Annotated in this window: 197 protein-coding genes, 8 pseudogenes and 1 other annotated feature (1 of these 206 running past the window's edge); of the genes and pseudogenes, 134 read left to right on the forward strand and 71 right to left on the reverse strand. The window is 45.6% G+C overall.

Translation table 11 applies throughout. The features are described from left to right. From UJ203_RS15190 to UJ203_RS15200, 3 genes and pseudogenes are all read right to left on the reverse strand, one after another. Nucleotides 1–1,496: the 5' portion of a glycoside hydrolase domain-containing protein gene (locus UJ203_RS15190; RefSeq protein ID WP_322011999.1), read on the reverse strand. 682 nt of this gene lie to the left of the window's left edge; only the first 1,496 of its 2,178 coding nucleotides appear in the window; its start codon is at nucleotides 1,494–1,496; its stop codon lies beyond the left edge, outside the window. Between the two features lie 32 nt (nucleotides 1,497–1,528). Beyond that, nucleotides 1,529–2,492, reverse strand: a pseudogene (locus UJ203_RS15195) (DMT family transporter). Next, nucleotides 2,489–3,316, reverse strand: coding sequence for an AraC family transcriptional regulator (locus UJ203_RS15200; RefSeq protein ID WP_322012003.1), 828 nt, complete (start codon nucleotides 3,314–3,316; stop codon nucleotides 2,489–2,491). The pseudogene UJ203_RS15195 and the gene UJ203_RS15200 overlap by 4 nt, the downstream one beginning before the upstream one ends. Nucleotides 3,317–3,818: 502 nt before the next feature. On the opposite strand from UJ203_RS15200, the gene UJ203_RS15205 reads away from it, so the two are divergent. The 11 genes from UJ203_RS15205 (at nucleotide 3,819) to UJ203_RS15255 (ending at nucleotide 13,666) form a co-directional block, all read left to right on the forward strand. Further along, nucleotides 3,819–4,877, forward strand: coding sequence for an iron-containing alcohol dehydrogenase family protein (locus UJ203_RS15205; protein ID WP_305934677.1), 1,059 nt, complete (start codon nucleotides 3,819–3,821; stop codon nucleotides 4,875–4,877). Nucleotides 4,878–4,976: 99 nt separating this feature from the next. Beyond that, on the forward strand, nucleotides 4,977–6,131 hold the full coding sequence (gene purT / locus UJ203_RS15210; RefSeq protein ID WP_322012006.1) for a phosphoribosylglycinamide formyltransferase 2: 1,155 nt from the start codon (nucleotides 4,977–4,979) through the stop codon (nucleotides 6,129–6,131). Between the two features lie 149 nt (nucleotides 6,132–6,280). Then, complete coding sequence (locus UJ203_RS15215) at nucleotides 6,281–7,219, forward strand: serine protease (RefSeq protein ID WP_322012008.1); 939 nt, start codon at nucleotides 6,281–6,283, stop codon at nucleotides 7,217–7,219. Next, nucleotides 7,182–7,586 carry a DUF2606 family protein gene (locus UJ203_RS15220; protein WP_322012010.1) on the forward strand — a complete coding sequence of 135 codons (405 nt, stop codon included), beginning with the start codon at nucleotides 7,182–7,184 and terminating at the stop codon, nucleotides 7,584–7,586. The genes UJ203_RS15215 and UJ203_RS15220 overlap by 38 nt, the downstream gene beginning before the upstream one ends. Before the next feature lie 174 nt (nucleotides 7,587–7,760). Next, nucleotides 7,761–8,657, forward strand: a complete 897-nt coding sequence (locus UJ203_RS15225) for an alpha/beta fold hydrolase (RefSeq protein ID WP_305934674.1) — start codon at nucleotides 7,761–7,763, stop codon at nucleotides 8,655–8,657. Nucleotides 8,658–8,843: 186 nt separating this feature from the next. Next, complete coding sequence (pssA, locus tag UJ203_RS15230) at nucleotides 8,844–9,377, forward strand: CDP-diacylglycerol--serine O-phosphatidyltransferase (protein WP_024120065.1); 534 nt, start codon at nucleotides 8,844–8,846, stop codon at nucleotides 9,375–9,377. Beyond that, nucleotides 9,368–9,856, forward strand: coding sequence for a DedA family protein (locus UJ203_RS15235; RefSeq protein ID WP_024120066.1), 489 nt, complete (start codon nucleotides 9,368–9,370; stop codon nucleotides 9,854–9,856). Before pssA ends, UJ203_RS15235 begins: the two co-directional genes overlap by 10 nt. Beyond that, entirely contained in the window at nucleotides 9,849–10,640 is a 792-nt protein-coding gene (locus tag UJ203_RS15240) for a phosphatidylserine decarboxylase (RefSeq protein WP_202852403.1), read from the forward strand. Before UJ203_RS15235 ends, UJ203_RS15240 begins: the two co-directional genes overlap by 8 nt. Nucleotides 10,641–10,697: 57 nt before the next feature. Next, nucleotides 10,698–10,973: a hypothetical protein gene (locus UJ203_RS15245; RefSeq protein ID WP_322012018.1), complete on the forward strand. Its 276-nt coding sequence runs from the start codon at nucleotides 10,698–10,700 to the stop codon at nucleotides 10,971–10,973. Between the two features lie 128 nt (nucleotides 10,974–11,101). After that, nucleotides 11,102–12,421, forward strand: coding sequence for an erythromycin esterase family protein (locus UJ203_RS15250; RefSeq protein WP_415859195.1), 1,320 nt, complete (start codon nucleotides 11,102–11,104; stop codon nucleotides 12,419–12,421). Between the two features lie 276 nt (nucleotides 12,422–12,697). Further along, nucleotides 12,698–13,666, forward strand: coding sequence for a rhodanese-related sulfurtransferase (locus tag UJ203_RS15255; RefSeq protein WP_044162111.1), 969 nt, complete (start codon nucleotides 12,698–12,700; stop codon nucleotides 13,664–13,666). 40 nt (nucleotides 13,667–13,706) lie between these two features. Here the strand turns inward: UJ203_RS15255 and gltP are convergent, their stop codons facing one another. The 3 genes from gltP to nagB all read right to left on the reverse strand — a co-directional run bounded on the left by gltP (nucleotide 13,707) and on the right by nagB (nucleotide 17,758). Then, nucleotides 13,707–14,951 (reverse strand): glutamate-aspartate/proton symporter GltP, encoded by a 1,245-nt coding sequence (gene gltP / locus UJ203_RS15260; RefSeq protein ID WP_024120072.1) that lies wholly within the window; start codon nucleotides 14,949–14,951, stop codon nucleotides 13,707–13,709. Nucleotides 14,952–15,091: 140 nt separating this feature from the next. Further along, nucleotides 15,092–16,987, reverse strand: coding sequence for a glucose-specific PTS transporter subunit IIBC (ptsG, locus tag UJ203_RS15265; protein ID WP_322012028.1), 1,896 nt, complete (start codon nucleotides 16,985–16,987; stop codon nucleotides 15,092–15,094). Nucleotides 16,988–17,008: 21 nt separating this feature from the next. After that, nucleotides 17,009–17,758 carry a glucosamine-6-phosphate deaminase gene (gene nagB, locus UJ203_RS15270; protein WP_202852405.1) on the reverse strand — a complete coding sequence of 250 codons (750 nt, stop codon included), beginning with the start codon at nucleotides 17,756–17,758 and terminating at the stop codon, nucleotides 17,009–17,011. A 217-nt stretch (nucleotides 17,759–17,975) separates the two neighbouring features. Between nagB and gamR the strand changes: the two genes are divergently transcribed. The 3 genes from gamR (at nucleotide 17,976) to UJ203_RS15285 (ending at nucleotide 20,323) form a co-directional block, all read left to right on the forward strand. Then, complete coding sequence (gamR, locus tag UJ203_RS15275) at nucleotides 17,976–18,683, forward strand: transcriptional regulator GamR (RefSeq protein ID WP_322012032.1); 708 nt, start codon at nucleotides 17,976–17,978, stop codon at nucleotides 18,681–18,683. 61 nt (nucleotides 18,684–18,744) lie between these two features. Further along, entirely contained in the window at nucleotides 18,745–19,020 is a 276-nt protein-coding gene (locus tag UJ203_RS15280; protein WP_024120076.1) for a DUF1648 domain-containing protein, read from the forward strand. Between the two features lie 235 nt (nucleotides 19,021–19,255). Then, complete coding sequence (locus UJ203_RS15285; protein ID WP_322012038.1) at nucleotides 19,256–20,323, forward strand: branched-chain amino acid aminotransferase; 1,068 nt, start codon at nucleotides 19,256–19,258, stop codon at nucleotides 20,321–20,323. A 35-nt stretch (nucleotides 20,324–20,358) separates the two neighbouring features. Here the strand turns inward: UJ203_RS15285 and mmuP are convergent, their stop codons facing one another. The 4 genes from mmuP to UJ203_RS15305 form a co-directional block, all read right to left on the reverse strand. Further along, complete coding sequence (gene mmuP / locus UJ203_RS15290) at nucleotides 20,359–21,771, reverse strand: S-methylmethionine permease (protein WP_101860213.1); 1,413 nt, start codon at nucleotides 21,769–21,771, stop codon at nucleotides 20,359–20,361. 122 nt (nucleotides 21,772–21,893) lie between these two features. Continuing rightward, entirely contained in the window at nucleotides 21,894–22,841 is a 948-nt protein-coding gene (gene mmuM / locus UJ203_RS15295; protein ID WP_105991865.1) for a homocysteine S-methyltransferase, read from the reverse strand. A gap of 127 nt (nucleotides 22,842–22,968) precedes the next feature. Then, on the reverse strand, nucleotides 22,969–24,405 hold the full coding sequence (locus tag UJ203_RS15300; RefSeq protein WP_044162103.1) for an alanine/glycine:cation symporter family protein: 1,437 nt from the start codon (nucleotides 24,403–24,405) through the stop codon (nucleotides 22,969–22,971). A gap of 21 nt (nucleotides 24,406–24,426) precedes the next feature. Next, the gene (locus tag UJ203_RS15305) at nucleotides 24,427–25,410 is read right to left on the reverse strand and encodes a glutaminase (RefSeq protein WP_024120081.1); all 984 of its coding nucleotides are present in this window, start codon (nucleotides 25,408–25,410) and stop codon (nucleotides 24,427–24,429) included. 301 nt (nucleotides 25,411–25,711) lie between these two features. On the opposite strand from UJ203_RS15305, the gene UJ203_RS15310 reads away from it, so the two are divergent. The 15 genes from UJ203_RS15310 (at nucleotide 25,712) to UJ203_RS15380 (ending at nucleotide 41,763) form a co-directional block, all read left to right on the forward strand. After that, nucleotides 25,712–26,944: a sensor histidine kinase gene (locus tag UJ203_RS15310; protein WP_322012409.1), complete on the forward strand. Its 1,233-nt coding sequence runs from the start codon at nucleotides 25,712–25,714 to the stop codon at nucleotides 26,942–26,944. Between the two features lie 9 nt (nucleotides 26,945–26,953). Then, nucleotides 26,954–27,898 (forward strand): DNA-binding domain-containing protein, encoded by a 945-nt coding sequence (locus UJ203_RS15315; protein WP_322012052.1) that lies wholly within the window; start codon nucleotides 26,954–26,956, stop codon nucleotides 27,896–27,898. Nucleotides 27,899–28,110: 212 nt separating this feature from the next. Beyond that, a complete protein-coding gene (gene kdgD, locus UJ203_RS15320) occupies nucleotides 28,111–29,037 on the forward strand; it encodes a 5-dehydro-4-deoxyglucarate dehydratase (RefSeq protein ID WP_322012054.1) in 927 nt (308 codons plus the stop codon). Nucleotides 29,038–29,069: 32 nt separating this feature from the next. Continuing rightward, on the forward strand, nucleotides 29,070–30,536 hold the full coding sequence (gene gucD / locus UJ203_RS15325) for an alpha-ketoglutaric semialdehyde dehydrogenase GucD (protein ID WP_322012057.1): 1,467 nt from the start codon (nucleotides 29,070–29,072) through the stop codon (nucleotides 30,534–30,536). Between the two features lie 85 nt (nucleotides 30,537–30,621). After that, nucleotides 30,622–31,989 (forward strand): glucarate transporter GudP, encoded by a 1,368-nt coding sequence (gene gudP / locus UJ203_RS15330; protein WP_105991809.1) that lies wholly within the window; start codon nucleotides 30,622–30,624, stop codon nucleotides 31,987–31,989. A gap of 34 nt (nucleotides 31,990–32,023) precedes the next feature. Then, a complete protein-coding gene (gudD, locus tag UJ203_RS15335; protein WP_322012058.1) occupies nucleotides 32,024–33,391 on the forward strand; it encodes a glucarate dehydratase in 1,368 nt (455 codons plus the stop codon). Between the two features lie 69 nt (nucleotides 33,392–33,460). After that, entirely contained in the window at nucleotides 33,461–34,162 is a 702-nt protein-coding gene (locus tag UJ203_RS15340) for a FadR/GntR family transcriptional regulator (RefSeq protein WP_322012060.1), read from the forward strand. A gap of 92 nt (nucleotides 34,163–34,254) precedes the next feature. Beyond that, entirely contained in the window at nucleotides 34,255–35,787 is a 1,533-nt protein-coding gene (gene garD / locus UJ203_RS15345; protein ID WP_322012064.1) for a galactarate dehydratase, read from the forward strand. A 278-nt stretch (nucleotides 35,788–36,065) separates the two neighbouring features. Then, entirely contained in the window at nucleotides 36,066–36,989 is a 924-nt protein-coding gene (mphK, locus tag UJ203_RS15350; protein ID WP_322012066.1) for a macrolide 2'-phosphotransferase MphK, read from the forward strand. A gap of 57 nt (nucleotides 36,990–37,046) precedes the next feature. Then, nucleotides 37,047–37,296: a binding site (T-box leader), on the forward strand. A 94-nt stretch (nucleotides 37,297–37,390) separates the two neighbouring features. Beyond that, nucleotides 37,391–37,552 carry a tryptophan RNA-binding attenuation protein gene (locus tag UJ203_RS15355; protein WP_322012411.1) on the forward strand — a complete coding sequence of 54 codons (162 nt, stop codon included), beginning with the start codon at nucleotides 37,391–37,393 and terminating at the stop codon, nucleotides 37,550–37,552. Between the two features lie 158 nt (nucleotides 37,553–37,710). Continuing rightward, a complete protein-coding gene (locus UJ203_RS15360) occupies nucleotides 37,711–38,391 on the forward strand; it encodes a response regulator transcription factor (RefSeq protein WP_322012413.1) in 681 nt (226 codons plus the stop codon). Nucleotide 38,392: 1 nt separating this feature from the next. Continuing rightward, nucleotides 38,393–39,328, forward strand: a complete 936-nt coding sequence (locus tag UJ203_RS15365) for a HAMP domain-containing histidine kinase (protein ID WP_322012068.1) — start codon at nucleotides 38,393–38,395, stop codon at nucleotides 39,326–39,328. Between the two features lie 93 nt (nucleotides 39,329–39,421). Further along, complete coding sequence (locus UJ203_RS15370) at nucleotides 39,422–40,345, forward strand: ABC transporter ATP-binding protein (RefSeq protein ID WP_227599069.1); 924 nt, start codon at nucleotides 39,422–39,424, stop codon at nucleotides 40,343–40,345. Nucleotides 40,346–40,362: 17 nt separating this feature from the next. Next, a complete protein-coding gene (locus UJ203_RS15375; protein ID WP_105991861.1) occupies nucleotides 40,363–41,049 on the forward strand; it encodes an ABC transporter permease in 687 nt (228 codons plus the stop codon). Between the two features lie 18 nt (nucleotides 41,050–41,067). Next, nucleotides 41,068–41,763, forward strand: coding sequence for an ABC transporter permease (locus UJ203_RS15380; protein ID WP_322012071.1), 696 nt, complete (start codon nucleotides 41,068–41,070; stop codon nucleotides 41,761–41,763). Here the strand turns inward: UJ203_RS15380 and UJ203_RS15385 are convergent. Further along, nucleotides 41,764–41,826: pseudogene (locus tag UJ203_RS15385) on the reverse strand (hypothetical protein); the annotation flags it as partial. Next, on the reverse strand, nucleotides 41,798–42,184 hold the full coding sequence (locus UJ203_RS15390; RefSeq protein ID WP_010332895.1) for a YndM family protein: 387 nt from the start codon (nucleotides 42,182–42,184) through the stop codon (nucleotides 41,798–41,800). The pseudogene UJ203_RS15385 and the gene UJ203_RS15390, both read right to left, overlap by 29 nt. Nucleotides 42,185–42,536: 352 nt before the next feature. Between UJ203_RS15390 and UJ203_RS15395 the strand changes: the two genes are divergently transcribed. The 6 genes from UJ203_RS15395 (at nucleotide 42,537) to tatC (ending at nucleotide 46,851) form a co-directional block, all read left to right on the forward strand. Then, nucleotides 42,537–42,965 (forward strand): cell wall hydrolase, encoded by a 429-nt coding sequence (locus UJ203_RS15395; RefSeq protein ID WP_101865304.1) that lies wholly within the window; start codon nucleotides 42,537–42,539, stop codon nucleotides 42,963–42,965. Between the two features lie 107 nt (nucleotides 42,966–43,072). Then, a complete protein-coding gene (locus tag UJ203_RS15400) occupies nucleotides 43,073–43,804 on the forward strand; it encodes a vWA domain-containing protein (protein ID WP_105955410.1) in 732 nt (243 codons plus the stop codon). A gap of 78 nt (nucleotides 43,805–43,882) precedes the next feature. Beyond that, complete coding sequence (locus tag UJ203_RS15405) at nucleotides 43,883–44,032, forward strand: hypothetical protein (RefSeq protein WP_049809871.1); 150 nt, start codon at nucleotides 43,883–43,885, stop codon at nucleotides 44,030–44,032. A 54-nt stretch (nucleotides 44,033–44,086) separates the two neighbouring features. Further along, a complete protein-coding gene (gene phoD, locus UJ203_RS15410) occupies nucleotides 44,087–45,838 on the forward strand; it encodes an alkaline phosphatase PhoD (RefSeq protein WP_322012081.1) in 1,752 nt (583 codons plus the stop codon). A 13-nt stretch (nucleotides 45,839–45,851) separates the two neighbouring features. Beyond that, nucleotides 45,852–46,064, forward strand: a complete 213-nt coding sequence (gene tatAD / locus UJ203_RS15415; RefSeq protein WP_010332899.1) for a sec-independent protein translocase protein TatAD — start codon at nucleotides 45,852–45,854, stop codon at nucleotides 46,062–46,064. A gap of 61 nt (nucleotides 46,065–46,125) precedes the next feature. Further along, entirely contained in the window at nucleotides 46,126–46,851 is a 726-nt protein-coding gene (gene tatC, locus UJ203_RS15420; RefSeq protein ID WP_322012085.1) for a twin-arginine translocase subunit TatC, read from the forward strand. Here tatC and pcp read toward each other — a convergent pair. Then, nucleotides 46,848–47,495: a pyroglutamyl-peptidase I gene (gene pcp / locus UJ203_RS15425; RefSeq protein ID WP_248337585.1), complete on the reverse strand. Its 648-nt coding sequence runs from the start codon at nucleotides 47,493–47,495 to the stop codon at nucleotides 46,848–46,850. The genes tatC and pcp overlap by 4 nt on opposite strands. A gap of 80 nt (nucleotides 47,496–47,575) precedes the next feature. Here pcp and UJ203_RS15430 point away from each other — a divergent pair, with 80 nt between their 5' ends. Beyond that, nucleotides 47,576–48,691: an aminotransferase class V-fold PLP-dependent enzyme gene (locus UJ203_RS15430; protein ID WP_322012090.1), complete on the forward strand. Its 1,116-nt coding sequence runs from the start codon at nucleotides 47,576–47,578 to the stop codon at nucleotides 48,689–48,691. A 115-nt stretch (nucleotides 48,692–48,806) separates the two neighbouring features. Here the strand turns inward: UJ203_RS15430 and lmr(B) are convergent, their stop codons facing one another. Further along, nucleotides 48,807–50,249 carry a lincomycin efflux MFS transporter Lmr(B) gene (lmr(B), locus tag UJ203_RS15435; RefSeq protein WP_063623076.1) on the reverse strand — a complete coding sequence of 481 codons (1,443 nt, stop codon included), beginning with the start codon at nucleotides 50,247–50,249 and terminating at the stop codon, nucleotides 48,807–48,809. Nucleotides 50,250–50,306: 57 nt separating this feature from the next. After that, on the reverse strand, nucleotides 50,307–50,873 hold the full coding sequence (locus tag UJ203_RS15440) for a TetR/AcrR family transcriptional regulator (RefSeq protein ID WP_322012092.1): 567 nt from the start codon (nucleotides 50,871–50,873) through the stop codon (nucleotides 50,307–50,309). Nucleotides 50,874–51,090: 217 nt separating this feature from the next. On the opposite strand from UJ203_RS15440, the gene UJ203_RS15445 reads away from it, so the two are divergent. Beyond that, nucleotides 51,091–52,224, forward strand: a complete 1,134-nt coding sequence (locus UJ203_RS15445; RefSeq protein ID WP_322012094.1) for a type II asparaginase — start codon at nucleotides 51,091–51,093, stop codon at nucleotides 52,222–52,224. 170 nt (nucleotides 52,225–52,394) lie between these two features. After that, on the forward strand, nucleotides 52,395–53,033 hold the full coding sequence (locus UJ203_RS15450) for a triacylglycerol lipase (protein ID WP_322012097.1): 639 nt from the start codon (nucleotides 52,395–52,397) through the stop codon (nucleotides 53,031–53,033). Between the two features lie 37 nt (nucleotides 53,034–53,070). On the opposite strand, the gene UJ203_RS15455 is transcribed toward UJ203_RS15450, so the two are convergent. After that, nucleotides 53,071–53,454 carry an RDD family protein gene (locus UJ203_RS15455; protein ID WP_322012418.1) on the reverse strand — a complete coding sequence of 128 codons (384 nt, stop codon included), beginning with the start codon at nucleotides 53,452–53,454 and terminating at the stop codon, nucleotides 53,071–53,073. A gap of 236 nt (nucleotides 53,455–53,690) precedes the next feature. Here UJ203_RS15455 and UJ203_RS15460 point away from each other — a divergent pair, with 236 nt between their 5' ends. Beyond that, on the forward strand, nucleotides 53,691–54,770 hold the full coding sequence (locus UJ203_RS15460) for a helix-turn-helix domain-containing protein (RefSeq protein WP_322012099.1): 1,080 nt from the start codon (nucleotides 53,691–53,693) through the stop codon (nucleotides 54,768–54,770). A 43-nt stretch (nucleotides 54,771–54,813) separates the two neighbouring features. Here UJ203_RS15460 and UJ203_RS15465 read toward each other — a convergent pair whose 3' ends face one another. Beyond that, entirely contained in the window at nucleotides 54,814–55,770 is a 957-nt protein-coding gene (locus UJ203_RS15465) for a sensor histidine kinase (RefSeq protein WP_322012104.1), read from the reverse strand. Nucleotides 55,771–55,782: 12 nt separating this feature from the next. Next, nucleotides 55,783–56,484, reverse strand: a complete 702-nt coding sequence (gene natR / locus UJ203_RS15470) for a two-component system response regulator NatR (protein WP_059292023.1) — start codon at nucleotides 56,482–56,484, stop codon at nucleotides 55,783–55,785. Nucleotides 56,485–56,627: 143 nt separating this feature from the next. On the opposite strand from natR, the gene natA reads away from it, so the two are divergent. The 3 genes from natA (at nucleotide 56,628) to UJ203_RS15485 (ending at nucleotide 59,597) form a co-directional block, all read left to right on the forward strand. Continuing rightward, nucleotides 56,628–57,368 carry a sodium ABC transporter ATP-binding protein NatA gene (gene natA, locus UJ203_RS15475; protein WP_059292022.1) on the forward strand — a complete coding sequence of 247 codons (741 nt, stop codon included), beginning with the start codon at nucleotides 56,628–56,630 and terminating at the stop codon, nucleotides 57,366–57,368. Next, nucleotides 57,369–58,529: an ABC transporter permease gene (locus UJ203_RS15480; RefSeq protein WP_322012109.1), complete on the forward strand. Its 1,161-nt coding sequence runs from the start codon at nucleotides 57,369–57,371 to the stop codon at nucleotides 58,527–58,529. Nucleotides 58,530–58,664: 135 nt separating this feature from the next. Then, nucleotides 58,665–59,597, forward strand: coding sequence for an aldo/keto reductase (locus UJ203_RS15485; RefSeq protein ID WP_322012111.1), 933 nt, complete (start codon nucleotides 58,665–58,667; stop codon nucleotides 59,595–59,597). A gap of 37 nt (nucleotides 59,598–59,634) precedes the next feature. On the opposite strand, the gene UJ203_RS15490 is transcribed toward UJ203_RS15485, so the two are convergent. Continuing rightward, nucleotides 59,635–60,699 (reverse strand): DUF4352 domain-containing protein, encoded by a 1,065-nt coding sequence (locus tag UJ203_RS15490; RefSeq protein WP_105955398.1) that lies wholly within the window; start codon nucleotides 60,697–60,699, stop codon nucleotides 59,635–59,637. 23 nt (nucleotides 60,700–60,722) lie between these two features. Continuing rightward, nucleotides 60,723–60,853 (reverse strand): annotated as a pseudogene (locus UJ203_RS15495) (hypothetical protein). A 164-nt stretch (nucleotides 60,854–61,017) separates the two neighbouring features. On the opposite strand from UJ203_RS15495, the gene UJ203_RS15500 reads away from it, so the two are divergent. Further along, on the forward strand, nucleotides 61,018–62,439 hold the full coding sequence (locus UJ203_RS15500; protein WP_322012420.1) for a YcdB/YcdC domain-containing protein: 1,422 nt from the start codon (nucleotides 61,018–61,020) through the stop codon (nucleotides 62,437–62,439). 185 nt (nucleotides 62,440–62,624) lie between these two features. Continuing rightward, entirely contained in the window at nucleotides 62,625–63,986 is a 1,362-nt protein-coding gene (locus UJ203_RS15505) for a YcdB/YcdC domain-containing protein (RefSeq protein WP_322012115.1), read from the forward strand. 5 nt (nucleotides 63,987–63,991) lie between these two features. On the opposite strand, the gene UJ203_RS15510 is transcribed toward UJ203_RS15505, so the two are convergent. Further along, nucleotides 63,992–64,495: a M15 family metallopeptidase gene (locus UJ203_RS15510; RefSeq protein WP_322012118.1), complete on the reverse strand. Its 504-nt coding sequence runs from the start codon at nucleotides 64,493–64,495 to the stop codon at nucleotides 63,992–63,994. 120 nt (nucleotides 64,496–64,615) lie between these two features. Between UJ203_RS15510 and UJ203_RS15515 the strand changes: the two genes are divergently transcribed. The 6 genes and pseudogenes from UJ203_RS15515 (at nucleotide 64,616) to znuB (ending at nucleotide 71,052) form a co-directional block, all read left to right on the forward strand. Then, the gene (locus UJ203_RS15515) at nucleotides 64,616–65,737 is read left to right on the forward strand and encodes a Rap family tetratricopeptide repeat protein (RefSeq protein WP_322012120.1); all 1,122 of its coding nucleotides are present in this window, start codon (nucleotides 64,616–64,618) and stop codon (nucleotides 65,735–65,737) included. Nucleotides 65,738–65,847: 110 nt separating this feature from the next. Then, nucleotides 65,848–66,624 (forward strand): SDR family oxidoreductase, encoded by a 777-nt coding sequence (locus tag UJ203_RS15520; RefSeq protein WP_322012123.1) that lies wholly within the window; start codon nucleotides 65,848–65,850, stop codon nucleotides 66,622–66,624. Nucleotides 66,625–66,650: 26 nt separating this feature from the next. Further along, nucleotides 66,651–68,338: pseudogene (locus tag UJ203_RS15525) on the forward strand (glycoside hydrolase family 13 protein). A 192-nt stretch (nucleotides 68,339–68,530) separates the two neighbouring features. Further along, nucleotides 68,531–69,499, forward strand: coding sequence for a metal ABC transporter substrate-binding protein (locus UJ203_RS15530; protein WP_024120121.1), 969 nt, complete (start codon nucleotides 68,531–68,533; stop codon nucleotides 69,497–69,499). A 57-nt stretch (nucleotides 69,500–69,556) separates the two neighbouring features. Beyond that, nucleotides 69,557–70,252: a zinc ABC transporter ATP-binding protein ZnuC gene (znuC, locus tag UJ203_RS15535; RefSeq protein WP_024120122.1), complete on the forward strand. Its 696-nt coding sequence runs from the start codon at nucleotides 69,557–69,559 to the stop codon at nucleotides 70,250–70,252. Further along, complete coding sequence (znuB, locus tag UJ203_RS15540; protein WP_044162037.1) at nucleotides 70,210–71,052, forward strand: zinc ABC transporter permease ZnuB; 843 nt, start codon at nucleotides 70,210–70,212, stop codon at nucleotides 71,050–71,052. The genes znuC and znuB overlap by 43 nt, the downstream gene beginning before the upstream one ends. A gap of 40 nt (nucleotides 71,053–71,092) precedes the next feature. Here the strand turns inward: znuB and UJ203_RS15545 are convergent, their stop codons facing one another. Next, complete coding sequence (locus UJ203_RS15545; RefSeq protein WP_322012130.1) at nucleotides 71,093–72,088, reverse strand: LLM class flavin-dependent oxidoreductase; 996 nt, start codon at nucleotides 72,086–72,088, stop codon at nucleotides 71,093–71,095. A gap of 287 nt (nucleotides 72,089–72,375) precedes the next feature. On the opposite strand from UJ203_RS15545, the gene UJ203_RS15550 reads away from it, so the two are divergent. The 11 genes from UJ203_RS15550 (at nucleotide 72,376) to niaP (ending at nucleotide 83,530) form a co-directional block, all read left to right on the forward strand. Beyond that, complete coding sequence (locus UJ203_RS15550; RefSeq protein WP_010332925.1) at nucleotides 72,376–72,975, forward strand: TerD family protein; 600 nt, start codon at nucleotides 72,376–72,378, stop codon at nucleotides 72,973–72,975. A gap of 22 nt (nucleotides 72,976–72,997) precedes the next feature. After that, on the forward strand, nucleotides 72,998–73,579 hold the full coding sequence (locus UJ203_RS15555; protein WP_010332926.1) for a TerD family protein: 582 nt from the start codon (nucleotides 72,998–73,000) through the stop codon (nucleotides 73,577–73,579). Between the two features lie 35 nt (nucleotides 73,580–73,614). Further along, complete coding sequence (locus tag UJ203_RS15560) at nucleotides 73,615–74,193, forward strand: TerD family protein (RefSeq protein ID WP_010332927.1); 579 nt, start codon at nucleotides 73,615–73,617, stop codon at nucleotides 74,191–74,193. A gap of 51 nt (nucleotides 74,194–74,244) precedes the next feature. Further along, the gene (locus UJ203_RS15565) at nucleotides 74,245–75,018 is read left to right on the forward strand and encodes a TerC family protein (protein ID WP_024120125.1); all 774 of its coding nucleotides are present in this window, start codon (nucleotides 74,245–74,247) and stop codon (nucleotides 75,016–75,018) included. Between the two features lie 62 nt (nucleotides 75,019–75,080). Further along, nucleotides 75,081–76,241, forward strand: coding sequence for an HpcH/HpaI aldolase/citrate lyase family protein (locus tag UJ203_RS15570; RefSeq protein ID WP_322012422.1), 1,161 nt, complete (start codon nucleotides 75,081–75,083; stop codon nucleotides 76,239–76,241). Beyond that, nucleotides 76,231–77,541, forward strand: coding sequence for a phosphoribosyltransferase family protein (locus tag UJ203_RS15575; RefSeq protein WP_322012424.1), 1,311 nt, complete (start codon nucleotides 76,231–76,233; stop codon nucleotides 77,539–77,541). The genes UJ203_RS15570 and UJ203_RS15575 overlap by 11 nt, the downstream gene beginning before the upstream one ends. Nucleotides 77,542–77,547: 6 nt before the next feature. Continuing rightward, nucleotides 77,548–78,657: a cysteine protease StiP family protein gene (locus UJ203_RS15580; protein WP_322012145.1), complete on the forward strand. Its 1,110-nt coding sequence runs from the start codon at nucleotides 77,548–77,550 to the stop codon at nucleotides 78,655–78,657. Continuing rightward, on the forward strand, nucleotides 78,654–79,454 hold the full coding sequence (locus UJ203_RS15585; protein WP_216394828.1) for an HAD family hydrolase: 801 nt from the start codon (nucleotides 78,654–78,656) through the stop codon (nucleotides 79,452–79,454). The genes UJ203_RS15580 and UJ203_RS15585 overlap by 4 nt, the downstream gene beginning before the upstream one ends. A 31-nt stretch (nucleotides 79,455–79,485) precedes the next feature. Further along, nucleotides 79,486–81,099: a YceG family protein gene (locus tag UJ203_RS15590; RefSeq protein ID WP_322012151.1), complete on the forward strand. Its 1,614-nt coding sequence runs from the start codon at nucleotides 79,486–79,488 to the stop codon at nucleotides 81,097–81,099. A gap of 15 nt (nucleotides 81,100–81,114) precedes the next feature. Continuing rightward, complete coding sequence (locus tag UJ203_RS15595; RefSeq protein ID WP_010332934.1) at nucleotides 81,115–82,206, forward strand: toxic anion resistance protein; 1,092 nt, start codon at nucleotides 81,115–81,117, stop codon at nucleotides 82,204–82,206. A 121-nt stretch (nucleotides 82,207–82,327) separates the two neighbouring features. Further along, the gene (niaP, locus tag UJ203_RS15600) at nucleotides 82,328–83,530 is read left to right on the forward strand and encodes a niacin permease NiaP (RefSeq protein ID WP_322012156.1); all 1,203 of its coding nucleotides are present in this window, start codon (nucleotides 82,328–82,330) and stop codon (nucleotides 83,528–83,530) included. Nucleotides 83,531–83,557: 27 nt separating this feature from the next. Here the strand turns inward: niaP and UJ203_RS15605 are convergent. Beyond that, nucleotides 83,558–84,723: pseudogene (locus tag UJ203_RS15605) on the reverse strand (MFS transporter). 67 nt (nucleotides 84,724–84,790) lie between these two features. Further along, a complete protein-coding gene (locus tag UJ203_RS15610; protein WP_081638228.1) occupies nucleotides 84,791–85,093 on the reverse strand; it encodes an ArsR/SmtB family transcription factor in 303 nt (100 codons plus the stop codon). A gap of 290 nt (nucleotides 85,094–85,383) precedes the next feature. On the opposite strand from UJ203_RS15610, the gene opuAA reads away from it, so the two are divergent. From opuAA to UJ203_RS15625, 3 genes are read left to right on the forward strand one after another with little or no spacing between them, the layout of a single operon-like run. Continuing rightward, nucleotides 85,384–86,640: a glycine/proline betaine ABC transporter ATP-binding protein OpuAA gene (gene opuAA / locus UJ203_RS15615; protein ID WP_105991780.1), complete on the forward strand. Its 1,257-nt coding sequence runs from the start codon at nucleotides 85,384–85,386 to the stop codon at nucleotides 86,638–86,640. A 1-nt stretch (nucleotide 86,641) separates the two neighbouring features. Next, a complete protein-coding gene (gene opuAB, locus UJ203_RS15620) occupies nucleotides 86,642–87,490 on the forward strand; it encodes a glycine/proline betaine ABC transporter permease subunit OpuAB (RefSeq protein WP_322012169.1) in 849 nt (282 codons plus the stop codon). After that, on the forward strand, nucleotides 87,490–88,371 hold the full coding sequence (locus UJ203_RS15625) for a glycine betaine ABC transporter substrate-binding protein (protein ID WP_322012178.1): 882 nt from the start codon (nucleotides 87,490–87,492) through the stop codon (nucleotides 88,369–88,371). The genes opuAB and UJ203_RS15625 overlap by 1 nt, the downstream gene beginning before the upstream one ends. Nucleotides 88,372–88,408: 37 nt before the next feature. On the opposite strand, the gene UJ203_RS15630 is transcribed toward UJ203_RS15625, so the two are convergent. Beyond that, on the reverse strand, nucleotides 88,409–89,560 hold the full coding sequence (locus UJ203_RS15630) for a M20 peptidase aminoacylase family protein (RefSeq protein ID WP_105955382.1): 1,152 nt from the start codon (nucleotides 89,558–89,560) through the stop codon (nucleotides 88,409–88,411). 127 nt (nucleotides 89,561–89,687) lie between these two features. Here UJ203_RS15630 and UJ203_RS15635 point away from each other — a divergent pair, with 127 nt between their 5' ends. The 5 genes from UJ203_RS15635 to UJ203_RS15655 all read left to right on the forward strand — a co-directional run bounded on the left by UJ203_RS15635 (nucleotide 89,688) and on the right by UJ203_RS15655 (nucleotide 96,778). After that, a complete protein-coding gene (locus tag UJ203_RS15635; protein WP_322012181.1) occupies nucleotides 89,688–91,121 on the forward strand; it encodes a YfcC family protein in 1,434 nt (477 codons plus the stop codon). A 115-nt stretch (nucleotides 91,122–91,236) separates the two neighbouring features. Continuing rightward, nucleotides 91,237–91,728 carry a DUF6773 family protein gene (locus UJ203_RS15640; protein WP_322012184.1) on the forward strand — a complete coding sequence of 164 codons (492 nt, stop codon included), beginning with the start codon at nucleotides 91,237–91,239 and terminating at the stop codon, nucleotides 91,726–91,728. A 264-nt stretch (nucleotides 91,729–91,992) separates the two neighbouring features. Then, nucleotides 91,993–93,978: an alpha-amylase gene (amyE, locus tag UJ203_RS15645; protein WP_322012189.1), complete on the forward strand. Its 1,986-nt coding sequence runs from the start codon at nucleotides 91,993–91,995 to the stop codon at nucleotides 93,976–93,978. Between the two features lie 176 nt (nucleotides 93,979–94,154). Continuing rightward, nucleotides 94,155–95,120 (forward strand): L-lactate dehydrogenase, encoded by a 966-nt coding sequence (locus UJ203_RS15650; RefSeq protein ID WP_095714450.1) that lies wholly within the window; start codon nucleotides 94,155–94,157, stop codon nucleotides 95,118–95,120. Between the two features lie 32 nt (nucleotides 95,121–95,152). After that, on the forward strand, nucleotides 95,153–96,778 hold the full coding sequence (locus UJ203_RS15655; protein WP_044162001.1) for an L-lactate permease: 1,626 nt from the start codon (nucleotides 95,153–95,155) through the stop codon (nucleotides 96,776–96,778). A gap of 41 nt (nucleotides 96,779–96,819) precedes the next feature. Here the strand turns inward: UJ203_RS15655 and bmr3 are convergent, their stop codons facing one another. Beyond that, nucleotides 96,820–98,358 carry a multidrug efflux MFS transporter Bmr3 gene (bmr3, locus tag UJ203_RS15660; protein ID WP_105955378.1) on the reverse strand — a complete coding sequence of 513 codons (1,539 nt, stop codon included), beginning with the start codon at nucleotides 98,356–98,358 and terminating at the stop codon, nucleotides 96,820–96,822. 112 nt (nucleotides 98,359–98,470) lie between these two features. On the opposite strand from bmr3, the gene UJ203_RS15665 reads away from it, so the two are divergent. From UJ203_RS15665 to UJ203_RS15675, 3 genes are all read left to right on the forward strand, one after another. Then, nucleotides 98,471–98,935, forward strand: coding sequence for a MarR family transcriptional regulator (locus UJ203_RS15665; protein WP_322012197.1), 465 nt, complete (start codon nucleotides 98,471–98,473; stop codon nucleotides 98,933–98,935). Between the two features lie 74 nt (nucleotides 98,936–99,009). Next, on the forward strand, nucleotides 99,010–99,639 hold the full coding sequence (locus UJ203_RS15670) for a LysE family translocator (RefSeq protein WP_105955376.1): 630 nt from the start codon (nucleotides 99,010–99,012) through the stop codon (nucleotides 99,637–99,639). Between the two features lie 69 nt (nucleotides 99,640–99,708). After that, a complete protein-coding gene (locus UJ203_RS15675; protein ID WP_105992140.1) occupies nucleotides 99,709–100,470 on the forward strand; it encodes a YqcI/YcgG family protein in 762 nt (253 codons plus the stop codon). Between the two features lies 1 nt (nucleotide 100,471). Here the strand turns inward: UJ203_RS15675 and UJ203_RS15680 are convergent, their stop codons facing one another. Further along, the gene (locus tag UJ203_RS15680) at nucleotides 100,472–101,812 is read right to left on the reverse strand and encodes an amino acid permease (RefSeq protein WP_105992139.1); all 1,341 of its coding nucleotides are present in this window, start codon (nucleotides 101,810–101,812) and stop codon (nucleotides 100,472–100,474) included. Between the two features lie 129 nt (nucleotides 101,813–101,941). Here UJ203_RS15680 and UJ203_RS15685 point away from each other — a divergent pair, with 129 nt between their 5' ends. Both UJ203_RS15685 and nadE read left to right on the forward strand, forming a co-directional pair. Continuing rightward, nucleotides 101,942–102,538: a DUF1989 domain-containing protein gene (locus UJ203_RS15685; RefSeq protein WP_044161986.1), complete on the forward strand. Its 597-nt coding sequence runs from the start codon at nucleotides 101,942–101,944 to the stop codon at nucleotides 102,536–102,538. A gap of 133 nt (nucleotides 102,539–102,671) precedes the next feature. After that, nucleotides 102,672–103,490 (forward strand): ammonia-dependent NAD(+) synthetase, encoded by an 819-nt coding sequence (gene nadE / locus UJ203_RS15690; RefSeq protein WP_322012206.1) that lies wholly within the window; start codon nucleotides 102,672–102,674, stop codon nucleotides 103,488–103,490. 83 nt (nucleotides 103,491–103,573) lie between these two features. On the opposite strand, the gene tmrB is transcribed toward nadE, so the two are convergent. Continuing rightward, nucleotides 103,574–104,167, reverse strand: coding sequence for an AAA family ATPase (gene tmrB, locus UJ203_RS15695; RefSeq protein ID WP_248337700.1), 594 nt, complete (start codon nucleotides 104,165–104,167; stop codon nucleotides 103,574–103,576). A 55-nt stretch (nucleotides 104,168–104,222) separates the two neighbouring features. Further along, nucleotides 104,223–105,011, reverse strand: coding sequence for a sugar phosphate isomerase/epimerase family protein (locus tag UJ203_RS15700; protein ID WP_322012211.1), 789 nt, complete (start codon nucleotides 105,009–105,011; stop codon nucleotides 104,223–104,225). A gap of 391 nt (nucleotides 105,012–105,402) precedes the next feature. Between UJ203_RS15700 and UJ203_RS15705 the strand changes: the two genes are divergently transcribed. After that, on the forward strand, nucleotides 105,403–105,963 hold the full coding sequence (locus UJ203_RS15705) for a shikimate kinase (RefSeq protein ID WP_322012213.1): 561 nt from the start codon (nucleotides 105,403–105,405) through the stop codon (nucleotides 105,961–105,963). Nucleotides 105,964–105,989: 26 nt separating this feature from the next. Here the strand turns inward: UJ203_RS15705 and UJ203_RS15710 are convergent, their stop codons facing one another. Then, complete coding sequence (locus tag UJ203_RS15710) at nucleotides 105,990–106,751, reverse strand: class I SAM-dependent methyltransferase (protein WP_322012216.1); 762 nt, start codon at nucleotides 106,749–106,751, stop codon at nucleotides 105,990–105,992. Between the two features lie 116 nt (nucleotides 106,752–106,867). On the opposite strand from UJ203_RS15710, the gene UJ203_RS15715 reads away from it, so the two are divergent. From UJ203_RS15715 to UJ203_RS15760, 10 genes are all read left to right on the forward strand, one after another. Further along, nucleotides 106,868–107,818, forward strand: a complete 951-nt coding sequence (locus UJ203_RS15715; protein WP_322012219.1) for a LysR family transcriptional regulator — start codon at nucleotides 106,868–106,870, stop codon at nucleotides 107,816–107,818. Nucleotides 107,819–107,975: 157 nt separating this feature from the next. After that, a complete protein-coding gene (gene cah, locus UJ203_RS15720; RefSeq protein ID WP_322012220.1) occupies nucleotides 107,976–108,932 on the forward strand; it encodes a cephalosporin C deacetylase in 957 nt (318 codons plus the stop codon). An 81-nt stretch (nucleotides 108,933–109,013) separates the two neighbouring features. After that, nucleotides 109,014–109,796, forward strand: coding sequence for a nucleotidyltransferase domain-containing protein (locus tag UJ203_RS15725; protein WP_322012222.1), 783 nt, complete (start codon nucleotides 109,014–109,016; stop codon nucleotides 109,794–109,796). A 188-nt stretch (nucleotides 109,797–109,984) separates the two neighbouring features. After that, nucleotides 109,985–110,896 (forward strand): proline dehydrogenase PutB, encoded by a 912-nt coding sequence (putB, locus tag UJ203_RS15730; protein ID WP_081638229.1) that lies wholly within the window; start codon nucleotides 109,985–109,987, stop codon nucleotides 110,894–110,896. A 15-nt stretch (nucleotides 110,897–110,911) separates the two neighbouring features. Continuing rightward, nucleotides 110,912–112,459, forward strand: coding sequence for an L-glutamate gamma-semialdehyde dehydrogenase (gene pruA, locus UJ203_RS15735; RefSeq protein ID WP_322012225.1), 1,548 nt, complete (start codon nucleotides 110,912–110,914; stop codon nucleotides 112,457–112,459). 91 nt (nucleotides 112,460–112,550) lie between these two features. Further along, nucleotides 112,551–114,005 (forward strand): sodium/proline symporter PutP, encoded by a 1,455-nt coding sequence (gene putP, locus UJ203_RS15740; protein WP_415859196.1) that lies wholly within the window; start codon nucleotides 112,551–112,553, stop codon nucleotides 114,003–114,005. Nucleotides 114,006–114,158: 153 nt separating this feature from the next. Beyond that, nucleotides 114,159–115,388: a proline utilization transcriptional regulator PutR gene (putR, locus tag UJ203_RS15745; protein WP_322012231.1), complete on the forward strand. Its 1,230-nt coding sequence runs from the start codon at nucleotides 114,159–114,161 to the stop codon at nucleotides 115,386–115,388. A gap of 191 nt (nucleotides 115,389–115,579) precedes the next feature. Next, complete coding sequence (locus UJ203_RS15750; protein WP_101860180.1) at nucleotides 115,580–115,966, forward strand: lactococcin 972 family bacteriocin; 387 nt, start codon at nucleotides 115,580–115,582, stop codon at nucleotides 115,964–115,966. Between the two features lie 79 nt (nucleotides 115,967–116,045). Continuing rightward, entirely contained in the window at nucleotides 116,046–118,253 is a 2,208-nt protein-coding gene (locus tag UJ203_RS15755; protein ID WP_322012233.1) for a bacteriocin-associated integral membrane family protein, read from the forward strand. A 4-nt stretch (nucleotides 118,254–118,257) separates the two neighbouring features. Next, a complete protein-coding gene (locus UJ203_RS15760; RefSeq protein ID WP_188323513.1) occupies nucleotides 118,258–118,902 on the forward strand; it encodes a putative bacteriocin export ABC transporter in 645 nt (214 codons plus the stop codon). A gap of 96 nt (nucleotides 118,903–118,998) precedes the next feature. On the opposite strand, the gene UJ203_RS15765 is transcribed toward UJ203_RS15760, so the two are convergent. Then, nucleotides 118,999–119,856: a TIGR03943 family putative permease subunit gene (locus UJ203_RS15765; protein ID WP_101860177.1), complete on the reverse strand. Its 858-nt coding sequence runs from the start codon at nucleotides 119,854–119,856 to the stop codon at nucleotides 118,999–119,001. A 4-nt stretch (nucleotides 119,857–119,860) separates the two neighbouring features. Then, nucleotides 119,861–120,745 carry a permease gene (locus UJ203_RS15770; protein WP_322012240.1) on the reverse strand — a complete coding sequence of 295 codons (885 nt, stop codon included), beginning with the start codon at nucleotides 120,743–120,745 and terminating at the stop codon, nucleotides 119,861–119,863. A gap of 287 nt (nucleotides 120,746–121,032) precedes the next feature. On the opposite strand from UJ203_RS15770, the gene UJ203_RS15775 reads away from it, so the two are divergent. Further along, entirely contained in the window at nucleotides 121,033–122,043 is a 1,011-nt protein-coding gene (locus UJ203_RS15775) for an NAD(P)/FAD-dependent oxidoreductase (protein WP_322012242.1), read from the forward strand. 29 nt (nucleotides 122,044–122,072) lie between these two features. Here UJ203_RS15775 and cobA read toward each other — a convergent pair whose 3' ends face one another. The 5 genes from cobA to nirB form a co-directional block, all read right to left on the reverse strand. Next, nucleotides 122,073–123,524 carry a uroporphyrinogen-III C-methyltransferase gene (gene cobA, locus UJ203_RS15780; RefSeq protein ID WP_322012245.1) on the reverse strand — a complete coding sequence of 484 codons (1,452 nt, stop codon included), beginning with the start codon at nucleotides 123,522–123,524 and terminating at the stop codon, nucleotides 122,073–122,075. A gap of 59 nt (nucleotides 123,525–123,583) precedes the next feature. Next, nucleotides 123,584–123,904 carry a nitrite reductase small subunit NirD gene (gene nirD / locus UJ203_RS15785; RefSeq protein ID WP_024120163.1) on the reverse strand — a complete coding sequence of 107 codons (321 nt, stop codon included), beginning with the start codon at nucleotides 123,902–123,904 and terminating at the stop codon, nucleotides 123,584–123,586. Between the two features lie 31 nt (nucleotides 123,905–123,935). Then, nucleotides 123,936–126,353: an NADPH-nitrite reductase gene (gene nasD / locus UJ203_RS15790; RefSeq protein WP_322012248.1), complete on the reverse strand. Its 2,418-nt coding sequence runs from the start codon at nucleotides 126,351–126,353 to the stop codon at nucleotides 123,936–123,938. Nucleotides 126,354–126,473: 120 nt separating this feature from the next. Next, nucleotides 126,474–128,606, reverse strand: a complete 2,133-nt coding sequence (gene nasC / locus UJ203_RS15795; RefSeq protein ID WP_322012252.1) for an assimilatory nitrate reductase catalytic subunit NasC — start codon at nucleotides 128,604–128,606, stop codon at nucleotides 126,474–126,476. A gap of 6 nt (nucleotides 128,607–128,612) precedes the next feature. Next, entirely contained in the window at nucleotides 128,613–130,931 is a 2,319-nt protein-coding gene (nirB, locus tag UJ203_RS15800; protein WP_322012254.1) for a nitrite reductase large subunit NirB, read from the reverse strand. A gap of 181 nt (nucleotides 130,932–131,112) precedes the next feature. Here nirB and UJ203_RS15805 point away from each other — a divergent pair, with 181 nt between their 5' ends. From UJ203_RS15805 to zinU, 6 genes and pseudogenes are all read left to right on the forward strand, one after another. After that, nucleotides 131,113–132,318, forward strand: a complete 1,206-nt coding sequence (locus UJ203_RS15805) for a nitrate/nitrite transporter (RefSeq protein ID WP_322012258.1) — start codon at nucleotides 131,113–131,115, stop codon at nucleotides 132,316–132,318. 128 nt (nucleotides 132,319–132,446) lie between these two features. Beyond that, nucleotides 132,447–133,355 (forward strand): annotated as a pseudogene (folE2, locus tag UJ203_RS15810) (GTP cyclohydrolase FolE2). 2 nt (nucleotides 133,356–133,357) lie between these two features. Further along, the gene (locus UJ203_RS15815; protein WP_322012260.1) at nucleotides 133,358–133,933 is read left to right on the forward strand and encodes a L,D-transpeptidase; all 576 of its coding nucleotides are present in this window, start codon (nucleotides 133,358–133,360) and stop codon (nucleotides 133,931–133,933) included. Between the two features lie 84 nt (nucleotides 133,934–134,017). Then, nucleotides 134,018–134,842: an NAD(P)-binding domain-containing protein gene (locus tag UJ203_RS15820; protein WP_322012264.1), complete on the forward strand. Its 825-nt coding sequence runs from the start codon at nucleotides 134,018–134,020 to the stop codon at nucleotides 134,840–134,842. 17 nt (nucleotides 134,843–134,859) lie between these two features. After that, nucleotides 134,860–135,186 (forward strand): hypothetical protein, encoded by a 327-nt coding sequence (locus tag UJ203_RS15825; RefSeq protein WP_322012266.1) that lies wholly within the window; start codon nucleotides 134,860–134,862, stop codon nucleotides 135,184–135,186. A 29-nt stretch (nucleotides 135,187–135,215) separates the two neighbouring features. Then, a complete protein-coding gene (zinU, locus tag UJ203_RS15830) occupies nucleotides 135,216–136,409 on the forward strand; it encodes a zinc metallochaperone ZinU (protein WP_322012268.1) in 1,194 nt (397 codons plus the stop codon). A gap of 47 nt (nucleotides 136,410–136,456) precedes the next feature. Here zinU and UJ203_RS15835 read toward each other — a convergent pair whose 3' ends face one another. Beyond that, entirely contained in the window at nucleotides 136,457–137,137 is a 681-nt protein-coding gene (locus tag UJ203_RS15835) for an amino acid ABC transporter permease (protein ID WP_026014657.1), read from the reverse strand. Between the two features lie 9 nt (nucleotides 137,138–137,146). Beyond that, nucleotides 137,147–138,010 (reverse strand): transporter substrate-binding domain-containing protein, encoded by an 864-nt coding sequence (locus tag UJ203_RS15840; RefSeq protein ID WP_322012272.1) that lies wholly within the window; start codon nucleotides 138,008–138,010, stop codon nucleotides 137,147–137,149. Nucleotides 138,011–138,177: 167 nt separating this feature from the next. On the opposite strand from UJ203_RS15840, the gene UJ203_RS15845 reads away from it, so the two are divergent. From UJ203_RS15845 to UJ203_RS15865, 5 genes are all read left to right on the forward strand, one after another. After that, nucleotides 138,178–139,314, forward strand: coding sequence for a zinc-dependent alcohol dehydrogenase (locus UJ203_RS15845; protein WP_322012276.1), 1,137 nt, complete (start codon nucleotides 138,178–138,180; stop codon nucleotides 139,312–139,314). Between the two features lie 12 nt (nucleotides 139,315–139,326). Then, nucleotides 139,327–139,782, forward strand: coding sequence for an RDD family protein (locus UJ203_RS15850; protein ID WP_322012277.1), 456 nt, complete (start codon nucleotides 139,327–139,329; stop codon nucleotides 139,780–139,782). A gap of 80 nt (nucleotides 139,783–139,862) precedes the next feature. After that, nucleotides 139,863–140,204, forward strand: a complete 342-nt coding sequence (locus UJ203_RS15855) for a YckD family protein (protein ID WP_322012278.1) — start codon at nucleotides 139,863–139,865, stop codon at nucleotides 140,202–140,204. A gap of 151 nt (nucleotides 140,205–140,355) precedes the next feature. Further along, nucleotides 140,356–141,084: an AAA family ATPase gene (locus tag UJ203_RS15860; RefSeq protein ID WP_322012279.1), complete on the forward strand. Its 729-nt coding sequence runs from the start codon at nucleotides 140,356–140,358 to the stop codon at nucleotides 141,082–141,084. A 72-nt stretch (nucleotides 141,085–141,156) separates the two neighbouring features. After that, a complete protein-coding gene (locus UJ203_RS15865; RefSeq protein WP_322012281.1) occupies nucleotides 141,157–142,590 on the forward strand; it encodes a glycoside hydrolase family 1 protein in 1,434 nt (477 codons plus the stop codon). Nucleotides 142,591–142,625: 35 nt separating this feature from the next. Here UJ203_RS15865 and UJ203_RS15870 read toward each other — a convergent pair whose 3' ends face one another. The 5 genes from UJ203_RS15870 to hxlA form a co-directional block, all read right to left on the reverse strand. Then, nucleotides 142,626–143,024: a competence protein ComJ gene (locus UJ203_RS15870; RefSeq protein ID WP_188323519.1), complete on the reverse strand. Its 399-nt coding sequence runs from the start codon at nucleotides 143,022–143,024 to the stop codon at nucleotides 142,626–142,628. 26 nt (nucleotides 143,025–143,050) lie between these two features. After that, on the reverse strand, nucleotides 143,051–143,488 hold the full coding sequence (gene nucA, locus UJ203_RS15875) for a DNA-entry nuclease (protein ID WP_024120178.1): 438 nt from the start codon (nucleotides 143,486–143,488) through the stop codon (nucleotides 143,051–143,053). A 185-nt stretch (nucleotides 143,489–143,673) separates the two neighbouring features. Further along, nucleotides 143,674–145,398, reverse strand: coding sequence for a methyl-accepting chemotaxis protein TlpC (tlpC, locus tag UJ203_RS15880; protein WP_322012286.1), 1,725 nt, complete (start codon nucleotides 145,396–145,398; stop codon nucleotides 143,674–143,676). Nucleotides 145,399–145,510: 112 nt separating this feature from the next. Continuing rightward, the gene (gene hxlB / locus UJ203_RS15885; RefSeq protein WP_322012289.1) at nucleotides 145,511–146,068 is read right to left on the reverse strand and encodes a 6-phospho-3-hexuloisomerase; all 558 of its coding nucleotides are present in this window, start codon (nucleotides 146,066–146,068) and stop codon (nucleotides 145,511–145,513) included. Nucleotides 146,069–146,073: 5 nt separating this feature from the next. After that, nucleotides 146,074–146,706 carry a 3-hexulose-6-phosphate synthase gene (hxlA, locus tag UJ203_RS15890; RefSeq protein WP_202852455.1) on the reverse strand — a complete coding sequence of 211 codons (633 nt, stop codon included), beginning with the start codon at nucleotides 146,704–146,706 and terminating at the stop codon, nucleotides 146,074–146,076. 231 nt (nucleotides 146,707–146,937) lie between these two features. Here hxlA and hxlR point away from each other — a divergent pair, with 231 nt between their 5' ends. From hxlR to UJ203_RS15935, 6 genes are all read left to right on the forward strand, one after another. After that, on the forward strand, nucleotides 146,938–147,300 hold the full coding sequence (gene hxlR, locus UJ203_RS15895; RefSeq protein ID WP_003241118.1) for a transcriptional activator HxlR: 363 nt from the start codon (nucleotides 146,938–146,940) through the stop codon (nucleotides 147,298–147,300). A 576-nt stretch (nucleotides 147,301–147,876) separates the two neighbouring features. Next, entirely contained in the window at nucleotides 147,877–158,640 is a 10,764-nt protein-coding gene (gene srfAA, locus UJ203_RS15900; RefSeq protein ID WP_322012294.1) for a surfactin non-ribosomal peptide synthetase SrfAA, read from the forward strand. 12 nt (nucleotides 158,641–158,652) lie between these two features. Next, the gene (srfAB, locus tag UJ203_RS20935; protein WP_415859194.1) at nucleotides 158,653–169,407 is read left to right on the forward strand and encodes a surfactin non-ribosomal peptide synthetase SrfAB; all 10,755 of its coding nucleotides are present in this window, start codon (nucleotides 158,653–158,655) and stop codon (nucleotides 169,405–169,407) included. A gap of 37 nt (nucleotides 169,408–169,444) precedes the next feature. Next, nucleotides 169,445–173,272 (forward strand): surfactin non-ribosomal peptide synthetase SrfAC, encoded by a 3,828-nt coding sequence (srfAC, locus tag UJ203_RS15925; protein ID WP_322012297.1) that lies wholly within the window; start codon nucleotides 169,445–169,447, stop codon nucleotides 173,270–173,272. Nucleotides 173,273–173,299: 27 nt separating this feature from the next. Continuing rightward, a complete protein-coding gene (srfAD, locus tag UJ203_RS15930) occupies nucleotides 173,300–174,028 on the forward strand; it encodes a surfactin biosynthesis thioesterase SrfAD (RefSeq protein WP_059291975.1) in 729 nt (242 codons plus the stop codon). A 103-nt stretch (nucleotides 174,029–174,131) separates the two neighbouring features. Next, complete coding sequence (locus tag UJ203_RS15935) at nucleotides 174,132–175,376, forward strand: MFS transporter (RefSeq protein WP_322012302.1); 1,245 nt, start codon at nucleotides 174,132–174,134, stop codon at nucleotides 175,374–175,376. A gap of 87 nt (nucleotides 175,377–175,463) precedes the next feature. On the opposite strand, the gene UJ203_RS15940 is transcribed toward UJ203_RS15935, so the two are convergent. Together UJ203_RS15940 and UJ203_RS15945 are read right to left on the reverse strand one after the other, a co-directional pair. Next, nucleotides 175,464–175,994 (reverse strand): YcxB family protein, encoded by a 531-nt coding sequence (locus UJ203_RS15940; protein WP_305934630.1) that lies wholly within the window; start codon nucleotides 175,992–175,994, stop codon nucleotides 175,464–175,466. Between the two features lie 49 nt (nucleotides 175,995–176,043). After that, nucleotides 176,044–176,985 carry a DMT family transporter gene (locus UJ203_RS15945; protein WP_044161909.1) on the reverse strand — a complete coding sequence of 314 codons (942 nt, stop codon included), beginning with the start codon at nucleotides 176,983–176,985 and terminating at the stop codon, nucleotides 176,044–176,046. A gap of 123 nt (nucleotides 176,986–177,108) precedes the next feature. On the opposite strand from UJ203_RS15945, the gene UJ203_RS15950 reads away from it, so the two are divergent. Then, a complete protein-coding gene (locus UJ203_RS15950) occupies nucleotides 177,109–178,443 on the forward strand; it encodes a PLP-dependent aminotransferase family protein (protein WP_305934629.1) in 1,335 nt (444 codons plus the stop codon). Here UJ203_RS15950 and UJ203_RS15955 read toward each other — a convergent pair. The 6 genes from UJ203_RS15955 to UJ203_RS15980 form a co-directional block, all read right to left on the reverse strand. Continuing rightward, the gene (locus UJ203_RS15955; protein WP_059291970.1) at nucleotides 178,438–179,112 is read right to left on the reverse strand and encodes a 4'-phosphopantetheinyl transferase family protein; all 675 of its coding nucleotides are present in this window, start codon (nucleotides 179,110–179,112) and stop codon (nucleotides 178,438–178,440) included. The two genes, UJ203_RS15950 and UJ203_RS15955, sit on opposite strands and share 6 nt — an antisense overlap. Before the next feature lie 104 nt (nucleotides 179,113–179,216). Continuing rightward, on the reverse strand, nucleotides 179,217–179,864 hold the full coding sequence (locus UJ203_RS15960; protein ID WP_024120192.1) for a YczE/YyaS/YitT family protein: 648 nt from the start codon (nucleotides 179,862–179,864) through the stop codon (nucleotides 179,217–179,219). 124 nt (nucleotides 179,865–179,988) lie between these two features. Continuing rightward, nucleotides 179,989–180,732: a cystine ABC transporter ATP-binding protein TcyC gene (gene tcyC, locus UJ203_RS15965; RefSeq protein WP_105991514.1), complete on the reverse strand. Its 744-nt coding sequence runs from the start codon at nucleotides 180,730–180,732 to the stop codon at nucleotides 179,989–179,991. 13 nt (nucleotides 180,733–180,745) lie between these two features. Beyond that, the gene (gene tcyB / locus UJ203_RS15970; protein ID WP_024120194.1) at nucleotides 180,746–181,450 is read right to left on the reverse strand and encodes a cystine ABC transporter permease TcyB; all 705 of its coding nucleotides are present in this window, start codon (nucleotides 181,448–181,450) and stop codon (nucleotides 180,746–180,748) included. Next, on the reverse strand, nucleotides 181,437–182,243 hold the full coding sequence (gene tcyA, locus UJ203_RS15975; RefSeq protein WP_322012312.1) for a cystine ABC transporter substrate-binding lipoprotein TcyA: 807 nt from the start codon (nucleotides 182,241–182,243) through the stop codon (nucleotides 181,437–181,439). Before tcyA ends, tcyB begins: the two co-directional genes overlap by 14 nt. Before the next feature lie 115 nt (nucleotides 182,244–182,358). Further along, nucleotides 182,359–183,231: a LysR family transcriptional regulator gene (locus UJ203_RS15980; RefSeq protein ID WP_322012315.1), complete on the reverse strand. Its 873-nt coding sequence runs from the start codon at nucleotides 183,229–183,231 to the stop codon at nucleotides 182,359–182,361. 88 nt (nucleotides 183,232–183,319) lie between these two features. On the opposite strand from UJ203_RS15980, the pseudogene UJ203_RS15985 reads away from it, so the two are divergent. From UJ203_RS15985 to UJ203_RS16005, 5 genes and pseudogenes are all read left to right on the forward strand, one after another. Next, nucleotides 183,320–183,935 (forward strand): annotated as a pseudogene (locus tag UJ203_RS15985) (non-oxidative hydroxyarylic acid decarboxylases subunit B). A gap of 2 nt (nucleotides 183,936–183,937) precedes the next feature. After that, the gene (bsdC, locus tag UJ203_RS15990) at nucleotides 183,938–185,359 is read left to right on the forward strand and encodes a phenolic acid decarboxylase BsdC (RefSeq protein WP_024120198.1); all 1,422 of its coding nucleotides are present in this window, start codon (nucleotides 183,938–183,940) and stop codon (nucleotides 185,357–185,359) included. Between the two features lie 17 nt (nucleotides 185,360–185,376). Further along, nucleotides 185,377–185,604: a phenolic acid decarboxylase subunit BsdD gene (gene bsdD / locus UJ203_RS15995; RefSeq protein ID WP_268511269.1), complete on the forward strand. Its 228-nt coding sequence runs from the start codon at nucleotides 185,377–185,379 to the stop codon at nucleotides 185,602–185,604. Continuing rightward, nucleotides 185,601–186,065, forward strand: a complete 465-nt coding sequence (locus UJ203_RS16000; protein ID WP_322012435.1) for a pyridoxamine 5'-phosphate oxidase family protein — start codon at nucleotides 185,601–185,603, stop codon at nucleotides 186,063–186,065. Before bsdD ends, UJ203_RS16000 begins: the two co-directional genes overlap by 4 nt. Before the next feature lie 75 nt (nucleotides 186,066–186,140). Beyond that, entirely contained in the window at nucleotides 186,141–186,986 is an 846-nt protein-coding gene (locus UJ203_RS16005) for an alpha/beta hydrolase (protein WP_322012319.1), read from the forward strand. 35 nt (nucleotides 186,987–187,021) lie between these two features. On the opposite strand, the gene UJ203_RS16010 is transcribed toward UJ203_RS16005, so the two are convergent. Further along, entirely contained in the window at nucleotides 187,022–188,500 is a 1,479-nt protein-coding gene (locus UJ203_RS16010; protein ID WP_044161897.1) for a peptide MFS transporter, read from the reverse strand. A 279-nt stretch (nucleotides 188,501–188,779) separates the two neighbouring features. On the opposite strand from UJ203_RS16010, the gene UJ203_RS16015 reads away from it, so the two are divergent. Then, nucleotides 188,780–190,534 carry a right-handed parallel beta-helix repeat-containing protein gene (locus UJ203_RS16015; protein WP_322012322.1) on the forward strand — a complete coding sequence of 585 codons (1,755 nt, stop codon included), beginning with the start codon at nucleotides 188,780–188,782 and terminating at the stop codon, nucleotides 190,532–190,534. 16 nt (nucleotides 190,535–190,550) lie between these two features. Here the strand turns inward: UJ203_RS16015 and UJ203_RS16020 are convergent, their stop codons facing one another. Next, nucleotides 190,551–190,772 carry a hypothetical protein gene (locus tag UJ203_RS16020; RefSeq protein ID WP_024120204.1) on the reverse strand — a complete coding sequence of 74 codons (222 nt, stop codon included), beginning with the start codon at nucleotides 190,770–190,772 and terminating at the stop codon, nucleotides 190,551–190,553. A gap of 126 nt (nucleotides 190,773–190,898) precedes the next feature. Between UJ203_RS16020 and gerKA the strand changes: the two genes are divergently transcribed. From gerKA to UJ203_RS16035, 3 genes are read left to right on the forward strand one after another with little or no spacing between them, the layout of a single operon-like run. Then, nucleotides 190,899–192,527 carry a spore germination protein GerKA gene (gene gerKA, locus UJ203_RS16025; protein WP_322012327.1) on the forward strand — a complete coding sequence of 543 codons (1,629 nt, stop codon included), beginning with the start codon at nucleotides 190,899–190,901 and terminating at the stop codon, nucleotides 192,525–192,527. Then, nucleotides 192,517–193,740: a Ger(x)C family spore germination protein gene (locus tag UJ203_RS16030; RefSeq protein ID WP_322012329.1), complete on the forward strand. Its 1,224-nt coding sequence runs from the start codon at nucleotides 192,517–192,519 to the stop codon at nucleotides 193,738–193,740. Before gerKA ends, UJ203_RS16030 begins: the two co-directional genes overlap by 11 nt. 22 nt (nucleotides 193,741–193,762) lie before the next feature. Beyond that, nucleotides 193,763–194,887 carry a GerAB/ArcD/ProY family transporter gene (locus tag UJ203_RS16035; protein ID WP_305934623.1) on the forward strand — a complete coding sequence of 375 codons (1,125 nt, stop codon included), beginning with the start codon at nucleotides 193,763–193,765 and terminating at the stop codon, nucleotides 194,885–194,887. A 102-nt stretch (nucleotides 194,888–194,989) separates the two neighbouring features. Here UJ203_RS16035 and UJ203_RS16040 read toward each other — a convergent pair whose 3' ends face one another. Beyond that, nucleotides 194,990–195,670: an ABC transporter ATP-binding protein gene (locus UJ203_RS16040; RefSeq protein WP_305934622.1), complete on the reverse strand. Its 681-nt coding sequence runs from the start codon at nucleotides 195,668–195,670 to the stop codon at nucleotides 194,990–194,992. A 15-nt stretch (nucleotides 195,671–195,685) separates the two neighbouring features. After that, nucleotides 195,686–197,137, reverse strand: coding sequence for an ABC transporter permease (locus UJ203_RS16045; protein WP_322012332.1), 1,452 nt, complete (start codon nucleotides 197,135–197,137; stop codon nucleotides 195,686–195,688). Nucleotides 197,138–197,349: 212 nt separating this feature from the next. Between UJ203_RS16045 and yclJ the strand changes: the two genes are divergently transcribed. The 4 genes from yclJ (at nucleotide 197,350) to UJ203_RS16065 (ending at nucleotide 200,870) form a co-directional block, all read left to right on the forward strand. Then, a complete protein-coding gene (yclJ, locus tag UJ203_RS16050; RefSeq protein WP_024120210.1) occupies nucleotides 197,350–198,033 on the forward strand; it encodes a two-component system response regulator YclJ in 684 nt (227 codons plus the stop codon). Then, nucleotides 198,020–199,435, forward strand: coding sequence for a HAMP domain-containing sensor histidine kinase (locus UJ203_RS16055; protein WP_322012335.1), 1,416 nt, complete (start codon nucleotides 198,020–198,022; stop codon nucleotides 199,433–199,435). Before yclJ ends, UJ203_RS16055 begins: the two co-directional genes overlap by 14 nt. 180 nt (nucleotides 199,436–199,615) lie before the next feature. Further along, nucleotides 199,616–200,764, forward strand: coding sequence for a response regulator aspartate phosphatase RapC (gene rapC, locus UJ203_RS16060; RefSeq protein ID WP_024120212.1), 1,149 nt, complete (start codon nucleotides 199,616–199,618; stop codon nucleotides 200,762–200,764). Further along, nucleotides 200,748–200,870 (forward strand): PhrC/PhrF family phosphatase-inhibitory pheromone, encoded by a 123-nt coding sequence (locus UJ203_RS16065; protein WP_024120213.1) that lies wholly within the window; start codon nucleotides 200,748–200,750, stop codon nucleotides 200,868–200,870. Before rapC ends, UJ203_RS16065 begins: the two co-directional genes overlap by 17 nt. Nucleotides 200,871–200,975: 105 nt before the next feature. Here the strand turns inward: UJ203_RS16065 and UJ203_RS16070 are convergent, their stop codons facing one another. The 3 genes from UJ203_RS16070 to UJ203_RS16080 all read right to left on the reverse strand — a co-directional run bounded on the left by UJ203_RS16070 (nucleotide 200,976) and on the right by UJ203_RS16080 (nucleotide 202,841). Continuing rightward, the gene (locus UJ203_RS16070) at nucleotides 200,976–201,068 is read right to left on the reverse strand and encodes a YjcZ family sporulation protein (protein WP_083504413.1); all 93 of its coding nucleotides are present in this window, start codon (nucleotides 201,066–201,068) and stop codon (nucleotides 200,976–200,978) included. 146 nt (nucleotides 201,069–201,214) lie between these two features. Then, complete coding sequence (locus tag UJ203_RS16075; RefSeq protein WP_024120215.1) at nucleotides 201,215–201,325, reverse strand: YjcZ family sporulation protein; 111 nt, start codon at nucleotides 201,323–201,325, stop codon at nucleotides 201,215–201,217. Between the two features lie 151 nt (nucleotides 201,326–201,476). After that, nucleotides 201,477–202,841, reverse strand: coding sequence for an aspartate kinase (locus UJ203_RS16080; protein ID WP_322012341.1), 1,365 nt, complete (start codon nucleotides 202,839–202,841; stop codon nucleotides 201,477–201,479). A gap of 385 nt (nucleotides 202,842–203,226) precedes the next feature. On the opposite strand from UJ203_RS16080, the gene yclN reads away from it, so the two are divergent. Genes yclN through UJ203_RS16100 form a run of 4 tightly spaced genes read left to right on the forward strand, consistent with a single transcriptional unit; the run spans nucleotide 203,227 to nucleotide 206,844 of the window. Beyond that, the gene (gene yclN, locus UJ203_RS16085; RefSeq protein WP_010333025.1) at nucleotides 203,227–204,177 is read left to right on the forward strand and encodes a petrobactin ABC transporter permease YclN; all 951 of its coding nucleotides are present in this window, start codon (nucleotides 203,227–203,229) and stop codon (nucleotides 204,175–204,177) included. Beyond that, nucleotides 204,170–205,117: a petrobactin ABC transporter permease YclO gene (yclO, locus tag UJ203_RS16090; protein WP_322012345.1), complete on the forward strand. Its 948-nt coding sequence runs from the start codon at nucleotides 204,170–204,172 to the stop codon at nucleotides 205,115–205,117. The genes yclN and yclO overlap by 8 nt, the downstream gene beginning before the upstream one ends. After that, entirely contained in the window at nucleotides 205,111–205,869 is a 759-nt protein-coding gene (gene yclP / locus UJ203_RS16095; protein WP_305934618.1) for a petrobactin ABC transporter ATP-binding protein YclP, read from the forward strand. The genes yclO and yclP overlap by 7 nt, the downstream gene beginning before the upstream one ends. Nucleotides 205,870–205,890: 21 nt before the next feature. Next, entirely contained in the window at nucleotides 205,891–206,844 is a 954-nt protein-coding gene (locus tag UJ203_RS16100; protein ID WP_322012347.1) for a siderophore ABC transporter substrate-binding protein, read from the forward strand. 48 nt (nucleotides 206,845–206,892) lie between these two features. On the opposite strand, the gene UJ203_RS16105 is transcribed toward UJ203_RS16100, so the two are convergent. The 4 genes from UJ203_RS16105 to UJ203_RS16120 all read right to left on the reverse strand — a co-directional run bounded on the left by UJ203_RS16105 (nucleotide 206,893) and on the right by UJ203_RS16120 (nucleotide 210,424). Beyond that, nucleotides 206,893–208,311: an MDR family MFS transporter gene (locus tag UJ203_RS16105; RefSeq protein ID WP_202853235.1), complete on the reverse strand. Its 1,419-nt coding sequence runs from the start codon at nucleotides 208,309–208,311 to the stop codon at nucleotides 206,893–206,895. 18 nt (nucleotides 208,312–208,329) lie between these two features. Further along, complete coding sequence (locus UJ203_RS16110) at nucleotides 208,330–209,208, reverse strand: helix-turn-helix domain-containing protein (RefSeq protein ID WP_322012351.1); 879 nt, start codon at nucleotides 209,206–209,208, stop codon at nucleotides 208,330–208,332. 162 nt (nucleotides 209,209–209,370) lie between these two features. Then, nucleotides 209,371–210,120, reverse strand: a complete 750-nt coding sequence (locus UJ203_RS16115) for an NADPH-dependent oxidoreductase (RefSeq protein ID WP_322012353.1) — start codon at nucleotides 210,118–210,120, stop codon at nucleotides 209,371–209,373. 16 nt (nucleotides 210,121–210,136) lie between these two features. Further along, on the reverse strand, nucleotides 210,137–210,424 hold the full coding sequence (locus tag UJ203_RS16120) for a putative quinol monooxygenase (protein WP_024120223.1): 288 nt from the start codon (nucleotides 210,422–210,424) through the stop codon (nucleotides 210,137–210,139). Between the two features lie 140 nt (nucleotides 210,425–210,564). Between UJ203_RS16120 and UJ203_RS16125 the strand changes: the two genes are divergently transcribed. Further along, nucleotides 210,565–210,879, forward strand: coding sequence for an ArsR/SmtB family transcription factor (locus tag UJ203_RS16125; RefSeq protein WP_024120224.1), 315 nt, complete (start codon nucleotides 210,565–210,567; stop codon nucleotides 210,877–210,879). Between the two features lies 1 nt (nucleotide 210,880). On the opposite strand, the gene UJ203_RS16130 is transcribed toward UJ203_RS16125, so the two are convergent. Further along, nucleotides 210,881–212,320 carry a PLP-dependent aminotransferase family protein gene (locus UJ203_RS16130; protein ID WP_322012356.1) on the reverse strand — a complete coding sequence of 480 codons (1,440 nt, stop codon included), beginning with the start codon at nucleotides 212,318–212,320 and terminating at the stop codon, nucleotides 210,881–210,883. 105 nt (nucleotides 212,321–212,425) lie between these two features. On the opposite strand from UJ203_RS16130, the gene gabT reads away from it, so the two are divergent. Then, nucleotides 212,426–213,739, forward strand: a complete 1,314-nt coding sequence (gene gabT / locus UJ203_RS16135) for a 4-aminobutyrate--2-oxoglutarate transaminase (RefSeq protein ID WP_322012359.1) — start codon at nucleotides 212,426–212,428, stop codon at nucleotides 213,737–213,739. Nucleotides 213,740–213,809: 70 nt separating this feature from the next. Next, nucleotides 213,810–215,198, forward strand: coding sequence for a succinate-semialdehyde dehydrogenase (gene gabD / locus UJ203_RS16140; RefSeq protein ID WP_095714092.1), 1,389 nt, complete (start codon nucleotides 213,810–213,812; stop codon nucleotides 215,196–215,198). Between the two features lie 185 nt (nucleotides 215,199–215,383). Here the strand turns inward: gabD and UJ203_RS16145 are convergent, their stop codons facing one another. The 3 genes from UJ203_RS16145 to UJ203_RS16155 form a co-directional block, all read right to left on the reverse strand. Continuing rightward, entirely contained in the window at nucleotides 215,384–217,141 is a 1,758-nt protein-coding gene (locus tag UJ203_RS16145) for an ABC transporter ATP-binding protein (RefSeq protein ID WP_305934612.1), read from the reverse strand. Nucleotides 217,142–217,459: 318 nt separating this feature from the next. Continuing rightward, the gene (locus tag UJ203_RS16150; RefSeq protein WP_305934611.1) at nucleotides 217,460–218,044 is read right to left on the reverse strand and encodes a hypothetical protein; all 585 of its coding nucleotides are present in this window, start codon (nucleotides 218,042–218,044) and stop codon (nucleotides 217,460–217,462) included. Further along, a complete protein-coding gene (locus UJ203_RS16155) occupies nucleotides 218,034–218,567 on the reverse strand; it encodes a MauE/DoxX family redox-associated membrane protein (protein ID WP_305934610.1) in 534 nt (177 codons plus the stop codon). The genes UJ203_RS16150 and UJ203_RS16155 overlap by 11 nt, the downstream gene beginning before the upstream one ends. Nucleotides 218,568–218,970: 403 nt before the next feature. Here UJ203_RS16155 and glcU point away from each other — a divergent pair, with 403 nt between their 5' ends. Beyond that, nucleotides 218,971–219,834 (forward strand): glucose uptake protein GlcU, encoded by an 864-nt coding sequence (gene glcU, locus UJ203_RS16160; RefSeq protein WP_024120228.1) that lies wholly within the window; start codon nucleotides 218,971–218,973, stop codon nucleotides 219,832–219,834. Nucleotides 219,835–219,852: 18 nt separating this feature from the next. Further along, nucleotides 219,853–220,638 carry a glucose 1-dehydrogenase gene (gdh, locus tag UJ203_RS16165; protein ID WP_105991496.1) on the forward strand — a complete coding sequence of 262 codons (786 nt, stop codon included), beginning with the start codon at nucleotides 219,853–219,855 and terminating at the stop codon, nucleotides 220,636–220,638. Nucleotides 220,639–220,680: 42 nt separating this feature from the next. Here the strand turns inward: gdh and UJ203_RS16170 are convergent, their stop codons facing one another. The 3 genes from UJ203_RS16170 to UJ203_RS16180 are packed head-to-tail and all read right to left on the reverse strand — an operon-like array spanning nucleotide 220,681 to nucleotide 223,547. After that, complete coding sequence (locus UJ203_RS16170; RefSeq protein WP_103671934.1) at nucleotides 220,681–221,301, reverse strand: YcnI family protein; 621 nt, start codon at nucleotides 221,299–221,301, stop codon at nucleotides 220,681–220,683. Nucleotides 221,302–221,314: 13 nt separating this feature from the next. Beyond that, nucleotides 221,315–222,940 carry a copper resistance CopC/CopD family protein gene (locus tag UJ203_RS16175; protein WP_322012366.1) on the reverse strand — a complete coding sequence of 542 codons (1,626 nt, stop codon included), beginning with the start codon at nucleotides 222,938–222,940 and terminating at the stop codon, nucleotides 221,315–221,317. Between the two features lie 34 nt (nucleotides 222,941–222,974). Then, entirely contained in the window at nucleotides 222,975–223,547 is a 573-nt protein-coding gene (locus UJ203_RS16180; protein ID WP_105955198.1) for a DeoR family transcriptional regulator, read from the reverse strand. 162 nt (nucleotides 223,548–223,709) lie between these two features. Here UJ203_RS16180 and UJ203_RS16185 point away from each other — a divergent pair, with 162 nt between their 5' ends. The 7 genes and pseudogenes from UJ203_RS16185 (at nucleotide 223,710) to UJ203_RS16215 (ending at nucleotide 229,534) form a co-directional block, all read left to right on the forward strand. Next, nucleotides 223,710–224,063 carry a hypothetical protein gene (locus UJ203_RS16185; protein WP_105955197.1) on the forward strand — a complete coding sequence of 118 codons (354 nt, stop codon included), beginning with the start codon at nucleotides 223,710–223,712 and terminating at the stop codon, nucleotides 224,061–224,063. 167 nt (nucleotides 224,064–224,230) lie between these two features. Beyond that, on the forward strand, nucleotides 224,231–225,664 hold the full coding sequence (locus UJ203_RS16190) for a PTS mannitol transporter subunit IICB (RefSeq protein WP_024120234.1): 1,434 nt from the start codon (nucleotides 224,231–224,233) through the stop codon (nucleotides 225,662–225,664). Nucleotides 225,665–225,688: 24 nt separating this feature from the next. Next, nucleotides 225,689–226,120, forward strand: a complete 432-nt coding sequence (locus UJ203_RS16195) for a PTS sugar transporter subunit IIA (RefSeq protein WP_322012370.1) — start codon at nucleotides 225,689–225,691, stop codon at nucleotides 226,118–226,120. A gap of 1 nt (nucleotide 226,121) precedes the next feature. Next, nucleotides 226,122–227,243 (forward strand): mannitol-1-phosphate 5-dehydrogenase, encoded by a 1,122-nt coding sequence (locus UJ203_RS16200; protein ID WP_322012372.1) that lies wholly within the window; start codon nucleotides 226,122–226,124, stop codon nucleotides 227,241–227,243. 90 nt (nucleotides 227,244–227,333) lie between these two features. Next, entirely contained in the window at nucleotides 227,334–228,398 is a 1,065-nt protein-coding gene (locus tag UJ203_RS16205) for a tartrate dehydrogenase (RefSeq protein ID WP_322012374.1), read from the forward strand. A 124-nt stretch (nucleotides 228,399–228,522) separates the two neighbouring features. Then, nucleotides 228,523–229,083, forward strand: coding sequence for a signal peptidase I sipU (gene sipU, locus UJ203_RS16210; RefSeq protein WP_322012376.1), 561 nt, complete (start codon nucleotides 228,523–228,525; stop codon nucleotides 229,081–229,083). 57 nt (nucleotides 229,084–229,140) lie between these two features. Next, a pseudogene (locus tag UJ203_RS16215) lies at nucleotides 229,141–229,534 on the forward strand (3-hydroxyacyl-ACP dehydratase FabZ family protein). A 35-nt stretch (nucleotides 229,535–229,569) separates the two neighbouring features. Here UJ203_RS16215 and UJ203_RS16220 read toward each other — a convergent pair. After that, the gene (locus tag UJ203_RS16220) at nucleotides 229,570–229,734 is read right to left on the reverse strand and encodes a hypothetical protein (RefSeq protein WP_024120240.1); all 165 of its coding nucleotides are present in this window, start codon (nucleotides 229,732–229,734) and stop codon (nucleotides 229,570–229,572) included. 131 nt (nucleotides 229,735–229,865) lie between these two features. Here UJ203_RS16220 and UJ203_RS16225 point away from each other — a divergent pair, with 131 nt between their 5' ends. Further along, nucleotides 229,866–230,615 (forward strand): Cof-type HAD-IIB family hydrolase, encoded by a 750-nt coding sequence (locus tag UJ203_RS16225; protein WP_024120241.1) that lies wholly within the window; start codon nucleotides 229,866–229,868, stop codon nucleotides 230,613–230,615. The last annotated feature ends 71 nt before the right edge of the window (nucleotides 230,616–230,686 follow it).

Below are 230,686 nucleotides of genomic sequence, written 5' to 3' on the forward strand. Positions count from 1 at the left end.
GAGTCTTTTCCTGAAAAGCCGTCTTTATCAATCCCGATGCTTCCAGAACCGCTTCCGATTGTTCCTTCATAAAATTGATCGAAAGCCCAGTTTTGCGGCATTGGATAACCGAGATTGCCGCTGAAGCCAGTTGACATATTTGCCACAAAACTATACTTTGTGAGTCGTGCTTCTTGGGTTCGGATACAAATATTTCTTGGTCCGTATACGCCTATTTCGTATTTAGGCGCAGTAGAAAATGTCTGCATTTTCGCAAAAGCTGACTTGATTTCCTGGAAATAAGGAATAATTTTATCTGTCACTTCATAATCGTAGGCATCAAAATCGACAGCAAAATAAATGGTCGTTCCGGATGGGAAGCCTAGTCTGCGAGCTGCTGATGCCGCACTGTAAGCATCTCTTGTTCCTTGGTCTTTTACAAAGTAAGAAGATTCATAGCCGCCGTCTTGATAAATCGGAAAGACCTTTAATCCGGCATCAAAAATAACTGCAAGTTCTTCAGACGTCAGGGCTTTTGATGTGAGTCCATTGCTTGTCCGCACATTTCCGGTCAAATATCTGCCAACTGTTTTATAACCGTTATTCCGCAGTGTTTGGGCTTTTTCAGCAGTTAAAATAGTAGCGGTATCACAAGCTGAAGCGGCGCGTGTTGTGTCTCCTGAGCTTGATAATAAAGCTTTAATGGTCGGCATATCTGCATAACCTGTTTGTGGCAGGCACATGAACTCTTGAAATGCTTTAACGGCTGAAACAACACCGACGCCATATTTGCCGTCAAACTCACCAGGGTCGAATGATTTTCCGTTGCAATAAAGGGCGTACTGAACAATTAAAACAAAGCCTGTTCTTGAATCACCGGGAGTTAAAGTAGGGCATAAGCTTGTTGTGCCGTTTCCGAAAAATCCATTGACGACACTTGTGCTCATACCTTCTTCTTTTTGCAAAGCATAAATAAGGGCCTTGTTGGTATCGCGGGCATACAGTCCGTCACAAGGCATTAAACCGATATAGTCATTGTAGTCCCGGTTTAAGTTTTGTTGAATCTGACGGATTCTTGAATCGCCCCCTGATACTAGCTTAAATGCGCTCATGTCCAATAAGGCTTTCATAATCAAGGTGGTGACAATTCCATCCTGAGTTGTCAGTCCTGCAGCTTTCTGAAACTCCTTCACTGCATTTTCCGTTTTTTCATAAAAAACGCCTGTAAAACCGCCGGGATTAAAGCCTTTGCACCATAAAGCCCCCTGTAAAATAAAATTCATGTTGCTTGGTTTTGAATCTGGAGCTTGGCGTTTAAGAGGCTTAAATAAGCGCTGTGTTGTCGGCCCGAAGTTATCAGCTGGCTCTGAGATACCTAGTTCAATTTGAAGCGCCCGAGTCAGACCGTAGATCGTATCCCACCCAGTTTTCCCGCTTTCTTCTACTGGGTTATACCCATGTTTGCCCCTGTACGTCTCGTTCAGCCACTGCTGTGTGATTAAAACCATTTCATCCATTTCGATTCCTCCATTCTTTTGATCGCGTTCATCTATAGGTGGCAAACGTAGGACGAAATAAAAAAGGATACCGATACGGCATCTTTTTTAAACCCGTTTCTCTTTCCATTTCGCTTTCGGTTTCAGCTCTGAAATGTAAAGTCCTAACAGTGTAAGCGCCCCTCCCAGAAGAGCAATCCATGTCATTTTTTCCTGCAGAATCATGATGGAAGAGATGATTGTGATAACCGGCACCATGTAAATATAAGCGCTGGATTTCACGGCGCCGAGCACGCTGACCGAGTAATTCCATGTGGCAAAGCATAAGGCGGAAGCGCCGATGCCAAGGTAAAGCATGTTGAGTACATTTGAAGCGGTTGAAAAGCGGCTCGGGTCAAGATGGAAGTCAAACAAGAATAAAGCGGGAATCATAAACAGCAAACCGTACAAAAATACTCTTTGTGTCAGCTCGATGATGTGATAACGGTGAGCGCTTAATTTCTTCATAAATATCGAATAAAATCCAAACACGAGAGCGGCTGCGGCGGCTAAGATGTCCCCGAGCGGCTTCAGGTGAAGCACGACATTACCGTTGAAAGTAATCAATAAAAGCCCGATCAGCGCTGCAGCGAATCCGATGAAAAAAGTCAGCTGCAGTTTTTCCCCTTCAAGCAGAAAATGAGCCAGAACCGCAGTGATCATCGGAATAATGGACACAATCATGCCAACATTGGATGCGTATGTATACGTGAGCGCTATATTTTCTAATAGAAAGTATAAGGTCACGCCAAATAAACCTGCTCCGGCGAACAACAGCTCCTGCCGCAAGCTTTTGAACGGGATCATTTTAGGACGTACAAGGATCAGAGCAATAAAGCCGATCAAAAACCGATAAAATAATATTTCCATCGGAGTAAAGTCAGCCAGCAGAACTTTTGTCGAAACAAAGGTCGTACCCCAAATCAAAATGGTCACAATTGCCGCTGTATGGCCGGCAGTTTCTCGTTGAATGCTCATTTTTGAAACTCCCTTTCGAAAATCTTCATGTATTGCTTCGGCGTCAGCCCCACCTGTCGTTTGAAAAACTTCGTCATATGGCTCTGATCGCTGAATCCTGTCTGAAATGCAGCATCAATCGGTCTAACCCCTTGTTCAAGGAGTTTTTTCGCTTGATTAATCCGGATTGTCTCCAGGTAGCTATTAGGCGTAATTCCTTTTTGTTTTGTAAATGAACGCAATAAATGATATTTGCTCCAGCCTGTTAGTTCACTCAAATCATTGAGCGTGACGTTCTCGGCATAATGTTCTTCTAGAAATCCGCAAACCATTTTGACTTCGTCGGATGGTTCAGGAATGCTGTTGAGGAATGTAACGTCTGAATAACGGCGGATCAGCTCTTCCAGTAAATGAAGAAACAGCTCCTCCTTGCACAAAGCCTGCCTTTCCTTGGAAATCAGAATGTGCAATTCCTGCAGACTGGATGTCAGCTCATGGCGGAATAACACATGGTGGGAGAAATAAGGGAGATGCCCGGCGCCAGTAATCTCTTCCACCGCCTTCTTCATGACATCCGGCATCACATTGATACACCGATAATCGAGCGTGCGCCCGTCAATCTGCTCACAGCTGTGCGTGTCACGGGGGTTAAAGAGAAGAAGATCACCTGGATTGATGATATATTCTTGATTTTGACAGGCCAGGTATCGCTGCCCTTTTTCAATAAAACCAATCACATAATAATCGTGAAAGTGATTCGGGAATTTTTGCATAATCCCCTTGAAGCGGTAGGCTTCTATATTAAGGTGCGGGTCAAGGTGCAGTGTTCGGGTTTCGTTTTGCATGGGATGCCTCCTGTCGGTGTGGTGGTCTTGGGTTAAGTGTAGCATGAATTTTGGGGATTTCTTGTATGATGTTGCTGCAGGACAAGGAGAAAGCAGGTGATTTACATTACCTGCTGCTAACGTTATGTTTCGCTATTAGCTTTGTGAAGTACTAATAAAATGCCCAACATTAATTATCAAAGGAATATTAATAGTTTAATAAAAGAAGCGCCATTTTTGATGGCTTCGATTGATGGAGAAGTCAATTCGTCCTTGTGTCAATGACAGATGTAAGCGTGGATGAACATTTTTTTGCCACTAACCTTTCCCAGGGTGGATTCCATAGCATGAGTACTCATCCAGTTCCCGCATAGTGGAGGAACTGCTCTATGAGGCAGGATTTTCAGGGGTTGCACTGTTTTTCAGCGCTTATGCCATTGGCGGGTGGTTTGCGGGGAAAGCGGATTGACACCATTTGAAGGAGAGTGAGATGATTGATGAAAAAATGGAGGAGAGATGAGAGATGCAGCCAGAAGATATCGTCCGAAGCGGTCCGAATCAATACATATGCAAACAAGGAATTGTAAAAGAGCTGCCGGCATTTGTGAAGGAATGGAAGCATCCTGTTGTTGTAACGGGCATCAAGTCGTATGAGGCGTTTCAAAAGTATGCTGCGATTCCGCCAGAGTGGAGAGTGATTCAGCATAAAGGGTACAGCTCGCCTGAAGCAATAAGGGAGATTGCGGAACAAGCGGCATCTGCTGATCTCATGATCGGGATTGGCGGCGGAACGGTGTTAGACACAGCAAAAGCCGTCGCAGATCATTTGGATATTGAAGTCATAACTGTTCCGACAATCCCGGGAACTTGCGCGGCAAGCACGCCGCTGAGCGTGATCTATGATCAAGAAGGCAACTTTATTCGAGTCGATTATCATAAACGTTCCAGCTATTTGACGCTCGTTGATCCGTTATTGCTGCTTTCTTCTCCTATCGAATATGTCAAAAGCGGAATTGGCGACACGCTTGCGAAGTGGTATGAAGCGGAAGCCATTATCAGAAATACGAAGGAGCCTGTTTCATTAATGGTCGAAGCAGGGCTTAGGCAGTCTGTCTATATTCGTGATCTTTTGCTGCAGGAAAGCCTTAAGGCTGTTGAAAGCCTTGAGAGAGGGGAAACCTCGGCTTCTTTCACAGCTGTAGCAGAAACCATTATTACATTGGCAGGAACTGTAGGCGGTTATGCCGGACGCTTCGGCAGGATGGCGGGTGCCCATGCGGTTCACAACGGTCTGAGTTTTATCCCGGAAACCCATCATGTACTGCACGGACAAAAGGTGGCGTACGGCATACTGATTCAGCTTGCGCTTGAGAAGAGAAATCAGGAAATTGAAGAGCTGATTCCGTTTTATCAGCAGCTTGGCTTCCCGGTGAAACTGAGTGATTTAGGCATCCATAAGGATCAAGAGCAAGCGAAGAAAGTCATTGCGGCTCATGCATGCACGCCGGAAGAATCGTTATGTTTGATGGGTTCTTTTTGTGAAGCGGATGTTGTGGCGGCAATCAATGTATTGGAATCATAAGCTAAAATAAGGGTTTTCTTATTTTAGCTTTTTTATTGCGAAATTTATTTTTTGAATATTTCAGTTATAATGGTTTTTGAACAGATAGGAGGGGCAAAGATGTATCAATCAAAGAAGGTTTTGTTGTTAGGCTCAGGTGAACTGGGGAAAGAAGTTGTGATTGAAGCCCAGCGTCTCGGGGTAGAGACGGTGGCGGTAGACAGCTACGAGCATGCTCCGGCGATGCAGGTGGCGCATAAAAGCTATGTCATTGACATGCTGGATCGTGAGCAGATCAGACACATTATTGAGAAAGAAAAACCTGATTTGATTGTGCCTGAGGTTGAGGCAATCGCGACGGATGAATTGCTGAAGCTTGAAGAGGGAGGATTTCACGTGATCCCAAATGCGCGTGCAGCAAAGCTGACGATGGATCGGGAAGGCATCAGGCGGCTTGCGGCAGAAACGCTCGGGCTTGCGACGGCAGGCTATGAATTTGCGAATACATATGAAGAATTTGTACAGGCGGCAGCCCATATCGGCTTTCCTTGTGTCGTCAAACCGTTGATGAGTTCCTCAGGAAAAGGCCAAAGCGTATGCCGCTCGGAAGCGGACTTGGAGAGCTGCTGGGAGACGGCGATGGAAGGTGGACGAGTGAAGAACGGACGCGTGATCGTCGAGGAGTTTATCCCGTTTGAATCAGAGATTACACTCTTAACTGTGCGTGCAGTGAACGGTACGGTATTTTGTGCGCCGATCGGCCATGAGCAAAAGGATGGAGACTATATCGAATCATGGCAGCCTCATCATATGACAGAGCAGCAAATTGAAGAGGCGAAGCATATTGCGAAAACCATTACTGATGAGCTTGGCGGGTACGGTCTGTTTGGTGTTGAGCTTTTCCTTGCGAAAGACAAGGTGTATTTCAGTGAGGTGTCTCCTCGACCGCATGATACAGGTCTTGTGACGCTGGTGACGCAAAATTTGTCGGAATTCGCGCTGCATGTCCGGGCGATTCTCGGCTTTCCGATTACAGAAATCACACAGCTTTCTCCAGGCGCCAGCCGGCCCCTCAAAGCACCGGAAGAGTCAGCGGATTACACTGTTGAAGGTTTGGAAAACGCGCTGGCAGTGCCAAAGACACAAGTGCGCGTGTTTGGAAAGCCGATAACGAAGGTCGGACGCCGTATGGCGGTTGCGCTTTCTGCGGCTGACACTGTTGGAAAAGCACGAGAGAACGCGAAGAAAGCGCTGGATCAACTATCGATTCAATAGACATGAAACAGACGGGCCTTGTCTTGATACATGGCCCGTTTTTTTATCATCCCGCCAAAAATTGTATCATAAGAATCAAATTTTTGATTATAATGTAAAAGTCTTCCAATGAAAAGGCTGGTTGACACAAAAGGAGGGGGATGACTAAAATGAGAGTAGTCTCAAGATTCAGAAAAAAATGCTTTGCAGGGTTTATGATTTTGTGTTTGGCAACGGCAGCGGCGGTATCTTTCGGAACGCCGGCAGAAGCGGCGGAGAACCCGCAAACCTCTGTCTCCAATACGGGAAAGGAAGCTGAAGTCAGCAATAACCAGACGTCGAAAGCGGAATTGGTTTCTGATTCTTATGAAGGAACCGGAAAAACAAGCAAAACATTACACGAGCTCATAGAATCAGAAAAAAACATTAAATCCTTAAAGCCTTCAAGTGTAATTGGATCTGATGAACGCGTCAGAATCTCAGGCACTACGTCTTTCCCTTACAGAGCAACGGTTCAGCTATCAATCAAATATCCCAATACTTCAAGCACTTATGGATGCACAGGCTTTTTAGTGAACCCGAATACTGTGGTAACGGCCGGACATTGTGTGTACAGCCAGGATCACGGGTGGGCTTCTTCGATAACTGCTGCGCCGGGCCGCAATGGTTCATCGTATCCATACGGCACTTATTCCGGCACGATGTTTTACTCCGTTAAAGGATGGACGGAAAGCAAAGATACCAATTATGATTACGGTGCAATAAAACTAAATGGTTCTCCTGGCAACACGGTTGGCTGGTATGGCTATAGAACAACAAACAGCAGCAGCCCCGTCGGCCTTTCTACATCAGTTACAGGATATCCGTGTGACAAGACTTTCGGCACCATGTGGTCTGATACAAAGCCGATTCGCTCTGCGGAAACGTATAAGCTGACCTATACAACTGATACGTACGGCTGCCAAAGCGGCTCGCCTGTTTACCGCAATTATAGTGATACGGGGCAGACGGCCATTGCAATCCATACCAACGGAGGATCGTCATATAACTTGGGAACAAGGGTGACGAATGATGTATTTAACAATATACAATATTGGGCAAAGCAATAAATACGGCAAACTGGCCGTTTTCCTTTCTATTTTGTTTTTATGCGGATGCAGCTCTCAGGCGCACTCAGATTCTGCTCAGAAAGAAACAACGATCCCTGTGACCCTTCATGTGGAAGACGATGCCGGGTTACCGATGGAAGGCGTTCAAGTGACGATTGTCAAAGCGCCGGCATCAGATCAGGAGCCGAATACAGAGATCGGTGAGATTCTCGGTTTGACAGACAAAAACGGAGACATCACATGGGATACCGGGAAAAAGGGCGAATACTCCATTGCCTTAACGAAGAATGAAGCGTCTGTGACACATCAAGTGTCATTAACAAAGGACAAAAAAGATAAGGTTATTCCATTAGTCTTTAAAGAATAGACGGTTTTCCTTCAAGTTTAGGAAGAGCGTCTTTTTTTTATTGATCTTCGTATATGATCAAACTATATACTGGAAAATTGTTATATGAGATAATAAGAATGGGTATTTTTTCTTACAAGAAAGGGCAGTCTCCTTTCTCTATATATAAATGAAAGTCGGAGGAAAAAGAAAAAGATGAAACAGGATTCGATGCAGCTTGCCGCGGCTGAAGGCGGTACATGCTTTTACCAGGCTTATGATGAAAGCCTTTCTTTGTGGCCGATTGATTCGGAAGCTTTCTATGTTTCTACTCGTTTCGGAAAAACACATATCATGGCAAGTGGGCCAAAGGACGCACCTTCGCTTGTACTGCTTCACGGAGGGCTCTTCAGCTCTGTCATGTGGTATCCGAATATCGCCGAGTGGAGCGGTCAATATCGTACATATGCAGTCGATATAATAGGAGACAAAAATAAAAGTATACCATCAGCCTCTCTGGATACGAGAGCTGATTGCGCTCACTGGCTGAAAGATGTTTTTGATTCGCTTGGACTTAAGACAGCACATCTGGCTGGATTTTCCCTTGGCGGGCTTCATACAGTGAACTTTCTGCTTGATATGCCTGAAAGAGTGGAACGAGCGGTTGTCATGAGCCCTGCTGAAGCGTTTATATCATTTCATCCGGATGTCTATAAATATGCCGCAGGCCTTAGTGAGCCGAGCGGGGCTGATGCTTACATCAAGTGGCTGACAGCTGACCGCTATCAGCTTCATCCCATGCTGCAAAAGCAGATCAAGGCTGGAGTCAAGTGGCAGGATGAGAAAAGAAGCCTGACACCGAGAGAAAATGGCTTCCCGTACGTGTTCACAGACGCGGAGTTAAAGTCGATCACGGTTCCGATGCTGGTGATGTTCGGTGAGCATGAGGTGATGTACCATCAGCAAATGGCTTTAGAAAGAGCTTCTGTATTGGTTACGGGGATTCAGACGGAAATGGTTAAGAACGCGGGACACCTGTTACCTCTGGAGCAGCCGGATTATGTCAATGAACGTGTTTTGTCATTTTTAGGCGAAAATGAAATTTGCACATAAATTGAAAAGACTGGCATTCATTGTTCAAAAGGTAACAAATGTTGTATAATAATAGAATTTGAGTGCTGCTTTTTTTCTGGCAGTCTATGTTATCATGCTTAATAGAGAGATTTTTCCTGTAACGCTGATTCGATATACAACGTCGTGTTGATATAAGGTTTTTTCAATTGGAGGTTTGGTTACACTGTGAATTATATACCCAGTATGATTACGATAGGAAACTTTATTTGCGGGCTTTTGGCGGTTCATTCCTTAATATTTCACAACATCCATTCAGCAGTGATTTTCATTTTTACCGGCATGTTTCTCGATTTCTTCGATGGAATGGCTGCGCGGAAGCTGAATGCTGTATCTGATATGGGGAGAGAACTGGATTCATTTGCCGATCTGGTTACATTTGGCGTGGCGCCATCCATGCTCGCCTACAGTGTCGCTTTATATGCCCTGCCGTTTATCGGGATACTATGCGCGCTGGCTTACAGTATTTGCGGAATGCTTCGGCTCTCTAAATTTAATGTTGAACAAAGCAAGCTTCCGACGTTTATCGGAATGCCGATTCCATTTGCGGCAATGTGTCTCGTCATTTTATGCTTTGTGAATAACCCGATTCTGCTGGCGCTCGGCACATGCGGGCTGTCTTATTTAATGGTGAGCAAAGTGAAATTTCCTCATTTTAAAAAACACGCAGCAGAAAATCTGGAGTCCGAAAGATGGAATTAGTGCAGCAGCTGATAGCGGATTATGGTTATCTCGCTATTTTTTTGATGCTTGTTCTTGGAATTATTGGATTGCCGATACCCGACGAAGTCATGATGACAATCGTCGGTTATTTTACGCACATTGATGTGCTGAATTATGAGCTTGCCATTTTTATCAGCTTTGTCGGAGCCCTGTTAGGGATGATGATCAGCTACATGATCGGCAGAAAGGCCGGGCGTCCGTTTATCGATAAGTATGGCAAATGGGTCGGTTTGAAAGAAAAGAGAATGCTGAAAGTAGAAAAATGGATGAAGAAATACGGACCGTATTCTCTTATATTAGGTTATTTTATTCCAGGCGTCCGGCATGTGACGTGTTATTTTTCGGGAATCGGCAAAATGGAGCTGAAAACGTATATCGCGTATGCAGCGATCGGCGCCTTTTTGTGGTGCTTTATTTTTATTACAATCGGAAGGGTTATAGGGATTATTCATGTTTAATACGGCTGTAAAGATTCTGTACCGATCATTGATAGAACTGACGAACCATCGATTATCATCCTGCCTGATCAAAGGATTTTGCGAATCGAAAATCAGTAAGCCGGTCATTCCGCTCTTCTCTAAACACTTTCAAATTAACTGGAATGATGTAGACGGAACGGCAGCTGATTACGGTTCGCTTTCCGAATTGTTTATTCGGAATATTAATTTGGAGCGGCGCCCTGTTTCAAAAGAGGCGCATGCTGTGGTCAGCCCCGTTGACGGTGTCGTTCAGACGATAGGGACGATCAACCCGAATCAAACCTTTACGGTAAAGGGAAAAGACTACTCATTTGCTGAATTGACCGGCTGTAAAAGCGCTGATCATCAATACAACGGCGGATATTTCGTCGTGCTTTATTTAAGCCCGCGGCATTACCACCGTTTTCATTCCCCGATCAGCTGCACATATCAAAAGCTGGCTGAACTCGGAAACCGTTCATACCCGGTGAATCAGTTAGGATTAAAATACGGAAAAGATGTACTGTCGAAAAATTACCGAGTTGTTTATGAGTTGAATAGCGGCAATCGAAACGTGCTGATGATTCCTGTCGGCGCGATGAATATTAACTCAATCGTGCAGACCAGCACAGGTGATCAATTGAAGATCGGCGAGGAGCTGGGGTACTTTTCATTTGGTTCAACCGTCATTTTGATCTTTGAAAAAGACGCGTTCCGGCCGTCTGCTGATGTAACAGAAGGCCAAGAAGTCCAAGTCGGGCAACTGATAGGTTATGGAGAGTAAAGAAGAGGAGCTCGCAAATGGAAGCGGCGCCTCTTTTTTTGAAGAAAGGTGAGAGTGTTGGAAAAACAAATCATCAGCTGGATCACACATTATCAGCAAACCGGAGATGGAGCGGCTCTTCACAAGGTGCAGGAAGCGTGCTGGCCGATTGTGGAAACAGTTCTGCAAGAGGCGGCAACTGATGCAGAGCAAGTGAACGATTTGCGCCAAAAAGGATTGGAGCGGTTTCCATTCATCATCAGCAAATACCAATCGGATGTGCAGCTTCCGGTTGAAACGTTTTTGAGAAATACGTATCGGTTTTATTTTCATCAGGCAATGAAAGGCTCTTAAAAAAACGGCTTCTATCAGCAGAAGCTTTTTTTTATAACTGAAAAGGAAACTTTTTCTATAACTATCTCGTAATTACTAGAGAACCTAGCAGAAAAGGAGAGATAGAATTGAAACATAAGTTAGTAAAAATGACTTTGCCGCTGCTGATCGTCTGTCTGGCATTTTCTTCTTTTGCGGCGCCCGCCCGTGCTGCTTCTGAAGAAAAACATTGGGATCGCTGGATTGAACGGAATGCCCATCCACTGGATTCTTCCGATGCTTCAAACAAAGATCTTCGATTTCTGAAGAAAGTGCTGAAAGGAAAACGAATCGTCCAGTTAGGAGAAACCACACATGGCTCAGGTGAGATGAATGCAACAAAGGTCCGCATGATCAAATACCTCCACGAAGAACTGGGATATGATGTACTGGCCTTTGAGTCTGGCTTTCCCGAAGCAAATGCATCCTACCTTCACATGGATCAATTAACCCCGAAGAGCATGATGAAACAATCCATTTACCCCGTATGGCACACAGAAGATGTGGTTGAACTGTTTGATTATATGAAAGCGCAAAAAGAGAAAGGCGATCCGCTTATTCTCACTGGATTTGATATTCAAAGCCTGAGGAATTCATTTGCCGGTGCTGCGAATCAATGGGTAAAGGCAGCGGACCCTGAAAAAGCCGAGCTGCTTTCTCAATCAGAAAATGATTTTTTCAGCTTAGTGTCAAACAGCAAAACGATGGAAGAATTTACGCAAAAGAAGGAAGCGCTTGTAACAAACTACCGGGAGCTTATCAAGTTCGCTGACACACATGCTTCAACGCTAAAAGCGCACCTTCCGAAAGAGCCGAAAGCTTATGAGATCTTTGTGCATTCCCTTCAGTTGAGAATTGACGTAATGGAAACATACATGCTGGAAGAAATGAAAGAAAAGCTAATGGATTATCCGGAGAATATGGAGGATTTTTCATTCTTTATGAGAGACCGCATGATGGCCGAACAATTTCAGTGGGTTGCAGAAACGCTTTATCCAAAAAAGAAGATCATCGTCTGGGGGCACAATTACCATCTTCGCAAACAGAATACCAAAATGATAAAGGACTGGGTACAGCTAAACGGACCTAACATGGGTGATTATTTGCCTGAGCGGCTGAAAAAACAGACCTATACCATTGGAATCTATGCGTACTCTGGAGCCAGTCTGGATAGCTCCGATAATAAGACCGTTAATCCGGTAACAAGCCCGCCGCCGGCTGGAAGTCTTGAAGACTTGCTGAAAGCTGCGAACCATCCATCGGTCTTTGTTGATTTTCTCCATACCAAAAAAAGCAAAGGAACTTCATGGATGTATACGCCGCGTACAGCGCTGTATTGGGGTTTCAAGGAGGAGCAAATGATACTGAAGGAACAATATGACGGTGTGATTTGGCTGGAGCATATAACGCCTTCTGTTATTATAAAGTAAAGTGGCATAACCCTGTGCTAAACACAGGGTTATGATTTTAATAATAATTTTTGTTATAGTTATCTGACAACTATCCATGATAATACATAAAACAATTAGCGAATTAATGGAAAATACTATTGTTTTTCCGCAAACCCTCTCGCCTCCTGGGTTTGTAAGAGTTTGGATATTTTTATCAGTCTGGGCGGATGTGTTCATCTTTGAGGTGTTTTCCTGTATGATATAGTAAGAGTGTGCATAACAACTAACTATATCATTGAACAGGGTGTTTATATCATGGAAAAACAATACAGAGTATTACTTTACTATAAATATGTTCCGATTGAAGAGCCGGAGGTGTTTAGAGAGCAGCATCTGGCTTTTTGTAAGGAGCTTGGTTTGTTAGGCCGTATTCTTGTATCAGCTGAAGGGATTAACGGTACGGTATCAGGTACGTTTGAACAGACTGAAAAATATATGCAAGCGATGAAAGCTGATCCTCGTTTTGCGGATATGGTGTTCAAGATTGATGAAGAAGAAAATCATGCGTTCAAGAAAATGTTTGTCCGTCATAAAAAAGAGCTTGTGACGCTTCGCCTTGAGGATGATGTCAATCCGAATGAAACAACAGGAAAGCATTTGAAGCCTAAAGAATTCTTTGAAAAGATGCAGGATCCTGATACAGTCGTCCTTGATGCGCGTAATGATTATGAATATGATCTCGGCCATTTTAGAGGAGCTGTCCGTCCTGACATCGAGGCGTTCCGTGAATTGCCAGAATGGATCGAAGAAAATAAAGAGATGCTTGAAGGCAAAAAGATTTTGACATACTGTACGGGCGGCGTGCGCTGTGAAAAATTCTCAGGCTGGCTGATGAAGCAAGGCTTTGAAGACGTATCACAGCTTGACGGCGGAATCGTCACATACGGAAAAGATCCTGAGGTGCAAGGAAAGCTTTGGGACGGCCAATGCTACGTATTCGATGAAAGAATCAGTGTGCCGGTCAACCGTGTCGAGCATGTCATTGTCGGAAAAGACTACTTTACAGGTGAACCGTGTGAACGGTATGTCAACTGTGCAAATCCATCATGCAATAAGAAAATCATATGCACACCGGAAAATGAATACAAATATATGCGCAGCTGCAGCCACGAATGCCGCACGAACCCAAGAAACTTATATGTACAAGAACACAATATGACGGCGGAAGAAGTTAGCGCCAGACTTGCAGCGATTGAAAAAGAAGAGCACGCTGCCGCTGAATAATATGGAAAGAACACCTCTCATGCAGAGAGGTGTTCTTTGTTTACATGCTTTCCGTTTGTCCGTTTGCGGCGGCCCATTCTTTTTGGCGGAAGGCCTTTTCCCATTTAGAAACCACGATGCAGGCGACCGCGTGTCCCGGTACATTCACACCTGTTCGGGCCATATCCATGATGCGGTCCACGCCTGCAATAATGGCGACGCCTTCGGCAGGCAGCCCCACAGCGTTTGCAGTCGCCAAAAGAACGACAAGGGAGCCCGACGGAACAGCGGCGATGCCTTTGCTGGTCATGACAAGCACAAGCATCATGAGAAGCTGCTGTGACAGCGTCATGTCTACATTGAAGGCCTGTGCCAAGAAAATACAGGAAACCGATAAGTATAGGCTTGATCCGTCACAATTCAGCGATAAGCCGGAGGGAACGACAAATGATACCACCCGCTTCGGACAGCCGTATTTCTCCATTCGATCCATAAGCTGAGGAAGAACGGTTTCGGTGCTGGTTGTAGAAAACGCAATCAGAAACAGATCCCATATCATTTTCAGCACTTCAAAATACTTAATGTGAAAGATGAGACCAACAAGCGGAAAGAGGACAAAGAGGATCAGAAACAGACCAAGAAAAACAGTACCGACCAATTTAAACATGGGGAGGAGGAGTTCGATGCCATATTGGCCTACAGAGGCGGCCATTAGGGCAAGCACGCCGATAGGAGCGGTCACCATGACGATTTGCGTCAGTTTAAACATAATCTGAGCGACCGATTCAAAAAAATTCATCACTGGTTCAGAGGCTTTGCCGATGCCAGCGGCGGCGACACCGAATAAAATCGCAAAGAAAATGACAGCGAGTAAATCGTTTCTGGCCATGACATCAATAATGTTTGTCGGGATAATATCGAGGATCATTTGTTTGATATCCACGACTTTCTCTGTATAGCCGGAAAGTTCATGAATATCTTTTTTCGCTAAGTGAGAAAGATCCAGCCCGACGCCCGGTTTTAAGACATTTGCCAATAAAAGTCCCAGGCCCAGCACCAAAGTGGTGATCACTTCAAACCAGATAATGGTCTTTACGCCGAGGCTGCCCATCTTTTTCATACTTCCGCTTCCAGCAGCTCCGATGACAATGGTAGAAAATACAATCGGCACGACAATCATTTTAATCAAGCGGATAAATCCGTCACCGACAGGCCTGAGCGCCATTCCGAAATCAGGAAAAAAGTGGCCGATTACTGCGCCGATAGCCAATGCGATTAAAATTTGAAACGCGATAAATTTTTTCAAATGAATCCCCCTTTAGAATGATATGATGAGGCTTATTCATACCATTCGTGAATCAAATGCAAACCCCTTTTTTAAAAATTTATTTTGATAGCGCTTTCATTATGTTGGATAAAAAGTCCCCCCTCGTCAGGGGGGACTTTTTACTTCATGTTCATACGGTTCATTTGTTCCTCAGATACATTTGTGAAAATAATAGGCGTTATGGCGGAAGCGGCATGCTGTTTAATGTAATTGAGATCAAAGGTTAGAAGCAGTTCGCCTTGTTTGACGGTTTGGCCGCTCGTGACATGAGCTTCAAAGCCTTCTCCGCTCAGCTTCACCGTATCAATGCCGACATGAATCAACATTTCCGTGCCGCCAGCGCTTGTAAAGCCAATGGCGTGCTTTGTCGGAAATATCGATACAATCTCGCCGTCAGCGGGGGCAACGACTTTTCCTTCTGTTGGATCAATCGCAAAACCCTCACCCATCATTTTTTCTGAAAATACCTGGTCAGGCACGTCGGATAAGGAGAGTTTTTCTCCTTGTACCGGATATATAAAAGACTCTTCGGCAGGAGGCTCCTGCTGGGTCTCGGCTTCAGCATCAAGCGCCGCGGCGGCAGCCGGGACACCACCAGCCATTATCGTTTTGATATCGTCTTTTAAAGCATCTGACTTTGTGCCGAAAATCGCTTGGAAGTTGTTGTTCACTTCTAACACACCGACCGCCCCAAGATGCTTTAGTTCGTCTTTGTTTACTTGGCTTGGCTGATGAACGGTGACACGCAGCCTTGTAATACATGCGTCGAGGTTGGCGATATTTTGCTGGCCGCCCAGCGCCTGCAATACGTGGAAGGCGAGCTGGTCTTTTGAAACAGGAGATTTGGCTTCACTTTGATCACCTTCATCTGCTTCACGGCCGGGTGTTTTCAGATTCCATTTCAAAATCGCATAACCGAACAAATAGTAATAAATAAAGGCGAAGACGATCCCGACAGGAATGACGACCCAGCCGTTTGTCGAAAGCCCGTAATTCAGCACATAGTCAATTCCGCCGCCGGAGAAGGTGTAGCCGTGACGGACATGGAACAGATCACACACGACAAAGATGACGCCGGCAAGAATAGAGTTTATTAAATAAAGCACAGGCGCGACGAACAAGAAAGCAAATTCAACTGGCTCTGTAATTCCAGTGAGCATAGACGTAAGCGCTGCTGAAATCATGACGCCGGAAATCATTTTCTTTTTTTCGGGCAGCGCGGTATGGATGATGGCAAGCGCGATTGCCGGCAGACAGAAAATCATGTAAGGGAAATCGCCCATCATAAAACGTCCCGCAGTCGGGTCTCCGGCGAAAAACCTTGTCAGATCGCCGGTTACGGTATTGCCTGTTGATGGATCTGTGTATTCGCCCATCATAAAATAGAAAGGTGTATAAAAAATATGATGCAGTCCAAAAGGAATCAGTAAGCGATAGATTGTCGCATAAAAGAACAGGCCGACCGTTGAATCGGCAATTAAGCTGCTGGCGGCGTTTATTCCGTTTTGAATTAGCGGCCAAACAAATGAGAAAATAACACCGATGACCAATGAACTGACCGAAGTAATAATCGGGACAAATCGTTTTCCTGAGAAAAATCCAAGGACGGGATGCAGCTCTATTGATGAAAAACGCTTGTACAAATATGCGGCAAGCAGCCCGATGATAATGCCGCCGAATACCCCCATATCAATCAGATGCTCGGCCCCTTCATAAGGAGGCTGAAGGCCGAGTAATTTTCCCATGTTATCCAGCGTGACGGTTAAAATCAAGTATCCGATGACAGCGGCAAGTCCGGCCACTCCTTCGCCGCCAGCTAAACCAATCGCGACACCTACGGCAAAAATCAGCGGCAGGTTATCGAATACAACGCCGCCTGCATCCTTTATAATAGGAATGTTAAGTAAATCCTTGTCACCGAAACGGAGCAGCAGGCCGGCTGCCGGCAGGACGGCAACCGGAGTCATCAAAGCGCGGCCGAGCTGTTGCAGAATTTGAAATGCCTTTTTAAACATAACAGTCTCCTTCTATTTGTTTTATAAGGATGATAAGTTCTTCAGTTTTTGAGCTGCTTTTTGATCGGCGATAACGGTTACATGATTGTGTTTTTGAAGAATTGAGGCCGGTACGTCCGGCGTCACAGGGCCTTCAGCCATTTTTTGGATCGCGTCCGCTTTTTCCTCGCCATTTGCTAATAACACAATGTGTTTACTGAATTCCATGATCGTTTTGATGCCCATTGAAACGGCAAGCCTCGGCACAAGTACAGGATCGCCGCCGAAAAATCTGGCATTTGCCTGTATCGTGCTTTCAGACAGCCTGACGATTCGTGTCCGGTCCTCAAAATCAGAGCCGGGTTCATTAAAGCCAATATGGCCATTCGAGCCGATGCCAAGGATTTGCACATCAATGCCTCCCGCCTGGCGGATAAGTTCCTCATACACTTTGCACTCAGCCTCAAGCTGGGGATTGTCTCCTTGCGGGATATGAATATGGTCAGGCTGAACATTGATATGCTGAAAAAGATGCTCGTGCATAAATTTGTTATAACTTTGTGGATGAGATGGAGAGAGGCCTGCGTATTCATCCAAATTAAATGTTATAACCTTTGAAAAATCAATTTCGCCTGCCTGATAGTCTGAAATGAGCTGTTTGTACAAGCCGATCGGCGTGCTGCCGGTAGCCAGACCAAGAACGGCATCTTTCTTTGCCTGTACATATTCCTTAATCATGTTAGCGCTTAACTTACAGAGATCTTCATAATGATCAGCAACGATAATCTTCATCTGACACCCCCTCAATGAAATAGACAAGCACCATATTTGTTATGATCAATTTATGATATTTGTCATTACGAATTTAGCACCATCGCCATAAAATTGTCAACGTTATTTTCTGAAAATTTGTTACGAAAGGAAGTACAAATCTTTCAAAATAGAAATACAGATGGTATTATGGTTTCATTCAAAAAGATCGGTTTACATACAGAATGGGGAGGATGAAATGGCAGCTTTATATTCTGTTATCAAATTTAAAATCATTGAATTAATCAAGTCGGGCAAATATCAGGCGAATGATCAGCTGCCGACAGAGAGCGAGTTTTGCGAGCAATATGATGTCAGCAGAACAACTGTAAGGCTGGCTTTGCAGCAGCTTGAGCTTGAAGGATATATTCAGAGAATCCAGGGAAAAGGAACATTTGTATCGGCAGCTAAAATCCAAACGCCGATTCCGCATAAGATTACGAGTTTTGCAGAACAAATGAGGGGGCTGCGTTCTGAGTCAAAAGTGCTTGAACTTGTGGTGATCCCTGCCGATCATTCCATAGCCGAGCTGCTGAAAATGAAAGAGAATGAGCCTGTCAACAAGCTTGTCAGAGTCAGATACGTCGAGGGTGAGCCTTTGCAATACCATACCTCATATATACCTTGGAAAGCGGCACCGGGGCTGGTGCAGGAAGAGTGCACCGGATCTCTGTTTGAATTATTAAGAACAAAATACAATATCGAAATCAGCAGGGGGACGGAATCGATCGAACCGATTTTAACGGATGAAACGATCAGCGGGCACCTGTTAACCAATGTTGGAGCGCCTGCGTTTTTATCGGAATCCCTCACCTATGACAAAAATGAAGAAGTAGTAGAATATGCACAAATTATTACACGAGGAGACCGAACGAAATTCACCGTAGAACAGTCATATCAATCGTAAAGCAATGGGAGATAAAGAAAACGCTTTATTGTTTTAGGAAGTGATGAGGAGGACTGGTTCTATGTTTCTATTGATGAATGAGAAAGTAGTGTGGGGGTCTGTCATTGCGGCTGTCATACTCTCTATGGTGTTTTATCCTTTTCTTCCGGCAGATATGCCGATTCATTATGATGTAACGAACAGCCCGGATTTGACGGTCAATAAGCTGGCTGGAACAGCTATTTTGCCGGCCTTGATGATTGTTTTTGCATTGGCGCGGAAGGTCAACTGGCAGTTAGGGATCGCGGTTTATATTCTGCTGATTGGTCATGCTGTCATTTTGTTTTTAGCAGTTTAACGAAAACAGCCGGAAAAATCTCTGGCTGTTTTTTCTTTAACTTCACCTTCATCTTACACTAAATGTAGTGTATAATAGCCGAAGACGATAAAGAATATTCTGACATTTATATTTGAGCCCTCTTATATCAAATGAGAACGGAAAACCGCCTGTAAAAAAAGAAAGGCATTACCGATTTGCAGCTCAAAATTGACAGAAAATTTAAACAAATCTATCTAGAAAGGTGTGCTTATCAGTGAACAAGCTTATTGAACGAGAGAAAATCACATCAAAGAAGGAAAAACCAGACCCTTCATCCTTAGGGTTCGGCAAATACTTTACAGATTATATGTTTGTGATGGATTATGAGGAGGAAAAGGGCTGGCATCGTCCAAGACTTACTCCTTATGCACCGATTATGCTCGATCCGTCCTCTTCTGTTTTCCATTACGGCCAGGCTGTTTTTGAAGGTTTGAAAGCATACAGAACTGAAGATGGCAGGGTGCTGCTGTTCAGGCCGGAGCAAAATATTAAAAGGCTGAACAGGTCATGTCAGCGAATGAGTATGCCTCCTTTAGACGAAGAGCTGGTGCTGGAGGCACTGACGCAATTGGTCGAGCTGGAAAAAGAGTGGGTTCCGAGGGAAAAGGGAACGTCGCTGTATATTCGTCCGTTTGTTATTGCCACTGAACCGAGTCTCGGTGTAAAGGCGTCAAAAAACTATACATTTATGATCGTGCTTTCGCCTGTCGGCTCTTACTATGGCGATCAGCTGCAGCCGATTAACATCTATGTGGAAGATGAGTTTGTGCGGGCAGTTAATGGCGGAGTCGGAAATGCCAAGACGTCAGGAAATTACGCGGCGAGTCTTCAGGCGCAGCAGAAGGCGAATGAATTAGGCTATGATCAGGTGCTGTGGCTGGATGCCATTGAAAAGAAATACGCGGAAGAAGTAGGGAGCATGAATATCTTTTTTGTCATAAATGGAGAAGTTGTTACTCCTGCATTAAGCGGAAGCATTTTGAGCGGGATTACACGAGCTTCTGCTATTGAGCTGATCCGAAGCTGGGACATCCCGGTCCGGGAAGAAAGGATATCGATCGATGATATTTATGCAGCCTCCGAACGAGGAGAATTGACAGAGGTATTCGGCACAGGCACAGCTGCAGTTGTTACACCTGTCGGCGAACTCAATATTCATGGAAGAACGGTGATTGTGAACGACAGGCAAATAGGAGAAATCTCAAAAAAGCTGTATCAAACGATAACCGATATTCAGCTTGGAAAAGTGAAAGATCCGTTTCGTTGGACAGTGGAAGTATGAGGAGAGAAAAAGAACCTGCCTTGGGGCAGGTTCTTTTATTTTGAATGGGTCATATCAGCGGCCGGACGGCTTTTGCGGTTTTTCGTGTAATACACCGCATAGCAGATGGCCATAAACGGCACACCGCAATATAACGCGATTCTTTGATTCGGATCAAAGGCAATGCCAATCACGGATGCCAGACATAAAAGAAATGCGGCAATCGGCACAAATGGGTACCAAGGCGTTCGGTATTTCAAATCTGTGACCTTGTTTCCCGCTTCCAGATAACGTTTTCTGAACATGAATTGAGAAGCGGCGATGCCCATCCAAACGACAACGACGGCAAAGCCGGAAATCGACACGAGTATAACGTACACCGTGTCTGGCGCAAATACGCTGGACAGTAATGACAGGATGCCGCCAATCATGCTGAACACCAGCGCGTTTAGCGGGATTCCCTTTGATGTCAGCTTTGCAAATGTTGGGTGAAGCGTCTGTTCTTTTGACAGTGACCAAAGCATACGGGACGAAGCGTAAAGGCCGGAATTAGCGGCTGACAGGATGGCTGTCAGAATGACAAAGTTCATGATGTCAGCTGCGTATGGTACACCGACTCTGTCAAAGACTGCAACGAATGGGCTTTTGATAACGCCCGCTTCTTGAATCGGAATCAGTCCTGAGAGTACAAAAATGGTTCCGATAAAAAAGAGTGAGAGGCGCCAGACCGTTGTTTTAATCGCTTTTGGTATGGTCTTGTCGGGATCGACGCTTTCTCCCGCGGCAATTCCGATCAGCTCAGTTCCTGAGAAGGCAAAGTTGACAGACAGCATGGTCATGAAAATGGGGACAAATCCATTCGGAAAGAGCCCGCCTTCCGCTGTGAAGTTTGACAGCATCGGAGCAGCGCCCCCGTCTTTGATCGGGATGATGCCGAACATAGCGGCGCCGCCTAAAAGAATAAATAATACAATGGCTAATACTTTAATGCTGGAAAACCAAAACTCTGATTCAGCGAAAAACTTAACTGAAAACGCGTTGAGCAAGAAAATCAACAAAGCAAAAACGGCGCTCCACATCCAAACAGACGTATCGGGGAACCAGCGCTGCATTAGCAGGCCTGCCGCTGTAAATTCAGATCCCAATGCAACGGCCCATGTGAGCCAGTACAGCCAGGCGACCGTAAAACCTGTGCCCGGCCCTATGTATGTTGCTGCATAGGTATGAAACGCGCCTGTCACTGGCATGGCTACAGACAATTCGCCAAGGCACAGCATGACCAAATAGACAATTCCCGCCCCGACTAAGTACGCAAGGATGGTTCCGGCAGGGCCTGCTTGCTGTATGGTATAGCCTGAGCTTAAGAACAGACCGGTTCCGATGACGCCTCCTAATGAAAGCATAAAGAGGTGTCTGCTTTTCATACTTCTCTGAAAGTTTGTCTCATTCTTGTTGTGAGCGGATTTCATCTTTTTCCAACTTTCTATACGGCGATTTGATGGCTTCCTAATAAAAAATCTCATGTCAGCGGGTGACACGAGATTCCGGCAAGCCGGCTTTTAGGTTAGAATATACAAACTATTCCGATAAGTCAAGTGGTTTTTAAAGTCCGGGCCCAGCCGGCGATTTCTTTAATATCCTCCGGTTTTGTCCGGCAGCAGCCGCCAATCAGCTTTGCTCCGTTTTCATACCAGATGCGCGCGCTTTGTCCGTAAGGCTCGCCGCATGCTGCGCCGTTCCATGTTTTGGTGTCCGGATCATACTGTTCGCCTGAATTCGGATAGACGATAATCGGTTTAGAAGTGTTCTTCTTTAGCTCAGCAATCAATGAAGGGATATGCTGAAGCGGAGTGCAGTTGATCCCGACCGCCGCCGCTTGGCTGTGCTGATCAAGCCATGACGCGCATTCAGCGGCAGGGGTTCCGTCACTGATATGCAGACCGTCTTTCGCGCTGAAGCTGAACCACGCATATGTTTCAGGAAATTCCTTCAGCAGACGGACAATTGCTTTTGCCTCAGTAAGACATGGAATCGTTTCACATGCCAAAACATCCGCACCGGCGTCAATCAGGGCTTTCATACGGGGGCGGTGAAATTCAGCCAGCTCATCCTCAGAGATTCCGTAGTTTCCGCGATACTCAGAGCCATCCGCAAGATAGGCGCCATACGGGCCGACAGAGGCCGCAACGATCGGTTTTGGCCGATTCAAGCGGTTACCTTTCTGTGCCCAAAATTCATCACGTGCTTCGGCCGCAATGCTGACGGACATCTGTATAAGCCGGCGGGCTTCCGCTTCGCTGAGCCCGCGTGCGGCAAAGCCTTCAAACGTAGACTGATAGCTGGCGGTGATCGCACAGTCGGCGCCTGCTGCAAAATAATCAGTATGAACTTGTTTAATCAGGTCCGGCTGCTCCATCAGAATTTTTGCCGACCAGAGACTGTCATTCAAGTCGCAGCCTTTGCGTTCAAGCTCGGTTGCCATCGCGCCGTCTAACACGATAAGCGGGTATGTATCTAATAGATGCTGAATTGGATTCATAGGCTGTTCCGTTCCTTCTTTCTGATTTTTTGAAAAGATATGAAAATGGTAAAGGACGTCTTGATGTTTGTCAATCAACCGAAAGATAACAGGTGCTCAGATTCCATTGATCTGAACACCTTCTGCGTTATGATATTTGTTTGTTATGAGGATCAGCAGGCGTTTCTGAAAGCTCCCAGCATTCAATCCGCTCATGATCTTTTATGACATTTTTATAAAAAACGGGATCTTTGCCCGCTTTTTTCTGCCGGGTATAGTCCTTGAGAGCCGCAAAAACCACCTTCGACAATAAGAAAATGGCGATTAAGTTGACGACGACCATCAAGCCCATAAACAAATCGGCCAAATCCCATACAAGCTGCACCTTGGCTACACAGCCAAACACGATCATTGCAAGCACGCCGATGCGGTAAACGAAGATCAGTTTTTTGCTTTTGTTCAAAAAGCCGATATTGGTTTCGCCGTAATAATAGTTGCCGATCAAGGCACAGAATCCGAATAAGAGGATCAGGATGGCGAGAAAGCCTGACGCCCATGGTCCGATATGGGAGCTGAGAGAGGCTTGAGTTAAGGCGATTCCGCTCAGTCCCGGTGTATGATAGGCGTCTGAAAACAGGATGATAAAGGCCGTGCTTGTACAAATGACCAGCGTATCAGTAAGCACACCAAATGCCTGGATCAGCCCTTGTTTTACAGGATGGCTTGTCGTCGCGGTGGCAGCGGCATTCGGTGCGCTTCCCATTCCCGCTTCGTTTGAAAAAATCCCCCGTCTGACACCTTGCATTAAAGCCGCTCCCAAAGCGCCGCCGGCCGCCTGGTCAAATCCAAACGCGTTTTTGACAATAAGCGCAAAAACGGCAGGAAGCTGGGTGATGTTTGTGAGAATCACGAAAAAAGCGACTCCGATATACAGGACAGCCAAAACAACAACAATATATTCAGCCAGTTTTGCGATGCGTTTGACTCCGCCAAAGATAATCGTTCCAAACACAGCAATTAAAATGAGTCCAAGTGTCAGGCGGTTTGTGCCGAACGCGTTTTCAAACGCGAGACTGACCGTATTTGATTGAACCGAGTTAAAGACGATACCGAACGACAGCGTAATTAAAACGGCGAACAAGGCGCCCATCCATCTTTTGTTCAGTCCTTTTTCCATATAATAAGCAGGACCGCCGCGGAAGCCGTTTGCATCTTTCACCTTATAAATTTGAGCCAGTGTACTTTCGACAAAGCTTGACGCTGACCCGATAATGGCAATAATCCACATCCAGAAAATCGCGCCGGGCCCGCCCAGCGCAATCGCAATGGCAATACCCGTAATGTTTCCGGTGCCGACACGGGCTGCCATGCTGATACAAAACGCTTGAAACGGAGAGATGCTGTTTTTCGACCGGGATGCAGCGCCTTCCTTTAACACCCTGACCATTTCCTTCAGCATGCGAACCTGCAAAAATTTAAGCCTGAACGTAAAATAGATTCCCAAAGAAAGAAGCAATACAATTAATAGCTTTGACCACAAAAAATCATTAGCGAAACCGACGATATGTTCCAGGAATTGCTGCATACAATCACCTCGTTTTTTATTTTAAAAAATACTGAGTTCCCACTCCTGTGCGATGTGCTTCAGCAGCATGCCGCCTGTCAGGCTGTTGCCGTATTCATCAATGGCAGGCCCGTAAATGCCGATGCCGCATCCGTTTTGGAAAGGCTGCTCTCTTCTGGCGCTTGGAGGAACCAGCGCCATGATGCCGCCGGAGACACCGCTTTTGGCCGGTACCCCGACAAACGCCGCATATTTTCCGGAGGCGTTATACATGCCGCATGTCAGCATTAAAGCCTTGGCGAGCTTTGCCACATCCTTTGGAATCACCTGCTGGCGGTGAATCGGGTGATAACCGTCATGAGCAAGGATCAGGCCGATCAATGCAATGTCTTCTGTCGTGCCTTCCATGGCACATTGCTTCAGGTAAACCTCCAGCGTTTCTTCCACATCGGCCTCTAAAAAGTTTGTCTCTTTTAAGTAGTAAGCCAGTGCTCTGTTGCGGTGGGCGGTTTCCCATTCAGACCGGAAAACTTCCTCATGTATTCTGGGCCGTTTCCCTATTAATGTTTCAATGACAGAGTACAGATACTCCAGCCTATCGCGGGCTGTTTCTCCCGGAAGAAGCGAGGCGATTGTAATGGCGCCAGCGTTTATCATAGGGTTAAACGGTTTTCCGGGCTTGTGCATTTCAAGACGGATAATTGAATTAAAGGCGTCACCTGTCGGCTCGACATCGACGCGGTCAAGCACATAGGGAATGCCGCGGCTCATGCACGCAGCGATAAAGCTGATGACTTTTGAAATGCTTTGCAGGGTAAAAGGGACGTTCCAATCGCCGGCATGTATCATTGCTCCATTAGGCTCCAATATACAAATGCCGAGCTGTGAGTCATTGACTTTTCCTAACGCGGGGATATAATTTGCGCTTTGTCCATTGGCGGCAAAGGGGCGGTAATGTTCTACCCATTCATACAGCTGTGACGCCAGATTCTTTTCTTCCGGGCGTTCTTTTATCAGTTCTTTCATCAAATTCCTCCTATCTGTTTTTGCTATTTGGGACTGAGGCGGAGTAAAATCGAAGACAGGCGAGGCGTTAAACGCTTTCATGAATGCGGAAAGGTATCATAACTGTATAATGGAGACTACAGAATCATACAAAATACGACAAAAATCTTTTGAAAATAAGCCGTTGGTTTTATAAAAAGCTTACATACTGGGTCGAAAGAAATTTGCAGGTTTTTTGTCCTTTCCTCAAAATAAAAATGAGGATGTGATCATAATCAAACTGGAACGTTTTTTTGAGAAAGACGCATATATACTGGCGCTCATGCTGATTACTGTGCCGCTTGCAGGCGAACTGAAATTTTATCCCCTCAATGAAGAGTTCCGAATCAGCTTCGGCGCGCCGGCTTTTTTCTTTTTCTTAGTGCTGCTGCGGCATGTGTCCGCTGTATTGCCAGGGTTTTTGACTGGAACATCGGTTTTCGTATTTCGTGTTTTATTGGAATTATGGGACAGAAGACACGCAGGGCTGATTCCAATCCTGTATGATCAAGCGTCCGGCTTTTTCTTTTACATGACGTTTGCATGTCTGTTTTATGTGTTGCGGGCGAACCGCTATCGTGATCGGCCGGTTATGCTCGGTTTTTATGGATTTATGATTGAAATTGCTTCCGATAGCGTCGAACTGGCCGTTCAATTTCTTATTTTTCATACGGTGGTGACGCCTGAGAAAATAACGGATATCGCGGTCGTTGCGATTTCTCATACATTTATTGTCATCAGCTTTTTTAACGTGCTGAAGCTGTATGAAACGCAGTCCAGAGAAAAGCAGACAAGGCGGCAAAATGAGCACATGCTGATGATTGTGTCGAATTTATATGAAGAAACAGTGCATTTAAAAAAGACGCTGAAAACGACAGAGCACGTGACAAATGAATCCTATCAGCTCTACCGGGAAGTGAAGGGCAAGGACGATCAGCTCGGCGGCAGGATTTTAAGGCTGGCAGGGGAAATTCATGAAGTGAAAAAGGACAACCAGAGGATATATGCCGGGCTTTCGAAACTGATTTCTAATGAAAGTTTTAAAGATTATATGAATGCCTCGGACCTTTTCCAGCTTGTCATACGAATGAATGAAAAGTACGCTGAATCATTGGGCAAACAGATCAATTTTCATTGTTCAATAGAGGGTGAGCATGACGACTATCATGTATTTATTGTTCTTTCTATCATTAATAATTTGACGGCAAACGCGGTGGAGGCAATGGGGGCTGAGGGGACGGTCAGCCTAAGGCTCCGTAAGCCAGATGAGAGTATGATAGAATTTCAGGTGGAAGACAATGGTCCCGGCATTTCGGAGAAAATAGGAGATATTGTGTTTGATCCGGGCTTTACATCAACGTATGACAAGTTTGGCACGCCCTCAACCGGAATTGGGCTTTCCTACGTCAAGGAAATCGTGACAGAGCTTGAGGGAGACATCAAGTTTCACAACCAGCAGCAAGGAGTGGTCTTTACCATCAGGCTGCCTGCCAGACATTTGATTCAGAAAGGATGAACGGATAATATGCGTTTTTTTATCGCTGATGATGACCGCGCGGTGCGGTCGATTTTAAGGCAGATCATAGAGGATGAGGACCTTGGAGAGGCTGCGGGTGAAGCGGAAGACGGAAGCCAAGTGGAAGGGCATATATTGCAATTTAAGCAGATTGATATTTTGTTAATCGATTTATTAATGCCCGGGCGGGACGGAATTGAGACCATACGCCGGATCAAGGACTCTTATTCCGGGAAAATCGTTATGATCTCACAAGTGGAAGCTAAAGAAATGGTCGGAGAAGCGTATTCTCTCGGCATTGAATATTTTATTCATAAACCAATTAACCGTATTGAAATTGTGACTGTTCTGCAAAAGGTGAAGGAACGAATCGAGCTTGAAAACTCGATCGGAGATATCCAAAACTCTTTAAGCCGGCTGGTCAGCCGAACCGAACGGAAAGCACGGTCTCAGTATAAAAATGACAACAGCTTAAAAGAAGTGGGAACGTTCTTGCTATCCGAGCTCGGCATGATGGGGGAAGGCGGCGCTCATGATATGATGGCGGTCCTTCAGTATTTAACTGAGCATGAACAATCTGAACCTTACGAAAAAAATATCCCTTCTTTAAAACAAATCTTCACACAAGTAGCGGAACGAAAGCTTGGAGCTGCGGCATCACAAACGGAAATCAACCGCGAAATGAAAGCCTCGGAACAGCGAATCCGCAGAGCCATTATTCATTCGCTGGACCATTTTGCCTCATTGGGCACAACTGATTTTTCGAATCCTAAATTCGAAACCTACGCATCAAAATTCTTTGATTTTCCGGTCGTCAGCCAAAAAATGAAAGAAATTCAATCCAAAGAGGCAAAACCCCTCGCACCTGCCAGAGTGAATATGAAAAAATTTATCCACGTATTTTTTTTGGAAGCAAAGCTTTTGAACGAAACGATGAAAGAAAGAAGTATGTGAAAAAACAGCCGGCTAGCAGCGGCTGTTTTTTTATGCGGAAAACGGCGGCTTTCAGCGTTTTTATGAAAAGTCTGAAAATAAAGTTATTGACTTATTGTTTATTTGTCTTACAATTAAACAAAAGGATATGTAGAAAGGAGAGGATATGCAACCACATAATTTTAAAGCGCTTTCAAATGAGCTGTTTACACAAATGACAGGAGGTTTTGTACATGAGCCGTAAAAGAAAAGCACCTGAAGGGATTTTAGGTTTTCCGGTTGCGCCTTTTAATACACAAGGAAAGCTGGAGGAAGAAGCTCTGTTTCAAAATATCGAGTTTTTGCTCGAAGAAGGCTTGGAAGCGATTTTTATCGCCTGCGGGTCAGGGGAATTTCAGTCCCTTAGCCAGAAAGAATACGAAAACATGGTCGAAGTCGCGGTTTCGGCTGCGGGAGGAAAGGTCCCGGTCTATACGGGAGTGGGCGGCAACCTCAGCACCGCGCTTGATTGGGCGCGTATATCGGAGAAAAAAGGCGCTGACGGCTATTTGATCCTTCCTCCGTATTTGGTGCACGGCGAACAGGAGGGGCTGTATCAGTACGCCAAAACGATTATTGAAAGCACAGACTTGAATGCCATTCTGTATCAGCGCGACAATGCCGTATTTTCTCTTGAACAAATCAAGCGGCTGACGGAGCTTGAACAGCTTGTTGGTGTGAAAGACGGGGTGGGGAACATGGATTTGAATATCAACCTCGCCTATACAATCGGTGACCGCTTGGGATGGCTTAACGGAATGCCGATGGCTGAAGTGACGATGCCGTCCTACCTGCCAATCGGTTTTCACTCTTATTCTTCAGCCATTTCGAATTATATTCCGCATATTTCCCGGATGTTCTATGAAGCTTTGAAAAACGGAAACAACGATACAGTGAAGGAGCTCTATCAGCATGTCATTCTGCCGATCAACGATATCCGGAAGCAGCGGAAAGGGTATGCGGTGTCCTTGATCAAAGCCGGCATGGAGATTATGGGGATGAATGTGAGAAATACAGCCAGACCGCCTGTCGGACCGGTTGAAAAAGAACACTATCAGCAATTGGAAGCCATTTTGAAGCAAGCGGCGGATCGTTTCCCGAAGAAGGCCGCGACGGTTTGACAAACATAAAAAGCATGAAAGGGGCAATGGGCATGTCTGTAATCACGGAAAAAAACACATATCTCAATTTTATTAATGGAGAGTGGGTCAAAGCTCAATCAGGCGACATGATCAAGTCGGAAAATCCTGCGGATGTGAATGACATCGTCGGCTATGTGCAGAGTTCAACGGCTGATGATGTGGACCGGGCCGTCGCCGCCGCTAATGAGGCAAAAACGGGATGGAGAAAGCTGACGGGTGCAGAACGGGGCCAATTGCTGTACAAAACAGCTGATATCATGGAGCAGCGCTTAGAGGACATCGCCGCATGTGCGACGCGTGAAATGGGAAAAACCCTGCCGGAAGCAAAAGGAGAAACCGCTCGCGGCATTGCGATTCTTCGCTATTACGCCGGCGAGGGCATGCGCAAAACAGGCGATGTCATCCCGTCTACTGACAAAGACGCACTGATGTTTACAACCCGTGTCCCGCTTGGTGTCGTCGGCGTGATTTCGCCGTGGAACTTCCCGGTAGCGATCCCGATTTGGAAAATGGCGCCGGCACTGGTGTACGGCAATACTATTGTCATCAAACCCGCAACAGAAACTGCCGTTACATGTGCGAAGATCATCGCTTGTTTTGAAGAAGCGGGACTTCCGGCGGGAGTCATCAATTTGGTGACTGGCCAAGGGTCAGTTGTCGGCCAAGGCATAGCCGAACATGACGGGGTCAATGCCATTACGTTCACGGGTTCGAATCAGGTTGGGAAAATCATCGGGCAAGCCGCTTTAGCGAGAGGCGCCAAATATCAGCTTGAAATGGGCGGGAAAAACCCGGTGATCGTAGCGGACGATGCTGATCTTGAAGCGGCAGCAGAAGCCGTGGTGACAGGCGCTTTCCGTTCAACGGGCCAGAAGTGCACCGCAACAAGCCGTGTCATTGTCCAAAGCGGAATTTACGACCGCTTTAAAGAAAAACTGCTGCAACGCACAAAGGAGATTACGATCGGAGACAGCTTGAACGAAAACGTTTGGATGGGACCGATCGCAAGCAAAAATCAGCTTGATAACTGTCTGTCGTATATTGAAAAAGGCAAGCAGGAAGGCGCTTCTCTTTTGATCGGAGGAGAAAAGCTGGAGGATGGAAAGTATCAAAACGGATATTATGTGCAGCCTGCCATATTTGACAACGTGACATCTGACATGACGATTGCCCAGGAGGAAATTTTCGGACCGGTCATCGCTCTGTTAAAGGTGGACACGATGAAGGAGGCTTTAGACATCGCCAATGATGTGAAGTTCGGATTAAGTGCATCTATTTTTACGCAAAACATCGGCCGTATGCTTTCATTCGTTGATGAGATTGAAGCCGGGCTTGTCAGGGTCAACGCGGAAAGCGCAGGAGTTGAGCTTCAGGCGCCATTTGGCGGCATGAAGCAATCAAGCTCCCACTCCCGCGAACAGGGTGAGGCCGCGAAGGACTTCTTCACGGCGATCAAAACCGTATTTGTGAAGCAGTAAAGGTGCTGGAAAGAGGCGCTTGTCTCTTTCCAAGCCTTATCACCGCCAGCATATGATTCTCTACTTTGACAAAGGAGAAGATATTATGAAAAAAGACCATGCGAATGTTTCGCCGGCGGGCAAAAAAACCTCTGTACGCTGGTTCATCGTATTTATGCTGTTTCTTGTGACGTCTATTAACTACGCAGATCGTGCGACGCTTTCGATTACGGGTGATTCCGTCCAGCATGACCTTGGGCTGGATTCGGTTGCCATGGGGTATGTTTTTTCTGCATTCGGCTGGGCTTATGTCATCGGACAGCTTCCCGGAGGCTGGCTGCTGGATCGGTTTGGTTCAAAAACGGTTATTGCGTTAAGCATCTTTTTCTGGTCATTTTTTACGCTGCTGCAAGGGGCGATTGGATTCTTTACCGCTGGCACAGCGATTATCCTGCTGTTCGCGCTGCGCTTTTTAGTCGGGCTTTCTGAGGCGCCTTCATTTCCCGGAAACGGCAGAGTGGTTGCTTCCTGGTTCCCGAGCTCCGAACGCGGTACAGCTTCAGCCTTTTTTAACTCAGCTCAATACTTCGCAATCGTCATTTTTTCTCCTTTAATGGGCTGGCTCACCCACTCTTTTGGCTGGCATTCCGTCTTCGTGGTGATGGGGGCCGCGGGAATCCTACTGGCTTTTATCTGGTTAAAAACGGTATATGAACCGAAAAAACATCCGAAGGTCAACAAAGCCGAGCTTGCGTACATTGAAGAAGGCGGCGGGCTGATTTCAATGGATGACAGTCAAAGCAAGCAGGAAAAAGAATCAAAATGGCCGTATATCAAACAATTATTAACCAACCGCATGCTGATTGGCGTGTACATCGCGCAATATTGCATTACGACTCTCACTTATTTCTTTCTCACATGGTTTCCGGTATATTTGGTTCAGGCCCGCGGAATGTCCATTCTTGAAGCGGGATTTGTGGCTTCCCTCCCGGCGCTGTGCGGATTTGCGGGCGGCGTGCTTGGAGGCATCGTATCTGATTTTTTACTGAAAAAAGGCCGTTCTCTCACCTTTGCGAGAAAAGGACCGATCATTGTCGGCATGCTGCTGTCTTGCAGCATGATTATCTGCAACTATACAGATTCAGCGTGGCTCGTCGTTGTAATCATGTCACTCGCGTTCTTCGGAAAAGGCTTTGGCGCCTTGGGCTGGGCTGTCGTGTCGGACACGTCGCCAAAAGAGTGTGCGGGACTAAGCGGCGGTTTGTTCAACACATTCGGAAACATCGCCTCGATTACGACTCCGATTATTATCGGCTACATCGTGAATGCCACAGGATCTTTTAATGGCGCCCTCGTCTTTGTTGGCGCTAATGCGATTGCAGCAGTCCTCAGCTATTTGCTGCTGGTCGGGCCGATCAAACGGGTCGTATTAAAGAAACAAGAGCAAGACCCCGATCAATCATTGCCTGTCTAATATTTATGAAAGCGCTTTATAAGGAGGAGAAAACATGAGTTCATCAATACAAGAACAGGTTCAAAAAGAAAAAAGATCGAATATTCCATCAATTGCTGAAATGAGAGTCATTCCAGTCGCGGGGCATGACAGTATGCTGCTGAATTTAAGCGGTGCCCACAGCCCGTTTTTTACCCGAAATCTTGTCGTCTTAGCGGACAGCAGCGGGAATCAGGGTGTCGGCGAGGTGCCGGGCGGGGAAGCGATCCGCCGCACACTGGAGCTTGCAGAGCCGCTTGTTGTCGGAAAATCGATCGGCGCGTACCAGTCGATTTTGCAAACAGTCAGAAAGCAGTTTGGGGACCAGGACAGGGGAGGCCGCGGAATCCAGACATTTGATTTGCGCACTGCGGTGCATGTGGTCACGGCTTTAGAAGCCGCTTTGTTAGATGTGCTCGGCAAATTTCTCAATGAACCGGTTGCGGCTTTGCTTGGAGAAGGACAGCAGCGGGATGAGGTCAAGATGCTCGGTTATCTATTTTACATTGGTGACCGAAAGCGGACGACATTGCCGTATCAAAGCAATCAGCAGTCAGATTGCAAGTGGTTCCGCCTCCGCCATGAGGAAGCGCTGACTCCTGAGGCCGTTGTACGTCTTGCAGAAGCGGCGCAAGAGCGCTACGGCTTTCAAGATTTCAAGCTGAAAGGCGGCGTATTGCGGGGCGAGGAAGAAATGGAAGCCGTCACCGCGTTATCAAAACGTTTTCCTGAGGCGAGAATTACCCTTGATCCGAACGGGGCTTGGCCGCTAGAAGAAGCTGTTACATTATGCAGAGGAAAGCATGATGTACTTGCTTATGCCGAAGATCCGTGCGGGGAGGAAAACGGTTATTCCGCACGTGAAGTGATGGCTGAGTTCCGCCGCGCGACAGGCCTGCCGACCGCGACAAATATGATTGCGACTGACTGGCTGGAAATGGGGCACGCGATTCAGCTGCATGCGGTCGATATTCCGCTGGCTGATCCCCATTTCTGGACGATGCAGGGTTCGGTGCGGGTTGCACAGATGTGCCATGATTGGGGGCTGACGTGGGGCTCGCACTCCAATAATCATTTTGACATTTCCCTTGCCATGTTTACCCATGTGGCGGCCGCAGCTCCGGGACGCATCACGGCGATTGATACCCATTGGATCTGGCAGGACGGACAGCGTTTAACCAAACAGCCTTTAGAAATTGCTGATGGCTGTGTGAAGGTGCCTGATAAGCCTGGGCTTGGCATCGACATTGATATGGAACAAGTGGAAAAAGCGCATGATCTCTATCGAAAAATGAATTTAGGCGCACGGAACGATGCAATCCCTATGCAGTTTCTAATCAGCAATTGGGAATTTGACCGCAAGCGCCCGTGTCTGGTGAGATAAGTTTTATTCTAAATATTGTCATAACGAATATTTTGTCTTACAATTGAACAACTGAAGGGAGAGTTGTTCGTGTACGAAGGTTTAGAAGATCTGAAGGTGGATACAGTCAATCGGAAAACATTAGCCAAGCAGGTCATTGAACGGATTGTCCATTTACTGTCAAGCGGACAATTAAAGGCCGGAGACAAATTGCCGACGGAAATGGAGCTAATGGATATCTTACATGTCAGCAGACCGGTGCTTCGCGAAGCGCTTAGCTCACTAGAGACGCTGGGCGTTATCACGAGAAAAACCCGCGGCGGCACGTATTTTAACGACAAAATCGGGATGCAGCCTTTTTCCGTCATGCTTGCTTTGGCGACTGATAATCTTCCGGCCATTATTGAAGCGCGGATGGCGTTAGAACTCGGGCTGGTGACGATTACCGCGGAAAAAATAAATGAAGAAGAGCTTAAGCGTTTACAGAAAACAATCGACGACATCGCCAGCAGCACTGACAACAATTATGGAGAAGCAGATAAAGAATTTCACCGAATTATTGCATTAAGCGCTAATAATCCCGTTGTTGAAGGAATGATTCAATCTCTGCTGATCACGCATGCGAAAATCGACAGCCAGATTCCGTACAGGGAAAGGGATGTTACGGTTGAATACCACAAAAAAATCTACGACGCCCTTGCCAAAAGAGATCCTTACCAGGCTCATTACCACATGTATGAGCATTTGAAATTTGTTCGTGACAAAATTTTGAATGGGATAGACGAAACATAATTGTTATGACAGCCGCAGTTTGAAATCGGGATTTGCGGCTTTTCTTAAACCAAAATCGGAAAGCGTTTACAATGTTGAGGAGTGATATTCCTATGGTGATGAACCTCAGACAGAATCAAGCGCCTCTTTACATTAAAGTGAATGTAAAAGATAACACGGCGATTATTGTAAATGACGGCGGACTGAAAAAGGGCACTGTTTTTCCATGCGGGCTGATGCTTGAAGAAGATGTTCCTCAAGGCCATAAAGTGGCCCTAACCGATTTGAATCAGGGGGATGCCATCGTGCGTTATGGAGAAGTGATCGGATTTGCAGATCAGCCGATCAAACGCGGAAGCTGGGTGCGGGAAGCTTTGGTGAGAATGCCCGCCCCTCCGGAACTCCATGACCTTCCTATCGCAAACAAAGTGCCTGAACCGCTGCCGCCTCTTGAAGGCTATACGTTTGAAGGATATCGAAATGCTGACGGCAGTGCGGGAACGAAAAATATTCTCGGTATCACCACAAGTGTTCAATGTGTCGTCGGCGTGCTGGGTTATGCGGTAAAACGGATAAAAGAAGAGCTTCTTCCGAAATATCCAAATGTCGATGATGTCGTGCCGCTTCATCATCAATATGGATGCGGCGTGGCCATCAATGCCCCAGACGCCGTGATTCCCATCCGCACGATTCAAAATCTGGCAAAGCATCCGAACTTCGGCGGGGAAGTGATGGTGGTCGGATTAGGATGTGAAAAGCTCCTCCCGACACGGATTGTACCTGAGAAAAAAGATCACATCATTTCACTTCAAGATCATCAAGGCTTTGCGAATATGATTCAATCGATGATGGAAATGGCGGAGGAGCGGTTAATCAGACTCAATAGCAGAGTCCGTGTAACCTGCCCCGTTTCTGATCTGGTAATTGGCCTTCAATGCGGCGGCAGTGATGCCTTTTCCGGCGTGACGGCGAATCCGGCAGTGGGATATGCGGCTGATTTATTGGTTCGGGCAGGCGCAACGGTCTTGTTTTCTGAAGTGACTGAGGTGCGGGATGCGATTCACTTATTAACGCCCCGGGCTGTCAGAGAAGAGGTCGGACGTTCGCTGATCGATGAGATGAAGTGGTATGACAGCTATCTGAGGCGGGGGGAAGCAGACAGAAGCGCCAATCCGTCACCTGGCAATAAAAAAGGCGGTTTATCCAATGTGGTGGAAAAAGCGTTAGGATCGGTAGCAAAGTCAGGCACAAGCCCCATTTCCGGTGTGCTCGGGCCTGGGGAGAAGGCGGAGAAAAAGGGTTTGCTGTTTGCAGCGACGCCGGCAAGCGATTTTGTGTGCGGAACCCTTCAGCTGGCGGCAGGCATGAATCTGCAGGTCTTTACGACAGGCAGAGGAACACCGTATGGATTGGCTGCTGCGCCGGTGCTGAAAGTATCTACACGCCATTCATTAACAGAGCATTGGGCGGATTTAATCGATATCAATGCCGGGCGAATTGCTACCGGAGAGGCCAGTATCGAAGAAGTCGGCTGGGAGATTTTTCGCATGGTCTTAGATGTAGCGAGCGGCAGGAAACAAACATGGGCGGACCATTGGGGCCTTCATAATGATTTGTGTTTGTTTAATCCCGCGCCTGTGACTTGATTCATTTTTTATAGTAGATCAAAACTGGAATATGATGTAAGATGGAGATCAACTACAATGAACGGAGGGGTTCCGACATGGCATTCATTAGATTCCGATTGACACGAATTCAATAGTGAACGACACTCGCCTGGATGCGGGGAATCGGGATGAATCTGCCGATGTATGTACCCTTATATTGTCATGAAAAGAGGGTGGCGATGCTGCCCTCTTTTTTTGTTCCTTAAAAACATCCCTTCTCTCTAACGACAGGCGGAATATGAGAAAGGGGAAAAGAGATGACAAACCCGAACGAAAGGCAGCTAATCACTGAGATTGTCGCGCTTGCACGCAATCAAGGTTTGACGGTTCACTCTGATAACGCTCAATTGAATGAAACGGGAATGGATTTTCAAGTTGTATTTGCCGAGGATGATACAGGTATGCCATGGGTACTGCGAAAACCGCGGCGAAGCGATGTAGTTGAAAGAGCAGCTTCAGAAGGCAGAACGCTTGCCTTTCTCCGCGCGAACCTCACAGCTGATGTGCCGAATTGGAAATTTCATATGCCGGAATTGATCGCTTATCCGAAGCTTAGCGGAACGCCTGCTGCTGGGATTGATTTGGAACAGAAACAGTATGTATGGAATATGAGTCATCAGCCGCCGTCAGATAATTTTGTTCATACACTTGCTGAAATACTGGCAGAATTACATGGCATGAATCAAACATCTGCCGGCCAATCCGGAATAGAAGTGGTGATGCCAGAAGATTTCAGGAAAATGACAGCTGAATCTATGGCTGATGTAAAGAATAAGTTTGGCGTATCTAAGCAGCTTTGGGAAAGATGGCAAACGTGGATCAATGATGATGCATACTGGCCCGGTTTCTCCGCGCTGATACACGGCGATTTCCATCCGCCGCATATCCTTATTGATCAAAACGAACACGTGACAGGCCTCCTGGATTGGACAGAAGCGAAAGTCGCCGATCCAGCCAAGGATTTTGTCTTTTACCACATGATTTTCGGAGAAAAAGAAACAGCCCGTTTGCTTGAATGCTATGATCAAGCAGGCGGCCGTGTATGGTCAAAAATGCAGGATCACATCTCAGAGATGCAGGCGGCGTATCCGCTGGAAATTGCCAAGTTCGCTCTTCAGACACAGCAGGAGGAGCACGTAAATATGGCTCTGGAAGCACTTGGCGAACCTAAATTGAATTAAGAATTGACTTCTGTAAATTGACGGAGTATTATAAATTTTACAAATGAAAAGAACGGATTAACAATTAAGAGGAAGAGCAAGTAAGCATCAGTGAGCGGGGTTCAGAGAGTCGGTGGCAGGTGTGAACCGATCCTCCCCTGATGCCGAATGGGCTTCTGAATTGCTTTGCTGAATAGATAGTAGGCAATGCCGGGATGCTCTCCCCGTTACCAAGAGAGGAGTATCGAAACTGACGTTTTCTGTACTGATGAGCGAATGGCTTTTTAGCTGTTAATAAAGGTGGTACCGCGAGACCCTCGTCCTTTGATAGGACGGGGGTTTTTGTGTTTCTTAAAGGAGGTGACGGCCAATGGAAGAAGGCTGGCGGTCCATGTTTAATCAATGGGAAAGGAGGAATTCAAATGGTGATCGCAACTGATGATTTGGAGGTTGCTTGTCCGCATTGTGAAAGAGCCGGAGAAATAGAAGGCAAACCTTGTCCGGCATGCAGCGGGAAGGGTGTCATTCTTACCGCACAAGGAAATACGCTTTTGGATTTTATCCAAAAATATATGAACAAGTAAAGGAGAAAAGCTGAGCAGAGCGGCTGCAGGCAAAAGCTGAAAACAGGAAAAAAAGAATAAATTTTGTAAAACGCACATGTTTTTCAATTACAATAAGCGTAATGACATGTGTGTTTTTTTGACTATGAAAAAGGTTAGGTGAGAGGATGCAACGCATATTGCTTGTGGAGGATGACCATTCCATCAGTGAAATGGTGGACCATTATTTAACAAAAGAAGGCTTTGAAATCGTGCATGCTTTCGACGGTGAAGAGGGCATTCGGAGGTTTCAAGAGCAGACGTACGACCTTATTCTGCTTGATATTATGCTTCCGGAGCTGAATGGAATGGATGTTTTAAAAATCATTCGGGAAAAAAGCAAGATTCCTGTTTTAATGATTTCAGCAAAAGACGGAGATGTTGATAAAGCACTGGGGTTGGGATTCGGGGCGGATGATTATATCGCCAAACCGTTTTCGATGATTGAACTGACAGCCAGAGTCAAAGCAGCGATACGGAGGGCGACGCAATATTCGTCGAGTGAACCGGCTGAACATCAGGTGATTCGTGTTCACCAGCTTACGATCGATATAGACAATGTATCCGTTCTGAAAAACGGCGAACCGCTTCAGCTGACGTCAACCGAATGGCAGCTGCTGATACTATTTGCAGCAAATCCTAAAAAGGTGTTTACGAAAGAACAAATCTATCGTTCCGTATGGAATGAGGAGTACTTTGGCGACCAAAACATCATTAATGTACATATGAGACGGCTGAGAGAAAAGATTGAAGATGATCCATCGTCTCCTCAATATATCAAAACATTATGGGGCATCGGCTATAAATGGGGAGAGTTTTAGAATGGCAGTATTAACGATTGCTGCTATCATCGCTTTGGCGTGTCTGAATGTCATTCAATATATGATGAAAAAGAACCGGGACAGGAATTTGACATATACGGCAGAAAAGCTTAGCGCCATGCTTGACAACGAATCGGCCGATCAGGTTTTACTTCATACAGATGACCGTGCGCTCAGGGATCTGCTCGTCAACATCAATCTGCTCGCTGAGGATCATCAGCATATCAACGCCCGGTTTGCAAAAACAGAGCAATCCATGAGACGGATGCTGACCAATATGTCACACGATCTCAAAACACCTCTGACGGTCATTCTCGGTTATATCGAAGCCATCCAAAGTGACCGGGATATGCCGGACAGCGAGCGGGAAAGGCTGCTTGAGAAACTGCACCAAAAAACAAATGAACTCATCCAAATGATCCACTCTTTTTTTGATTTAGCCAAATTGGAATCTGAAGACAAACAAATCCCAATCACAAAAATACATATCAACGAAGTATGCAAACGAAATATCCTGCATTACTATGATGCCGTTCAGGCAAAAGGTTTTAACGCGGAGATTGATATTCCGGATACGCCGGTATACGCGCATGCAAATGAAGAAGCGCTGGACCGTATCCTGCAAAATTTATTATCCAACGCGATTCAATATGGCGCGGTTGGCAAGTTTATCGGATTATCACTTTCTTATGATGAGACAAGCATTGCCATCTCCGTATGGGACCGCGGAAAAGGAATCAGTGAAACAGACCAGCAGCGGGTATTTGAGAGGCTGTACACACTTGAAGAATCAAGGAACAAAGCATTCCAAGGGAGCGGTCTCGGTTTAACGATCACGAAAAGGCTTGTGGAAAAAATGGGAGGTTCCATCTCTCTTAAAAGCAAGCCGTATGAACGGACAGCGTTTACGATTACATTAAAACGAATGACCTATTAACAATCGTAAGAATTTCTTAAGAATGAAGAAATAAAAATGACAGGGCCCGCCGCTACAATAGAAAACAGGAAAAAGAGGAAAGGAGCAACAACGTTGACTTACATCGTACAAACAAATGGACTGACCAAAACGTTTCAAGGCAAAGAAGTCGTATCAGATGTCAGCATGCATATCAAAAAAGGTGAAATTTACGGCTTTCTCGGCCCGAACGGAGCAGGGAAAACAACCATTATGAAAATGCTGACAAGTCTTGTAAAACCGACAAGCGGTGAAATCAATATCCTCGGAAACAATCTCACCCATACGTCATATGAGGTGCTTGGCAAGATCGGCAGCATGATTGAATATCCGATTTTCTATGAAAATCTGACGGCTATCGAAAATTTAGAGCTGCATTGTGCATACATGGGATACCACAATAAAAAAGCCATTCAAGAAGTGCTCGATATGGTGAATTTAAAACAGATCGACAAGAAACCCGTCAAAACATTTTCGCTTGGAATGAAGCAGCGCCTCGGCATAGCGCGCGCCATCCTCACCAAACCTGATCTGCTTATATTGGATGAGCCGGTAAACGGCCTTGATCCTGTCGGCATTAAAAAGATCAGAAACTTATTTCAAGTATTAAGCAAAGAGTATGGAATGACACTGCTGATCTCCAGCCATATGCTGAGTGAAATCGAACAAATTGCGGACACAATCGGCGTCATTCGTGAAGGCAGGCTGCTGGAAGAGGTGTCGATGGAAGATGTCAGGGGGCAAAACACAGAATACATCGAACTCGTTACATCGAATCAGACAAAAGCCTGCTTTGTGCTTGAGAAAGAACTTCACATTGCCAACTTTAAAATCTTAAATGATAAAACCATTCGCATTTATGATGCTCAACGATCACAGGGTGCCATATCAAAAGCGCTGATTTTAAATGATGTAGACATTGAATCAATGAATAAAAAGTATACGTCACTGGAGGACTACTTCATCAGCTTGATCAACGGCAATCACATCAGTGCGTAAAGGAGGCGAGACCGTTGCTGAATTTGATCAGAATCGAATTAAGGAAAATGAAGATGGGATGGTATGTGAGAGGAGTCATCATTGCTAACCTGATTATCCTTGGCTTTATGTGGTTGGTCAGTTACATAGAAAAAGCGGAGGGCACTGAATCGTTCCAAAGCATGGATGATGCATTTCTCGTCATTGGCACTTTTGTCAGAGCGGTGTTTATCGTTTTTGGCGCTGTACTGATCGCCAAATTAGTCATATCGGAATATAAAAACAAAACGATTCAAGTGATGTTCACGTACCCGATCAGCCGGAAAAAACTGCTTGCTGCTAAGCTTAGCATCTCAGGCGGGCTGACGTTTATCACCATATTGGTCTCAAATGCGTTCGTAGCAGCCGCTTTCTATATGCTGAACTCGATCTACCATGTCATTCCGGGAGAATTGAGCGCCGATGTCATTTCTCAGCATTCGGTAAAAATGGCGGTTTTCGCTTTTGGCGCCGCTGGCACCAGTTTAGTTCCCATCTTTTTTGGGATGCGTAAGCACTCTGTCTCGGCAACCATCATTTCATCTGTCGTGCTCGTCATGCTGATGAGTTCAACAAGCCCGGGTCTGTCCATTTCTTCCATTGTATATATTCCATTATCTCTAGCTGCTGTCGGTTTGTTTTTTTCGTACATGGCAGTCAGGAAAGCAGATCGGCAAGATGCTTAAATACGGAGTTGAAACAACATGTTGAATTTAACGAAACTTGAATTGAAAAAAATGAAATTAGGCTGGTATTACAGAGGCGCCGTTATTGCAAATCTATGTATTCTCGGATTTATGTGCTTGATCGCATCAGAAGAAAAAAAACTCCCGCAGCCGGAGGTGATGACTGATGCGGCATCCACGCTATTTTTGCTTGGAACGTTTGTAAGATCTGTATTTGTTGTTTTCGCCAGTGTGCTGATTGCCAAATTGATTATTAGTGAGTACAAAAATAAAACGATTACCGTCATGTTTACATATCCCATCAGCCGGAAAAAACTGATTGCTGCCAAGCTGCTGATTACAGGCGGACTGACGTTTACCACCATTATGGTGTCTGAAATTGCGCTTTCATTCATCTTTGCGCAAATCAATCAATATTATCAACTTATACCTGAGATGTTATCAGTCCAGACTATCGGGCAAGAGGTCGGCAGTATGGCGATATATGCCGCTTCGGCTGCGTGCTTGAGTTTTATTCCTTTATATTTTGGGATGAGGAAACGCTCTGTTCCGGCTGCTATCATTTCATCGGTTATATTGACGATACTGATCAGCCAGCAAAGCCCCGAGTTATCGCTGGCAACGATTATCTACATTCCGCTTTCTTTAGGTGCGATCGGCATCTTGATAGCGATTTGGTCTGTCCGAAACATAGACCGGGAAGATGCTTTATGATAGAAGGCCGATGCTGTCAGCACCGGCCTTTTGATTATGAATCTGTTCTTGTTTCAAGATAATGCTTTTTGCCAATTTCTTTGCTCATCATATAGAAATGGAAGCAATATTCACCGATGGCCATGGCGATTGCTCCAAATAGAGCCGCCAGCGCAATTTCTCCGCCAGTCATCCCCATAGAAAGCGGCATGCCCATCAGCCAAATCACGAGAAATGCCAAACCGAAATCAGCCAAAGTGGCGATCATATTGTTCCATCGGGGCAATACATAAAGGTCTCCAAGCAAATAAGAAATGACCCCTAACACAACCGTCATCAGCAGCGTATCACCAAACGTGAAACCAAAGCCAAGACCCAGCACCAAATACAAAACAATAATCGTCATAATACCTTTAATCGCGAGCGCTTTCACATGTGTCATGATAAGGTTCCTCCTTCTTTTATCTGATTTGTTATGTATGATTCCTCAAATACGGAAAGTTAAACATTACTTTGTGTTCTTTACAAAGCGTTTTCGGCTACGGTTGGAAAAAGGCTGAAGAACTGTGATGAAACAGGGGGTGAATCTGCATCTGCATCTGCCATGCCCGTAGAATCCGGGATTTTACTGGAGATTTCCTTGACGGCCAGATGTCCATTTTTCTTCCACAATTACTGATCTTTATGGTTTGTGTCAGTACCGGGAGAATAAATTTTAAAACTTCTCCTGTCCCTCCGTCATCACTCTTTGGGTATTGCAATATGATGAAAGGAGAAAAAGGGGAGGTGACGTGATGGCGGTTGTGAGAGCAACAAGTGCTGATGTCAACTTGATGGCACGGCTGCTCAGAGCGGAAGCGGAAGGTGAAGGAAAGCAGGGGATGCTGCTTGTCGGCAATGTTGGGATTAATCGGCTGAGGGCCAATTGCTCTGATTTTAAAGGCCTCCGCACCATCAGGCAGATGATTTTTCAGCCGCATGCATTCGAAGCGGTGACTCATGGATACTTTTATCAAAGACCGCGGGAAAGCGAGCGGGCCTTGGCACGCCGGACGATAAACGGGGAGAGGTTCTGGCCGGCAAAATTCAGCTTGTGGTATTTCAAGCCGGAAGGAAACTGCCCGCCGACCTGGTATAACCAGCCGTTTGTAGCCAGATTCAAATCACATTGTTTTTATCAGCCGACGGGCGAAACATGTGAAAATGTATATAACACATTTTAAGGGGAGACGCCGTTCACATCTGAACGGTGTTTTTTCTTTAAAAAGTTATACCAATGGTAAATATTTCTGTGAGATAATCGGATAAAAGAACTATAGGAGATGACAAAATGGCCACAATTGACCTGCAAAAGAAGAGCGTAAAAATCGTACTGGAGAAAAAGCAGTTAACCAAGGTGACGGCTCGTGTCGGGCTGGTGCTGGATATTACCGGTTCAATGAGAACGCTGTATAAAAACGGAACGGTTCAAAAAGTGGTGGAGCGGATTTTGGCTGTGGCTGATCAGTTTGATGATAACGGCCTGCTTGATGTATGGGTTTATGATAATGAATTCTCCCGGTTAAAGCCAGTCTCTGAAATCGATTTTTCAGGCTATGTTGATCGCGAAATTTTGAATAATGAACTCTTGCATAAATTCGGGAGAAATGATGAGCCGCCGGTCATAAAAGACGTGTTACATAAATATGTTGTGGAAGAACCGAGTTCATATCCCGCTTTTATCGTTTTTATTAATGATGGAGGGTGTAAAAAATCCATCAAACCCATTATTGAAGCTGCCTCTGATAAACCGGTGTTTTGGCAGTTTGTCGGCATCGGTAACGGCAACTTCGATTTTCTTAATAAACTGGATACGCTAGAAGGGCGTGTTGTTGATAACGCAAACTTCCTGCATATCGAAGACATTGAACGCATCTCTGATGATGAGCTTTATGATGCATTGCTTACTGAATTTCCATTTTGGCTGCAAGAAGTGAAGGAAAAAGGAATTTTAATAGAACAAGAGCCTGAAGCTGCAAAACCGGAAAAGAAGGGCTTTTTCAGCAGATTGTTTTCTAAATAACAGACAGCCTTTCCGAACACTGAGTGATTCTGCAAAATCGCTCGGTGTTTTTGTTTTTTTAAGATCATGTGAAGAAAAATGGGTAAAAAGGGCGGCTTGCAAACGACAGGATATGCAGAAAACACGCCGTTTTGCCAGCTGTCGGCATGTTTCGGCGAAAGAGCTGTGAATGAAGTCCTGTTTCCCATGTTCAGTGCTTACAATCCCTTCACACTTCTTCACAGCTAATTAACAATGGTTTCCTATAATGAAAGCGATCAATGAGAAGAGAGGGGATCTGGAATGGCATATGATAGTCGTTTTGACGAATGGGTAAAGAAATTGAAGGACGAAAGCTTTCAGAATAATACGTTTGACCGCCGCAAATTTATTCAGGGGGCTGGAAAAATTGCGGGGCTTTCTCTTGGATTAACCATTGCTCAGTCAGTCGGAGCATTTGAAGTAAATGCTGCGCCTAAGTTCTCTAGTTATCCGTTTACGCTCGGCGTCGCTTCAGGAGATCCGCTTTCTGACAGCGTCGTGCTCTGGACGCGTTTGGCGCCAGATCCGCTGAACGGCGGGGGGATGCCGAACCAGGCTGTGCCTGTCAAATGGGAAGTGGCAAAGGATGAGAACTTCCGCAAGATCGTAAGAAAGGGCACAGAAATGGCCAAACCGAGTCTCGCCCATTCTGTCCACGTGGAAGCGGACGGGCTTGAGCCGAACAAAGTGTACTACTACCGATTCAAAACCGGACATGAGCTAAGTCCTGTCGGAAAAACAAAAACACTGCCGGCCCCAGGTGCCAATGTGCCGAAAATGACCTTTGCCTTCGCTTCCTGCCAGCAATATGAGCATGGCTATTATACAGCCTACAAGCATATGGCGAAGGAAAAGCTTGATCTTGTCTTCCATCTCGGTGATTACATATATGAGTACGGGCCGAATGAATATGTATCGAAAACAGGCAATGTCCGCACGCACAACAGCGCAGAAATCATTACGCTTCAGGACTATCGAAACCGCCATGCCCAATACCGTTCAGACGCTAATTTAAAAGCGGCGCATGCGGCGTTTCCTTGGGTTGTCACGTGGGATGACCATGAAGTTGAAAATAACTATGCCAATAAAATCCCGGAAAAAGGGCAGTCGGTTGACGCGTTTGTATTGCGCCGTGCGGCGGCGTATCAGGCTTATTATGAGCATATGCCGCTCCGCATCTCCTCTCTGCCGAATGGCCCGGATATGCAACTGTACCGCCACTTTACGTATGGAAATCTGGCATCATTTAATGTGCTGGATACACGCCAGTACAGAGATGACCAAGCCAATAACGACGGCAATAAGCCGCCTTCTGATGAATCGCTCAATCCGAATCGGACCTTGTTAGGAAAAGAACAGGAGCAATGGCTTTTTAACAATTTGAGCAGCTCGACTGCATATTGGAATGTGCTGGCACAGCAAATCTTCTTTGCGAAGTGGAATTTCGGGACAAGCTCAAGCCCGATCTACAGCATGGATTCATGGGACGGTTATCCGGCTCAGCGCGAACGGGTCGTCAATTACATTAACAGCAAAAATTTAAACAATGTTGTCGTGCTGACAGGAGATGTACACGCAAGCTGGGCATCGAATCTGCATGTCGATTTTAATAAAACAAGCTCAAAAATTTTCGGGGCTGAATTTGTCGGCACCTCCATCACATCCGGAGGAAACGGAGCGGATAAGCGGGCGGATACCGATCAAATTTTAAAGGAAAATCCACATATTAAGTTCTTTAACGATTACCGAGGATATGTCCGCTGTACAGTAACGCCGCACCAGTGGAAAGCTGATTATCGGGTAATGCCATTTGTGACAGAGCCGGGAGCAGCTATTTCCACACGGGCTTCATTCGTTTATCAAAAAGACCAAACAGGATTGAGAAAGGTATCCTCGACAATGGTTCAAGGCGGAGTGAAACAATCCAATGAAGTCGAAGAGGACCGTTTCTTTGAGCACAACAAAGCCCATGAAAAACAAATGATCAAAAAACGGGCAAAAATTACGCATTAAGGAGTGAAACATAATGTTTTCAAACATTGGAATACCAGGCTTGATTCTGATCTTTGTCATCGCCCTCATTATTTTTGGCCCTTCAAAGCTTCCGGAAATCGGGCGAGCCGCCGGTCGGACTCTGCTGGAATTCAAAAGCGCCACAAAATCACTTGTGTCTGGTGATGAAAAAGAAGAAAAATCAGCTGAGCTGTCAGCGGTCAAGCAGGACAAAAACGCAGGCTGAGTGCTGATGAGGCAGACGCATGGTCTGCCTCTTTTTCTCATGAAAGGGAGGGCTTTTTTGAATGGATAAAAAAGAAACTCATCTGATCGGACATTTAGAAGAGCTTCGCCGTCGGATCATCTTCACAATTGCGGCTTTTCTTCTGTTTTTAATTACGGCTTTTTTGTTTGTGGAGGACATTTATGATTGGCTGATCAGAGATTTTGACGGAAAATTAGCTGTTCTCGGACCGAGTGAAATTCTCTGGGTATATATGATGCTTGCCGGCATTTGTGCGATTGCCGCCTCCATCCCCGTTGCCGCCTATCAGCTTTGGCGTTTTGTAGCGCCGGCGCTGACAAAAACGGAGCGCAACGTGACACTGATGTACATACCGGGATTATTCGCCCTGTTTCTGGCCGGCATCTCGTTCGGATATTTTGTGTTGTTTCCGATCGTTCTCGGCTTTTTGACCCATTTGTCTGCTGGCCATTTTGAAACGATGTTTACCGCTGACCGCTATTTCAGGTTTATGATGAATTTGAGCCTGCCGTTCGGTTTTCTGTTTGAAATGCCCCTTGTGGTGATGTTTTTGACAAGGTTAGGCATCTTAAATCCATACCGGCTGGCCAAAGCGAGAAAGCTGTCCTATTTTCTGCTGATCGTGGTGTCCATATTGATTACCCCGCCAGACTTTATTTCTGATTTTCTCGTGATGATTCCGCTGCTTGTCCTGTTCGAAGTGAGCGTCACACTATCAGCGTTTGTATACAAAAAGAGACTGACCAGTGAAGCGGCCGCCGCTTAGTGCAGCGCGCCGCCGGGTGACTTCGTATCCTGATCATATTGTGCGGCCGTAACAGCGGCGATCCTCAATGCTTTGACTATCATGTCCAGGCTGAGGCTCGGCGCTGTTTTGTCGATTGTTTGTTCCGGAATGTACGGAATGTGGATAAACCCGCCGTGAATGTGCGGAGACGTACGGTGGATGTGATCCATTAACCCGTAGAACAGATAGTTGCATACAAATGTGCCGGCCGTAAAGGAAACAGCCGCCGGAATGCCGTTTTCCTTCATTTGAGATGTAATGCGTTTAATCGGAAGCCCTGTCCAGTAAGCGGCAGGCCCGCCGGGAGAAATCTCTTCATCAATCGGCTGGTTTCCATCATTATCCGGGATACGCGCGTCTGCAAGGTTGATCGCGACCCGTTCCGGTGTCACCTGCATCCGGCCGCCGGCTTGCCCGACGCAGATCACGATGTCCGGCTGATGTTTATGAATAGCTTGCCGCAAAGTGTCGAGAGCGGTTCTGAACACAGTCGGAATTTGTGCCGAAGCGATGATCACCTGATCCGTTTCAAAGCCATTCAGCCGTTTCACCGCTTCCCACGATGGATTGACAGTTTCTTGATCAAAAGGGTCAAAACCTGTGAAGAGCACTTTTTTTCTCATGGTAACCATCTCCTTTTTTTTATTATTCTATTGTTTATTTCTGGATTTTTCATCAAAATAATAAAAAGGAGTGAATCAGAATGGAACATTTGCCGCAGCAGTACCGACTTCTGTTCCCAACCGTGCAGAGCCGCATCATGCTTGCCAGCTGCTCACAGAGCGCGTTGGCAGAGCCGGTGTCAAAGGCGATACAAGATTATCATGACAGCTTGCTGCATAGAGGGACGAACTGGAATGAAGCGATTGAAAAGACAGAGAGTGCCAGAAACGAGTTTGCGAGACTGGTAGGGGCTGAGCCGGAAGAGATTGCGATTGTGCCGTCAGTTTCTGATGCGCTCATTTCCGTGGCATCATCCTTGTCTGCTGTTAAAAAGAAACATGTTGTATACACGGAGATGGATTTTCCGGCGGTGTCTCATATTTGGCAGGCACAATCTGATTATAATGTATCTGTGATCCCTTCAATAGACGGTGAGCTGCCGCTCGAACAATATGAAAGGTTTATCACGGAAGAGACGGTGCTGACCTGTGTTCCGCACGTTCATTATCGTGACGGCTGCATTCAGGATATAAAAGCCATCGCTGCCATCGCCAAGAGAAAGGGATCGATGGTATTTGTGGATGCATATCAATCTGCCGGGCATCTTCCTATTGATGTGAAAGAATGGGGCATAGATATGCTGGCGGCAGGCACCAGAAAGTATATGCTCGGCATACCGGGCATGGCGTTTCTTTATGTGAGAAAAGAGCTGGCGAACGAGCTGAAGCCCAAAGCATCTGCTTGGTTCGGGCGGGAAAACGGGTTTGGGGCGTCGTCTTATGCAGAAGGCGCGAGGCGTTTTCAAACAGGAACCCCTGCTTTTATAAGCGTGTATGCAGCGGCTGCGGCTTTATCGCTGCTGAATCATATCGGAATGTCCCGTATCCGCGATCATATAAAAGCAGTGAGTGCCGATGCGTTTCAATATGCTGCTGAAAAAGGGCTGAAGCTTGCGGGGGCGCCATCAGGACAGCAGCCGGGCATGATTTCCATTCGGGATGAACGGGCATCGGAAACGGCGGCGTTACTAAAGAAGAAAAACGTGATTTGCGCTCCGCGGGACAATGTCATCCGTCTCGCTCCTCACTTTTATAATACGAAGGGCGAACTGCGTTATGCGATTGATGAAATGGCTGCGATTTTATCCGCGCGTTAAAAGCGATCACCTAAAAATAGATGTTCACCTCCTTCGGCGCCGCTCGCGTCTTGCTTGAGTGTGTTGTCCGATATAGGCATAAAAAACCCCCTGACCTCAAGATCAGGGGGTTTTCTTATTGATGATCAACCTTTACTCGCTTTAAAAAGAAAGCGGCAATTAAACCGATAATCGCAACAATCATCGCAAAGACAAATGCATGCTGAACGCCAGCTGTCAATGCTTGCGGAATGACTGCCGGATCGGCTGGATTTTTTACGCTGCTCATGTAGTCATGCTGACCGGCAGCCATGATGCTGACCGCAACAGCTGTCCCGATCGCGCCCGCCATTTGCTGAAGTGTGTTCATAATGGCAGTGCCGTCCGGATAAAACTCACGCGGAAGCTGGTTTAAACCGTTTGTCTGAGCAGGCATCATAATCATGGAGATCCCAATCATCAAGCAGGTATGCAACACGATAATCAGCACTGCTGTTGAAGCTGTCGTGAGATTTGAGAAGAGCCACAGAACAATAGTCACAATCAAAAATCCCGGAATAACAAGCCACTTCGGTCCGTATTTATCAAACAGACGGCCTGTGACAGGTGACATAAATCCGTTTAAAATACCGCCCGGCAAGAGAATAAGTCCTGAGGCAAATGCTGTTAAGACTAAGCCGCCTTGCAGATACATCGGCAGAAGCAGCATGGATGAAAGGATGACCATCATGCAAATAAAGACCATAATGACGCCCAAAATAAACATCGGGTATCTGAATGCACGCAGGTTCATCATCGGCTGCTTCATCGTCAGCTGACGGATTGAAAATAGAATAAGGGCGATAACACCGACAATAAGTGAAACGATCACCGTCGGGCTGGACCATCCGCCAGAGCCTTCACCCGCGTTGCTGAATCCAAACACAATGCCGCCGAAACCGATCGTCGACAGAATAATAGACAGGACATCAATTTTCGGTTTTGTGATATCAGACACATTTTGCATGTACAAGATACCGAAAATGAGCGCAAGCACAAGGAACGGAAGAGAGATCCAGAAAATCCAGTGCCAGTTAAGGTGCTCAAGAACCAACCCGGAAAATGTAGGGCCGATTGCCGGCGCAAACATAATGACAAGTCCGATTGTTCCCATGGCCGCTCCCCGTTTATGGGGCGGGAAAATCACCAAAATCGTATTAAACATGAGCGGTAATAAGAGTCCTGTTCCAAGTGCCTGAACGATTCTCGCCGCTAATAAAAATGAGAAGCTAGGCGCAAGCGCCGCAATCAAGGTACCTATGATTGAAAAAATCAGTGACACAGTAAAAAGCTGTCTTGTTGTAAACCACTGCAATAGCAGACCTGAAACAGGAACAAGAATACCGAGCACAAGCAAATAGCCTGTTGTTAACCATTGAACGGTTGCTGCTGTAATGTTCAATTCCTTCATAAGGTCGGTTAACGCGATATTCAGCGCTGTTTCACTGAACATGCCGATAAAACCGGCCGTCAGCAAAGATATCATAATTGGCATCACTTTATATTGCTGAGATGCTTTAGCTGCTGTTTCCAAATCTATTTCTCCTCTCGTTTATCTGAATGTATTCACTCAGCTTGTAGTAGTATGTCTCTTTTTTTATTTCTTCAACAGAGCGGGAATGCGGCTGGAGATATGAAGAAGCGGTGTGCTGTCTTTTGCCGTTAATGATAAAAGAATGCCGCCTTCAATCATCGCGTTAATGACGATGCTCGATTCCTTGGCATGGCTCTCGCTGTAACCCGACAGCTGCAATTTTTCCTCAAACACAAGGGACCACGCTTTGTAGGCTTCATCACAGGCTTTTCGCAAAGGCTCGCTTTTTAATGATGTCTCTGCCGCAAGCAAGCCGACGGGCAGGCCTTCGATGTCCTCTGTGCATGAGAATTGACAGGAGAGCTCCTTCAGAAAGGCTTGAATGCCTTCTGCGGGATCAGTGCTCACGTCCATGCAATCTGTGATTTTCTGTCGGATGTATTCCTTCATTTCATTCACGGCTTCAATTGCCAGCTGTTCTTTACCGCCGGGAAAGTGGTAGTAAAGAGAGCCTTTAGGTGCACCGCTTTCTTTAATAATCTGGTTCAGTCCCGTGCCGTAATACCCCTGCAGCTGAAAAAGCCGGGTAGCTGAAGAAAGGATTTTCTCACGAGAATCTCCATAGCTCATAACATTCCCACCTTACTGATTGCGATCATAAAATATAGTGACTGGTCTATTATCTTGATTCCCCCATCGATTGTCAAGATAAAGAAACTTGTATAAGAAAATAAAATAAGCATATAAAAAAGCTGAGAGATAACCTGACGCACGTTTTGACTGAATAAATGAAATATTCAATTATTAAAAGGCGTAAAGACGTTACCATACAAAAGGAGAGAAAAACATGAAAACACAACGATTCCTCTTACTGACCCTTTTTACCGCACTATTGCTTGCTTTTACCGGATGCTCACAATCTCCTGAAGCAAAAGAATCCCCGAAAGAAAAACCGCAGACACAAAAAGTTTCTTCAGCTTCTGCTTCCAAAAAAAATGACCTTCCAAATATCAAAATACTGGCGACCGGAGGTACGATTGCCGGAGCCGATAAATCAAAAACCTCTACAACTGAATACAAAGCAGGTGTCGTCGGCGTTGAGTCTCTGATCGAAGCGGTGCCAGAGATGAAAGACATTGCGAATGTCAGCGGCGAGCAAGTGGTTAACGTCGGAAGCACAAACATTGATAACAAAACATTGCTGAAGCTCGGAAAACGAGTCAACAAACTGCTTTCTTCAGAAGATGTTGACGGTATTGTCGTGACCCACGGAACAGATACATTAGAAGAAACGGCTTATTTTCTGAACCTCATTGTAAAAAGTGACAAACCGGTTGTTGTTGCCGGTTCGATGAGGCCGTCTACAGCCATCAGTGCTGACGGCCCGTCCAACTTGTACAACGCAGTTAAAGTGGCAGGCGCACCTGACGCAAAAGGGAAAGGGACGCTCGTCGTTCTCAATGACCGCATTGCTTCAGCACGGTACGTTACAAAAACCAACACAACCGCAACAGACACCTTTAAATCAGAAGAAATGGGATACGTCGGAACGATTGCCGATGACATTTATTTTCATAATGAAATGACACGCAAGCATACAAAGGATACCGAGTTCTCGATTTCCGGCCTTGATAAACTGCCGCAAGTAGACATTCTGTACGGCTACCAAAATGACGGAAGCTATCTGTTTGATGCGGCTGTGAAAGCCGGAGCAAAAGGCATAGTCTTCGCAGGATCAGGCAACGGATCTTTATCTGACGCAGCCGAAAAAGGAGCAGTCAGTGCGGTCAAAAAAGGCATTACAGTGGTTCGCTCAACCCGTACGGGAAATGGTGTCGTCACACCGAACGGCGACTATGTGAAAAACGGCCTTTTGGCATCAAACTCCTTAAATCCGCAAAAAGCCCGGATATTGTTAATGCTTGCGCTCACCAAAACAGATGATCCTAAAAAAATCCAAGACTATTTTAATGAATATTAAAGAGAAGAAGGCGAAAAAGCCTTCTTTTTTTGCATTTTCGGGATCATAAACAGCTGAAATGTTCTCTCAACCTTAAAATTTCTTCAAAAATAAGTAAAATTTACCCTTTCCTTAATTAATTTGGCAAAGTAATATAATTTAAGAATTTGTTACAAAAAAAGGAGGAAATTATGAAACTTTTAAGAAGTAAGATCATTGCACTTGTAACAATTGTTGTGCTGTCAGTTACATCCATGTTTGCGATGCAGCCGTCAGCGAAAGCCGCTGAACATAATCCGGTGGTGATGGTTCACGGAATTGGCGGAGCTTCTTTTAACTTTGCCGGTATTAAAACTTATTTGGCATCACAGGGCTGGTCACGGGACAAGCTGTATGCTGTAGATTTTTGGGACAAGACAGGCAATAACTTAAACAACGGCCCAGTATTATCACGTTTTGTGCAAAAGGTATTAGATGAAACCGGTGCGAAAAAAGTGGACATTGTCGCTCACAGCATGGGGGGCGCCAACACGCTTTATTACATAAAAAAACTGGACGGCGGTAATAAAATTGAAAACGTCGTAACGCTTGGCGGCGCGAACCGTCTCGTTTCAAACAAAGCGCTTCCGGGAACGGACCCAAATCAAAAGATTTTATATACGTCCATTTACAGCTCGGCGGACATGATTGTTATGAACTATCTGTCTAACTTAGAAGGGGCAAAAAATGTTCGTATCAACGGTGTCGGACATATCGGCCTTCTGTACAGCAGCCAAGTCAACAGCCTGATTAAAGAAGGGCTGAACGGCGGCGGACAAAATACGAACTAATGAGAAACATAACCTTGAAGAATCCGATTCTTCAAGGTTATTCTGCTTTCAGCACAATTGTTTTCGCAGCCATATCATGAACGGCTTGTTTTTTCTTTGTAAATGCAGCTGTCAAATAAATAAGGCGGGAAAACACATGCACCCACGCTATCATGTAACGGACAATGGCCTGAGGGAGGGAGATTTTCTCGTGTGTTTCATCTCTCACGATTTGCAGCCCTATGATTTTTTTGCCCAGCGTACCCTTCCAATTTGTCAGCGGCATCAGCAAAGGATATACAAGCAGCATCAATATGGCGACAACGATGACGCCAGCGGACCCGTCGCCAAACATAAATCCGGATGCTAAAATCACTGCGGCCGCAATGATCACGTCAAGCACAAGAGCGCAGGCGCGCAGCATAAAACCAGCTAGTTCCAACATAAACACATCCTTAAAAATTTTAGATAAACACCTAACGATTGTAAAAAAGAAGGGCCTAAAGTGTGAATAGGTTATAAGTCTTACTTCACAAAAGTCGATGAAAAAGTCATAGGTAAATTTACATAATGAACCAGGCTGTCACATTACCAAATTCTTTTTTAGCCCGAAACCAAGCCCTCAGAAGTTATTTTTGTTAAAATAGAAAAGTTACAACAGAATTCGGAGGGTTTATTGTGGGAAAAGTGAAAAGAAATGCCCCTTGCCCATGCGGCAGCGGTAAGAAATATAAAAAATGCTGCGGAAATAAAGTTGTCGACTTCCCGACAGAATTAGCGGCAAAAGAAGCAAAACAAATTCAGGAAGACTTAGTGGAGTATGCCTTCACAGTACATAGAGAAAGCATTTCAGGTTTTATCAACCAGCATGATTTTCTTTCTACTATGGACAGGCAGACAAAGGACATCAGTGTGTTTAATTTAGGAATCTGGGGAATCTTCTTCCACCCGCTCGCTGGTGACAAAACGATCTTTGAAGAGTACCTTCAGAAAAAAGGCGATACGATCACCCGCCCGAAAACACGTGAGATCGTTGAATCTTGGAAGAGCATGACGCCTGCTTTATTGCTGCTGAAGGATATGAAAGAAGCAGTTATTCATTTTGAAGATGTCATTACGAAAAAACAATTCGACGTGGAAATGGACGTCACAAGTCAAGACCTCCCTCCAGTGGGAAGCTTGATTCTCGGCTATCCGATTCACGAAGCGGAAAAAGCGGAATTCTTCATGCAGTTCACAATCTTCCCAGTGAAGAGAACGGAAGAGCTGATCAGCAAGGTGAAAACATATGCGGATGCTGCAGTGAAAAACGGCAAAACGCCGGAGGACTTCATGAAGCAGGAGTTCAACAACGTACTTTTCGCGCTGTTAGCTGAAAAAGATGAACAGCCGCAGCAAGCGGAGCCTGTTCAAGAAAGCAGCGTTGAGTGGGCAAATGACATGGAGAAAGAAACAGCCGCGGCGATCGAAAAAGGCATGAGCGGAGATGAATATCCGAATGAGCTGATTCCGGCAGTCATTGACATTTGGAGATCGTTCTGCGAGAAAAAATCACCTGTCATCAGAAAGCCGGAAGCTTTTGCGGCGGCAGTTGAATATTATGTAAATGCAATCTCTCTTAACGGCGCAACCGTTTCCCAAGCCAAACTGGCGAAAAAATACGGCGTAAGCGCATCAACGATTTCAAGCCGCTACAAAGAAATTGAAAGCACGCTGCAAGATGAAGCGGATCGCTTTGCACAATCATTAACATCGTAATGACGAACAAAAAACCTTGAAAAGCCAAGCTTTTCAAGGTTTTTTATTTTTGGAACGGAATTTTGATTTCTAATCGGAAGACAGGATGGCGATATGTGAAATCAAGCTTGCCAAAAGCTTGGTTCACCAGCTTTTGGATCACATAAGTGCCGATTCCTTCATGAGTGCCGCTTTTCGTCGTATGGCCGAATGACTGATACAGTGTATCGAGCACTTTCGGTTCCATGCCGGGTGTCGTATTTTCACAAATCAGCACATAAAGCCCGCTTCGCAGTGTTGTCTCCAGCTTGATCTCCGCTTTCTCAGGGGCCTCTGCAGCGCTGTCGAGCGCATTTTCTAATATGTTGCCGGCCAGGCTGACCTGATCAGCGGGAGAGAAAGGGAGGGAAGAAAGCGGTGTATGCAAATGCAGTGAAACGTTCACATTCGAAGCGTTTGCTTTTTCCAGAAAGTCATACAGCACCCCTGCAATGTACGCACTCTCTCCTTTCAAAAACCGGTCATATTGACTGTACTGGCCCGCCCAATGTTTTATGTATGTTTGTGTGTTCGGCTCTGACTGCGCCGAGCTGAGCGCTGTGATATGCTTCATTGTATCGTGATTCCGGCTCCTGACATCCATCAGCATTCGATTGGCGTGCTGTTCAGCCTGAGTCAGCCGATCGATTTGTTCAAAAAGCTTTGTCAGCGAGCGGCACAGCCCGATGCGGAGCCATTCACACGTTGCGAATATCACAATCACAAGCAGCAGCACCAATCCAGAGGGGGCGATCAGCAAAAACGCCGCCGACAGAATGTGAATCACGGCGATACATGAATAGAGCTGATGCGGACAGCGATCCCGCATAGGCTTCGTTTTCCATATGTATAAAACCGCTGCCGCCGCGCCTAAAGCAGCGGCGAGCCAAGAAATGGCTGTGCTGTGCGATAGAATGGCAGCCGACTGATAAAATAGGAAACTGAATAAAAACAAATAAAGACATTGAAACAGAGTTATCACAACCTGCGCTCCTCAAAAATAATAGTTTTGAAAATAATCAAGCTGCTGCTTGGTAATCATCGCTTTTTTAGATGTTCCCTCAAACGAAACCGTAAACGAATGCTTCGTATAAGCGGAAAAATGCTTAATGTAATGAATGTTGATAATAAAGGAGCGGTGCGAACGAAGAAAATCCTTCTCCGGCAGATCGCCTTTAATATCGTTTAATGTTTGATACGTTTGCACTTCTTCAGCTGTTGTCACAATCGTCGTCGACCGTCCTGTGCGTTCGGCGAAAATGATATCCTTCTTTTGCAGCACATGCATTTTAGATTTTTGTTTAATCAAAATCCGCCCGTTCAAGCTCGTTTCCGTTTTCTTTTTGAAATAACGTTCGAAGGAAGAGCTGAGACGATCGGCGTGGTACGGCTTCATAATATAGTCGTGGACGTTCAGATCAAATGCGTGAACCGCATAGCCGCTGTTGCCGGTGACGAACATCACATCCACATCCAGCGAATGAGATCTGATTAAATCCGCCAGCTCGTAGCCTGACATGTGAGGCATCTCAATGTCGGCAAGCAGAAGATCAATGTCCCCGTTCTTCACCCGGCTGTAAGCTTCCTCCGCCGAATCGGTGGCAAAGACAATTTCGACATCCTGCATTCTGGACACGATTGCTTCCAGCTTCTCTAAATCTACTCGATAATCATCGACTAGTCCGACTTTTACCATTATCATTCCCCTAGTTAAATAGAATCATCTTTATTTTATCCCATTTCGCGACATAAAAAGAACTCTTCGCGACAACTTTATCCAACAAATCCAGCTTTTCGTATATAGTCATTACTAGAAATAATGAAAAGGGAGATTGTGACATGATTACACTGACGGATTGCAGCCGCAGGTTTACAGATAAGAAAAAAGTAGTCAAAGCTGTGCGTGATGTAAGCTTAACGATTCAAAAAGGAGAAGTCGTCGGCATTCTCGGAGAAAACGGAGCCGGCAAAACAACGATGCTGAGAATGATCGCGACCCTGCTTGAACCGACACAGGGTACGATCGCAGTAGACGGCTTTGACACGGCCAAGCAGCCGGCGGAGGTCAAGAAACGAATCGGCGTCTTATTCGGAGGAGAAACAGGACTCTATGACCGGATGACTGCAAAAGAAAATTTACAGTACTTTGGCCGGCTGTATGGGCTGAACCGCCACGAAATCAAAGCGAGAATTGAAGATTTATCAAAACGGTTCGGCATGCGTGATTATATGGACCGGAGAGTGGGCGGATTTTCAAAAGGAATGAGGCAGAAAGTCGCCATTGCCAGGGCGCTGATTCACGATCCGGATATCATTTTATTTGACGAGCCGACGACAGGACTAGATATTACGTCAAGCAATATCTTCCGTGAATTTATTCAGCAGCTGAAAAGAGAACACAAAACCATCCTGTTCTCCAGCCACATTATGGAGGAGGTACAGGCGCTCTGTGACAGTGTCATTATGATGCACAGCGGAGAGGTCATTTACAGAGGAGCACTTGAAACACTATACGAGAGCGAACGCAGCGACGATTTGAACTACATCTTTATGTCTAAGCTGGTCAGGGGGATTTCATAAATGGTAGGACAGATTTATAAAAAAGAGATGATCGACGCATTACGGGACAGAAAAACAATTTTACTGACGATCTTGGTTCCGATGATTACGATGCTGGGCCTTGTGTTTTTCTACGAAAGCATGCTTTCGGACAAAGGGGAGCAGTACACGATCGCTGTCGGCCAGTCCCTGCCGTCTGAGCTGGAACATAAGCTGAATGCGATTGACGAAATCAGTGTAAAGACATTCGCAAAACCTGAACAGGCGGTCGATGACGGCAAAGCGGATGTGTATCTGAACGTCCCGAAAGAGTTTGATTCTTATATCACCAGTATGACATCTTTTGAGGTTGACGTTTACGGCAGCTCGGTCGATCAAGGTTCATCAAATGCTATGCAGCTTGTGCAATCTGCCTTAGAGCAGTACAAAAATGAAATTGTGCAAGAACGTTTAACGAGTAAACATATTGACCACTCGGTGATCCAGCCGTTTTCGGTTCAGCAAAAAGAAACAGATGAAGAGCAAGGCGTTTCCGCGATCATGCTATCCGCCATTCTTCCGATGCTGCTTTTAACATCAATCGTTTCCGGTGCCATGCCGATCGCTCTTGATATTATTGCCGGAGAAAAGGACCGGAAATCCATAGAAGCGCTGCTGTTAACCCCGGTCAGCAGAAACAAAGTGTTAGTCGGCAAGTGGCTTGCGGTTTCTACCTTCGGGATAGCCTCTGGCGTATTGTCACTGATCTTTCTGATTCTGTGCACCGTCTTATTTACGGAAAAGTTAAGAACAGCCTTTCAGCTGGGAGATCACTTATGGGTCATTATCGGAGCGTCAGCTTTGATCATCGTGCTTTCTGCAATGCTGATCGCCGCAATGGAGCTTATGATCAGCATCATTTCCGGCACGGTAAAAGAAGCGCAGAGCTATATGTCTCTTGTCGTCTTTCTGCCTATATTCCCGATGTTTTTCATCTTCAATAAGGCGCCGAATCAAATCGATCTATCCTACTTTTTCATCCCGTTCCTAAACCTGCACGCCTTATTTAAACAGCTGTTATTCGGGATGATAAATCCGGCTGCCATTCTATACACGTGCGGAACCATCGTCGTGCTCATCGCCATTTTCTTTTTACTGGCCAGAGCCTGCTTTTTAAAAGACAAATGGGTTCTGCCAAAATAAACTTGCAAAAGGAGAAATACACTTTCTCCTTTTTGTGTATGCTGAAAAAAGAAGGAAAATAGAAAAAGGATATCTAATACAGAAAGTGGAACCTGCGCTATTTTTCATCAAATCATTTCGGAAGGAGAAGGGACAATGGATCAAACACGTGCACTTGGGCAAACGAATTTACAGGTGAAACGGATCGGATTCGGCGCAAATGCGGTCGGCGGGCATAATCTGTTTCCGAATCTGAATGATGAAACTGGCAAGGACTTGGTTCGCACGGCATTGGACGGCGGCGTGAACTTTATCGATACCGCCTTTATATATGGATTGGGGCGATCCGAAGAATTAATCGGTGAGGTCGTTCAGGAACGCGGTGTCCGGGACCAGCTCATTATTGCCTCTAAAGGAGCCCATAAAGAAGTAAACGGCACCATTGAATTTGACAACAGCAAGGACTTTCTTCGCGGCGAGGTGGAAAAGAGCCTGAAGCGGCTGAAGACAGATTACATCGATCTGTATTATGTTCATTTTCCGGATGGCAAGACACCTCTTGCGGAAGTCGCAGGCACGCTGAAGGAACTGAAGGATGAAGGGAAAATCAAAGCGATCGGGGCTTCGAATCTCAATTATCAGCAATTGCAGGAATTTAATGCGGACGGCTACTTGGAGGTCTTTCAGTCAGAATACTCTTTAATTCAGCGTGAGGCTGAGAAGGAGCTGCTCCCATACTGTGAAAAACACGGGATTTCCTTTATTCCGTACTTCCCGCTCGCATCCGGGCTGCTGACCGGAAAGTTTACAAAAGATGATGCCTTTGACGACACTCGAAAGGACAAGCCGCAATTCCAGGGAGACACCTTTATTCAAAACCTGAAAAAAGTGGACAAGCTCAAAGCAGTAGCTGAGGAAAAGAATGCGGAAACGGCTCATGTCGCCTTGGCTTGGCTGTTAACGAGACCGGCTGTAGACGCCATCATCCCAGGTGCTAAGCGCCCGGAACAGCTGAAGGCTAACCTGAAAACCTTAGATGTTGAACTGACGGATGATGAAGCAGATTTCATCAGCAGGATTTTTAAATAAAAAAGGAAATAGCCACATGGCTATTTCCTTTTGATGTTTATTCTTTAATGAATGCTTCAACTAATTCTGCTGCTCTGTAATCGTCCATATCAAGCTGCCACTGGTCGATGTCATTTTTCTTCATTTTCACTTCAACCGTTTTTTCACTTGAAGCCGGGCCAAGCTTTTTGAACTCTTCTGGATAGACTTGAAGCGCATATTTTACAGCATCTTCATAGCTCGCACCTGAATTCTTGCTGTAGTAGTCTTTCATTCTGTCCTCGATGCGGTCGGAGAGAGAAGAAGCGTCGACTGGTTTAATTGTAGCTTCTACAATGGCTTCATCTTTTGAGATTGAAGTTGTTTTCGCTTGAATCGATGAGTTTTTGCTTAATCCCGCTTTAATGCCGTTCACGATATTATCAAGCGCTTTGCTGTCCGCATATGTGCTTGAAAGGCCTGAAGCTGAGAGGTAGCCGTCTTTTGCTGACTCGTTAAAGTCGTTCACAATCTCATTTTTGTTAGCGCCGGTGATTTTTTCGAAATCTTTGTTATCTTTACCGAAAAGAAGGACATCTATATATGCCGATAAAGCTTTTGCAGAGTCTTGGAGCTGATCTGCTGTCGCAAGGATTTTTTTGTCTTTTCCATCAATGTTGAATGTAACTGATTTTGGCTTCTTATCACCGTAAGATTCCGGCGTATAATTCAGCTCGTATTTTTCGCCTTTATCTACAACGAAGAAAAGATTTCCTTCAACGGATTTGTCAGTGTTAATCGTGCTGCCCTGCAGCTTTTCGTTATAGTCTTCAGGATCTGTGTCAGACATTTTGGTATCACCCTGGTACAAAGTGAAATCCATATTGTCTACATTAAGCGGTTCTTTCCCTGTGTTTTTCACAGCGACATTTACCTTTAACACGAGCTGATCATCTGAAGTTGACTTATCATACTGAGACGGAAGTGTATAAGAGACATCTTTGATCTTAACTTGAGCTATATCTGCGCTTTTTTCTGTTTCTGAATTTTTCTTCTCCGCGCTTGTTTTACTTCCGGAACAAGCAGCTGTAAACAGCATCAGCAGGAGAACAAGGAAAACAGCGTACGTTTTTTTCTGAAACATTCATTTTTCCTCCTCAAATGGTTTTAGGAAAGGGGAGTCTTTTGTCTTTGAGAATTGGATCTTTTTGAATGGATTGACATCATGCAGCCAAAAAAATCGGTTCTTTTCTCACGGTTTTACCCAGATTTCTGGAAACTCCGTCCTTCTTTGCGATTGATGACCTATAAAAAGTTGCAACGGAATTAATTTTAAGATTATTAGCTTTTATATTGAATAGGTTCATCATACTATTTTTGGTGAAAAATGTTCTGGTAAAACTGGAAAACACAGAAATTTGTGTATATTAGACTATTACTTTGTGATCATTTAGAGGGTGACATTCGAACGAAGAAGGGGGCCGCCTTGGTGAAAAAAGAGGAATTGAAACAAAAAGCACTGGAAATCGGCCGTGTGCCGACACACTTAAAGCTGGAAATTGAAGATTATGGTGATGAACAGAAAAGGTCATATTTTTGCTGGATAGATCCGCAGGATGAACACAAAGGGATCATCGTAGAGCTTGGACCGGACGGACAGCTGGAAGGGCTTTCTCGTGATGTTGAGCTTGAAAGCGATGAGAAGCTGTCCGAAGACCAAATAGAGGATATCTTGATTCAGTTCGTGAACTCTCATTATCCTGAAGCTCCGTCTGCGTTTGTCCGTGAAGAAAATGATGAGGCGTATGATGATAAAGTAAGGTTTTCATATGTTCAAATGGAAGACGGACTGCCGCTTCCTATGAGCGGATTTATGGCTGATGTCTCCTTATCAGGGGAGGTGGTGTATTTTCGGTATTACGGGAAAGCGTGCAATATAATCAAGCCGGAACAGGTTGCAGATGAAAAAGAAGCACTGGCTTATTTCAAGAAAGATGCAGATGTCACTCTCCTGTTTGAGATCCTTCATCGCTCTGTCTACAAAAACGGAGACGATCAGCCGCATTTGGTGTATGAGTTTGAAAACGCGGGCATTGCTGTGCCTGCTGATTTGGTTCGAGAAGAAAAAGAATTTGATGATGACGATTACAGGGAGCGGGAAAGCTTTCCTCTCCCTTTATTCGAGGGCATTCACGAAAAGGCCGATTCTGGCAGCATGATCGGGGTCGAAAAAGGCTTAGTCAAAGAGCGGGAAACGGATCTAGGGGATGGGAGAATCGGGGTCGTCTGGCGGAATCCCGATAATCCTGTGTATCAACCGGTGGATAAAAGCATGGACAGTTGGTTAAGAGGACGGATTCACCAAGTGCTGAAAACCATCCATAACAAAGAAACCGGAAAACTTGAAGGTGTTATGTCGTTTATAGACGAAAAAGGGCCGTATACCGTAAGCGAGGAAGAGTGCGAAAAAATCGCCATTCGTTTTCTGTTTGCGTTGTTTCCGAATGCTGATCAATATTTTAAGATCAAATACGATGAACAGGATGAAGAAAGCTCGTCAGCCGTCTTTACGTTTGACGTGCACTGTAACGGAGTTCCGCTTCGGTTTGGGCAGGTCAAAATCTGCGTCAGCCGCCAGACAGGACTTATTACCGTTTACATGGGACCGGACATTGACCCTGAAGTGCTCCAAGCTATTGACCCTGTTCCATCCATTTCACCGGAACAAGCCAAGTCTATCTTTTGGCGCCATTTTAAAGTCGAGCTTGGCTGGGAGAGAGAATACGAAGAAGATGAAGAAAACAGCTATCGTCTCGTCTACAAGCCGGTATATCCGAGATTGCTTGATGCCCATACTGGTGAGGCTGTCATAAGTGCATTGTAAAACAGCCAAAAGTCACACATTTTTGGCGTGTGTACTGGTTTAAGTATGAAAAAAGTAACAGAAAGAATATGGAAACCCAGTTTCCTTAATAGAAAAGGACCTTTCTTCACTTTCAAAGAAGAAGGGTCTTTTTATATAATAAACAAGGTTCTCTTTGTCGTAGACTCTTTGAAAGGATGACTTCATTGGTAAACAAACAGCTGAAAAAGAAGGCGCAAGAGATCGGAAATGTACCGCCGCATTATGAGCTTGAGATCGAAGATTATGCTCAAAAACAAAAGAAGAAGGGGCATGCATACTTCATTTGGAAGAACCCCGAAGATCCGGAAAAGCAAATTATCGTGGAACTCTCGAACGACGGCGCTTTGCTCACATTTTCAACAGCCGCCGGCCTCGAGCAGGACAAAAAGCTCCCAGATGCCGAGCTGAAGCTGACAGCTCTTCAGTTTGCCGCAGCCCACCATCCGGCCACATTTATGAAATTTCATTTTCAAGCCAAGGAAGAACGAGGGTATCACATCCGGTTTGTTTATACAAAAAAACTGCTGGGCCTCTCACTTCCTAATTCAGGATTTTTAATAGATATCACCCGCAGCGGACAGATTGTCCATTTTTTATATTACGGAGAAGGGAACAAAGCCGACATCCCAAAGGAATTCGTAGAGAAAGAGAAGGTCATTTCCCATTACGTCAATACCATGTCTTTACGGCTCATGTATGACGTCATTGATAATGAACAGTCGCCCAGACTCGTCTATGAACCGATTTTGCCCGGTTACAGCTATCCAGCGGATGTAGATGAAATCGTGCCTGACCAGCATATATCGGATGAAAGAACGGAAAACGGGGCGCCTCTCCCGCCGCTTGAAAAAAAAGAAGGAACCGATATATATGGAATGCTGGGATTTACCCCTGATATGAAAAAAGTCGGTGAAAAGGACTTCGGAGAGGAACTTGGAAGCACTTGGCGCAAAGGCAGTGCGCCGGAGCGAAAGGATTTAAGCATAGGAAGCTATTTTGCAGCGAGAAATAAAAATACTATCAAAATGAAGACTGATAAAAAAACAGGAAAATTAAAAGCAGCTATTTCTTTTATGGAACAGCAGGGTTCTGCACATTACTCAATGGAAGAGTGCCAAGAGACAGCGCTTCAGTTTTTGTACGCACTCTATCCGAGAGCTGATGAGTTTTTCAGAGTTAATCCAATCCGAATCGACGAAAGAGGCAGGGTCCGCAATCATTTTTCTGTCTGGTATAAAGGAATACCGCTGCGGTTCGGCGCTGCCCGCATCATCGTCAACCCGGAAACCGGAAAAGTTGACGCTTTTATGGCTCCTGATATAGACCCAGAGCAATTAGAAACAATCAACCACAAACCGGATGTTTCAGCTGACGAAGCGAGAGAAGCATTTTTATCTGCGTTTGATGTGAAGCTGGAGTGGCAGCCTGATTTTTCAGCAGGCAGCAATCAGCATTATAAGCTTGTGTATAAGCCGATTTATCCTTCATATATTGACGCGCATAAAAGAAAAAAGAAGAGGCTGTGAGGTGTCTAGTCAGGAATCATCTGCAAGTGAGGGTAATCCTTGAAGCGTTCCCAATCCCCGCCCCACTCAAATCCGAGTTTTTTAGCGATGGTGACGACCTCCAGCCAATCTGATTTCCCGTTTTGATTGCCGTCGTAATCCATATCCCATAAGATGCTTCCATCCTTTTTCTGAAGAGCAAAATCAATCGCCAAACCATAGTTATGATACGATTCCCCTCCTTTTGCATAGGTGACAATATTCCCTTTTTTTGTACGTCCTTGCTTATATAATTCGTCTTGTTCCTTGAAGGATCTGAATCCTTCGGTAATCACGATGGAGATGCCTTTATGCGCAGCGGCAGCCTTGAGGGTGTCGGCATTCTGCTTCACAATCGGATCAAGAGCAGACGGAACAGGCCTGTCCTGCAGGGCGGTTTGAGCGTGCCATGCGTGCCGCACATATGAAAAACAAAGGTCCGCCACAAACAGGAGGCATAAGATGAAGGATGTTTTTGCTATTAATTTCATATCGGTCTCACTTTCTCATGAGGTGCTGAATGTTATGTTTTAAGCCATTGACTCTCTCTAAAAGAGAATAGCTATGATAAAATATAACATAAATAGTAGCAGGAGGAAGGAGGCAGAACAATGAGAGCAAAGATTCCATCTGAAGAAGTGGCGGTAAAACTAAACGAATGGTACAAACACATTCGTGCGTTTGAAGCAGATAAAGCAGAAGCGTTAAAGCAGGAGATCGAGTACGAATTAGAAGACATGGAAGAAAATCAGGATTTGCTATTATATTTTTCTTTGATGGAATTTCGGCATCGGATCATGCTGGACAAGCTGATGCCGGTGAAAGACAGCGACACCGAGCCTCCGTTCTCTGACATGCTGAACGAAATTGAAAGCAATCAGCAAAAACTGACGGGCTTATTAGAATATTATTTTTACTATTTCAGAGGGATGTACGAATTTAAGCAGAAAAATTTCATTTTAGCCATCGATCATTATAAGCACGCCGAGGAAAAGCTGGAGTATGTGGAAGATGAGATCGAAAAAGCTGAATTTCTTTTTAAGGTCGCAGAAGTGTATTATCACATCAAACAAACGTATTTTTCGATGAATTATGCAAGCCAAGCGCTTGATATCTATACGAAATATGAACTGTACGGCCGCCGCCGTGTGCAGTGTGAATTTATCATTGCTGGAAATTTGACGGATGTCTACCATCATGAAAAGGCGCTCAAGCACTTGTGCAGCGCTTTGGATCATGCAAGGCAGCTTGAGGAAGCATATATGATTGCCGCCGCTCATTATAACGTAGGCCACTGTAAGTACAGCTTGGGAGATCTTAGCGAAGCGGAGGGCTATTTCAAGAAGGCCGCCGCCATTTTTGAAGAGCACAAATTTCAGCAGACCGTCCAAGCTGTATTTTCACTGACACATATCTACTGTAAAGAAGAAAAATATGACAAAGCAATAGAAACGTATCAACACGGGGTAAAAAGCGCGGCAGAATGGGCGGATGACATGTACTTAACAAAATTCCGCCTTATTCACGAGCTTTATCTTGGCAGCGGCGACAGGAAGGTACTCGAAGAATGCTTTGACCTTCTCGAATCCCGCCAGCTTCTCGCTGATGCAGAGGAGCTGCTGCTGGACGCGGCAGAACGCTTCAATCAGCAGCAAAATTACGAGTTCGCCGCTTTCTTTTACCGCAGGCTGATGGACATAAAAAAGACACTTGCCGAGCAGCGCTTCCAATAAGAGATGGCAGAGAACCGAAAAGGTTCTCTGCTTTTTTTATGCTGTTTTCAACCCGGAAAAATGGGGTATTTTCCAGATACACAATGGAAAATCAGAGGAGGACATCATTTATGTATAAAGATTTAATTGGAAAAACAGCCATCGTAACAGGCTCTTCAAAAGGAATCGGGAAAGCCATTGCGGAACGCTTTGGCCACGAGAAAATGAATGTGGTGGTGAATTATCACAATGACCCGTCAGGAGCCGATGAAACAGTGGACATCATTAAGCAAAATGGAGGGAAAGCCGTCGCAGTCGAAGCGGACGTGTCAAAGGAAGAAGGGATTCAGGCGCTGATGGATGCCGCTTTAGAACACTTTGGCACGCTTGATGTAATGGTGAACAATTCAGGCTTCAACGGTACAGAAGCCATGCCGCATGAGATGAACCTTGAAGATTGGCAAAGGGTCATTGATGTAAACGTAACGGGAACCTTTATGGGGGCAAAAGCCGCGCTCCATCACATGATGAAGAACAATATTAAAGGCAATGTGCTCAATATCTCAAGTGTTCATCAGCAGATTCCGCGCCCAGTTAATGTTCAATACTCAACCTCTAAAGGCGGCATCAAGATGATGACAGAAACGCTGGCGCTTAACTATGCAGACAAGGGAATTCGCGTCAACGCGATAGCACCGGGCACCATCGCCACAGAGTCCAACGTCGACACGAAAAAAGAAGAAAACAGACAAAAGCAATTGAAAAAAATTCCGATGAAAGCCTTCGGTAAACCGGAAGAGGTGGCTGCTGCAGCGGCTTGGCTCGTATCGGGAGAAGCGAGTTACGTCACCGGCACAACACTGTTTGTAGACGGCGGAATGACACTTTATCCGTCTCAGCTCGAGTAGAAAGAAAAAAACAGGGGGAGTGCGGGATGAAAAAAGACTGGTGGAAGGATGCAGTCGTCTATCAAATATATCCAAGAAGTTTTCAGGACAGTAATGGAGATGGGATCGGGGATTTGCGGGGAATGATTTCCCGGCTGGACTACATAAAGGAGCTTGGGGCAGATGTGATTTGGATATGTCCCATCTACCCTTCTCCAAATGTTGATTACGGTTATGATGTGACTGACCATAAGACGATTATGGAGTCTTACGGCACGATGGAGGATTTTCATGATCTGCTTGACGAGGTGCACCAGCGCGGCTTAAAGCTTGTCATGGATTTGTCCTAAATCACACCTCAGTCGAGCATCCGTGGTTTAAAGAAGCGGAGCTGGATAAAAACAGCAAGTACCGCAGTTATTACTTTTGGCGCCCCGGAACCGAAGATGGCCCGCCGACAGACTGGGTGTCAGACTACGGACGTCCGGTTTGGCAATATGAGGAGCACACTGGCGAATATTATCTGCACATGAATGCCGTCAAACAAGCTGATTTAAACTGGGAAAACCCTGACGTTCGCCAAGCGGTATATGACATGATGAAGTTTTGGCTCGATAAAGGGGTCGACGGCTTGCGTATAGACCAGCTTCATCTGATCTCAAAGAAAGAGTTCCTTCCTTCATATGGGGACTACGTCAATCAGTGTGCAGAACCGAAACCCTTCCAGCCGAACGGCGAACGCATCCATGACTATTTAAAAGAGATGACAAACGAAGTATTTTCACAATACGATGTCATGTCGGTCGGCGAGGTTGGCTCTGTCACACCGGAGGAAGGCTTGACATATACGGGAACTGATAAGCATGAACTGAATATGATTTTTCACTTTCAGCATATGGAGCTTGACCAGCAGCCGGGAAAAGAACATTGGGATCTGAAGCCCTTGGAGCTTTCTGATTTAAAATCTGTATTAACAAAGTGGCAGAAGACGCTTGAACATAAAGGCTGGAATACTCTGTTTTGGTGCAACCACGACCAGCCGCGGATCGTTTCCCGTTTCGGAGATGAAGGGAGATATCACAAAGAATCTGCGAAAATGCTTGCCACTGTCCTTTATTTTATGAAAGGCACGCCGTATATTTATCAAGGAGAAGAAATCGGCATGACAAACGCGCCGTTTACGAGAATTGAGGACTACAAAGATATCCAAACGATTAATATGTATCATAAACGGGTGTTTGAGAACGGCTATGATCCTGAAGAAGTGATGACTTCTATCTTGGCCAAAAGCCGGGATCACGCCCGGACGACGATGCAATGGAGCAGCGGAAAGAATGCCGGATTCACGGACGGAACGCCATGGCTGAAGGTCAATCCGAACTATACATCCATCAATGCCGAGGAAGCGGAGGCAGACCCCGATTCCATTTTAGCCTATTACAAAAAGGTGATCAGCCTGAGAAAGCAGTATGCAGATCTCATAAAAGGAAGCTACGATCTCTTGCTCCCTGATGATCCGCAGCTGTTTGTATACGTCAGAGAGAACGGCCGGCAGAAGCTTTTGGCGGTGAATAATTTTTCAAAAGACCAGGCTGTATTCCAATGGCCGGAGTGCTGCAGCAAGGATCAGGCGTCCCTTTTACTCAGCAATTATAAAAACAACGGTGATACTGCTGATGAAATGGTGTTTCAGCCTTACGAGAGCAGAGTATATTTTTTGAACGCAAGAGAATAAGAAGTCAGCCCGGCGCAGTTTGCCGGGTTTTTCAGTACATATATCCGCGCTGCACGCGGGAAGAATAAAAACATAGCGTCAACATAAAATTAATCTTGCAAAACGTAATGACTTCGGTTTATTATTATTAAGGATTACAAAATCGTTATCATTTTGATTTAAAGTCATTGTGAAAAAGAGGGGATATTCGTTATGTTTAAAAAATGGAGCGGTTTGTTTGTGATTGCAGCGTGCTTCTTATTGGTTGCGGCATGCGGCAACTCATCAACAAAAGGGTCAGCGGATTCAAAGAGTGATAAACTGCACATTGTCACGACGTTCTACCCGATGTATGAATTTACGAAACAAATTGTGAAAGATAAGGGCGATGTGGATCTTTTAATTCCGTCTTCTGTCGAACCGCACGACTGGGAGCCGACGCCGAAGGATATTGCAAGCATTCAGGACGCAGATTTGTTCGTTTATAATAGCGAATACATGGAAACTTGGGTTCCTTCAACTGAAAAAAGCATGGGCCAAGACCATGCGGTTTTCGTAAATGCGAGCAAGGGCATTGATTTAATGGAGGGCTCTGAAGAAGAACACGAACATGAACATGAACACGGAGATCACGAAGAGCATGAACACAGCCATGAAATGGACCCTCATGTATGGCTCAGCCCTGTTTTAGCGCAAAAGGAAGTTGAAAATATTACTGCGCAAATCGTGAAGCAAGACCCGGATAACAAAGAATACTATGAGAAAAATAGTAAAGAATATATTGCAAAACTGCAGGATCTTGATAAACTATATCGTACAACCGTAAAAAAAGCGGCGAAGAAAGAATTTATCACACAGCACACAGCTTTTGGCTATTTGGCAAAAGAATACGGCCTGACTCAGGTTCCGATTGCAGGGCTTTCTCCTGAACAAGAGCCGAGTGCAGCTGACTTAGCAAAACTGAAAACGTATGCCAAAGAGCATGACGTGAACATTATATATTTTGAAGAAATTGCATCCTCCAAGGTTGCAGATACACTGGCCAGTGAAATCGGCGCGAAAACAGAAGTGCTGAATACGCTGGAAGGCTTAAGCAAAGAAGAACAGGATAAAGGTATAGGGTACATCGACATCATGAAGCAAAACCTCGATGCCTTGAAAGATTCACTATTGGATAAATAAAAAGATAGTGTGCGCCGGAGGGTGCACACTATTTCTTTGTGAGAAAGGAAGATTGACATGAATCTCGTCTCATTGAAAGATATTGTTTTTGGCTATTCCCACACGCCTGTGTTGGATAAAGTATCTCTTGATATTGAAAGCGGCGAGTTTGTCGGCATCACAGGTCCAAACGGAGCTTCTAAATCAACGCTGATAAAAGTGATGCTCGGCATGCTGAAACCGTGGGAAGGCAAGGTAACAATCAGTAAAAAGAATGCAGAAGGAAAACGTCTGACTATAGGATATGTCCCGCAGCAAATCTCTTCATTTAATGCAGGTTTTCCGAGCACCGTGCTTGAGCTTGTCCAATCCGGCCGGTACACAAAAGGGAAATGGTTTAAACGTTTGAATGAAGAAGATCATATCGAAGTAGAAAAAGCCCTGAAAATGGTGGAAATGTGGGAGCTTCGCCATCGGAAAATCGGGGACTTGTCGGGCGGCCAGAAACAGAAAATCTGTATTGCCAGAATGCTTGCCAGCAACCCCGATCTTTTAATGCTGGACGAACCGACGACAGCGGTTGATTATGACAGCAGAAAAGGGTTTTACGAATTCATGCACCACTTGGTGAAAAATCACAACCGCACAGTTGTGATGGTCACTCATGAACAAAATGAAGTACAGCAATTTTTAGATAAAGTGATTCGATTAGAGAGAGGAGAAAAAGGCGGATGGAAATGTTTGACTTGGAATTCATGCGACGAGCTTTTCTAGCAGGCGGCATGATCGCCATCATGGCTCCGATTTTAGGGGTATATCTTGTGCTTAGAAGGCAGGCCTTAATGGCTGACACACTCTCGCATATTTCACTGTCGGGTGTTGCCATCGGCTTTTTCCTCAGCACCAATATTACCGCGGCGAGCATAGTCGTTGTGACCGTCGGCGCGGTCGGAATTGAATACATGCGGCGGGCATATCGGACATATTCGGAAGTATCCATTGCCATCTTAATGGCGGCGGGTTTGTCCTTCGCGATGTTTTTAATCAGCCTTTCGAAAGGCGCCGCCAATATGAGCATTGATCAGTACTTATTCGGGTCGCTCGTAACGGTTAACCAGCAGCAGGTCTATATTATCGGCATCATTACATTGTTGATCCTGCTCTATTTTATCGTGCTGAAAAGGCCGCTCTACCTGCTGACATTTGATGAAGCAACAGCCAAAACGTCCGGAATCAATACAAACATTCTGTCGATGTCATTCAGCATTGTCACTGGTCTAGCGATCTCAGTTATTATTCCGATTATCGGCGTACTGCTCGTATCGGCACTGCTCGTATTGCCGGCAGCTTTCGCCATTAGAATCGCAAAAGGCTTTAACATGGTATTTATGTCAGCCATACTCATTTCCTTATTCAGTGTATTTATGGGACTGACATCATCTTATCAGCTCGGCACACCGCCAGGTCCTTCCATTACCCTGCTGTTAATTGTTCTGCTCCTGATCGGATTTGCAGTTCAGGGGATATGGACGTTTATCAAAAAAGAAACCCAGCGTAAAAAAGGGCGCAGGTAAAAATAAAAAGCAGTTTTCCCTTTGGGAAAAACTGCTTTTTTTATAGAAATAACCCGGCAAGACGTTCATACGATTCTTTTTTCGCCTCAAAATCAAACACATTGCAAAGAACCATGATTTCATTTGCTTCATAGCGGTCCGCCAGCTCTAGAAGCTGCTGTTTTACAGTGCTTGGAGAACCGATGACCATGCGCTTTCTGTTTTCTCGTATTTGGTTTTTGTCTGATTCAGTATAGTGGTATGCTTTCGCTTCCTCAATGCTTGGCACCCTGCTGTCCAAGCCTTTCCCGACGCGAAGAAGCCACAAATCCTGGCTTAACGCGAGCTCCTCTGCCTCTTCATCTGTTTTTGCGCAAATGACAAAGATCGTAAACAGTGCGGCCGGAGATGTGAAATGGGCTGATGGCTGAAAGTTTTCACGATAGATGCGAAACGCGCTTTCCCCTCGTTCAGGGCTGATAAAATGTCCAAACACATATCCGATTCCCTGAAGGGCCGCACGTCTTGCGCTGTTCTCTCCTAATCCAAGCACCCAAAGCTCCGGTACTGTGTCAATAAGAGGAGCCGCTTTGATCCCGGCATACGGATGCCCGGCGGGAAGCAAATCGGTCAGAAAATAAGAGACATCCTGAAGCTGTCTGTTAAAATCGGTTAAGCTTTTTTTGATGCCGTCGGTTAGTGCGAGCCGGGTTTTCGTCGTTCCGCCCGGCGAACGCCCGAGGCCAAGGTCAATCCGGTTCGGATACAAGGCCTCAAGCTGGCGAAAGGTCTCGGCCACCTTAAACGGGCTGTACTGAGGCAGAAGCACACCGCCAGACCCGACACGAATCTTGTTTGTGTGAGCCGCGATGCGGGCGATCATAATTTCCGGTGCCGTGCTTGCCAGTCCTTTCGTGCTGTGGTGTTCGGCAAACCAATAACGCTTATAGCCCCATTCTTCACTTCGTCCGGCCAGCTCGACCGAATGCTGAAGGGTTGTCACGGAGCTTTCTCCTTTAGAAACAGGTGCCTGATCAAGTATGCTTAAATGAATCAAAAGGCCGCTTCCTTTCCGTTGCTTTTTAGAATGTGATACAAGAATAGGCAAAATGACTCGCTCACGTCAAATGGTTTGTTTAAGATCCGCCATTCATATGATTTGCAAAACATATATCAAATATGGGAGATTTTTTTCGAGGATTTTCGTCAATTATTCTTAACTTTTACGAAACTTTGATATAATAAAAAACGTATATATTAATAATTTACGGCATACTCAAGTTACGTTTGTACGTAAAAATAAATGTGACTATATTCACATTTCGATGATTAGGAGTGAATCGTGTGGCAATTTCTTTAGAAAAAGGTCAGCGAATTGATTTAACAAAAGGAAAAGCGGGTCTGTCAAAATTGATGGTCGGTCTCGGCTGGGACCCGGTTTCATCAGGCGGCGGCTTTTTTGGAAAGCTGCTCGGCGGAGGCGGACCAAATATTGACTGTGACGCATCAGTGCTGATGCTGGAAAACGGCAAATTCACTGATAAGAAAAATGTCATTTATTTTGGAAACCTGAAAAGCCGCTGCGGCAGTGTCAAGCACACAGGTGACAACCTGACAGGCGACGGAGCGGGCGATGATGAGCAGATTTTAATTGATTTGGCGAAAGTGCCTGCCAACATTAATAAGCTTGTATTTGTTGTGAATATTTATGATTGCGTGAGAAGAAAACAGGATTTCGGCATGATTCAAAATGCTTTTATCCGTGTTGTTGATCAATCGAATCATGAAGAAATGCTCAAATACAATTTGAAAGACAATTATGCCGGCAGAACAAGCCTGATTACGGCTGAAATCTACCGCCAGGACGGCGAGTGGAAATTCGCGGCGGTTGGCGAAGGCACAAACGATACGAGATTAGAAGATATTGTCAACCGGTACGTATAAAAGAAAAAGGAGTGGATGAAACATGGCAATTTCATTGGCAAAAGGACAAAAAGTAGATTTAACAAAAACAAATCCGGGTCTTTCAAAGGTTGTTGTCGGTTTAGGCTGGGATACGAATAAGTATGACGGCGGTCATGACTTTGACCTTGACTCAAGTGTATTTCTTTTAGATGCGTCTGGAAAATGCGCAAGTCAAAATGATTTTATTTTCTATAACCAGCTTGAAGGCGGAAACGGTTCAGTTGTTCATTCAGGCGATAACCTGACAGGTCTTGGCGAGGGTGATGACGAGAATGTAAAAGTCAATCTCAGCGCCGTACCTGCGAATATCGACAAAATCTCATTTGTTATCACGATTCACGAAGCGGAAGCGCGCAGCCAAAACTTTGGACAAGTGTCAAACGCGTTTGTACGCATTGTCAATGAAGAAACAAATGAAGAGCTTATTCGTTACGATCTTGCGGAAGATTTCTCTATTGAAACGGCAATTATCGCTGGCGAGCTTTACAGACACAACGGCGAATGGAAATTCTCTGCTATCGGCTCAGGCTACCAAGGCGGTCTTGCCCGCATCGCAACAGACTACGGCTTGCAAGTCGGTTAAGACATATTACGAAGAGCAGAAAGGAGAGAGGCAGTATGGCCATTCAATTAGCAAAAGGACAGCGTGTTGATTTAACGAAAACAAATCCGGGACTCACAAAAGCGGTGATCGGTTTAGGCTGGGATACAAATAAGTACTCAGGCGGACACGATTTTGACCTGGATGCTTCAGCCTTTTTAGTGGATGCGCATGATAACTGTGTGAATGATCTCGATTTCGTCTTCTATAATAACCTTGAGCATCCGAGCGGCGGTGTCATCCATACGGGTGACAACCGCACCGGTGAAGGCGACGGAGATGATGAGCAGATCATCGTTGATTTTTCAAAAATCCCTGCTCACATTGAGAAAATCGGCATCACAGTTACAATTCATGACGCGGAAGCACGCAGCCAAAACTTTGGACAAGTGTCAAACGCGTTTGTACGCGTTGCAGATGAAGAGACTCAAAATGAGCTTCTTCGCTTCGATTTGGGAGAAGATTTCTCCATTGAAACAGCCGTTGTCGTATGTGAGCTGTACAGACACGGAAACGAGTGGAAGTTCAATGCGATCGGCAGCGGTTTTTCCGGCGGCCTTGCTTCATTATGCCGGAACTACGGTTTGCAGGTGTAAGCGAGTGACAAATAAAGCAGTCACCGTTTTCAATTAATAGGAGGAAAAAACTTGGAATTTTTACATCACATCATGTCTACGTATGCTTCATTTTTCGATTGGAAAATGTGGGGGGAAGTTCTGACTGACCCGGTTTCTTGGGGTCTGATCGGTTCCCTTGTTGTACTGGAAGGCCTTTTATCGGCCGATAATGCGTTAGTTCTTGCGGTTATGGTGAAACATCTTCCGGAAAAACAGCGTAAAAAAGCGTTAACGTATGGTTTATTCGGAGCGTACATTTTCCGATTTATATTCATCGGACTCGGTATGCTTCTCATTAAATTCTGGTGGATCAAAGTGCTTGGCGCGCTTTACCTGGCTTGGCTCGTCATTAAGCACTTCTGGATCGGCGAAAAAGAAGAGGAAGCAGACGGTATTAAGAAAAACTCTTGGATGGTCCGTACATTCGGTATCTTCTGGGCAACTGTTATTTCAGTTGAGCTGATGGACCTTGCCTTTTCTGTGGACAGCATTTTGGCCGCGTTTGCGGTGTCTGAAAAAGTATGGGTTCTTTTGATCGGCGGTATGCTGGGTATTTTAATGATGCGTACAGTCGCAAAAGTATTCCTTGTGCTGATCGATAAAATCCCTGAGCTTGAAAACACAGCATTCGTGTTAATCGGAATTATCGCGCTGAAAATGGCAGGGAGCGCTTTCCATTATGAAATGCCGCATTCTGTATTCTTCATTATCATTATCGCTGCGTTTGCGGTAACATTTATCATTCACTATATCAACAAACAAAAGCAGGTGCGCGAACAAACAGCTGCGTCAAAAGAAGAATAAAACAAAACAAGGAGGGAGTTTCATGTCCTTCCTTTTTTGTTACAGAAAAGAGGGTGACTGGTTTGCGGTATTTCCACTATTTATCAGCGCGTCAAGAAGAACATGTATTTTATCAAGTGCCGAAACAGGTCACGAAAGAGGCGCCTAAAAAATGGCTTGAACAAGCGCTGGGAGCCCTATTATATATGCCTGCAACCCGCCACGACATAGCCGCTATGATTACTGAACAAAAGTACGAGGATCTAACGTCCGTTGTTTTCTGCTTAGAGGATGCAATTGGAGATCATGAAGTCGAGCAGGCTGAACATAATCTCAACATTCAGCTTGAGCGCATAGAACAGGCGATTCAGCAAAACAAAATTGAACCGGAAAATCTTCCGCTCATGTTTGTAAGGGTGCGTTCTCCGCAGCAGCTGCAGGAACTGGCGAGCCGCTTGAAGCGCTTTCTTCATTTGTTAACCGGTTTTGTGTTTCCGAAATGTTCAGGAGTGAACGCCCGTGACTATGCAGAAACGCTGGAAAACATCTCTCGCGATATGAGAGCGCCGATTTTTGGAATGCCGATTTTAGAAACGCCCGATTTGCTTTCTAAAGAGACGCGGCCGGAGGCTTTCGGAGAGCTGAGTGCGGTTCTGGATCAATATCAGGACTTGATTTTAAATGTGCGAATCGGTGCGACTGATTTGTGCGGGTTATACGGCATCCGGAGAAAGCCGGGGCAAACCATCTATGATATTCGCCTGATTTCCGATTTTATGGCGGATGTCATCAATTATTTCGGCCGGACGTTTGTCGTTTCTGGACCGGTCTGGGAATATTTCCAGACAGCGCAAAAGCCTCACCTTCTGTCAGCACACCAGCCTTCTGAGCTGAATGAGCATGTCAAAGGTTTGGTGAAGGAAACAGAGCTTGATATCGCTAACGGGATTCACGGAAAAACAGTCATTCACCCGTCTCAGCTTAAAGCGGTAAACAGCCTGTATGTTGTATCAAAGGAAGACTATATGGATGCGTTAAGCATTATTCATCACGGAAATGGTTCAATCGGTGTGATGAAAAGCCATTTTTCCAACAAAATGAATGAGATGAAGCCCCATATGAAATGGGCTGAGAACATCATAATAAAATCAGAAATCTATGGGGTGTATCATGAAAACCGATCTTTCTCCGATTTGCTTAACGAACAGCAAAATACTTCAAATATTGGACAATATGGCGGTTGATCTGTCGGTCACTGACAATCCGCTTTCTATTCCGGAGCAAGTCTTATTTGAAATGGCGGCGCGGGTGAACAAAAAAAGGGGTTTTTTATTTGTCAGCAAAGTGCTGGGAAAGCATATTCCAGTTCATCCGCTGAAGCCGCTTTTGGCGTCAGGGCTGCTTGCTTTGGAGTTCGCTGAACGAAAAACGGGCCGTGAGCTGAAGGAGAAGGCCGACATTCTGAACGGGTTTCTTTCAGGAACGGACAGCGGGCTTCGGGCTGCTTATCGAACATTGCAAAAGCAGCGCATTGCACTAGAGGAGGCGCCGCTTGTGATCGGGTTTGCGGAAACGGCGACAGCCCTTGGACACGCGGTTTATGACTGCATTGAGAATGCGTCGTATGTCCATACAACACGTGAATTGATACGAAACAACGAGCCTTCCATTACCTTTATCGAGGAGCACTCCCATGCGACCGACCAGCTGTGCTATGCGGAACCTCATATGATCAACAACGATTGCCCGGTGATTCTCGTGGATGATGAAATCACGACAGGAAAAACCGCACTGCATATCATTCGGGATATACAATCGAAGTTCCCCCGCAAAGAATACGCTGTTTTGTCTTTATTGGATTGGCGCACTGAAGAGCACAAACAAGCTTATGCTGAAGCGGAACGGGAATTAGGGGTTACCATATCAACAACAGCTTTACTGTCTGGGCGCATTTCCTTTAAGGGAGAGCTTTTGTCAGAGTCCTCCTATGATTACAGACCAAAGCCGCAGGAATCAGCAATACACAGAACAGATATCGACTTGTCCTGCTTCTTTGCATCCTTACCCTATCAGCCGGCCATATTCGCAGACGAGCATTTTTATGTGAAGGAAACAGGGCGGTTTGGCTTAAAGGCGAGTGACAGGCAGGCGGTTCACGAGGCCTGCCGCCTAGCTGCGCAGCATGTGGAACAGTATCGGAAGGGGAGAAGAACGCTTGTGCTTGGAACGGGAGAGCTGATGTACATTCCTATGAAAATCGCAGCGCATCTTCAGGGCTCCATTTCCTATCACTCTACTACCCGCAGCCCGATTCACCCTGTTGTCAAAGCGGGCTATGCTGTGCAAAACGGTTATTCATTTATGAATCCCGAAGATGATGCGGTTCGCCATTTTATCTATAACCTCCCCGCCGGAGCGTATGACGAGGTCTTTTTCTGTCTTGAAAAGACCGTTTCGGATGAGGCGTTACAGCCAATTTTTCATATATTCAAAGAAAAAGAAGTGCCGCATATCCACATTGTAACCTTTTCAGGAAAGGCGTGATCTGAATTGACCGAGATAATTGACCAGATTGGGAGCTATCCGAAGGAGGATGTCACCTTTCTATTAAAAGATTTGTCCGCCGTTTCGATTGAAAAAAGCACGGAAGAACGGGAACGCTCGATCCAAAGCGGCACCCATTACTCAGAGATGCTGCCGATCGAATATAAACCGACAGATGAATATATGAAACTGTTTTATGCCTCGCTTGAAGACAGTAAACAGAAGGTTGCGTCAGCGGCCGGAGCTGTAGCGGAGCAGCTTTTCGCCAAACACGGTGAGCATATGGTTTTGTGCAGTCTGGCAAGGGCGGGCACGCCGATCGGTGTATTGATCAAACGGTACATCAAGATGAAGTATCACGTCTCAGTTCCGCACTACAGCATATCGATTATTCGGGACAGGGGAATTGATGAAAACGCCTTGCAGTATATGCTGAAGCATCATCCAGACGGAAAAATCGCCTTTATCGACGGCTGGACAGGCAAAGGTGCTATTACTAAAGAACTGAATCAATCCATTGAACAGTTTAACCGGCGCTGGAACACGAGACTTTCCTCAGAAATTGCGGTGCTTGCCGATCCGGGTGATTGCGCGGACATCTACGGAACGAAGGAGGATTTTCTGATTCCGAGTGCCTGCTTGAACTCTACGGTCTCGGGTCTTGTCAGCCGCACGGTCTTAAATGAAAAATGGATCGGGCCGGATGATTTTCACGGGGCGAAATATTACCGTGAGCTGAGCGAAGAGGATGTTTCTGTATTCTATATTGAAACGATAGCCGAGCAATTTCCGTCTATTTTTAAAGAAGCAGAACGTCTGGCGATTGACTTGCAGCGCGCACGTATGAAACCGGCTTGGGACGGCTTGGCTTCCATTGAGACGATCCGAAAGCAATTTGGCATCAGCAATACGAACCTGATTAAACCTGGTGTCGGAGAAACGACCCGTGTGCTTCTTCGCAGAGTGCCTTGGAAAATACTGATTCAGCCTGGCGCTGAAGAAACGCTGAAACATATTCTTTTACTGGCAAAGGATCGGGGAGTGCCTGTAGAAGAATACGAGAACATGTCTTACAGCTGCTGCGGGCTGATTCGTCCGGCGGAGAAAAGCCTATGAACGCGTTTGCCAGCGATTTAGACAGAACATTAATTTATTCAAGGCGCATGATCGGCACGCCCGATAAGGAAGCCGGGATTGAGCTGATTGAAACATTAAATGGGCGGGAGCTTTCCTATATTTCCTCAGCCGTAAAAGAGCACTTAAATCAGATTCAGAAGGATCACTATTTTATCCCCGTCACCACGCGTACAAACGAACAGTATAAGAGAATCGTATGTTTCCAGCAGGACATTGTGCCGGAATATGCGGTGACAACAAATGGCGGGTGCATCTTAAAAGACGGCGAGCCTCTGAAAGAGTGGGACGAGCTGATGAAAGAGGAGCTGGCGTCGTGTCTGCCGATCGAGGCCATGCTGAGGGAAATCGCAGGTCTCTCTTTATCAGAGGCGGTAAAAAGAACCCGAATCGCCCATCACTATTTCGTGTATCTCATTTTACATGAGGAAAAAATACCGTATATCGATATATCCGCTGTGAAAGAGTGGGGCGCCGATAAGGGCTGGCAAGTATCTCTGCAGGGGCGGAAGCTTTACTTTATTCCCAATCCGCTTAATAAGTGGAAAGCAGTTGAATACCTGAAATCCAGGCTCTCTCTTGATGAAATCTATACGGCTGGAGACTCGCTGCTTGATCTTGAACTGATCCGGGAAGCCGATTTTGGCATCGCACCCGCGCACGGCGAGGTATTGAGTCACGATCCGGAATTACGCAAAACGATTGCAAGCGGCATGCTGGCGGGTGAAGAAATCACAGCGTCAGTTTTATCGCAAATATCCAAATTAAAACACGTGTAATACACACAAACAAACCAGAAAGGAGGATATGATGAGACAAGAAGAGCTAACAATTCATAAAGCTGTTCCGGCCGATGGTGATTGGAAAAGCATGCTGTTTCAGCCATTGCCGGAGCGGGATCACTATGAGAATGAACAAGGTCTTGCTTTTTCGAGGCTTGCCGGGCAAATACTGGGCACGCCCATTGATGAGACCGACTACTTTAACGAGCTGTATGAACTTTCTGTAAACGATCATATTTATGTCCTGAGCGAAACGCTTGATAAAACAATTGCACCCGAAACCTTTCAGGCGCTTCAGCATATTCATTCCATCAACCAGAAGGAAAAAGGCCTTTCGGTCAGCCGCTTTGTCGCCTTTCTGGACGGGGAACAGCTGATTGCGAAGCATTCCAATCCTTTGCTGCACCGCCATTTAAGAAAAGCACTGATGACGCTTTTACATACCTTTGCCGAAAATCATGAGCAGGGGCTGAATCATCCTGATTTTCGCAGAGTGCTTCTTGATGTTTCAAAGTTTTCCTTGAACCACCTGAATCCTTGGCTGGAAAAAGCCGATATAGAGCGGGAGATGCCGAAGGTGGTCTGGTATGGAGACGCGACGAAAAGCCAGCTGTATTTCTTATATTATTTGATGCTTGTCGGCTGTGATGTTCTATTGTTCCATCCGGCGGGAACCGATCAGCTGACGCTCGTTGACCCTAAGCAGGAGCTAAGCTTCACGGAAAAGCTTCCGGATGTCTCAGACCTTCAGCCATTCCCGAAAGAAAAACCTGACCGTAAATCAACAGTGGCGTATCGATCGACAAAGGAAATTGAACATGTGCTGAATCACGAGGAATCCATGCTGTACAAGCCTTGGCAGTTCAGAGACCACACACCGGTTTCCGTGACGCTGAAAACGACCTATGATGAACTGTTTTTAATTGCGAAAGAACGTGCGTTTATTCGCCCGAATTTCAAAGCCGATAAACATTCGATCGATATTCCGAATGTGTTTGCCAAAATTATGGGTGTGTCGAAGGACAATAAAGAATATTGGAACAGACTTCATACAATGGCGGATTATCCGGAAACGGAAATGGTTCGAAGCTTTCCGTTAACAGAAGAAATCAAATCAAACTATCAATTTCATTACAGCCACGCGCTTGATCATGAAGGAAACATCGATCCGGACAAGCTGATCGCAAGCAATGTGTGGCAGTACAAACAGCTTCCGGCAGGCATTCAGACCGCGATCGCCAAAACGATCTCGAGAATGTGCAGACACCCGCGGCTGAAGGCGTTGCACCAGGAACAGGTCAAGGATGTCCAGATCTACTTGTTTAAACAAACAACAAACCTTCCTGCTAACCTGCTGAAATTGATTCAAATGTTCGACTATGCGCAGACGGTTCCGAAACTGGTGCTGTATCATACGGAAATGAACGGTGAGCTCACACGATCAGACGCCGCAGCCCTGCTGTTTTTGAATGAAATCGGCATTGATATCGTCATTTATAATCCTCCCGGACATCAAGACATTGAGCATTATATTGAAGAGGATCAGTATGATATCCACTGGCTGGACGACATGGTGTTTCAGCAGGACTATAAAGAGCCTTCGCTCGTGAAAAGGCTGTTCAGAACGATTACCCAAAAGTAAGGAGAGAAGAAAAGCATGACAACAGAAAATCAAAATCCGCTTGTTCTCGATAAAAACGAAGAAATTTCTCAGCAAAAGGCAGACGATATCCGCCTGCAGCTCCGCCAGGAACCAGAGGTGCAGCGCCTCGCCCAGCAAATTGACGTGAAAAACCAAATGGAGCTGCTGGAGTATGGAAAGGAGCCGGCTGTTGAAATTTCCAAGTTCTCTGACCGCATCTTGGGAATGATGAAAACAACAAGCGTGACAGACTCAGGCACAATGCTGACTCAGCTTGGAAAAATCATGGACCGCTTTGACAAAAATGATTTTGACGAGCCCAAGGGACTGATGGCCAAAATCTTCAAACGCGGCGGCAGCATGATTGAGAAAATCTTTAAAAAGTACCAGACGCTCGGCGGAGAAATTGAAAAAATCAACGTTGAGATTTCCAAATATAAAGATGAGATGACAAAAACAAACTACACACTCGATGAAATGTATGAAAACAATATCAACTACTACATGGAGCTTGAAAAATACGTTGTTGCCGGTCAAATGAAGCTGGAAGAGATGCAGTCAATCCTTCCTTCATATGAAGAAAAAGCGGCAAGCGGAAACCAGCTTGCGCAAATGCAGCTCGATACGCTGCGCAACGGCATTCAGGCGCTTGAGGAACGCGTGTATGATCTTGATATGGCGCGAATGGTGGCGCTTCAAACCGCACCGCAGATCCGACTGCTCCAGCGCGGTAACGCTAAGCTGATCGGGAAAATTAACTCCGCTTTTATCATCACCATTCCGATTTTCAAAAACGGCATTATTCAGGCCGTTACAGTGAAACGCCAAAAGCTTGTGGCTGACTCTATGAGCGAGCTTGACCGCCGGACAAATGAGATGCTGAAACGCAATGCGGAGAACATCTCGAACCAGAGTGTTGAAATTGCCAGAATGGCCGGCAGACCAAGCATTGATATAGAAACAATTGAATCCTCCTGGAACACAATTGTCAGCGGCATGCAGGAAACAAAACAAATCGAAGAAGAAAACAAACGCCTTCGGGAAGAGGGCGCAAGACGAATTGCCCAGCTGCAGGATAATATTAAAAAAGCAGCATTACAGCAATAAAAAGACCCCCGCTTGTGAATCATAAGCGGGGTTTTTGATTGACATCAATTAGGTAATGACAATGTGTAAAGACAGGTGTAAACTTAAACGGTAATCATTTTGCATATCAGAGGTGTTGGCTATGGGAAAACAACAGCCTATATCCCAGCGTAAGCTGCTGGGTGTCGCCGGTTTAGGGTGGCTGTTTGATGCAATGGATGTCGGAATATTATCGTTTATTATCGCCGCGCTCCACGTGGAGTGGAATCTTTCGCCTGAAGAAATGAAATGGATCGGAAGCGTAAATTCCATCGGCATGGCTGTGGGTGCGTTTTTGTTTGGATTGCTGGCTGATCGAATCGGCCGCAAAAAAGTATTTATCATTACCCTTTTATGCTTTTCAATCGGAAGCGGTATATCAGCTTTCGTCACAAGCTTATCGGCATTTCTTATTCTGCGGTTTGTAATTGGGATGGGACTTGGCGGCGAACTGCCTGTCGCTTCAACGCTTGTTTCGGAAGCGGTTGTGCCTGAAAAACGGGGCCGGGTCATTGTGCTTCTCGAAAGCTTTTGGGCTGTGGGCTGGCTGGCAGCGGCGCTTATTTCTTATTTTGTCATTCCAAGCTTCGGCTGGCAGGCGGCTTTGCTTTTAACCGCACTGTCGGCATTTTATGCGCTGTACTTGCGGACAGGATTGCCTGATTCGCCAAAGTACGAATCGCTTTCTATGAAAAAGAAATCGGTGTGGGAGAACGTGAAAAGCGTTTGGGAGAAACAGTATATACGGCCGACGGTAATGCTGTCGATCGTCTGGTTCTGCGTTGTCTTTTCTTATTATGGGATGTTTTTGTGGCTGCCGAGTGTGATGCTGTTAAAAGGGTTCAGCATGATTCAAAGCTTTGAATATGTTCTGCTGATGACGCTCGCTCAGCTTCCGGGCTATTTTTCGGCTGCGTGGCTGATCGAAAAGGCGGGCCGGAAATGGATACTGGTCATTTATTTGATCGGAACAGCGGGAAGCGCGTATTTCTTCGGAATGGCAGATTCCTTAGGTCTGCTGCTGACGGCTGGAATGCTGTTGTCCTTCTTTAATCTTGGCGCGTGGGGCGTGCTGTATGCCTATACACCGGAGCAATACCCAACATCGATTCGCGCGACAGGTTCAGGAACCACAGCGGCGTTTGGAAGGATCGGCGGCATTTTCGGCCCGCTGCTCGTCGGAACACTCACCGCCCGCCATATTTCGTTTTCAGTGATTTTTTCCATCTTTTGCATTGCCATTTTACTGGCGGTCGCGTGTATTTTGATTATGGGAAAAGAAACGAAACAAACTGAGCTTGAATAACAAAAGCACCTCATCATGAGGTGCTTTTTACATGGAAACCGGCGCTTGCGGTTTGTTTTTTCTGCTTGTTTGGTAAAGGTCCATAGACAGGACAAATAAAATCGCCGTAAATGCCGTGACAGCTCCAAAATGATGCGTGTTTTGATATAAAAGTCCGGCAAGGCATGTGCCGACAGTGGTTCCTGCATACATAGCCGCATTGGAAAGAGATGCAATCGTTCTGCGCGCGTTCGGTGAAATGGATTGGAATATCCCCATCATTAACGGAAAAATGATCCCCGCTATAAAGAAAGTCAGAAAAAAGCTGGTTTCTACAATAAATAAGTTAGGAAAGAAAGGAAGGGAAAAATAGAGCGCGCCCATCAGCAGCATGCCGCTGATTAATGTCTTACACGTGCCGAGCTTTGATGCAACTTTGCTTCCTATAAGGCTTCCAAGCATATTTCCAAGCCCAAATACAAGCATCGCGGCGCCGATTTGGGATACGGTTAGATGATAATCTGCAGAAAGCCAGGTGCCGAGAAAGCTGAACGTGGCGAAATTTCCTGTTTGAAAGAGAAAATAAGCAAGCAGGATCATCGATATTTTTGGCAGTGAAAACAGCTCACGATAAGGGCTGACTACAGATGAACGGTGTGCTGCCGCTTCTGCAGGAAGATATCTGGCATGGCCGCTGCCAAAATGAACAGGAGAACCAGCGAGCCTGCTGACAGAACGAAAAAGGGCGTGTGCCAAGTGAAGGAAGCCAAAAATCCGCCGATCGGAAGCCCGAGCATTTGTGAAGCAGCTAATCCTGCTGTTGCAATCCCCATGCTTTTTAACACTTTTGAGGGAGGGACGATGACAGGGATGGATGCCCAAATTTGAGGCGCCACAAACGCGGCGCTGACACCGGCGGCAAAACGGAATGCACACATGGCGGCAAAGGAGGGAGCGATGCCGCATAAAAACGTGGAAAGGATAAAGCCCGCAAGCCCCGACAGCATCACTGTTTTCCGATTAAAGCGGTCAGAGATCGGACCGGCTGCCAAAGCAAACAGCGCATAACCGAGCGCATAAGCACTGACCATCCAGCCTGACAAATCAGTGGAGACATGGAATTGGTCCTGCAAAAGCGGGAGAAGCGGTGAGAGCAAAAAGGTATCTGTGCCGATGACAAACATTACACTGAAAAAAAGCCAAATAAGTTTCACTTTTAACACTCCTATAGTTTTATAATTATGAAATTATGAAACAGATATGTATATAGAAAACCCTTTTTTAAAGGGTCTCCAGAAAGCCAGGCAGGTATGTTTGAAATGTGTCTTCACGCAGCCTGACATATTTTGTCCGTGAATCTTTTCGCGTTGCAGTCAATCCCGCTTCACGCAGCGTTTTGAAATGATAAGATGCTGTGGTTTTGACAATATTGCATTTTTCACCTACTTCACCGCAGCTGAGTTCTTTTCCGCTGTAATAAAGCGTACGAATAATGGCAAGCCTGGATTCGTCAGACAATGCTTTGAATATGTGAGCTCTGATATGGTCTTCTGATTGTTTCATAGTCATGAAACTATAATACATTACATAGAGATGAAAAAGCAACTTAATTTTCCAGTAAAGGAGCTTGAAGTCATAAGAGGAAGAAGGATTTTCGGTTCAATAAAAGCGTTTTCAACTAAAAAAAGGCTTAAATTTACCCGTAAAATACAATAATAAAGGAGGATTACCGAGTATTTAGAAGCATAAATAAGGTCTTGGGGTCACAAGGATGTTTATCATGAAATGGTACAGAATAAAAGAGAATATGCGGTTTGTGTGTGTTGTTACATAAATGGTACGGTAATAAAGATTGCTTAATATGGAGGGAAAATATGAGTGTAGATGAGAAACCGATTAAGATAAAAGTCGAGAAAGTCTCTAAGATTTTTGGGAAACAAACCAAGAAAGCAGTTCAAATGCTTGCCGACGGAAAAAATAAAAAAGAGATCCTGAAAGCAACCGGATCAACCGTTGGGGTTAACCAAGCAGATTTTGATGTATATGATGGTGAGATATTTGTCATCATGGGTCTATCAGGGAGCGGTAAATCAACTTTAGTACGGCTGTTAAACCGGCTTATTGAACCGACTGCCGGAAAAATTTACATTGATGGTGACATGATAACAAATATGTCTAAAGACCAGCTCCGGGAAGTCCGCCGGAAAAAAATCAGTATGGTCTTCCAAAAGTTCGCTCTGTTCCCGCACAGAACGATTCTTGAAAACACAGAATACGGACTGGAGCTTCAAGGTGTAGACAAACAGGAGCGCCAGCAAAAAGCGCTTGAGTCGCTTAAACTTGTCGGACTTGAAGGATTTGAACACCAATACCCTGATCAGCTTTCGGGCGGAATGCAGCAGCGTGTCGGCCTTGCCCGCGCTTTGACGAATAATCCGGACATCCTTCTGATGGACGAAGCATTCAGTGCGCTTGATCCATTAATCCGTAAAGATATGCAGGATGAGCTTCTGGATCTGCATGATAATGTCGGAAAAACGATTATTTTTATTACGCACGACCTGGACGAAGCGCTTCGCATCGGCGACAGAATCGCGCTGATGAAGGACGGAAATATCGTTCAGATCGGCACGCCGGAAGAAATCCTCATGAATCCGTCCAACGAATATGTTGAGAAATTCGTTGAGGACGTTGATTTGTCTAAAGTATTAACTGCCGGCCACATTATGAAACGCGCTGAAACGGTGCGGATTGATAAAGGGCCTCGCGTTGCGTTAACACTGATGAAAAACCTGGGGATTTCATCTATTTATGCAGTCGATAAACAGAAACAATTGTTAGGTGTCATTTACGCAGCTGATGCGAAAAAAGCAGCCGAGTCTGATTTATCCCTTCAGGATATCTTGAATACGGAATTTACGACTGTACCAGAGAATACGTATCTGACTGAGATTTTTGACGTTGTGTCTGACGCGAATATTCCAATTGCGGTTGTAGATGAAAAGCAAAGAATGAAAGGGATTGTCGTAAGAGGCGCGCTGATTGGTGCACTTGCGGGCAATAACGATTATATCAATGTTGAAGGCACTGATGAGCAAACACAAGATCCTTCTGCACAGGAGGTGAAGTAAATTGGATAGACTGCCTAGAATACCTTTAGCAGATATCATTGACCGTTTTGTTGACTGGATTACGATAACGTTCGGCGGGTTCCTCGACGGAATCGCAAATGGCTTGGCCGTTTTTGTAAACGGGATTGTAACCGGGCTTGGATTTATTCCTTCTATTTTGTTAACGATTATTTTCGCAGCTCTTGCATGGTGGATCAGTACGAGAGGAATTGCGCTGTTTACTTTAATTGGCTTTCTCGTTATTGACTATTTAGGATATTGGGACCCAATGCTGCAAACGTTAGCGTTGGTTGTCACGTCCGTCATTATTTCGATTGTGGTCGGTGTGCCGATCGGAATTTGGGCATCTCAGAAAGAAACGGTTCGCCGTATCGTAACGCCTATCCTTGATTTAATGCAGACAATGCCTGCTTTCGTATATCTTTTGCCGGCAATTTTCTTCTTTAATATCGGTGTTGTGCCGGGTGTTGTTGCGTCTGTTATCTTCGCAATGCCGCCGACAATCCGTATGACGGTTCTCGGTATTAAACAAGTGCCTGCGGATCTGATTGAAGCAACTGAAGCGTTTGGTTCTACAACAGCTCAGCGTTTGATTAAGGTTCAGCTTCCGCTTGCAACAAAAACCATTCTTGCCGGGATCAACCAAAGTATCATGCTTGCATTATCAATGGTTGTTATCGCAGCAATGGTCGGTGCGCCGGGACTAGGTTCAGAAGTATACAGCGCCGTTACACAGCTGAAAACAGGGGTCGGTGTAGAAGCTGGTATCGCTATCGTTATCGTTGCGATTACGCTCGACCGTATTACACAAAATATTAAAGTGAAGAAGAAAAGCAGGGGGAATGCCTGATGTTTAAAAAAATCATCGGTATCGGTGTTTCCGCCATGCTGGCACTCTCACTTGCGGCTTGCGGACAAGAAAACGACGAAAATGCATCCGCGGCTGAACAGGTGAATAAGACGATCATCGGGATTGACCCCGGTTCAGGTATTATGAGCCTGACTGATCAAGCGTTGAAGGATTATAACCTGGACGACTGGACACTGATTTCATCGTCAAGCGCTGCTATGACTGCTACGCTCAAAAAGTCATACGACCGTAAGAAACCAATTATTATCACAGGATGGACACCGCATTGGATGTTCTCCAGATATAAATTAAAATATCTCGATGATCCGAAAAAAACTTACGGCAGTGCTGAGGAGATTCATACGATCACCAGAAAAGGCTTCAGTAAAGAACAGCCGAATGCCGTAAAGCTTCTGAGCCAGTTTAAATGGACGCAGGACGACATGGGTGAAGTGATGATCAAGGTGGAAGAAGGCGAGAAACCTTCCAAAGCCGCTGCTGAGTATGTGAAGAAGCACAAGGATCAAATCGCGGAGTGGACCAAAGGCGTGCAAAAGGTGAAGGGAGACAAAATCAACCTTGCCTATGTGGCGTGGGACAGTGAGATTGCAAGTACAAACGTTATGGGCAAAGTGTTAGAAGACTTGGGCTATGACGTGAAACTCACTCAGGTAGAAGCTGGTCCGATGTGGACGGCGATTGCGACGGGAAGCGCGGACGCATCCCTTTCCGCATGGCTGCCGAATACCCATAAACCATACGCTGTCAAATATAAAGGCAAATATGATGATGTAGGCACCAGTATCACTGGCGTGAAGATGGGTCTTGTTGTGCCTGAATATATGAAAAACGTCAACTCAATTGAAGATCTGAAGAAATAATGAAGAAAGCAGCCTGTTCGCAGGCTGCTTTTTTGATTTAAGAAGCATTGGCTGATGCGAGTGTATCTGCTTTTTGGAACGTTTTTAATACGGCGTTTGCTAAAATGTGAATCCCGGTAAACATCGCGTTTCTGTCAAAGGTCATATGCGGGTGATGGAGTCCTGGCTGAAGTCCGCAGCCGAGGCCAAGCATGGTCGTTTTAAGGTTCGGCACTTTCACGGCATAAAAATGAAAGTCTTCGCCGCCGGTTGTAACAAGAGGTTCATCGAGCTGATCAGCTCCGATAACGTCTGTGATCGCTTCAGCCATAATGCCTTCAGCTTCTTTATTTTGTGTTGCCGCTGGGAGGCTGTGTTCCTTGTGAAGTTCAATTTTCGCTTCGAATGCCGCGGCAGCCGCTTCGCAGGCTCTTTCTGTTTCGGCGATCAGCGTCTCCATGGCTTCATTTGTTTGCGCCCGCAGGTCAAGGCTGAAGGTCGCTTTTCCGGGAATGATGTTGGAGCTGTCGCCGCCGGCTTGAAGCTTTGTCATTTTGACAGTGTGCGGGATTTTCGGATCGATGTGAATCAGCCCCAGCTTATGGACGAGAAATGCCGCGATTTCGATGCTGTTTTTGCCAAGATGCGGCCGTGCGCCATGAGCTTCCTCTCCGATGATTGTGCCTTCGATGTGCTGGCTTGACCCATGCAGAATGGATGGGGCGCAGCGTCCGTTTTGGGTTTCCTGAATTGGACGGACGTGGACGCCATACAAATAGTCAACGTCATCAAGCACGCCTTCCTCTATCATTTTCAGAGCGCCTCCGCCTTTTTCTTCTGCTGGCTGAAAGATAAAACGTATCGTTCCGCTCGGAAGCTGCGGCTGTTTTTTCAGCAGCATTAACGTACCTAAAGCCATTGTCATATGCGAATCATGCCCGCAGGAATGATTGGCGCGAAATGTGCCGTTGACCTCCTGCCATAATGCATCAATGTCAGCGCGGACAGCTACAACAGGCGAACCCGAACCTATTTCGCCGACAACTCCGGTACAATCTGAAAACGTGCGCGTGCGGCACCCTGCATCTTCGAGTTTTTGTTTAAGAAATTCAGTTGTCTCATATTCTTTCCAGCTGACTTCAGGATTGGCGTGAAGATGTTCAAAGATGTCCATTACGGTTTGTTTCATTTCTTCTGAGAGTTTTTGCATGGGAAGAAAAACCTCCTTCATTCCTTTTTTTATATTGAAACAGGTAGATAGGCTGTTTATAATATAGCACATATTTATATTTTTCAGAATAATAGATATTTTCTAAAAAGAGGGGATGGATCGAAATATGAGTATGCCAGCAGCCGAAACACAGCCAAAGAAAAAACGCACCGCCTTTAACATGCCTGACGCCTATGTCCTCTTATTTATCATCGCTTTCATTTGCGCCGTTGCTTCGTATATTGTGCCAGCGGGAGAATTTGACCGTGTGACGAAGGGGGAGGTTACCACTGCGGTGCCGGGAAGCTACCATTCAATTGAACAGTCTCCGGTCAGCCTGATCAGCTTTTTCACTTCTCTTCAGGATGGAATGGTGGGATCAGCGCCTATTATTTTTCTGATTTTATTCACAGGCGGCACGATCGCTATTTTAGAAAAAACAGGTGCCATCAACGGACTGATTTACAATGTCATCAGCAAGTTCCGCACAAAGCAATTATTATTTATTTGTATTGTCGGTGCGTTATTTTCTATTCTTGGAACGACTGGAATTGTCGTGAATTCAGTGATCGGATTCATCCCCATCGGCCTTATTGTCGCACGCTCCTTAAAATGGGATGCGGTCGCGGGTGCGGCTGTTATTTATATTGGCTGCTATGCCGGGTTTAACTCTACCATTTTATCACCGTCTCCGCTTGGCTTATCTCAATCGATTGCGGAGCTGCCTCTGTTTTCGGGGATCGGTCTTCGTGTGGTCATATACTTATGCTTTTTGGTGTCTTCTATTATTTATATCTATTGGTATACAAGAAAATTAAAGAAATCAAAGGATGCCAGTGTGTTAGGCACAAACTGGTTCCCGGCGGCAGGATTGAGCGATGCGAATCAAGAAGAAGATAAGTCTGTGCCGTTTACCGTTCGCCATAAGCTGATTTTGGGAGTGGCGGCTTTGTCGCTGATCGGATTTTTGTACGGCGCATTGAAGCTCGGCTGGTCAGATTCCCAAATGGCTGCGACGTTTATTTTTATTTCTGTCCTTGCCGGATTCATTGGAGGACTTGCGGCAAACGATATTGCCAAAACTTTTATTACCGGCTGTCAGAGCCTTGTATACGGTGCGCTGATTGTCGGGATGGCGCGGAGCATTTCTGTCATTCTTGAAAATGGGAAGCTGCTGGATACAGTCGTCAATGCTTTGGCTTCGGTTTTGGACGGGTTCAGTCCGATGGCCGGCGCAATCGGCATGTATATCGCCAGCGCCCTGCTTCATTTTCTCATCTCTTCAGGATCAGGCGAAGCGGTTGTGTTCATTCCGATTCTGGCGCCGCTCGCTGATTTGATGGGCATCACGAGACAGGTCGCGGTGGAAGCGGTTATGCTTGGAGAAGGGGTCGTCAACTGTGTGAACCCGACGTCCGGCGTTTTGATGGCAGTGCTTGCCGCCAGCGGAATTCCGTACGTTAAGTGGCTTCGGTTTATGCTGCCGCTCGCTCTGATTTGGTTCTTAATCGGGCTTGTGTTTATTTGTATCGGTGTCCTGATCAATTGGGGGCCGTTTTAAACATTGCTGCCCGCCGGCTTGTACGGCGGGCTTTTCATTTATTCGTTGCAGAAGCGCAGGCTGTTATTGTAACATGTAAGCCATAAGCCATTCGTAAAAGTGCGGGAGGAAGGTCATGAATAATCTGCATAACAGACTTTCAGGCGTGAATGGGAAAAATAAGAGAGTAAAAGAAAAAGAACAAAAGATCTGGTCGGATATCGGCAAGTTAGCCGGGGCGTTTGCGCTCCTGGATGTGATCATCCGCGGCATTATGTTTGAATTTCCGTTTAAAGAATGGGTCGCGAGCCTTGTGTTTTTGTTCATTATCATCTTATATTACTGCATCAGGGCATCAGCTTCTGGAATGCTGATGCCGAGAATAGACACCGAGGAAGAACTGCATAAACGGGTGAAGCAGCAGTTCATAGAATCAATAGCTGTCGCCTTTGCGGTAGTGGTGCTTACGATGTATGACAGGGGAGTTCCCCATACATTCTTCGCTTGGCTGAAAATGATTCTCCTATTTATCGTCTGCGGCGGCGTTCTGTTTCTGCTTCGATTCGGAATCGTGAAGCTGTCTTACAGAAGAACGGTAAAAAAGGAGTTTAAGAAGAAATCATCATAGAGATGGTTTCTTTTTTGTTCATAAATCAGACAATATCTCCACTTGCTGTTTAAGAATGTAAAACGGCTCGAGATGTCTGTTTGGGAAATGACTCTATCAAGTTGTTTTGATAGATAGAGTATGATAATTTAAAATGTAAGCGTTAACAAAATTCTCCAGTCTGCACATTCGTCTGAAAGGAGGAAGTGGAAGGATTGAGTAAGAGGGATTTCTGACTCCGCAGTAAGTCTTCAGAAATGAAAAATGAAATAAGGAGTGTCCAGAATGTCTAAAAAACGATTAAATACCTCTTTACTGCCGTTATTCGCTGGATTATTATTGCTGTTTCATTTGATTCTGGCAGGGCCGGTGGCTGTAAATGCAGAGACCGCGAACCAATCAAATGAATATACAGCGCCATCAATAAAGAGCGGGACGATTCTTCATGCTTGGAATTGGTCGTTCAACACCTTGAAAAATAATATGAAGGATATCCATGATGCAGGATATACCGCTATTCAGACGTCTCCTATTAATCAAGTAAAGGAAGGAAATAATGGAGATAAAAGCATGGGGAACTGGTACTGGCTTTACCAGCCGACCTCTTACCAGATTGGCAACAGGTACTTGGGTTCCGAGGAAGAGTTTAAAGAAATGTGTGCGGCGGCTGAAGAATATGGCGTGAAGGTTATTGTCGATGCCGTCATCAATCACACAACCAGTGACTATGCTGCGATTTCAAATGAAATTAAAAGTATATCAAATTGGACGCATGGAAACACACAAATTAAAAATTGGTCCGATCGAAGGGATGTCACGCAGAATTCATTGCTGGGGCTTTATGATTGGAATACGCAGAATACACAAGTACAGTCATATCTGAAACATTTCCTGGAAAGGGCATTGGATGACGGTGCTGACGGATTTAGGTATGATGCGGCCAAACATATAGAGCTTCCGGACGACGGTGATTTTGGCAGTCATTTTTGGCCGAATATCACAGATACATCTGCAGAATTCCAATATGGAGAAATATTACAAGACAGTGCTTCCCGAGATGCTGCATATGCGGATTATATGAATGTCACAGCATCAAACTATGGACATTCCATAAGGTCTGCTTTAAAGAATCGTAATCTGAGCGTGTCGAATATTTCCCATTATGCATCTGATGTGTCAGCCGACAAGTTAGTCACGTGGGTGGAATCGCATGATACGTATGCAAATGATGATGAGGAGTCAACATGGATGAGCGATGACGATATCCGCTTAGGCTGGGCAGTGATTGCTTCTCGCTCAGGCAGTACGCCTCTCTTTTTTTCAAGACCTGAGGGTGGCGGAAATGGTGTGAGATTCCCGGGGAAAACCCAAATAGGCGATCGCGGGAGTGCTTTATTTGAGGATCAGGCTATCGTTGCGGTCAATACGTTTCACAATGTAATGGCTGGACAGCCTGAGGAGCTATCGAATCCGAATGGAAACAATCAAATATTTATGAATCAGCGCGGCTCAAAAGGTGTTGTGTTGGCAAATGCAGGTTCCTCTTCTGTCAGCATAAATGCTTCAACGAAATTACCTGATGGCAGCTATGATAATAAAGCCGGGACCGGTTCATTTCAAGTCAGGGACGGTAAACTGACAGGCACGATTAATGCCAGATCTGTGGCTGTTCTTTATCCTGACGATATTGCAAATGCGCCTCAAGTCTTTCTTGAGAATTACAAAACAGGGGTGACACATTTTTTCAATGATCAGCTGACGATCACCCTGCGTGCAAATGCGAATACGACAAAAGCCGTTTATCAAATGAATAATGGGCAAGAGATTGCGTTTAAGGATGGAGACCAATTAACGATCGGAAAAGGAGACCCGTTTGGAAAAACATACAACATCACGTTAACAGGAACGAACAGTGATGGCGTAACGAGGTCTCAGGAATACAGCTTTGTAAAAAGAGATCCGTCTTCAGCCAAAACCATCGGATATCAAAATCCAAATCATTGGGGCCATGTAAATGCTTATATCTATAAACATAAACATGATGGAGGCCGGGCAATCGAATTGACCGGGTCTTGGCCAGGTAAAGCTATGACTAAGAATGCAGATGGAATTTACACGCTGACGCTGCCTGCGGATACGGATACAACGAACACCAAAGTGATTTTTAATAATGGCAGTGCCCAAGTGCCCGGCCAGAATCAGCCTGGCTTTGATTATGTGCAAAATGGTTTATATAACAACTCTGGATTAAGCGGTTCTCTTCCTCAGTGAGGGCAAGCGATCAGCGGAAAAATCCCAAAAGAAACCATCATAGATGGTTTCTTTTTTGTTCATAAATCAGACAAATCTTTTCTCTTGCAAAAGTTTGTGAAGTGTTGCACAATATAAATGTGAAATACTTCACAAACAAACACCGAAGATAAACAAACACTGGAGGATGAGGATAAATGATGAATGAACGTGTAAATAAAGTAGCTTTAATCGGAGCAGGTTTTGTTGGAAGCAGTTATGCATTTGCGTTAATTAACCAAGGGATCACAGATGAACTTGTGGTCATTGATTTAAATAAAGAAAAAGCAATGGGCGATGTAATGGATTTAAACCACGGAAAGGCGTTTGCGCCGCATCCGGTCAAAACATCTTTCGGAACATATGAAGACTGCAAGGATGCTGATATTGTCTGCATCTGCGCCGGAGCAAACCAAAAGCCTGGTGAGACACGCCTTGAATTAGTAGAAAAGAACTTAAAGATCTTCAAAGGAATCGTCAGTGAAGTCATGGCGAGCGGATTTGACGGCATTTTCTTAATCGCGACAAATCCGGTTGATATTCTGACGTATGCAACATGGAAATTCAGCGGCCTGCCAAAAGAGCGAGTGATCGGAAGCGGCACAACACTTGATTCTGCGAGATTCCGTTACATGCTGAGCGAATACTTCGGTGCAGCAGCACACAATGTGCACGCTCATATTATCGGCGAACACGGCGATACTGAGCTTCCTGTCTGGAGCCACGCGAATATCGGCGGAGTGCCGGTCAGTGAACTGGTTGAGAAAAACGAAGCATACAAACAAGAAGAGCTTGAACAGATCGTGGATGACGTGAAAAACGCCGCTTATCATATCATTGAGAAAAAAGGCGCGACATATTACGGGGTAGCCATGAGCCTTGCGAGAATCACAAAAGCGATTCTTCATAATGAAAACAGCATTTTAACAGTCAGCACTTATTTGGACGGACAATACGGAGCAGATGACGTGTACATCGGAGTGCCGGCTGTCGTCAACCGCGGCGGAATCGCAGGCATCACTGAGCTGAACTTAAATGAGAAAGAAAAAGAGCAGTTTAACCACAGCGCCAACGTGCTCAAAAACATTTTGAAACCGCATTTTGCAGAACAAAACGTCAACTAGAACGCAACTATAGAGTAAAGGGCTGATTGTCAATGTGGGAGCAGTTGTATGATCCGTTTGGAAACGAGTATGTGAGCGCACTGGTTGCGCTCACACCGATTCTCTTTTTTCTCTTAGCTTTAACCGTTTTTAAGATGAAAGGCATTCTTGCGGCATTTCTGACCCTAGTTGCCAGCTTTTTGGTTGCCGTATTGGCATTTCACATGCCGGTTGAAAAAGCCGTTTCTTCTGTTTTATTAGGCATCGGAAGCGGTTTGTGGCCGATCGGCTACATTGTCCTGATGGCAGTGTGGCTCTATAAAATCGCTGTGAAAACCGGGAAGTTTACCATTATTCGTTCCAGCATTGCCGGCATTTCGCCTGACCAAAGATTACAGCTATTATTAATCGGTTTTTGTTTTAACGCATTTTTGGAAGGCGCGGCCGGCTTTGGTGTTCCGATTGCAATTAGTGCGGCGCTGCTCGTCGAACTTGGCTTTAAACCGTTAAAGGCGGCGGCGCTCTGTTTGATTGCGAATGCTGCCTCTGGAGCCTTTGGCGCGATCGGGATACCGGTGATTACAGGCGCGCAAATTGGAGACTTGTCTTCTCTTGAGCTGTCTCGGGCATTGATCTGGACACTGCCAATGATTACATTTCTGATTCCATTTTTACTCGTGTTCCTATTAGACCGGATGAAGGGAATCAAACAAACCTGGCCTGCCTTGTTGGTTGTCAGCGGTATATATACAGCGGTTCAGACGCTGACAATGGCTGTGCTCGGACCGGAATTAGCTAACATTTTGGCGGCGCTGTTCAGTATGGGCGGGCTTGCGCTTTTCCTGCGCAAGTGGCAGCCGAAACAGATTTATCGTGAGCAGGGAGCCGAAGAAACTGGTGAGAAAAAGAGATACAGCGCCGCAGACATTGCCAAAGCGTGGTCTCCTTTCTACATTCTAACTGCGGCGATCACCATCTGGAGCCTTCCTGCATTCAAAGCGCTTTTCCAAGAAGGCGGGCTCTTCTATCAGACAACGCTTTTGTTCAAGATGCCTTTTCTGCATCAGCAAATTATGAAAATGCCGCCCATTGCCCCATCTGCCATGCCGTTAGATGCAGTCTTTAAAGTCGATCTGCTGTCAGCGACCGGTACAGCGATTTTAGCGGCTGTCATCGTTACAGGACTGTTCAGCAAAAATTTCTCTTATCGGGATGGCTTCAGTTGCTTGAAGGAGACAGGGAAGGAACTGTGGATGCCGATTGTCACGATCTGCTTTGTGATGGCGTTTGCCAATCTGGCCAACTTCGCGGGGCTCAGCTCTTCCATCGGGCTGGCACTGGCGAAAACAGGCGATTTGTTCCCGTTTGTCAGTCCTGTTCTCGGCTGGATCGGCGTGTTCATTACTGGCTCAGTTGTCAGCAATAACGCTTTGTTCGGGCATTTGCAGGTTGTCACCGGAGCGCAGATCGGTGCCGGTTCTGATTTGCTGTTAGCCGCAAATACGGCGGGCGGGGTGATGGCGAAGCTCGTTTCTCCGCAATCTATCGCCATTGCCGCTGCCGCGGTCGGCCAGACAGGGAAGGAATCAAAGCTGTTTAAACGGACAGTGATGTATAGTCTGATTCTGCTATTGATCATCTGCATATGGACGTTTATTCTTGCAAGATTAGGTGTTTAATAGAAAAAAAGCAGTACACTCGAGGTGTACTGCTTTTTGTATTAATTTGCTTTCTTCGTCATTTCCTCAGTTGTTTTGACTCTTGTTTTTCCCATGAACAAAACGGTGATCGCCGCGAGAACAATTGGAATCAAAGCAAGTAAAAAGACATATGTGATGCTTGATGACATGGCGTCGATGATCCGGTTCAGAATCGCATCAGGGATCTGTGATCGTGTGCCGGCTTGGAAAATCGCCTGTGGATCACCGATATTCTGCGGAGCGCCTGAGCCGGCGGAGCCTTTCATCCCGCTGAAGGCGTCGCTGAGCTGGTTTGTGAATACGTTTGTCTGAACCGTGCCGAAAATCGTGACGCCGAGCGTCATGCCGAATGATCGTAAAAATGAATTCGTGGAGTTGGCAGTCCCCCGAAAACGAGGTTCAAGATCATTCATGGATGCTGCCGGGAGCAGCGAGAAGTTAAAGCCTACGCCGAAGCCTGAAATCATCATAAAAACAGTCAGCCATACGCGCGCTGTGTCCGGCGTCATATTGGAAAGCAGCAGCATGCCGATAAAGAAAGATATGACGGATATCAGCATCAGATTGCGGAAGCTTGCCTTCGTTTGGAAGATTCCGCCGATCATACTTCCGATCACTGATCCGATCATCATCGGTGTCAGAATGAAGCCTGCGCTTGTCGCTGAGCTGCCGTATACCGCCTGTACGAAAATCGGAATAAACACTGCTAAAATAATGAATGTTCCGCCATAAAGAAAAGCGAGAATCTGCGCTGTGGCAAACAAGCGATTCTTAAACATCCAGAAGGAGATAATCGGTTCTTCCGCTTTTCGCTCCACAATAAAAAAGGCAATAAAGAAAACAGCGAAAATGATAAACAGGCCAATGATTTGAATCGAATTCCAGTCGTATGTTTTGCCGCCGAGCTCAAGCGCAAACATCAGGCACACAATGGATACGACTAAAGTAATCGCGCCGCCCCAATCAATTTTCTGCTTTTTATGCTCCAGCGATTCTTTGTAATAGCGAATGATGAAAAACAATGACAGTGCGCCGATAGGGACATTGATGTAAAACACCCAGTGCCAGCTGATAGAGTCTGTGATAATAGCGCCTAACAGCGGGCCGAGAACACTTGATAATCCAAATACAGCGCCGAACATGCCCGACATTTTTCCGCGTTTTTCCGGCGGAAACAAATCAAAGATAATCGTGAAGGCAATCGGCAGGAGCGCTCCGCCTCCAATCCCCTGAATGGCCCGGTAGATGATCAGCTGGTTCATTGTTTGTGCGATTCCGCATAATGCCGACCCGATTAAGAAAAAGATAAGTCCAAACAGGAAAAAACGTTTTCGGCCGTACATGTCGGAAAGCTTGCCGTAAATCGGCATTCCAGCCATCACCGCTACCATGTAGGATGCAGTTACCCATGCAAATTTATCAAAGCTTCCAAGATCAGCCACGATGCTGCCCATCGCTGTGGCAACAATTGTATTGTCCATCGCGGACATTAAGATGCCCAGCAAAAGACCGAGAACCACAAATTTAGTGGAAGGATTTTTTGCGGCTGTTGTATCCATTTATTCTGCCTCCTCTACCTTTTCTAAGTAAGGTTTGATATCATGATAATAGTTTGATTATTAATTATCTCGATTATCAAGATAAATTTGATTTTATAGGGAGGACTGTCAGTTGTCAACAAGAGATTCCAGAAGTGAGTTGGAAAAGACTGCCGTTCAGCTTTTTCGGAAATTGGGCACAAGAACGGTTCTGTTTCATCAGGCAGCCGCTCAGGCTCTCGGTCTGTTTCCCACCGATTTGAAATCAGCTGACATCTTAAATGAAGCGGGGCCAATGACGGCCGGCGAACTGGGGAAAAAGACGGGACTCAGCACGGGTTCCGTTACGGCACTTGTTGACCGCCTCGAAAAAGCGGGGTATGTGGCCCGCGAAAAGGATCCGCACGACCGCAGAAGAGTGATTATCGTGCCTTTAACCGCTTCTAAACAGCATGTAAAGGATTTGTTCCGTTCACTGTCAGAGTCCACGATGGATCTGTGCCGCGAGTATACGGAGGAGGAATTGGAACTGATTTTCGGTTTTATCGGCAAAGCCTCCGATATTATGGAGGAAGAGCTTGACCGCTTGAAACAATAGGTGATTTTTGTGCATAGCTTGGCCCGTTCCCGAATAAATTGTACAAGTTGAGTAAGAGAGGGGAGTACGGGCCGGTGAACATTTTTTTGAGTTATATTGTGCTGGGGCTGTCCTTGTCTGCGCCTGTGGGACCTGTCAACGCGGCGCAAATTGATAAAGGCATTAAAAACGGGTTTTGGCATGCATGGATTTTTGGTTTAGGCGCCATGACAGCGGACGGACTGTACATGCTTTTTATCTATTTCGGGCTGTCGCAGTTTTTGACCGCTCCATTCGTGAAAACATTTTTGTGGCTCTTCGGCTTTTTTGTTCTGACCTATACCGGAATTGAAACACTGAAAAATGTTAGAGAACCGATGGATGTACGAAGCTCGCGGGGAAAACCGTCTTACAGGAAAACGTTCACTTCGGGTTTCCTTATTTCACTGTCAAATCCTTTGAGCATCCTTTTTTGGCTTGGGATTTACGGAAGCATACTTGCGAAAACAGCAGAGGCCTACAATATGAATCAGCTTCTGATCTATAGCTCCGGCATCATGATCGGCATATTAATCTGGGATTTTTGCATGGCTATTACAGCCAGCATGTTCAGAAATCTGCTTCATGAAAAGCTCTTGAGAGGATTAACCGGAATTGCAGGTATATCCCTTCTTGTATTTGGCTTTTACTTCGGTTATCAGGGCATCAAACAGTTATTGGGCTGATTCATGAAGGACAGTCACCCGCCGCCTCCGGTTTTAATATAGTATTCAGACGATACTGGAGGTGGATCAATGGTGAAGGGGATTTACACCAAAAGTTTTCTGGAACGTATGCAAGAAGAGCTTCCTGAATGGCAAAGAATCGCTTTTGAGCTGCTGGCAGAAACTGTGGCGGATGACGCGGATACGTTTCCATGCATTCCCGGACGCCAGGCGTTTCTGACTGATCAGCTTCGCATTGCTTTTGCCGGAGATCCGCGGGAAAATCGGACAGCGGAGGAACTGGCTCCATTGCTTGCGGAGTACGGCAGGATATCGCGGGACACTGGAAAATATGCATCCCTCGTTGTGTTGTTTGATACACCGGAGGATTTGGCTGAGCACTATTCAATTGAAGCATACGAAGAGCTGTTTTGGAGCTTTTTAAATAGACTGAATCATCAAGACAAAAAAGAGTGGCCGGAAGACATTCCGGCCGATCCCGAGCATTATAAATGGGAGTTTTGTTTTGACGGCGAGCCGTACTTTATTCTGTGCGCTACACCGGGGCATGAGGCGAGAAGAAGCCGGAGCTTTCCCTATTTTATGATCACGTTTCAGCCAAGATGGGTGTTTGATGACTTAAATGGATCAACCGCATTTGGACGCAACATGAGCAGGCTGATCCGATCCCGGTTAAAAGCCTACGATCAAGCCCCGGTTCATCCGCATTTAGGCTGGTATGGAGGAAAGGATAACCGTGAATGGAAACAGTATTTCCTCCGTGACGACGAACAACAGGTATCAAAGTGCCCGTTTTCTTATTTAAAAAACATGTTCAACAAAATGAAATAAATCACGGGCTGGCAGGGCGGTCTTTATGTCCCTGCTTTTTTTGGTAAATCATGGTAACGATGGCAATGACCACGAGAAAACCTATGCTCACAAAAAAACCGGGCCGGCTTGATTTTTCAAACAGTGTACCGGATACAGCCGCTGCAATCAGAACCATCGCTAAATAAATTTGCGTTTTTCCCAATCCTTCAGGATCAGTCAGCTTTTTGCTGGAGAACAGGATAAACAGCCAAGTGTATAAAAGCATAAGTCCCGCAGCAGTCGTCATGTGCTCATAAATGTTTTTGGGCAGCACTAAAGACAGAATGATGGATAGGACAAGTCCCGCAAACGTCAATCCCAGTGCCGGCCAGCATATTTTTTTGCCTTCCTTTAAGGTAAAGCATTTTGGCGCGTCACCGTCATCTGCCATCGTACAAAGCAATGTCGTAACGGCAAAAAGCGAAGCAACGAGGGTCGAGAATCCGGCGATGATGAAAATGCCATTAAATATATCAAGGATGATCTCAAGGTTATATCCTTTTAATGACGTAATGAACGGGCTGTCCTGCTCAGTAAACCTGTGCAATGGAACAAGCAGCAAGGCCAGTCCAATCGAAATGATATAAATAATCGCCAGCGTCGCCAGCATCAGTTTTCCTGATTTAGACGCCTCCTCTGGTTTTTTTAAGTGAACCGCCATCAGCCCCATGACTTCAATTCCGCCAAATGCGTAAAACGCGTAGATTAAGCCTGTCCACAGCCCCATGGCACCGTATGGGAAAAACTCACTCGTCTTATTTGGAACCTGTACATCGGGCCTTCCGCCGGACAGGATGCCGCATAATGCAAGAATGGCAATGACAATGAACATAAAAATAGCGGCTGTTTTGATGACGGCCAGTACGTTTTCAGTCTTCTCAAAAACAGACAGCCCGGTAAAAATAATGAGAAGCCCCAGTACAGCATAGATGGAGGCAAATACCCACAGCGGCACTTGAGGAAACCAATGCTTCGTAAATAACGAAATGGCTGTCAGCTGGCTTCCGGTAATCAGCATTTCAGATGACCAGTACACCCAGCCGTTGCTGAAGCCGGCCCACCTGCCGAACGCTTTTCGCGCATACGCACAAAACGAGCCTTTTTCAGGCTGCTTTGCCGACAGCTTGGCAAGCTGCTCGAATACAAAATACGTGCCGATCGCTCCAATTAGAAATGAAAGCAGAACGGAAAATCCGCTTTTCACAATTGCGATGCTGGAACCGAGAAAAAATCCTGTTCCGATTGTGCATCCTATCCCGATTAATGAAAGCTGCCACCAAGCCAGATTTCCTTTTTCTTGGTCTTTTTTTGTTTGACTCATTTACATTCAACCCCTTTTATCTAAGGTTAGATTGCAACCCGCGCAAGGCTTATATGCATCGGATTTTTGCCTCTTTTTACATGGAGGCGATGGTAAACGTTCATACTAATAGAAAAAGGAGCGAAGCGGATGACACAGCAATATATCGTTCAGCCGAAGAAAGGGCTCGGCCTGAAGCTGAAAAAGGGCCAGATTTTGAAGGTGGTTGATGTAGAGGGGCAGCAGGTTGCTGATTTTGTGGCGTACCACGCAAAGGATTTTTATGAGCATCTTGATCAGGGAGCGACCATTGATGCCAATCATTCCATTCATGTGAAGGTCAACGATCATATTTACTCTAATTTGTATAAACCGATGCTGACACTCATTGAGGATACAGTAGGCAAGCATGACTTGCTTCTGCCGGCCTGCCGTCCTGATATGAACAGGCTGTTATACGGAAAACAAAAGGACGAGTTCCAGGATACGTGTTATGACAATATGAACCGGGCGCTTGAGCAGTTCGGCGTGCCGAAGCCGCATATGCATTATCCGTTTGCGATTTTTATGAATACCGTTCTGGATGAGAAGGGGAACCTCTCTGTGGAAACGCCGCTGTCAAATGCCGGGGATTACGTCAGACTCAGAGCGGAGATGGATTTGGTTGTCGCGTTTTCTTCCTGCCCGATTGAAAAAGGAAAGTGCAATGGCGACAGTGTGACCTCCATACGGGTTGAAGTCAGCTGATCTCTCTTATTCACTATGAAATAAGACCTGTGCTATAGTTAATATGGATACATAACAGTCATGATTCATTTTCATTGATTCGGGGAAATGAACAGTAAGAAACAAGCGAAAATGTACAGGAGGAATGATTGGGATGAGCATGCAGGAAAAGATTATGCGTGAATTACATGTGAAGCCCTCAATTGATCCAAAGCAAGAAATTGAGGACAGAGTCAATTTTTTAAAACAATATGTAAAGAAAACCGGCGCTAAAGGACTTGTGCTTGGCATCAGCGGCGGACAGGATTCAACACTTGCGGGAAGACTTGCTCAGCTTGCGGTGGAAAGCATTCGCGAGGAGGGCGGAGATGCTCAATTTATCGCGGTCCGTCTTCCGCACGGCACACAGCAGGATGAAGATGACGCCCAGCTCGCTCTGAAATTCATCAAACCGGATAAATCATGGAAATTTGACATTCAATCAACAGTCAGCGCTTTTGCGGATCAATATCAGCAAGAGACAGGCGATAAGCTGACAGACTTTAATAAAGGAAACGTAAAAGCGAGAACGAGAATGATTGCTCAATACGCGATCGGCGGCCAAGAAGGCCTTCTGGTGATTGGAACAGACCATGCGGCCGAAGCCGTGACTGGTTTCTTTACGAAATACGGTGACGGAGGCGCAGATCTCCTGCCGCTGACAGGTTTAACAAAGCGTCAGGGAAGAAGCCTGCTGAAAGAGCTGGATGCCCCAGAACGCTTATACTTAAAAGAACCGACTGCCGATCTGCTGGATGAAAAGCCGCAGCAGTCCGATGAAACTGAGCTTGGCATTTCCTACGATGAGATTGATGATTATCTCGAAGGAAAAGAAGTATCGGTGAAGGCGTCAGAAGCGCTGGAGAAACGCTACAGCGTGACGGAGCATAAGCGCCAAGTCCCAGCTTCTATGTTTGATGACTGGTGGAAATAACATGATAAAAGCCCACTCTTGGAGTGGGCTTTTTATTTATGGATTCATTTGCATGTATCGGGGACATGTTTTCAAAACGTCTTTTATTTGATGCGGATATGATTCAGCTTCACCATCAATCTGTCAGTGAACCTTCGCAGGCTGCCTCTCGAATCAGGCTCAAGCGGCAGATTTGCTTGGGCAGCGATCGTTTCTGCGACCTGCTGAATAGACATTTGGTCTGTATGGAGATGTTCTGTGAAGAGGCTATCAGACAGGCTGTTGATGCAGCGGTCGATTTGTTTTGCGGCCCAGGAGTTTTTTCCTTCCGCTCTGGTGCGCAGGCGTTTCAGCAATGTTTCCTTTGAAGCCAGCAGGGTAAAGTGGTGAATGGTCCGGCCGTCCTGTCTCAGCCTGCCGATAATGTCATCGAAGTATTGATCGTTCGTAATGGTCATGGGCACAATGATGATGCCCTGATATGTATCTGACAAATAGGAAAGCATGCTGTAATTGAATTCCCGCCACAAAGGGTAGCTTTGAAAGTCGTCTTTAGCGATATCCGGCGGTATCATCGAACGCATCGCAAACCCCATCTTTTCAGGATCATATACGTAAGACGGTTTCAGCCTTCTGTGCAGTTCAAACGCTGTTTGTGTTTTTCCGGAACCGAAAGCCCCATTTATCCAAATGATCATCATGATATCCCCCTTTTTGTTTATGATACAAAAAAAAGACCCTTCGATCGAAGAGTCAGCGGGAAAAAACAGCCGTATATTCGCGGAGCGATTCCTTTATATGCGTAAAGGCATGTTCTCCAAAATACTCAAGAGAAACAAAACCATCATATTGTCTGTTCATCAGCTCTTTTAAAAATGCTTTTTGATCGAGATCTCCTTGGAAAATCGGAGTTGGCTCGCTCAGATACCAGTTATCAAAGTTCCAGCGGTAGTTTTTTAAATGGATATGGCTGATCGTATGAAAGGTTTTTTCTAAAGCGGGCAGCTGGTCAATTCGGGTCACGTGCAGATTTGACCCGTCAAAAATCGTTCGGAGTCTCGGATGGCCGACATCCTTCAAAAATGTTAAAGCAGCTTCAGGTGTATCGGCATACGTATCGTAGTGAATTTCCAGACCGATATTCACCTCATAGCCGTCTGCCATTTGCGCAGCCTGCTGGAATTGTTCAACCGCACGTAGCCATTTTTCCGGTGACGTTCTGTTTGACGCCTGATTGCCGGCAAATACGCGAATAAGCGGGCTGTGAAGCTGTCTCGCCGCCCGAAGCCCTTTTCTCACTGCTTCTTTTGTTTCTTCTTCTCCTTGTGTCACAAAATCGGTGTATAAGCTGACCGCGGGCACCTTCAGTTTATGCTGCAGCAGCAGGGTATAAAGGCTGTCCAGCGGCCCGAAGTCCTGTTCATACTGTTCGATGTGGCCGTACCACAAATCAATCCCGTCAAAGGACTGCTCCTTCGCAAAGGAAATGACGTCCATTACATTTTGCTTTTTACATCCGGTTGTACAAAAGCTTATTTTCATCTCACATCCCTCCCGTCATCTTTTTCCCTGATGAAAAACGGATAAACGCAGAGAAAGGAAGGGCGTTTAATCATTTAATGCTTTTTTGCGTCGAAGTATTAAATTATTTCTGAAAATGTTGTACAATGAATGTCATCCGGACAAGAAGGTTATTGAACGCAAAAAAGACGGAGCCGACTGCTCAAAAACACGTTTCGTCATGTTACATCTTTTATTCTGCATCACGGCTATTAACATATTGACTGCGGAGCGGTTCTGTTAGTTTATTGTAGGGAAGCTTGACCGGATGACGATGAAATAGAGGTTGCCCGAGCCGGTACCTATATAAATATTCGCAAAATCAGCATATAATGAAGATAAACTTTCATTCCTTAGGAGGATTTCGCCGAAGATGAACGCTAAACGAGCCATCCCAGTAAGAGAAAGAAATATCGTCCTGATTGGATTCATGGGTGTAGGAAAAACGACAATCGGCCAATTGGTCGCTAAGAAATTATATAGAGATTTTATCGATATTGACCAAGAAATCGAAAAGGATTTCAACATGTCGATCCCTGAGATGTTTGAAAAAAAAGGTGAGGACTTTTTCCGGAAAACAGAAAAAGAATATATCCTGAATCTATGCCACCATACAAGATTTAAAATTGTCTCACTTGGCGGAGGCTCTTTTAAACAAGAGGAAATCAGAAAGTGCTGTCTCGAACATTGTCTGGTGCTTCACCTCGATCTGTCTTGGGAGAACTGGAAGCAGCGCGCAGATTTGCTGATCGAAAGCCGTCCGGTGCTGCATAACCGGTCAATGGATGAAATGGAGCAGCTGTTTAACGAGAGAAAAGTCATCTATGACAAGCATAATTCAAAAGTGAAAACAGACAACCTTGCTCCTGAAGAGATTGCAGATTACATTGTGGAGACGTTAAAGATCGGTTGGGATCTTTATCAGCCAATGTAAAAGCCGTGCGGTATGCACGGCTTTTTTTATTGCTTCACGCCTTGGATCAATATCGCTTTTAAGCAAAAGGATTCAGGCTTTCCGTTTTGATTCAATTCGAGGCAAAAGGTGTCACGGGCTTCGTCAGACGCGTTGTTCAAATGGCTGATGATACGCTGTTCCCGATCGGCGGGGGTTCCGCCTCTTTTGATCCAGCTGTTGTATTCAATCGGCAAATTCCACTTTTGGATTTCTTCATAGCCGAGCTGGTTCGCCGTAAACATTGACTGCCATTCCGATAATGAACTTTCGCGTACATGAGAAGGATCTCTGAGCCGGTTCAAATGATTGACAAACTCGTCAAGATCAGGAGCTTCAGGCGCGTAGTGATCGACCAGGAAAAACCGCCCGTTCTTTTTCAGCACGCGTGCAACTTCACTGACGGCTTGATGAACATTGGAAAAGTGGTGAGCCGCATATCGGCAGGTGATGACATCAAATGAATCGTCAGGGAAAGGAAGCTCCTCTGCCGTTCCTTTCTGAAAGTGTACATTGCCAGCGCCTTTTTCTTTCGCAAAAGATGAAGCAACGTCAACCATTTCTTGCGTCGCATCAATGCCGATGCATTCTTGGACGTAAGGGGCAAAAGCCAGCGCTGTATGGCCCGCTCCCGCTCCGACATCAAGCACTCGCTGCTCCGCGCGGCATTCCGCAGTTTTGATCAGCATCGCTAAATCTTCACCCTCAGCAAATACCTTCTCATCACGGTACATCTCAGTATTTTTCGAAAACGGAGTTTCATTGGGCAAGTGAACCAGCTCCTTCATTTTTGTGTGGTGATATGGATTATGTTAGCAATGTCTGTTATGATTCGTCCAAAATATAAAAATGATGAATTCGATAGTTTCAACCTATGGAGGCTGAAATGGATATTAAAGTGATGGAATATGCTGCGGAAATTGCTCGCCGCCAGAGCTTTACAAAAGCGGCGAAGCACCTTCATATCGCCCAGCCTTCTCTCAGCCAGCAAATCAAAAAGCTGGAGATGGAACTTGGGCTTACTCTTTTTCACAGGCCACACGGCTCTGTTACGCTGACACCGCACGGCCGCCGTTTTATTGAAAAGGCTGAGGACATCATTCGATCAAGGGATGACTTGCTGCGGGAGATGCAGGAGCGTTCTCAAGGACTGGGACACAAGCTTTCGATCGGGATTCCGGCTGTAACAGGGAGATATATTTTTCCTCCGCTGCTGAAGCAGTTTTTGGCGCGTTATCCCCATGTGGAGGTTCAGCTTATCGAAAAAGACCCGGCTGCCTTAGAGCAGATGACGGCAAAGGGAGAGATTGATCTTTCTGTTTTATCCTTGCCGATTGAGGATGAGAGGCTCTCCATCGAACCCTTGCTGACGGAGCCGATCGTTCTTGCCGTACCAAAGGAAAAACAAAGGTGGATGCCGCCCGACATGACTGCACTGATTGATAAAGCGCTGGAAGGAGAGGGGAGCCGGCCGCCGTGCGTGCCGCTTGAGATGGCAAAGCACGTTCCTTTTATTTTGCTGAAGGAGGGCTACGGTTTTCGCCGGACGGTACTTGACCTATGTGCGGAAAGCGGCTTTAAGCCACACGCGGCGTTTAAAACGAGCCACATCGAAACCGCGCAATCCCTTGTGGCAAACGGTTTGGGGGTAACACTGGCGCCAAATATGGTCAAAAGAGACAAAGACCCGGGTGTCATCTATTTATCTCTTCAATCCGCGCCTTCACGCACTCTGGTTTTTGTATTTTTAAAGAACCGTTATGTCAGTCTGACCGCTCAGGCCTTTATGGAACTGAGCCGGGAATCGGTTAAACAAACGTTTGATCAAGAAGAGTGAATATGGTGTTCAAGGATAGAAGGATACTCATCGCAAGAACGAATGCACGTCGAGGGATTGAATCAGAAAACAGATGTTAAAAAATTTAGAAAATAGATTCAAAACGTGATAGTATAGAATAAACTAAATCTTATTAAACAAAGGAGAATAATCGGAAATGCAACTATTCGATATGCCGCTCGACCAATTGCAAACGTATAAGCCTGACAAAACTGCCCAAAAAGATTTTTCTGAGTTTTGGAAATCCTCTTTGGATGAGCTTGCCAAAGTTCCAGCAGTTCCTGACTTACAGCCGGTTGATTATCCTGCTGACGGGGTGAAGGTATACCGCCTCACATATAAAAGTTTTGGGAATGCCAGCATTGCCGGATGGTATGCGGTGCCTGACAAAGAAGGCCCGCATCCGGCGATCGTGAAATATCACGGCTACAATGCAAGCTATGACGGAGACATTCATGAAATGGTCAATTGGGCGCTGCACGGATACGCTGCGTTCGGCATGCTTGTCCGCGGCCAGCAGGGCAGCGAGGACACCAGTATTTCTCCGCACGGACACGCATTGGGCTGGATGACGAAAGGAATTCTTGATAAAGATACATACTACTACCGGGGAGTTTATTTGGACGCCGTCCGCGCGCTTGAAGTCATTAGCAGCTTTGATGAAGTCGACGAAACGAGAATCGGCGTGACGGGCGGAAGCCAGGGCGGAGGCATAACCATTGCGGCCGCTGCTTTGTCAGATATTCCGAAAGCCGCTGTTGCTGATTATCCTTATTTAAGCAATTTCGATCGGGCCATCGATGTGGCGCTTGAACAGCCGTATCTCGAAATCAATTCCTTCTTCAGAAGAAATGGCAGCCCGGAAACAGAAGAGCGGGCCATGAATACACTAACGTATTTCGATATTATGAATCTGGCTGACAGGGTGAAAGTGCCTGTACTGATGTCGATCGGGCTGATTGACAAGGTTACGCCGCCTTCTACTGTGTTTGCGGCCTATAACCATCTGGAGACAGAAAAAGAGCTGAAGGTGTACCGCTACTTTGGGCATGAGTATATCCCTGCCTTTCAAACGGAAAAGCTTGCCTTCTTTAAGCAGCATCTTAAAGGCTGACAGACGTGAAGAGCCGCCGCATCATCGGGCGGTTTTTTTCTGCAAACAGCCGGAATGAGAAAAGACGGGAGACGAATATATATGAAACAAAGAATCATTGATGAACTAAAACGAATTGAGCAGGAATACAGCGTTAAAATCGTTTATGCCGTTGAATCAGGGAGCCGTGCTTGGGGATTCCCGTCGCAAGACAGCGATTATGATGTCCGCTTTATTTATGTGCCGAAAAAAGAGTGGTATTTTTCAATTGAGCAGGAGCGGGATGTCATTGAAGAGCAGATCCACGATTTGCTGGATATCAGCGGCTGGGAACTGAGAAAAACGCTGCGTCTTTTCAAAAAATCAAACCCTCCGCTGCTTGAGTGGCTGTCCTCAGACATTGTGTACTACGAAGCTTTTACGACCGCAGAGCAGCTGAGAAAGCTGCGAAACACAGCGTTTAAGCCTGAAGCCAGTGTGTATCACTATATCAATATGGCAAAAAGAAACGTCAAGGATTACCTGCAAGGGCAAGAGGTGAAAATCAAAAAGTATTTTTACGTGCTGCGGCCGATACTGGCGTGCAAGTGGATTGAAAAGCACGGAACCATTCCGCCGATGGATTTTACTGTCTTGATGAATGAACTGATTACGGAACCCGAACTGAGAGCAGAGATGGAAACCTTGCTTGAGCGCAAAAGAAAAGGTGAAGAACTGGATCTTGAAGCAAGAATTCATGTGATTCACCAATTCATTGAAACGGAGATTGAAAGGATTATGGAAGCGGCGAAAACGCTGAAAATCATCAAAAAAGATATCACGCCTGAGTTGAATCGTCTGCTTTTGAATACTGTTGAAGAAGTGTGGAATGATGGAGGAAGCTGATGTTTACTGTCGCTTCCTCTCTCCATTTTTCGACAGGAAGTCCCCCGACTTTCTAACTATCTGATTGTGAGAAACCCACAAAAATAATCAGAATCTTTGTATTTTGAGAATATTGTGAACGATGGTTTTGTCCATTTACAATAAACTCATACAAATACTTCTTAGATTGCGGGGTGTTGAGGTTGGAAGTGATCACAAGAGATTTTTTCTTATTTTTATCCAAAAGCGGCTTTCTCAATAAGATGGCGAGAAACTGGGGAAGCCGGGTGGCAGCGGGTAAAATTATCGGCGGGAATGATTTTAACAGTTCAATCCCGACCATTCGACAGCTTAACAGCCAAGGCTTGTCAGTTACTGTCGATCATTTAGGCGAGTTTGTGAACAGCGCCGAGGTCGCAAGGGAACGCACGGAAGAATGCATCCAAACCATTGAGACCATTGCGGATCAGCAGCTGAACTCACACGTTTCTTTAAAGATGACGTCTTTAGGTCTCGATATAGATATGGATCTGGTGTATGAAAATATGACGAAAATCGTCCAGACGGCCGAGAAGCATAAAGTCATGGTCACCATAGACATGGAAGACGAGGTCAGATGCCAGAAAACGCTTGATATTTTCAAGGATTTCAGAAGGAAATACGAGTATGTAAGCACGGTGTTACAGGCCTATCTGTACCGGACGGAAAACGATATTGACGATTTGGATTCCTTGAAACCGTTCCTTCGTCTTGTAAAAGGAGCATATAAGGAATCAGAGAAAGTGGCTTTTCCGGAAAAAAGCGATGTCGATGAGAACTACAAAAAAATCATCCGAAAGCAGCTCTTAAATGGTCACTACACAGCGATTGCGACACATGACGATAAAATGATCGATTATACAAAGCAGCTTGCCAGGGAAAACGGCATTTCCAATGACATGTTTGAATTCCAGATGCTGTACGGCATGCGGTCGCAAACCCAGCTCAGCCTCGTAAAAGAAGGTTATAACATGAGAGTCTACCTGCCTTACGGAGAGGATTGGTACGGCTACTTTATGAGACGCCTGGCAGAACGTCCGTCAAACATTGCATTTGCTTTCAAAGGAATGACGAAGAAGTAAAAAGGAGAGATTACAATGACAACAACTTACAAACATGAACCATTCACAAATTTCCAAGACCAAAACAACGTAGAAGCGTTTAAAAAAGCGCTTGCGACAGTAAACGAATATTTAGGAAAAGACTATCCGCTTGTCATCAACGGTGAAAGAGTGGAAACAGAAGCGAAGATCGTTTCAATTAACCCGGCTAATAAAGAAGAGGTAGTCGGCAGAGTCTCAAAAGCTTCTCAAGAGCACGCTGAGCAAGCCATTGAAGCTGCGGCTAAAGCCTTTGAAGAGTGGAGATATACGTCTCCGGAAGAAAGAGCGGCTGTCCTTTTCCGCGCGGCTGCCAAAGTCCGCAACAGAAAGCATGAATTCTCCGCTTTGCTCGTAAAAGAAGCAGGGAAGCCTTGGAACGAGGCAGATGCCGATACGGCTGAAGCGATTGACTTCATGGAATATTATGCACGCCAAATGATTGAATTGGCAAAAGGGAAACCGGTCAACAGCCGTGAAGGCGAGAAAAACCAATATGTATACACGCCGACTGGCGTAACAGTCGTTATTCCGCCTTGGAACTTCTTGTTCGCGATTATGGCGGGAACAACAGTAGCACCGATCGTTACCGGTAACACAGTTGTTCTTAAACCTGCGAGCGCAACGCCTGTCATTGCTGCGAAATTCGTTGAGGTTCTTGAAGAATCCGGTCTGCCAAAAGGCGTTGTCAACTTTGTTCCTGGAAGCGGAGCGGAAGTCGGTGACTACCTTGTTGACCATCCAAAAACAAGCCTTATCACGTTTACGGGATCAAGAGAAGTCGGTACGAAAATCTTCGAACGTGCGGCAAAAGTTCAGCCAGGCCAGCAGCACTTAAAGCGTGTTATCGCTGAAATGGGCGGTAAGGATACAGTTGTAGTGGATGAGGATGCGGACATTGAATTGGCGGCTCAATCCATCTTTACATCTGCATTCGGCTTTGCGGGCCAAAAATGTTCTGCGGGTTCACGTGCTGTTGTCCATGAAAAAGTGTATGATCAAGTATTAGAACGCGTTATTGAAATTACAGAATCTAAAGTAACGGCAAGCCCTGACAGCGCAGATGTTTACATGGGACCTGTCATTGACCAGGGTTCTTATGATAAAATTATGAGTTATATTGAGATTGGAAAAGAGGAAGGCCGATTAGTAAGCGGCGGCACTGGTGATGATTCAAAAGGATTCTTCATCAAACCGACGATCTTCGCTGACCTTGAACCGAAAGCAAGACTCATGCAGGAAGAAATTTTCGGGCCTGTTGTCGCTTTCTCTAAAGTATCAAGCTTTGATGAAGCATTAGAAGTGGCCAACAATACTGAGTACGGTTTAACGGGAGCGGTGATCACAAACAACCGCAAGCACATTGAGCGTGCAAAACAAGAATTCCATGTTGGAAATCTGTACTTTAACCGCAACTGTACAGGAGCCATCGTCGGCTACCATCCGTTCGGCGGCTTCAAAATGTCCGGCACAGATTCAAAAGCCGGCGGTCCGGATTACCTGGCACTGCACATGCAGGCAAAAACAATCAGTGAAATGTTCTAAAGCGGGACTAAATGGGCATCCTCCCTGCGGGGGTGTCCATTTCATCCATATACTATAAAAAAGAGGAGGAAGTGCCATAGAAAACACACAGCTGATTATTTCAATTTGTATTTATATGGCGGGGATGCTGCTGATCGGCTACTTTGCCTACAAACGTACGTCAAACCTGACGGATTACATGCTGGGAGGACGTTCCTTAGGTCCGGCTGTAACCGCTCTCAGTGCGGGAGCTGCCGATATGAGCGGCTGGCTGCTGATGGGGCTTCCGGGCGCCATGTTTTCAACTGGACTAAGCGGCGTTTGGATTGTGTTCGGGCTTTGCCTTGGAGCATGGGCAAACTGGCTCTACGTCGCGCCGCGGCTGAGAACATATACAGAAAAAGCGGGGAATTCGATTACGATTCCCGGATTCCTTGAAAATCGTTTCGGAGATCAAACAAAGCTCCTCAGACTGTTTTCAGGAATTGTCATTTTAGTCTTTTTCACATTTTATGTATCGTCCGGAATGGTGTCCGGCGGCGTCTTATTCAACAGCATCTTGGGGATGAATTATCACACCGGCTTGTGGATTGTGACTGGTGTTGTTGTCGCGTACACCCTGTTTGGGGGCTTTCTGGCTGTCAGCTGGACAGATTTTGTTCAGGGGATCATTATGTTTGCAGCACTTATTCTCGTTCCTATCGTTACGTTTTTCCACACCGGGGGAATAGGTGAAACAACTGCTGAGATCCGCTCTGTGGACCCTGATATGTTTAATATTTTTAAAGGAACCAGTGTTCTTGGCATCATTTCATTGTTTGCCTGGGGCTTGGGCTACTTTGGCCAGCCGCATATCATTGTGCGCTTTATGGCGATTACGTCTGTCAAAGAGATAAAAAGAGCGCGCAGAATCGGAATGGGATGGATGATTCTTTCGGCAGTCGGCGCAGTGCTGACAGGTTTGGGCGGAATCGCTTATTACCATCAGCGGGGCATGACATTGAAGGACCCGGAGACGATTTTTATTCAATTAGGAAACATTTTGTTCCACCCAATTATCACAGGTTTTCTGATTTCTGCGATTTTAGCGGCCATCATGAGTACGATTTCTTCCCAGCTGCTTGTTACGTCAAGCTCCTTGGTAGAAGATTTGTATAAGTCGATGTTCCGGCGCTCAGCTTCTGATAAAGAACTGGTGTTTTTAGGGCGTCTGGCTGTGCTGGCTGTTTCAATTGTCGCGTTAGTTCTGGCATGGGAGAAAAACAATACCATCCTTGGATTGGTCAGCTACGCGTGGGCGGGCTTCGGTGCATCTTTCGGACCGGTTGTACTGCTCAGTTTATTTTGGAAACGAATGACCAAATGGGGGGCACTCGCCGGCATGATTGTAGGGGCAGCGACTGTAATCATTTGGGCGAATGCCGGTCTTTCGGGCTTTCTGTATGAAATGATACCTGGTTTTGCTGCGAGTCTGTTGTCGGTCTTTTTCGTCAGCGTATTGACGCAGGCTCCGTCACAAGATGTTACAGACCAGTTTAAAGACTACCAAGATACGATGTCACAATAAAGATCGAAAGGAGGAGGAAGGGGATATCCCTTTTTCCTCTTTTCTCCTTTTAAGACCGCTGTTTTTTCTTTTGGAAACAAACGTATTTTTTTCTATACAAAAAGACCCCGTATGGATATGATTAAAGTAAAAAAAGTATAGGAGAAAAAAGGTATGGAAGAGCTTTTAGAGAGAGTTTTTTCATTTTCAGATGTTGATAAGCTGATTGACTTTATCAGCTATGAACTGCAAAAACCAGTGATACTGGAAAGCGCGGATTTCTTTTTGTTAGCCTACAATTCTTACTATATTAACCATTTTGATTCTGCGAACCAGCAGACTATTTTTTCAAAAAAATGTCCGGTTCAGATTTTTGAGAGGTTTTTGAAGGACGGGATCATTGAAAAGCTGAAAACAGAACCTGAGCCTTTTCGCGTCAATAAAATTGAGAGCATTGGGTTAAATCAGAGAGTAGTCGTGAGTGCGAAGCATAAAGGGGAAGTCATGGGCTACATCTGGATTCAGGAACTGGATCGTGATCTGACAGACGAAGAGCTCGACTTTTTGTACGAGACCTCCTTCCATGTCGGAAAAATTATTTATAAAGCGAACAAGCTGAAACAGGAAAAGGAAGAAAGAGCTGAGGACCTCATCAAACGGGCTATCTATCAGCAATTTATTTCTGAAAAGGAGCTCAGGCGCGAAGCTGAGAGAACCAACACCGTGCTGCCTTCTGTGTTTTCAGTTGTCATCCTGCACGCCGCGAATGGGGATGGGGAAGCGGTGGAAGATTTAAAGGAAAATATCAGGTCTTACCTGAATTTGCGGGATAAAGTCAGTCATGTCTTAACGATAGAATCCAATATTGTCATCGTCGTAGCGAGTTTTTCCCAAAAAAGCTCCGCCTCCTCAGCAGCTGCTGAATTCATTAACAAGCTGTTAACACATTTTCACTTTCAAAAAATTCCTACCCCTATCTATATCGGTATCGGAAACGAATATGACCACATCTTAAAACTTGGCAAAAGCTATACAGAAGCATTGGAAGTCATTAAAGCCGCAGAAATAACCGGCAACCAGGAAAACATTCCATATGAATATGAGAAGCTCGGTATTTATCGTTATTTAGAAAGCATTGAACAGAAAAATGACTTTTTGGAATACGAGAATAAGGATTTGGCTTTACTAAAAGCGAAAGACCAAGAAAGCAGCACCGAGCTGCTGAAGACGCTGGAAATCTATCTCCTCAACAACTGCAAAACAAAACCAGCCGCAGAACAGCTGTTTATTCACCAAAACACATTAAATTACCGCATCAAGCAGATTCTTGAGATGACATCCATCGATTTAAGCGATTTCAGAACGCGATGCCAGCTCTATCTTGATTTGATGCTGATGAAATAAAATAGCCTGTTTAGAGAGTTTTTCTGCGAGTTTGTTAATAGAATATATCTAGATCACTTTCTTTTATGATCCATTTATAGGAAAAAATATTTATTTACTATATTGTTAAAATATGGGATAATCAGGTTGTGGTTGAACGGATGAGCGCGCTGTCATTCAATCTACATTAAAAAAGAAGGAGTGGATCAGTTATGGTGAAAAAAGGTCTCATGAGTGCAGCTTTAATAGCAGCATTAGCATTATCAACTGGACAAGCAGCATCAGCAGCAGGTGCAGCAACAAGTGGCGAGGTTGATTTAACTAATAAGCCTCTGAAAAACTCTGAAGTAACCCCATTTGCTAATGAAGATGTTGGCGGAGGAAACTGGGATTATGGAACAGCTGCTTATTTTGATTGGGGAATTAAAAAGAAAGTTTGGTCAAATTATTATCACAAAGATAAGGCCCATGCTTCATCATGTGCTCTAGGGACAAGAACTAATTCAAGCGGTAAAATTAAAGCAGGAACAACCTCATACTCCAGTTTGTCAGGTGGAGCAACAGATGCTAAGACAAAGGCCAATTGGAAAACTTACTAATATAAAATTATGATAAGGATATCATCGAAAACTTAGAGAAGTTTTCGATGATTCTCCTTTTTATAAAGGAGTTTTTTTTGTGAGAAAAATTGTGATTTTATTTCTTGTGATTTCTTCACTGTTCTCCTTTTTGATTTCCTTTAGGGAAAATGCGAATAAACAAATTGAAGAGTTTGAACAGCTGGATAGTTCTGTCGGAAAACCTTTTACTATACCTGATGATCCCTTACTTAATGATCCTAAAGAAATGATCGAACTAATTATGAGTAGTTCTAAAGCATATAAGGCTAATATTTTTCGGCCGGCTATTAATTTCTCTAAAAATGATAAAGTGGAAATTTATAAATATGTTTTGTTAACGCAACAAACTGACTATTTTAATGGCATTGAACTCTCAAAAGGGAAATTTTTAAGTGAGTTGGATACTCAATCTGAAAATTTTTACATAAGTACTCGTGATTCAAAGGATAAGAATCAGATAGGACAAATAGAAAAATTCGGTATCACTTCTGAAATAACAATTAAACCACTAAAAATGTCATTTGATTATCTTCCTGTAAACGGTACATATTATGCTGAAACTAAAGGGAAGTATTCTTTTGAAGATTTTTTAAAAGGGTTTGTTAATGATATAAATGAAAAATTTGATTCGTCGTTTAAAGTAAATGACTTTTTACAAACTCGAGAAGTTAATGATAGTTATGCGGAAATCTCTACCTCATCATTACAACAGTATAACTATTTGATTCTTATTGTAACATTATTTCTTCTTATTTATTATATCGTTAATGAGTCAAAAACAATAGGTGTTTTAAAATTGCATGGGTATTCTAATTTAAGAATTTGGTTTCAAATAGTAGGGAAATTATTAATATTCACTTTTTGTTTTTCCTTGTTATTATCAATAATATGTACAATTTTCTTACCTGGTTCTACCTTATCTTCTTTTATGAATACCGTTATGAAACAAATTATTAATTATTTGATTATAGGCTCATTGTCAATACTTACTTATTTTTATATAAGAAAGGTAAAAGTTAATCTAGCAATAAAGAATAAGAAAGATACAAACAGCATCTTTATTTTTAATTCTATTTTAAAAATAGTTTGTTCGATCTTAATAATTGTGATAGGTAGTTCAACTTTAAATCAATATGGCGAAGTGAAAAAAAAACAATCCCATTTAGAAGATTGGAAGGTCAGTAAAGATTATGGGGTTTTCAATCCTTTGTATATAGGTCATGATATTGAGGATGTAAATAACGGGAAGCCGCAACTTACGAATGACATTGATCATATTTACCCTGTTTTAAACAAAATGGGAGCTCTCTTAGTAGATACAAGAGAATATGAAGAAGAATTTATTCGATTAAACTCCCGATATAAGGGAATCAGGTCTATCATTGTAAATGATAATTATTTAAAACAATTTCCTGTATACAACTCTGAGAAAAAACCAATCTCAATCAATGAGAGAGAAAAAAGATTAATATTGCTTGTCCCGGAGACATATAAACAACAAAGAGAAAAAATAATAAAATTTTTTAAAGAAGATAGAAATGAATCTGCAGTAGCTTATGATGAGGAGTTTTTAGGGAGACATGTACCAAAGTATTTAAAAGAACCTGAAATACATATTATTTGGACGGCTAGTGGCCAGAAAATTTTTAGTTTTAACCCAGAAGTTTTTAAAGCTGAAGATAATTTAATTATAGATCCTATTATACAAGTTGTTACAGAGAATAATAGTTTGGCAGGTGATAGAAATACAATTCTAGGAAACGGAAGTCGAGATCCGCTTAAAATTAAATTAAATGATAGAGATTCAAAAAAGACAATGAATATATTAGAGCCTTATTTGAAAAAATATCATCTTGATGATAATTTGAAGTATTTGGTCTCTTTAAATCAATATGCATTGGATGAAATCAAGAAGTTACATAGCAAAATTAGCTCACTTTTAGCTTTAGCTGCTGTATTAGCTATCGCTTTGGTTCTTCTGATCGTGCAAAATTCTGTAATATACTTCAATAAAAAGCAACAAAAATTTGTAGTCTATAGATTGTTTGGTATTGGTTTTTTTAGAACATTTAAAGATTATATGACCTTGTTTTTCATACTATGGCTCATTCAATTTATATCTTGTATTGTTGTCAAAAGAGGAATAACTTTAAACCTATTAATTTGTATTGTATTTCTTTTAATTTTAGAATTGGTTACTTCAATAATTGCATTAATTATTATAGAACGAAGAAACAAGATTAAAGTTATGAAAGGAGGTTTCTGATTAATTGAGTTATGTTATGGAATTGCAAAATATAAGAAAAGCTTACGGGAAACATATTGTATTGGAAAACGTCAACATTGCTATAGAAAAAGGGGAAATGGTTGCAATTACAGGTAGCAGTGGTTCCGGAAAAACAACAATACTTAATATTATGGGTATGCTCGAAAAGCCAGATGGTGGGATTGTTAAAATACTTGGAGATGTTGCTCCGAGAATTGGTTCTGGAAGAGCCAATGAATTGTTGCGTTCTAGAATATCATATTTGTTCCAAAATTACGCCTTGATTGATAATGCCAGTATCAGTGCAAATTTAGATGTCCCATTAACTTATAAAAAGTTAAAGAGAGAAGAAAAGGAAAAATTGAAGGTTGAGGTTCTTGAAAAAGTGGGTTTGCAAAAAGTGTCCTTAACCCAAAAAGTCCATGAGCTTTCTGGGGGTGAACAACAGAGATTAGCAATAGCAAGAATCATATTAAAACCATGTGATATTATTCTTGCAGATGAACCGACAGGATCTTTAGATGTAAATAATCGTAATGAAGTTATCACTCTATTAAAAGAATTAAATCAGATGAATAAAACAATAATAATAGTAACTCATGATCCTTATGTGTCAAATCAATGCAGTCGAGTGATCAAACTTAACTGACAAAAGAAACTGAATTAATATTAAAAGAGATAAAGTAATATATAAAATATGTAAGTAGATTTGAGGAACCAATATAGTTTGGTTCCTCAAATCTTTTTAAAATCCTCTGTAAACGTACGGATCATCAGGTTTTTTAATGGTGTTCCAGTCCGTCACTTTCACGACAGGGAGGGTGGATTTGAATGGCTGATAGTATTCTGAGGACAAAGTGCCTTTGATATGAATCCATTCATCATCCTTAATATCCATGTCCTTCGGAAATTCCACAAGCATCCCGTAAACGCCGGAATCAGCGATACAGTGAATAATGCCAAACCGCAATACGAAGAGCTGGTTTTTGTTAATCGCGTTTCCTTTATACGCAAATCCATGAAACTCAATCGTCCGTCCGAGAAATTCACCCGGATAGTTATAAATGGTTTCCATTCCTTTTAAGAAATCATCATCGGTCAGAGAAATCTCTTTTTTACCAGAATATTTTTTATACAGCTGTTTCATCTGCTTGTCATAGCTGTCTTGAGCATAATAAAGGCTGGCATCAGGCCGCAGATACTGGGTTTGGGAGTAGTGGTCTCCGCTTTCCATGGCCTTAAACGAGAATCCTTTCGTTTTGACGATGGATGAGTCAAGCGTCGCAATCGGAAAAAAGATGCCTGACACCAAAGGGAAAATAAAAACAAGATAAATAAAATACCGCTGATAAAATGGTTTGTTTTGTTCATGGTCATGCTCATGATCATGGCCGCAGCCGCAATCATCGTCATGATGATGCCCGCCTTTTTCAGGCGATTTGATAAACAAATACGCTTGAACCGCTGTCAAAATGGCCAGCAGGAAGATCGCAATAAAGGAAAGATAGGCATATTTCATATTGATATATTTTGTTAGATTTCCTGAGGTATGCAGATGATAAAAGAAAAACGTAAATCCCATCAGCACCAATAAACGAAACATCCAATCACCCCTTTACAAGTAGTGATCCCGCTAAGACGATCACGACAATATACGTAATCAGCAGGAAAACAAATCGTTTTTTGAAGGCCGCGAGCATCATCAAGAGATTCTTAATATCAACCATCGCACCGAAGACGAGAAAGGCGATGAGCGAGCCTAAAGAAAATGTGCTGCTGAAGGAAGACGCAATAAATGCATCCACTTCTGAACAAAGCGACAAGACAAACGCCAGGCCCATCATCACGAGGGAAGAAGATACATCATTCTGTCCGATCGCAAGCAGAGTGGATGTTTTGACGTACGTCTGCATCGCAGCTGCGATAAAGGCGCCGATAATTAAATATTTCCCCACGGAGAAAAATTCATCAATGGCGTGACGCAAGGTCCCTCCCAGCTTTTGAAGCAGGGTGTGGTGATGATTATGGCGATGCCCGGGTTCATCAGGCTTTAACAGCTGGTTATCCTTAAATTGATAGGATAAGATGATGCCGATAATCACCGAAACGGCCAGCGCCAGCCCGCCCCGGTAAAAGACAACGCTCCATCTATTCCCGAACGCAATATACGTAGAAAACAAAACAATGGGATTGATGATAGGAGCAGTCAGCATAAAAGCAACGCCTGCATGCAGAGGAACTCCTTTTAGCAGAAGCCGCCTCGTAATCGGGATAATGCCGCATTCGCAGGCGGGAAATAAGATGCCGGCAAGCGCACCAAATAAGACTGCGAGAAACCGGTTTTTCGGCATGATCCTTGCAATCATTTCTTCAGAAACAAACATTTGAATGATTCCGGACAAAATGACGCCAATCAGAATAAACGGAATGGCTTCTATTAAAATACTGATAAAAATAGAATTCAGCTGAAGAAAAGACGATTGTGCTGTCACAATAAAACCTCCGCTCATGGTAAGCTGCCTCTGATTATATCACGAAAAAAGGCACTGATTGTTTGACGGAGGAGGGGGAAGGATCGTTTCACCTTGTTTAGGATTCTAAGAAATCCAGTGGTGAACTGCGGCACCTTTGCGGCAAACATCATGCGCGGGAATTATTATTCAGGGCTGACGAAATGGTTGAACACAGGCTCTTGAAATATGATATACTTTGTGTTGATATTCATTCTCAATTAAACGATATAACGTTAATGATAGATTTGGAATGGGAGGCAGGACGGATGGCTGAAAATCAAGAGGTGTATGACGTCACGATTATAGGCGGGGGGCCGATCGGACTGTTTACGGCTTTTTACTGCGGCATGCGGGAGCTGAAAACGAAAGTGATCGAGTTTTTGCCGCGGCTCGGGGGAAAGGTGTCTTTATTTTTCCCTGAGAAGATCATTCGCGATATTGGCGGGATACCGGGGATTGCCGGGGAGCAGCTGATCGAACAGCTGAAGGAGCAGGCGGCGACGTTTGACCCTGATATTGTGCTGAATCAGCGAGTGACCGGATTTGAGCGTCAGGATGACGGAACCATGGTGCTGACTAGCTCTGAGGGGGAGAAGCACTATACAAGAACCGTTATTTTGGCTGTCGGCATGGGCACGCTGGAGGTCAATGAGCTTGACAGCCAGGATGCAAGCCGATATGCAGGAAAAAATCTTCATTATAAAGTGGAAAAGCTTGATGCGTTTAGAGGCAAACGGGTCGTGATTTCCGGCGGGGGAGATACTGCGGTCGATTGGGCGAATGAGCTGGAACCGATTGCGGCGTCTGTTACTGTCGTGCACCGCAGGGAGGAATTCGGCGGACTGGAAAGCAGCGTGACGAAAATGAAGCAGTCATCTGTGCGGGTGCTTACTCCTTATCGGCTGGAACATCTCAGCGGCACTGAAGAACGCATCGAAAGCGTCACCGTTTGTCATGCTGAGTCTGGACATACCGAGGAAATCGAGCTTGATGAGCTCATTATTAATCATGGGTTTAAAATTGATCTCGGCCCGATGAAGGATTGGGGTCTCGAGATTGAAGAAGGCCGGATTAAAGCTGACAGACATATGCGGACGAATCTTCCGGGCGTGTTTGTTGCGGGGGACGCGGCGTATTATGAAAGCAAGCTCAGATTGATTGCCGGCGGTTTTACGGAAGGCCCGACTGCCGTCAACAGTGCGAAATCTTATCTGGACCCTCAGGCGGAAAATATGGCGATGTATTCCACCCACCACAAAAAATTGGTTCATAAATAAAAAAAGCCCTTTGGTAAAGGGCTGTATCATCAGCTGTGGAGGAGCTTTTTCTCCACTTGCTCATTTTGTATAAACGCAAATAATTGCTCTTGGTCTTGTACGGCAGTAAACCCGTATGCAGCGGCGGGCGCGCCATCGCCTATACAGATGACAGGGGGGCGGCTTGCTGACGGTTCTGGTGAAATGCCGATTTCTTCTCCTGCGCTGATCAATTGCTGAGCGGACTGCTTGCCGGGGCAAATGATCATGTGCAGAGGAGACTCACTGATCGTCCGTTCGGTCATTCTGGTGAATCGCTCATCTATGACGTTTTCATGGGTGATATAGCTCAAACAGGACTCTGATTTCTGCATTTCTTCTACTGAATGACGGCTGCCGACAATCAGCTTTTTAGGTGAATTGTGATGGTGCTCGGATATGATGAAGCCGCGTTTTATAAGCTCTGCCTTTCCTGCTTCTGACGCTGCACTCAGGCGTGCGGTCAGCTGGCGAATGTCGATTCGTTTGGACGCGAGTGCTTCAAAAAATTCGCAAACCGCACGGCGTGATGTGAAGAAAATATCCTCAAAGGTGCTGATCTGTCCTAGAATATCCTCGTTGGCAGGCATTTTTTCAGTCCGCCATTTCGGCCATTCGATGACATCGGCACCATAATCGCGCAGCTTGTCTGCCAGCGTATGCTCATCTTCGCCATGAGTGACTATCATCATATGCTGCCCGATGAATGGTTTGCTTTCAAACCAGCTGTGTGTTTGAACGTTTACAATATCACCGATGACGATAATGGCGGGATTTGTGATTTGCTGTTCCTGTATTTTTTGATGGATATCCTGCAGCGTTCCTTTTACGCTCCGCTGGCGGCCCCACGTCCCCCATTGAATCACGATGACAGGGACAGAAGGAGATTGTCCGTACGCGATGAGCTGCTGGCAAATAAATGGAAGGTTTTTGACACCCATGTAAAACACAAGCGTTTGAACGCTTCGGGCAAGCCCTTCCCAGTCAAGGTTCGGCGTTCCTTTTAAGGATTTATCATGTGCGGTAATCATGGCGAAAGACGAAGCGAAATCCCGATGCGTGACGGGGATTCCCGCATACAGCGGCGCTGCGATTCCCGAGGTGATGCCCGGCACCATTTCATAGCGAATGCCATGCTGGTGGAGAGCGTCTGCTTCCTCGCCGACTCTGCCAAACACGCTGGGATCTCCGCCCTTCAAACGGACAACAGTTAATCCTTCCGACGCTTTTTCAATCAGCAGGGCATTGATCTCTGCTTGTTTCATAAAATGGCGGTCCGGCAGTTTTCCGCAATAAATGAACTGGCAGTCTGGTGATGCGTATTCGAGCAGCTTAGGGTTTGCGAGCCGGTCATACAAAATGACATCAGCTTCCTCCAGCGCCTGTTTTCCTTTTATTGTGATGAGCCCTGGATCTCCAGGTCCGGCGCCCACAAAATATACGATTCCGTTTTTCATGATCATGTCATCCTTCCGTCACTGTAAAAAATGAAGGATCACTTTGAAAGTGATCCGGTCTTTGATCAATATACGAGATAAACGTATTCTCCTTCGATCAGCGTTTCGTATGTTTTGACACAGCCGTGATCCGGCTCTTGAACGATTCCGTCTTCCAAGGAGATTTTCCAGTCGTGCATCGGACAGAAGACATATTCGCCGCTGACGATACCTTCTGCAAGGACGCCGCCCTTATGGGGACAGCGGTTTTCAATGGCGCGGATGCTGCCGTTTGAAAGCTTAAAGACCGCAAGCTCCTTATCTTCAATATACACTGTTTTTCCTAATTGTTCAGGCAATTCTTCGATTTTTCCGATACATACTTTTGTGACGTCTTTGTTCACCATGTCCATTCCTCCTCAATGTTTGTTTCTGTCATTATGATGTGGTCACGACATTTTCAAATAATTCTTTAGAGGTTTGTTTATCTTCCAGGAAGTCCTTCCACGGATCTTTGTGGACAGAGAGCGTTTCATTCATTCGGCCGTTCAGCTCCTGCCGTTTTTCCGGATCGTTTAAAATATCTTGGACATGGGATAAACCGACGCGCTCCAGCCATGCGGACGTGCGTTCTAAGTAGTTTGCCGTTTCCCGGTAGTATTGAAGATAAGCGCCTGCGTATTCCAAGACTTCTTCATTTGTTTTCACCTTCATCAGCAAGTCGCCGGCACGCAAATGGGTTCCGCCGTTTCCGCCGACGTACAGCTCCCAGCCTCCGTCGATGCCGACAACGCCAAGATCTTTAATGCCGGACTCTGCACAGTTTCGCGGGCAGGCAGATACGGCCATTTTCACTTTATGAGGCGTGTTGAGTCCTTCAAATTTTTTCTCAAGGTCGATGCCTAAGGCCATGGAGTCTTGTGTGCCGAAGCGACAGAATTGTTCGCCTACACATGTTTTTACCGTGCGGAGTGTTTTTCCGTACGCGTAGCCTGACGGCATATCAAGATCGGCCCATACCTTTGGCAGGTCTTCTTTTTTCACGCCGATCAAGTCAATACGCTGGCCGCCTGTCATTTTGACGAGCGGGATCTCGTATTTGTCGACGACATCAGCGATTTTGCGAAGATCTTGAGAGTTGGTTACACCGCCGTACATCCGCGGTACGACAGAGTAGGTTCCGTCTTTTTGAATATTGGCGTGCATCCGTTCATTAACAAAGCGGGATGTTCTCTCATCCTCATATTTGGACGGATTGATCATGCCTAAGTAGTAGTTCAGAGCCGGACGGCATTTGGAACAGCCTTCTGGCGTTTTCCAGCCGAGCACGTTCATGACTTCTCTTGTATGTGACAGCCCTTTGGCTTTGATTTCTTCGACTACCTCGTCTCTCGACAATGAGGTGCAGCCGCAAATCGCTTCTTTTTGGGCTGATGCGTCAAAGTCTGATCCCAGCGTATACTGAAGGATGTCTTCTACGAGCGGCTTACAGCCTCCGCATGAACGGGACGCGCCGGTGCATGCTTTGATTTCATCTGTTGATGAACAGCCCTGTTCCTGGATGGCCTGAATAATTGCTCCTTTTGACACACCGTTACAGCCACAGATGATTTCATCATTGCTCATGGCAGCGGTCAGACTTGTGCCGGCTTCTTGGTTGAGAGGCTGTAAAATTGAGATTTTAGAGGTTTCAGAGATATCTGCTTCTTTTTGAATCATCGAAAACAGGCGGTTGCCCTCACTGCTGTCGCCGAATAAAACGGCTCCGACAATCTGATTGCCTCGCAGCACGACTTTCTTATAAATGCCATCCTGTTCATCAAAGACCTTAATCGCTTTTTTCTCGTCTGATTCGTTAAAGTCACCGGCAGAAAAGACCTCGACTCCTGATACTTTCAGTTGAGTGGAGAGAACGGAGCCTTCATAAGGTTTCGTTTCATCACCGCAGATATGTTTAGCTAGCACTTTCGCCTGTTCATAGAGCGGCGCCACGAGTCCGTATGCGATTCCTCGGTGCTCGGCGCATTCACCGACCGCATAAACGTGCGGGATTTCGGTTTGCATATAATCGTTGACAATGATGCCGCGGTTGACTGGAATTCCGCTTTCGGCCCCAAGCGCTGTATTCGGGCGGATGCCGACGGCCATGACGACTAAATCGGCTTCAACACTTGTGCCGTCTTTGAATCTGACGCCCTCGACCCGGTCATCTCCGAGAATTTCTTCTGTTTGCTTTTCAAGCAGAAAGGTCATTCCTTGTTTTTCTAATTCGTTTTGCAGCAGGCGTCCGGCCGTTGCGTCAAGCTGGCGTTCCATCAGGAAGGGAGCGAGATGGATAACGGAGACTTCCATACCGAGATTCAGCAGGCCGCGCGCAGCTTCTAAGCCAAGCAAGCCCCCGCCAATGACGGCTGCTTTTTTATATTGTTTTGACGCGGCGAGCATCGTGTCTGTATCTTTTATGTCCCGGAAAGCTGTGACACCTTTTTTGTCTGCGCCCGGAATCGGCAGGATAAAAGGGACAGAACCCGTAGCCAGGATCAGTTCATCATAAGGCTGTATTCTGTCTGCATCGGTGATGACGGTTTTGTTTTCGGTGTCCACTTTAATAACTGTTTCATTGGTATACAATTGTATATTGTTATCTTCGTACCAGTTCCAATCGTTTAACGTAATATCTTTGATATCTGTATCGCCTTGCAGCACTTTTGACAAAAGGATTCGGTTGTAGTTGGGATGCGGTTCGGAACCAAAAATTGTGATTTGAAATTCGTCTTTTGAAACATTCAGTATCTCTTCAATGGCCCTTACCCCGGCCATTCCATTACCAACAAGAACTAGCTGTTTTTTTCCCATCAGATGATCCGCTCCTTATCAATGTTTTTTCCAGCGTAGCACAGCAAAAAGAAATATTTAAGATGCATGTTATAAAATGTAACAAAAAATACGAAAATTTCTAAAAATTTTATGAAAATTTTAAATAGGTCTGACTCGGACGGCGCATACCTTAAAACCGGGCATTTTACACGCTGGATCTAGGCTGTCGCCAATCAGATCATTTACGTTTTGGGCATCCGCCCAGTGGATGGGAACAAATACTGTGTCTTTTCTGATGTGTTCTGACCATTTGCTGCGGACGGTGATGCTTCCGCGAGGAGATTCGATGTTCAAGAGAACGCGGTCTTCGATATTGTAGGCCGCTGCTGTTTTCGGATGGATTTCCATAAATGATTCGAAATGTCTTGCGGCCAAAGAGGCGCTTTTTCTCGTTTGGACACCTGTTAAATAATGAGACATGACTCTTCCGGTCGTTAAAAACAACGGATATTCGGCGGTCGGCTTATCTTTTGGAACAACGGGTTCGTTTGGGATCACACTTAATGCCGCTTTTTGATCCGGATGTGCAAATGAGTCCTCAAACAAGCGCCCGGTTCCGGGATGATCAGGCTCCGGACACGGCCAGTGAATCCCGCCTTCTTGTCTGAGCCTGTCGTATGTGATGCCGGAATAATCGGCGATTCCGCCGCGGCTTGCTTCTCTCAATTCGTTAAAGATATCCTCCGCAGACGTGTAGGAAAAATAACGGCCTTTTCCGAGAGCGGACGCGATTTCGCAAATGATCTGCCAATCATGCTTTGCATCTCCCGGGCAGGGGCGGCTCGCTTCCCTCAATGTCACGCGGCCTTCAACATTAGTCATCGTGCCTTCGTCTTCTAAATAAGAGGATGCGGGCAAAATGACATCAGCGAATTTCGCAGTTTCAGATAGAAACAAGTCGATCGCAACAAAAAATGTCAGTTTCGACAGCGCCTGTTTGACAAGGTTGGCATTTGGGCTGGAGACTGCTGGATTGGAACACATTAGAAACAGTCCTTTAATGTCTCCATCGTTGATTTTTTCCATCATTTCATAGGCTGAGACGCCTTTTCGCGGGAGCTCATCCGGATTGACTCCCCACACTTTTGCAATATAAGCCCGATGTTCTTCGTTTTCGATGGAACGGTAGCCGGGAAGCTGATCTGCTTTTTGGCCATGCTCTCGGGCGCCTTGCCCATTGCCCTGTCCGGTGATCGCTCCGTAGCCCGAGTAAGGCTTGCCGATTTTTCCTGTGATCAGCACCACATTTAAGAAGCCTTTCACAGCTGCGGTTCCGTCGGTTTGCTGTTCAATGCCGCGGGCTGTAAACAGCATGCCGGACGTTTCCTTGGCAAACTTCATAGCGGCCTTTCGCATTTGTTCTAAAGGAACACTTGTCTGTTCGGCGATGTCTTCCAGATTTAAAGCGCCGGTATGCTGTTTGAGCTCATCAAACCCGTTTGTGCGCGTGCGAATGAAGTCTTCGTTTATCAGCTGTTCGTCTATGATGATTTTGACTAAACCGTTGGCAAGGGCGGCGTCTGTTCCGGGTTTGATTTTCAGATGAAGGTCGGCTATTTTTGTCGTCGCTGTTTCCCGGGGGTCAATGGCAATGAGATAAGCCCCGTTTTCTTTCGCTTGTTCAAAATACGGCATGATGGTCGGCTGGCATTCCGCGATATTGGTGCCGGCCAAAATGATCACTCGGGTGTGGGGGATTTCCGCTAAGGGAGTCGTCAAGCCTCTGTCTGCTCCGAATGTTTGGTTGGCTCCGGTTGCTGCGGCGGACATACAGAGCCGGCCGTTGTAATCTATGTATTTTGTCTGCAAGCCGACTCGTGCGAACTTTCCTAACAGATATGCCTCTTCATTCGTAATCGAGGCGCTTCCGTAGACAGCCATCGCATCATGGCCGTGTTTGTCTTGGATCAGGGTGACTTGCTCTTTTATATAGTTCAGCGCTTCAGCCCAGGAAACAGGCACAAACTCACCGTTTTTTTTGAGCAGCGGCCGGGTGATGCGGGAGGAGTGCAGGGCATGCTGGTGGGCGTTCATCCCTTTCATGCATAAACGGCCTTGTGTCGTGGGATTGTCGATGCCGATGGCTGTATACTTTTTCCGTGTGACAACGGTTTGTTCCACAAGCTGCATTTTGCATTGCATGCTGCAAAACGGACATTGGGTGTCGTATGTTTTTTCTGATTGGATGTCTTGCTGTTTTTCGCGGAAATATCTAAGCAGTCGTTCAGTCAAAATGCCTCATCCTTTCTTAAGTGCGCCAGCCTGTATAGGCTGATTTTGTATCAATGACAGGTCTGTTTGAAGGTTTTCCAGCAGCTGCGTCCGCAAATCCTGTTCAAATAATACCTCTCTGATATGAATGATGCCGAGGCGGTCAATCCACTGATGAACCGCTTCTGCGTAGTGAGCCGTTTCGCGATAATATTGAAGAAGGCCTTTCATCATAATGGCAGTATTTTCTTCGCTATCCGTCACACAAAACAGCATTCCGGCACGGGCATGCCCTCCCCGGATGCCGCCAGTGTAAATGTCCCAGCCCTCTTGTGTTCGAATGGCGCCGATATCCTGTATAGCTGCGGCGGTGCAGTCTTTTTCACACGACAAGCTGATGGATATGTGATCAGGCATGGAAAGCATGTCAGTATGTCTTTCGATATGGCTTGCCAGCTTTTGAATAGAGCGATCTTCCCCGCACGAACATGCTATGACACTTTGCAGCGAGCGGCGGTGCTGATGAGTGAAAACTGGCATGTGCAGTTCTTTTTTGATGTTTGCAAGGTCATTCGGCCGGATTCCGGAAAGCTTCAGCCTCTGGCCGTGAGTTATTGAAACATTGGGGATGCCGAATGTCTCGATGATGTTTGCGATGTTTCTGAGTTCCTTCGCATTTGTCAGCCCGCCGTACATTTGCGGAATGAGGGTGCATGTATCCCCGGACGATGTTTCAAAAGACTGGATATAGCCAGGCTGCAGCAATTCCATGTAATAGTTAAGCGCCGGAACACAAACGCGGCAGCCGTTTTTCGTTTTCCAGCCAAGCTGAATCATTGCCGCAGCAGGATCGGGGAAATGACATCGGTGCAGTTCAGCGATGACTTCATCTTCCGTCAAATCAGTGCAGCCGCAAAACGAAGGCTGGCCGGCTGGTTCAGTATATTCGCTGCTGGCCATGTATTTCAGAAGGTCTTCAACGAGCGGCTTGCAGCCTCCGCAAGAGCCGGATGCTTTTGTGCACTGCTTAACTTCTTCGACCGTTGTTAAGCCTTTCGTGTGCACCGCTTCTTCAATCAACCCTTTTGTCACCGAGTTGCATTGACAAATGGGTTCAGCGGAAGGCATAGATGCAAATGAAATGCCGCTTTGATCTGGTTCGATCAGCTGCTTTTTGACAATGGAAATGTCTCTTTGTTTAAGAAGGCTGTCGAGAAGCCGCTGTTTATCACGTGTGTCTCCGAATAAAATAACGCCAGCCAGTTTGTCGTTCTCAAAGAGGACTTTTTTGTAGCAGCCGGCATGTTCATCATGAAGCTTAATGCTCGTCGTGCCTGCGTCTTCGCGCACCTTTCCTGCCGACCACACATCAATTCCCGCTATTTTTAAGGCTGCAGATTGGGCAGAGCCATGATAACCTTCACATGGAACGCCGCAGATGTGTTGTGCGAGGACTTTTCCTTGTTCATAAAGAGGCGCGACCAATCCGTATACCATTCCGTTGTGCTCGGCGCATTCCCCGACGGCATACACATTCTGTTTGCTCGTCTGCATGAATTGATTGACGATGAAGCCGCGGTTTGCGGCGATTCCTGCTGATGCAGCCAATTGGATATTGGGTCTTACACCAGCCGCCATTACAATCAAGTCTGCTTTTATCGAAGAGCCGTCGCTGAACCGGATACCATCTGCCCGTGAGCCTCCTGTAATGGATGCTGTGTCTTTCTCTAAAAGAAAGGTTAAGCCTTTTCGTTCCAGCTCAGACTGAAGCAGACGAGACGCTGTTTGATCGAGCTGTTTTTGCATAATGCTGGGAGAGTGGTGAATGACGCTGACATCCATGCCCAGATGCCGCAGGCCGACAGCCGCCTCAAGGCCTAATAAGCCGGCGCCGATGACCGCTGCCTTTTGATAACGTTCCGCCATGCTGATAAAAGCTTGGCAGTCTTCTATTGTCCGAAAGCCGTAAACACCTTCTTTGTCTGTCCCGGGGATGGGGAGAATATGAGGGGAGGAGCCTGTTGCCAGAATCAATTTGTCGTAGGACAGGCTGCGTTTTTGATCTGTGATGACTTGCTGCAAGTCTGTGTTGATTTGAACGACCGTTTCACCTGTGTAAAGTGTAATGCCTTGCTTGGCGTACCATTCACTGCTGTTCAGCACAATGTCATTGAGCGATGTCTCCCCCTGTAAAACGGAGGATAAGAGAATGCGATTATAGTTGGGATGTGGTTCGCTGCCGAAAATGATAATCTCAAACATGTCACGATGAAGCTTTAATATTTCTTCAATACAGCGAATTCCGGCCATTCCGTTCCCTGCTACAATTAATCTTTGTTTCTTCATTTGCCAGACCTCCTTTGCCTCAGCTTGTAAGTTTTTCTCCTATCAAAAATTATGGCACAATGCTCAGTTAACGCATTAAACGTGTCACATTAGCTTACACATGTCTTTTCCGAAAAAATAAGGTCATATATTCTTGATTCAGAAAATTGAAATTTTTATAGGGTCAAGAAAGGGGAATGTTATGAAGCTGTCGGAACTGAAAACAAGCGGTCACCCGTCCACTTTGCTCTGCTCGTTTTTATACTTTGATGTAAGTTTTATGATATGGGTTATGCTTGGGGCGCTTGGTGTTTATATTTCTCAGGATTTTGGCCTGTCTCCCTTTGAAAAAGGGCTTATCGTGGCTGTGCCGATTTTATCGGGATCTGTGTTTCGGATCATATTAGGCGTATTAACGGACAGAATCGGGCCGAAAAAAACAGCTGTGACCGGAATGCTGGTGACAATGATCCCGCTGCTTTGGGGAACTTTTGGCGGCCGTACGCTGACTGAGCTTTACGCGATCGGCATTCTGCTTGGCGTGGCAGGCGCGAGCTTTGCTGTTGCGCTTCCTATGGCAAGCCGGTGGTATCCGCCTCATTTGCAGGGACTGGCGATGGGGATAGCCGGTGCGGGTAACAGCGGCACCTTGTTTGCGACACTGTTTGGCCCCCGTCTTGCAGAGCAGTTCGGCTGGCACAGCGTGATGGGAATTGCGCTTCTTCCTCTGATCATCGTCTTTATTCTATTTGTTTTCATGGCGAAGAATTCTCCTGAACAACCGGCGCCGCAGCCGCTCAAAAACTACTTGCAGGTGTTCAGACAAAAGGAAACGTGGTTTTTCTGTCTGCTGTACAGTGTTACTTTTGGAGGATTTGTCGGGCTGTCCAGCTTTTTGGCGATATTCTTCGTCGATCAATACCAGCTGTCAAAAATTCACGCGGGAGATTTCGTCACATTATGTGTAGCAGCGGGCAGTTTTTTCCGGCCTGTAGGGGGCTGGATTTCCGATCGAGTCGGGGGCACGAAGGTTCTTTCTGTTCTGTTTGTCATCGTGGCTCTTTGCATGGCTGGAGTCAGCAGTCTGCCGTCTCTTTCAATGGTTATCATCCTTTTATTTGTCGGAATGATGGGACTCGGAATGGGCAACGGAGCAGTGTTTCAGCTCGTCCCGCAGCGCTTCCGGAAAGAAATTGGAATGGTGACGGGGATCGTCGGCGCAGCAGGAGGCATCGGAGGGTTCTTTCTGCCAAACATTTTAGGGTCATTAAAACAGATGACAGGCACATATGCCATCGGATTTATCACGTTTTCCTGTATCGCATTGCTGGCGTTTGTGCTTGTGAGTGCCGCAGGATATTACTGGAGAAAAAGCTGGAGCGCGGAAAGCAGCCCGGCGGATGTTTGATGTTGGATGGGAGACACGCGCTTGCGCGTGTCTTTTTTTGCTGTTTTCAACTTTCTCTTGATTTTAACTCGTGAACCGATCAGAATAAATAGTAATAATTACGATTTAAAGAGGAAGGAGTTTTCTGATTGGAACAACACATTCTGCTCCCGGAAAAAACGGAGCGTCTTCAATATTTTGGGTCGGTCAGTCCCATGAAAGGGCAAAAGCCTGTGGAAAAGGAGAACATGAAGGATCTTCAGAATACCAGAAAAGACTATTTTTTTTATATTCAGCAAGTAGGTGTCACCAATGTGTCTCACCCGGTCACTGTTACCTCAGCGTTGAAGCCTTGTCAGCAAACGACAGCAGCGAATTTTACCATGACCGCCAGCCTGCAGCGGAATCAGAAGGGCATCAATATGAGCCGATTCACAGAGCAGCTTCAACGCTATCATCAAAACGGCTGGATTCTCTCATTTTCTTCTCTTCAGTAATTTACGAAAGAGCTTGCAGAAAACATGGATCAAATCTCGGCTTCCGTCGAAGTGCGGTTTCCATGGTATTTCGAAAGAAAGAGTCCAATGCTTGGGAAAGTGGGGCTGATGCATGCTGAGATGCTGATGTCTGTCACTTATCACGAAGATCAGCCGTTTAAACAGCGGGCCTGTATCTCAGCGAAAGTAACGACTCTTTGCCCTTGCTCTAAGGAAATCAGTGAATACAGTGCCCACAATCAGAGAGGAACGGTCAGCATTTTGGCCGATATTCATCCAACGGCACTGCTCCCTGTCGATGTAAAAGCCGATTTGCTTCACGTTGCAGAATCAAATGCCAGCGCGAGACTGCACCCGGTGCTAAAGCGGCCGGATGAAAAAGCCATAACGGAAACCGCATATGAAAATCCCAGATTTGTTGAGGATCTGGCTCGTCTCATTGCCGCAGATTTATATGAGCTTGAATGGGTGTCGGCCTTTGATATTGAATGCAGAAATGAAGAATCAATTCATCTGCACGATGCCTATGCGAAGCTTATGTTTTCGAAACAGGGGGAATGACTATGAAACTTTCATTCTTATTACTTGCTGTTTTTGCGCCGGCAATTCTGCTGTCAGCCTGCTCTTATCATGCGGACGAGAAAGCGGGATCTCAAATGAAGAAAACAGACAAACACATAACGGCAGAGAAAACAAGCATTGATTGGACAAAGCCTTCCGGCGGAGAATACCCCGATATCAAGCAGCTGAAAAATGTCTGGATTGAAGTGGACGTGAAACAGCAGAAGGCTTATATCAAAGCCGGAAGCAAAACCATCTACACCATGATCTTTTCATCAGGACTCGATCAAACCCACGATGATTCCACACCGAAAGGTACATTTCATATCGAGCCTGAACGGGGAGAATGGTTTTTCTCTGAAGGATATCAGGAAGGGGCGGAATACTGGGTCTCATGGAAAAATCATGGAGAATTTCTTTTTCACAGCGTACCCATGACAAAGGACAAAAAAGTCATTGAAAAGGAAGCAAAAAAATTAGGGGCAAAAGCATCCCATGGCTGTATCAGACTATCCATTCCAGATGCGAAATGGATATACGAAAACATACCTGTACACACAAAAGTTGTGATCAGCTGAATAGAAAGCAGTTGACAAAAAGGAAAAAAGAACATAGGATTTAAATCGTAATAATTACGTTTTGTTCAGAAAGGAGTTACTCCTATGTATAAATGGCTTATCATCGGCGGCGGAATTCAAGGGTCGACCTTGGCTGTGCATCTGGTGAAGAGCGGAAAGGTGCCTATCCAGGATCTTGCGGTCATTGATCCTCATGAACAGCCCCTTGAGTGCTGGAAGCGAAATACGGCCCGCATTCGGATGAATGATTTACGCTCTCCATCGGTCCATCACATGGATACCGAGCCGTTCAGCCTGCAAACGTATGCGGATAAAAGCCAGTGGCCGGAGGTATTCTTCGGGAGGTATAAGCGCCCCTCTTTATCGCTTTTTAATCAGCATTGTGAAACTGTATTGGATGAGATACATATTGATCAGGCGTGGAAGACAGGCATGGTGACAGACTTGAGAAGGAAAAACGGATTGTGGGAAGTGAGGACAGATGCCTCCGAAACAATCATAGGCGAAAGAGTTGTGCTAGCCATGAGTTTTTCACAACAGCCTTGCTGGCCGGAGTGGGCACAGCCATTTCAGAATGACGGCATTTATCATGTGTTTGACAGGGATGTGCAAGGGTTAAAACAGGAAGACGTTAAAGCGGCAGTTGTGGGCGGAGGGATCACGGCGGCTCATTACGCCATAAAGCTCTCAGATGACGGGCGCGACGTGACGATGTTCGTGAGGCATCCGTTCCGCACCTATGAATTTGACAGTGATCCGGGCTGGCTTGGCCCGAAGTATATGAAAAGATTCAGCAAAACGCCAGACTACCAAAAGAGAAGCAATGGATTACGAACGCCAGACATCGCGGCTCCTTCCCGAAGGACATCTCAAGAAAGCTTGCTGTCTATAGAGAAGAGGGCAGGATAAAGGTCATTCAGGATGAAGTGATATCATGTCAAAAAACAGCTGACGGCCGGCTGCAGATACAGCTGAAGAAAAATGAATCGTCATACACATTCGATCATATCGCGCTGGCAACAGGCTTTGCCTCTGACATCAGCCGATTCGAGTGGGTTCAAAAAGCAGCGCAAGCAGAGCAATTGCCTTTTGCCGGCTGCGGCTTTCCGATTGTCGGCAAGGATTTGCAATGGGGGAACGGGTTATACGTGATGGGTGCCTTTGCGGAACTTGAAATCGGGCCGACAGCGAGAAATATTTCCGGGGCGCGAAAAGCGGCATTCACCATTACACATACGGCATTTAAATCGTAATGATTCTATTTTGAGAGGGTATGATCACAATGAAAAAAATTCCGGTTACAGTACTAAGCGGCTATCTTGGCGCGGGAAAAACAACACTGCTCAACAGCATTTTGCAAAATCGCGAAGGCTTAAAAATAGCCGTTATTGTAAATGACATGAGTGAGGTAAACATTGACGCGGGGCTGGTCAAGCAGGAAGGCGGGCTTTCCAGAACAGATGAAAAGCTAGTGGAAATGTCAAACGGCTGCATTTGCTGCACACTTCGCGAGGATTTGTTAGTCGAAGTGGAGAAGCTGGCAAAAGACGGACGGTTTGATTATATCGTAATCGAATCGACGGGAATCAGCGAACCGATCCCGGTGGCCCAGACATTTTCTTATATTGACGAAGAGCTGGGAATCGATCTCACCAAGTTTTGTGAGTTAGATACGATGGTGACAGTGGTTGATGCGAACCGTTTTTGGCATGACTATCAGTCGGGTGACAGCCTTCTGGACCGCAAAGAAGCACTTGGGGAAGAAGACGAAAGAGAAATTGCCGACCTGTTAATCGATCAAATTGAGTTTTGCGATGTTCTGATCTTAAATAAATGTGATTTAGTCAGCGAGCAAGAGCTTGAACAGCTTGAGAGAGTCCTTCGCACCCTGCAGCCAAGGGCTACATTCATTCGCGCTGTCAAAGGGAACGTCAAGCCGCAGGAGATTTTACATACGGGCCTATTTAACTTCGAGGAAGCGAGCGGATCTGCCGGCTGGATAAGAGAGCTGACGGCAGGCCATGCAGCCCATACCCCGGAAACCGAGGAATACGGCATTTCTTCATTTGTTTATAAAAGACGGCTGCCATTTCACTCAACTCGCTTTTATCACTGGATGGATCAAATGCCTAAAAATGTTGTCCGCGCCAAAGGTATCGTCTGGTGCGCATCGCATAACAGCCTCGCTCTTCTGATGTCCCAAGCGGGCCCGTCCGTAACGATTGAGCCGGTATCCTATTGGGTGGCGGCAATGCCGAAGCTTGAGCAGGAGCAAATCAAACAGCAGGAGCCGGAAATATTAGAGGATTGGGACCCGGAATTCGGCGATCGTCTGACGCAGCTGGTGTTTATCGGAACAGACTTGGATGAAGACGCCATTACGAAGGAGCTGGATCAATGTTTGCTGACTGAATATGAGTTTGATTCCGATTGGTCACTGTTTGAAGATCCATTTAAATGGAAGCTGAATCAATAGGAAAAAGCCGTCTCCTGCGGAGCGGCTTTTTTTAATGAAACGTTTGTTTAAAGATAATGCGCGTATTTCTTCTCAAGGATATTCTGAAAAGCCGCCGCAACGGAGCAGATGGCCCAATAAATGAGTGCGGTCAGAATATACATGGTCATGTAATCAAACTCTCGGCCCCCGATAATTTTCGCATGCTGGAGCAATTCCGGCACCGTAATCATCGCGGCAAGCGAGGATGCCTTGATCAAATCGAGCAATACATTGGCGAGCGGAGGCAGCGCAATGCGGATCGATTGCGGCAAAATGATGCCCCTCATCGTCTGCCAATATGAAAGACCGAGCGAGGATGCGGCTTCCCACTGTCCCTTTTCAACGGATGAAATGGCTGAACGGTTAATTTCCGCAATATAAGCGGCGCTGTTGAGGCTAAAGCCGATCAAGGCGGCCGTAACGGCAGAAAATTCAATGCCGATATAAGGGAATCCAAAATAAAGGATAAACAGGATCACCAAAATCGGAACGCCGCGCATAAAGGAAATGTAGAGACGCGCCGGCCATCTCAGCAGGGCAATCTTAGACATTCTGGCGAGCGATATAAACAGCCCGATTACCGTTCCCGCAAACATGCTGACAAAAGAAATAAGCAACGTGTACCCTATACCCTTTATGACATAAGGAAACGATTCAATCGCCAGCTGTGTGTTGAAAATATATTCCCACTGAATGCTGTACATCATGGCGTCTGATTACAGGTCAACGTCTTGAACGTCGACATCCAGTTTCTTTGATACATCCGCTTTATTAAAGAATTGTTTCGACAGCTTTGTCAAAGTGCCGTCCTTGCTCATCTTTTTCAGCGTCTCGTTCATTTGTTTCTGAAGCTCAGTATTGCTTTTTTTCATGACAAGCGCCTGTTTGTTCGGCATGTACTTGATGTCAGGATGGATCGTTATGTTAAGATCCGGGAATGCCGCGAGTGCCAGTGTCTGCAGGTAATAGTCGTTTAAGATGACATCAGTGCGGCCGTTGGCAACATCTTTTAAATACTGCTCGTTGGTCGCGTTATCATAAATGACTTCTTGTGCGCCGTATTTTCTGGCAACGTCCATATAGACAGTTGTCGCTGCGCCAGCCGCTTTTTTCCCTTTTAAATCTTTCAGTGTTTTAATCCCTGATAAATCATCTTTTCGGACAATTGCTGTGCCATATGAATATTTATAAGGAGAAGAAAACGCGAACTTTTTCTCGCGGTCCTTTGTCACATCTATATCATTGGCGGCAGCGTCAACCTGGCCGCTGTTCACCGCTGTCAGCATCCCGTCGATGCCCATTTCCTTGAACTCGACTTTGAGTCCGAGACGTTTAGCCGCTTCTCGAACAACTTCAACCTCATAGCCTGTCAGTTGATCCTTACCTGAATCGGTATCATGATAGGACGTAGGATAAAGTGTGCCGGACGTAGCAACGACGATTTTTCCTTTTTCTTTGATCTGCTCCCAGCCTGTATCCTTGGAACCGGCTTCATCTTTGCCGGAACAGGCTGCCAATATAAGAAAGAAAGCCATTGTAAAGCTAAAGATAACGGCTTTTGATTGCTTACATGATTTCACCTATGTTTCCCCCAATCTGTTAATCAACTAAAAAGATAGCATTGAACATAAGGGGTTGCAATATGTTGATGGCGTTTTCAAAAAGTTCGAATTGTGTATACAAATGAAGCTGAGAGTTTAAAAGCAGCCGGGAAGGGAAGGAGTCATAAAAAAGGAGTTGGCCAAGGATGAAAGCACTGACATACCAAGGGAAAGAGCATGTGGAAGTGAAAGAGGTTGAAGCTCCCCGGATTCAGGATGCAAGAGATGCTATTATCCGCATTACGGCAACAGGTATTTGCGGCTCTGATCTTCATTTGTATAAAAACGGGATTCCGGCTGCGTCGGATTATATTATCGGACATGAACCGATGGGAGTAGTTGAAGAGACCGGAAGCGAGGTTCAATCACTAAAAAAAGGCGATCGTGTCGTGATTCCGTTTAACATTGGGTGCGGCGAATGCTTTTATTGCAAGCATCAAATGGAGAGCCAGTGCGACGAATCAAATCCAAACCCGCATACTGATGTCGGCGGTTTATTTGGTTTTTCTGAAGATAACGGCAATTTTCCTGGAGGACAGGCTGAATACTTGCGGGTGCCGTTTGCTGATTTTTCATCCTTCAAAGTTCCTGCCGATAGTGAGCTTAAGGATGAACAGGTCTTGTTTCTATCCGACGTGATGCCGACAGCATATTGGAGCGTGGAGCACAGCGGAGTGAAAAAAGGCGATACCGTCTTGATTCTGGGAGCGGGGCCGATTGGGTTAATGGCGCAAAAATTCGCTTGGATGAAGGGAGCGAAACGCGTCATCTCCGTGGATCAAGTTCCTCATCGACTGGAGCATGCAAAACGGACAAACAGCGTGGAAACGTTCAACTTTACAGAACATGATGAGATCGGGAAGCTTCTTTATGATGAAACGGACGGCGGAGCGGATGTCGTTATTGATTGTGTCGGAATGGACGGGACCCCGCTGTCGAAAGAAAAAACATCTGAAAAGCCGAACCAATTCGGAACCATCAGCCCGATTCTCACCGCGTCTGAAGCAGTCAGAAAGTTCGGCACAGTTCAGCTGACAGGGGCATATATTTCTCAAGCGGACGGTTTTCCGCTCGGCGCTTTCTTCACCCGCAATGTATCTGTCAAAATGGGACAGGCACCTGTCATTCATCTGATGCCGATGCTGTATCAACTAGTTGAGCAGCAAGAAATTGATCCTACCGATATCATTACGCACAAATTAAGTCTTGCTGATGCCCCTAGAGCATATGATATATTCGATAAGAAAGAAGACGGCAACATTAAAGTCATATTGAAACCATAATGGGGGAGTTACATGAACATCTACAAACCAGCCGGATTTTGGATCAGACTAGGAGCGTCATTACTGGATTACATTATTGTCTCGGTGCCCCTTTTGCTGATCTATTGGCTGATCACAGGAAAAGACCCGAACGACAGCATGATCATCAGCCTGGTCGTTTTGCTGTACTCTATTTTGCTGCCGGTATTTTGGCAAGGTTATCTCATCGGAAAAAGGATTTGCGGAATCAGAATCGTAAAAAAAGACGGGTCACAGGTCGGCCTGGTTACCATGATTATGCGAGTCATCATTGGCGGCCTGGTTTACGGCATAACCTTCGGGCTTGGCTTAATTGTCAGCCTGTTTATGATCGGGCTGAGAGAAGACAAACGGACGCTGCATGATTTTATCGCAGGAACATACGTTACTTACGCATCACCGGGAGAAGAAGAACTTTATACGGACGAACAGATCAGAAAGAGCGAATAATGGTTCGCTCTTTCTATTTTGTATGCATAAAAAACAGAATGAAGCAAAATATATGAAAAAAGTTAGGAGGAATAAACTGGATGAAAAAAGTGAAAGTCAATATCATCGGAATGCTCATTGCCGCGGCTTTTATTTCTTTAACTGGCACAGCTGAAGCAGCGGGAAAACAGAATCAGCAGCCGCCTGCAAACGTTACACTGACTGAACAGCAAAAGAAAGAAATTGAACAGCTGGAAGCAGACATATTAAAAAAACGCAAGGATGTCATCTCAAAGTATGTAGAATACGGAGTTCTGCCTAAAGAAAGAGGAGATCACATCACAAATCACATGGTCAAACACTTTGAAATGATGAAACAAAACGGCTTTGTTCCGAAACCTCATCCTCATCCGCATCCGCATAAATTTGAAAAGAGACATTAGGCTGTAAGCATCCAATTGAGGTTGGGTGCTTTTTCATTATCGTTAAAAAGAATATACTGACAATATAATATATAATTTGGAATATGAGAACGCATTCTTATGGCTCAAAAGATTTTACTTCATATATTCATTTAACGCGAGAGGAGAAGCTATGTTTTTAAAAAGAGTAACACTCCTTAGAGATAAGATCCCGTCCTTTAACAGATACCCATTCACTATCCCTGCTGTAAGTCAATTACACGACATTTCATTTACCAGAGAAGTGACTTTTTTTGTCGGGGAAAATGGCTCGGGGAAATCAACGTTGCTTGAAGCAATTGCTGATAAGTGTGAATTTAATACAGCGGGCGGCAGCCGTAATAATATCTATGAATTGCAGGAGTCAGACTCTCATTTGGGAGATTACATACGTTTATCATGGCTTCCTAAGATCACAAATGGTTTTTTCTTAAGAGCAGAATCGTTTTATCAGCTTTCTCTTCATCTTGATGAAGTGGAACGGGATGCTCCGCAGCCATATCTCTCCTATGGCGGGAAGCCGCTGCACAAGCAATCGCATGGTGAGTCTTTTATGTCGCTGTTTCAACATCGTTTTAAAGGAAAAGCCATTTATCTTTTAGATGAGCCTGAAGCTGCTCTTTCTCCCTCACGGCAGTTAGCTTTTTTGAGAGTCATACACGATTTAGTGAAAGGCGGAAATGTACAGTTCATCATTGCCACTCACTCTCCAATTTTGCTGGGTTATCCGAATGCTGACATTTTCAGCTTTGACGGGGGCAGTATTCATCATACAGAATACGAAAGCACTGAACACGTCCAGTTAACCAGATATTTTCTTGAACAAAGAGAGAAAATATTAGCTGAACTGTTCCGGGATTAACATCGTGTTGCTATGAAACGCGTTTCATAGCCTATGATAGGCTTATCAAATATTTCAGGAGTGATTAACACAATGATCCATCAACATCCAGAATCTTTTCCGAAACATTTTTTATGGGGCTCGGCTTCAGCAGCTTACCAGGTTGAAGGAGCTTGGAACGAAGATGGCAAAGGCCCTTCTGTATGGGACGTGTTTACGAAAATCCCCGGCAAAACGTTTAAGGGCACCAATGGTGATGTTGCAGTTGACCATTATCACCGTTATAAGGAAGATGTCGCTCTGATGGCTGAGATGGGGCTGAAGGCATATCGATTCTCTGTCAGCTGGCCGCGTATTTTTCCAAAAGGAAAAGGAGAAATCAATGAAGCCGGTCTGGCATTTTACGATAACCTGATTGATGAATTGCTTTCTCATAACATAGAACCGGTTTTGACTTTATATCACTGGGATTTGCCTCAGGCGCTTATGGACGAGTATGGCGGATTTGAGTCGAGAAACATCATAGAGGATTTTAATCATTACTGCATTACTCTTTATAAACGCTTTGGGCAGAAAGTGAAATATTGGGTAACGTTAAATGAACAAAACTACAATTTTAATCACGGCTTTCTAACAGCTATGCATCCGCCTGGCGTGAAGGACAGAAAACGATTTTACGAAGCAAATCATATTGCGTTTCTGGCAAATGCGAAAGCCATTGAGTCCTTCAGAAAATATGTGCCCGAAGGCAACATAGGACCAAGCTTTGCTTATTCTCCCGCATACCCTTTAACCAGTCATCCAGAGGACATTACGGCATTTGAAAATGCTGAAGAATTTATGAATAATTGGTGGCTGGATATGTACTGCTGGGGAACCTACCCGCAAATTCCTTTCCGCTATTTAGAAAAACAGGGATGGGCGCCGACAATCGAACCGGGTGACATGGAGCTGCTTGCTAAAGGGAAGCCGGATTTTGTAGGTGTCAACTATTATCAAACGATTACTTACGAACGAAATCCGCTCGACGGTGTTTCAGAAGGGAAAATGAATACGACGGGACAAAAAGGGACCAATCAGGAAACAGGGATGCCGGGACTATTTAAAACTAAGAAAAACCCGAACCTAACAACGAGCAACTGGGATTGGACGATTGATCCGGTAGGATTGCGTATCGGGCTTCGCCGTATTACGACACGTTATCAGCTTCCTGTGTTTATTACAGAAAACGGTTTAGGAGAATTCGATAAAGTTGAAGACGGCACTATACATGATGATTATAGAATTGATTATTTGCAATCGCATCTTGAGCAATGCAGACAGGCCATTAGTGATGGAGTCGATTTGATTGGATATTGCAGCTGGTCCTTTACTGATTTGTTAAGCTGGCTGAACGGTTATCAAAAAAGATACGGCTTTGTTTATGTGAATCGTGACGAAGAGAATGAACATGACTTAAAACGATTGAAGAAAAAAAGCTTTTATTGGTATCAGGATGTCATTAAGACAAATGGAGAAAATGTATAAAGAGTCCCTGAGAGTATTCCTCTCAGGGCTTTTCATTAGACGGAAACAGCATCAATGATATAAGTGTCAGCGTGCAGATCTGACAGCTCAGCCGGCACAGTGTAGCATGTGAATTGATAGTCCCCTTTAGGAAGGTCAAAGGACAGCCTTTTGGACATGATGCTTTCAATTTCAATTCCGTCTTTTGTGACGTGAAAAGGAACAGTCACTTTTTTTTCGTAGGATGCAACTGTTTCTGAACTGTTAAGGCGCAAAAGAATATATACCTTTGAATTTCGCTGTGCCTCAAACGAAATGGCTTCGTCCGCTTCCGCATATCCTTTTTCAATCGCTTCATCTGTCCAATCGATGACTGGCGGTGCGGAACCCTTTTGAAATACAGTAAATTGATGATATGAAATCGTCAGTTCTTGCGGCTTCCATGATTTGATCAATGTGCTGTTCCTCCTCTTTTAACTGTTTACTGAATCGTAAATAAAACCTTTGTGCCGTCAGGGTAATCGGTCAGCTGATGCCCGACCCAGGAGCCTGCGCCGCGATTGTCAGCGGGAGAAATATATTCTACAGAAGCCCCTTCACCGCCTTCTTTGCACATGGCCATTGGCCATTCATCTCGGTCATACCCTGTTTTGGAAGGTACGTCTTTTAATGATTGTTCGCGGCGTTCCTCAGCTCCGTCTCTGTCTATGGTGCACACATCTGAATGTCCCTCACTTATTGCGTCCTTGATATGATTTGCTGTCTCAGGATAACGCTCAGAAGGGAAGGCCAGTGTTTCGTCATATTCTTCTGTTTGAGACGTTTTTTGATCGTCTGAGAAAAAGTCTCCCTTAATCAGGCCAACAGCTGCAGCTGCTATGACGACTATGACGAGAAGTAAAGTTTTTATAATGTCCATTCGTGATGATCACCTCCCGCGTCAGCAACTTTAAAACTGCTCCAAGAGTAATGCAGAAAGGGCTGGGTGTAAAGATTAAAATTTTTTGTTTTGCCTTAGGTTTATTGCAGAAATCGTAATTTTAGCAGATCGAAATATTCATTTTTAAAAAAATAACGTTATCAAATTGAAATATTGATACTAGATTATAGGCTGTTTTCAGGTTGATCAATCATTTTAAATTGGCTTATGATACCGGTAAGCTCTTCAGCCAATTGAGATAACGTTTCTGAGGCTGCAGTAATCTCTTCCATAGCGGCAAATTGCTCTTCTGTTAAAGCTGCCGCTTGCCGGGTACTCTCTGTTGATTCTTTAATGTCTGTTGTATTGGCGGCAAAGGATTCGTTTATTTTTTGTGTACTTGCTGAAATGTTGGTAACAGATGCTGATAAATCGCTGATTTCCGCAGTGATTTCATCTGTTGCGGCTGCAATTTCTTTAAATGCGTCTCTGGTGCGCTGAATCATGTTTACACCTTCAGCAGCTTCTGTTTTCACATGTTCAACAGACTGCGCAGATTCAGTCATATCATTTTTTATCTCAGCGATTAATTTGGAAATCTGTCCGACAGACCGTTGAGATTCCTCTGCTAATTTGCGAACTTCATCAGCAACAACGGCAAAGCCTTTACCGTGTTCTCCGGCTCGGGCAGCTTCAATTGCTGCATTAAGAGCAAGCAGGTTTGTCTGATCGGCAATTTGGGTGATAACGGATAAAATTTGTTCAATTTGTTTAGAACGGCCGTCCAGCTGCTGAATGATCTCTCCGCTTTTTTCAATCGAATGGTGAATGGTATCCATTTGTGACTGAACATTTGAAATTTCATTTTGGCCAATGTCTGCTTTTGATTGCGCAAGCTGTCCTTTCTCAGCAATGGCAGCAGTATTTGAAGAAATATGCCGTATGTCAGCTGTTGTTTGCTCCAGTGATTTTTCACTGTTTTCGATTCGTGTGATTTGATGCTTGGCACCGTTTGCAATTTGCTGAACAGCTTCTGTGATCTTTTCGGAGGCTTGATTGGTTTCTTCTGCTCCGGCTGAAAGCTGCTGAGAGGCTGATGCAAGCTGAAGGGCGGATTGCTGTACCGTTTGGATTGTCTGATTCAGCTTCATTCTCATCTTATTATAGTAGACACTCAGTTCTGCTAACTCATCAGTGGACTTGTCTGAAACTTCTATTGTCATATCTCCGTTTCCGGCGCTTTCAAAGGCATATTTTAATACGTTCAGCCGCCGGTTGATTCTTCTGGTGAAAAGCAAAACAAGGATGACAGATATCATAATAACTACAGCAAGAACGATAGCGAATTGAGTGAACAGCGATTGGGTAAGCGATGCTAAAATGCTTTGATTGGCTCCTGTATACAGCATACCGATAATGTTGCCTTCCTTATCTTTTAAGGGCATATATGCTGTTTGATAAGAGGAGCCTGCCACATCTGCTTGTCCGTAGAAGTGCTTCCCGTTTTTTAAAACAGCGTCAGTGACCTCAGCAGAAGCTTGAGTGCCGACAGCTCTTTCACCGTCTTTCATTACGTTGGTTGCGACCCGAGTATCTCCTTGGAAAATCGTTACGGTGTCACCTGTTTTTTTGCCAAGCAGATCAACAATTTCTTCATTTCCGTTTATTTGTGTCTCACCTTTATACAGCTTATCGTTTTTTACCTCCCAGTTCCCTAAAATCACGTCGTCAATATACGTGCTGCTTAAAGCAAGATCGCCTTTCGCCTTTTCAGTGGCCATTTTTTTCATGCTGCTTGTAATGTCTTTTAGCATTACGGCGCCGACTGATAGAGAAAACAATAGAATAACTGCGAAGACCAAGCTGAGAATTTTAGTTCCAAGCTTCAGCTTTATTTGTTTTTTCAACATAATTCCTCCCTCTGTTTGTTTGTAGGTCATATTACTTATCGGGTTTTTGGGTTTAAAGTTTTATTTTAGGGGATATGAAAACCGGCCTGATCTCCAGGCCGGCTGTGTGACGCTATTCAAGGTTTGCGTGGTAAGTGAACATGGTTTCAGAATCGAGTCCTTTTTTCTCCATGAGTTTTAAAATTATTGCATCATAGAAAAGCAGCAATGTTTGCTCAAATAATGAACCCATTGGTTGCATCGTTTTATAGCTTCCGTTTGACTGGTCTTTAGGAGAGCCAGGCATTTTGACGATGAGATCCGATTGTTTTCCAATGCTCGAATCCGGATTGATGGTTAAAGCGGCAACAATTCCGTGTAAGCTTTTTGCTTTAGCTGCTGTATTGATCAGGCTCTTTGTCTCGCCTGATCCTGAGCCGATAATGACGAGGTCTCCTTTGCGGAACGGCGGAGTGAGAACCTCACCGGTAATATGAGCGTTGAAGCCCATGTGCATCAATCTCATCGCGAAGGATTTTGCCATCAGGCCAGACCGCCCCGCGCCCGCAGTGAAAATTTGATTGGACGAAAGAATGTGATCGGCAAGCTGATCAGCTTCTTCATTAGAAATATAAGCCGCTGAACGGTGTAATTCATTGAGAATTTCCGTTACGTATTCAGTCGTTTTCATTTTATTTATCCTTGGGCAATAAGCTGTTTCATTTTTGAAGCTGTTTCTGCTTTATCGGCTGCGCTTGTAATTCCGCCGCCAACAATGACAAGGTCAGGGTTTTGTTTGATCACTTCTGGCAGTGTATCAAGTTTGATGCCGCCCGCAATTGCGGTTTTTGCGTTTTTTACGGTATTTTTGATGGTCGTTAATTCTTCGAAAGAGTTTTTGCCCTCTGCTTGAAGATCATAACCAGTGTGGACGCAGATGTAGTCAACACCGAGTGCGTCAATTTCTTTCGCACGGGATTCAATATCTTTCACGTTAATCATGTCCACTAAGATTTTCTTCTTCTGTTTTTTGGCTTCTTCTACTGCGCCTTTAATTGTTGCATCGTCTGTAGCCCCTAAAACGGTGATGATGTCAGCTCCAGCTTCCGCCGCTTTCATAATTTCGTATCCGCCGGCATCCATGATTTTCAGGTCTGCCAGGACCTTCAATTGCGGAAATGTTTCTTTTATTTCTTTAACGGCTCTAAGGCCTTCATTAATGACAACCGGTGTTCCGATCTCAACCACGTCGATGTATTGTTCCACTTCTTTGACAAGCTCGATGGCTTCCGGGATATTTACTAGGTCTAATGCCAGCTGTAATTCCATTGTTGATCCACTCCCTTATTCGAATTATTTTTCATTCTATAGGTTCCCTCTTTAGCTGAGAAGTAGGCACTTTGAAGTCAACTAGTTACTTGGAGGATACTGTGAGAAGAGGCAATCAGATTTCTTTCGCTTGGTTTTATGAGTGAGTATAATGAAAAAGAGTCTGCCAAAAAGTAAGTAAGTGATGATACGTATCTAACATATAAAAAGTATACTAAGGGGGGATTTCTTTTGAGCCGGATGGACGACAAACGGTTTAATTGTGAGAAGGAATTAACGCTTGCGGTGATCGGCGGCAAATGGAAAATGCTCATTTTGTGGCATTTAGGAAAAGAAGGCACAAAACGTTTTAATGAATTGAAAGCTTTGATTCCTGATATTACGCAGAAAATCCTCGTGAATCAGCTGAGAGAGCTTGAGCAGGATATGATTGTTCACAGGGAAGTGTATCCGGTTGTCCCGCCGAAGGTTGAATATTCCTTGACCCCGCAAGGAGAAAGCCTGATGCCTATTCTTGATGCCATGTATGAGTGGGGGAAAGGCTATATGGAATTGATTGATATCGACAAAAATGTCATTAAGGAATCGTTGTAAGGCGCTCTTGGCTAAGGGTGTCTTTTTTTTGCTTGTTTTTCGGTTTTTGCGCGGTAAACATATGGGATGTAAAGATTGTAAATGGCTTTCAACAATAAATGGGAAATAGCGTGAGAGTGTATTTTAAAAATTTTTATTTTTCTGTAAATAATGTTTAGTGGAAATTATTGCGGTATCCCGCAAAAATATCCCAGTGAATAAACTGGAATCTTTTCGGTATCCCGCATGAAACTTTTCACCCATTTTTCGGTGATAAAAACATTTTTTTCATTTAAAGTGAACGTTAGAAAGGTTAAAAATATTGAAAACAATGAAGAAATAGGCAAAAATGTTTCACTTTAGGGCAAGAGGGCTTGCGGTCTTTATCTGCCTGTGCCTGACACCGCAATCAATGCTTACGGCTGGCTATTTTTAGGTCGCTTTGTGTTTTTTGTTTGGATGCAACGCTTTTGAGAAGTAGTACTTTTGGCTTTTTGAGCAGTTAGTTCATTAGATTCAAAAGCTGTCAAAGGATACGGAATAGAAATAATCCTGCACATATTACAGATTATTGAAGATTAGGGGAGGTAAGATAATATGGAAATAACTTTTTATCCTTTAACGGATGCTCAAAAACGAATTTGGTATACAGAAAAATTTTATCCTCATACGAGTATTTCAAATCTTGCGGGGATTGGTAAGCTGGTTTCAACTGAAAAAATTGACTGGAAGCTTGTGGAGCAAGCGATTCAAGAGTTTGTGCGCAGAAATGACGCAATGCGCCTTCGTTTGCGTCTCGATGATAATGGAGAGCCCGTTCAATATATAAGCGAGTATCGGCCTGTTGATATAAAACATACTGACACCACCGGAGATCCGAATGCGATAGAATCTATTTCACAATGGGGCCGGGAGGAAACGAAAAAACCTCTGCCTCTGTACAATTGTGATTTATTCCGTTTTTCCCTGTTTACCATCAAAGAAAATGAAGTATGGTTTTACGCAAATGTTCATCATGTGATTTCTGACGGGATCTCCATGAACATCCTCGGAAATGCCATTATGCACATTTACTTGGAATTAGCAGGCGGATCAGAAACAAAAAAAGGAATCTCGCATTCATTTATCGATCATGTTTTGTCTGAACAGGACTATGCTCAATCGAAGCGGTTTGAAAAAGATAAAGCGTTCTGGAACAAGCAATTCGAAACGGTGCCTGAACTCGTTTCCCTGAAACGGAATGCTCCTGCAGGCGGAAGTTTAGATGCTGAGAGATTCTCTCAAGATGTGCCTGAGGTGCTGCATCAGCAAATTTTATCCTTTTGTGAGGAGCACAAGGTCAGCGTATTATCGGTATTTCAATCGGTGCTTGCCGCCTACTTGTACAGAGTCAGCGGGCAGAATGATGTGGTAACTGGTACATTTATGGGCAATCGGACAAATGCGAAAGAGAAGCAGATGCTCGGCATGTTTGTTTCTACGGTTCCGCTTCGGGCAAACATTGACGGCGGACAGGCGTTTTTTGATTTTGTTAAAGACCGGATGAAGGATTTAATGAAAACTCTTCGCCATCAAAAGTATCCGTATAATCTTCTCATCAATGATCTTCGTGAAACAAAAAGCTCTGTGACAAAGCTGTTTACCGTTTCTCTTGAATATCAGGTGATGCAGTGGCAGAAAGAAGAGAATCTTTCCTTTTTGACTGAGCCTATTTTCAGCGGAAGCGGATTAAATGATGTTTCGATTCATGTGAAGGATCGATGGGATACTGGGAAACTTACAATTGACTTTGACTACCGTACTGATTTAATGACGCGCGAAGAAATCAAAATTGTTTGTGAACGCATGATGACATTGCTTGAGAACGCACTTACGCACCCGAATCATACGATTGATGAATTGACGCTGATTTCTGAGGCGGAGAAAGAGCGGCTGCTATTGCGGGCTGGCGGTGAACCGGTCAATTACCGCAAGAACATGACGATTCCGGCGCTGTTTCAAGAAAAGGCTGAATCGCTTGCTGATCAGCCCGCGGTTGTGTTTGAAAATCGAGCATTGTCCTATCGAACGTTACATGAACAATCATCACGTATTGCCAGTGTGCTGAAAGAGAAGGGTGTCCGTGCAGACAGCCCGGTTGCCGTTTTGCTCGAACGCTCTGAACGAATGATCACGGCCATTATGGGGATTTTAAAAGCCGGCGGAGCCTATGTGCCGATTGACCCCGAGTTTCCGGCAGAGCGCATCCAATTTATTTTGGAGGACTGCGGTGCGGATTTCGTCTTGACTGAATCGAAGGTTGCGTCTCCAAGTGCATCTGCTGAGCTTATTGACTTTGATCAGGCGATTGCAGGCGGTACAGATGCTATTTCGGATGTCAATCTGAACGCTGGTGATCTTGCCTACATTATTTATACGTCGGGAACAACCGGACGTCCAAAAGGAGTGATGATCGAGCATCGCCAGGTTCATCATTTGGTTGAATCTCTGCAGCAGACCATTTATCAGAGTGAGAGTCAGACCCTGCGGATGGCATTGCTTGCGCCGTTCCACTTTGATGCGTCAGTGAAACAGATTTTCGCGTCGCTCCTTTTGGGACAGACCCTTTATATTGTACCGAAGAACACGGTGACGAATGGCGCTGCTCTTGCTGAGTATTACCGCAGATACGGGATTGAGGCGACGGACGGAACACCGGCCCATCTGCAAATGCTGATTGCTGCGGGAGATTTGACTGGTCTTAAGCTCAAACACTTACTGATTGGCGGGGAAGGTCTTTCTTCTGTTGTGGCGGACAAGCTTCTGACATTGTTCAAAGAAGCGGGTGCCGTTCCTCGTTTGACCAATGTGTACGGGCCGACTGAAACGTGTGTGGATGCTTCCGTTCATCCGGTCCACCCGGACAGTTCAGTTCAATCAGCGTATGTGCCAATCGGTAAAGCACTTGGGAATAACCGCTTGTATATTTTGGATCAAAAAGGCCGTCTGCAGCCGGAAGGCGTGGCGGGCGAGCTTTATATCGCGGGTGACGGTGTAGGACGAGGCTACTTAAACCTTCCGGAATTGACAGCTGAGAAATTTTCACAAGACCCGTTTGTGCCCGGTGACAGCATGTATCGTACCGGAGATGTGGTGCGCTGGCTTCCAGATGGAACGATCGAATATTTAGGAAGAGAAGATGATCAGGTCAAAGTTCGCGGATACCGCATTGAGCTTGGAGAAGTTGAAGCCGTGCTTCAGCAGGCGCCTGATGTTGCAAAAGCTGTCGTCTTGGCGAGGCCTGACGACCAAGGGAATCTTGAGGTTTGTGCGTATGTTGTGCAAAAGGAGGGAAGCGAATTTGCTCCAGCACGTTTGCGGGAACACGCGGCAAAACAGCTTCCTGACTATATGGTGCCGGCTTACATCACAGAAATCACAGAAATCCCGCTCACACCAAGCGGTAAAGTTGACCGCCGCAAGCTGTTTGCGCTTGAGGTAAAAGCGGTAAGCGGAACAGCTTATACCGCACCTCGAAACGAAATGGAAAAAGCAATCGCTGAGATTTGGCAGGATGTGCTGAACGTTGAGAAAGCCGGGGTCTTTGACAATTTCTTTGAAACGGGCGGTCATTCATTGAAGGCCATGACGCTTTTAACAAAGATTCATAAGGAGACGGGCGCTGACATCCCGCTGCAATATGTGTTTGAGCATCCGACCATCGCCGCTCTTGCTGAGGCGGCCGAGCGTAAAGAAGGCAGGACGTTTGCGGCAATTGAGCCAGCTGAAAAACAGGAACATTACCCGCTTTCTTTGGCGCAGCAGCGGACGTATATTGTCAGCCAATTCGAAGATGCGGGAGTCGGATATAACATGCCGGCGGCAGCTATTTTAGAGGGGCCTTTAGACATTCAAAAACTGGAACGCGCATTTGACGGGTTAATCAGCCGCCACGAGTCGCTGAGGACGTCATTTGTGCTTGAAGGCAGTACGCCGAGACAGAAAATTCATGAAAGTGTTCAGTTCAACATCGAGATGATTGAAAGAAGCGGCCGCTCAAATGAGGAGGTTATGACTTCTTTTGTCCGCCGGTTTGACTTATCGAAAGCGCCGCTGTTGAGAATCGGATTGATGGAGCTTGAAGAAAACCGTCATATGCTTCTGTTTGATATGCACCATTTGATTTCTGACGGTGTTTCCATCGGCATTATTTTGGAGGAACTGGCACAGATTTACCGCGGTGAACAGCTTCCTGAGCTCCGTCTTCAGTATAAAGATTACGCTGTCTGGCAAAGCGTGCAGGCTGCTGAAGGATACCAGGAGGATCAGGCGTATTGGAAGGAAGCCTTTGCGGGTGAGCTTCCAGTGCTTCAGCTTCTATCCGATTATCCGAGACCGCCTGTCCAAAGCTTTGAAGGAGACCGGGTTTCCATCAAGCTGGATGCGGAGTTAAAGAATCGCCTGTATCGTTTAGCTGAAAAAAATGGAGCCACACTTTATATGGTCATGCTGTCAGCCTACTATACGCTCCTGTCTAAATATACGGGGCAGGATGACATCATTGTCGGCACCCCGTCAGCGGGCAGACATCATTCTGATACAGAGGGCATTGTCGGCATGTTCGTCAATACGCTCGCGATTCGCAGCGAAGTGAAGCAGGATGAGACCTTTAACAGCCTGCTCACACGTGTGCGCCAGCAGGTTCTGGATGCTTTTTCTCATCAGGATTATCCATTTGAATGGCTCGTTGAAGACCTGAACATACCGCGTGATATCAGCAGGCATCCATTGTTTGACACGATGTTCAGTCTTCAAAACGCAACGGCGGGCATTCCGGCTGTCGGTGATTTGACATTGTCGATTCATGAGACCAATTTCAACATTGCCAAATTTGATGTAACGGTTCAGGCAAAAGAAACGGACCAAGGCATTGATCTTGATTTAGACTACAGCACAAAACTGTTTAAACGAAGCACGGCAGACAGGCTGCTCTCGCATTTTGCGCGGTTGCTTGAAGATGTAGCGGCTGAGCCTGAGAAACCAATTTCTGAATACAATCTTCTTTCTGAACAGGAAGCCGCTTCACAAGTTCAGCAGTTTAACCCGGAAAGAACGCCTTATCCGAAAGACAAAACGATTGTTCAGCTGTTTGAGGAGCAGGCTGCCAAGACGCCGGATCGTCCGGCACTTCAATATGAAGGGCAATCGCTCACATATCGTGAGCTGAATGAACGGGCCAACCGTTTAGCGCGCGGCATTCTTTCAATGGGAGCAGGCGAAAGCAGGACAGCGGCCGTCCTATGTGAACGGTCAATGGACATGATTGTGTCAATCCTGGCGGTATTAAAATCAGGTTCGGCTTATGTACCGATTGATCCGGAACACCCGATTCAGCGGATGCAGCATTTCTTCCAAGACAGCGGAGCGAAAGTGCTTCTCACCCAGAAGAAATTAAAGGCGTTAGCGGAAAAAGCGGAATTCGAAGGCGTCATCGTGCTCGCTGATGAGGATGATAGCTATCACGACGATGCGCAAAACCTCGCTCTGCCGTTTGATTCTGCGGCCATGGCCAACCTGACGTATACATCCGGAACGACAGGAACGCCAAAGGGAAATATTGTGACACATGCCAATATTCTGCGTACGGTTAAGCGGACGAATTATCTCAGCATTACGGAACAGGATACGATACTCGGACTCTCAAATTATGTATTTGACGCATTTATGTTTGACGTATTCGGCTCTCTATTAAACGGCGCCAAGCTTGTGCTCGTTCCGAAAGAAACTGTTCTGGACATGGCTCGTCTTTCTCGCGTTATTGAGCGGGAGAATATCAGCATTCTCATGATCACGACAGCTCTGTTCCATCTTCTTGTGGACTTGAATCCGAGATGCTTGTCGACTTTGCGCAAGATTATGTTCGGGGGAGAACGGGCTTCTGTAGATCATGTGAAAAAAGCGCTGCAGACTGTTGGAAAAGGCAAGCTGCTTCACATGTACGGCCCATCTGAAAGCACGGTTTTCGCAACGTATCATCCGGTTGATGAATTGGATGAGCATACGATGTCCGTTCCGATTGGAAGACCGGTCAGCAATACGGAAGTGTACATTCTTGACCGCGCGGGACATGTTCAGCCTGCCGGCATCGCGGGAGAACTGTGTGTCAGCGGGGAAGGCCTGGTGAAAGGCTATTACAACCGACCTGAACTGACTGAGGAGAAATTTGTGCCGCATCCGTTTAAAAAAGGCGAACGCATGTATAAAACGGGTGACTTGGCAAGATGGCTGCCGAATGGCGATATCGAATTTATCGGACGGATAGACCACCAGGTGAAAATCCGCGGACAGCGCATTGAGCTCGGAGAAATTGAGCACCAGCTGCAAAGCCACGATCGTGTGCAGGAGAGCGTTGTGCTTGCCGTCGATCAAGGTGCGGGAGACAAACTGCTTTGTGCGTACTTTGTCGGACAGGGTGAAATTACAGCGCAAGAGCTGAGAGAGCATACGGCAAAGGATCTGCCGGCTTACATGATTCCTGCGGTATTTATCCAAATGGACGAGCTGCCTCTGACCGGAAACGGAAAAATCGACCGTCGGGCGCTTCCGCTTCCTGACGTCAGCATCTCAAACGGTGTTTCATATGTTGCGCCGCGCAATGAAATAGAACAAAAAGTCGCAGACATTTGGGCACGGGTGCTTCAGGTTGAACAGATCGGCATCTATGACCAATTCTTTGATATCGGCGGACACTCGTTAGCGGGCATGAAGATGCTTGCCTTGATTCATCAGGAACTGGGCGCCGAGCTTTCTCTGAAGGATCTTTTCCAATCACCGACCGTTGAATGCTTAGCGCAGGCTATTGCCGCCGCTGAAAAAGGAACAGCGATCAGTATCAGGCCGGCAAAGAAACAAGAGACTTATCCTGTTTCTTCTCCGCAAAAACGGATGTACGTGCTTCAGCAGCTTGAAGGAGCGGACACAAGCTACAACATGCCGTCGGTTCTGCGCCTGAAGGGTCATCTGGATGTTGAAAGGCTCAAATGCGTAATGAATCAGTTAATGGAGCGCCATGAAGCCTTCAGAACAACCTTTGAAATAAAAGACGGAGAAACGGTGCAGCGAATCTGGGATGAAGCAGCGTTTGATATGGCATATTTCGAAGCTCCAGAAGATGAGACCGAGCGGATCGTTTCTGAGTTTATCCGTCCGTTCACACTCGACCGGCTGCCTCTGTTCAGAATAGGGCTGATCAAGCTTTCAGAAACTGAGCATCTGCTGCTGTTTGATATGCACCATATTATTTCTGACGGAGCGTCTGTCGGCGTGCTGATTGATGAACTCTCGAAGCTGTACGACGGAGAAAGCCTGGAGCCGCTTCATATTCAATATAAGGATTATGCCGTGTGGCAGCAGCAGTTTATTCAGTCCGAGCTTTACCGGAAGCAAGAGGAGCATTGGCTGAAGGAGCTTGAAGGAGAGCTGCCGGTGCTGACTCTTCCAACTGATTACAGCCGTCCTGCGGTTCAAACGTTTGAGGGAGACCGGATTGCATTTTCATTAGATGCAAGAAAAGCAGATGCTCTTCGCAAGCTTGCGAAGGAAACGGATTCCACATTGTATATGGTTCTTCTGGCATCTTACAGTGCGTTTTTATCAAAATTGAGCGGGCAAAACGATATCATTGTTGGCTCGCCGGTAGCCGGACGCTCTCAAGCAGACATCAGCCGCGTCATCGGCATGTTTGTCAATACGCTGGCGCTGCGCACGTATCCGAAGGGCGATAAGACGTTTGCGGATTATCTTGGCGAAGTGAAAGAAACAGCACTTAGCGCATTTGAAGCGCAGGATTACCCGCTTGAGGACCTGATCGGAAAAGTTCAGGTTCACCGTGACACAAGCAGAAACCCTTTATTTGACGCAGTATTTTCTATGCAAAATGCGAACATTAAAGATTTAACAATGAAAGGAATCGAGCTTGAACCGCATCCGTTTGAGCGGAAAACGGCCAAGTTTGATATTACGCTGACAGCTGACGAAACCGGCGAAGGGCTCACATTTGTTCTTGAATATAATACGGCGCTGTTTACACCGGAAACGATTGAACGATGGAAGCAATACTGGGTGCAGCTTTTAGGAGCAGTAACAGAAAATCCAAACCAGCCGCTTTCCAGCCTGTCACTCGTCAACGAGACAGAAAAACAAACGCTCTTGGAGGCATGGAAAGGAAAAACACTGCCTGTGCCGACAGACAAAACGGTTCATCAGCTGTTTGAAGAAACGGCTCAGCGCCACAAAGACCGCCCGGCTGTCACGTATAACGGGCAGTCATGGACGTACGGTGAGCTGAATGCGAAGGCGAACCGTCTGGCGCGGATTTTGATTGACTGCGGCATCGGCGCGGATGAGCGCGTCGGCATTCTCACGAAGCCGTCGCTTGAAATGTCCGCTGCGGTGCTCGGTGTCCTGAAGGCAGGAGCGGCATTTGTGCCGATTGATCCTGACTATCCGGATCAGCGGATTGAATATATCCTACAGGACAGCGGCGCGACGCTTCTCTTGAAACAGGAAGGCATCTCAGTGCCGGACAGCTATACGGGTGAGGTTATTCTTCTTGACGGCAACCGCACGATCCTGAGTCTGCCGCTTGATGAAAACGACGAGGAAAATCCGCAGACAGACACAACCGCGGATCACCTTGCTTATATGATTTATACGTCAGGAACGACCGGACAGCCGAAGGGTGTTATGATCGAGCACCATGCGCTTGTGAATCTGTGCTTCTGGCATCATGACGCGTTCGGCATGACGGCGGAGGACCGCAGTGCGAAGTACGCGGGCTTCGGGTTCGATGCTTCCATTTGGGAGATGTTCCCGACCTGGACGATCGGCGCTGAGCTTCACGTGATTGATGAAGCGATCCGCCTTGATATCACCCGCCTGAATGACTATTTCGAAACGCACAACGTCACAATCACGTTCCTGCCGACACAGCTGGCGGAACAGTTCATGGAGCTTGAGAACACATCACTTCGCGTGCTTTTGACCGGAGGGGACAAGCTGAAGCGTGCGGTTAAGCAGCCGTACACGATTGTCAACAACTACGGGCCGACCGAAAACACTGTCGTTGCGACGAGCACAGAAATCAATCCGGAGGAAGGCTCGCTTTCCATCGGGCGCGCGATTGCCAATACGAGAGTGTACATTCTCAGCGAAAGCCATCAGGTTCAGCCGGAGGGCGTGACCGGAGAGCTTTGTGTGGCGGGACGCGGACTGGCGCGCGGCTATTTGAACAGGGAAGACGAAACCGCGAAGCGGTTTGTCCCCGATCCGTTCGTGCCGGGTGAACGCATGTACAAAACAGGCGATTTGGTGAAATGGACGAACGGCGGCATCGAATACATCGGCCGGATCGACCAGCAGGTCAAAGTCCGCGGCTACCGAATCGAGCTGTCAGAAATTGAAGTGCAGCTGGCCCAGCTTTCTGAGGTGCAGGATGCGGCAGTGACAGCTGTAAAAGATAAAGGCGGCAATACAGCGATCGCGGCGTATGTCACACCGGAAACAGCTGACGTAGAAGCGCTGAAGTCAGCGCTCAAGGAAAGCCTGCCGGACTACATGATCCCGGCGTTCTGGGTGACATTAAACGAGCTTCCGGTTACCGCAAACGGCAAAGTAGACCGTAAAGCACTGCCGGAGCCGGATATCGAAGCAGGAAGCGGAGAATACAAAGCGCCGTCCACTGACATGGAAGAGCTGCTTGCCGGCATTTGGCAGGACGTGCTCGGTATTTCTGAAGTGGGTGTCAGCGACAATTTCTTCTCGCTCGGCGGAGATTCCATTAAAGGAATCCAGATGGCGAGCCGCTTGAACCAGCACGGCTGGAAGCTGGAAATGAAGGATCTCTTCCAGCACCCGACGATCGAAGAGCTTACCCAATACGTGGAGCGTGCCGAAGGCAAACAGGCAGACCAAGGCCCTGTGGAGGGCGAAGTTATCCTGACGCCGATCCAGCGCTGGTTCTTTGAAAAGAACTTCACAAACAAACACCATTGGAATCAGTCGGTCATGCTTCATTCTGCGAAGGGCTTCGATCCTGAACGGGTTGAAAAGACATTGCAGGCACTGATTGAACATCATGACGCGCTTCGCATGGTCTACCGCGAGGAACAAGGGGAGATCGTTCAGTTTAATAAAGGGCTTGATGCTGTGTCTGTCCACTTGGAGATCGCCAAGCTTGAGGGGCAGGCTATAGATCATGAAGACCGCATAGAGAGAGAAGCGGAGCGTCTGCAAAGCAGCATCGATTTGAATGAAGGCGGCTTGTTAAAAGCAGGCTTGTTCCAAGCAGAAGACGGAGATCACTTGCTGCTTGTGATTCACCACTTAGTGGTTGATGGTATATCGTGGCGGATTTTACTGGAGGATTTCGCCGCGGTTTATACACAGCTGGAGCAGGGGAACGAGCCGGTTCTTCCGCAGAAAACCCATTCGTTTGCGGAGTATGCAGAGAGATTACAAGACTTCGCAAATTCCAAGGCCTTTTTGAAAGAAAAAGAGTATTGGAAACAGCTTGAAGAACAGACTGTCCCGGTGAAGCTTCCGAAGGACCGCGAATCTAGTGATCAGCGAATGAAACATACAAAGACAATTGAATTTTCGCTGACTGCTGAAGAGACAGAACAGCTTACCACCAAGGTGCATGAGGCTTATCACACAGAAATGAATGATATTTTGCTGACGGCATTCGGATTGGCGATGAAGGAGTGGACAGGTCAGGAGCAAGTGAGTGTTCATTTAGAGGGGCATGGACGTGAAGATATAGTAGAAGACCTGACCATTTCCCGGACAGTCGGCTGGTTTACGAGTATGTTCCCGATGGTGCTGGATATGAAGCATGCGGATGATCTGGCTTATCAGCTGAAGCAAATGAAAGAAGACATCAGGCATATCCCGAATAAGGGAGTGGGCTACGGCATTTTGCGCTATTTGACGGCGCCGGAGCATAAAGAAGATGTGGCGTTCTCCATTCAGCCGGATGTCAGCTTTAACTATTTAGGTCAGTTCGATGAAATGTCGGATGCAGGTTTATTCACGAGATCAGAGCTGCCGTCAGGACAGTCATTAAGCCCGGAAACGGAAAAACCGAACGCGCTTGATGTTGTCGGATATATTGAAAACGGAAAACTGACGATGTCACTGGCCTATCACTCTCTCGAATTTCATGAAAAAACGATACAGACATTCAGTGACAGCTTTAAGGCCCATCTTCTTAGAATCATTGAACATTGCCTATCTCAAGATGGCACGGAACTGACGCCGAGTGACCTTGGCGACGACGATTTGACGCTGGATGAGCTTGATAAATTAATGGAAATTTTTTAATAGAGGTGGCATATGAGCAAAAAATCGATTCAAAAGGTGTATGCACTTACACCGATGCAGGAAGGAATGCTGTATCATGCGATGCTTGATCCGCATTCTTCCTCTTACTTCACACAATTAGAGCTTGGCATTCAAGGTGTTTTTGATCTAGAAATCTTTGAGAAAAGCGTCAATGAACTGATCCGGTCATACGATATTCTCCGTACGGTATTTGTGCACCAGCAGCTGCAAAAGCCGCGTCAGGTTGTGTTAGCGGAACGCAAGACAAAGGTGCACTATGAAGATATCAGTCATGCAGATGAGGATCGCCAGAAAGACCACATCGAGCGTTACAAACAAGACGTTCAGCGCCAAGGCTTTAACCTGGCCAAAGACATTTTATTCAAGGTGGCAGTTTTCCGCCTTGATGCAGATCAGCTGTATCTTGTCTGGAGCAATCACCATATTATGATGGACGGCTGGAGCATGGGCGTGCTGATGAAAAGCCTGTTCCAAAACTACGAAGCGCTCAGAGCAGGCCGCACACCTGCAAACGGGCAGGGCAAGCCATATTCCGACTACATGAAGTGGCTTGGAAAACAGGACAATGAAGAAGCGGAAGGCTACTGGAGCGAACGCTTGGCGGATTTTGAACAGCCAAGCGTGCTCCCGGGCCGCTTGCCGGAGAAAAAAGACGAGTATGTGAACAGAGAATACTCATTTACATGGGATGAGGAACTGGTTGCACGCATTCAGCAAACGGCGAACCGCCATCAAGTGACGGGGCCTAACCTGTTTCAGGCGATCTGGGGAATCGTCCTCAGCAAATATAACTTTACAAATGATGTTGTCTTCGGCACGGTCGTATCGGGACGGCCGTCTGAAATCAACGGAATTGAAACAATGGCGGGGCTCTTTATCAATACCATTCCGGTGCGTGTAAAGGTTGATCAGCAGTCTACATTCGCTGATATTTTCACAGACGTTCAGCAGCATGCGGTGGAGGCGGAGCGCTACGATTACGTGCCGCTTTACGAGATTCAAAAACGTTCAGCCTTGGACAGTAGTCTTTTGAACCATCTCGTCGCTTTTGAAAATTATCCGCTTGATCAAGAGCTTGAAAACGGCAGCATGGAAGACCGGCTCGGGTTCTCTATTAAGGTTGAGAGCGCATTTGAACAAACAAGCTTTGATTTCAACCTCATTGTTTACCCGGGTAAAACATGGACCGTCAAAATCAAATATAACGGCGCTGCATTTGATTCTGCTTTTATTGAACGGACAGCAGGACATCTCACCCGCATGATGACAGCCGCTGTTGAGCGGCCGGACGCTTTTGTGCGTGAGCACGGGCTTGTGGGAGAAGAAGAGCAGCGGCAAATTGTGGAGACCTTTAACAGCACTTCATCAGAACTCCCTGAAGGAATGGCTGTTCATCAAGTATTTGAAGAACAAGCAAAGCGGACACCGGCAAGTACTGCCCTCGTATATGAAGGAGCCGAGCTGACATACCGCGAGCTGAACGAAGCGGCGAACCGCCTGGCGAGAAAGCTCATTGGGCAAGGTCTGCAAAAGGGTGAAGCGGCAGCCATTATGAATGACCGTTCGGCAGACACTGTTGCCGCCATGCTGGCTGTTTTAAAAGCAGGCGCCGCATATGTGCCGCTTGATCCCGCACTTCCGGAGGATCGGCTCCGTTTCATGGCGGAGGACAGCTCGATTCGGATCGCTTTAGCTGGAGAGGCATATACAAAACAGGCAAAGCAGCTGCAAGTACCGGTTCTCCCGCTGGAAGGCGTCTTTGAAGGGAATGAAACAGCTGACAATCTGAATCTGCCCGCCGATTCGTCTGACCTGGCTTACATCATGTACACGTCAGGTTCGACCGGAAAACCGAAAGGCGTCATGATCGAACATAAAAGCATTCTGCTTCTCGTTAAAAATGCAGGATACGTTCCTGTTCATGAAGAAGACCGCATGGCGCAAACGGGAGCTGTCAGCTTTGATGCCGGTACATTTGAGGTCTTTGGCGCGCTGCTGAACGGGGCTGCGCTTTATCCGGTGAAAAAAGAGACACTGCTTGACGCGACACGGTTTTCAGCGTTCCTCCGTGAGCAGAAAATTACGACGATGTGGCTGACATCGCCATTATTCAACCAGCTTGCTGCAAAGGATGCCGGCATGTTCGGCACACTGCGCCATTTAATCATCGGCGGAGACGCGCTCGTGCCGCATATTGTAAGTAAAGTGAAACAGGCATCGCCGTCGCTTGCTCTGTGGAACGGATACGGACCGACAGAAAATACGACATTTTCTACAAGCTTTCTGATTGATCGCGAGTACAGCGGTTCAATTCCAATCGGGAAGCCAATCGGAAATTCCACTGCATACATCATGGATGAGCAGCAGCGCCTGCAGCCGATCGGCGCGCCCGGTGAACTGTGTGTCGGCGGAAGCGGCGTGGCACGGGGCTACGTCAACCTCCCAGAGCTGACGAAGAAGCAATTTCTCGAAGATCCATTCAGACCGGGTGAAAAAATTTATCGAACTGGCGACTTGGCGAGATGGCTTCCGGACGGGAATATCGAGTTTTTAGGAAGAATTGATAACCAGGTGAAGGTGCGCGGGTTCCGGATTGAGCTTGGTGAAATCGAAACCAAATTGAACATGGCCGAACATGTGACAGAGGCTGCCGTGATCATTCGCAAAAACAAAGCGGATGAAAATGAAATCTGCGCGTACTTTACAGCGGATCGCGAAGTGTCTGTGAGCGGGCTGAGAAAAACGCTGTCTCAATCATTGCCTGACTATATGGTTCCTGCCCATTTGATCCAGATGGACAGCCTGCCGCTTACACCAAACGGAAAAATCAATAAAAAAGAACTGCCTGCGCCTCAATCAGACGCTGTGCAGTCTGAATATGCAGCACCCAAAACAGAGAGTGAAAAGAAATTAGCCGAGATTTGGGAAGGGATACTCGGCGTTAAAGCAGGCGTTACCGATAACTTCTTCATGATCGGCGGACATTCTCTGAAGGCCATGATGATGACGGCGAAAATTCAAGAGCATTTCCACAAGGAAGTACCGATTAAAGTGCTTTTTGAAAAGCCGACCATCCAAGAACTGGCACTGTATTTGGAAGAGAGCGAAAGCAAGGAGGAGCAGACGTTTGAACCGATCAGGCAAGCACCTTATCAGCAGCATTATCCTGTTTCCCCGGCCCAGCGGAGAATGTACATCCTCAATCAGCTTGGACAAGCAAGCACAAGCTACAACGTCCCTGCTGTACTTTTGCTGGAGGGAGAAGTAAACAAAGACCGGCTTGAACATGCGATTCAGCAATTAATCAACCGGCACGAAATTCTCCGTACGTCGTTTGACATGATAGACGGAGAAGTCGTACAGACCGTTCATAAAAACATATCGTTCCAGCTGGAGGCTGCCAAGGGACGGGAAGAAGACGCGGAAGAGCTGATCAAATCGTTTATTCAGCCGTTTGAGTTAAACCGCGCGCCGCTCGTCCGTTCGAAGCTTGTCCAGCTTGAAGAAGAACGCCATCTGCTGCTCATTGATATGCACCATATCATTACAGACGGCAGCTCGACAGGCATTCTCATCGGCGATCTCGCCAAAATCTATCAAGGCGCAGAACTGGAGCTCCCGCAGATTCACTATAAAGATTACGCTGTCTGGCAAAAAGAACGTGCGGATCATCAAAAGGATGAAGCATACTGGCTGGATACGTTTAAAGGCGAGCTGCCGGTTCTTGATCTTCCGGCGGATTTCCCGCGGCCTGCAGAACGGAACTTTTCCGGGGAGCGCGTCATGTTCGGGCTGGATAAACAAATCACGGCTCAAATTAAATCGCTGCTGTCAGAAACAGACACAACAATGTACATGTTCCTTTTAGCCGCATTTCATGTACTGCTTTCTAAGTACGCGTCACAGGATGACATCATCGTCGGCTCACCGACTGCGGGCAGAACGCATCCTGATCTGCAAGGTGTGCCGGGTATGTTTGTCAACACAGTGGCATTACGGACAGCGCCTGCGGCGGACAAAACCTTTGCGCAATTCCTAGACGAAGTCAAAACGGTCAGTCTTCAAGCATTCGAGCACCAAAGCTATCCGCTTGAGGAACTGATTGAAAAACTGCCGCTCACAAGGGACACAAGCCGAAGCCCGCTGTTCAGCGTCATGTTCAACATGCAGAACATGGAGATTCCTTCTTTGAAATTAGGAGATTTGAAGATTTCTTCCTATTCCATGCTTCATCACGTGGCGAAATTTGATCTGTCCTTGGAAGCTGTCGAACGGGAAGAAGAAATCGGTTTAAGCTTTGACTACGCAACTGCCTTGTTTAAGGACGAGACGATCCGCCGCTGGAGCAGCCACTTCGTCAATTTGATCAAAGCAGCTGCGGTTAATCCGAACGTACGGCTGTCTGATTTAGAGATTCTTTCACCAGTTGAAACGGCAGCTTTGCTTGAAGAGAAAAAACAAACCACTCATTCTGGCAATGATACGTTTGCGTCACTTTTCGAAAAACAGGTGCAGCAAACACCTGATCATCCGGCTGTGATTTGTGGCGGAAATCAGCTGACCTACCGTGAGCTCGATGAACAGGCGAACCAGCTGGCGCATCATTTGCGCGCGCACGGGGCAGGAAGTGAAGACATCGTAGCCGTCGTCATGGATCGTTCAGCTGACCTAATGACAGCTGTTCTTGGTGTCATGAAGGCGGGAGCAGCTTTCCTTCCGATTGATCCGGATACGCCTGAGGAACGAATCCGCTATTCATTAGAAGACAGCGGTGCGAGATTTACAGTCGTGAATGAAAGAAATATGACTGCCATAGGGAAATATCAAGGAACCGTCATCAGCATCGATCAAGCGGATTGGCGGAACGAAAGCAAGGAGCGTCCGGAACCGATTTCTGGGCCTCAGAATCTTGCATATATCATTTACACATCCGGCACGACCGGGAAGCCGAAGGGTGTGCAGATTGAGCACCGCAATCTGACAAACTATGTTTCTTGGTTTAGCAAAGAGGCAGGGCTGGCTGAAACGGATAAGTCTGTCTTGCTTTCGTCTTACGCATTCGACTTGGGGTATACAAGCATTTTCCCTGTGCTTCAAGCAGGCGGTGAGCTTCACATTGTGCCGAAAGAAACATATACGGCGCCCGATCAGATTGGCCGTTATATCAAGGAACACGGCATCACGTATATCAAGCTGACACCGTCTCTGTTCCATACGATGGTGAACACGGCCAGCTTTACAAAGGAGCCGCACTTTGAATCCCTGCGCTTGATTGTGTTGGGAGGAGAAAAGATCATTCCGGCTGATGTTTTAGCTTTCAGCAAGGTATATCAGCATACCGAATTTATCAATCACTACGGTCCGACCGAAGCAACGATCGGCGCCATTGCCGGACGGGTTGACCTGAGTGAACCTGACACATTCGCGAAACGGCCGACAATCGGACGGCCGATTGCCAATACCGGCGCACTTGTCTTAAATGAATCATTGAAGCTTGTGCCTTCGGGAGCGAGCGGCCAGTTATATATCACGGGGCAGGGGCTTGCCAGAGGATATCTCAGCCGTCCTCAGCTCACATCCGAGAAATTTGTGGAAAACCCGTATGCGCCGGGCAGCCTGATGTACAAGACCGGAGATGTCGTCCGGAGACTGGCTGTCGGCACGATTGAATTTATCGGCCGGGCTGATGATCAGGTGAAAATCCGCGGCTACCGCATTGAGCCGAAAGAAATTGAAACGGTCATGCTCAGCCTCAGCGAAGTTCAGGAAGCGGTTGTGCTTGCGGTTTCTGAGGGCGGGCTTCAGGAGCTTTGCGCGTATTATACGTCGGATCAAGCCATTGAAAAAGCAGAGCTCCGGAAACAGCTTTCACAAATACTGCCGTCTCATATGATTCCTGCCTTCTTTGTGCAGGTGGACGCTATCCCGCTCACGGCAAATGGGAAAACCGACAGAAACGCATTGCCGAAGCCGAACGCAGCGCAATCCGGATATGAAGCGTCAGCTGCTCCGGAAACAGCGCTTGAAGAAAGCCTTTGCCGCATCTGGCAGAAAACACTCGGCATTGAAGCGATCGGAATCGATGACAACTTCTTCGATTTAGGCGGCCATTCACTAAAAGGAATGATGCTCATCGCCAATATACAGGCAGAATTGGAGAAAACCGTGCCGCTTAAAGCGCTGTTCGAGCAGCCGACTGTACGCCAGCTGGCGGCTTATATGGAGGAATCGGCAGCATCAGGCGGCTATCGCATGCTGAAGCCTGCTGACAAACAGGATGTGTATCCATTGTCATCCGCGCAGAAACGGATGTACGTGCTCAATCAGCTTGACCGGCAGACGATCAGCTATAATATGCCATCGGTTCTTCTTATGGAAGGCGAGCTTCACATTTCGCGCCTGCGGGAATCACTCAACCAGCTCGTAAACCGTCATGAATCATTGCGCACGTCATTTACGGAAGCAGACGGAGAGCCTGTCCAGCGCATTGTTGAGGAGGCATCAATTGATCTTCACGTGTTTGATGCAGAAGAGGGCGAGGCGGAACAGAAGATTAAAGAATTTATCCGGCCATTCGACTTAAGCGGCGCTCCGCTCATTCGCGCGGCATTACTCCGAATCGCAGACCAAAAACATCTGCTTCTATTGGATATGCATCACATTATCGCGGATGGTGTATCAAGAGGTATTTTCGTTAAAGAATTGGCACTGCTTTATAAAGGCGAACAGCTTCCGAAGCCGAAGCTTCATTATAAAGATTTCGCTGTTTGGCAAAATGAAGCCGGACAGAAAGAACGGATGAAGGAGCATGAGCAATACTGGCTTTCAGTTCTCTCAGGCGAACTGCCGGAGCTTGACCTTCCGCTCGATTACACCCGACCGCCTATTCAAAGCTTTGAAGGGGATACCGTCCGTTTTCGTACGGAAAGCGGAACGGCAAAGGCGATTGAGAAACTGCTAGCAGAAACGGGAACGACTTTGCATATGGTGCTTCACACCGTCTTCCATGTCTTTTTAAGCAAAATCTCCGGACAGCGGGATATCGTGATCGGCTCGGTTACAGCAGGCCGCACGAATGCCGACGTGCAAAACATGCCGGGGATGTTCGTCAATACGCTCGCACTGAGAATGGAAGCAAGGGAAGAGCAGACATTTGCAGAGCTTCTGGAGCAAGCGAAGGAGACAAATCTGTCAGCGCTTGAGCATCAGGAGTATCCGTTTGAAGACCTGGTCAACCAGTTAGACCTCCCTCGGGATATGAGCCGGAATCCTTTGTTTAACGTGATGGTTACGACAGAAAACCCTGATAAAGAACAGCTTGAGCTGCAAGATCTCACAATTTCACCTTATGAGGCACATCAAGGAACATCCAAGTTTGACCTCACATTAGGCGGTTTCGCTGACGAAAACGGCATCGGTCTGCAGCTGGAATATGCGACTGACCTATTCTCAAGAGAAACTGCTGAGCAATGGAGTGAATACGTCCTCCGCTTATTGAAGGCTGTGGCGGAAAATCCAAACCAGCCGCTTTCCGTCCTGTCACTCGTCAACGAGACAGAAAAACAAACGCTTTTGGAGGCATGGAAAGGAAAACCACTGCCTGTGCCGACAGACAAAATGGTTCATCAGCTGTTTGAAGAAACGGCTCAGTGCCACAAAGACCGCCCGGCTGTCACGTATAACGGGCAGTCATGGACGTACGGTGAGCTGAATGCGAAGGCGAACCGTCTGGCGCGGATTCTGATTGACTGCGGCATCAGTGCGGATGAGCGCGTCGGCATTCTGACGAAGCCGTCGCTTGAAATGTCCGCCGCGGTGCTTGGTGTCCTGAAGGCGGGAGCGGCATTTGTGCCGATTGACCCTGACTATCCGGATCAGCGGATTGAATATATCCTGCAGGACAGCGGTGCGAAGCTTCTCTTGAAACAGGAAGGCATTTCAGTGCCGGACAGCTATACGGGCGAGGTTATTCTTCTTGACGGCAACCGCACGATCCTGAGTCTGCCGCTTGATGAAAACGATGAGGAAGATCCGCAGACCGACACAACCGCGGATCACCTTGCTTATATGATTTACACGTCAGGAACGACCGGACAGCCGAAGGGTGTTATGATCGAGCACCATGCGCTTGTCAACCTGTGCTTCTGGCATCATGACGCGTTCGGCATGACAGCGGAGGACCGCAGTGCGAAGTACGCGGGCTTCGGGTTCGACGCTTCCATTTGGGAGATGTTCCCGACCTGGACGATCGGCGCCGAGCTTCATGTCATTGATGAAGCGATCCGCCTTGATATCACCCGCCTGAATGATTATTTCGAAACGCACAACGTCACAATCACGTTCCTGCCGACACAGCTGGCGGAACAGTTCATGGAGCTTGAGAACACATCACTTCGCGTGCTCTTGACCGGAGGGGACAAGCTGAAGCGTGCGGTTAAGCAGCCGTACACGATTGTCAACAACTACGGGCCGACCGAAAACACTGTCGTTGCGACGAGCACAGAAATCAATCCGGAGGAAGGATCGCTTTCCATCGGGCGCGCGATCGCCAATACGAGAGTGTACATTCTCAGCGAAAGCCATCAGGTTCAGCCGGAAGGCGTGGCCGGAGAGCTTTGTGTGGCGGGACGCGGACTGGCGCGCGGCTATCTGAACAGGGAAGACGAAACCGCGAAGCGGTTTGTCGCCGATCCGTTCGTGCCGGGTGAACGCATGTACAAAACAGGCGATTTGGTGAAATGGACGAACGGCGGCATCGAATACATCGGCCGGATCGACCAGCAGGTCAAAGTCCGCGGCTACCGAATCGAGCTGTCAGAAATTGAAGTGCAGCTGGCTCAGCTTTCTGAGGTGCAGGATGCGGCAGTGACAGCTGTAAAAGATAAAGGCGGCAATACAGCGATCGCGGCGTATGTCACACCGGAAACAGCTGACATAGAAGCGCTGAAGTCAGCTCTGAAGGAAACCCTGCCGGACTACATGATCCCGGCGTTCTGGGTGACATTAAACGAGCTTCCGGTTACCGCAAACGGAAAAGTAGACCGCAAAGTGCTGCCGGAGCCGGACATCGAAGCAGGGGGCGGGGAATACAAAGCGCCGTCCACTGATATGGAAGAGCTGCTTGCCGGCATTTGGCAGGACGTGCTCGGTATTTCTGATGTCGGTGTCAGCGACAATTTCTTCTCGCTCGGCGGAGATTCCATTAAAGGAATCCAGATGGCGAGCCGCTTGAACCAGCACGGCTGGAAGCTGGAAATGAAGGATCTCTTCCAGCACCCGACGATTGAAGAACTGACACAATACGTGGAGCGTGCCGAAGGCAAACAGGCAGACCAAGGCCCTGTGGAGGGCGAAGTTATCCTGACGCCGATCCAGCGCTGGTTCTTTGAAAAGAACTTCACGAACAAACACCACTGGAATCAGTCGGTCATGCTTCATTCTGCGAAGGGCTTCGATCCGGAACGGGTTGAAAAGACATTGCAGGCACTGATTGAACATCATGACGCGCTGCGCATGGTCTACCGTGAAGAAAACGGCGATATCATTCAAGCGTATAAACGGATAGACGAATGCGAGGTCAGCTTCGAAATCGTTGATCTGTACGGCTCAGATGAAGATATGCTGAAAAGCCAGATTAAGGTTCTCGCTGACAGTCTGCAAAGCAGTCTCGACCTGCAAAACGGTCCGCTTCTGAAAGGGGAGCTATATCGCACGGAAGCAGGGGATCATCTGCTCATCGCTGTACACCATCTCGTGGTCGACGGCGTATCATGGCGGATTTTACTTGAGGACTTTGCATCAGGCTACGTGCAGGCTGAGAACGAAGAGAAAATCGTCTTCCCGCAAAAAACGAACTCCTTCAAGGATTGGGCGGAAGAATTGGCGGCATTCAGCCAATCAGCACACCTTTTGCAGCAGGCTGAATACTGGGCGCAAATTGACGCTGAAGAGGTTTCTGCTGTACCGAAGGATGATGAAACAGAGGAGCGGGTTGTCAAACATACATCATCCGTCATCTGCGAATTAAATGAAGAAGACACTAAACACCTCTTAACAGATGTTCATCAGCCATATGGAACCGAGATCAATGACATTCTCCTCAGTGCGCTCGGATTAACGATGAAAGAATGGACAGACGGTGTCAAAATAGGCATCAATCTTGAGGGGCACGGACGGGAGGACATCATCCCGAATGTGAACATCTCCAGAACGGTTGGCTGGTTTACGGCACAATATCCTGTTGTGCTCGACATGTCTGAAACAGATGTCTCAGCGGTCATCAAAGCAGTCAAAGAAAACCTGCGCCGCGTTCCGGACAAAGGCGTCGGATACGGCATTCTCCGCTACTTTACAGAACAAGCGGGAGCGCAAGGCTTCACACCGGAAATCAGTTTTAACTATTTAGGCCAATTCGACAGTGAAGTGAAAACGGATTTCTTTGAACCGTCTGCTTTCGATATGGGACGCCAAGTGAGCGAAGAATCAGAAGCCCTGTACGCTTTAAGCTTCAGCGGCATGATCAGAAACGGACGTTTTGTCCTTTCTTGCTCCTACAATGAGAAGGAATATGAAAGAGCAACGGTCGAAGCACAAATGGAGCGGTTTAAAGAAAACCTCCTCCTGATCATCCGCCATTGTACGGAGAAAGAGGACAAGGAATTCACACCGAGCGACTTCAGTGCGGGAGACCTTGAAATGGATGAGATGGGCGATATCTTTGACATGCTTGAGGAAAATTTGAAATAAAAATGCAAGGGAATTACAGAAGGCGGGAGCGAAACATATGAGTCAATTTAGCAAAGATCAGGTTCAAGATATGTATTACCTATCGCCGATGCAGGAGGGGATGCTGTTTCATACCATCCTTAATCCCGGCCAGAGCTTTTACCTTGAACAAATTACGATGAAAGTAAAGGGCGACTTCAATATCAAATGCCTTGAAGAAAGCATGAATGTCATCATGGACCGGTACGATGTATTTCGTACCGTGTTCATTCACGAAAAAGTAAAAAGGCCCGTTCAAGTCGTATTAAAAAAACGTCGATTTCATATAGAAGAAATAGATCTGACGCATTTATCCGAAAGTGAACAAACGGACAAAATCAATGAATACAAAGCACAGGATAAGATCAAAGGCTTTGATTTAACGCGGGATATTCCGATGAGGGCAGCCATCTTCAAAAAAGCTGACAACAGCTTTGAATGGGTGTGGAGCTACCACCACATTATTTTGGACGGATGGTGCTTCGGCATCGTCGTGCAGGATCTGTTTAAGGTATACAATGCTTTGCGCGAACAAAAGCCGTACAGTCTGCCGCCTGTCAAACCGTATAAGGAATACATCAAGTGGCTTGAAAAGCAGGATAAACAAGCATCGCTCCGCTACTGGCGCGAGTACTTGGAAGACTTTGAAGGACAGACGACGTTTGCGGAGCAAAGAAAGAAACAAAAGGAAGGGTACGAACCGAAAGAACTTCTCTTCTCACTGCCGGAAGCGGAAACAAAAGCTTTTACAGAGCTTGCGAAATCTCAGCACACCACTTTGAGTACCGCTTTACAGGCAGTTTGGAGCGTACTGATCAGCCGTTATCAGCGGTCTGACGATTTGGCTTTCGGTACAGTCGTTTCCGGGCGTCCCGCGGAAATCAAAGGCGTTGAACATATGGTCGGCCTGTTTATCAACGTTGTTCCAAGAAGAGTGAAATTGGCTGAAAACATGACGTTCAACGGTTTGCTCAAGCAGCTTCAGGAGCAGTCACTTGAGTCAGAACCGCATCAATATGTGCCGCTTTATGACATCCAAAGCCAAGCCAACCAGCCGAAATTGATTGACCACATCATCGTGTTTGAAAATTATCCGCTTCAGGATGAAAGCAATGAAGAAAGCGGACAAAACGGATTCGATATGGAGGATGTCCATGTATTTGAGAAGTCAAATTACGATCTCAATTTGATGGCCTCCCCGGGTGACGAAATGCTGATCAAGCTTGCCTATAATGAGAATGTGTTTGATGAAGCGTTTATGCTGCGCTTAAAATCCCAGCTTCTCACAGCGATTCAGCAGCTTATTCAGCATTCGGATCAGCCTGTCAGCACCATTGATTTCATTGACGAAAAAGAAAAAGAGTACTTGCTTAACGGCTTAAATCCGGCACCTCAAACGTGTGAGCCAAAACCTCTGACGGATTGGTTCAAGGAGGCGGTGGACGTCAATCCAAGTGCACCGGCGCTCACATTTGCAGGCCGAACGCTGTCCTATCACGAATTAGACGAGGAAACGAACCGCCTCGCACGCCGTTTGCAAAAGCAAGGGGCAGGCAAAGGCTCAGTTGTTGCATTGTACACGAAGCGCTCGCTGGAACTGGTGATTGGGATTCTCGGTGTGTTAAAAGCGGGAGCTGCTTATGTGCCGGTTGATCCTAAGCTGCCGGATGACCGAATTTCATATATGCTGACCGACAGCGGGGCGGCTTGTCTGCTTACACATCAAGAGATGAAAGAGCAAGCGAATCGGCTGCCATTTACAGGCCAAACACTCATCATTGATGATCCCATCCGTTTTGAAGAAGAGGCAAGCGATCCTGAAACCGCGATTGCACCCGATGATGCGGCGTATATCATGTATACATCAGGCACAACCGGAAAACCAAAGGGAAATATCACGACGCATGCCAATATTCAAGGATTAGTGAAGTACGTTGACTACATGACGTTTTCTGAAAAAGACACGTTCTTATCTGTATCGAATTACGCTTTTGACGCATTTACCTTTGATTTCTACGCTTCCATTTTGAATGGAGCAAGGCTGATTATCGCAGATGAAAATACACTGCTTGATACAGACCGTCTCACGAGTCTCATCCGTCAAGAGAATGTCAGCGTCATGTTTGCGACCACAGCTTTATTTAATCTTCTCACAGATGCAGGAGAGGATTGGCTGAAGGGGCTTCGCTGTGTGTTATTTGGCGGGGAACGCGCGTCTGTGCCTCACGTCAGGAAAGCGCTGCGGATCATGGGGCCGGGCAAGCTGATTAACTGCTACGGCCCGACTGAGGGCACGGTGTTTGCAACAGCACACGTTGTGCACGGGATTCCGGAGTCTATCTCCTCACTGCCGATCGGAAAGCCGATCAGCAACGCAAGTATTTATATTCTCAATGAATCAAATCAGCTCCAGCCATTCGGAGCGGTCGGTGAACTATGCATCAGCGGAATGGGCGTATCAAAAGGCTATGTAAACCGTGATGAGCTGACCAAGCAGAAATTTACCGCCAACCCGTTCAAACCGGGAGAAACACTTTACCGCACCGGGGATCTCGCTCGCTGGCTGCCTGACGGTACGATTGAATACGCCGGCCGCATTGATGATCAAGTGAAAATACGGGGACACCGGATCGAGCTGGAAGAAATCGAAAAGCAGCTGCAGGAATATCCCGGAGTAAAAGACGCGGTCGTCGTGGTGGACCGCCGCGAGTCTGGGGACGCATCAATTAACGCCTACCTCGTGAACCGGACACAGCTTTCAGCAGGAGACGTTAAGGCACACCTGAAAAAACAGCTTCCTGCTTATATGGTGCCGCAGACATTTACGTTCTTGGACGAGCTTCCTTTAACAACAAACGGAAAAGTCAATAAACGTCTGCTGCCAAAACCGGAGCAAGATCAGATATCGCAAGAATGGATTGGGCCTCGAAATGAAACGGAAGAAACAATCGCGCAAATCTGGTCCGAGATTCTCGGCAGAAAACAAGTCAGCATCCATGACGATTTCTTCGAGCTTGGCGGCCATTCCTTAAAGGCGATGACAGCCGCTTCTCGCATCAAAAAAGAGCTCGGAATTGACCTTCCGGTGAAGCTATTGTTTGAAGCGCCGACGATTGCCGGCATTTCAGCATATCTGAAAAACGGAGGCTCAGAAGGACTTCAGGACGTTACAATCATGAATCCGGATCAGGATGACATCATTTTCGCATTCCCGCCGGTATTGGGATATGGCTTAATGTATCAGAATCTGGCCAAGCAATTGCCGTCATACAAGCTGTGCGCCTTTGACTTTATTGAAGAGGAAAACCGTCTTGACCGTTATGCCGCTCTGATCAAGGAGCTTCAGCCGGAAGGTCCTGTGACACTGTTTGGTTATTCAGCAGGATGCAGCCTGGCGTTTGAAGCCGCTAAAAAACTTGAAGAGCAGGGACGCACCGTACAGCGGATTATCATGGTGGATTCCTATAAAAAACAAGGCGTCAGTGATCTGGACGGACGCACGGTCGAAAACGATGTCGAGGCGCTGATGAATGTAAATCGGGACAATGAAGCGCTCAATAGCGAAGCCGTCAAGCAGGGGCTCAAGAAAAAAACACATGCCTTCTACTCATACTACGTCAACCTGATCAGCTCGGGCCAAGTGAAAGCGGACATTGATTTGCTGACCTCTAATATTGACTTTGAAATGCCTGAATGGCTTTCATCGTGGGAAGAGGCGACAACGGGCGCTTATCGTGTGAAAAAAGGCTTCGGTACACACGCCGAAATGCTGCAGGGCGAATGTCTTGATAGGAATGCCGGGATTTTGCGCGAATTTCTTAATAAACAAACCATAACGCTTTCTTAAGGAAGCGATGAAAGGGGGAGCCGGCCAATGAGCCAACTCTTCAAATCATTTGATGCATCGGAAAAAACGCAGCTGATCTGTTTTCCGTTTGCCGGCGGCTACTCGGCGTCATTTCGCCCTCTCCATGCTTTTTTGCAGGGGGAGTGTGAAATGCTTGCAGCTGAACCGCCCGGGCACGGCACGAATCAGACGTCAGCCGTTGAGGATCTCGAGCAGCTGACTGATTTGTACAAGCAAGAATTACATTTGCATCCAGATCGGCCGTTTGTGCTGTTCGGGCACAGCATGGGCGGCATGATCACCTTCAGGCTGGCACAAAAACTGGAGCGTGAAGGCATTTTTCCGCAGGCTGTGATTATTTCTGCGATTCAGCCGCCGCATATTCAGCGGAAAAAAGTATCGCATTTGCCTGATGATCAATTTCTCGATCATATTATCAAATTAGGCGGAATGCCCGCAGAGCTCGTTGAAAATAAAGAAGTTATGTCATTTTTCCTTCCTTCGTTCAGATCGGATTACCGGGCTCTTGAACAATTCGAGCTTAACGACATGACACCAATCCAATCGCCGGTCCACGTCTTTAACGGACTGAATGACGAAAAATGCATCCGGGATGCGGAAGGCTGGAAGAAGTGGGCGAAACACATCACGTTCCATGAATTTGACGGCGGGCATATGTTTCTGCTGTCAAATACGGAGGAAGTGGCGGAACGGATTTTTGCGATTTTGAATCAGCATCCGATTTCCAGTTCCTAATGAAAAAGCGGACAGCACTGTGCTGTTCGCTTTTTTTATATAGAATGTAAATTTTTTCATGATATAATAGTCGCAATACTCAAATAAAGGAAGGTCAGGAAAAATGTCTCGGCACATCCTTCGCGCGTCTCCTAAGATGAAATGGTTAGTATTGCTGTTCACGTTTGTCTTCGCCATCGGAATGAACTCATTCAGAAATTCCTTTCAATTTTTTATGCTCCCGATGGCAGAGACCTTTCACGCCGACCGGTCGCTGATTTCGGCTTCCGTCAGCATTTTTATGATCACAACAGGTGTCGTTCAGTTTTTTGTCGGCTTTTTTATTGACCGGTTCAGCGTCAGAAAGATTATGGGGATCGGCGCCATTTGTATCAGCGCAAGCTTTTTGGCGCTTCCGCATTCGCCGAATGTCCATCTATTTTCCGTGATCTACGGAGTGCTCGGCGGAATCGGCTATTCCTGCGCGGTTGGCGTGACGACACAGTATTTTATCAGCCGCTGGTTTGACACGCATAAAGGCTTGGCGCTCGCCATTTTGACCAATGCAAATTCAGCCGGTTTGCTGCTGCTGTCACCGATTTGGGCTGCGGCTCCTTACTATGCAGGCTGGCAAACTGCGTATACAATATTGGGCATTTTCTTAGCGGCTGTCCTGCTGCCTCTTTTGGTCTTCGGAATGAAGCACCCGCCCAATGTCCAAGGGCAGTCCGTGAAAAAATCTTATGACTGGCAGGGATTTTGGAAGGTGTTAAAGCAGTCCCGCCTCATTCATATCCTGTACTTCGGCGTATTTACGTGCGGATTTACGATGGGAATCATTGATGCTCATCTCGTTCCAATGCTGGAGGATGCGCATGTCTCTCATATCAACGGAATGATGGCTGCATTCGGGGCATTTATTATCATCGGGGGATTATTGGCAGGATGGCTGTCAGATTTGCTTGGCAGCAGAAGCATGATGCTGTCCATTTTGTTTTTCATTCGTCTCATCAGCTTGATCTGCCTGCTCGTTCCCGCACTCGGCATTCATAACAGTGAGCTCTGGTACTTGGGCTTTACGCTGTTATTCGGACTCAGCTACACAGGCGTGATCCCGCTGACTGCTGCGTCCATTTCTGAAAGCTTTCAAACCGGGCTTATCGGCTCGCTCCTAGGCATCAATTTCTTTATCCATCAAATCGCCGGCGCTCTCAGTGTGTATGTGGGCGGATTGTTTTTTGACATGAATCATAATTATTTGCTGATTATTGTTGTGTGTTTGGTGCTTGTAAGTTTATCAGCATTATTGGAGCTGGCGCCAATCAAAAAAAACAATCATGTTCATAACGAAGAGAGTGTTGAGGGGTAAATCTCCATTAGCTGAAGAGAATGTTACTCAATGGAGCGGCATATCTCATTAACATAAAAAAGAGGGAAAACCCTCTTTTTAAATTTGTCATTTTACTTTTTTGGCACGTACATGTTCTTTTACAAGCTGTCTGAATGAGTGGAGCTCATTTTCGAATACAAAAAAACGTTTAGGAACTAAGATGACCTGGTGACTAGAAGTTTTGATAGAGAAAAAGTGTTTATATTCTGCAACTGCCTTTATTTCATCCCATTCAAACAATGTACTATAGTTTTTGGATTGAATTTGAATGCCTTGCCGGTTAATGGTATATGTCCTTTTGCGTTTTAGCCGTTTATTGTTCTTATAGCTGGTACGCAGCCTTATATAATGAAAAGCAATCAAAAGCAATGTAAAGATCAAGGATAGAATCGCTATGAAAATACCATTATATATCACTTCGAGTGTTTCGCTTTCATAAACGGTAATCGGAAATCCATAAAGCGAATACACCAATAAAGATAGAAGAAAAATATAAATAAAATAAAACAATGCTGATATTCTTTGCCGGGATAAAAAGTAACATCTCATATCTTGTAATGAAATGGCTCCCTCTAGGAAGAAACTGTGTTGAATCATTCTTACACTGCACCTCAAACCATTTTTTCTTCAACTCTAACATAACATCTCATTTGTTCATAGAAATGGATTTTTCGGTTTGCTTTCTTTTTCGGAGACCGGCATTGCTTCCCAGCACGCCGATGATAATACAAACCGCACCGGCAAGGTGATACCAGGCTAGGCTTTCGTTCAAAACCACAACTCCGGCAATCATCGTCACGATGGTGGACAAATGATTAAAGGCGCTCATTTTAAACGCCTCAATCCGGGACAGCGCATAGTTGGACATAAACGAAGTAACGAGCGAGGATAACACGCCCAAATACACTATCGCGAGGATAAAGCCGGGTTCCCGGAATGGATGGAAGTAAGTGCCGACCGTTCCGGAAGCGCCGTGCCGAACCAAGGCGATGGCATTGAAGACGACAAATCCAATCGCTGACATGATGTAGGTGAGCTCTATCAGCCGGAAACGCTGTGTCATTTTTCTTGCGGCGGTATTGTACATAGCTGAAGACAGAGCGGACAAGAGAATGAGTACAGATCCCTTTAGGCTGGCCGATTCAACGTTCACGCCCTTCATCACAAAAATAAACATGACCCCCGCAACTGATAACACGGTGAAGCCTTTTTGAGCCCACGTCGATCGCTCTTTTAAAAAATAAGCGGCAAAGACCATTGTGAAAATCGGAATCGATGCCTGAATGATCCCGGCTTCAGAGGATGACGAGTACACCAGGCCGAATGCCTGAAAGCTGAAAAACAGCGCCGGATACAGCAGGGCGAGCGGCAAAATAGCCATTACATCTTTTAAACGGATGGACAGCTTCACCCATCCGAATAAGACAGGTATAGTAGCCGCTGCAAACGCAAGGGTGAACCGGTGTGCAAGAATATCAAATGGTTCTGCCGATTGCAGCGCGATTTTTACGAAAAGAAAGGATAACCCGATAATCAAAGCGTTTAACATAGCTGCAAGATAAGCTGAGGTTTGCTGGTTTTTATACATACAGGAAGTGCTCCTTTATATAAATAATAGAGCCGGCCGCTCCCTTTTATTGTATGGGGTGGATAGGAACGGTACAATGAGAAAAACAATGAACTGTACCGGTACAAAACAGGGGGAGAAAGAATGGAGAAGTATATCAGTGTCTTCATACAGATAGAGGAAATGATGCAAAGCAGTGTCTATCAAGAAGGAGACAGGCTGCCTTCCATCAGGCAGCTGTCCGCCCGCTATCAAGTCAGCAAAAGCACGGTGATCCGCGCGCTGCAAGAGCTGGAAAAACGCCATCTCATCTATTCTGTTCCGAAAAGCGGCTATTATCTTGTGAAAAAGACGAGGAAGCCGCATCACGGCAAGTCAGGCCCAATCGACTTTGCAACGTCTGCGCCGGACCCTGATATTTTTCCGTATGTGGATTTTCAGCATTGCATCAACAAAGCGATTGATACATACAAGCATGATTTGTTTCTCTACGGAACGCCGAAGGGCCTCCCGTCGCTCATCCATGTACTGCGAAAGCTGTTTGCTGATCAGCAGGTATTTGCGGACGAGCGGCATATGTTTATCACATCCGGCGTCCAGCAGGCACTATCCCTGCTATGTGCAATGCCGTTTCCCAATGGGAAAGAGAAGATCGCCATTGAACAGCCAGGCTATCATTTGATGATTGAACAGCTGGAAACACTGGGCATCCCTGCATTCGGGATAAAAAGAACGGAGCAGGGGCTTGATTTAGCGGAAGTCGAGCGGCTGTTTCAAACAGAACCGATCAAATTTTTTTATACGATGCCACGCTTCCATAACCCGCTTGGGAGCTCACTGGCCGAACGGGACAAACGAGAGCTGGTAAGATTGGCGGCAGCCTATGACGTCTATCTTGTTGAGGATGACTATCTCGGTGATCTCGAGGAAAATAAAAAGGCAGACCCGCTGTACGCATACGATCTGTCCTCACATGTGATTTATTTAAAAAGCTTTTCAAAAATGATATTTCCCGGCCTTCGCGTGGGGGCCGCCGTTTTGCCAAATGCGCTGACTGACACATTTCATACGTACAAAAAGCTGAACGACATTGACTGCTCGATGATTTCTCAAGCCGCGTTAGAAATTTACATCAAAAGCGGAATGTTCGGCAGGCACAAGGAGAAAATCAGAAATTCCTATAAGGAACGGTTCCTCAGGCTTCATGAAGCCATTCAAACTCACGGACAATCGAGCCGCGGCCGCTTTCTATTTTCCAGCGGCCAGGCCCCGTGCATGCATACCCATCTGGTGCTTCCTGAGGACCTGCCGGCATCAAGAGTGATTCAAAAGATGAAAAAACAAGAGGTTCTCCTTGAAGCGATTGACCGCCATTATTTATCAGACTATCCGAAAGAAAATCTATTAAAAATCAATCTTTCCAATGTGAAGACTGAAGATATTGAGCGCGGCATTAAGCTGCTGATGAGCCATTTATAAAAGCGCTTCGTACGAGATCATCGTGATGTCCTCCGGGAAATCAGGTCGGGCGGCGCACACAGCCATTTTATAGCCGGGATCTACCTCATACGTTTTGATAAAGCAAGGCGTATGGTGTTCCGGAAGCTCGACGGATACTCGGCCATCCTCATGCAGGCGCACGGAGAAGGAGTCAAGCGGCAGCGACAGGCCTTTGCCTTCCTGCTTGATAAAGCTCTCTTTCATAGACCATAGATGATAAAAATAATCGTTTTGCTCGTCTTTATGTTTGGATAAAAGATCGCTGTACTCGTTCTTCGAAAAGAAACGTTCGGCAATCCCGAGGCTGATTGGCTTCATTTTTTCAATATCGACGCCGATCGGATCTGAATCAAACGCGCCGATGACCCAATGGCCGGAGTGGGAAATGTTAAAGTGGGCATTGGGGAGGTCAGGGATGCAAGGCTTCCCGTATTCCTGCGCGCTGAATCGGATATCGGCTTTATTCAGCTGGTACTGCTCGCTGATGACAGAGCGAACAAGCACATCTCCCAGCAGGGTGCGGTGAGCATCTTCTTTATGATAAAATCTCCGGCATTTCTCCCGTTTTTCAGCGGAAACGAAAGACATCAGCCGATCCGATTCTGCCTGTGAAAGCGGGCGGTCCATATAAATTCCGTAAATTTTCATTCTAGATCCTCCGTCTGCAAAAGATTGTCAAAACCATCCTATCATACTTCAACAAGACTCATATAGAGGAGAAAATAAAAAAACAAAGCCGAAGCGGCTTTGTTTTAGTGTATAGGCGGAGTTGCTTTCACAGCGGCTGTCCGCCTTGCCACAGCATAATTCAGCAGCTGGATTGATTGCGGCAATGAAAAGCGCAAAATGATACCGGTGAGGATGGCGGTTAAAATTGTACCTAACCCGATCGGACCGCCCATGCCCCATGCTGCAAACAAAATTGTTATTTCCATGCCGTTCCGCACCCATTGCACATTCCAGCCGGTTTTTTCTGTAATCAGCATCATCAGTGAATCACGCGGCCCCGCGCCAAGGCCCGCTGATACATAAACACCGACGCCGTAGCCAATCAGCAGCACGCCGAGAGAGAAGACGATGACGGAGCCTGTGTAGGTGGAGGGGGCAGGCAGAAGAAAATTGAAAAAATCTATAAAAACACCAATAAGCACCATGTTCAGGATCGCCCCAATTTTTGGCCAGGCCCTCGTAAACAACGATGTGAATCCGACGATGAGCGCTCCAATAATGATGGACCACTGGCCGACGGTAAGCCCGAAGTGCTGAAACAGGCTGTAATGAAATGCATCCCACGGACTGATCCCCAGCGTTTTTCCTTCTATCGTAAGGGATACACCAAAAGACAAAATAAGCAGACCGGCAAAATAAAATGTCCAGCGCAGAACAAGTTCTCGCTTCACGTGAAGTCCCTTCTTTCGTAAAAATCAATCGATTGTCATTGTAGCATATCTGACAAAAGGGCGGAATAGGCGAAAGGGGCTCAACAAAAAAACAGGGCCGCCGGCAGGCGCCCTGTTTAAGGTTTTACAACGGGTTCAAAATCCGATTCAAAAACCGCTGGGTCCGTTCTTCTTTTGGAGCAGAGAAAATTTCCTCAGGCGGCCCCTGCTCCACGATGACGCCGCCGTCTATGAAGACGACTTCGTCCGCCACTTCCTGGGCGAATTTGATTTCGTGGGTAACAACGACCATGGTCCAGCCTTCATTGGCTAAATCCTTGATAACCTTCAGTACGTCACCCACAAGCTCAGGGTCAAGCGCTGAGGTCGGTTCGTCAAACAGCATCAGCTCAGGCTGAATTGCCAGTGCGCGGGCGATGCCGACGCGCTGCTGCTGGCCGCCGGAAAGCTGGAACGGATATAAATCCATTTTGTCCTTCAATCCGACTTTCTCCAGAAGCTGAATCGCTTCTTTTCTGACTTCCTCTTTGTTTCGTTTTTGCACCTGAACGGGGCCTTCCATCACGTTTTCAAGGGCTGTGCGGTGAGGGAAGAGGTGATACGCCTGAAACACCATTCCCGATTTCCGGCGGAGCTGAAGGATATCCGACTGCTTCACTTTCTTTGAAAAATCGATGGAGAAATCATCAAATGCAAGCTCCCCGCGATTCGGGATCTCCAGCGCGTTCAGACAGCGAAGCAGCGTCGTTTTCCCTGAACCGGAAGGCCCAAGTATAGCGATGACTTTTCCTTTTTCTATCTTCATATCTATCTTTTTTAAAATTTCATTTTGACCGAATGATTTGTTTAATCCTTTAACGGAAAGCATACTCGGAACCTCCTTATTTGGCCACGTAGCGGTCAAGACGCCGTTCGATGACATGCTGGACGAGCGAAAGCAAGAAGCAGATCATCCAATAAATAAAGGCCGCTTCAATATAAATGACTAAAATCTGATCGAGATTGCGCGCGCCGATTTCCTGAGCTTTTCTGAACAGCTCAGCGACGAGAATCTGAGATGCAAGAGATGTATCTTTGATCAGGCTGATAAAGGTATTGGATAATGGCGGGATCGACACACGAAACGCCTGCGGCAAAATGACGCGGAACAGCGTCTTCTGGTGTGTCATGCCGATGGTATAGCCAGCTTCCCATTGCCCCTTCGGCACGGATAAAATAGATGCCCTGATGATTTCAGATGCATAGGCGCCGACGTTTAAGGAAAAGGCAATGACTGCGCTTGGAAAAGGATCTAGTGTAATGTTAAAGGCCGGGAACAGATAGAAAATGATGAACAATTGAACGAGTAGTGGAGTGCCGCGTACGGCGGATACGTATACGCTGAACACCCATCTCAAAGGTCTCACTTTCGACATTCTGGCAAGCGCCGTAATCAGCGCCAGTATCATTCCGAATATAAAGGAAAGAATCGTAAGGGGAATCGTATAGTAGATTCCCCCTGAAAGTATCGGCCAGAATGACTGCTGCACCAGATCCCACGGGATCGCCGTGCCAAGCGTCAGTGCCGGTATATTATTTAGAAACATCTTCGCCGAACCATTTTTTAGAGATTTTAGAAAGAGTCCCGTCCTCTTTCATTTCTTTTAATGCATTGTTGACTTGGTCGACAACCTCGCCGCTTCCTTTACGGAACGTGAAATACGTTTCCTGCGGATCGCCTGTTTCAAACGCGATTTTTACGTTTTTGTTGCCTGATGTTTTTAAATAGTTTAATACGGCAAGCTTATCGTTGTACGTCATGTCGACGCGGCCTTGCTGGATCATTTGAAGGGCCTGCGCCATGCCTTCAACGCCTTCTACTTTCGCGCCGGCATTTGCAGCTAGTTTGTTATAGTTGCTTGTCAGTGATTGAGCTGACGTTTTTCCTTTTACGTCTTTTTCAGACTTAATATCGTTGTTGTCTTTTTTCGTCACGACAACAGCTCTTGATGTTGTGTATTTGTCTGAGAAGTCATATTGGTTTTCACGATCTGTTTTTCCGACTTGGTTGGCAACGACGTCAAACCGTTTGGAATTCAGTCCTGCAAACATACTGTCCCACTGTGTTTCCTTGAATTCGGCTTTCAGTCCAAGGCGTTTTGCGACTTCTGTGATGACTTCCACGTCATAGCCAGTCAGCTTGTCAGTGTCTTTGTCATGATAAGTGAACGGTTCGTACGTTCCTTCTGTACCGACTGTCAGTACGCCTTTTTTCTTAATTGAAGCCCAAAGATCGCCGTTTTTTCCGTTATCTTTTGACTGATTGTCATTTCCTGCTCCGCAAGCTGCGAGAACTGCAATGCTTACGACCATGAATAAAGCTAAAAGTGCTTTTTTCATTCTATTCCCCACTTTTCTGATTAATTTTGTTGAAATGAAAAAATAGCTTACAAATCTAAAGGATAACTTTTTTTTAGTATGAGTCAAGTATTTGGTTTTCATGAGACAAAAACACTTAAAATAAATTCAAAAATTGCTGTACCGGTTTTGGCAAATAACTGTCAGTTCTCCACATGACAGCCGGTGTCATAACAAAGGGGTTGTTTTCGATTTTAACTGTGTGAATGTGGTTTCTCATATGAACAGGAATCATGGTGACGGGCAGAATGGACGCGCCAAATCCTGATGAGACGAGACTGAGCAGTGTTGCTGAGTCGTGGCATTCACAAACAATACGCGGCTCCAGCTGAAGACGCTGAAATTCATTCATAACCTGGTTATAAACGCCTTTTCCGTTCACAGGCCGCAGCAGAATCAGCGGGAAAGAAGGGATGTCCTCCATTTGAATGGTGTCTCCGCATGTATACCCGGCATCATCAGAAAGAACGAGCACACATGGAATGTCGTCAAGCTTTTTAAATTGGACGGTATCGCTTTTTATCATGGTTGTCGTGACAGCGGCGTCGATTTGCCGGCTTTCCAGCAGCTCTAACAGCGTTGCCGGTTCGTTCTCCCAAATATTAAAGGTGAGGTGCGGATATCTTTCTTTCATTTGCGTCACCTTCTCAAGCATAAGAGAGGCGCAATAAATCGTCGAACCCACAGCCAGCGTGCCGGCAACCTCCTCCCTCAGCTCTTGTACCTCAATGACCGCATCTTCAAACCTGTGCAGAATCTCTTTGGCTCTTTTGAGAAAAATGCTTCCTTCATATGTAAGAGTCATTTGTTTTTTCTTATTACGGTCAAACAATACAACACCCAGCTCATCCTCCAGCTGTTTGAGCTGCCTGCTTAGCGGCGGCTGCGCCATATGGAGTTTTTTGGCGGCAGAGGTGATCTTTTGTTCTTGGGCAATGGTAATGAAATATCGCAGCTGACGAATGTCCAAAGAAGGGCCTCCTTTTATATACCTTTTAGGTATTGATTATAGATTTAACGAATATTTTTCATATGGATATATCAGGAGTATGATTGAAATGAAGACAGAATTCAAGCGTGAAGGAGGGGCAAAATTTGAAACTCGTTGTCGGAATGACAGGGGCAACAGGGGCTATCTTCGGTGTCAGGCTATTAGAATGGCTGAAGGCAGCGGAAGTGGAAACCCATCTCGTTGTGTCTCCTTGGGCTAACGTTACCATCAAACATGAAACAGGCTACACGTTAAAAGAAGTTGAAAAGCTGGCCACATACACATACTCGCACAAGGACCAGGCGGCTGCCATCTCCAGCGGCTCGTTTGATACCGATGGCATGATTGTGGCGCCGTGCAGTATGAAATCGCTTGCGAGCATCCGCACCGGGATGGCGGATAATCTGCTGACTCGCTCGGCTGATGTCATGCTGAAAGAGCGGAAAAAGCTCGTTCTCTTAACAAGAGAGACACCTTTGAACCAGATTCATCTCGAAAATATGCTTGCACTCACAAAAATGGGGACGATTATTCTTCCTCCTATGCCGGCGTTTTATAATCAGCCGAGCAGCTTAGAAGAAATGGTTGACCATATTGTATTCAGAACTTTGGACCAATTCGGCCTGCGCCTTTCTGAGGCAAAGCGCTGGAATGGAATTGAAAAACAAAAAGGAGGAGCTTGATGATGGCTTATCAAGATTTCAGAGAATTTCTCGCTGCCCTTGAAAAAGAGGGACAATTGTTAACGGTGAATGAAGAGGTAAAGCCTGAGCCTGATCTGGGAGCAGCTGCACGGGCAGCCAGCAACCTCGGCGATAAAAGCCCTGCACTGTTATTTAACAATATTTACGGCTACAACAATGCGCAAATCGCGATGAATGTCATCGGCTCTTGGCCGAACCACGCGATGATGCTGGGACTGCCGAAAGATACACCGGTGAAAGAACAGTTTTTTGAATTTGCGAAGCGATATGAACAGTTTCCGATGCCTGTCAAACGCGAAGAAACAGCGCCATTTCATGAAAATGAAATCACAGAGGACATCAATTTGTTCGATATCCTGCCTCTTTTCAGGATTAACCAAGGAGACGGCGGTTACTATTTAGACAAAGCATGCGTCATCTCCCGCGACCTTGAGGACCCTGACAACTTCGGCAAACAGAATGTCGGCATATACAGAATGCAGGTAAAGGGAAAAGACCGCCTCGGTATTCAGCCTGTGCCGCAGCATGATATTGCAATCCATCTGCGCCAAGCCGAAGAACGCGGCATCAATCTTCCGGTCACGATTGCGCTCGGATGTGAACCGGTCATTACAACCGCGGCATCCACTCCGCTTCTCTATGATCAATCCGAATACGAAATGGCGGGAGCAATCCAAGGAGAACCGTACCGCATCGTAAAATCAAAGCTGTCTGACCTTGATATTCCATGGGGAGCAGAAGTTGTGCTCGAGGGAGAAATCATTGCCGGAGAACGTGAATATGAAGGGCCATTCGGTGAATTTACAGGGCACTATTCCGGCGGACGCAGCATGCCGATTATCAAAATTAACCGCGTGTATCACAGAAACAACCCGATTTTTGAACATTTATACTTAGGCATGCCGTGGACAGAATGTGATTACATGATCGGCATTAATACTTGTGTGCCGCTGTATCAGCAGTTAAAAGAAGCGTATCCGAATGAAATTGTGGCTGTGAACGCCATGTACACACATGGTTTAATCGCGATTGTATCAACAAAAAACCGCTATGGCGGATTTGCGAAAGCGGTCGGCATGCGCGCGCTCACAACCCCGCACGGACTAGGCTACTGCAAAATGGTTATCGTTGTTGACGAGGATGTCGATCCATTCAACCTGCCGCAGGTCATGTGGGCGCTCTCTACAAAAATGCACCCGAAACACGATGCGGTCATTATACCGGATTTATCTGTCCTGCCGCTTGACCCGGGATCCAATCCATCAGGAATCACGCACAAAATGATTCTTGATGCCACAACACCTGTTGCGCCGGAAACAAGAGGCCATTATTCACAGCCGCTTGATTCTCCATTAACAACAAAAGAATGGGAACAAAAACTAATGGACTTGATGAATAAATAAGGAAAGGATGATTCGACATGCATACATGTCCTCGATGTGATTCAAAAAAAGGAGAAGTCATGAGTAAATCGCCTGTAGAAGGAGCATGGGAAGTCTATCAATGCCAAACATGTTTTTTTACATGGAGATCATGTGAACCGGAAAGTATTACAAATCCGCAAAAATATAATCCGGCCTTTAAAATCGATCCAAAAGAAACAGAAACAGCGGTTGAAGTTCCCGCTGTTCCGGAACGAAAGGCCTGATCGGCGTGAACCGACTATCAGACCGTCTCTTTGAGCTGCTTGACGGGGAACGTTTGAAAGAAAAGCAGCATGAAGCCTTCGTTCTGCACACGGTATCGGAGGACGGCTGGCCGCATGCCGCTATGATCAGCGCCGGAGAAATCATCGCTCTGAATCGGACGGATATCCGGATCGCCCTGTGGAAAAACACAGAGACCGCGGGAAATATCCTTCGCACGGGACAAGCCCAGCTTACTGCATGGTGGAAAGGAGCCGCTCATTACGTGAAACTGCAATGTGAGCCGCTCCCGCCGCTGAACGATGCGGTCTATGACAGGGAACGCTTTGCCTGCCGTATCGCTTCAGCTAAGGAGGATGTTGCAAAGTACGCTGATATAACTTCCGGGGTCAGGATACAGCTTCACAATGCTGAAGAGGTGCTGAACAGATGGGAAGCAACGCTTGAGGAATTAAAACGATAAATGAAAAAGCCTGACGCCATGCGTCAGGCTTTTATTAGTATAATGAACCATATAAAGATAAAGGGGGCGTGAGGAATGGTCACAAAGGGGATCTGTCATTTAGACGGTTTTGATTTATCTTATTGTATTGAAGGAGAGGGCGCGCCGATTCTCGTAATCGGCAGTGCGGTTTACTACCCGCGTCTATTTCATCAGGATATCAAACAGAAATATCAATGGATATTTGCCGATCACAGGGGTTTTGCCAAGCCGGCGCGGGCGCTGCGGCCGGAAGATCAAAGCCTGGATGCAGTTTTGGACGATATTGAAGCGATAAGACGCCATCTTCAGCTTAAGGATGTTATCATCATGGGACATTCTGGGCACGCGTTTATGGCATTAGAATACGCCAGAAAGTACCCTGAGCATGTGCGAAAGGCCGTGCTCCTCAATTCAGCGCCTGATAACAGTCAAAAGAGACAGCGGGACAGTGAAGCGTTTTTTAGGGAAACAGCCAGCCCCGAGAGAAAGAAACGCTTCGAAAAAGATATTGCAAGTTTAGCAGGTGACATAGAAAAAGATCCTGAAAGGCGTTTCGTGCACATGTGCATTCGAGCTGAAGCGAAAAGCTTTTATAAAGAGAGGCCGAATGCGGCAGCTTTATGGGAAGGTGTTGACACCAATATGCCGATCATAGATGAATTATGGGGACATACATTCGCGCAGATGAACCTCATACAGCGGTTAGCAGACGTTCATGTTCCTGTCTATATCGGTTTAGGCAGATATGACTATTTGGTTGCTCCTGTATCGTTGTGGGATGCCGTTGACGGTATATATCCGCATGTGAAGAAGGTCATCTTTGAAAAGAGCGGGCACCAGCCGATGCTGGAGGAACCGCAGACCTTCGGGCAAAGCTTAATGGAATGGATAGAAAAATAAAAATCCCGCAGGGCTGATCTGCGGGATTTTCTTTATTATAAGATACCTTTCATCGCACGTTTGATGATCGGTGAGATCAGCAGCAGAATGCCGCCGAGTATGATAGAAATCAAGCCGATGGTACCGAAGTAAGTTGTTTCAGGTATTTTATCAAACAACCCGGCTACTTGGGCATTGATTGCCTGGGCTGCTGCGTTAGTCAGAAACCACATACTCATTGTCTGTGCAGAGAATGCAGCTGGCGCCAGTTTCGTTGTCACGGATAAACCGACTGGAGACAGGCACAGCTCTCCAAGCACGACAAGCAGGAAGCTGAGAACGAGCCACAGCGGGCTTACGAGTGCTTCTTTCCCTTGCATAGCCGGGAATACCATAATGATAAATGACAATCCGGCTAAAATAATTCCGATTGAGAATTTAACTGGTGTAGACGGCTGGCGTTTGCCAAGCTTCATCCAAAGCCATGCGAAAATTGGTGCGAAAATGACGATAAACAAGGGGTTTAATGATTGGAACCAAGATGACTGAAGTTCTATTCCGCCCAATGAAAGTCTTATGCGTTCATCAGCGTATACCGCAAGAATGGTCGCTCCTTGTTCCTGAATGGCCCAGAACATGACAGCACCGATAAACAAAGGAACGTAAGCAGCAAGACGAGATTTTTCTGTTTTGTCCGCTTTTTTGCTTGTAAACATGATGATGAAATAAATAACAGGAATCAAAATACCGAGAATACTTACAAGGTCGATGAAACGGTTGATCGTCAGCACGCCTGTTTGTACAGAGATCATCACTGCGATCGCCACAATGATAACACCGATTCCGGTGCCAATTGCAGATTTTTTAGACAGCGGATTCGGGACATTTGAACCTGCAGGCCCGAGGTTTTTCTTTCTTGTCAAAGCAAATACGATAAGTCCAAGAAGCATTCCGACCGCGGCAGCTCCGAAGCCGAGATGATAGTTGTACTTCTGTCCGAGTGTTCCGACAATTAACGGCGCGAGTAAACCGCCGAGGTTAATCCCCATGTAGAAAATACTGAAACCTGAGTCGCGGCGCGGGTCTTCTTTCGTGTAAAGATCTCCAACGACGCTCGAAACGTTTGGTTTTAATAAGCCTGTTCCGATAATGATAAGCACCATGCTGATATAGAATGCTATCGCGCTGCCCGGATAGGCGAGTGCAATGTGGCCGAACATAATAAATATGCCGCCGTAAAACACGGTGTTTGCGGTACCGAATACCCGATCAGCGAGCCATCCGCCAATAATAGTGGACATGTATACGAGTGATCCGTAAATCGACATAATGGCAACCGCAGTGCCTTTGTCAAAGCCAAGCCCTCCGTTTACCGTCTCTGTATACAAATAGTAAAGCAAGATTGCTCTCATTCCATAGTAAGAGAAACGCTCCCAAAATTCGGTGAAAAATAGTGTAAATAGTCCTCGCGGGTGACCAAAGAACCCTTTTTGCGGGACGCTTTTAATGATACTTTCGTTATCAATCGAAGCCATGTCAGCCAAACCCTTTCTTAAAAAAGTGTATTATAAAAATCATATTCTTATATAATACTTGTGTCAATATAAATTATACTCATTTCAAGAAGTTCCAGAATGGAAAAACTATAAAGGTAGAAAATAGTGAGTTTTTCCTGTTTCTTATGTCTCATTTTGTTACATTTTCTAACGATAGTATTTCTTTATACTTTTTTAATAAAATTTTAGAGAAATGTACAAGCAGATCGGGCTGCCGCGAATATCATGGTAACAATCATGCGGGAGGAGGTTGGATCATTGGCTGAATTCATCTTGAATGCAGCAGATTTCGGTATTTCAGGGGACGGCAAAACGGATTCGACAGAACTGATTAATCAGTGCCTAAGCGCGGCTGCTTCAAAGGGGTACCATACAGTCTGGTTCCCGAAAGGAACATATTTAATTGACGGGACGCTTGGAGGGGATGCGAACCAGGTGTTTCGCAACGCTGGGATTATTGTTCCCGGCAATCTTAATATCGTCATGGACTCTGAGTGTATCATCAAAGTCATTCCGAACAGCTCCTGGGGGTATTCTGCATTTTATGTAGGCAAGCAAGAGAATATAACCATTTCCGGTGGACAAATTATCGGCGAGCGCGACGAGCATACGTATGCGTCCGCGGGGATAAGGTCAACCCATGAATGGGGCTTCGGCATTTGTATTGAAGGGTGTTCGAATGTTGTCGTTGATGATGTTAATATTTCTGATTTTACTGGAGATGGGATCATTATCAGTCCGCGGGGCTTAAAGACAAATAACGATTATCGAACATCAGAGCACATTACCATCCGCCGCTGTAAGGTTCGGCGATCGAGGAGAAATAACATTTCGATTACCGGATGTGACACAGTTACGGTGGAGGGCTGCGTGATTGAAGGTGCCGGAACGGGAAATGGAACAGCGCCGAAATTCGGAATTGATATTGAAGGATATGGTGAAGGAAATATTGATTATGAGGAACCGCTCAATGTCTCAATTCGAAATAACTATTTTAATGGAAACGTTTCAAGTTCTGTGACCAATTTTAATGGGTACGGCATTTCAATAGAAGGAAACCACTCAGACAATACGATCAGCTATGGGTACGGCACTCAAACGGTCATTAAGGGGAATATTCTCAGAAGGGCGGAAGACGCGGCTGCGGCGCCTAGAGTCGGGATTACCGGATTGGGTGTTTCACAAGGAAAAGAAAGCAGTGATGCAGTGATCGCCGGCAACCTCATTACCGGATTTTCAACCGGAATTGATGTCAGAGGAAAGAGCGTTCTTGTCACGAACAACAAAATCAGCAATTTTGAAAACACAGGGATATTGGTTTATCAATCTTCCGACGTAAAGGTAGACGGCAACCAGATTCAAAACGGACTTTCTGAAACAAGGCGCAGTACCGGCCTTCGAGCGGTGCTGTCTGATAATACCGCATTTCTGAATAACTGTCTTATTCAAGTCATCGACGGGGTGAACATTTCAGGAGGCGATATGATCATTAAAGACAATGTGCTGAGAAAATTCAGCCGCGGCATTTGGATCGCTCAAGGAAGCGCGTTGATCGAAGGAAATACGCTTAACCCCGACGCGTTTGAAGCGGCCCTTGAATCGTATGCCGTTTCTGTCACAAACAATGCTGGCGCCATTATTAAAAACAATACATTTAAAAACTTTAAAAATTACCCGATTTACTGTACGACAAGTGCAAAAACCTCTATTATCGGAAACCACTTTGAAAGATCTCCTCTTTTAGTGACCATCTATATCAGTACCGGCGTTCATGACATTTTTGATAACACTCTTTCAGTCAATAGAACAGCCGGCAGACCGATTGTGATTTATCTCAACGGCTCCTCAGGCTCTATCATTTCAGGGAACACCATCAATAACCTCTCCGCAAGCACAGCGGTGGCCATTCAAACGGACACCTCAACCAATTCCACCATCATCGGAAATCGAATCATCAAAGGAACCATCACCAACAACAGCGGAGATAAGGTAAATGGAAATATTATCGTCTGAACAAAAGCGCCTCGCTCTAGGGGCTTTTTTTGTTCGATTTATAGATCACGAATATCTCTCTCACCAATAACAAAACAAAAAATAAAAGCATCATCCATTCCGCAAACGATGTCATCTTGAAGCTGGACATATTATTATAAATGGCTTTTCCCAAACTGAATCCTTGAAGCATGTCCATGAAAACTGAAATCACCAACAAACAAATTAATAAAACAGCCGTTATGCCTAATATTTTCATCCTTCATCACCCTCCGCTTTTAGTGTCTATCTTTATGAGAGAGTTATACCCGCTCGCCAGTCACATGCATAATCTTAAGGCTAACAGGAAGAATATGAGAAAACGATAAGGAAAGGTATTTTGTGTATGCCGTCATTTTTTAAGCAAAAGAAAAATACCGAAACGAAAGACAGCCAGAAACAAGAAGATAAGAATCAGCAGAAGAGAGAAGAAGGGCCGATTCTGGCTTCTTCAAGTTTGGCGAAAAATGTGGCGGACATGAAGAAGAAAGTCGGAAGCAGCTCTGATGTTATTATTCGGGAAGTGAAAGCAGGGGAACAGGATGAAGTTCACCTGGCCATTATTTATATCGCGGGTTTGGTCGATAATAACACGATACATGAATCGTTAATCGAGCCTTTGATTCAGGATCAAACCATCCAAAACGCCCATGCGATCAAGCAGATCCTTGAAAAAACGCTTCCGCTGGGCGGAGTAAAAGCTGAAAAGAGCTGGGAGAAGCTGTTCACTGAATTGATGCTTGGAAATGCGCTGGTTTTTGCGGACGGGTCTGATGAGGCGCTTATCTGCAGCACCCAGGGGGGAGAGCACCGTTCCATACAAGAGCCGAGCACCCAGGTGTCATTCCGGGGCCCGCGCCAAGGGTTTACAGAGTCCTTGCAAACCAATATTTCCATGATTCGGCGATACATTAAAAATCCCAATGTATGGGTCGAAAAAATGAAAATCGGTTCTGTGACAAATACGGATATCGCGCTGATGTACATTCACGGCATTTGTGATGAAAAGGTGCTGAAGGAAGTGAGGCAGCGCCTGAAAAAAATAGACATTGACAGTATTTTAGAATCCGGATACATCGAGCAGCTGATCGAAGACGAAACGTTTACGACGTTTCCGACCATGTATCACACGGAACGCCCTGACGTCGTCGCAGGAAATCTATTAGAAGGAAGATTTGCAATCGTTGTGGACGGAACACCGTTTGTTCTGATTGCCCCAGCCTTATTTATTCAATTTTTTCAGTCGGTTGAAGATTATTATTCACGCTTTGACATTGCGACAAGTATACGGATTCTGCGGATATTTATCTTTTTTATTTCACTTGTCGCACCGGCTGTTTATGTGGCAGCCACGACGTTTCATCAGGAAATGATTCCGACACAGCTGCTAATCGTCATTGCTGCCCAGCGGGAAATCGTTCCGTTTCCGGCCGTTGTTGAAGCCATCACAATGGAGGTTGCTTTTGAGATTCTCAGGGAAGCTGGGGTCCGACTGCCGAGGGTTGTAGGATCGGCTGTTTCGATTGTAGGCGCGCTTGTTATCGGCCAAGCTGCTGTTCAGGCTGGTATCGTGTCTCCGGCTATGGTCATCATCGTTGCCATAACGGCCATTGCCAGCTTCGCAACGCCGGCGTTTGCCATGGCGATATCTGCCCGCCTCATTCGGTTTATGTTTATCATTGCTTCTGCCGTAATGGGTTTTTACGGGCTGGTATTAGGGATTATTATGATGTTTGTTCATTTATGCAGTCTGCGTTCCTTTGGTGTTCCTTATATGTCGCCGCTTGCGCCCTTTTCTTCACAAGGCGTGAAGGACACGCTGTTCCGTGTTCCTTGGTGGGCCGATCAGAAAAGGCCTGAATCCATCAGCAAAAAAGATAAGGTCCGTCAGGGGAAAGACCAGCGTCCTCAGCCGGATGGTTCACGCGGAATGGTGAACAAAGAGTTGAGAGAAGGAGATCAAGATGATACGTAAACGTGTACTAGCCGTTATCATGCTTTTGAGCATCATTGTGCTGCCCGGATGCTGGGATAAGCGTGAGCTGACAGATCTTGCGATTATTTCGGCAATCGGCATTGATCGGACAAATGAAGGGAATTACGTACTGCACTTTCAGATCATTAATCCCGGAAACGTCGCCGGAGGGCTTCAGGGCGGCGGCGCGGGAGACAGGCCGCCTATATCCGTCTATTCCATAGTAGGCGACAACATGACGGAAGCGCTCAGAAAAGCCTCTATGAAAGTATCCAGGCGGCTTTATTTTGCCCATACCAATCTGGTCGTGATCAGTGAAAAGCTGGCGAGAGAGGAAGGTTTGAATTTTGTGTTAGATAACCTTGACCGCGATACGGAATTCAGGACCACGGCAACGATTGTCATCGCTCATAAAACGAAAGCCGAAAATATTGTCAAAACGCTTACGCCGATTGATAAAATACCGTCCAATAAAGTCAATAAAACACTCGACTTCACGCAAGCGCAATATGGGCGGGTGATTAAAACCAATATCCAAGATGTCTTGAAAACACTTGCCCTCACCACAGAAGCACCGGTGATCCCCGGATACAGGATGATCGGGGACGATAAAAAAGGAGTCAGCCTGGAAAACACACAGGCGACTGACCCGCAAGCCATTCTTCAGGCGGACGGTTTGGCGGTATTCGATAAAAGAGGCCATTTAAAATATTGGATTGAAGATAAGGACAAAGTTGGGGTTGTCTGGCTTAAGAATCAAATCCAGCATACGTTTATTAATGCCGATTGGGACAAGACAAAAGATGCGGTAAGCTTACAGGTCACGCATCAGACAACAAAGCTTAACCCGGAAATACGAAACGGCCGTCCCCGCATTCATGTTCACGTGACGGTTGAAGGCATAATAGACGCAGTAAAGTATCCATTTCATTTGTCTGACCCAAAGGTGTTAGCCGATATCGAAAAAGCACTCAATAAACAGCTGGAAAAGGAAATCAACCATGCAGTTGAAAAGATAAAGGAACATAAAATCGACTTTATCGGATTCGGAGACACGATATACAGGAAGTATCCGAAGCAGTGGAAAAAAATGAGGGATACATGGGACAAAGAATATTTGCCTGATCTGCCTGTCGATGTGAAGGCGGAGACGTATATCAGAAGAACGGGGCTGCGAAATAACCCGCTCAGAAACCAGCTTAATCATGAATAGATCAAGAAAGGAGTAGTGACAGATGGAAAAAGCCAAAATCAGCATTAGGCAGCTGTTTGTCATGATGATCATTTTTGAGCTGGGCAGCTCCTTATTGATTACACCGGGAACGATGGCGGGCCGGGATGCCTGGATAGCAGTGCTATTAGGCTGTGCAGTTGGTTTATTTCTTTTTTACTTGTATCAGGGGATCTATCAATGCTATCCCGAGTTCTCCCCGAAAGAATACATGGATGATATGCTCGGCAAAAAGCTGAGCTGGTTCTTTTCGTTTCTTTATATCTTGTATTTTGCATATATTGCCGCCCGGGTGCTGCGTGATTTCGGAGAAATGCTGCTGACGTTTGCTTACCATGATACTCCGATTATCATCGTGAATGCTTTACTAATGGTGGTCAGCATATATGCCGTCAGAAAAGGAATTGAAGTGCTGGCGCGGGCGGGTGAGCTTCTCTTCGGGGCAATGTATCTATTGGGTGCGCTCGGTCTCGTGCTGATCATTGTATCGGGTTCCATAGATCTAAAAAATTTAAAACCGGTTTTAGCAGACGGGATTTTCCCTGTTATTCATTCTGTTTTTACACAAACCATGTACGTTCCGTTCGGTGAAATTGTTTTATTTGTAATGATCTTCCCTAATCTCAATGATCGCAAGAATGTCAAAAAAGTGGGGATGCTCGCTATGGTCATCAGCGGATTGGTTGTGGCGCTTACTGTAGCGATTAATATCAGTGTGCTTGATGTTGATCTGACATTGCGATCGCAGTTTCCGCTTTTAAGTACGATTCAGACAATCAAAGTGGAAGAATTTCTGGATCGGCTTGATATCTTTTTTATGCTGGCACTGATTATCGGCGGCTTCTTCAAAGTCAGCCTCTATCTGTATGCGGTGGTGGTGGGTGCGTCCACTCTTTTTAAGGAAAAAAATCCTTCACAGTTGGCATATCCAATGGGACTGGGCATACTCATCCTTTCCATCACAATTGCCACCAATTTTTCAGAGCATTTAAATGAAGGGCTGAAAGTAGTGCCTCTGTACATTCATTTGCCCTTTCAAGTGCTGTTTCCATTATTTCTGTTTATCCTCGCTGTTTGGAAAAAGAAGAGAAGAGAGAAATCAAAGCAGGCTGAAAAACAGAAACAATAAAAAGAGCGGGGGGATGCAGCCGCCGCTCTTTTTACGTTCACTTCTATATAAAAGGGGGATATAGGTTGCGCCCCTGTCTGCACTGGCAGAGGCGCGTTTTTGTTATACGACTGCGGCGTTTTCCGTCACAGTAAAGCTTCCTCGTGAAAGTCTGATGGTAATGTCAGATACCCTTGCAATTTGTTCATCATGCGTCACCATGATGATGCATTTATTTTCTTTATGCGCCAAATCCTGAAAGAGCCGCACAATTTCTTTCGACGTATCCTCGTCAAGGTTTCCGGTCGGTTCATCGGCTACGATCAAGTCCGTGTCACAGCAAAACGCTCTTGTAATGGAAACACGCTGCTGCTGTCCGCCGCTTAATGTCAGCACCTTTTGCCGGGCTTGTTTTTCATTGATGCCGACCTTCTCCAGCATCTCCAACGCATATGCTTCTTTATTCTTTTCCTTTGAACCTGTGATTTCCATGGCGGTTGTCACATTTTGCAGAGCTGTCATATATGGAAGCAGGTTGTACGCCTGAAAGACAATTGATACGTATTTATTTCTGAAATTCGTTAATCCGATTTTGGAAACAGCTTTTCCGCCATAAAGGATATGTCCTTCTTTAGGTGCGTCAAGTCCGCCTGCCAGAGACAGGAAGGTCGTTTTTCCTGTCCCTGAGGTGCCGACAATTGTATGAAATTTACCTTTTTCAAAGCTGATATTGATATCCTGAAACAAGGGCTGGCTTTTGTCCTTATACCAGTAGCTGACTTGTTGAAATTCTAATAAGCTCATTCGTTTCGCCTCTTTCTATTCCTGTTTAGTCAAGATTGTTTTCGGGTGGAGCCGCAGTACTGAAATAGACGGCAGCAGCGTTGCAATGACAGCGATTAACATTCCGATTCCGCCGAGAACAAGCATATCGTTCATCGAAACTGCCACATTCAGTGAATCAATGACGTCCGCGTTTGAAGAGCTTTGGCCGAACATTCCGTGACCCATGCCGCCCCCGGGCATTTGCCCGCTTGCGGTTTGTGTTGAATCAGTTGTTGATGAACTGATCTGCTGGGATAAGAGCTGATTGCCGAGCTGGTTGGCGACCAGATTTCCAGTCACTGATGCAATGCCGATGGTCACAACAGCCACGATCATAATCTCAGTTAAGAACTGGCCAATCAGCTTCCACCGTTTTTCACCGATAGCCATTAATACACCCATCTCATATTTGCGCTCTCTGATTGACATCATGACAATGAGGCCAAGAATGACAGCGCCTGCCACTGATACAAGGTACACAACGTTTTTAGAGAAAGATGCTACATTTTCGATCGGGCCGACCATTTGCTGGTAAAGCTGATCGTTTGTATTTAATGTAAACGTATCAAAGTCAATTGACGTTTTCTTCGCTGCTTTTACGAATGCATCAATATGTTCAGCATCGTCCATATCATAAACAGCGGAATCAATCGTGTTTTTATAATCGTCACCTTTCAGAGCCGCTGTTGCTGTGTAAGGTGTGTAAAGCTTATTGTAAGGATTTAAGAATGAGAAATTCTGGGCTTGGTCATCGCCTGAAGACGTTGTTTTATAAATACCGACAATCTTCAGTTTGACTGTTGTATCTTCGTCTGTTGCTGATTCTATTGTGATGGAATCCCCAACGCTTACATTATTTTCTTCTGCTAATGTTTCATTGATCACTGTGACGTTTTTGCCGACATCAGATTTTGTAATCGCGCGCCCGTCTGTGATTTTTGAATCTCCGTCAGAGAATTCCTCTAACAGCGACGTGCTGATGACACCTTCAATCGAAAGATCGGCTTGAACCATTTGTTTTCCGCCTTGCATTGGAGCGCCTTTTGTATCGCTTGAGCTTGAGTCTGTGCTCGAATCACTAGAGCTTGAGCTTTCAATCGCATCGAAGTTTCCGGCGTTGGCTGAAGCTGACGTAATGAAGTTGTAGCTCTTCACATGATCAAGCGCTGTCAGCTTATTGGCATCAGACACTTTTATCGGTGTAGATTCGAAGCTGCGTTTTTCACCGCTGTCCTGCTGCTTCTCCATTTGTTTTTGGCGGTCAACTTGAAGCGTAACGCTTCCGCCCAGCTCCTGTCTGGCAAGGTCGCTGGATTTTTGAGCTGCTGACTGGATCGTGAGGCCAGACAGAACAAATATACAAATCACTGTAAACACAAATAACTGCAAAAACGTTTTTCCTTTTTTGGCCTTCATGTTCCAAAAAGCCCGTTTGATAAAATTCATTTATGTTCCTCCGTATAGGTATTTTTATGGATAAGACCGCCTGTGAGGCTGGCCCGCTTGTTGATAAATTTATAGTAGTCCAAAGGTATGAAAAAAATATGAACAATCTATTTCTAGTTGATGAAATAAAAACTAACAATTGTTAAACCAAAAATCTTCTGTATAAAATGGTGCTATTATATAAAAAAGCATCAAAACAATCGGAGGATCCAATGAAAATTTTAATGATAGAAGATAACGTTAGTGTTTGTACGATGACAGAGATGTTCTTTTTTAAGGAAGGTTTTGAAGCTGAATTTGTTCATGACGGTTTAGAGGGGTATCAGCGCTTTGCGGAAGAGAATTGGGATTTGGTGATTCTGGATATTATGCTTCCGTCTATGGACGGCGTAACCATCTGCAGAAAAATAAGAGAGACAAGCACAGTTCCGATTATCATGCTGACTGCCAGAGACACCGAATCAGATCAGGTGATCGGCTTTGAGATGGGTGCGGACGATTATGTGACGAAGCCATTCAGCCCGCTGACATTGGTTGCCCGCATCAAAGCCGTGAACAGAAGATATCAGGCGACGGGCAAGGCGGCAGCGGAAGAAGATACGATTGAATCGGAATGCTTTAAAATTAATAAAAAGACGAGAGAAGTATTTTTAAATGGGGAGCCTGTTGAAAACCTCACGCCTAAGGAATTTGACCTGCTTTATTACCTTGTGCAGAACCCGCGGCAGGTGTTTTCCAGAGAGCAGCTGCTTGAGCAGGTATGGGGCTATCAGTTCTACGGAGACGAACGGACTGTCGATGTTCATATTAAACGGCTGCGGAAAAAGCTTGCAAGTGAGGACAGGCCTTTCCTATATACTGTATGGGGAGTAGGGTATAAATTTGATGAGGATTAAATATTTATATCAGCTGCTGCTGAGCCATGTCAGCATATTAATTTTAGCATTTGTTATCATTATTTCTCTTTTTTCTCACTTCGTGAAAGAGTTTGCCTACCAAAATAAAGTAGAGGAACTGACGTCATATGCGGTGCAGATTGCAAGCGAATTTCAAACCGGCCAGGTTGATATGCGCCGGCTGTACCCATATCAGGATATATTACGCACAAGAAAGACGCAGTTTATCATCTTTAATGAAGCACAGCGGCCTTATTTTCACCCTGAAGACTTTCACCCACGGGAAAAGCTGAAGAAAGCGGAGTGGGAGAAGCTGAAAAAAGGGCAGGTGGTCATGAACAGAGCGGATGGCCGTTTTAACGATGAGGTTTCCCTTGTTGCACAGCCGATTTTTGTTAACAATGAATTTAAAGGCGCGGTACTGCTGATTTCTCCAATCAGCGGCGTAGAGCAAATGATTAATCAGGTCAATCTCTATATGTTTTACGCGATAATCAGCACGCTTGTCATTACCATTCTCGTCAGCTGGCTGCTTTCCAAATTCCATGTGAAACGCATTCAAAAGCTGAGAGAAGCAACGGATAAAGTAGCTTCCGGCGACTATGACATCCACTTGGAAAACGGCTACCGGGATGAAATCGGGGTGCTGGCGTCTGACTTTAATATCATGGCGAAAAAATTAAAGCAGTCGAGGGATGAAATCGACCGGCTTGAGAAGCGGAGAAGGCAGTTTATTGCCGATGTATCCCATGAATTAAGAACGCCGCTGACAACCATTAACGGTTTGGTTGAAGGGCTGAACAGCAATACGATTCCAGAGGAGAATAAAGAAAAATGCTTCTCGCTCATCAGTGAGGAAACGAAGCGAATGCTGCGTCTCGTAAAAGAAAATCTCGATTACGAAAAAATCAGATCACAGCAAATCACCCTGAACAAGCTTGACGTTCCGCTGATTGAGGTATTCGAAATCATGAAAGAGCACCTTGAACAGCAGGCGGAAGAAAAGCAAAATAAGCTGATGATTCAGGTGGAGGACAGCGTGATCGTTCATGCCGACTATGACCGGTTAATTCAAATCCTCGTGAACATTACGAAAAACAGCATCCAATTTACGCATCAAGGTGACATTTGGCTGCGGGGAACAGAAGGATATAAAGAGACCATTATCGAAATTGAAGATACGGGAATCGGCATTTCAAAAGAGGATATCGAGCATATTTGGGAGCGGTTCTACAAAGCTGATATTTCAAGAACGAACACGGCGTACGGAGAATACGGCCTCGGCCTCTCCATCGTCAAGCAGCTTGTTGAAATGCATCAAGGCACAATAGACATTAAGAGTGAACAAGGGAAAGGCACAACATTCATTATCCGCCTTCCCTTACCTGCAAAACAGCAATAAATCACGTAAGGCGGCGGCATATCGTCAGATGCTGCCGCCTTCTTCTTTCTAACATCGCTTCGGTATTGCTTTTTTTATTGCGTGCTCCCGAAATAAAGATTGCGTGTTTTTCGGGTTAGGACAGTCTGTAAACATGATAAAATATGACATAAACAGTTTTTGATGGGAGAGGGTGAAGGAATGAAGAGCGGGGTAATTCCTTCTTCAGCGGTCGGTCAAAAAATTAACGAGTGGTACAAATATATCCGGACCTTCAGCGTGCCGGATGCCGAAGTGCTAAAAGCTGAAATCCAGCAGGAACTGAAACACATGCAGCATGATTCCAACTTGCTGTTATATTACTCACTAATGGAATTTCGCCACCAGCTTATGCTTGATTATCTCGAGCCGCTGGAGAAATTAAATATCGAAGACCAGCCAAGCCTGTCTGAATTATCACGAAATATAGACAGCAACCAAGCTGATCTGAAAGGGCTTCTCGATTATTATGTGAATTTTTTCCGCGGAATGTATGAGTTTGATAAGCGGGAATTTATTTCTGCCATTACATATTACAAACAGGCGGAGAAAAAACTTTCTTTTGTTTCCGATCATATTGAACGGGCTGAATTTTATTTTAAAATCGCGGAAGCTTATTATTATATGAAGCAAACGTACTTTTCATTGATTCATATCAAAAATGCATATGAAATTTATGTAGAGCAGGAAACCTATAATGTTCGGATTATCCAATGCCATTTTGTGTTCGGGGTTAACCTCATGGATGAGAGAAATTTTGAACAAGCCGCACGGCATTTCAAATTGGCGCTGGAGATGGCGGAAGCGGAACAAAAAGCCCAATTGGTCGGAAGAGCATTTTATAATTTAGGGCTGTGTTATTACAATCAAGACCTTCTCGACCCTGCCATTGAACATTTTGAGAAAGCGGTTTCCACTTTTGAAAACAGCAGAATCACCAATTCTCTGCCTCAAGCATATTTTTTAATAACACTTATTTATTATAAACGCGGAAAACATGAGAAGGCCTCGGAATATCACAAGAGGGGCTATGAATATGCTAAAGAAACAGACGATGCAGACTACGCGGTAAAATTTGAGTTTTTACAATCCCTATATCAGGCACAGCCCAATACAGAAGGAATCGAACGATGTTTCCGATATTTAAAAAATAAAAATATGTATGCTGATATAGAGGATTTAGGCCTAGAAGTAGCAAAATATTACTATGAACAAAAATGGTTTGAACTGTCTGCTTCCTACTTTCTTAGAGTTGAAGAGGCAAGAAAACAAATACAAAGGAGTGAAGGTTTGTATGAAATTGAAATCTAAGTTATTTGTTATTTGTTTGGCTGCAGCAGCTGTTTTTACAGCGGTTGGCGTCTCTGAACATGCTGAAGCATCCGACTTTCATGTCACAGAAAGAGGAATGACGTAAGAACCAGGCCCCTTCTCAATAAGAGAAGGGGTTTTCTTTTAAAGAAACAGCAACGCAGGATATGGCCCTTACGGCGCCGCCTGATTCATGGAGATTTCTTTTTTTTTAGAAGCCTCCGTTAAAAAACGCAGCTCCCACGATAATTAAGAGGATAAATAACACAACAATCAAAGCAAAAGAGTTTCCGTAACCAGACATCTGTGCCACCTCCTTGTGAGATTACTTTATGATATGCTGCATAAACGCGGCGGACAGGGCTTTCAGGATATAGATTGAAAAATAAAGAAAACAACTAAAAAACGCCGCATGACAATGATATTGTCTTACGGCGCTGTACTGCAGACTTAGAAGCCTCTTGTAAATGCAGTACCTACGATAATCAATAGAATAAACAATACAACGATCAAAGCGAAAGAACCGATGCCGTAACCGCCGCCGTTAGCGTATCCTGACATAAGGCTTCACCTCCCTATGATGGATACTACAAAATATGCGGACACGGCCGGATTGATAGGGATAATAGTGGACAAGGCAAAAAATGAACAATTCGGCTATCAAGTCGGGCAATATAAAAAGCGGGCCCTGCCGCCCGCTTTTATGTATAGATTAAGAGACAAGCACACCCGCGAAAAACTCCCGGTATAATGCTTGGACGGCTTTTCTTTCTTCGGCTTCCTTTACGCCGAACATCATGCTCACTTCAGAAGATCCTTGGTTAATCATTTCGATATTCACTTTCGCCTCTGATAAGGCTTTGGCTGCTCTTGCCGTTGTGCCGACATTATGGCGCATTGCTTCTCCTACAACCATAATCAGCGCCAGATTGTGCTCGACAATGACTTCATCGGCATGAAGGTTCTCTTTAATCTGCTTCATTACGCTTCGTTCGGCCGAAGCATCCATTTGGCCCTGTCTTAAGATGATCGTCATGTCATCAATTCCCGATGGAACATGCTCATACGTCAAACCGTGTTCTTCGAGGATTTGAAGGGCTCTGCGGCCAAACCCGATTTCTCTGTTCATTAAATACTTGCTGATATAAATGCTGCAAAAGCCGGTATCGCTGGCAATGCCGACGACAGGACCGTTTGTGTTATCGCGTTTGCTGACGACGCGTGTCCCGTTTGCCGACGGGTTGTTCGTATTTTTGATCTGCACGGGAATGCCCGCTCTGAAGGCCGGAATGAGCGCTTCATCATGAAACACTGAAAAGCCTGCGTACGACAGCTCGCGCATCTCTCTGTATGTCAGCTCGTGGATTTCCTTCGGGTTCTCAACAATAGAAGGATTAACAGAATACACAGCATCTACATCAGTAAAGTTTTCGTACAGATCGGCCTGAAGACCGTTGGCCAAAATGGAGCCTGTAATATCAGAACCGCTCCGTGAGAAAGTCATCACATCGCCATCCTTGCTGAACCCGAAAAAGCCGGGGAATATGATGAGGCCTTCACGCTCTCTCAGCTGAAAGAGATTTTGATACGATTCAGGCAGCACCTGCGCGTTGCCGGGTTCTTTTGTTACAAAAAGGCCGGCATCCTTCGGGTTCACATATTCCGCTTTCACGCCTTTGTGGCGGAAATAAGCGGCAATCAGCTTAGCGTTGTTATCCTCACCGCTTGCTTTGACTGCGTCCAAATATTGTACGGGATTGCTTTTATCTCCTTCTAAAAGCATAAACAAATCATCACGGATTTTTTCTATAATACACGGCTCAAGCTGTAGCTCATTTGCGATCAGAGTATACCGTTCAACGACCGCTTCCGCCAGTTCAGGGGCGCTGCCGGATGATAAATACTGTTCAGCACATGCGATTAAGAGATCAGTCACTTTCGTATCCTCGGAATAGCGTTTGCCCGGAGCCGAAACCACTACAGCTTTGCGTGCGGGATCTGAGGTTACGATTTGAAACACCTTTTCAAGCTGTGCGCCTGAAGCGAGTGAGCTGCCTCCGAATTTAACGACCTTCATGTTTACATCTCCTAATGTTTAAAATTTTCACACAAATTTAGTATTTATTATCCCTCTTTCAGTTCTGTAAATCAAGGAGAAATTTCTTTGTGCAATGAACATTTGTATTTTCAGGGAGGAATTATGTCAGGTCTGATGACGAAGCTGAAGCATAGTGAAGAGAAATATGGTAAACAGACTAACGATTTGTGATGGAAAATGGTTTGAATTATGAGTAAAATTGAATAGATAACGAAGTTAATATTTTTAAAGAATATTGACTAACACTAGAAAAATGGTAATATGTAAATGATAATGATAATCAATTACTATATGGCCATATTGTTTTGAGTCCTTGCGGAGTAGGAGATACGTTCTTTTTGCTGTGAGGATGTAAGGAGGCAGCATGAAGCTACGTTACTTATTTTTTCTACTTATCATATTAGCAGTCACTTCTGTATTTATCGGCGTAGAAGATCTGTCGCCGCTTGATCTCTTTGATTTAAGCAAAGAAGAGGCGTCAACGCTCTTTGCCAGCCGTTTGCCGCGGCTGATCAGCATTCTAATCGCGGGCATGAGCATGAGCATCTGCGGGCTGATTATGCAGCAGATCACCAGAAACAAATTCGTGTCACCGACAACGGCCGGCACGATGGACTGGGCGAGGCTGGGAATCTTAATATCCTTGCTTCTGTTTACATCGGCAAGTCCTTTAATGAAAATGCTGATTGCTTTTGTCTTTGCTTTAGTCGGCAATTTTCTGTTTATGAAAATTCTTGAAAGAATCAAGTTTAACGACACCATCTTTATTCCGCTAGTCGGTTTAATGCTCGGGAATATTGTCAGCTCAATCGCGACGTTTATCGCGTATAAATATGACCTGATCCAGAACGTGTCATCATGGCTTCAGGGGGATTTCTCCTTAGTTGTGAAAGGGAGATATGAGCTTCTTTACCTAAGTATTCCGCTTGTCATCATTGCCTATGTTTATGCGGATAAATTTACAGTGGCGGGTATGGGAGAAAGCTTTTCTGTCAACCTCGGCCTCAAGTATAAACGGGTTGTGAACATCGGGCTCATTATCGTATCCCTGATTACGTCACTTGTCATTTTGACTGTCGGTATGCTTCCGTTCCTCGGTTTAATCATCCCGAACATTGTATCGATTTACAGGGGAGACAACCTGAAAAACAGCCTGCCGCACACTGCGCTGCTCGGAGCGGTTTTTGTTCTGTTTTGCGATATATTGGGCAGAGTCATTATCTTCCCATATGAAATCTCGATTGGTCTGATGGTCGGAATCATCGGCAGCGGCATTTTCCTGTTTATGCTGTTAAGGAGAAAAGCGTATGCGTAACCAGATGAAAATTGCGTTGCTCGTTGGTATAGCCGTTGTATGTATCGGTTTGTTTCTGTTTTATGACTTAGGCAATTGGGATTACACACTGCCGAGAAGAATCAAAAAAGTCGCTGCCATTATGCTGACAGGCGGAGCGATTGCGTTTTCGACGATGATCTTCCAAACGATCTCGAATAACCGCATCCTGACGCCCAGCATTTTAGGCCTTGATTCTCTCTATATGCTGATTCAGACCGTCATCATCTTTTTGTTCGGTTCTATCAATATCGTAATCATGAATAAAAACATCAACTTCATTATCTCTGTTTTGCTGATGGTGCTGTTTTCTTTTGTTCTCTATCAGATCATGTTCAAAGGTGAGGGGAAAAATATCTTCTTTCTTCTGCTCATCGGAATCGTGTTCGGCACGCTGTTCAGCAGCCTGTCTTCCTTTATGCAGATGCTGATTGATCCGAATGAGTTTCAGGTTGTGCAGGACAAAATGTTTGCCAGCTTTAACAACATCAACACTGATTTGTTATGGCTCGCCTTCATCATCTTCCTGCTGACCGGTATCTATGTCTGGCGTTTCACGAAATTTTTTGACGTGCTGTCACTCGGCCGTGAACACGCCGTCAATTTGGGCATTAACTACGACAAAGTTGTCAAACAGATGCTGATCGTGATCGCGATCCTTGTTTCTGTTTCTACCGCGCTTGTCGGCCCGATTATGTTCTTGGGGCTTCTCGTCGTCAACCTGGCGAGAGAATTTCTGAAAACATATAAGCATTCATACTTAATCGCAGGTTCTGTTTTAATCAGCATTATTGCGTTAGTCGGGGGACAGTTTGTGGTTGAGAAAGTATTCACCTTCTCAACGACGCTGAGCGTTATTATTAATTTTGCCGGCGGGATTTATTTTATCTACTTGCTGTTAAAGGAGAATAAATCATGGTAGAGGTCAAAAATGTAAGCAAACAATATGGAGGGAAAGTTGTCCTTGAAGAGACGTCAGTCACGATTCAAAAAGGCAAAATCACCTCGTTTATCGGTCCTAACGGCGCCGGCAAAAGTACGCTGCTGTCTATTATGAGCCGCCTGATCAAAAAGGACTCCGGTGAGATTTTCATAGACGGAGAAGAGATCGGAACCTGCGACAGCAAAGAGCTTGCCAAAAAAATGAGTATTTTAAAGCAGGCGAACCAAATCAATATCAGACTGACCATCAAAGACCTTGTCAGTTTTGGCAGATTCCCTTATTCACAGGGCCGGCTGACAGAGGAAGACTGGGATCATATCAACCAGGCGCTCAGTTATATGAAGCTGGAGGAGATTCAGGATAAGTACTTGGATCAGCTGAGCGGCGGACAGTGCCAAAGGGCATTTATCGCAATGGTCATTGCCCAGGACACCGATTACATTTTTCTGGATGAACCGCTGAACAACCTGGATATGAAACATTCAGTTGAAATTATGAAGCTTCTGAAGAGGCTGGTAGAGGAGCTTGGAAAAACAATCGTGATCGTCATTCACGATATCAACTTTGCTTCCGTCTACTCCGATCATATCGTTGCTTTGAAAAACGGCCGAATCGTAAAAGAGGGGCCGCCGGAGGAGATGATTGAAACCTCTGTGCTCGAAGAAATCTACGATATGACCATCCCGATTCAGACGATTGATAACCAAAGAATAGGTGTTTATTTTTCTTAATATACAGAAGAGGTGAAGAGCATGAAAAAGTTTGCAATTCTATTCATCGCATTGGTGACCGCTGTTGTCATTTCCGCTTGCGGAAACCAAAGCTCAAGCAGTAAAGATTCTGACACGAAGAAAGAACAAATGACGGTGAAACACCAGCTGGACAAAAACGGCACAAAAGTGACAAAGAACCCTAAAAAAGTCGTTGTATTTGATTTAGGAAGCTTAGATACATTAGATAAATTAGGTCTTGATGATAAAGTAGCAGGCCTGCCGAAACAAGCCCTTCCTAAATATCTGTCCAAATTCAAAGATGACAAATATGCTGATGTTGGAAGCTTAAAAGAGCCAGACTTTGAAAAAGTAGCAGATTTAGACCCTGACTTGATCATTATCTCTGGCAGACAATCTGAGTCCTACAAAGAATTCTCTAATATTGCACCGACGATTTACCTTGGCGTAGACACAGCGAACTACATGGAATCATTTAAATCAGATGCACAAACAATCGGTAAAATCTTTGATAAAGAAGATGAAGTAAAAGACGAGCTCGCAACAATTGATAACTCAATTGCAGATCTTAAGAAAACAGCTGAAAAGCAAAACAAAAATGGTCTTGTCATCCTTGCAAATGACGGAAAAATCAGCGCCTTTGGATCTAAATCAAGATACGGGCTGATCCACGACGTATTCGGCGTGACACCGGCTGATAAAAATATCAAAGCATCTACTCACGGACAAAGCGTTTCATATGAGTACATTTCAAAAACAAACCCTGATTACCTGTTTGTTATTGACCGCGGTACAGCAATCGGAGAAACATCATCTACAAAACAAGTCGTTGAAAACGACTATGTGAAAAACGTAAACGCCGTGAAAAATAATCATGTCGTTTACCTTGATTCAGCTACTTGGTACTTATCAGGAGGCGGACTTGAGTCAATGACGCAAATGATTAAAGAAGTGAAAGACGGGTTAGAGAAGTAAAACCAAAAAGAGCCTCCGCTCTCAAAGCGGGGCTCTTTTTTTATAGGATCAGCGTGCCGGCTGCTGTTCGGCAGGGCGCTGAGGTTTCTTTAATGTAAAGGATAGAAGTAAGCCGGCAAGCGCGATGCAGGCTGCCACGATAAAAGCGGCGTTCATGCCGTGCAGAGCGGCGTGTTTTACATTTGCGGTTCCTGCATGTGCCGCCTGGTTGCTCATCACGGATACCAGAAGAGCAGTCCCGATGGATCCGCCGACTTGGCGAACCGTATTGTTCATTGCTGTTCCGTGCGGAATCAAGTGGCGCGGCAGCGCATTGATTCCGGCTGTTGTCACAGGCATCATAATCATCGCTGTCCCTAAGAGACGAACGGTATATAAAACGACAATCCAAGCCAGTGACGTATGATCAGTCAGCTGCATAAACGGAAGTGATGTCAGGAAGATGATACAGAAACCTGCAATCGCCAGGCCTCTTCCGCCGACACGGTCAAAAATTCTTCCGATAATCGGTGACATGAAGCCCATCACAATGGCTCCCGGAAGAAGCATAAGCCCTGTATCAAAGGCTGTGACGTCTCTGACGTTTTGTGTATACAGCGGCAGAATTGTTTCCGTACCAATTAATAAAGCAAAGACAAGGGTTCCCAGCAGGGTTGTTAAGCTGAAGATACCAAACGTAAATACGCGGAATTCCAGCATCGGTTTTTCAAGCTTCATCTGTCTTGTAATAAATAAGAGCAGCGCGATCACGCCCACAAGCAGTGAAATCAGAACCGTTGAGCTGGTCCATCCGTAAGAGCCGACGCTTGAGAAGCCATAGAGCAGCCCGCCAAATCCAAGTGTCGACAGGATAACTGATAAAATATCAATCTGTGTTTTTCTTAATGTCGTCACGTTTTTCATAAGAATGATAGCGAGAAGCAAATCGATCACGGCAAACGGAAGAATGATATAAAACAATGATCTCCACGAGAAAGCTTCTACTGCCCATCCTGAAAGAGTCGGTCCGATCGCAGGCGCGAAGGAGATGACCAATCCGACCATACCCATAGCCTGGCCGCGCTTTTCAATCGGAAAGATGGTTAAAAATACTGTCTGCATGAGCGGCATCATAATGCCGGCTCCGGCTGCCTGAATGATACGGGCCGCCAGCAGAACCGGAAAGTTCGGGGCAAACGTGCCGACGATTGTTCCGGCAGTGAAAATACTCATCGCCGTAATGAGAAGCGTACGGCTCGTGAATTTTTCAATTAAAAACGCAGTAATCGGAATTAAAATACCGTTCGTTAACATAAATGAAGTCGTCAGCCATTGGGCTTGGTTTGCATCTATATGAAAATCCCTCATGATATGGGGGAGAGCGGTAATTAACAGTGTCTGGTTCAAAATGGCGACAAACGCCCCGGCTAACAAAATGCCGACAATGACAGAACGGTTAAACGGTTTTTTTTCAATACTTGTGTCCAATAAGATCCCTTCTTTTCTTTAAGTAATTAACAGTGTTTTTAACATAGAAATTTGCTGTGTTAAAACACCGGTTTGTTCCAGATAGCCAATCAGTGATTTCAGTAAAAAGGCGCGGGGCGCTTCCTTTTTTGCTTCCTCTTCCAGCATGGCTGCAGCGGATGTCAGCTCATCGATATCATAATCCGCGGCGGGCAGGGAAGAGATGCCTTTATGTAATTCTTTCAGGCTTTCTGATAACAGGAGTGATTTATCCTTTGGCTGGTAGGAGGACGCCGATTGGATATAAAGCTCGATGGCCTCAGGCGGAAGCAGGGACTGCCGTGTTTCTCTGTTTTTGACAATCTGATTGAGGGTGCTGATGATAAACGCTGCAATCGGGTCAAGCTCAAGCGGTTTTTCCTCTATTTTGATCAGCATTAAAAACTCACGCATCATGCCGTGAAGAATGATCACCAAATCCCATACAAACGGGAGAATGGTTTCTCCATACGCCTGGATCAGCGAATCGCGGTGCCAGCAGATAATCGTTGATCTGGTTTGATGGATATGCTGTTTTACACGGTCATTGTGCAGCTTGGGGTTTCCGTAGGTCAGCATATTAAAAAACTGCTGATTCCGCCTGAATCCTTCCAGCTCCATTTTGACCTTTTGAATCAAACGCTCCTCCGGTGTCAGCGCGGTATTTTCCTGCAGTCCTGATGCCGCGGCCACCATTTGCTTCTGGTTAAACGTCAGCAGCTCCAAAAGCAAATCTTCCTTCGATTGAAACAGCTTATATATCGAAGCTTTTGATATCTTACATTCTTCTGCGATTGCCTGCATGGAAACCGACGTAAAATCCTTTTCAGAAAAAAGCTTCCGCGCGGCTAACAAGATCTCTGTTTTTTTATCAAGCATCTCATGGCTTCCTTCTTTCTTGAACAATAGAAAACCCATTGGTTCACAGAAAACCAATGAGTAACATTGATAAAATTTTACCAAATAAACAAAATGAAAGTCAATGGATTTTATCCGGACAATAAAAGGGGCCTGCCGGAATTCCGACAGGCCGGGTGAGGCTTATTTTTCAACTTTAAATCCTTGTGTTTCGAGCATTTCACGAATATGCGGATAGTACAGGCGCTCATAGTATGAGGCGATGCTTTGTGACCAGTTTCGTGTTTCTTTTCCGTTGGTCCGGTTTTTCATGTATTCGGACATTTGTTCATCATATGACTGAATGTGTGATGTCAGCTCGTCCTGCTGCAGATACGTTTCTTTGTGATAAACCGCTGCCTTTGGAAGACGAGGTTTTTTCGCTGAACGATCAGCAGGATGGCCGATGACAAGACCCGATACAGGGAACACGTATTTCGGAAGCTGAAGCAGCTCGATCAGTTCATTTGGATTTCCGCGAACCGCGCCGATCGGAACAGTGCCAAGTCCGAGTGATTCAGCCGCTGCCGTCGCTGTGCCAAGTGCGATGCCGGCATCTACAGCGCCGACAAGAACGGATTCTAACCCGTTTGTGATTTCCATGTTGAAGTCATGCAGATCTTCAAGCGCAATTTTTGCCCGGTTGAAGTCTGTGCAGAAAAGCAGGAAAACCGGAGCTTGGTCAATCCAAGGCTGTCCGCCTGCCAGTTCGGAGATTTTCTTTTTGCGTTCTTTATCCTGAATCGCGATGACGGTTACTTGCTGCCCGTTGATAGAAGAAGGGGCTGATTGCACCGCTTGCATAATGTGGTCCAGCTGCTCTTCTGACACCGGCTCGTCCGTATAGCTGCGGATGGAGCGGTGATCTGTTAATGATTTGATTACTTCGTTCATGTGAGACATCCTTTCCTTACTCGCTGAGCTCTGTGCGTACAACATCAAGAGGAGCGCTCAGCAATTCTTTGCCTTTTGCCACAAATCCTTGGAAATGGTCTGTTTCATTATGAAATTTCATAGCGGCTTCATCTTTCCATTTTTCAAGCATGACAAATGTATTTTCTTCGCCTACTTTTTCAAAAAGGTCGTATTGGGCGTTGCCTTCCTCGGCTCTTGAATGTTGAACCAGTGATTGTGCCTCGCTCAAGAATTCTTCGCGTTTTTCGGGTTTTACTTTGATATAAGCTTGTAATACGATCATGTAAATCTCCTCCGTTTGTCTTTAAAATTTATTGTTCGAATTTGATCGAACTAAATGTACCATGTAATCAAAATCAGGTAAAGGAAAAACCCTCAAATAGTAAAATTGTCATTCTAATTGTTGTGTGATACATTTGTGTCATGAACATTCCAAACCATCCAGAAACAGAAACATTGCAGCTGACAAAGGTTCTTCACGCACTGAGTGATCCGCTTCGTTTAGAGCTGGTGAAGCAATTGGCCGAAGCAAAAGAGAAAACGTGCAGCACCTGTGCTGATGTACAGGTTGCAAAGTCGACCTTGTCCCACCATTTTAAAGTATTAAGAGAATCGGGCATCGCTCAAGTACGCATAGAAGGAAAGCGCCGTTATTATTCGCTTCGCACAGAAGATCTTGAAAGGGCATTTCCGGGCCTGCTTGAAGCAGTGCTGAATGTGGACCAGGAGCGCTGGTAAATCAATCCCCTGAACCGGGGATTTTTTTATGTCCATAAACAGCGCGGCGAAGTCTTTGCACACCTTCCTGAATGTCCTCTTCCCTCAGCCGTGCAAAGCCGATAATAAGCGCGGGCTTGTCCGGCTGCGGACGGCTTTCTTTTAAGCGAAACCGGCTCATCCCGAAGATTTCAAGCTGCTGGGCGGCGGCATGCGCGAGTATCTCTTGTTCTGTGCGGCAGGTGTAAAATTCAGTGACGAAATGCAGTCCCGCATTTGCCCCTTTTACCGTAATCTCCCCTCCAAACTCTGATTCTAATGCACTGATGAGGCGTTCTCTCTTTTCTTTATAATGCTGCTTCATTTTTTTTATATGCTTCTGATATTCTCCGGACTCGATAAATTCCTGCAGGGCGAGCTGGGTGAGCGACGAGCATGTCTGCAGGTCATAGCCCCGCTTTTTGTATACCCGTAACAGCTTCGGCGGCAGAACCATGTAGCTGACCCGCAATCCGGGGAGAAGTGATTTTGAAAAGGTGCCCATATAGATGACGTTTTGAAAGCGGTCGAGGCTTTGGAGCGCCGGGATACTGTCTACATCATATTTAAATTCGCTGTCATAATCATCCTCAATAATATAGCGGCTCGGCTGCTCCGCTGCCCAGTTCAGCAGCTGAATTCTCCGGGATACAGGCATAATTGTTCCGGCAGGGAATTGATGCGAAGGGGTAGTGATTAATACATCAGGCTTCTGTCTGATGATTTCAGAAATGGATATCCCTTTTTCATCAAGCATAATCGTCTTCACCTGTTTTCCGGCATGTTGCAAAAGCTGGTACATTCGCCTGTAACCAGGCTCCTCCATCGCATACACCGCATCCTGGGGCAAAAGCTCAGTCAGCAGCTGCATCAGCACCTGGGTGCCCGCCCCGATGACGATTTGTTCCGGCCGGCATTTCACGCCCCGCGTCAGAGAGATAAGCCTTGTAATGGCAGCTCTTACCTCATATATGCCTTGCGGATGAGACATGTCGCCGAGCGTGCGGTATGAGCGGGCAGCCGCTTTTTGCTCACAGCGAAACCAGCTTTTCATTGGAAAATGATCTGTATCGGCACTCATATGAGAAAAAGATATCCAATCGCTTTGATCGATATGAACCTCTTTCAGATCATCCGGCAGTGAAGATGAGGGCTGTTCCTCAGAGAAGAATGTGTCCAGCTGTTCCACGAAAAAACCCTTTCTTTCTTCAGCGTACAAATACCCTTCGGCGAGCAGCTGCTGATAGGCTGAATTCACAGAGTTTACGCTAACCTTCAGCTTTTCAGCCAGCTCTCGTTTGGAGGGAACCTTCGAGTGGGGCAGCAGATTACGGCTGAGGATTTCGTTTTTCAGCTTTTGATAAATCTGCTGATAGATATAATCCGCTTTTTCTGAGCGATCGAGAGTGATTGTGATGTCCATTGCGGTGTCTCCTTCTGGTACCATCAAAAAGTTATAATTGGTACTTTTCATCATACCAAAAAGAAGTCAGAATGGTAAGAAAATAATGACAGTGGGGGGATTTACATGAGTCAAACAACGGCATCAACTTTCACTACAGCAGAGTGGCAGCAAAAACGGGACCAATTTGTCTCAAAAGGTGTGAGCAACGGAAACCGCAGCCTGGCGGTAAAAGGAGAGGGAGCAGAGCTGTATGATTTGGACGGCCGGAGATTTATTGATTTTGCGGGCGCTATTGGAACTTTAAACGTCGGACACTCGCATCCGAAGGTGGTAGAAGCTGTGAAGCGGCAGGCGGAGGAGCTGATCCATCCGGGCTTTAACGTCATGATGTATCCGTCTTATATTGAATTAGCTGAAAAGCTTTGCGGCATTGCGCCGGGCACTCATGAGAAAAAAGCGATTTTCCTCAATTCCGGAGCGGAAGCGGTGGAAAACGCTGTGAAAATCGCCAGAAAGTATACCAAGCGCCAAGGCGTTGTCTCGTTTACACGCGGGTTCCACGGACGCACGAATATGACAATGAGCATGACAAGCAAGGTAAAGCCGTACAAATTCGGTTTCGGCCCATTTGCATCAGAGGTATACCAGGCGCCGTTTCCGTATTATTATCAGAAGCCTGCCGGACTGAGTGATGATGCATATGACGATATGGTCATTCAAGCGTTCGATGACTTCTTTATCGCAGCAGTTGCTCCTGAAACGGTAGCGTGTGTTGTGATGGAGCCGGTGCAGGGAGAAGGCGGATTCATTATTCCTTCTAAACGGTTTGTGCAGCACGTCGCTTCCTTCTGTAAAGAACACGGCATCGTCTTTGTAGCCGATGAAATTCAAACCGGATTTGCCAGAACGGGCACTTATTTCGCGATCGAGCACTTTGATGTCGTCCCAGATCTGATCACGGTTTCGAAATCTCTTGCGGCTGGGCTGCCGTTAAGCGGTGTGATCGGACGCGCGGAAATGCTTGATGCGGCGGCGCCCGGAGAGCTCGGCGGCACGTATGCGGGAAGTCCGCTTGGGTGCGCGGTGGCATTGGCTGTTTTGGACATTATTGAAGAAGAAGGCTTGAATGAACGTTCTGAGGAAATCGGCAGGATCATTGAAGAAAAAGCGCTTGAATGGCAAACAGAATACCCGTTTATCGGTGACATCCGCAGACTTGGGGCAATGGCAGCAATCGAGATCGTGAAAGACCCTGAAACACGTGAACCTGATAAAGCGAAAGCGGCAGCCATCGCAGCGTACGCGAATCAAAACGGATTGCTGCTGCTGACAGCCGGAATCAACGGCAATATCATCCGCTTCCTGACGCCGCTGGTTATTTCAGATGACCTTCTGAATGAAGGGCTCCACATTGTGGAAGCAGGTCTGCGAGCTTAATCATTGGAAAGACCGCACACGGGTCTGCTATCATTTTAAGTAAATCCAAGAATAGAAAGGAATGTTCAATATGCCAGATCAATTAACGGTCTACAACCCGGCTACAGGCGAGGCGATCAAAACGATTCCTCAGCAATCAGCCAAAGAAGTAGAAGAAGCCATTGAACGTTCACATCAAGCGTTTAAATCATGGTCTAAAACATCAGCGAACGAAAGAGCGTCTCTTTTGAAAAAGTGGTATGAGCTAATCGTTGAACATAAAGAAGAACTTGCAGATTTAATTACGAAGGAAAACGGAAAACCGTACCAGGAAGCTGTCGGAGAGGTGCTGTACGGCGCCGGTTATATCGAATGGTTCGCAGAGGAAGCGAAGCGTGTATACGGAAGAACCGTTCCGGCTCCGACAACCGGAAAACGAATTGTCGTGACGCGCCAGGCAGTCGGCCCAGTTGCCGCGATTACGCCTTGGAATTTCCCAAATGCGATGATTACACGTAAAGCGGCGCCTGCTCTTGCTGCCGGCTGTACGTTTATTATCAAGCCGGCGCCTGATACACCGCTGTCAGCCTATGAACTTGCACGCCTCGCATACGAAGCAGGTATTCCAAAAGACGTGCTTCAGGTTGTCATCGGTGATGGCGAGGAGATCGGAAATGTTTTTACAAGCAGTTCGAAAATCCGCAAAATCACCTTTACAGGATCAACACCTGTAGGGAAAATCCTGATGAAAAACAGCGCCGATACTGTGAAACACGTATCCATGGAGCTCGGCGGACATGCCCCGCTGATTGTGGATGAAGATGCAAACATTGATCTTGCTGTTGAACAGGCAATGGTGTCTAAATACCGAAACGCGGGTCAGACTTGCGTATGCGCCAACCGGCTCATCGTCCATGAATCCATCAAAGATGAATTTGCTGCGAAACTGAGCGAGCAAGTATCGAAGCTGAAGGTAGGAAATGGACTTGAGGAAGGCGTAAACGTCGGTCCGATTATCAACAAAAGGGGCTTTGAAAAAATCGTCAGCCAAATTGATGATGCGGTTGAAAAAGGAGCGAAGGTTGTCGCTGGGGGCACTTATGAACGAAACGATGATAAAGGCTGCTACTTTGTCAATCCGACAGTGCTCGCTGACGTCGATACGTCCATGAATATCATGCACGAGGAAACATTCGGCCCTGTTGCGCCAATCGTCACTTTTACAGATATTGATGAAGCAATTGAGCTTGCCAACGATACACCGTACGGCTTGGCTGCTTACTTCTTCACAGAAAATTACCGCCGCGGCATTTATATTTCCGAGAACCTTGAATACGGAATTATCGGCTGGAATGACGGAGGACCGTCTGCGGTTCAAGCTCCTTTCGGCGGAATGAAAGAAAGCGGAATCGGCCGTGAAGGCGGTTCAGAAGGTATCGAACCATACCTTGAAACAAAATATATGTCCATCGGTTTATAAATATTAAACTATAAAAATGTTATGAATGTGCGAATAAAAAGCGAAAACAAAAGCCTTTGTCGTAAAATCAAAGGCTTTTGTTTAATTAATTTTCATATTTGAATATAGAATAACGAGGTAAAAATAAAGACACGAGAAAATTATCTTTATTTAAACAATGCTTCTAAGACAACAGAAATTGATCGTCATAACTTAAGGTACCCATCTTGAGTTTGAGATGTATACAATTTATTGTAATATGAGCTTGATTTGATTAGCTCTTTATGTGATCCAATGTCAGTTATTTTACCATCTTTCATGACTATTACTTTGTCAACTAAAGTACATACATTTAAACGATGAGTTAGTATAATAATGGTTTTATCTTTGTCTTCTTTAAACAAATTCTTATAAATTTTATTTTCTGATATGGGGTCTATTGCAGATGTGGGTTCATCCATAACCATTAAATTAGAATCCCGATAATATAATCTAGCTAAAGCAACTTTTTGCCATTGTCCACCAGATAAATCAATCCCCTCTTCAAAAGAAGGATCAAGCACCGTTTTTAGTTTTAACGGTAATTTTTTTGCAAATTCATTAACTAAGCTTTTTTCTAAAGAATAAGTTAAATCAGGATCTCTTTTCCTCATATCCCCTAAATATATATTTTCCTCTAGAGAGTATGGATATTCTATAAAGTCCTGAGCTAACCAGCCTATTTGCTTTCGTATTGTGTCTTGATTATATTCTTGTATTTCTCTACTGTCATAATATATACTCCCATCATAATTATCATATAGCCCTATTAAACATTTAATTAAAGTCGTTTTGCCAGACCCATTAAACCCAACAACTGCAACTTTTTCTCCTTTAAATATTTCTAAATTGACATGTTTTAAAGAGTAGGATTCTGAGTTAGAGTATCTAAAACTTAAATCTTTTACACGAATACTATGTTCTAATTTATCGAAATTAATTTTCTTAGTGCCAGTCGGTTCTTCCTCTTCTTTATTTAATATATTGAAATATAGAGGAAGGTAAATTATAGTTTGATGCAAGTTTGTTAAAGAACCGACTATCTGATGAGAAAAGCCTTGGAATTGTGATATTGCTTGAATTAGCAACATAAATGTTCCAATGGGTATATTAGGCCAATTTGAAATAATGAAAATGATTAGAATAACCAATTGCAAAATTTGAGTACCAATCATTAAAATTTGAACTAGAAATTCCCGTTTATTGTTAAGCCTCCGTTCAGGATTTACTGCTTTCCAGTAATATTTACTCCACTTGTTTATTAAATAATCACCAACTTGAAACATTTTTATTTGAACAACTGATTCTCTGTTTTTTAACAGATCCCAAATTGTATCTTTTTTTCTTTTTATTTCACTGGTTTTATTCAAAATGGCTAGTTCTTCTTTATTATACAACCTTGACATAAGAAAATTAATGACGCTGATAATTACTAATAAAGTAACGATCGACCAGTGCAAATTCTTAAGGATTACAATTAATCCAGTTATGGATAAAATACCTTTAAATAGCTCTATAATATCAATTAATAAACGAGTCCCCATCAAAGGGATTATTTGGGATACTTGTAGGATATCATTATATATTGTGGAATTATCTAAAGTGGAAGTCTTAATCTTACCTACTTTATTAATTAATTTTAATTCAAAATGGTACGTAAATTTGTAATCTAAATTATTTTCGATGATGCTATTGATCAAAGAAAGTATCTGAATGCTAATATATAAGAATGCTTGAAAAATCAATAACCAGATAATTTTTGAAAAATCAGTTGATTTTGAAATGTTATTGCCTATCTCCTCAGTCACTGTAAGTGAATAGATAGGGAGTATAGAAAGCATAACAGAGAACAAAAGGAGAATAATCAAACTGAGTTTTGATATATGAGTATAAATTTTAATGACTTTAAAAACGTTTCTAAACATTTTTTAACCTCTTTAAACAAAAGTTTCATGGTTTATTAATTCTAATTAATATTTATCAATGTGGCATTTTTACTGATTAAATAAATAAAAAAAGAAAGACTTTAAAAGTCTTTCTTTTTTTATTATGCTTTGACGCAAGGTTTGGCTGAACATTTAGGAGAAGCAACAATTACTGATTCCCCTTTTTTGCAACCCCAAACTTCAGTATAACGGTAATATGAAGAACCTACTAGATGGTTACATTTTGAGAAGTTATAAACACATCTATTTTTTGTTTTACATGCCATTGTATTCACCCCCTTTCAGTTGAAAATGAACTCACAATTTATTCCAAGTTGCTAAATCACGTAAGACATCAATATTCCCATGATACGTACCTAACGATCGACCTTCATAATCGATAGCCATAATTAATGGAAATTGATTGAATTTCAACTGTTCAAGAGTATCAACACAGCTAATATAGTGAGTTATTTCTGGCAATTCTTCTAGTGCACTAAAATGTTTATTTCTATCTATATCAGGAATAACATTAGCTTCTGGAGGCATAAATGATAATATAACTATATTTTCATTTATGTTTTTCAAGTTATAAATAGAAAGATCTTCTAGCAGCTTTTGACATTCACCACAGCCAACTGCAGTTAATAACAGAAAGCTACCTTGTAAGGTGTTTGAAGGAATGACAGTTTCTTTGTGATTTACAGGATTAATAATTGTAAATTCAGGAAGAATATCTCCTTTTTTAATTCCTTGATCCGCTACCTCTTGAAGTTCTATTTTTTTCTTGAGTGATAACCCAGTTTCACTTTTTTGTAGTAGATTAGTAATCTTCCACATGAGATACAAAATTATAATTAATAAAAGCATTATTATAAGATTAAAAATTAATTCAATCTGCATTTAAATCCCACTTTTCATTTAATAAATTATGGATGTTACGAGCAATAATAAGACCTGTAAATAAAAAAACGATTCCTAGCTCTAGAAAGATGAAATTGTATACATTTACTGTATTTGTTCCGGTGGGAATAATAAGTATAGCGAAAGATAAGAGCATTAAGCTTAAATTTCTGAGAATGGTTTTTCTTCCAATGAAATTGCTCCCAAGAACTCCTCCACAACTACATTTTATAATATTTTTTTTCTTTAAATTAAATGAAATTAATATTGTAAATACTAATAGTAAAATTGATAGTCCAAGTGCCCCAATCCATTTCGTTGATTGAAAAAATAATAAAAATGATAAAATCAACTCTGCTGTAATGACAAATATAGAGGAAGTTAAAATTACTCGTGGGTTATTAATCTTAGTAAAGGAAAATACAGTCTTTTTAAAATCTGAGAACTTCATTATCTTTGAAAAACTCGTACTTATAAATATATTTGCCAAGAGTAAACGAAAAACTAAGGAGATACTTATCATTCTATAACAAGCCTCTTTTCAAAAAATTTGACTCTTATATATATTAATCCTTAAACAATATTCAATAAGATATATTTTACAGGAATTCAATATGTGAAAATGGTAACTATTTCATCCAAAAGATATAATAACATTTGGCGTATAAATTTACAATATATTTCATTATTTTTATGTAAATAAGCTTGAATAATGAATTATTGGTTAGTCTCACTTTAAGTTATATTGGGATTTGTTGCTAACTCTTAGTTCTTTCCAGTGTAGCTATATATTTATTATTTAATTGTTTTTGAAAAATTTTCATTCAATTGTTAAAGATCGTTAAGAAATTTGTTTCCTTATGGATAATCTCGTCAATTCCAGCCAAAATAACAGCAAATACATTTTGAAAGAAGGTTCCCCAACAATGGATTTATTTTTGGCTCTTCTCCCGGCTTTGTTTTGGGGGAGCATTGTTCTCTTCAATGTTAAATTAGGCGGCGGGCCGTACAGCCAAACACTGGGAACGACGATCGGGGCGTTAATTGTTTCTATCGTTATTTATTTGTTTGTCCAACCCGTCTTGTCCATGCGCATTTTTATCGTTGGAATTATATCAGGCTTATTTTGGTCACTTGGGCAGAGCAACCAGCTCAAAAGCATTCAGTTAATGGGTGTGTCCAAAACGATGCCGATTTCCACAGGGATGCAGCTTGTTTCCACCTCACTGTTCGGCGTCATTGTTTTCCGAGAGTGGTCAACACCGATTTCGATTACACTTGGAGTCCTCGCTCTTATCTTTATTATTGTCGGTATCGTTCTCACGTCATTAGAAGATAAGAAAGACAAAAAAGATGGAGAGCCGAGCAACTTAAAAAAGGGCATTTTAATCCTTCTGGTCTCGACATTGGGTTATTTGATTTATGTCGTTGTCGCAAGATTATTTAATGTATCTGGATGGTCCGCCCTGTTGCCGCAGGCGATCGGGATGGTCATTGGAGGGGTCATTTTAACCTATAAGCACAAGCCCTTTAATAAGTATGCCATCCGAAATATTCTCCCGGGCTTAATCTGGGCAGGGGGAAATATGTTTTTGTTTATTTCTCAGCCGAAAGTCGGCGTTGCCACAAGCTTTTCTCTCTCTCAAATGGGAATTGTCATCTCGACACTTGGCGGTATTTTCATCCTGCGTGAAAAGAAATCAAAACGCCAGCTGATTGCGATTGCGATCGGGATTGCACTGATTATTGCGGCTGCCGTATTTTTAGGAATCGCCAAAACGAATTCATAACAGTTAAGGAGGATGAATATGTATCCGGATTTAAAAGGAAAAGTCGTCGCTATCACAGGAGCTGCTTCAGGATTAGGAAAGGCAATGGCCATTCGCTTCGGCAAGGAGCAGGCGAAAGTGGTCATCAACTATTACAGTAATAAACAGGATCCAAACGAGGTAAAAGAAGAGGTCATCAAGGCGGGCGGTGAAGCCATTGTCGTCCAAGGAGACGTAACGAAAGAGGAAGATGTGAAAAACATCGTTCAAACAGCGATTAAAGAGTTCGGCACACTCGATATTATGATTAATAATGCAGGTCTTGAAAATCCCGTGCCGTCTCATGAAATGCCGCTCAAGGATTGGGAAAAAGTCATCAGCACGAACTTAACGGGCGCCTTTTTAGGAAGCCGTGAAGCGATTAAATATTTTGTTGAAAACAATATAAAAGGAAATGTCATTAATATGTCGAGCGTACATGAAGTGATTCCGTGGCCATTATTTGTTCACTATGCGGCAAGTAAAGGCGGAATCAAGCTGATGACAGAAACATTGGCGCTGGAATATGCGCCGAAAGGCATTCGTGTCAACAATATCGGGCCAGGCGCGATCAACACGCCGATCAATGCTGAAAAATTTGCTGATCCTAAGCAGAGAGCAGATGTAGAAAGCATGATTCCGATGGGATATATCGGTGAACCGGAGGAAATTGCGGCAGTGGCAGCCTGGCTTGCTTCGAAGGAAGCCAGCTACGTCACAGGCATTACGTTATTCGCGGACGGCGGTATGACACAATACCCTTCCTTCCAGGCAGGACGCGGATAAATCAAAAAAAGCGACCCAGAACTCATCTGGATCGCTTTTTGTTTAGTCGCGCTTTTTCTTTACAAGAGCTGCAACAGATAAAATAATGGCTGCCGCAGACAGCACAATCGCTGTGATATCAAGAGCCGATGAACCTGAGTCTGCAGAAGCAGAATCATCTTTCGTTTGAGTGGCGCCATGCTCATCTGTTACTTCTTTGGCTGCGGTGATTTTTGTGATGGCATGAGGCGTATCCGCATCTTCATCGCCTGTCCATTCAACAATGCTGCCGTCTTTGTAATATTGATAAGCATCCCAAGCGGCTTCCTCTGCTTTATCAGGGTTTTTGGCAACAAAGGTAAACTGCTGGAACTGGCCTTCCTGAATGCCCCCGTCAGTGGCTTCCCACGTCACGGACACTGATTTGTCGTCGTGTTTGGCAGTAGACACCTTCCAGCCCGGAACCGGTTCGTATTGCTGGAACTCCACATTCTTTGGCATTTTTAAAACAACCTTTGTTGTCGGCTGGTTTTTTTCGGAAGGAACCTTCATTGTGTAGGTCTCCCATGAGCCTGCGGCGGATTCAGCCGGTTTTACAGACACGTGCGCGCTGGCAGGGGCCGTAAAGAATAAAAGAGAGCCGATAACAGCTGGACATAGTGTGAATGCGATTTTTTTCAACAACTCAAACACTCCTTTAATTTGTCTTTGTAAACATGATATTGATTTCGTTAAAGTCGCCGGTCAGTCCGTGGACTTTGATCTTCCAGTTTCCCTTTTCATTAATGGACAGGTTTTCAGTCTGGAAGATGCCATCTGTTTTTTCCTTTAATTGAAACGTGCTTTTGTTTTTATTGCCTGACAGTCCCGTTTTATAAACGGTCAAGGTGATTTGCTGAATGTTTTTTACTGGGTCTCCGCTATGATCGGTCACCCTGAGTTCAAATTCGTTTTTGCCGGGCTGGTTCGGGCTGATGCTGAGAGAAACACTTTGCCCGTTTTCAATCGCTTTGGTTTGATAAAACGGTTCCGGTGCAGGCTCAGGCGGACTTGGCAGACTTGTAAATATGGCAGCTGTGATCAGGACGGCGATGCCGATTGCCCATTCCGCTTTTAGCGTGCGGGTGATTTTGGACCCCTGCCGTTTTCTGGTGAGCAGAAAATGAATACCGCCCAGAATCAGCATCAAAACAAACAGTCCGCTTTTGACTAACAAGGCTTGGCCATACGCCGTATGGAACAGTGAATCCATTGACCGAATGATGAAAAATCCATTGAGCAAGCCCGAGAACAAAATGACACCGACTGCTGTGAGCGCCCATGGAGAGAACCGTTTCACCGTCTCCCAAGCAAGCGTTTTGTCCGGCTGTCTCCACTCCTGTGACAGCAGTAAAACGATGGCCGCTATTCCGCCGATCCAGATGGAGGCGGCCGATAAATGAAGGAAATCCATCAGGATACCGACTGTCTTTTCTTCAACAACAGCGGCATGTCCGGTAAACGCTTTGGCAAGCAGGAGACCGAAAAAGAAAATAAGCGGCGCCGTCCAATAGGCGAAGGACGCAAAACGCTTTTTGCGTAACACTGGGATGGCAGACAGGACAAGCAGTACATACAGCACGGCCTGAATCATCCAAATTGTGCCTCCCGCGGTTTCAAACAGCGTCTCCTTCATGTACCCCGGCTGAAAGGCATTGCCCCAGCCGCCGCCTGCATTCGCTTTTGTCTGTATCGGAAGCTGAAGCAGGAGCGCCAGCCCCAGCACAGTGACTGAGATGACAAGCAAACGCTTCGTCCGTTTGGCGAGTTTTTTTCCGTCCCCTTTATACCAGAAGAGATGGAAGAAAACGGTCCCGATAAACAGAGAAAAGGCTGCATACAGAATGGCGCGGTCTGCTGCTGTTCCCGGATTCAGGGCTGAGCCTGATGTTTTCTGGCTGCTGAACCCTCCATCCGCTTTTCCGATGCTGAACGGGATGACGCCGGAAACAGGGTGCCCGTCTGCCGAAACGGCATTCCATTCCGCTCTGTACACGTCATGAGGCAGATTCTTTTTCAGCTTCACGGTCATGATGTGATTGTTGTCTTTTTTGATTTCTGTTTTGTCCGTATCCACCCGGTCGCCGTCTGAATTATAGACTTTAATGTAGTGAAAGCCCTCTTCAACCGGTTCATTAAATTCAATTTCCACCTGTGCGGGAGCGCTTTTTAATTCACTGTTTTCTCCGGGCGAAGATTTGACAATATAGGCGTGAGCAAAGCTTGTTTTCGGCAGGAAAACAAGAAAAAGCAGAAGTATGATCCACCATCTGTTTCGTTGCATTACTCAGACACCACCTTCCGCTAATTATATTGTGTTATTTCTTGGTGCAGGTGCAGTGCTTTTTTCTGTCTCTCAGCATGTCTTCCAGCGCTTGATCGAAGGTGCGGACGGCTCCGCCAAAGCCTTTTTGAAAACGTTCAGCATGGTCAAGAGTCGCAAACGGTATGGCCTGCGGCTGGCAGCAGTGCAGATTTAATTCAGCGTTTACAACAAAATAAGCCGAAGCGGCACTGACCGTAGTTTGTAACAGAAAGTCTTTGCAAATCAAATGAGAAACCTCTTCCGTTTTATCTGCATACCGCAAAAACGCGCAATGTGCGCAGCACAGCTGTTCAATGTCTTGTGTCACCGTGATCAGCTGGACCGAATAAGCGTGATTGGCCGGCTTTAGGCAATAGCTGCACGTGTGATCAGCCTGAAGCGCACGGGCTGGGAGCGTGATGCCGCCGGCCGTTTTTATCACCTGGTTTGATTGGACAAGCTGATTGACATCTCTGTATACTGTCATTTCTGACACACCGAACCGTTGACTGATATCAGAAATTCTGAGCGCGCCTTCTTTTTTCAGCCACTCAAGTATGTGCTGCTGTCTATTAATCGGAAGCATTCATACATCCCCTTCATTAAGATCTTCTTAAGCGTAGAGGATTTCAAAGACCGAGACAAGTATGCTGATGATAAAAAATGTGAAAATGTGTTGAACAGTAACAAAACGAAACAGAATGGTCTCTGGTATAATGGACATATGAATGGAGAGTGAAAATACCATATGAAAGAAACAGTATGCCCGAACTGCGGCAAACCTTTGACAGGCGACATGGTCAGATCGTCAAATGTCCCGTGCCAATTTCGCTGCGGACACTGCCGGGAACGGCTTTACGAATATAAAGTATCAGCTCCGATTATGATTGTGTCTTTGGCACTCATTGTGCTGCTTATTTATCTTTTGATGCTCCTTCGCAATGCGGCAGGCTCAATGGTTCCGGCCGTTCAGCATGTGCCGATGGCTGTTTTTGCGCTTGTGTGCGCCTATCCTGTATTTATTGTGAGTGAACGGATGATCGCGAAGTATGTGATTCAAAACGGCAAGATTATTTATAGAGGAAAGAGAAAAGGCTCCTAAAACAGGAGCCTTTTTATTTTTAAAAAATTGTCACACCCATGTGCCAAAGTCCTCTTTACTTTCAATTGTGCACACACTGTAAGCGTTTTAATATAGAGTCAAAGGGAAGCATCATTCTCTGACATTATCATTCTTTTAGCGACAAACAAAACAGGGAGGGTTTATATATGCAGCAAGAACAGCAGCAAGGCGGCATGAAAGTGAAAGTTCAGCGCTTTGGCAGTTATTTGAGCGGAATGATCATGCCGAATATCGGCGCGTTTATCGCGTGGGGCATCATTACCGCTTTGTTTATTCCGGCGGGATGGTTTCCGAATGAGCAGCTGAATACGCTGGTCAGCCCGATGATTACGTATTTACTGCCGCTTTTGATAGCGTATACAGGCGGAAAAATGATTTACGACCACCGCGGCGGAGTCGTCGGTGCGACGGCGGCAATCGGGGTAATTGTCGGATCGGATATTCCGATGTTTCTAGGCGCGATGATAATGGGGCCGCTGGGCGGATATCTCATTAAGCAAACTGATAAATTATTCAAGGACAAAGTAAAGCAAGGCTTTGAGATGCTGATTAACAACTTTACGGCAGGAATTGTCGGCGCGGCTTTAACGATTCTCGCGTTTTATGCGATCGGCCCAGTCGTTCTGACGTTAAATAAATTACTGGCAGCCGGTGTAGAGGTCATTGTACACGCTAACCTGCTGCCTGTTGCAAGCGTTTTCGTGGAACCGGCGAAGGTCTTGTTCCTAAATAACGCGATCAACCACGGTATCTTAAGCCCGATTGGAATCGAGCAGGCAGCCAATACCGGAAAGTCAATTCTGTTTTTAGTAGAAGCAAACCCTGGACCGGGGCTCGGCATTTTGCTCGCGTATATGTTCTTTGGAAAAGGATCTTCAAAATCAACGGCTCCTGGAGCGGCAATCATTCATTTCTTCGGGGGGATTCACGAAATTTACTTCCCGTACATTTTAATGAAGCCGGCATTGATTCTGGCCGCGATTGCAGGCGGAGCAAGCGGGCTCCTAACGTTCTCTATCTTTAACGCCGGTCTAGTTGCAGCATCGTCACCAGGCAGCATTATCGCATTGATGGCCATGACGCCAAGAGGCGGATACTTCGGAGTGCTGGCAGGCGTATTGGTCGCTGCAGCCGTTTCGTTCATCGTATCAGCAGTGATCCTGAAATCTTCAAAAGCAAGCGAAGAAGATCTCGCAGCGGCAACAGAAAAAATGCAGTCCATGAAGGGGAAGAAAAGCCAAGCTGCCGCTGCTTTAGAGGCAGAACAAGCAAAAGCTGAGGAAGCGTCTGAACTGTCTCCTGAAAGCGTCAATAAAATTATTTTCGCATGTGACGCCGGAATGGGCTCGAGCGCGATGGGGGCTTCGATTTTAAGAAACAAAGTCAAAAAAGCTGACCTGGATATCAGCGTGACCAACACGGCGATTAACAATCTGCCGAGCGATGCGGATATTGTCATTACCCACAAAGACTTAACAGATCGAGCAAAGGCAAAGCTGCCAAATGCGACGCACATATCAGTGGAGAACTTCTTAAACAGTCCGAAATATGACGAGCTTATTGAAAAGCTAAAAAAGTAATCTCATAGAAAGAGAGTGATACTCATGCAAGTACTCGCAAAAGAAAACATCAAACTCAATCAAACGGTTGCAACAAAAGAAGAAGCGATCAGATTGGCGGGCCAAACGCTGATTGACAACGGCTACGTGACAGACGATTATATTGAAAAAATGTTTGAACGGGAAGAAACATCATCTACCTTTATGGGGAATTTTATTGCCATCCCCCACGGCACAGAAGATGCCAAAAGCGAAGTGCTTCACTCAGGGATTTCAATCATTCAAATTCCTGACGGAGTAGAGTATGGAGAAGGAAACACAGCCAAAGTCGTATTCGGCATTGCCGGAAAAAATAACGAGCATTTAGACATTTTGTCTAACATCGCCATCATCTGCTCAGAAGAAGAAAACATTGAACGCCTGATTTCTGCGAAAAGCGAAGAAGATTTGATCGCGATTTTCAACGAGGTGAACTAGCATGATTGCCTTACATTTCGGTGCGGGAAATATCGGGAGGGGCTTTATCGGTGCGCTGCTTCACCACTCCGGCTATGAAGTGGTGTTTGCGGATGTAAATGACACGATGGTCGGCCGCCTTAATGATAAACGGGCATACACTGTTGAACTCGCAGAAGAAGGACGTTCGTCAGAGGTGATCGGCCCGGTCAGCGCCATCAACAGCGGCAGCCAGCCGGAGGAGCTGTATCGGCTGATCAATGAGGCGGCGCTCATCACGACGGCTGTCGGCCCGAATGTATTAAAGCTGATTGCACCGTCTATCGCAGAAGGCTTAAGACGAAGAAGCTCTGCCGACACACTGAATATCATTGCCTGTGAAAATATGATTGGCGGAAGCAGCTTCTTAAAAAAAGAAGTATACAGCCACTTAACAGAGGCGGAGGAGGAGGCTGTCGGCAACACTGTCGGATTCCCAAATTCCGCGGTTGACCGGATCGTGCCGATTCAGCATCATGAAGATCCGCTCAAAGTGTCGGTTGAGCCGTTCTTTGAATGGGTCATCGACGAATCAGGCTTTATAGGGGAAACACCGGCAATAAAAGGGGCGCTGTTTGTTGATGATTTAACGCCGTACATCGAACGAAAGCTGTTTACCGTTAATACGGGCCATGCTGTAACGGCCTATGTCGGCTATCAGCGCGGATTAAAAACGATAAAAGAAGCGATCGATCATCCGGAAATCCGCCGTGTTGTTCACTCAGCGCTGCTTGAAACCGGTGATTATCTCATCAAAACGTATCATTTTAAGCAATCAGAACACGAGCAATATATTAAAAAAATCATCGGCCGCTTTGAAAATGAATTTATCACCGACGATGTGACCCGTGTGGCGAGATCGCCGCTCAGAAAGCTTGGAGAAAATGACAGGCTTGTAGGTCCGGCGAAGAAAATCAAAGAGCCGAATGCGCTGGCTGAAGGCATTGCTGCGGCACTGCGATTCGACTTTGCCGGTGATCCGGAAGCGGTCGAGCTGCAAGCGCTGATCGCGGAAAAAGGATACAGCGGAGTGCTTCACGAGGTGTGCGGTATTCCGTCTCATGAACCGCTGCATGCCATCATTTTAAAAAAACTGAATCAATAACCGGACCCGTGACTATACGTCACGGGCTTTTTTTACCATCTCGCAATCTAGTATAATAGAAAACGCTTACGATAACAGGGGGGGAGGAGAATGGCGATGAAACAATTCGAGATTGCGGCAATACCGGGAGACGGAGTAGGAAAAGAAGTTGTAGCCGCTGCTGAGAAAGTGCTTCACACAGCAGCTGAGGTTCACGGAGGGTTGTCATTCTCATTTACGTCATTTCCATGGAGCTGTGACTATTACATGGAGCACGGCGAAATGATGCCTGAGAACGGAATACATACGCTTACTCAATTTGAAGCGGTTTTCTTGGGAGCGATCGGAAATCCGAAACTGGTTCCCGACCATATTTCGTTATGGGGGCTGCTGCTGAAGATCCGGAGAGAGCTTGAGCTTTCTATTAATATGAGACCGGCCAAACAAATGGCCGGCATCACGTCGCCGCTGCGGCATCCGAACGATTTTGATCTAGTGGTGATTCGCGAGAACAGTGAAGGTGAATACAGTGAAGTCGGCGGACGCATTCACAGGGGTGACGATGAAATCGCCATCCAAAATGCCGTGTTTACGAGAAAAGCAACAGAACGTGTCATGCGTTTTGCCTTCGAATTGGCGAAAAAACGGAGCGGCCATGTAACAAGCGCAACAAAGTCCAACGGAATTTATCACGCGATGCCGTTTTGGGATGAAGTCTTTCAGCAGACTGCTGCTGATTACAGCGAGATTGAAACGTCATCCCAGCATATTGATGCGTTGGCCGCTTTTTTTGTGACGCGTCCGGAAACGTTTGATGTCATTGTGGCGAGCAACCTGTTCGGTGATATTTTAACCGACATCAGCTCGAGCCTGATGGGAAGCATTGGCATTGCGCCGTCTGCGAACATTAACCCGTCCGGCAAGTACCCATCCATGTTCGAACCGGTTCATGGCTCAGCTCCGGATATTGCCGGCAAAGGTCTTGCCAACCCAATCGGCCAGATTTGGACAGCGAAGCTGATGCTTGACCATTTCGGAGAGGAAGAACTGGGGGCAAAGATCCTCAATGTGATGGAACGAGTCACGGCTGACGGCATTAAAACACGCGACATTGGCGGACAAAGCACGACGGAAGAGGTCACTGACGAAATTTGTGTGCGTTTAAGAAACTTATAAACATGCAGGCCGGGACGAATGGTTGCCCCGGCCGTTTACACAAATTTCAACAGATCACTAACCAAGAAGATCCAAATGTTGTATAATGACATGGAATTCTTAGGAAAGTATCAGGTGGAAGAAGTTGAACGCAAAAACGATCACATTAAAGAAAAAATCAAAAACCAAATGGATTGTACTCAGTACTGCATGTATTCTAGCTTTCATTTTCATGATCAGAATGGCGTTTTATATGCCCTATCTCGTTGAAGGTTCATCAATGGCTCCGACGCTAAAAGACTCAGAACGAATGTTGGTTGACAAAGCAGCCAAATATACAGGCGGGTTTCATAGAGGCGACATCATCGTGATTCATGACGAAAAGAGCGGCCGTTCATTTATAAAACGGTTAATCGGTTTGCCTGGCGACTCAATTATCATGAAGGATGATCAGCTATACATAAACGGTAAGAAAATCGACGAACCGTATCTAAAGGAACATAAACAAGAAATGCAAGCGTCAGGGGAAAATCTCACGAGTGATTTTGAAGCTGATGTTCCTGCCGGCAAATATTTTGTAATGGGAGATAACCGTCTCAATTCGGTGGACAGCAGAAACGGAATGGGGATGCCTTCTGATGAAGATATCATTGGTACGGAGTCTCTTGTCTTTTATCCGTTCAGTGAGATAAGAGTAGCAAAATGAATACATACGCAAAAAAGAGATAATGCTTGATGAAATGAAAGAAAGGGTGGAGGAATGATGAAACCATATATGCTGCCTCACCGCTACCCATTTTTATTGATTGACGGCGTGACGGAAAGTGAGCCCGGCAAGCATGCGGCTGCTTATAAGCTGGTCAGTGAGAACGACTGGTTTTATCACTGACACGCAAACAGAAATGCCGTTTTCACTTGTGATTGAAGCACTTGCGCAAACCGCGGCTTTTACAGGAATTACAGATGAGAACAGCTTGGGCTTATTGTCTTCCGTGAAGAAAGCGGAAAAGCTGGGCGCGGCCATACCCGGCGACCGGCTTGATCTTACGTTTGAAGTCACGCGTAACCGGCGCGGGTTTGTGTTTGGACATGCCAAGGCGTCAGTGGGCGGGCAGCCTGTTGCTGAAGCTGAAATCGGCATCTATATTGAAAAATGAAAAAAACCCTTCACTACGATTTGTGAGGGGTTCTATTATTTCGTATCGTAATCCCGTTCGCTTTGTGAGTCATCTCGTTGCTGCCGCTTTTGTTTTTCATCATTCATGTTTTCCTTCAGCTCTTCATTCGGTATCGGATCGGTCAAGTCATTATGTTCGGGGTTTTCATTAGGGCGGTTCTGCTGTTTTCTCTCTTTCATGTTTTATCACCTCACCATTTGTTTTCCTCTAATGTCTCCACTTGAAACATGTGAAATGGCTGTTTTGTTCCGCTGGGTATAATGTATTAGAATAGAACCAGAACAACTAAAAGATAAAGAGAGGTACATATATGTCTGTTCAAAGAGAAGATGTGAATATCAAGCTGATTGCTATTGATATGGACGGAACACTGCTGAATGACGAGCAGCTGATTTCAGACGAAAACCGCAACGCGATTCGTGAAGCGGAGGATAAAGGCGTTTACGTGGTCATCAGTACGGGCCGGACGCTGATGACGTGCCGGGAGCTGGCTGAGTCGCTGAAGCTGTCGTCTTTTTTAATCACGGCTAACGGAAGTGAAATCTGGGACTCGAATTTTAATTTAGTGGAACGCAAGCTGCTCCACACGGATCACATCAAAATGATGTGGGATTTGCGAAATAAGCACAACACTAATTTCTGGGCTTCAACTGTTAACAAAGTGTGGAGAGGCGAGTTCCCGGAAAACATCACTGATCATGAATGGCTTAAATTCGGATTTGACATAGAAGATGACGACATCCGAAACGAAGTGCTGGCGGAGCTCAGAAAAAATAAAGAGCTCGAAATCACAAACTCAAGCCCGACAAACATCGAGGTCAACGCGCTCGGCATCAACAAAGCCGCAGCCCTTGCGAAGGTTTCTGAAAAACTCGGCTTTACGATGGAAAATGTCATGGCGATGGGCGACAGCCTGAATGATATCGCGATGATCAAAGAAGCCGGGCTGGGCGTAGCGATGGGCAATGCCCAAGACGTCGTGAAGGAAACGGCTGATTGGATCACTGATACAAATATAGAAGATGGCGTCGCTAAAGCGATACGCCATTGGGTACTATAAGAAAAGAGTCCTGAGATAAGGACTCTTTTCTTTTTTTATCAGGGAGATTTTCTTCTAGGACCATGGTAGGT

The sequence above is a fragment of the Bacillus sp. V26 genome, assembly GCF_034296245.1.
In the GTDB taxonomy this organism is placed as follows: Bacteria; Bacillota; Bacilli; order Bacillales; family Bacillaceae; genus Bacillus; species Bacillus halotolerans.

Coding starts and splice junctions, on each gene's coding strand:
- UJ203_RS15200 (WP_322012003.1), bottom strand. CDS start 3,316: ATGCAAAACGAAACCCGAACACTGCACCTTGACCCGCACCTTAATATA.
- UJ203_RS15205 (WP_305934677.1), top strand. CDS start 3,819: ATGCAGCCAGAAGATATCGTCCGAAGCGGTCCGAATCAATACATATGC.
- purT (WP_322012006.1), top strand. CDS start 4,977: ATGTATCAATCAAAGAAGGTTTTGTTGTTAGGCTCAGGTGAACTGGGG.
- UJ203_RS15215 (WP_322012008.1), top strand. CDS start 6,281: ATGAGAGTAGTCTCAAGATTCAGAAAAAAATGCTTTGCAGGGTTTATG.
- UJ203_RS15220 (WP_322012010.1), top strand. CDS start 7,182: ATGTATTTAACAATATACAATATTGGGCAAAGCAATAAATACGGCAAA.
- UJ203_RS15225 (WP_305934674.1), top strand. CDS start 7,761: ATGAAACAGGATTCGATGCAGCTTGCCGCGGCTGAAGGCGGTACATGC.
- UJ203_RS15235 (WP_024120066.1), top strand. CDS start 9,368: ATGGAATTAGTGCAGCAGCTGATAGCGGATTATGGTTATCTCGCTATT.
- UJ203_RS15240 (WP_202852403.1), top strand. CDS start 9,849: ATGTTTAATACGGCTGTAAAGATTCTGTACCGATCATTGATAGAACTG.
- UJ203_RS15250 (WP_415859195.1), top strand. CDS start 11,102: ATGACTTTGCCGCTGCTGATCGTCTGTCTGGCATTTTCTTCTTTTGCG.
- UJ203_RS15255 (WP_044162111.1), top strand. CDS start 12,698: ATGGAAAAACAATACAGAGTATTACTTTACTATAAATATGTTCCGATT.
- ptsG (WP_322012028.1), bottom strand. CDS start 16,987: ATGTTTAAAAAGGCATTTCAAATTCTGCAACAGCTCGGCCGCGCTTTG.
- nagB (WP_202852405.1), bottom strand. CDS start 17,758: ATGAAGATTATCGTTGCTGATCATTATGAAGATCTCTGTAAGTTAAGC.
- gamR (WP_322012032.1), top strand. CDS start 17,976: ATGGCAGCTTTATATTCTGTTATCAAATTTAAAATCATTGAATTAATC.
- UJ203_RS15280 (WP_024120076.1), top strand. CDS start 18,745: ATGTTTCTATTGATGAATGAGAAAGTAGTGTGGGGGTCTGTCATTGCG.
- mmuP (WP_101860213.1), bottom strand. CDS start 21,771: ATGAAATCCGCTCACAACAAGAATGAGACAAACTTTCAGAGAAGTATG.
- mmuM (WP_105991865.1), bottom strand. CDS start 22,841: ATGAATCCAATTCAGCATCTATTAGATACATACCCGCTTATCGTGTTA.
- UJ203_RS15300 (WP_044162103.1), bottom strand. CDS start 24,405: ATGCAGCAATTCCTGGAACATATCGTCGGTTTCGCTAATGATTTTTTG.
- UJ203_RS15305 (WP_024120081.1), bottom strand. CDS start 25,410: ATGAAAGAACTGATAAAAGAACGCCCGGAAGAAAAGAATCTGGCGTCA.
- UJ203_RS15310 (WP_322012409.1), top strand. CDS start 25,712: ATGCTGATTACTGTGCCGCTTGCAGGCGAACTGAAATTTTATCCCCTC.
- UJ203_RS15315 (WP_322012052.1), top strand. CDS start 26,954: ATGCGTTTTTTTATCGCTGATGATGACCGCGCGGTGCGGTCGATTTTA.
- kdgD (WP_322012054.1), top strand. CDS start 28,111: ATGAGCCGTAAAAGAAAAGCACCTGAAGGGATTTTAGGTTTTCCGGTT.
- gucD (WP_322012057.1), top strand. CDS start 29,070: ATGTCTGTAATCACGGAAAAAAACACATATCTCAATTTTATTAATGGA.
- gudP (WP_105991809.1), top strand. CDS start 30,622: ATGAAAAAAGACCATGCGAATGTTTCGCCGGCGGGCAAAAAAACCTCT.
- gudD (WP_322012058.1), top strand. CDS start 32,024: ATGAGTTCATCAATACAAGAACAGGTTCAAAAAGAAAAAAGATCGAAT.
- garD (WP_322012064.1), top strand. CDS start 34,255: ATGGTGATGAACCTCAGACAGAATCAAGCGCCTCTTTACATTAAAGTG.
- mphK (WP_322012066.1), top strand. CDS start 36,066: ATGACAAACCCGAACGAAAGGCAGCTAATCACTGAGATTGTCGCGCTT.
- UJ203_RS15355 (WP_322012411.1), top strand. CDS start 37,391: ATGGTGATCGCAACTGATGATTTGGAGGTTGCTTGTCCGCATTGTGAA.
- UJ203_RS15365 (WP_322012068.1), top strand. CDS start 38,393: ATGGCAGTATTAACGATTGCTGCTATCATCGCTTTGGCGTGTCTGAAT.
- UJ203_RS15380 (WP_322012071.1), top strand. CDS start 41,068: ATGTTGAATTTAACGAAACTTGAATTGAAAAAAATGAAATTAGGCTGG.
- UJ203_RS15390 (WP_010332895.1), bottom strand. CDS start 42,184: ATGACACATGTGAAAGCGCTCGCGATTAAAGGTATTATGACGATTATT.
- UJ203_RS15395 (WP_101865304.1), top strand. CDS start 42,537: ATGGCGGTTGTGAGAGCAACAAGTGCTGATGTCAACTTGATGGCACGG.
- UJ203_RS15400 (WP_105955410.1), top strand. CDS start 43,073: ATGGCCACAATTGACCTGCAAAAGAAGAGCGTAAAAATCGTACTGGAG.
- UJ203_RS15405 (WP_049809871.1), top strand. CDS start 43,883: ATGGGTAAAAAGGGCGGCTTGCAAACGACAGGATATGCAGAAAACACG.
- phoD (WP_322012081.1), top strand. CDS start 44,087: ATGGCATATGATAGTCGTTTTGACGAATGGGTAAAGAAATTGAAGGAC.
- tatAD (WP_010332899.1), top strand. CDS start 45,852: ATGTTTTCAAACATTGGAATACCAGGCTTGATTCTGATCTTTGTCATC.
- tatC (WP_322012085.1), top strand. CDS start 46,126: ATGGATAAAAAAGAAACTCATCTGATCGGACATTTAGAAGAGCTTCGC.
- pcp (WP_248337585.1), bottom strand. CDS start 47,495: ATGAGAAAAAAAGTGCTCTTCACAGGTTTTGACCCTTTTGATCAAGAA.
- UJ203_RS15430 (WP_322012090.1), top strand. CDS start 47,576: ATGGAACATTTGCCGCAGCAGTACCGACTTCTGTTCCCAACCGTGCAG.
- UJ203_RS15440 (WP_322012092.1), bottom strand. CDS start 50,873: ATGAGCTATGGAGATTCTCGTGAGAAAATCCTTTCTTCAGCTACCCGG.
- UJ203_RS15445 (WP_322012094.1), top strand. CDS start 51,091: ATGAAAACACAACGATTCCTCTTACTGACCCTTTTTACCGCACTATTG.
- UJ203_RS15450 (WP_322012097.1), top strand. CDS start 52,395: ATGAAACTTTTAAGAAGTAAGATCATTGCACTTGTAACAATTGTTGTG.
- natR (WP_059292023.1), bottom strand. CDS start 56,484: ATGGTAAAAGTCGGACTAGTCGATGATTATCGAGTAGATTTAGAGAAG.
- natA (WP_059292022.1), top strand. CDS start 56,628: ATGATTACACTGACGGATTGCAGCCGCAGGTTTACAGATAAGAAAAAA.
- UJ203_RS15480 (WP_322012109.1), top strand. CDS start 57,369: ATGGTAGGACAGATTTATAAAAAAGAGATGATCGACGCATTACGGGAC.
- UJ203_RS15485 (WP_322012111.1), top strand. CDS start 58,665: ATGGATCAAACACGTGCACTTGGGCAAACGAATTTACAGGTGAAACGG.
- UJ203_RS15490 (WP_105955398.1), bottom strand. CDS start 60,699: ATGTTTCAGAAAAAAACGTACGCTGTTTTCCTTGTTCTCCTGCTGATG.
- UJ203_RS15510 (WP_322012118.1), bottom strand. CDS start 64,495: ATGAAATTAATAGCAAAAACATCCTTCATCTTATGCCTCCTGTTTGTG.
- UJ203_RS15515 (WP_322012120.1), top strand. CDS start 64,616: ATGAGAGCAAAGATTCCATCTGAAGAAGTGGCGGTAAAACTAAACGAA.
- UJ203_RS15520 (WP_322012123.1), top strand. CDS start 65,848: ATGTATAAAGATTTAATTGGAAAAACAGCCATCGTAACAGGCTCTTCA.
- UJ203_RS15530 (WP_024120121.1), top strand. CDS start 68,531: ATGTTTAAAAAATGGAGCGGTTTGTTTGTGATTGCAGCGTGCTTCTTA.
- znuC (WP_024120122.1), top strand. CDS start 69,557: ATGAATCTCGTCTCATTGAAAGATATTGTTTTTGGCTATTCCCACACG.
- znuB (WP_044162037.1), top strand. CDS start 70,210: ATGGAAATGTTTGACTTGGAATTCATGCGACGAGCTTTTCTAGCAGGC.
- UJ203_RS15555 (WP_010332926.1), top strand. CDS start 72,998: ATGGCAATTTCATTGGCAAAAGGACAAAAAGTAGATTTAACAAAAACA.
- UJ203_RS15560 (WP_010332927.1), top strand. CDS start 73,615: ATGGCCATTCAATTAGCAAAAGGACAGCGTGTTGATTTAACGAAAACA.
- UJ203_RS15575 (WP_322012424.1), top strand. CDS start 76,231: ATGGCGGTTGATCTGTCGGTCACTGACAATCCGCTTTCTATTCCGGAG.
- UJ203_RS15585 (WP_216394828.1), top strand. CDS start 78,654: ATGAACGCGTTTGCCAGCGATTTAGACAGAACATTAATTTATTCAAGG.
- UJ203_RS15590 (WP_322012151.1), top strand. CDS start 79,486: ATGAGACAAGAAGAGCTAACAATTCATAAAGCTGTTCCGGCCGATGGT.
- UJ203_RS15595 (WP_010332934.1), top strand. CDS start 81,115: ATGACAACAGAAAATCAAAATCCGCTTGTTCTCGATAAAAACGAAGAA.
- niaP (WP_322012156.1), top strand. CDS start 82,328: ATGGGAAAACAACAGCCTATATCCCAGCGTAAGCTGCTGGGTGTCGCC.
- UJ203_RS15610 (WP_081638228.1), bottom strand. CDS start 85,093: ATGTATTATAGTTTCATGACTATGAAACAATCAGAAGACCATATCAGA.
- opuAA (WP_105991780.1), top strand. CDS start 85,384: ATGAGTGTAGATGAGAAACCGATTAAGATAAAAGTCGAGAAAGTCTCT.
- UJ203_RS15625 (WP_322012178.1), top strand. CDS start 87,490: ATGTTTAAAAAAATCATCGGTATCGGTGTTTCCGCCATGCTGGCACTC.
- UJ203_RS15630 (WP_105955382.1), bottom strand. CDS start 89,560: ATGCAAAAACTCTCAGAAGAAATGAAACAAACCGTAATGGACATCTTT.
- UJ203_RS15635 (WP_322012181.1), top strand. CDS start 89,688: ATGAGTATGCCAGCAGCCGAAACACAGCCAAAGAAAAAACGCACCGCC.
- UJ203_RS15640 (WP_322012184.1), top strand. CDS start 91,237: ATGAATAATCTGCATAACAGACTTTCAGGCGTGAATGGGAAAAATAAG.
- amyE (WP_322012189.1), top strand. CDS start 91,993: ATGTCTAAAAAACGATTAAATACCTCTTTACTGCCGTTATTCGCTGGA.
- UJ203_RS15650 (WP_095714450.1), top strand. CDS start 94,155: ATGATGAATGAACGTGTAAATAAAGTAGCTTTAATCGGAGCAGGTTTT.
- UJ203_RS15655 (WP_044162001.1), top strand. CDS start 95,153: ATGTGGGAGCAGTTGTATGATCCGTTTGGAAACGAGTATGTGAGCGCA.
- bmr3 (WP_105955378.1), bottom strand. CDS start 98,358: ATGGATACAACAGCCGCAAAAAATCCTTCCACTAAATTTGTGGTTCTC.
- UJ203_RS15675 (WP_105992140.1), top strand. CDS start 99,709: ATGGTGAAGGGGATTTACACCAAAAGTTTTCTGGAACGTATGCAAGAA.
- UJ203_RS15680 (WP_105992139.1), bottom strand. CDS start 101,812: ATGAGTCAAACAAAAAAAGACCAAGAAAAAGGAAATCTGGCTTGGTGG.
- UJ203_RS15685 (WP_044161986.1), top strand. CDS start 101,942: ATGACACAGCAATATATCGTTCAGCCGAAGAAAGGGCTCGGCCTGAAG.
- nadE (WP_322012206.1), top strand. CDS start 102,672: ATGAGCATGCAGGAAAAGATTATGCGTGAATTACATGTGAAGCCCTCA.
- tmrB (WP_248337700.1), bottom strand. CDS start 104,167: ATGATCATTTGGATAAATGGGGCTTTCGGTTCCGGAAAAACACAAACA.
- UJ203_RS15700 (WP_322012211.1), bottom strand. CDS start 105,011: ATGAAAATAAGCTTTTGTACAACCGGATGTAAAAAGCAAAATGTAATG.
- UJ203_RS15705 (WP_322012213.1), top strand. CDS start 105,403: ATGAACGCTAAACGAGCCATCCCAGTAAGAGAAAGAAATATCGTCCTG.
- UJ203_RS15715 (WP_322012219.1), top strand. CDS start 106,868: ATGGATATTAAAGTGATGGAATATGCTGCGGAAATTGCTCGCCGCCAG.
- cah (WP_322012220.1), top strand. CDS start 107,976: ATGCAACTATTCGATATGCCGCTCGACCAATTGCAAACGTATAAGCCT.
- UJ203_RS15725 (WP_322012222.1), top strand. CDS start 109,014: ATGAAACAAAGAATCATTGATGAACTAAAACGAATTGAGCAGGAATAC.
- pruA (WP_322012225.1), top strand. CDS start 110,912: ATGACAACAACTTACAAACATGAACCATTCACAAATTTCCAAGACCAA.
- putR (WP_322012231.1), top strand. CDS start 114,159: ATGGAAGAGCTTTTAGAGAGAGTTTTTTCATTTTCAGATGTTGATAAG.
- UJ203_RS15750 (WP_101860180.1), top strand. CDS start 115,580: ATGGTGAAAAAAGGTCTCATGAGTGCAGCTTTAATAGCAGCATTAGCA.
- UJ203_RS15765 (WP_101860177.1), bottom strand. CDS start 119,856: ATGTTTCGTTTATTGGTGCTGATGGGATTTACGTTTTTCTTTTATCAT.
- UJ203_RS15775 (WP_322012242.1), top strand. CDS start 121,033: ATGGCTGAAAATCAAGAGGTGTATGACGTCACGATTATAGGCGGGGGG.
- cobA (WP_322012245.1), bottom strand. CDS start 123,524: ATGATCATGAAAAACGGAATCGTATATTTTGTGGGCGCCGGACCTGGA.
- nirD (WP_024120163.1), bottom strand. CDS start 123,904: ATGGTGAACAAAGACGTCACAAAAGTATGTATCGGAAAAATCGAAGAA.
- nasD (WP_322012248.1), bottom strand. CDS start 126,353: ATGGGAAAAAAACAGCTAGTTCTTGTTGGTAATGGAATGGCCGGGGTA.
- nirB (WP_322012254.1), bottom strand. CDS start 130,931: ATGAAGAAACAAAGATTAATTGTAGCAGGGAACGGAATGGCCGGAATT.
- UJ203_RS15805 (WP_322012258.1), top strand. CDS start 131,113: ATGAAGCTGTCGGAACTGAAAACAAGCGGTCACCCGTCCACTTTGCTC.
- UJ203_RS15815 (WP_322012260.1), top strand. CDS start 133,358: ATGAAACTTTCATTCTTATTACTTGCTGTTTTTGCGCCGGCAATTCTG.
- UJ203_RS15820 (WP_322012264.1), top strand. CDS start 134,018: ATGTATAAATGGCTTATCATCGGCGGCGGAATTCAAGGGTCGACCTTG.
- zinU (WP_322012268.1), top strand. CDS start 135,216: ATGAAAAAAATTCCGGTTACAGTACTAAGCGGCTATCTTGGCGCGGGA.
- UJ203_RS15835 (WP_026014657.1), bottom strand. CDS start 137,137: ATGATGTACAGCATTCAGTGGGAATATATTTTCAACACACAGCTGGCG.
- UJ203_RS15845 (WP_322012276.1), top strand. CDS start 138,178: ATGAAAGCACTGACATACCAAGGGAAAGAGCATGTGGAAGTGAAAGAG.
- UJ203_RS15850 (WP_322012277.1), top strand. CDS start 139,327: ATGAACATCTACAAACCAGCCGGATTTTGGATCAGACTAGGAGCGTCA.
- UJ203_RS15855 (WP_322012278.1), top strand. CDS start 139,863: ATGAAAAAAGTGAAAGTCAATATCATCGGAATGCTCATTGCCGCGGCT.
- UJ203_RS15860 (WP_322012279.1), top strand. CDS start 140,356: ATGTTTTTAAAAAGAGTAACACTCCTTAGAGATAAGATCCCGTCCTTT.
- UJ203_RS15865 (WP_322012281.1), top strand. CDS start 141,157: ATGATCCATCAACATCCAGAATCTTTTCCGAAACATTTTTTATGGGGC.
- nucA (WP_024120178.1), bottom strand. CDS start 143,488: ATGGACATTATAAAAACTTTACTTCTCGTCATAGTCGTCATAGCAGCT.
- tlpC (WP_322012286.1), bottom strand. CDS start 145,398: ATGTTGAAAAAACAAATAAAGCTGAAGCTTGGAACTAAAATTCTCAGC.
- hxlB (WP_322012289.1), bottom strand. CDS start 146,068: ATGAAAACGACTGAATACGTAACGGAAATTCTCAATGAATTACACCGT.
- hxlA (WP_202852455.1), bottom strand. CDS start 146,706: ATGGAATTACAGCTGGCATTAGACCTAGTAAATATCCCGGAAGCCATC.
- srfAA (WP_322012294.1), top strand. CDS start 147,877: ATGGAAATAACTTTTTATCCTTTAACGGATGCTCAAAAACGAATTTGG.
- srfAB (WP_415859194.1), top strand. CDS start 158,653: ATGAGCAAAAAATCGATTCAAAAGGTGTATGCACTTACACCGATGCAG.
- srfAC (WP_322012297.1), top strand. CDS start 169,445: ATGAGTCAATTTAGCAAAGATCAGGTTCAAGATATGTATTACCTATCG.
- srfAD (WP_059291975.1), top strand. CDS start 173,300: ATGAGCCAACTCTTCAAATCATTTGATGCATCGGAAAAAACGCAGCTG.
- UJ203_RS15935 (WP_322012302.1), top strand. CDS start 174,132: ATGTCTCGGCACATCCTTCGCGCGTCTCCTAAGATGAAATGGTTAGTA.
- UJ203_RS15940 (WP_305934630.1), bottom strand. CDS start 175,994: ATGATTCAACACAGTTTCTTCCTAGAGGGAGCCATTTCATTACAAGAT.
- UJ203_RS15945 (WP_044161909.1), bottom strand. CDS start 176,985: ATGTATAAAAACCAGCAAACCTCAGCTTATCTTGCAGCTATGTTAAAC.
- UJ203_RS15950 (WP_305934629.1), top strand. CDS start 177,109: ATGGAGAAGTATATCAGTGTCTTCATACAGATAGAGGAAATGATGCAA.
- UJ203_RS15955 (WP_059291970.1), bottom strand. CDS start 179,112: ATGAAAATTTACGGAATTTATATGGACCGCCCGCTTTCACAGGCAGAA.
- tcyC (WP_105991514.1), bottom strand. CDS start 180,732: ATGCTTTCCGTTAAAGGATTAAACAAATCATTCGGTCAAAATGAAATT.
- tcyB (WP_024120194.1), bottom strand. CDS start 181,450: ATGTTTCTAAATAATATACCGGCACTGACGCTTGGCACGGCGATCCCG.
- tcyA (WP_322012312.1), bottom strand. CDS start 182,243: ATGAAAAAAGCACTTTTAGCTTTATTCATGGTCGTAAGCATTGCAGTT.
- bsdC (WP_024120198.1), top strand. CDS start 183,938: ATGGCTTATCAAGATTTCAGAGAATTTCTCGCTGCCCTTGAAAAAGAG.
- bsdD (WP_268511269.1), top strand. CDS start 185,377: ATGCATACATGTCCTCGATGTGATTCAAAAAAAGGAGAAGTCATGAGT.
- UJ203_RS16005 (WP_322012319.1), top strand. CDS start 186,141: ATGGTCACAAAGGGGATCTGTCATTTAGACGGTTTTGATTTATCTTAT.
- UJ203_RS16010 (WP_044161897.1), bottom strand. CDS start 188,500: ATGGCTTCGATTGATAACGAAAGTATCATTAAAAGCGTCCCGCAAAAA.
- UJ203_RS16020 (WP_024120204.1), bottom strand. CDS start 190,772: ATGAAAATATTAGGCATAACGGCTGTTTTATTAATTTGTTTGTTGGTG.
- gerKA (WP_322012327.1), top strand. CDS start 190,899: ATGCCGTCATTTTTTAAGCAAAAGAAAAATACCGAAACGAAAGACAGC.
- UJ203_RS16030 (WP_322012329.1), top strand. CDS start 192,517: ATGATACGTAAACGTGTACTAGCCGTTATCATGCTTTTGAGCATCATT.
- UJ203_RS16035 (WP_305934623.1), top strand. CDS start 193,763: ATGGAAAAAGCCAAAATCAGCATTAGGCAGCTGTTTGTCATGATGATC.
- UJ203_RS16040 (WP_305934622.1), bottom strand. CDS start 195,670: ATGAGCTTATTAGAATTTCAACAAGTCAGCTACTGGTATAAGGACAAA.
- UJ203_RS16045 (WP_322012332.1), bottom strand. CDS start 197,137: ATGAATTTTATCAAACGGGCTTTTTGGAACATGAAGGCCAAAAAAGGA.
- yclJ (WP_024120210.1), top strand. CDS start 197,350: ATGAAAATTTTAATGATAGAAGATAACGTTAGTGTTTGTACGATGACA.
- rapC (WP_024120212.1), top strand. CDS start 199,616: ATGAAGAGCGGGGTAATTCCTTCTTCAGCGGTCGGTCAAAAAATTAAC.
- UJ203_RS16065 (WP_024120213.1), top strand. CDS start 200,748: ATGAAATTGAAATCTAAGTTATTTGTTATTTGTTTGGCTGCAGCAGCT.
- UJ203_RS16070 (WP_083504413.1), bottom strand. CDS start 201,068: ATGTCTGGTTACGGAAACTCTTTTGCTTTGATTGTTGTGTTATTTATC.
- UJ203_RS16075 (WP_024120215.1), bottom strand. CDS start 201,325: ATGTCAGGATACGCTAACGGCGGCGGTTACGGCATCGGTTCTTTCGCT.
- UJ203_RS16080 (WP_322012341.1), bottom strand. CDS start 202,841: ATGAAGGTCGTTAAATTCGGAGGCAGCTCACTCGCTTCAGGCGCACAG.
- yclN (WP_010333025.1), top strand. CDS start 203,227: ATGAAGCTACGTTACTTATTTTTTCTACTTATCATATTAGCAGTCACT.
- yclO (WP_322012345.1), top strand. CDS start 204,170: ATGCGTAACCAGATGAAAATTGCGTTGCTCGTTGGTATAGCCGTTGTA.
- yclP (WP_305934618.1), top strand. CDS start 205,111: ATGGTAGAGGTCAAAAATGTAAGCAAACAATATGGAGGGAAAGTTGTC.
- UJ203_RS16100 (WP_322012347.1), top strand. CDS start 205,891: ATGAAAAAGTTTGCAATTCTATTCATCGCATTGGTGACCGCTGTTGTC.
- UJ203_RS16110 (WP_322012351.1), bottom strand. CDS start 209,208: ATGCTTGATAAAAAAACAGAGATCTTGTTAGCCGCGCGGAAGCTTTTT.
- UJ203_RS16115 (WP_322012353.1), bottom strand. CDS start 210,120: ATGAACGAAGTAATCAAATCATTAACAGATCACCGCTCCATCCGCAGC.
- UJ203_RS16120 (WP_024120223.1), bottom strand. CDS start 210,424: ATGATCGTATTACAAGCTTATATCAAAGTAAAACCCGAAAAACGCGAA.
- UJ203_RS16125 (WP_024120224.1), top strand. CDS start 210,565: ATGAACATTCCAAACCATCCAGAAACAGAAACATTGCAGCTGACAAAG.
- UJ203_RS16130 (WP_322012356.1), bottom strand. CDS start 212,320: ATGGACATCACAATCACTCTCGATCGCTCAGAAAAAGCGGATTATATC.
- gabT (WP_322012359.1), top strand. CDS start 212,426: ATGAGTCAAACAACGGCATCAACTTTCACTACAGCAGAGTGGCAGCAA.
- gabD (WP_095714092.1), top strand. CDS start 213,810: ATGCCAGATCAATTAACGGTCTACAACCCGGCTACAGGCGAGGCGATC.
- UJ203_RS16145 (WP_305934612.1), bottom strand. CDS start 217,141: ATGTTTAGAAACGTTTTTAAAGTCATTAAAATTTATACTCATATATCA.
- UJ203_RS16150 (WP_305934611.1), bottom strand. CDS start 218,044: ATGCAGATTGAATTAATTTTTAATCTTATAATAATGCTTTTATTAATT.
- UJ203_RS16155 (WP_305934610.1), bottom strand. CDS start 218,567: ATGATAAGTATCTCCTTAGTTTTTCGTTTACTCTTGGCAAATATATTT.
- glcU (WP_024120228.1), top strand. CDS start 218,971: ATGGATTTATTTTTGGCTCTTCTCCCGGCTTTGTTTTGGGGGAGCATT.
- gdh (WP_105991496.1), top strand. CDS start 219,853: ATGTATCCGGATTTAAAAGGAAAAGTCGTCGCTATCACAGGAGCTGCT.
- UJ203_RS16175 (WP_322012366.1), bottom strand. CDS start 222,940: ATGCAACGAAACAGATGGTGGATCATACTTCTGCTTTTTCTTGTTTTC.
- UJ203_RS16180 (WP_105955198.1), bottom strand. CDS start 223,547: ATGCTTCCGATTAATAGACAGCAGCACATACTTGAGTGGCTGAAAAAA.
- UJ203_RS16185 (WP_105955197.1), top strand. CDS start 223,710: ATGAAAGAAACAGTATGCCCGAACTGCGGCAAACCTTTGACAGGCGAC.
- UJ203_RS16190 (WP_024120234.1), top strand. CDS start 224,231: ATGCAGCAAGAACAGCAGCAAGGCGGCATGAAAGTGAAAGTTCAGCGC.
- UJ203_RS16195 (WP_322012370.1), top strand. CDS start 225,689: ATGCAAGTACTCGCAAAAGAAAACATCAAACTCAATCAAACGGTTGCA.
- UJ203_RS16200 (WP_322012372.1), top strand. CDS start 226,122: ATGATTGCCTTACATTTCGGTGCGGGAAATATCGGGAGGGGCTTTATC.
- UJ203_RS16205 (WP_322012374.1), top strand. CDS start 227,334: ATGGCGATGAAACAATTCGAGATTGCGGCAATACCGGGAGACGGAGTA.
- UJ203_RS16220 (WP_024120240.1), bottom strand. CDS start 229,734: ATGAAAGAGAGAAAACAGCAGAACCGCCCTAATGAAAACCCCGAACAT.
- UJ203_RS16225 (WP_024120241.1), top strand. CDS start 229,866: ATGTCTGTTCAAAGAGAAGATGTGAATATCAAGCTGATTGCTATTGAT.